Consider the following 230,686-nt stretch of genomic DNA (forward strand, 5'->3'; position numbering starts at 1 on the left):
GGTTCCAACCTCCACACATGACCTTATCTGTTCATCCATCACACCTATGAGGGCAGCGCCCTCCTCTGAGAGTAAATCCAGTTCCGCGGCTCCAAGGTGTTCAATCAAACTATCAAGTTCCCGGGACATGTCATCCGCATTCATCCTCTTCCTGGACATCCCCCTCACTATGAGAATTTCCCGGGAGTCAAGTGCGGGTCTGGAACCCTCAAATGCTTCAAAGAAACCCATGATTTCTCCGGCTATCCTGTGCAGTTTCATCAATCATATCAACTCCCGGCACCGTTAAGTTCTTCTATCTCGTATCTGAGTTCTCCCATGGTCGCAACCTTCTCTGCGAAGGCGTTGTGTCTGTGTATGCTCTCCTCGTTTATCTGCCTTACGGTAACGATGGTGTCATCCGGCAGGTGGGGGTACTCACTGACTATCCTGTGGACCATGTTACGGACACAGTCCTCAACGAACATGGGATTTTCATGGGCACTCATCACCACCGCGTTCTCGTCGGGTCTCTTGAGGAGTTCATAGACAGGTGAACTCATGGAGCTCTCTATGATGTCTATGAGCTTCTCAGCCCTTATGGTCTGGTCCTCAGGGACCTCTATCATTATCATGCCACGCCCCCTCTGGTTGTGGGAGGCGAAGGATACACAGTCAAGGACTCTCTCGACGGTCTCATCGTCAAGAAATTCAAGGAGCTTCTGGCGTGAGGCTTCCCTGACAGATTCCTGTGCACAGGGACACACGGTCATACCCACAACCTCTGCCCCTATCATCTTCCGTATGACTATCCCATCATCGTCCCGGTAACCGATGGCGTCTGCCATTATCTTTGTCATTTCCTGACTCTTCCTCCGGGTCACCGGCGACCTTTTCATGAACATGAAGTCGCTGTTCATGCTTACCTCGGCCCTCCGGGCGTACCTGTGCTTCTTGAGGAGTTCATTAACTATCTCCGCGCAGAGGGATTCGAGTTCAAGTGCGTTGTTCTCAACAACCTCCTCGAGGACGTCACTTATGGCCTCGGGGTTCCTTGACATGTGGATCCCCCTCTGTTTGCTCGGAAGATCCACGAAGGCATCAAATGTTGGAAGCAGGATTATGGGCCTTCTGCCCTCCCGCTCTATCTTCAGAAGCTTCTTAACACCTGTAACACCCACCCTTGTGAGGTGGACGGGGATGCTAGGAATCTTGTCCTGTGTATCTGGAAAACAAACTAAACCCAAATTTTACACCCCATGAGTAATGGTTACCTAGGTTTTAACTATAGTATGAGAACTTTGCTTATATACTTGTCCGGTGAAGTATTACCGATTTGATCAGTTGGCTGTCCTTTCAGTTATGCAGGGAAAAATCAGTGATGAGGGATACTGGTCTCATAACTGTTCATCAGTGCTGGGTGCAGAAAATTCAGTTGATAGTTCAGACCACCGCAGTAGATGGAAAATCAGGAATCAGGAGAGTAACTCCAGAATATTCTCGGCGTTCAGGTCCTTTATGTTCTCCATTAACCTTGAATCGGCACCATAGAGTTCTTCCGCCCTTGCTGCAAGCAGAACCGTACTCTTATCGGGTTCGCCCACAACCAGAACATCCTCCAGGACATCAAGCTTCCTCTCAATGTCGTTCCGGAGGTGCTCTATCTTCTTCTCTATACCCCTGAGGGCACTTTCAGGGATTTTTGGGTTTATCTCCCTCATATCATCAACTGAGAGGGGTGCTCCTGCAACCAGGATATTCTGAGCTTCTACCCCCGCCTTCACAAGGAGTTTTTTGACTGAGGAATTGTTCACAATTATGAGTTTACCCCTTGCAGCCTCCCTTATCCTCTCGGATGGGTCCTGCCTTTCAAGGACACCGAAGTCTGCGAGTATATGGTCAATGGCCTCCCTGGCGGCTATCAGCTTCCTGCAGAACTCTGAAGCATCCTCACCTCCAAGTTCATGGGTTGGGAGGCTTGTGTAAAGGTACTCCTCGGCATCGATGAGTTCCATCATGGCCTCCTGAAGCTTCCCGGTGTCGATGACACCATCACTGGCATCCCTGAATCCCTGTTCCCTCTTGAGGTTAATGCATGACTTTCTTATAAGCTTCTCTGCCTGTTCGAATCTGATCCTATCCATTTCAATACCCTCTCAGAAGTTGAAGTATGCTGAAAACCTGTCACTCAGCTGACTGAATATTTCAGAGACACCCCCGGGCGCCGCTGTTTCAGGTTCGTATTCCTCACCATCAAGACCCCTCATGAATGCGATGTTTGATCTCCCAAGGGCCTCAGGGTCATAGCCACCCTCCAGAACCGCGGTGCAGGGGAGTCCTGTCTGATGGATGAACCACCCGATCCATGAGAAGAACTCCTCATCAACCATGATCTCTGCAAGGGGATCCCTTCTGTGGGCATCAAAGCCTGCCGATACAAAGATCATATCCGGTCGGAATCCTTCCAGGACCGCCGGGAGTATCATCCCGAGTATCCAGAGGTACTCACGGTTACCCGAGCCCCTGGGCATGGGGATGTTGAGGTTGAAGCCCTCCCCCTCACCGGAGCCGGTCTCATCAATGAACCCGGTTCCAGGGAAGAGGGTCCGTGGGTCCTGGTGTATGGATATGTACATCACATCCCTGTCCCTGTAGAATATGCTGGATGTACCGTTCCCGTGGTGGACGTCGAAATCAAGTACCAGAGGCCTTGAGACCCCGAGGTTCCTGCGGGCATGCTCAATGGCTATGGCTATGTTGTTGAATATGCAGAAACCCATGGAGCGGTCATAGGTGGCATGGTGGCCCGGGGGCCTTCCAAGTGAGTAGGACCAGCCATCCCTGAGGGCCTCCTCGGCAGCCAGCATGGCTCCCCCTGCTGAGAGCCTCGCGACACTGAAGCTCTCGGGGGTCATGTAGGTGTCATAGTCAAGCCATCCGCCACCCCTCCCTGCGAAGACCTCAAGGTACTCCACATGAGCACTGCTGTGTACCATGAGGATATCATCGATTCCAGCCATCCCGGGTTCCACGAACCTTGGGGAGAGATCCGAGGATTCTATGGCCCTAAGGATGGCCCTGGTCCTGCCACTATTTTCAACGTGACCCTCATGATTGTGCAGGTCATAGGATGGGGAGTGGATGATAACCATATGGTTATCATTTTCTGATTCAGGGGATAAATAATTTAATCTCCGATCATCTTGGTGGAGGTCATATCCTCCTTGACGATGTTGAGGACCGTCTGTGTGTATGTCCTCTGCACATCCCCCTCACTGAGGAGGCCCTTTATGAAGCTGTCAAGTTCACCGGTGTCCCGGAACTTACCTATGAGTATGGCGTCGAATTCTCCTGTAACGTCATACACTGCCAGGACGTTCTTATGGTAGGCGGTCCTTGTCTCCCAGTTCCTCAGGACCCCTCCCTTGACCTTCACACCTATGATGGCTGTCAGCTTGTATCCGAGCTTGGAGTGGTCGATTATGGGCACAAATTTCTTTATAACCCCCTTTTTAACAAGTTTTTCAACACGGTTGTGGACGGTACCCACTGAAACGTCGAGTATCCTTGATATGTTCCTGTAGGACATGCGTCCGTCCTCATTCAGGAGGTCTATTATCTTTCTGTCAATATCATCGATTTTGACCAGATCATCATCCATACAAATCACCACTAAACAATGTATACCTATGAAAGTTATATTATAAAGTTTTTTAAGTGAATATAAGTTTAGAAGAAGTCATCAACTTTTATAAGATAGGGTATGTTCCCTTATAAATGTTTATCTGAAGATGGGAAAATAAAAAAGGAGGGTAATTTTATTCGTAGGCGTATCTGAGTGCAAGGGCCCTGTTCCAGAAGAGCTGGATGTAGGGGTATATTATGAGGACCGCGATCAGGGTACCCAGAACCGGTATCACATTCAGGAAACTTGCAATGAATGCCATCACCGCTGAGATCAGACCCACAACGATGTACCAGATTATGTAGTCCAGCCACTGAGATCAGACCCACAACGATGTACCAGATTATGTAGTCCAGCCATCCGATCTGGGATATCACGTCAAGTATCTCACTGAACCTGAAGGCTGCACCGAGTTCGCTGTCATTGTAGGCCATGTGTGCGATGGCTATTGTCTCTATGAGTCCAAGGATAATTGCGAGTATTATGCCTATTATCGTTGTACCTCCTACGAGGCCTGTGAATGCTGTGGGGTTTGTGATAACACCTGTGTCTGGTGAAACCATAGTAAAGGAACCAAGAACACCTGCGAATATAATTATCAGTGGAACTATCATGTATGCTATCTGAACAACGAATACCTTGAGCCCATCGACGAACATTTCTCCCCATTCATCGAATTCAGGCAGTTCATCGAAGCCAGCTATTGAGGCCTTCAGCGCCCTGAAACCGTACCCCATGACCAGGAAGACGGGTAAAATTAGAATACTGGCTATTATAAGGACACCCAGTATTATGACCTTCTTCCAGTCACTGGAGGGGTACCTTATGGCATCATTTACAATTTCACCTATATCCATATCTTTCACACCTCCGCGGATTCCCGCAGGTAAAACTATATAAATAGTCACATATAAAACTGCCTAATCTGTTTAGAGAAAGATATAAATCGCTACAAAGTTAATAATATCTCGAGCAGGTGAACTGATGAAGAAGGGGATACTCATCATAGCTTTACTGGTAATCGCCGGGGGTTACCTTTACTTTACAGGGACACAGGGGGACTTTGAGCCCCTGGGAAGGCTCGCATTTGTTAAAATTGCAAATCCAGATATGTACCCAGGTCATATACACTCAAAACTACTGGCAGACTATGCCCGTGAAAGGGGATCGAAGTGCATTCTGGTGGTCCATTACGGCGGAAGCTCCAATTACCGCTGCTACATGGAGGGCGACGTTTACATCCTTGAACTCGCCTACGTTGAAAAGAAGCAGTACACGCCGGGCATAAACTGGACAGAGGTATGGCAGGAGGGAATATACGGCATACCTGACGATAAGTGGACCTACCGTTCAGATGGAAGGGAATTCGGAACACTGGACGAGGCCCTTGCATACATAAAGGAGAGGGCGGCTGAGCACGGTCAGGAGGGGCCCATACCCCTCGTATACCACGGCACGGTCAGGCAGGGTGAGATATTCATAAACCAGGGCTGTGGATTCCCCCTCTACTATAAAATTGCCAGGAATGAGTATGGCCCCATTGGAGCATACCTCTACTGCTTGAAGGGAATGATCTTTCCCTACCTCAACAACCCCTACAGGAACTTTGAGATCAGGAATGCAAGGTCACTGCAGTATTACTACACCCATAACATGCTCAACTATGAATGATCGAGAGCCGGGGGTGAGTACTGCTTCAACTCCCCCAACTTCTATTCCGGCATGAGTCCTGCCAGGACCTCCTCAATCTCCCCTATACCGGCGTCGGTCCTTATACCCGTCGGCCTTATATGGGTCCTTGAAACCCTGAAACCGGCCGCCTCAAGACCATCCATAACATCCCTCAGGGGTGGTGCACTCCTTCCAAGCTTACTGCAGACCTCATGGATATCATAGAATCCAGGGGGCATCCCTGCTTCATCAAGACATCCCTTCAGAAGTTTAAGGACATCTCCGGCCGTGTTGAGTTCCTTGTTCTCAACCTCCCCTATCATCTCACCGATGAATTTCCTGTCCTGGATATCACCGACCCAGAGGGGACCGGCCGCCTCCATTTCGGCACCGCAGTGGGGGCACTCACGTTTCAGGGGCGCAAATCCCTTCACGTGTTCATGGTGAAGGCATCTGAAGCAGTGAAGCATGAATCCGATATTCCTGATGGATTCATCGGCCCTTCTGGCACCCCTCCTCACGTGGATGTATAGCCTCATGTAGTGCTGGCTGCTGTGGGAGAGGAGTACCGAGGCAGCCTTCCTGTACCTTGCAAGGTTCATGGCTGTGAAGCCTGCGAGTATCCTTAGTCCCGTCTCATGGCAGTACTCTGTTTTAAGGGGCCTTGAGGAGTACTTCCTCAGGCAGGGCTTTATGTAGGTGCCGCAGAGGCTTGAGGTGTCGGTGGCTGTAACAGCAAGGAGTGAATTGTTCCTTGCAGAAGCCGCCGCAGAGTCCATGAAGGGTGCAGGGGTCCCGAAGGGGTCGATGTCTATAACATCAAAGCGGCCATGGTTACTCCTGAGGAAGATGCTGGCATCCTCTCTGCTGACCTCAGGGGACACCGAGTTTATCACTGAGTTATTTTTTATGCATTCAACTGCAAGCGGGTTTATGTCATTTGCAAAGGCCTCAGAGACTCCTTCAACCTCAACCAGATACCTTATGGCCCTTATACCGCTCCCTGAGAAGGTGTCTGCAACGCTAATCTCCCCACCGAGGAGTCTCTGGAAAACCTGGAGCGCGACCACTGACACATCCCTGTTGAACTCCATGGCAGGGTTGTAGAATACAGGTGCCCTGGCCGAGACCTTACTGAAATCAGGAACCCTTATGGTGACTGAACCCTCATTTACCGTTATCATAATTCAACACTCCCACTTCAAAATATTTATTAATGCCGGATGATTAGTGTGATACATGACCAGTAATTTATTAAAAAGACTCATGGTCATCAGGTAAGGGATCGGAGCTGGTGATGGATGGAGGATTTTCTGAACAACGTATACCTGGGAAGGAATGATGCATGGAGATATGTGATGACCGTATTTATGAGCTTCGTGGCATCCAATGTTGGAGCCGGCCTAATACTGGGTGTCATCATCGCAGCCGTCCTGCTACTTAAGGGTGGTGCTGGGGCGCTGGGGGACCTGTCATCCTTCAGCGGCCCCACCCTCCTCATAATGGTGGCCATAGGGTTTTCAGCTTCAATGTTCTTCCTCTATGTTGGACTGAAGTTCATTCACCAGAGGGATTTCATATCTGCAGTTAATTCGAGGGGATACCTTGACTGGCGGAGGATCCTGAGGGGCGCGGGCACATGGTTCCTCATAGTTGGTGTGCTTGATCTGGTATCGGTCCTTGCTGACCCATCAGGGGTCAGATTCAATTTTGGTTCAGGGTTCTGGTGGCTGCTAATCCTCTCCATACTGGCCTTCCCGGTCCAGGCATCCTTTGAGGAGATATTCTTCAGGGGCTACCTGATGCAGGGTATCTGGTCTGTCATAAAGAGGCCGGTGCCGCTCATAATCATCAATTCAGCGATATTCTCGGTCCTTCACTGGTGGAACGGCGCGACACTTAGCATGAGCCTTTCAATAACTGTCAGCACCTTCATCATAGGACTTGTGCTTGCACTGGTGACGCTGGCAGATGATGGCGTGGAGATGGCCATGGGCGTCCACATTGCAAACAATCTCTATGTGAGTGTCATACACAGCTCCCCTGACGCCGGTCTGGGGAACCTCCCATCCCTCATGGTGAGCCCCTCAGACCCCTACACAGCTCCCCTGACCCTCCTCCTGGCTTCAGCACTCCTTGTCCTAATACTCTTCAGGGGCCGATACCAGGATTTAGGCAGGATATTCCGGTGATTCACTGTTAAAGCCGGCAACGTCCCTTCAGGGAACATTAAAGGCCGGCATCTCTCCCACCTCAACTTTATTGATTTTTCTGCACGGGGGGACGGGCATCAATTTTTAAGTGCCAGCACGATATAGTTAAACCAGTTAACTTTCATTCGGGTGTTCAAATGATACCGGTTGCTACTCCAATAATCGATGAAGAGGAAATTCAGGAAGTCATAAAGGTACTTAAGTCGGGTTTTATCGCGCAGGGACCCAGGGTGGCTGAATTCGAGGAGAAATTTGCGGCCTATGTAGGAACAGAGCATGCAGTTGCAACGAGTTCAGGGACAACAGCCCTTCATCTGGCCCTCCTCGCCGCTGGAGTTGGAAAGGGGGATGAGGTAATAACAACTCCCTTCAGTTTCGCTGCAACAGCAAACGCAGCCCTCTACGTCGGAGCCACACCAGTATTCGCAGATATAGACCCCCTGACATATAATATAGATCCTGAGAGGATAGAGGAACTCATAACACCCAGCACAAGGGCGATAATACCGGTCCACCTCTATGGCCAGCCCGCAGACATGGACCCCATAATGGACCTTGCAGCTGACCACGACATCCTGGTCATTGAGGATGCTGCACAGGCCCACGGAGCAGAGTACCATGGAAGGAAAGTCGGTTCCATGGGCGATGCCGCCTGTTTCAGCTTCTACCCCACAAAGAACATCACAACAGGTGAGGGCGGAATCATAACAACTGATGACGATGAGATAGCTGAGATGGCACGTATACTCAGGGCCCATGGGGAGACAGAACGCTACAGGCACACATACCTGGGATACAACTTCCGCATGACCGACATCTCAGCCGCCATCGGGATAGCCCAGCTCGGAAAACTCGAGGAGTTCAACAGCAGGCGAATTGAAAATGCAGCTTACCTCACATCCCAGCTGGGGGACCTTGAGGGAGTATCAACACCCCACATTGCAGCGGGGGTCAGGCACGTCTTTCACCAGTACACCCTGCGGGTTCCGGGCTCAAGGGATGAACTCATGGGCTTCCTCAATGAGAGGGGTGTGGGTACAGGCATCCACTATCCCAGACCAATCTACAGGCAGGAACTGTACCAGAGAATGGGCTTTGATGCCAGATGCCCGGTGAGTGAGGCGGCTGCAGCGGAGGTCCTCTCAATACCGGTACACCCTGCCCTAACCAGTGAGGAGCTTGAGACGGTCGCAGACACGGTCAGGGAATTCTTTGAGTAAACCGTGGCCCTGAGCTGCTTTAATTCCTTCATGCCGCTGTGGGCTGGATTGAGTAAAACACAAAAATTTTTTATTCAAGGTCAGTATCAGCTCCTGGAATGGGTAAGATTTGCTTCCAGGAAATTCCCGTTCTCAGATTAGGGCGCTGGATACCTCTGAAAGGGCACCATTTGATGGAGCAATGCTGGCACAATCGGCCTTATATAAAATTATGAACCTGTGATATGTCCAGGGCCCTAAATCTTTTCCTTCACAGATTCAACCTTATCCCTTAAACCCCTGTCGGCATCCCTTCTATCATCGATCTTGAGGGTTGTGTAGACCCTATCTGAACCCGCCTGGAGGACTGCCTCATGTGCGGCCTTGACAGCCTCCATGAGTTCATCAAGGTCTTCAGCCTCAAGCAGTGTCCCCATTCCTGAGATCTCATACCTCACATTCAGCTTCTTGAGGGCTTCGACGGCAGCTGCCACATAGCTGCTGAGGGAGGTGCTGCATGTACCCAGGGGTATCACGGTGAGTTCTGCGGTAATCATGATTAATTATATGTCCCCTCATTTATATATAGGGTTTCATGGATGTTCAGGAATTCAATCACAGAATCATGGGAAGGATCAGGGGACTTATAGAGGGTCATGAACTCATAAAACCCGGTGAACATATTGCAGTAGCACTCTCAGGCGGAAAGGACAGTGTACTGACACTGCACGCCCTCTCAGATCTCAGGAGTGACCTTGATTTTGAGCTCACAGCCATAACCGTCGACGAGGGGATAGGGGGCTACCGCAGTGAGGGTGTTATGGTGGCAAGGGAGAACGCAGAACTCCTTGGAGTCGAACTCATAGAGAGGTCATTCAGGGACGAATTCAATTTTGAACTGGACAGGGTAACTGATAGATTCAGCAGCCCCTGCATACCCTGCGGTGTCTTCAGGCGATGGATACTCAACAGGACGGCACGTGAGATAGGTGCCTCAAAGATTGCAACGGGCCACAACATGGATGATGAGATCCAGTCCTTCATCATGAGCCTCGCAAGGGGTGATGTGCGGAAATTCTCAAAATTCGGTCCAGAACTTCAGAGGATACACCGGGCAATGGTGCCGCGCATAAAACCCCTCTGGAGCACGCCTGAGAGTGATGTGAGGCTGTGGGCTGTTCTCAATGATGTGAAGGTCCACCTTGACTCCTGTCCCTACTCTGACCTCTCCATGAGGTCAAGGATAAGGGACTTCCTCAACCATCTTGAATCAGAAGAGCAGGGTGTGAAGTTAAGGGTGATGGAATCACTCAGCAGGACCTTCCTGCCCCTCAGTGAAACCGAGGGCCTCAGGGAATGCCTGAGGTGCGGGGAACCTTCATCAGGGGATAAGTGTAAGGCCTGCGAGTTCCTGGAACTCATAAAAAGCTGATTAAAGCGCATGGTATTGTGCCGCGTGTTTTCTGATTTATTCTATCAGTGTGGTACTCTGCTGTGTCGCGTGGGGCGTTATCCCAGGATCCTTGTCACAGAACCTATGCCCTTGCTCCTTCCCTCACGGAAGATTATCTTCTGACCCTCCCTCACATGGTGGGGCCTGTACTTGAACCTCATCCTCACCCTACCCCTGTCACCTGCAGACATGAAATCAGAGTCAAGGGGCTCAAGAACGGTTGTCTCGGCTATGGTTTCAATGTGGGTCACACTCTCATAACCAGCCTTTATGGTTGTCGGATGCACCAGTATGGCAACCTCTGCCTCGAATTCCCTCACAGCCTCGGGGTCATAGTCAGGGTGTGCCAGTATCATACCCCTCTCTATCTCGTCAGGGGAGGCCCCGGATATGGATATGCCGACGATGTGGCCTGGTTCTGCACAGCCTATCCTGTAGTGGTGCATCTCTATTGATTTGACGGTGACCTCCCGGAATTTCCCTGTCTTTAGGGGCCCCAGGAGGAGGGTGTCACCCTTTCTGACAAGTCCCTGCTGGATTGTCCCGCTGACAACGGTACCAACGCCTCTGATGGTGTATATCTTGTCTATGTACATGAGGAATGGCTCTTCATCCCCGTTAACATCGCGACGGACCCTGAGATTGAGGAAGAGTTCATCAAGGATTTCAAGACCCTCCCCTGTAACCGAGGAGGTCTCGATTATGGGGACTATGTGCTGGTTCATCTTACCGGCTATCCCGGCTGCAGCGTCCCGGCTCTTAACATGGAAGGGGATCCTGCCAACCAGTTTAAGCAGTTCAGATATCTTCTCCCTCACACTTCTCCTGTTCTCATCTGTGGCCATATCACACTTTGTGAGGACCACGATTACCGGGAGCTCCATTGCGATCATTATACCGAGGTGCTCCCTTGTTATGTGTGTAGGCCCCTCATCGGCTGCCACTGTGAGGAGTCCGTAGTCGAGCCTCTGACCCACAATCCCCCTTATGGTTGTTCGAAGCCAGGGCTCATGGCCGACGGTGTCAACGAAGGATATGACCCTGTCGGCCTCGTCCATGAGGCGTGATTTCTCCTTCCTGTCAAGGGGGTTCTTGAGCCTCATAACACTGCCGTTCCTGAAGCCGTAGATGGCGAAGGATAGATCAGCCGATAGACCCCTCTCTATTTCATGCTTCTGCACATCAAGGAATATCCTGGTCTTACCGCTCCCATCATCAGGTGTGCCTGTTGTGAGGGTCCCGAGGAGTGTGCTCTTACCGTGGTCCACGTGGCCGGCGACCCCCACGAGGAGGTGCTCCCTCGCTGTCTTCGTCTTCCTTGAGATTATGACCTCCGCCACCATGCCCTCTGTACCCTCATGGAGGTTAACCTCCTCCACAACAGCACCTATCTCACTGCTGAGGGTTCTGAGGACCTCAACTGACTCATCCAGTTTATCAGCAGGGAGGCCGACCGGTTCACCGCTGTCCTCCACACCCAGCAGGTACACTGCCCTACCGTTACCCCGCTCCATACGGTACTTCATCTGGGATATGAGGCCCTTCTTACGGTCCATCTTGAGGTGATACCTGGCTGAGAGGGCCTTCTTGAATTCTATGTTCCTTCTCTCGCCAGGGGATGTGAATGATCTGAGGTCTTCTATCATATCTCTGAATCTATTCCCTTTTTGATGGATTTGCGAAATGGCAGGAGCCATATTTTTCTTCCTGCAGTTTTCTTACCAGTTCTGATGCTTCCTCGAAGTCATCGGCCCTTCCAAATATGCGCCTATCTTTGACATTCACGGTTCTCCCGCAGACGCATTTCCGGGTCTTCGCACCCTCCCTTGAGTAGAGGGCCCTTCCACAGTCGCATCGGAATATTATGTACATCCTATCACACTGCAGCTTCTTGTTTACATTTATGGGGGGTCATTAATTAATGATTTTTTCCTTCAGTATGATCTCTACTGCGCATTTGAGTATATGTCAGCGGGGTATCTTCATGAGTTCATCGAGGGGTGGTAGTTCCTGGGGGTTCTGGAGGTGCTCCTCTATGCCCCTGCGGTGACCGGCGCCCACAACAGCCACCACCCTGTCCTCCTCGATTGAGAGCAGTCTGTGGGCCATGAAGGCATCCCTCTCCTCAACGAGGACGCGGTAGGCTGCCGGGGAGATCTTCCTGAACTCCTCCATAACCTCAAGGAGGGTGTCATCACTTTTGAGGTCCTCGATGTCCTTCGGGTCATCCTTCCAGAGGAATGATCTTATTATCCCTGCGAAGAACCTGAGTTTTTCCATCCTCCCCATGGATTTAATTGCCCTCTGCATGGTCAGTCCGATGTCACGGTCGATGAGTGCAAGGCCCGCCCCCACCTCATGGGCGGCCTCTATGGCTGCCAGCATCTCTGAGCCGGGTTTTACGCCGAGGTCCTCACCAACCTTCCGCTGGAAGTAGGTTAAGAACCAGCCCGCAAGGATCACTCCAATGTTTCCATGGCGCAGGGCTTCCCGAAAGGATGGTTCATCCCTCTGAACCCCGAGTTTTTCATCCATGAGCCTGCGGTATCTCTCGGGGTCCAGTTCAACTGCAACGACGTCTGGTTCCATCTCAAGGATGGTCCTTCTGACCTCCTCTATACTTTCACTTGATACGTGTGCGGTTCCTATGATCCTGAGTTCCTTCATCTTCAATGCAGCCTCCGGATTTCCTCCATGAGTTTTACTGTCCCATCACGGTAGACTGGAACGTTCCCTGTTATGTTCCTCCTGATGCAGTACTCAATGTCATCCCTGAATCCAAGCCCTTCCAGCCTTTCAGCTGATCTGGATCTGCGGATGGCGTCATCAACCAGGGATCTGTCCTGAACTGCGAGTACAGAGGCCTCTGCATATTCGTCCATTTCACCATCGATGGCTGCTATTATTTCACCGGCGCAGAGGAAGTCCTCTATGGCAAATCTCCCATTAACACCGGCCATAACCACCTCAACTTCATCTGAAAGTTCCCTTGCAGCCTCAGCCACTGCATCCAGGTTGTTGAGACACCCCACAAGGGCATGTGATTTAACGGATTCAAGGATCCTTGTGCCGTTGCTGGTGGTGAGCACCAGCGCATCTCCACTGTAATTTTTAACTTCAATTGGGGAATTGGCTATGAAGCCGGGGACGGTCTCACCTCCGCGTTCCCCCGCGACCGGGTAGCCCTTCCTTGAGTACTTAACGGCCTCTTCGATGTCAGCAACAGGGATCACCTCCCTGAACTGGTCAAGGGCTGCTGTGATGGTTGCACTCGCCCTGAGGAGATCCACCATTATGCACAGTCCACTGCCTTCCTGTCTTTCAAAGCTTAGCCTTATCCTCATTGCTACACCTTCAGTTCATCAGCACACCTTATATAATAATTTATAGAGAAATTTATTGATGAGATATATAGGCTTGTGGGTGAATTCATGAGGATCGTCACAACACCCATGTGTGAGGGGATACTGAGGATTGCTGGTGTCAGGGGGTACAGGGTTAGCAGGACCCCTGAGGACGAGGATGCAGATATTGCCTTTGTACTCTCTGAGACACCCGTGGAGGGGGCCATTAAACTCAGACTCAACACATTCCCCCAGATAAGGGAGGCAGTGGACCTTGTCTTTAAAACCATCCATGCAATGGACCCTGAAAGCCTCAAGTATTCCTCAACCGATGAGATTGACTTTGAGGTCTGCTCTCCCTGGTGGCATGACCCCTCACGGCTCAGGGAGAGGAACAGCAAAATAAAAGTAAGGGTTTATTCAAATTTTTTAAGGGAGATCGTGGAGGACATGGGCTTCAGTGTGGTGGAGGGGGCTGCTGACTTCACAGTATGTCCCGACTACATGGAACTTGACTGTATAAGGGTGCCCTCACACAGGAACCTCCCCCTGGACCCTGTTAAGAGGGCTCTATTCAGGTACAGGTATCTGGAGAGGAAACTATGTATGAAACCTTAACGTATCAGGGCGGTGTGCACCGCCATGAGGAGATGAAGGAACTTATTGAGGACCTGGGGGGCTTTGTGCTCCAGGAGAACATGCTTCAGATGGACCTGATACTCACCCTGGCGGTCCCGATAGAGGATGTGGATAAGGTCAGGGAGAAGGCCAGGGAGCTCCTGGGGAAGATCAAGGTGGCCCCCATGGCCGGTACCGAGATAGCCATTGTCTCTCCGACCCTGGCAAGGCACCACCTACCCCACTCTGCATGTGACATATCAGAGTACCTCAGGAGGTACGGTGCCAAGGATAACATGATAGGACTCGCCCGTGGCGCGGGTAAGGGCATCTCAAGAATATCTGAGGATGAGAAGAGGCTCATAGAGGAGCATGACCTCGCAGTTTTCGCCCTGGGGAGCTTTGAGCAGTGCATAAAGGACAAGGTCCACCTCTTCAGTGACATAAAGATCCCGGTGGTTGTAACCGGCTCCCCCGAGGAGATTGACCTCAGGGATCTTCCAGGTGCAGACGCCTACGTTGGAGGACTGGGAAGAATACCCAGGAGGTTGAAGAGGGGAGAGGATATAAGGGCCCTCAGGAAGCTTGTGGAGGTTGTTGAGGGACTCCTTGATCAGAGAAGGCGCGATATGGCTGCTGATCCCCCTCTGGTCCCATCCATACTTGTGAAGAGCGAGATAGAAAACCAGGTGCCTGCCATAGAGGAGGTGTACTCACCCACACCTGTCACCAGTCAGCTTGATGGTGTCCGTGTCAAACTCAACTATGACCGCCACCATGAGGAGATAGCCGAGGTGAGGGTATCTGATTACCGCCTGGGTGATATCTCCGAGATCAGGAAGTCCATGATGTATGACTACATCCTTGTGAAGCTCCTCCCTGAGAGTTCAATAATTCAGTGATTCAATGAACATAGGGCGCTTCAGCCATGTCAATGGTTCAGTGATTCCATGAAGAGGGAGCTCCAGGTTTCTGTTTTCCTCACCTTCATCACACTTGCCTATTACCTTCTAAACAGCCTTGCTCTGGAATTTCTTGGAGTGGAGTTTATCAGCATCCCCCTGACCATCCTTCTCCCGGCATCAATCCTGTTTGAGAGGGCAAGGCCGAATCCCATTTCCAGGGCCACCTACATTTTTTCAATGTTGTGGCTGGTCTTTCTGATCTATCTCCTCATGGGCTGGGCCCTGGTTCAGTTTATATGGTTTTTCATGGACCTTCCATGGTTGAGGATCCTGGCAGTATCATTGGCTGCACTCAGTGTCTCATATGGCGTATTCAGGGCCAGAAAAATTGAGGTTAAGCATCTTGAGATCCCCTTTCCTGTTGAGAGGAGGGTGAGGTTCGTCCAGCTGTCTGACATTCACCTGGGAACGGTACGCTCTGCTGGTTTCCTTAAAGAGGTCTCAGGGGCTGTCAGGAGGGCTGAACCTGCAGCGGTTTTAATAACAGGGGACCTTCTCGACGGGTCAAGGCCCGTGGATTCCAGGGTTCTATCATCCCTTGAAACAGGAGCACCCATATTTTTTGTTTCAGGCAATCATGATATTTATTCAGGTGACTTCAGGTCAACTGTTTCTGATGCAGGCATAAGGTGCATTGATCAGTCCGTGATTGATTTTGAGGGTATACAGATAATAGGTGTTGGTTACTCAATGGAGAGGCATTCACTTCCAGCCATACTTGACATGCTCGATTTTGATGGGGATAGGCCAGCACTGCTTCTCCATCATCTGCCTGTGGACTGGGGGGATGCCAGGGAGCGCGGTATTGACCTTCAGCTCTCTGGCCACACCCACGGTGGACAGTTCTATCCCTTCAACATTATCGTGGGACTTATGTTCCCATTTCTAAGGGGTCTTTATTCTGATTCAGGGAGGTTCCTCTATGTTTCGGAGGGTACAGGTACCTGGGGGCCGCCTGTACGTCTCGGATCATCCTGTGAGGTAACTGTAATTGATCTGGTTCCTGCAACGGCAGATTATAATGATGGGAGAATCTGAGACGCTTTTTTCTGGAGACAAATCATGGGGTTCTCATCTAAGAGTACTTGCACAAAACTATATATACAAGTTTTGAATATATATTCAAAACATGCCTAGACCAAGAAGATTCAGAAGGATTCTGGGAGAACCCCGTGTGGTCACATTTTCTCCGGAAGCCAGTGATGAGGAGCCAGTGGTTGAGATAACCCTCGATGAATTTGAGGCAATAAGGCTGAGGGACTACCATGACATCAAACAGAAAAAGGCCGCTGAGATCATGGGAATATCACAGCCAACATTCCACAGAACCCTGACATCAGCACGGGGTAAGATAGCAGCGGCTCTGGTCGAGGGCAGACCAATAATCTTGAAGGGAGGTGATTATATCACAGACAGAAGAAGATACAAATGCATGGACTGCCAGTTCGAATGGATCTCACCGGAAAAGGAATACAAAAAATGTCCGGACTGCGGTTCAGAGAACATAACTGTTGTATCAGCTGAAACACTACCAAGGGCTGGTAGAGCCGGCTTTGGAAGGGGCTTTGGCGCTGGAAGAGGAGCTCCAAGGGTTTGCAAATGCATTGAATGTGGATACGAGGCACCGAAAACACCAGGCGTGCCCTGCAGAACACAGAGGTGTCCTGAGTGCGGAGCACCAATGTGTGGAGCCGACTGAATGGAGGACCATCAAATGAAAATATGCATTCCAGTAACAGAAGAAAGGGGCATGGATTCAGAGGTCTCAGAACACTTTGGAAAAACGCCCCTATTTGCTTTTTATGATGACGAAATCAATGAACTGGAAATAATAAAGATAGGGGGAAGGCACAGTGGAGGAGGACTAACACCTGCAGAGATCGCTGTAAATTCCGACGCAGATATCCTAATATGCGCAAATATTGGCTCAAAGGCCATTAATCTTCTCAGAACCCATGGAGTTGATGTTCTGATGGGTGCCAGGGGAACAGTGGCTGAAACACTCAACATGCTTAAAAGGGGTGAGCTTACCGGCGCTACAAATCCATGTAAAGGACGGCATTGAGGTATGGTATGAATAATGAGGATGCTCAAAAGCTGGCTATCATGGAACAGGATGTGAGAATTTCGAGGGCAATGTCCACAATAAAACATAAAATCGTTGTCATGAGTGGAAAAGGGGGTGTTGGGAAGTCCACAGTCACAGTAAAACTTGCCGAAGAGTTTACCAGAAATGGTTACCGGGTATGTGTACTGGATGCAGATGTTCATGGACCCGATATCCCGAAGATGATGCGTGTCAGGGAACCAGAGATCACCCTAACAGGAAATCTTATAAACCCCATACCCACCCCGGTGGGTGCAACTGTAATGTCCATAGAGTTTTTCCTCCCATCAGAGGACACACCGGTCATATGGAGGGGACCAAAAAAGACAGGGGCCATCAGACAGCTACTTTCAGATGTTAACTGGGAGGGTATCGACGTTTTAATTGTGGATAACCCCCCTGGAACAGGTGATGAGCCACTAACGGTTCTTCAGTCAATCCCTGCCATTGACGGCGTGATTATAGTTACAACCGCCCAGGAAGTTTCAGTCCATGACGTTGAAAAATGTATCAACATGGTTAATCAGCTGAAGATCCCTATCATGGGAATCATAGAGAACATGTCATATCTCCAGTGTCCGGAATGTGGCAAAAGGATATTTCTATTCGGTAAAGATGGTGGAAAATATCTTGCAAACAAATTTGATCTCCAGTTTCTGGGTGGAATTCCCTTTGAAAAAGGTATATCCGGGGATAAATCATCAGCCAGTTCATACATCAACACCGGGATGGTGAAGATATTCAATAAAGTGGAGAAATACCTCAAAGATGGTGGTGTTAATTAATGAAGATAGCAATAGCGTCCTCTGGACCCGATCTGGGATCAGAGGTCAGTAGATTTTTTGGGAGAGCCCCCTATTTCATGATTGTTGAAATAAAGGATGGTAATATAGAATCCTCTGAAGTCATCGAGAACCCTTCAGCATCAGCTTCAGGGGGAGCAGGTATAAGGACCGCCCAGATAATTGCAAATAGTGGCGTGGAAGCAGTTATAGCTTCTTCACCAGGCCCAAATGCATTTGAGGTTCTGAATGAACTTGGCATAAAAATTTACAGGGCAACAGGTGCATCAGTTGAGGATAATATCAGGCTCTTCACAGAGGGAAATCTTGAGGAGATACGCTCAGCAGGCAGTGGCCGGGGCAGGAGAGGAAGATAGACACTAAATCCACGATGAGCCGGTGTTTCGATGAAGCCCTTAATGGTAGCAATAACAGGGGGAAAGGGAGGAACAGGAAAATCAACCATAGCATGTTCTCTCGCCATCGCCCTTGCCGATAAATTCAGGGTGCTGCTGGTAGACACAGATGTTGAGTGTCCAGATGACCACATCATCCTGTCCGCCCAGAGAAGAAAAACAGATGAGGTAACTCTTCAGATACCATCCTTTGATTTTTCAGCCTGCTCCATGTGCGGTAAATGTTCAGAGGTGTGCAGAAAAAATGCAATCGTATTTGTGGAGGGCAGGCACCCAATTCTTGTCAGGGATAGATGCAGTGGCTGCGGGACCTGCAGTCTTGCATGCAGAAATAATGCAATAAAGGAGGAGGAGATGGTCGCAGGCTTCCTTTATGATGGCAAACTCCCTGAAAATTATGATGAGAAAATTAGAAGAAATTTCAGGTTACTCTCCGGGGAAACAACTGTGAATATAGAATCAAGTGCACGCCTGGTGGATTCACTCATGAAAAATGCGAGGGAGCACCATGATATGGACTTCATAATCATTGACACGGCAGCAGGGGTCCACTGTAATGTTATACATGCCATCATGGGCGCTCACCTTGCCTTTGCTGTGACAGAGCCAACACCCTTTGGGAGTCATGACCTAAAACTGATACTTGAGCTACTTGAGAGGCTTGGCGTAACATCGAACATCATCCTCAACCGTGCAGGCATTGGTAACGCAGACCCGGTACTCGAGGTTTCCAGAGAAACAGGGAGGCCCATTGTGGCTGAAATAGAATATTCTAGGGATGTAATGGAGGCCTATTCAGCGGGTGAACCCCTTAAGGTTCCAGGAATAGCTGCTGTTGTAGAGTTACTTGAGATGCAGAGGTGTTAATGTGAAGGAGGTATGCATCCTCTCAGGAAAGGGTGGGGCTGGAAAGAGCAGCATAGTGGCTTCAATGGCTGTTTTACTCGCTGATAGGTTGGAAATAATCGTTGGAGACTGTGATGTGGACGCACCCAATCTGGCCCTCATCCTGGGATCTTCAGGGGATGTGGAGTGCGAAACCATAAGGGCCTCTGAAAAGGCATTTTTAGTGGCTGAAAGATGTAAATCAAGAAAGAAATGCGTGAGGGTATGCAGATTCAATGCAATAAAATGGAGTGCTAGGAACTCAAAACCTGAAATAAATGAATTTCTCTGTGAAGGATGCGGAGCATGTGAATATATATGCCCTGATAGGGCGATAGACATCAAAGAAGTTGATACAGGAAAGATTTGCTATTTCAGGTCTGATTATGGATTCGGTGTAGTATCCGGTCATCTTAAAATTGGTGAGAGAGGCTCAGGAAAGATTGTGGATTCTCTGAGGGGGAAGGTATCTGAAATTGGAAGAGTGGAGGGCCTGGATCTGGCTCTTCTGGATTCAGCAGCAGGTATTGGCTGCCCTGTGGTATCATCAGTTAAGGGATGCGACCGGGCCATTATAATAACGGAACCTACAAAGGCAGCTATAAATGACTCTAAACGTGCAATAGAGCTTGTAAGGCATTTTGGGATCCCACACTCCATAATAATCAATAAATACGATTTAAATCATGAGATCGCAGCTGATATAGAAGATCTTGCAGATAGGAATGAGATACCAATCATGGGAAGGATACCCTACGATTTGGCATTTACCGATGCTCTGGTTAACGGATTACCCGCAGTAATCTGCAATCCCCACCTTAAAAAGCTATTTAGGGGGATTGTTGAGGAGCTAATGCTAAATATGGGGCTGGATTGACATGAAAGGGAATGATGAAGCACCACTCAAGGAGGGAGAAATCGCTTCCAGGTATTCGGTAATCATCAACATGATTTTAGTGGTTATAAAGGGGTTTACCGGTTATCTATCTGGAAATATAGCTCTGATAGCAGACGCTATACATTCCTTTGCGGATGTCTTCTCATCAGCAGCCGTATTCATTGGCCTTAAGCTCTCACAGAGAAAACCTGATGAACTATTTCCCTATGGATACCATAGAATTGAAACCCTTGTCTCTCTCCTCGTTTCAGTGCTGATCATCATAACGGGTCTTGAGATAACATGGGACTCCATTATCTACATTTCAAATCCAGTTTCAGAGGTTTCCATGGCCACGGCAAGCCTTGCAGTGAGTTTGATATCAATTGGAGTCTCCTATGCCATTGCATTTTATAAGGTGAGGGTCGGGAGGAGAATCGGTTCAACAGCCCTCCTGAACGATGGAAAGCATAGCTACGTGGATGTCATATCCTCTGCAATCGTCTTCATCGGGATCCTGGGGGAGTACATGGGTCTTCATGGTTTCCAGGGTATCGCTGGAGTAATTATATCCATGGTGATAATTTATATCGGTATCCGGCTTGCAAAATATGACGTCCTAACCCTCCTTGATGCATGTATTGACACGGATTCAATGGAAATCATAAAAAAGACAGTCTTATCGGTCCCGCGTGTTGAGGGGGTTCATGAGATTAGAATAAGAAGATCTGGACCCTACCTCTTTGGTGAACTCCATATTGAACTTGAAAGGGGGCTGCCGGTAGATGAAATAGAGAGAATCATTTCTCAGATAAACTCTAAGGTTAAGGAGACAGTCCCATCCATTGACCACCTTACGGTCCAGCCCGAAACAGTTAAAAAGGAGGAAGTTGTGGTTGCGGTGCCACTCGCAGATGATCAGGGAATGAACTCCACAATCAGCACCCACTTTGGAAGGGCGAACTTCTTCCTTATTGCAAGAACCCGGAAGGGCGAGATACTTGATTACAGGATAATTGAAAATCCAGGGAAATCCCTTAAAACAAAGAGGGGGATTCGAGCTGCTGAACTTCTGAAGAGCAGAGATATTGATGTTCTGGTGATTGAAAAACTATCAGATGGTCCAAAACTTCTTTTTTCAGATTATCTCCTTGGAACAGTACCTCCTGAAGGAGCATCCCTTGAGGAGGTCATTAGAAAGGCATCCCTAAAATTTTCAGAGTGATGCTCTGGAGGGGTCACCCTATCACAGCTTTCCCTGGAGCATCCAGGTAACGGTTCTTATATGCTCCTGCTGCTGACGGACCTCCTCAGTTATTGATTTTAAAAGCCTGGACGTCATGGGAACCGGCACACTCCGGAATACATAGGATTCCAGGAGTAAATTGAATGCTCTCTCCTCTGCCACACTATCAAATCGCCTTTCATCTGACCTCATGAAGACCGGGTTTTCATCCTCAGGGAGTTTTCTGACCTCCTCACCGAGTTCAGTGCCTGGGAGTGGCTCGGCAATGCTCACGAAGTAGTCATCGAGCATGAGTTCATCTGCAAGTTCAATGGTTTTCCTGTAATCCTCCTCGTCCTCACCGGGATAACCAACGATGAAGGACCCTGCAACCCTTAGATTGTACTCCCTTGCAAGTTCAACAGCCTCAACAACCTGATCAGGGGTTATGCCCTTTTTCATCTTCCTGAGCATCCTCCTGCTCCCTGATTCTATACCATAGAAGACCCATCCATTCGTGTACTCTGATATTGCCTCAAGAATCTTCGGGTTAACCATATCGACCCTTATATCGGGCACGGTGAGGTTTCGCCTGCCTGTGACCTCACTTATGCGCCTCAGGAGATCCCTGAAGGCGTCCTCATCAATACCCCTGAATTTGCTGCTGCCGTAGAGGGTGCCTGTACCTCCACTTATGGCGAACCTCCTGGCACCAGATGCCTTCAGTTCCCGGACCTCCCTGATTATGTCCTCAAGGGGCCTGCTCCTCACCTTTCTGCCAAAGAATTCAGGGACCTGACAGAAGGTGCAGTTACCTGGACAGCCCCTGTGGGTTTCAATGTAGACACTGGCACCCCGTATATCCTCCCGGGAGATGTCACCCGGAACAAGTGGGAGGGGCCTCTCCATGGGGCAGGGTGATGATTCAATGACCACAATTCCCTCAGGTGATCTGAAGGCTGCACCGGGGACATCCTCTGGTTTACAATTTCCAGCTGCAAGTTCCATCACAGCACCGACCTTGTCCTCACCCTCACCCATCACCACGAGGTCCACATCGAGGTACCTGAATACCATTTCAGGGTCTATGCTGACAGGGCCACCCACCACCCTGAAGCCGCCCATATTATTAATAATATCCCTGTACCTCAGGAGGTGGATGGTGGACTGAAGGCTTATGAATACGATCCCTGAGTTAACACCATCAAATCCCTTCCTGATTTCAACCCTGTGTCCAAGGTCCCTCAGGGCCCCTGCGATGAGCATTGAACCGTAATTGTAGTGCTCAGGTGTTACAACAGTTACATGACTCATTCAGAAGCACCAAAGAAATTTATTGCCTGTATGAGTTCATAGAAGGCTTCCATCTCCCTCTCGATCACGTCATACTCTGAGAGGGTGCCGCTCATCTCCCCATCAACGGTCAACCTGTCAGGACCCCTCACAACGATCCGGTCGACACCGTCACGGCTGAGAACCTCCCTGGCCTGCATGTCATGCACAAAGGCCCTTCCAGGGATTATGACTGTTTCCCTCAGATCACCGGGATCCACCTCCTCAAGGTCCCTGAGGGTTATGAGGCAGGCTATGTCCTTATTGACACCGACGACGTTCACAAGGTCAGCGGCACCCAGGTTGTGTATTATCTTCCTTATGTAGGGCGCTGAAATGGATCCGGTGATTATGGTGGCCTCGCCCTGAATCTCAGGGAGGATTTCAAGGTATTCCCTGCTTGAATCAGCTGCAAGGACAAATGGCGTGCCGTTCTGGGGGTCACAGACAGGGGTTCCGGTCACACGGAGATTGAATTCCCGGTCAATTGCCCTCACAAGTTCTTCAAATTCAGAAACAGTGTGGGGCTCCACGCCCTCAATGATGGGCTCATTTCCAAGTATGAGTCCCTGGTGTTCATAGTTGGCGAATCTCATCATGATGAAACCGGTGGCACCCCACTCCTCGAGTCTCGCGCATGTTTCAAGGAGGTCATCGCCATCGTTTACCCCTGGTATTATCACCGATGCTGCATGGACCTCACAGGATTCACAGAATATCCTGAGGGCCTCGATGGCCCTGGAGGCGTTTTTATCCCGCATCCACTCACGCCTCAGATCAGGGTTTGCTGAGAACACGGTGAAGGTGACCTCGTCAACACCATTTTCAATGAGCCTTGAGGCGATTCCGGGGTCATCGATACCCTTTCCACTGGTGTATCCGAGGTGAATGGGGATTCCGAATTCACCCAGACCTCCTGTGAGTTCTTCAAGATGGGGGTAGCAGCTCACATCGCCTCCGCCGCTGATGTTTATCTTCAGGTCCTTATCCTGAAAATTTCCCATCATGAGTGTTGTCTGCACGTTGCCCATGACAAGGAATGGGGGTAGAAATTCATTACCAATCTCTGCAACACCCTTTCCACAGGTTTCACATCCAACCCTACCTGGTGAACAGTTTTTACACCCAAATGCTTCAAATTCACCAACTTTACGGAAGTAGCAGTACCTGCAGAATCCCCTGCAGTCCTTTCCAGGTATACCACCTAAATCAGCTATTATCTGCATGTCACTCTCTCTGTGCAGCTCTCTAAATATAATTTATTACCAGCTCCGGACCCATGGTGCGGTGGCTCTGAGTGACCAGGGGATGATTATTATTACTCCCGCCTGATGATACCCTGCTCTGTGATGATCACAAAAATCAACGCTACCATATAAAAAATCCAGAAAACCCTAAAAAAAGGTGTTTTTACATATAAATCTTTCGACTTGATTCAGAAAGAAATCTTAATTAATTATAATCAAGTTAAATATGCATCGTATACTAAGACGGGTGTTTTAACACCCTCCAAGGGCCTTCTTGCCTTTTCTAAAAAGGGGGGTCTTGGATGTTTAGTATACGGAAATGATTGTTAGGAGGGAAAAAATGGCGAAGTTTGAGGATAAGGTCGACTTGTACGACGACAGAGGCAACCTCGTCGAAGAACAGGTGCCATTAGAAGCTCTGAGCCCACTTAGAAACCCCGCCATTAAAAGCATTGTGCAGGGGATTAAGAGGACAGTGGCTGTGAACCTTGAAGGTATAGAAAACGCCCTGAAGACAGCTAAGGTCGGCGGACCTGCCTGTAAGATAATGGGCCGTGAACTCGACCTCGACATAGTCGGGAACGCCGAGTCAATAGCAGCCGCTGCAAAGGAAATGATACAGGTGACCGAGGACGACGACACAAAGGTCGAGCTCCTCGGTGGAGGTAAAAGGGCACTCGTACAGGTCCCAAGTGCGAGGTTCGATGTTGCAGCAGAATACTCTGCAGCACCACTCGTAACCGCCACAGCATTTGTCCAGGCCATAATCAACGAATTTGATGTTAGCATGTACGATGCTAACATGGTTAAAGCAGCCGTTCTGGGAAGATACCCACAGTCTGTGGAGTACATGGGGGCAAACATAGCAACAATGCTGGACATTCCACAGAAACTGGAAGGCCCAGGATACGCACTGAGGAACATCATGGTGAACCATGTTGTTGCAGCCACACTCAAAAACACACTCCAGGCAGCAGCACTATCAACCATACTCGAACAGACAGCAATGTTTGAGATGGGTGACGCTGTAGGAGCATTTGAGAGGATGCACCTCCTTGGACTTGCATACCAGGGAATGAACGCAGACAACCTGGTCTTTGACCTTGTTAAGGCCAACGGTAAGGAAGGTACCGTGGGTTCAGTCATAGCAGACCTGGTTGAAAGGGCCCTGGAAGATGGTGTCATAAAGGTTGAGAAGGAACTCACAGACTACAAGGTCTACGGCACAGACGACCTTGCAATGTGGAACGCCTATGCAGCAGCCGGGCTCATGGCAGCCACAATGGTTAACCAGGGTGCAGCAAGGGCAGCACAGGGTGTATCATCAACCCTGCTCTACTACAACGACCTCATAGAATTCGAAACAGGACTACCAGGTGTTGACTTCGGTAAAGTGGAAGGTACCGCTGTAGGATTTTCATTCTTCAGCCACTCCATCTACGGTGGAGGTGGACCAGGTATCTTCAACGGAAACCACATCGTTACAAGGCACAGTAAGGGATTCGCCATACCATGTGTGGCAGCTGCAATGGCACTGGATGCAGGAACCCAGATGTTCTCCCCAGAAGCAACCTCTGGACTCATAAAAGAAGTATTCAGCCAGGTTGACGAGTTCCGAGAACCACTCAAATATGTTGTGGAGGCAGCAGCTGAGATTAAAAACGAAATTTAAATAATCTCTCAGAACTGGGGGCAAAAAACCAATGGACGTTCAGATATTTCCACACCGGCTACTAGGGGCTGACACCACCGAGAAACTCCTTAACCGCCTTGAGGACATCAGCGGCGTTAAGAGAATGGTGATACATGGACAGCGCCTGCCACCAGAGGACCACCCTGACAGACGCATAATCAGCGTTAAAGGTCATGAATTCGAGCTTCAGGTGAAAACAGGCCGAGTACTCCTTGAGATAGAGGACGAGGATACAATAACTGACATCAAAAGGGTCTGTGAGGATCTCCTGCCCTTTGGATACGATGTTACTCCTGGAAAATATATAAGGACGCAGAAGACAGTGACGGATGAGATAAAGTATGGTGAGGACCTTGATAAGGTGCCGGAGGAACTAATAGGTCTTACAGACCAGAACGCCCGGCTCAGTGAAAGGGCCACCATAATAAAAAGGAAAAAGGAGCATTAGATGATCGGAAAGTGCACTCACGTTGTTGACTGCAGAGAAACAATGGGAATGGGTGAGGGAGGAGGAATAGCCCAGAGGGGTACCTTCGCCCAGTGTGGAAGTGAAGTCCTTGCAGTGGCAATGTCACCTGGCAGACGCCACATCACAAAGCCTGTCTGCGAGATAACATTCGCCCTCAGGGAAGCCAACATAATGACCAGCACCATAGTCCTGAATGCAGGTGCAGGAGTACCGCAGGACGCTCCAAGCGCCGGAGCAGGAAGTCTCTTCGGTCTGACACCGGCTGAAGTCGAGCAGATGAAGAGGCACAAACTCCTGGTCGTACACCTTGGAGGAGTCAAAAATCACATTATCTACAAGGCGCGCCTCATACTCAGGAACGTCGACAGACCATGCATAATCATCTGCGAATACCCCGTGGACTTCGAGGACTTTGCAAAGATAGGTGTAAGGACAAGGGCCGTCATGCCAGATGAACCAAAAACAAAGGGCACCATCGTTGACATTGTGAGTGGAGTCATAAGAGGAGAAACCTGTCCCCAGGAAAAACTTGATGAGATTATAAGAAAGGTTAAGTTAGCATTAGGAGGTGCATGATATGGCACAATACTATCCCGGAACAAGTAAGGTTGCTCAGAACAGAAGGAATTTCTGTAACCCTGAATACGAACTCGAAAAGCTGAGAGAAATCTCAGATGAAGATGTAGTAAAGATTCTGGGTCACAGGGCCCCAGGGGAAGAATATCCAAGTGTTCACCCACCACTGGAAGAGATGGATGAACCAGAAGACGCAATAAGAGAAATGGTTGAACCAATAGACGGTGCAAAGGCCGGTGACAGGGTCCGATACATACAGTTCACAGACTCAATGTACTTTGCTCCAGCACAGCCATACGTACGATCAAGGGCATACCTCTGCAGGTACAGAGGTGCAGACGCAGGTACACTCTCAGGACGTCAGATCATCGAGACCAGGGAGAGGGACCTTGAAAAGATATCCAAGGAACTCCTTGAAACAGAATTCTTTGACCCTGCAAGATCAGGTATCAGGGGTAAATCCGTCCACGGACACTCACTCCGTCTCGACGAAGACGGTATGATGTTCGACATGCTGAGAAGGCAGATCTACAACAAGGACACCGGCAGAGTCGAAATGGTCAAGAACCAGATCGGTGACGAACTCGACGAACCCGTGGACCTTGGTGAACCACTGGATGAGGAAACCCTCATGAACAAAACAACCATCTACCGTGTGGATGGTGAAGCCTACCGTGATGATACAGACGCCGTGGAGATCATGCAGAGGATCCACGTTTTAAGATCACAAGGAGGGTACAACCCAGAATAATCCGGGGGAGGTGTAGATTATGGCTGACAAATTGTTCATAAATGCTTTAAAGAAAAAATTCGAAGAATCCCCTGAAGAGAAGAAAACCACATTTTACACACTTGGTGGCTGGAAACAGTCCGAGCGAAAAACCGAGTTTGTGAACGCTGGTAAAGAAGTGGCAGCAAAGAGGGGCATACCCCAGTACAACCCTGACATAGGTACTCCACTGGGTCAGAGGGTACTCATGCCCTACCAGGTCTCAACAACAGACACCTTCGTTGAAGGTGACGACCTCCACTTCGTAAACAACGCTGCCATGCAGCAGATGTGGGACGACATAAGGAGAACCGTTATAGTCGGTTTAAACCATGCCCACGCCGTCATAGAAAAGAGGCTGGGTAAAGAGGTCACCCCAGAGACCATAACCCACTACCTGGAAACAGTGAACCACGCAATGCCCGGTGCAGCCGTCGTCCAGGAGCACATGGTGGAGACCCACCCAGCACTGGTGGCAGACAGCTACGTCAAGGTCTTCACAGGTAACGATGAAATTGCAGATGAAATCGACCCTGTATTCGTCATAGACATCAACAAACAGTTCCCAGAGGACCAGGCAGAAACCCTCAAGGCAGAGGTTGGAGACGGAATCTGGCAGGTCGTCAGGATCCCAACCATAGTCTCAAGGACCTGTGACGGTGCAACAACCTCACGATGGTCCGCCATGCAGATAGGTATGTCCATGATCTCAGCCTACAAACAGGCAGCAGGTGAAGCCGCAACAGGGGACTTCGCATACGCTGCAAAACACGCTGAAGTTATACACATGGGTACATACCTGCCTGTGAGACGTGCAAGGGGTGAAAACGAACCTGGTGGCGTGCCATTCGGTTACCTTGCAGACATCTGTCAGAGCTCAAGGGTCAACTATGAGGACCCTGTCCGGGTGACACTGGACGTTGTGGCAACCGGTGCAATGCTCTACGACCAGATCTGGCTCGGCTCATACATGTCAGGTGGTGTAGGATTCACCCAGTACGCAACAGCAGCCTACACAGACAACATCCTCGACGACTTCACCTACTTCGGTAAGGAGTACGTGGAGGACAAATATGGACTCTGTGAGGCACCAAACACCATGGACACAGTCCTGGACGTTGCAACCGAGGTCACATTCTACGGACTTGAACAGTACGAGGAATACCCTGCACTCCTCGAGGACCAGTTCGGTGGATCCCAGAGGGCCGCAGTCGTTGCAGCTGCAGCCGGATGTTCCACAGCCTTCGCAACAGGAAACGCCCAGACAGGTCTCAGCGGATGGTACCTCTCAATGTACCTGCACAAGGAACAGCACTCCAGGCTCGGATTCTACGGTTACGACCTCCAGGACCAGTGTGGTGCATCCAACGTCTTCTCAATAAGGGGCGACGAGGGACTGCCACTGGAGCTTCGTGGACCTAACTATCCAAACTACGCCATGAACGTGGGACACCAGGGTGAATACGCCGGTATATCACAGGCACCACACGCTGCCCGTGGAGACGCCTTCGTGTTCAACCCACTGGTGAAAATAGCATTTGCAGACGACAACCTCGTCTTCGACTTCACCAACGTACGTGGCGAATTCGCCAAAGGTGCTCTGCGAGAGTTCGAACCAGCCGGTGAAAGAGCACTCATAACACCTGCAAAATAGATTAACGAAGGTGCATTGCACAAACTTTTTAAGTGTAATGCACCTAATTTTTTTTATTCAAAAAAATAAAAGGAGGAAGAAATATGGACCCTATGATAACAGGTTTAGGTGTTGTAGCTCTCATGGGTGCAGCTGCAACCATAGCAGGAGCCGCAGAGGACTTAGAGTCTGACGTAGGATCCCAGAGTAACCCCAACTCACAGGTTCAGCTGGCACCACAGATGGGACACCTGCACCGTATAATCAACAAGGCCGTTTCAGGGGAACCCGTTGCCTACGGGACCTGGTGCGGTATTGCTGGTTCAGTTGCATATGTGCTGATGCAGTCAATGCAGCTGCCTGTGATAATGGCAATTGCAGTTGGCGCTGTAATAGCCGCAATGGTACACACAACCTACGCTGTAACATCCCACATGGGACGAATTGTTAGCCAGTCCCAGTTCAACCAGCCGCTCTTCATGGACATGCTGGTTGAGCACTTAGGCCCAATTGCAGGGCATGGATTTATTGTGACATTCTGTGTTGTAGGATTATCATACCTCATGACACTACCAATCCCTGGTCTGGCACACCCATTCCCGCTGCCACTGCTGGCAGTGCTCTGGGGTATAACAATAGGTGCAATCGGTTCATCAACAGGGGACGTCCACTATGGTGCTGAAAGGGAGTACCAGCAGTACCCCTTCGGTGGAGGTATCCCGGTAGCGATTCACGGTGACATAACAACAAAGGCAGAGCTGGGTGCAAGGAACTCAATGGACGTTGTTCACTTCTGTGCAAAGTACGGTGGACCATTAACAGGATTCGCATTCGGTACAATCGTATTCCTCAGCTTCTGGAACACAATAGTCTTCGGTATAACCGGCGGAATAATATCCGGCCTCATAATAGTCTTGTTACTGATAATCCTCAACAACAGACTTGAAGTCTTTGCAAGAAACAGATATGGACCATACAAGGAGGATGAATAGATGGATCCATTACTACTGATAGGAGCTATAACCGCTGGAGGAGTGCTCATAGGTGGAGGTGTTCACTTCGTACCTGTGGGTGGTGCGCCAGCAGCTATGGCAACAGCCACAGGTGTGGGTACCGGTACAGCAATGCTTGCTGCAGGTGCAGGTTTAACAGGACTCATAACAGCTGCAGCAATGACCGGACAGTCCCCACTCATGATAATGGCTGCTGGAGCCGTTGGTTCAATGCTCATGATGGGTATCACCATGCTTGTGGGTAACCTCATCTACGTATATGGTGTGGGTACAGTCCCTGTATCAGCGAAGGTGGCTGTTGACCCATTAACAGGCATGGAACAGGAAAAATATGTCACCCCTGGTACCGAGGGTCATGGTCTACCAACCGTCTGCTTTGTCAGCGGTATAATCGGGGGAGCCCTCGGTGGAATAGGCGGTGGGCTCATATACTGGGCACTCAACGAGGCCCTTAAGACCCTGTCATATGGTGCAATGGGTGCTGCAGGTGTTGCAGCAATCTTCGCCGTCGGCATATTCTTCATAAATGCGGTTATTGCATCATATAACATTGGAGGTACCATAGAAGGTTTCCACGATCCTAAATTCAAGAGGATCGGAAGGGGAATAGTGGCATGTCTCATAGCCTCCATTGTTGCAGGCGCCCTTTCAACATTACTCGTATATGGAGGTGTCTTCTAATGTCAGTAGCAGCAGGAGGACCGGCCGGTGCAGCCATACCTGAAAGCAGGCTCATGGCACTCGGAATAATCGGTGGACTGGCAGGTATATACGCATCAGCAGTTAACCCGGTCATAGGCCCCGTTCTCGCATCCCTTGGAGCTGTCTGCGCAATCGTATGGGGTGCAGACGCCATAAGGAGGGTTGCAAGTTACGGTCTGGGTACCGGTGTCCCTTCAATAGGTTACATGTCAGTTTCAATAGGTATAGTCGGTGTTGTCGCCGGACTCGCATCAGTGTTCACGGTACCCGCCCTGGCAGTACCAGTCGTAGGACTCATACTTGCCATGATACTGGGTGTCGTTGTGGCCGTACTCGGTAAGAAGATAGTTAAGATGAAAATCCCGATCCTTGAGAAATGCACAGCTGAGATTTCAGGGGCAGCAGCTCTCTCAGTACTTGGATTTTCAGCGGCCATTGCAGGCAGCTACACCATGCAGGCGGTTCTAACATCAGTCATAACAACAGGATTCATAGGTCTGCTCTTCATACTCAACACAATGGCAATCCAGCACCCATTCAACGCCTGTCTGGGACCAAACGAGAACCAGACAAGGACACTCAAGCTGGCAGCATCAACAGGATTCATATCAATGGCCATCGCTGGCCTCCTTGGAATAGGACTGAACCCTGGCTGGTGGCTGGTCGCACTGGTGGGTGCACTCTGCTGGGTCGTGGCCTTCAAGTCATTCGTGAGCGCATCCTTCGAGGAAGCTGCATCCGTGAAATGGTCAGGTCTCTGGCCTAAGGAGGAAGAGCAGTAGGAGGCTTTAAAAATGGAAATGTTACCACTTGTTAAGATCGCTCCGGAATACAACCTGACCCTTGATCCTTCCACCGGTATGATAGGGGCTGCTCTCGGAAGGGAAGTTATAATATTATCCATGGATGAGATAAACGAACAGATAGCAGAATTAGAGGCTACAGCAGATGATCTGATTAACTCACTGGACCCAACAACCACCCCAATGGATTCCTATCCTGGAAGGGAGGGAGTGTACCTCACAGCAGGTAAACTCACCAACATGGTTTACGGGTTCATTCTTGGTCTGATCATCCTGTTTGCCCTGCTCTTATAGGAGGTGTTATGAGTGGTTGAAAAGAAATCACCTGCTGAAGGATGGCCTGTGGTCAACGGGGACTACATCGTGGGTGACCCCGAAAGTCCTGTGGCTGCCACCACCCTTGCCTCACACATAGAAGACGTACCAGTGGAGGCCGGCGCTGCCATTGCAGGGCCATGCAAGACAGAGAACCTCGGTATCGAAAAGATGATCGCCAACCTCATATCAAACCCCAACATCAGGTTCCTCATACTCTGCGGTTCAGAGGTCCAGGGACACATCACAGGACAGAGTATTGAGGCCCTCCACCAGAACGGTGTGGACCCTGATAAGAGGAACATCATCGGTGCAACAGGTGCCATTCCCTACATAGAGAACATACCCGATGAGGGTATTGAGAGGTTCCAGAAACAGCTGGAAATCGTCAACCTCATAGACGTTGAGGACGCCGACGCCATCAAAGCCAAGGTCAAAGAGTGCATCGAAAAGGACCCCGGTGCATTTGAAGAAGAGGCAATGGTCATAAAGGTTGAAGAAGGCGGAGAAGAAGAGGAAGGCGAAGAAGTCAAACCTGTGGCACCAGAAACAGCACTCATAGAGGCCAGGATGAGGAACATCCAGACACAGGTTAAAATGATAGGTTCCACCAACAGAATGTTCGCAGGTATGTACTCAGGTAAGGTTCAGGGTATAATGATAGGTCTTGCATTCACCCTGACACTGGGCATACTGCTACTGGTCTAGGGAGGCTTCCAGATGATTATACTATCCAACAAACCGAATATACGTGGCATTAAGCGTGTTGTAGAGGACATAAAATACCGGAACCAGCTCATCGGTAGAGATGGCAGGTTATTCGCAGGTCTGATAGCCACAAGGATTTCAGGTATAGCCATCGGATTCCTCCTGGCTGTCCTCCTTGTCGGTGTACCTGCAATGATGAGCATATTAGGGGTGATCTGATGTCAGAGGAAGATAAAACCACAATACCCCGCGTACTTGTCTCTGCTGATGAATTCAACAAGGCAAACGAGAGGCTCGATGATATCGAGGAAAAGGTGGAATTCACCGTAGGTGAATATTCACAGAGAATAGGACAGCAGATCGGTAGAGATATAGGTATTTTATATGGTATTGTGATAGGTCTGATTATCCTTGCAGTAACAAACATACTGTTTGCAGGACTGTTAAAAGGACTTTTAAAATCCCTATTCGGACTATAACTTGGAGGTTTACATATGTTTAGGTTTGATAAGGAACAGATCGTACTGGATATAGCTGGAACCAAAATTGGTGGTCAGCCAGGAGAGTACCCAACTGTTTTAGCAGGAACAATATTCTATGGTGGACACAGCATCATTGAGGATGAAAAGGCCGGTGTCTTTGACAAGGACAAGGCAGAAGCCCTCATAAAGACCCAGGAAGAGATGTCTGATGTCACAGGTAACCCGCACATCGTCCAGACCTTCGGTCAGACACCAGAAGCAATTGTCAAGTACCTCGAATTTGTGGGTGATGTGACAGACGCACCATTCTTCATAGACTCAACATCCGGTGAGGCAAGGATCGCAGGTGCTAACTACGCCAGTGAAGTTGGACTTGAGGACAGGGCAATCTACAACTCAGTCAACATGGCCGCTGATGAGGCAGAACTTGAGGCCCTCAAGGAAACAAAACTCTCAGCTTCAATTGTCCTCGGGTTCAACCCAATGGACCCCACAGTTGATGGTAAGATTGGAATCTGGGAAGACGGTGCAGGCACAATAGACAAGGGTCTTCTTGAAATGGCTGCCGAGTGTGGTATCGACAAGTACCTCATGGACGTGGCTGTAACACCACTCGGTCAGGGTGCCGGTGTGGCTGTGAGGACATCCTTTGCAGTCAAGAGCAAATGGGGTTACCCTGTTGGTAGTGGTATACACAACGTGCCATCAGCCTGGGACTGGCTACGTGAATACAAGAAGGACCACAAGGAGGCCTGGCCTGTCTGTGACGTTGGATCCAACCTGATCCAGCAGATGGCCGGTGGTGACTTCGTCCTCTACGGTCCAATAGAAAACGCCAAAATGGCCTTCCCTGCCTGTGCAATGGCTGACATATTCATAAGTGAAGCAGCCAAGGACATAGGCACAGAACCAGTGGAAGATCACCCATTCTTCAAACTGCTCTAGGAGCAGTTAAACCATTTAATTTTTTTTCCAATAGCTTTAATACTAATCTCTTTATTTTTATTATAACAATCTTTAAATACAAGAAAACGGCAACATATTTCCGACACAAACTTTTAAGTGCCGGTATTCAATTATTATACTGGTCTTGAGGGTATTGAAGAAAATTCTTCAGTGGTGATAACTTGCTTGAAAGGGTATTGATTCTCATAGTGGGCCTTGTGGCCTCCTTGATACTGGTTATAAAATCTGCAGATCTATTCGTTGATAACCTGGTTGACCTTGGATCCTCCCTGGGGATATCTGAGGTCATACTCGGTGTTACTGCATCTGCCATCGGGACATCCCTCCCTGAATTCGGTTCAGCCCTCATAGCATCCCTGTCCGGGAGTACAGATATAGGGGTGGGATGTGTTATAGGCTCAAACATATGGAACATTGCAGGAATCCTGGGGATATCCTCTGTGGTGGCAGGGATCATAGAGACCAACGCCGACGGTCTTAAGAGGGATTTCAGCGCAACCCTTGTAACGGGCCTGATTCTTCTATTTTTCATGTTCTTCGGAAATATAGGTAAAATTGCAGCACTTGTAATGGTCCTAACCTATGCTGTTTATCTCTGGCGCCTCATAAAGGCCCAGAAGACCTATTCAGATGAAAATTCAGGTAAAAATGAAAGAGAACCCCTTGACCTAAAAAAGCTTGCTCTCACAGTCCTGGGATTCGCAGGTCTTGTTATAGGCTGCCGGATACTTGTGTACAGCGGAGTTGAACTGGCAGACATCGCAGGGATACCTGCCATGATAATGGGACTCTTCACACTGGCCATAGGCACCAGTATACCGGAACTCGTGGTCACACTGTCATCTGCGGTGAAGGGGCTCCATGAACTCTCAGTAGGCACAGTCCTTGGAAGCAACACCTTCAACATACTTGTGGGCATAGGTGTACCGGCCCTCATAGCACCTGTACCCGTCGAGAGACTGTCCCTCACCTTTGATGCGCCGGTGATGATACTTGTCACTGTGCTCCTTGTCCTCCTTATAAGGCAAGGGGACATGAAACTTAAGAGGAGTGGCGGCATAGTTTTACTTGCAGTGTACATATCATATGTTATTATGAGACTTTTTGTGCTGGCGTGATTGAAATGTACAGGAAAATTCTGGTTCCAACAATGGGAGAATACATGGATGAACTCATAGAGCACACCCTCGACCTCCTCCATGGGAGGGAAGCAGAGGTCATATGCCTATACGTGGTTGACACGGCGGTACCATTCCTCACACCCAAGAAGGTCAAGGAGATGATGGTTAAGGAGCTGACCCAGAGGGGTAATGAGATACTGAGGGACATGGAAAAGGGGCTCACAGGCCCAGAAAACCCCAATGTCAGCTTCAAGGCTGTTATGCGTGAGGGTGACCCTGCAGATGAGATAGTTAAAGTTGCAGAGGAGGAGGATGTCGACGTCATAGTGATGGGTACAGGTAAGAGCCTGGTTGACAAACACCTCCTTGGAAGTGTATCAGAGAAGGTGGTACACTACGCACCCTGCACAATTCACCTGGTGAGGACAGTCTAACAACAAACCCTCACCCACCAGACTTTCTAGGGTGAAGATCCCCTTTAAACCTTTTATTCTTTTTCATCTGGCCCTATTCATAAGATTTATATTAACTCCCCAGATACAATATTACATTAAATCAGGGGGTAATCATTTGTCATTTTTGAGCAGATTATTCGGTCCCAAGCCCATTATAGCAAAAAGCAGATTCATAACAATAGAGGATACTAAAACAGCACCCTTTACCAAGAAGACGGTGGGGTCAGGTTACTCAATGCGCCCGGATGTATACTACATTGTTGCCTCAGTGGAGATCGGCAACACAACAACAAAGTGCATCCTCACAGCCACCAACCTCAACACCAGCAGGACCTACCTCCTTGACAAGACCGTCAAGATGACCCGTGACATAAGACCCCCACGGGAGGGAGAGGAGGTCTTTGGCAAGACAGTCTGGGGTGTTGAGCTCACAAAGGAGGCTGTCTCCGAACTTGTAAGAGACACGATACTTGAATCCCTCAGAAGGGCAAAGGTTGACATTGAAAGGGACCTCGACTTTGTTGTAAGATCCACCGGTGTAACAGCAGGTTTCGGGTCACCCGAGGAGGTGGGTAAACTCATAATAGCCCTGGCAGACGGCTGCCTTGCAGCAGGTATACCTCCCAGGAAGATGGCGCCCGCCCTCTCAAAGGAAAACATCCCCGAACGCCTCAGAGAATTCTGCTACCTCGACCGTGTAATATTCGACGGTGCAGTGGCAAGCGTTATACCTCCGACGGGCAGGGAGGTTGTTGCAAACGAGATGGAGGGAGAACTTGTAACAGCAGGCATCAAGGTCGGTTCAAAGTGGACAAATGTGGACTACAGGAACCCCTGCGTCTCCCTGGACTTTGGAACAACCCTGGCAGGCCGAATAGTCAATGCAGATGAACCCTACGCAAGGACCGTTGGAAACTTCTGCGGACTTGCAGGCGCAATACCGGACGCCATAATCAGGGGTACCGAGATGGTGGACTGCAGGGGCGGAGCAGCACTGGACCTCTACAAGAAATCCATCCTCAAGGGGGCCGACTGGAAGAAGGCCAGGAGGCATGCCGAGAGGATACATGATGAAATAATCGACATCCGGAAGGTCCCTGCAAACAGAAAAAGATTCGGAACGGTCCCCGTGGATACAGAGGCCGCCTACAGCGCAGGCACCACACTCATAGGATGTGACGCAGGTAAAAATGGTGATAAGCTCCCTGAACTAACAGAAATCGGTCACAGCATATACCAGGAGGATGGTATACACACCCTCTTTGCAACACTGGACCATGTCAGCGCACTCATAGCAAAGAGGCTCATAGATGAGGCCTTCGAGGAGGGTGTCATTGAGGAGGGTTCGGTCCTCGGTGTCACAGGCAGGGCCGGAATTACAGGCACAAAGCCCAGTCTAATACTTGAATATGTGAAGGACCGATTCAGGGACTGTATATTTGTCTCAGATGCCCTGGCCATGGGTGCAGCGGTCATGGCAAGGTGCATGAACTCCATGGGGACACCCCACACCCCCCTGGGAGGAAGGCAGAACGGCCCGTGCATCCTCGGAATGAGGAGAAAGTTGCAGTCAAGAAAGGAAGATAAATGGATTGAATAGGATGATGGCACTTGTAATGGCAGGTGGAAGGGGCACAAGGCTAGCTATCGACTGTGAAAAGCCCCTCCTTGAGGTAGCAGGACGACCCATGATAGACCATGTCCTCGAGGCCCTGGAGTCTGCCACCGGTGTTGATGGGATAATCGTGGTAACAAGCCCACACACCCCCCTGACAGAGGATCATGTTAGGGGAAGGCACCCCATATTCAGAGCATCGGGTGGAGGTTATGTGGAGGATCTCAGGGAGGTTCTCTCACACCTTGAGGACTCATACCATGAGCCCCTCCTTGTCATCAACTCTGACCTCCCACTTGTGAGGCCATCAACCATTGACTGGATAATAGCCAGCTACCATTCATGCCCGGAACCTGCCATGTGTGTCGCAGTACCAGAGGACCTGTGCAGAAGGCATGGACTTGATTTCTCAGGGTCCCTGGATGGATTAGTACCCTGCGGGGTAAATATATTAATGAGTAAAAACAGAGTACAAGAACAGAGGATCCTTGAGGCTTCCATGCTGGAGCTCGCGGTTAACATAAATAGCTGCAGGGATTTGAAGGTTCTGGAGAAGATTTTAGGTGAGATTGATGGAAGAGAAGAAGCTCATAAAAGGGGAAGAGAAGTACTGGAGTGAGATAAAGGGATACCAGGTCGCCACCAACAATGCACGCATCCTGGGGGAGCTTGAAGAACTCATAATCAACGATAAAACAGGTAAGATAACCGACGTGGTTATCAAGGTGGACAGTGGTAGAAACGTGACAGTCAAGGGGGCCAAGAAGAAGGGCGACTACCTCCTGGTACCATTCGGGAAGGTTGAAAAGGTCGGTGAATTCATAATAATCTCAGAATAACTATTTTTTCCTCTAATTATCCTTCCAGGGTTATATCCTCAGAGTAGAGGCTTGTAATTGAACTTTTCTTTCAGTTAAGGAAGCTTTCATCCCACATTAAAAAATAAAAAAATTCGCCGGATTTACATGCCCTTGAGGCTCATATCCAGCATTCTCTTGGTTTCAGCCGCAAGTTCGGGTGGAAGGCCGGTTATATCCATACTCAGGAAGCCCCTCACAATCATGGATGCTGCCTCCTCCTCGGTAAGACCCCTTGAGGTGAGGTACATGACCTCCTCCTCGGCTATCTTACCGACAGCGGCCTCATGGGACATCTCGAGTTCAGTGGCGCTACCCTCAAGTTCAGGGACAGCGTATATCATTGAGTCATCTGAGAGCACAAGACCGTGACATTCAAGATGACCCTTAACCTCAGGGACCCGCCCCGCAAGGTGACCCCTCGAATATATCTGGGATGAGTCCTTGGAGACAGCACGTGAGACCATCTCGGCACTGGATCCCCTGCCCTCAAGTATGACCCTTGAGCCCATGTCAAGCACAGAGTCCTTCTGACCACCAAGGATGGACTGGAAGACGACCCTTGAGTTCTCACCGGTACAGTAGGCTGTTGGATAGGACTGGATGCTCTTCACAGGACTTGTCAGTATGTAGTTGTTTATGTAGGTGGCGTCATCACCCACCATTATACCGGTCCTGGGGCGCACCTCAACCTGCTCTGCCCAGTTGTGGACCATGGTGAAGGTTATCCTGGCCCCCTTCTTGAGGTAGAACTCGGATACACCCACATGGAGGGCTGAGCTCACATCCTCTCCTGTTGCACAGCCTGTGATTATGTGAAGTTCAGAGTTCTCCTCAGCTATTACGATGTTATGGGCTGTCTGCATAACCCTCTCATCACCTATGAACATACAGGCCTGTAGGGGGAACACCTCACGTGCACCCGGCTTTGACCTTATGAAGTAACCACCCATTTCACCCTCAGCCTCCCTGAGGGCTGTGGTGGCGGTGTACTTGTCGGTGTCAACGGCAACTGCCTTCCACATGTAATCCTTCAGCCAGCTGTACTTATCGAGGGCGACATTCATTCCCATGATTTCTATTGACTCGGAGGCGCAGGTTGTGCAGATGCCTGACTGGTCAACCTGTATGAAGGTACCTGCCCTCTCCCTCTCCTCAGGGTCAACACCGACCCTCAGGAGTGTCTCCTGGACCTCCTTGGGGACCTCCTTGGCCCTTGTCACCTCCTCGTGTTCACCGGCCTCCTCCTTTATGAATTTTTCAAGGTCGATGTCCTCACCGTAGAGGGCCTTCTTTTCCTTGGCCTTCTCAGCCTTCTTCAGTGTATCCCGCAGCATTCAACACACCCCTTGAATCCGTCCTTCCTTATATCCTCAATTATCTCCTGTGGATTCCCTGAACATGCTATCCTGCCATCCATGAGCACATGGGCGGTATCAGCGCTTACAAAGTTCAGTATGTATCCCAGGTGGGTTATTAGGAGTCCTGACTTCCTCCTCAGACCGGGTTTCTTGTCCTTGTCAAGGAGCACGTTGATCTCCTCCGCCAGGAGCTCCACATTCTCAATGTCAACACCGGAATCCGGTTCATCGAACATTATGAAGTCAGGTTTCTGGGCCATTAACTGGAGGATCTCGGATCTCTTAACCTCACCACCTGAGAATCCAAGGTTTACATCCCTCTCAAGGAAGCTCTCATCGAATTTCATCTTGGCTGCAAGTCCCCGCAGCTCGGGTGTCAGTTCTTCCTCTGTTTCCATACCAGATTCAACCTTGAGGAGGTCCATGAGCTTCACACCCCTTATTGCAGGGGGGTTCTGGAAGCTGACACCTATACCCATCCTCACACGCTCTGTTGTGCTCAGATCGGTTATATCCTCACCCTTGAAGAGTATCTGACCATTTGTAACCTTGTACTTTGGAAAACCCAGAATCGTCATGAAGAGGGTGCTCTTACCTGAACCGTTGGGTCCGAGAAGGACATGTGTCTCCCCCCTATCGATGTAGAGGTCTATGTCCTTGAGGACCTGTTTTCCGCTAACCTCAACCGCAAGGTCGGTTATTTCAAGAAGCAGTTAAACCACCACCTATTTCTTCCTTTTAATAAATTATTCGTAGGATACAATAAATAGATTCCCATGGCAATCCTATTCTAGGAAGGACTCAAGGAGTTCAAGTGCGCACCGTATACCGGATCTCTGTCTCCTGAGGATCTCCTCAGCCCCTGAGAACCTGAGGTCCGCTTCAACATCGGAGTTTATGACCTCCTCCCTGTTTTCTGAGACAACTGCAATGCCGCCCCTTCCGATACCGGCGGTAGTACCTATACCCAGATCTGCGGAGGTGAGCTCCCTCACGGATCTTGCCATCATGAGGGCCACCCTCTCATCCTCCTCTTCAGTGTAGACCTTGATGTCATTCAGGGTGGCTGAGGGTTCAGGGGGTTCAAATTTGAGGATGCTCCGTATACCTGAGAGGGTTGGTATGAAGAGACCTGCCACCAGCACCACATCTGAGTCCACACTCCAGCTGTAGCCTCCAGGGTAGCCCATGGAGTAGGCGTGTATCTCCCTTGCAACGAATCCATGGGTGAAGCACTCAGCAGTCGCAACCCTTATCATCCGAGTTTCCTCCTGAGGAGTTTGAGTATCTCTGCAGTCATAACCTCCGATACACGGTCAAGGACGTATGGAGTTACTGGCTCCCAGTCCCTTATCAGTTTTCCTGTCCCCACAAGCAAGTGGTCAGTGACGCCCTCATCAAGGAGGTACTCCACTATGGGGTTCCCGGGATCAGCCTCCTCTATACTGATGGCATTCACCTCCTCCTCACCTATCCCGAAAACTCCCATGGTGCTGATGGTGGCGGAACCCCTTTTCTGGGCGTACTTTATTATCTCTGCAGTCACAGGCAGGGTATCACCACCTGCAATCTCAACACAGACAACATCTCCCCCGAGGAGGTGGAGGTTGTCCTGGTCTATGTACTCGGGGATGCCCCTCACCGTCCTTGAGAAGCCAGGGGTTGCAAGTGATTCAATGAACTTCACCTTGTACTCGCCGGGCGTGGCACCCATGAGGCGGAATATGAGGTCATCGGCAGATACGCGCTGACCATCAATCACATTTATTCTCTCGGGGCCTCCCCTGTGTATCTGCATGAGGTTGAGGGCTGTTCGAAGCCCCAGCCTGCCGGCACCAACGAGGGTTACCTCCCCACGGGGGGCCTTTTTCCCTTCAAGTTCAGAGATCTCCAATAATATCACCGCCATTTTCGCTCTTTCCCTTAAGTTCATGCATTCCATGTACCTAAATGTAGGCGGCCCTGTACTCACTCCAGGGGGTGCCAGTATCCAGGAGTTCCGCCATGACCCCGAAATCCTCAATGACCTCACGGAGTCTGTGGAGACCGGGCATCTCGGTCGCATGGTGACCTGCATCTATGAGTGTCAGGTCCATGTTCCTCCCGAGGATGGCGGGTCCATGGGTGAGGTCACCTGAAAGGTACGCCGATACACCCTCACTCCAGGCCCTCATTATGAGTGATTTATCTGAGAGTCCAAAGCCAGAAACCACCGCGACCCTGTCAACGTATTCACGGGGATTAACAACCCGCAGGGTCTCAGGATTAAGAACCCCTGTTCTTTCGAGGAGCTCTTCAAGGGATAGATCAGCCCTACATATGCGGCCGACACCTGTATCAGGGTCAAGGAATGATTCAACATCCAGTCCCAGGGCATCTGCCAGGGCGTCACAGGCACCTCCATCGGCAACGTCCCAGTTGGAGTGGACTGTGAGGTAGGGGATGGGGGGTTCAACCTCCGGGGGGTGGTGGAGGACCAGGAGGTCGTAGCCATCCACAGCCACATCCTCAAGGTAATCCATGAGGACGAGGACAGCTTCAACCTCGATTTCAGGGCCATGATACCCTATCCGGTCACCCGGGAGGGCAAGTTCAGGGGGGGCAACCCTATCCATCAATTCGATAAAGGACTCTATTCTAATTGTTATCACCGTCCTCTTCTGTAACCTCCGACCTTATCATTCCGAGGTTCCCCTCAATTATCTCATCGCAGCTGATGTCCCCCAGGGACGATACAGTCAGGGCAGGTGATTCAAGGGCCCTGAGGAAGCCCTGAGGGTCCTTCTCTCTGAAGAGGATCCTCTCAAAGAACCTCAGGGTTGCGGTTGCATACAGTACTCCGCTACATTCAAGGGCATCGGCCATTGACCTTCGAAGAACCTCGACTGTGAGGGTCATTGTGCCCGAGGTCTTGGCACCGAGTCCAAGGGTGCGGAGAGAGGCCTTCAGATCTGATTCAACCGCCTCAAGCCGTTCAGAGGTACTGTTGTAGCCCATTATTGTTTCATCACTGCCATCAGAGGTCGGGTCCTCAACGATGAAGGCCCCTGCAGTGAAACCTGAGAGCTCCTCAGGGGTTACACCACCAATGCCGGTTGTATCAACTATGAGGTCCCAGTCACCATCCAGTCCATGAATACCCTCCCGGAAGTCCACATCTCCATTAAGGAGAAAACGTGTCTGGGGGTTTATATCTGCAACTGTAACCCTGCAGTCAAGGGCACCTGAGATCGCGGCGCCTGTGAAGTATGATCCTATAATCAGGGCATTTTCAGGTTCAAATCTGGCATCATCGAGCCACCCAGTGACTGCAGAGGATTTGAGATGGGATATCCCTCTTACTATGTCACCAACTGTGAGGGATGAGAAGAAGGTCTTCACGGTTTCTGTTATGCCTGTTTCAGGGGGTTTCATTTTTGATCAGCTGTTTCCTGTTATTTATGGTTCATACTGGTTTATGGGCCTGTTTTTCTCTGCTGTTCTTTGATGGGGGTCTTTATCTTTTAAACCCTATCCTCTCAAGTGCATGGGTCATCTCTGACCGGACAGCCTCTCTCACTTCCATGCTGTGTATTACATGTGGGGGGGACATGGCTGCAGATAGCAGGCGTCCCCTGGAGTCCATTATAACGAGGAGGGACCCTGAACCAGGGACGCCGAGCCTCCCCCTGGCAATTACAAGGTCCGCACCTGAGATGTCCAGCGCCATGAGGGCCTTTGTGAGTGCTGGCATCCTGGTGAGGTCTGCCCAGTTGGTGTTGAACTGAAGGTGTTCGGCTTCCCGCAGATTGAAACTTCTGAGGACATCGTTTATTGCATCAACCTTCTCAGCATTCCAGTTGGGGACCACGGTCCTGCGGGCACTCCTTATGTACTCCCTTATGGCCTCAACCTCTTCGGATCTGTCCCCGCGGCGTCTGTCCTCTGCAGATTCAAGGTAGGCTTTACCTATGAGGTCCTCAAGCATTTCAACACCCCCAATCAGAGCAGAGCCACTCCCTCGGCTGAGGGGGCTGGTTTTAACTGGGCCCTGAGTCCCATTTCCTTCACAACCTTCAGGACGTCCCTGAGGTTCCCGTAGCGGGGGGACCCCACACCCTTAACGTCATGGGGGTAGCCGTCTGGTATAACAGTTGCGAGGTTATCGGCCCCGGCCATCAGGGAAAACCTGACATTCTCGGGCCCTATTGTGGGTGTTGGAACTGTTATCCTTATGTCAGGGTAGAGGATCCTTGTAATGGCTATGGTCTTCATCTGCTCACTCAGGGGGCAGGGCGGATGTTCCTCCATTGGAGTGCCAGGGTAGGGGTTGAATCCCATTATGGGTATCTCACCAAGGGTTTCAAATTTAGATAGAAACTTAAGGTGCTCCAGGCGATCAGCGTAGCTTTCACCAAGACCTATGAGCAGGCCACTTGAGAGCTCAATACCTGCCGCACAAACCATTTCACAGACCCTGATCCTGTCCTCGATTCTCTCACCGGGTTTAACACTGCTGAAAAGTTCCCTGTTGGTGGTTTCAAGGTTGCAGCATACAGTGTCTGTCCCGTAGTCTGCAAGTTTCTCTGTGGCACTCCTGTTGAGGTCAGATCCAACGTTTATGAGGAGTTCAAGTGATGTGTTCTCCTTAACTATCCTGGCAGCCTTCACGGCATGCTCACCATTGAATCCATGGGCACCTGAGCAGCTGACCCTGGGTATTCCTGATTCCTCTATTATGAGGGCGGCTTCAAGGATCTCATCATCAGTTTTGAAGAATGAGTTATAGTAACCATTTTTTGATGTGCCTGCAGCAAATCCACAGTAACCGCACCGTGGCCTGACCTGGCACATGTTTGTTATGTGCACTGTGGATGTCAGCTTCACAGAGCCGCGGTTTTCACGCATTATATTGAAGGCTGTTTTCATGAGACTGGCAAGATCCCCGGATTCTCTTATTCTGAATAACTGGATAACCTCTCCATCCTGGAGCTGGTACCCTTCTGCCGCCTTTTTCAGTATTTTATCTATCAATTTAACACCAGTTTCAGCTGCTTGGGATTGAAAAGTCAGTAAATTGAAGTGTAAAAATTACTTGGATAAAAAAATAAATAAATTTTTCTGGGATTTTCCTAGGTTTATTTTTTCCTCTTCTCGAGGATTTCGAAGACGGTTGGGAGTATGTCTGCTGATGCTCCGAAGTTCATGGAGTCAGCTGTACCCAGAAGTGCACCGGGGTCGAGGTTCTCTTCCATCTTGTCTATTCCAACCTTATCCATAAGGGCTGTTATCTGTTCAAGTGACTCCTTGGCCATCATCTGTGCGAAACCTGCGGGTGCGCCGAGTACCTGTGTAACTGAGTCCCTGTAGGACAGTATACCAGCGTAGGTTATTGCTGTGAGGGCTGAGCACATGTCACATACAGGTCCGAGGAGTTCGGCTGGTAGCCTGTATGCGTTGCCCCTTGCTTTCTGTCCGAGTTCGAAGAGGGTGTTTATGGCTTCCTCTGAGGCGTAACCCTCTGCAATGTAGACCTGGCCCTTCATTTCGGGTACGGCACCTGGGTGGTAGGATGTTACGTTGAGTGTTTCAGGTTTGGTTACAAGGTCGCCGTGTTTCTCTTCGAATATCTTGTAGAACTTGGTGGTTGGAATCGTGCAGGCGTGGGTGACGATGGCGCCTGGTTTTATATCGTCTATGAATTTGTTGATTATGTCTGGCTGCATGTCACCTTTTGGGAACCAGGTCATTATGAAGTCTGCGTCTGCCACAGCTTCCCTGTCATCTGTTGTTATTTCGAATCCAAGGTCTTCAGGGTGTGTAAAGTGTATTGCACCTTCTGGTGGTTTTGGAAGTTCCTTTGCGACTTCGTTGACCTTTTCCCTGATCTGTGGCATTATTTTTTCTGGGTCCTCCTTGTGGGCTTCTATGACGTCCTCGTAGGCGAAGTCGTCTATGACGGTGAACTGGTTGTCGAATACAGGGTCTGCAACGACGACTTCATCCACACCTGCAAGTTCCTTTAGCTCTGCACCCATTGTTATTGTTGAATGGGTCATGGCTATTTCTGGCTTTCCAACCATTTCAGCGACCTCACAGGCCCTGGAAAAGTTTGTTATTCCACTGGCCGCGTGGGTCCTGTAACATCCTGCACCTAGTATTGCAAGTTTCATATCTATCACTCCATTTCTGTAATACTACTCACATTATTAGTAGTACAGATTAATCGGTTTCCACTATAAATATATTTTTTGATAATTTTCAAACCAAAAAACTTATAAAGAGAATTTATTCAGCTTTGGCAATTTCAGGTAAGCCAATTTAAGCCATGTCTTCATTTTATCCTCCTTTGGGAAGCCGTTGCCATTCATGACTCACATAATAATTATATGAGAATAATCAAAATTATTAAGATATTAATATCATGGGTCTGTGGCTGGGCTGCTTCAATCCAGTGGTCCTAACTGGAAGGCTGCCCTTAACTCTGTAATGGCATGGTGCTGGTTGTTCTGAGAGATCAGAGTACAAACAAGGTTAAATATTAAAAACTAAGCATTTATTATGAATTATAATTTTCTGCCAGAATATTAACTGTGGGCCTATTAGGGCCGGATGGCCATAATTTTAAATTATTGTGGATTTAAACGGTTAAATAATTAAAATTGCGGTTTTTTGAGATTTTTATGTAATTATAATGGTTCAGATGCCTTTTAAATTTTAGGAACATTTATATATGTAATACTTGTTAGCAGATAATTATGACAAACACGATAAAACTGGAGGTTGTGGTGAAAGCATGGAGATTCAGATTCATAAAATTGGACTTTTTCGGCCTGGAAAAAATCCAAAATCGTGTACCCTGAGCCTTGACATGGACTGGAAAATTGACTACACAAATTTCGAGAAGGATTCGGTTGGATACACATTCTATGTGGAATCTCTCAATGGAATACCCTTAAATTTTAAAATAGAAGGAAAGGTTGTCCTTGAGAACTCCGAAAAACTCCCGGAAAACCTATCAGAAGTTCTCCTTGACTCTGGACTGAAGATCATGGTTGAACTCTTCAACGTAACACGTGACAGGACGATAAGCGTTCAGAATGAACTTGTCAGCATCGATGAGTTTCAGAGAAAAGTAAAGAATCTGGAGGTGTAGAAAATGATGGTGAAACACACAGTATGCCCCTCCTGCAGCGCAGGATGTGGCGTGAACCTTATAGAGATTGATGGATCCCCGGTGGGGACCTACCCCTACAAGAGACACATCATAAACGAGGGGAAGACATGCAGAAGTGGAAGGGAATGCTATGAGATTCCAGTAAAGGATAGAATAACATCCCCTGCAGTTAAAAAATCAGGGAACCTTAAGGGTGCAGCCTGGGATGAGGTCCTTGATGGACTCACGGAGATGATCTCATCACCGGAGACAGCCATACTCACAACCGGTACCCTGACAGATGAGGAGGCAGCTAAACTCAAAAGAATCATAGAAAGAGTTGATGTAAAAAAATACGGTCTTATAACCGTATTTCCAGAATTCGATTATCCAGAAATAGATGTGAGGAAAATAAGGAACTATGGTAATATTGCAGTAATTGGTGACCTCATGAACTGCGCACCCCTCCTCGCAAGGAGGATGTTCCAGGCGATGGATGGTGGTGCAGAGGTCCGATCGTACGATAGGAGGGAGATAACAAGGACGGCCATGAACTCCAGCTCCCACAGCACCTTTTCAGATAATTCAGATCTTCTAGATAAACTCAGGGAGTTTCCAGCAGACCTCATAATGATTACAGCTGAAATCCCTGATGTAATAGACCATGTACTTGAGGCCTCAGCTGAAACAGGGGCTGAGGTTCTGCCAGTATTTGAGGACTTCAACACCCGGGGTGTGATGCAGCACATACCACCCATCCGTGACCATGAAGAGATTGAATCCCTGTGGCTCATTGACCCGGGTGCAGTTGCAGAACCCCTGGATGTTAAGGGATCATTCGTCCTCCAGTCAATAAAAACTTCAGGTGCAGTTCCTGACATCTTCCTTGCAACCGCTGGCTGGTGTGAAAAGGAGGGCTCATACACAGGTGCAACAGGACATACTGTAAAACTGGAACCTGCACTACCGGAACCTGAGGGGGTTCTCACAGATGGTGAAATATTTGAGAGGATACTCGAGAGGCTGGGTGATTGAAATGAAATACATTCTTGCAAGGGCCACCGATGAGGAAATTCAGAAAAGGGGAGAGTGCGGCGGAGCAGTAACCGCCATATTCAAATACATGCTTGATGAGGGGATCGTGGACGGAGTCCTGACACTTGAAAGGGGAGATGATATCTACGATGGAATCCCGATCCTCCTGGAGGACTCAGATGAGATCATATCAACCTGCGGTTCACTTCACTGTGCACCGACCATGTTCGGAGACCTCATATCACGTTACCTGAATGATATGAGGCTGGCAGTGGCTGTGAAACCCTGCGATGCAATGGCCATCAGGGAACTTGAAAAGAGACATCAGATTGACCCTGATAGGGTATACAAGATAGGATTGAACTGTGGGGGCACCCTCAGCCCGGTATCCGCCAGGGAAATGATAGAGACCTTCTATGAAATAGACCCTGATGACGTTATCAGGGAGGAGATAGATAAGGGAAAATTCATAGTCGAGCTAAAGGATGGCAGTCATAAGGAAATATCAATCGATTACCTTGAGGAGGAGGGCTTCGGAAGGAGGGAAAACTGCCAGAGATGCGAGCTGATGGTGCCCAGGAATGCAGACATTGCCTGCGGAAACTGGGGTGCAGAGGAGGGATGGACCTTCATCGAGGTCAACACAGATCGGGGCGAGGAAATCATCGAGGGGGCCCGCAGGGGGGGCTACCTCGAAGTCAAAGAGCCACCGGCGAAGATGATAGAGATCAGGGAGAAAATTGAAAATACCATGATTAAGATGGCCAGGAAGTTCCAGGACAGGCATCTGGAGGATGATTACCCCTCCCTGGATGAATGGGAAGAATACTGGAAACGCTGCATCAACTGCTTCGCATGCAGGGATGTGTGCCCAATATGCTTCTGCAGGGAATGCGAACTTGAGAAGGATTACCTCCTGGAGTCAGATGAAAAGTCACCTGACCCCCTGACCTTCCAGGGTGTGAGACTGTCCCATATGGGCTTCAGCTGCATCAACTGCGGACAGTGTGAGGATGTTTGCCCCATGGACATCCCCATCGCAAGGATCTACCACAGAATACAGAGGAAATACCGTGACAGAACAGGTTTCACAGCAGGTGTGAGTGAAGAGCTACCTCCAATGTACAGTGGAGAGAAGGATTAGAGTTTGATGGTGATTTTCGAGCCAGAGATAGTGAGATTCTGAGGTGATGGTATGAGTTTCGAACCAAAGATAGTGGGATTCTGTTGTAACTGGTGCTCCTATGGTGGAGCCGACACTGCGGGAACAGCGAGGATGCAGTACCCTCCAAACGTCAGAATAATAAGGGTGATGTGCTCCGGTCGTGTCAATGCCTCCATGATACTGAAGGCCTTCCGTGACGGTGCAGACGGAGTCTTTGTTGGTGGATGTCACATAGGGGACTGTCACTATGATTCTGGAAATTACAAGTGGAAGAGGAGGGCCCAGTTTATTGAGGATATACTGCCGGAGTTTGGCATTGAGAAGGAGAGATTCCGGTGGGAGTGGATATCAGCATCAGAGGGCGAGAAGTTCCAGAAGACGATGAAGGAATTCTATGAAACGGTGAAGTCAATGGGACCCCTCAGGAGGGCAGGGAAGTAAAGGGGTATTAAAATCTGAACCCATTCCCTGCATTTTTATTAACCCACCACTTTTATCAAAGCTTAAATTAGCATCCCTTCCATACTGAGTTACAGTGACTTTGAAGGTGAAACAATATGCACGAATTAATCAGGGAAGCTGTGGATAACCCGGGTACAGCCTGGGAAATCATTAAAATGGACAGGGATGTTACAGAGGTCGTGGATGCTGTTTCTGACCTATCCAGGGAGGATAAGATTAAACTTGGAGCAACCTTCAAGAGGTTTCCCCTGGGCTGTGATCTCACAGAGCTCATTGTGGGTACCTGTGCCTCTGACCTTGAAAAGATTGACCTCATGGGAAACTGTATGCTCTCTGACACCATAGGGGCAACCATACATGTATGCGCCTATGCATTTGCAGATATAGCCGAGAGCTATGGCATGAGACCTGTGGAACTCATGAGGGAGGTGAGGGAAACAACGGAGGTGCCCCTGGACCTTGACCACTTCGGAAGATACGGGCCAATGAGGTTCCCCAGATCCATAACCGGGTGCGGTGGCCAGTGCTACCTTGAAGGCCCGCCCTTCGAGGGCTGTCCAAGGGAGAGAATACATGCAAGGCTCCTTGACAGGGAAAAGGAGGGGCTACCTGACAGGGAAGAATGGGTTGAACTGTCATCCTCTGTTGCAGTTAACCTGACACCTGTACAGGGGGCTGAAACCCACGCAGCACCCCTCGAGGAGGCTGAGGAAGTTCTGGAACTTGCCAGAAAACATGGGAAGGGCGTTGAGGCCATAATGTTCGTTGGGGATGGATACGATGACCTCATATCAGGCTTCGAGGCAGGACTTGAGATGGGTGTCGATGTATTCGTCCTTGAGGGGGGCCCCTTTAACCTTGCAGGGGACCGTCTGGATGCCTTTGCAGGTGCAGTTGCAGCGGCAAGGATACTCACCCCTGGAAAGATAGTTGCAACAAATGGAGCATATGAGGATGAGTGCCGCGTAGGCCTCAGGGCGGGCCTCAATGCGATCATAACAGGATTCCCGAAGAACCATCATGGTTACATGTGCGGATACACTCCAGGCACAGCCAGGAGGGGTAAATTCGGGCTTCCAAGGGTCATGAAAATAATGAGGGAGGAGGTTGAATCCGGCCTCACACCGGTACCCATACAGAAGGCCCAGCTGGAGGCTCTGGCAGCGGCTGTGAAGGTTTCAGGAACAGAAAACGTCTATCCACGGACCCTGGGTTACACCTACGTTGGCGACGCCCACTGGGCATGCCTTCCATCAACACCCCTCTATGAGAGGGTGGAGGTGAAGAGGGATGTGAATGCACTTGTGAAAATGGTTGAGGATGGTGATATCCATGGAAGGGTGGCCATATTCGGTGCAAGGTTCGTCTCATGGGTTATTGCAGATAAACTGGATGGTCTTGTGGATGAATTTGTCATTGTGGACAGGGACCCATGGGTTGAGCAGGTGACGGTTGATAATCTGAGATCAGAGCTAAGGACAGATGTTCACCCGGGAAATTCTGATGACGAGGGCGCCTACAGTTCGGCTGATTCATCGATAGTGTCCACCACCATCCCCCAGATATCTGCAAAAATTTCCGGAAAATTCAGGGACACGGTGACGCTTGTGTAGGTTTCATAGGAGCCTTCTGGTGGAAGGGGAGTGGTATTAAAAATAATAAAAATTTTAACCACACATATAAAATTTTCGAAATTGTTTCATAAGTAACCTTTATACTTACCACTCCTAAACCATATACCAAGTACAATTATAGTACGATCCAAAAGCAAGGAGGAAACTCTATGGCTGAAGATGACATAAAAATTGTGATGTTCTGTTGTAACTGGTGTTCCTACGGTGGAGCCGACACTGCGGGAACAGCAAGGATGCAGTACCCTACAAACATTAGGGTTATCCGTGTGATGTGCTCCGGAAGGATAGAACCACAGTTCGTTCTCAAGGCATTCAGGGAAGGCGCTGACGGTGTCCTTGTAACAGGATGCCACCATGGTGACTGCCACTACGACGCAGGAAACTACAAGCTTGACAGGAGAATGAGGCTGATCTACAAACTGGCAGATGAGCTTGGAATTGGCAGGGAAAGGATCCACCACGACTGGATATCAGCATCAGAGGGTGAAAAATTCGCTGAAACAGTTAAGATGATGGTTAACAGGATAAAGGACCTTGGCCCATCACCAATCAAAAAACAGCTAGCTGAAGCATAAGGAGGATTTCGAATGGCTGAAAAGATAAAAATAGGAACAATGTGGCTTGGAGGATGCTCCGGCTGCCACCTGTCCATTGCAGACTTCCATGAAAAGCTTCTCGACGTTATGGAACACGCGGACTTTGAATTCAGCCCTGTTTTAATGGACACAAAGTACGATGAAATCCCTGAACTCGATGTCGTCATCATCGAGGGCGGAATCGTCAACGATGAAAACAGGGAATTTGCCGAGGAACTCAGGGAAAAGGCCAAGTTCGTCATAAGTTACGGTACATGCGCAGTTTACGGAGGCATACCCGGTCTCAGGAACCTCTGGGACAAGGATGAAGTTATTGAGGAGGCCTACATAAACTCAATCACAACACCCAACGAGGAGGGCGTGATCCCATCTGAAGAGGTGCCACACCTTGAGGGAAGGGTCAAACCCCTGGGTGAAGTCATAGATGTTGACTTTGAAGTTCCAGGATGCCCACCAAGGTCAGATGTTGCCGCGGAAGTGGTAATGGCACTTCTAACAGGTGAAGAAATAGAACTTCCAGAAACAAACCTCTGCGAAGTCTGTCCAAGGGAAAAACCACCAGAAGGCCTTGCAATGGACTTCATAAAGAGACAGTTCGAGGTTGGTAAACCAGAAGACGATCTCTGTCTCATACCACAGGGACTCATATGCATGGGCCCTGCAACAGTGTCCATCTGCGGTGCCGAATGCCCAAGCATAGCCATACCCTGTCGTGGCTGTTACGGTCCAACAGCACGTGTCGAGGACCAGGGCGCCAAGATGATAAGTGCTATTGCCTCTGACTACAAGGTCGAGGAGGACAAAACCGTCGACCCTGAGGAAGTGGCTGAACAGCTGGACGATATTGTTGGAACATTCTACACCTTCACACTTCCAGCAGCACTCATACCAATGAAAATAAAGAAGGAGGGTAAATAGATGGTTAAACTCACAATGGAACCTGTGACCCGTATAGAAGGTCACGCCAAGATTACCGTACACCTTGATGATGCAGGTAATGTTGAAGACACAAGGCTCCATGTAATGGAGTTCCGTGGGTTCGAGAAGTTTCTCCAGGGAAGACCAATAGAGGAAGCACCAAGGATAGTTCCAAGGATCTGCGGTATCTGTGACGTGCAGCACCACCTGGCAGCAGCCAAGGCTGTTGACGCATGCTTCGGTTTTGAACCAGAGGATGTCCTTCCTGCAGCCTACAAGATGAGGGAGATCATGAACTGGGGTTCATACATGCACTCCCATGGTCTGCACTTCTACTTCCTCGCAGCCCCTGACTTCATAGCAGGTAAGGACAGAAAGACAAGGAACGTCTTCCAGATTATAAAGGATGCCCCTGATATCGCTCTTCAGGCCATAGAACTGCGTAAAAACTCCCTTGAACTGGTAAGGGCCACCGGTGGAAGGCCTATCCACCCAACATCATCAACACCAGGTGGTATCTCAACAGAACTCGACGATGAAACACAGAAGGACCTCCTCAAGAAGGCCCAGAGGAACATTGAACTGGCAGAGGCCACCCTTGAACTGGCAGTCCCCATCTTCGAGGAAAACATTGACCTCGTGAACTCACTGGGTAACATTGAAACCTACCACACAGGTCTTGTAAAGGACGGTGTCTGGGACGTTTATGATGGTGTGGTGAGGATAAAGGACAAGGAAGGAAACATGTTCAGGGAATTCAAACCTGCGGACTACGCTGACACAATCGCTGAACATGTCAAGCCCTACTCATGGCTCAAGTTCCCATACATAAAGGACCTGGGATACCCGGACGGCGTATACCGTGTTTCACCACTCTCCAGGCTCAACGTTGCAGACAAGATGCCTGATGCAGCTCCAAAGGCACAGGACTACTTCAAGGAGTTCAGGGAAAACTTTGGATACGCACAGCAGACCCTCCTGTACCACTGGGCAAGGCTCATAGAAATCCTTGCGTGTGCTGAATGCGCAGCCGATGCACTTGAAGGAGACCTATCAGGAGAGAAGTTCCCTGATTCACTTGAAAGACAGGCTGGAGACGGTGTGGGTATAGTTGAGGCGCCAAGGGGAACACTCACACACCACTACACCTGCGATGAAAACGGCCTCATCACCAGGGCAAACATAGTGGTTGCAACAATCCAGAACAACCCTGCCATGGAGATGGGTATCCAGAAGGTTGCCCAGGACTACATCAAACCTGGCGTTGAAGTGGATGATAAGATATTCAACCTCATGGAGATGGTTATAAGGGCATACGACCCATGTCTCTCCTGCGCAACACACACCATTGACAGTCAGATGAGACTTGCCACCTTGGAAGTATACGACAGTGAAGGCGACCTTGTAAAAAGGATCTAATTTCACCAGAAAGGTGGTAAAATGATAGTTGTCAATAAAGAGGACTGCATAAGGTGTGGTGCCTGCCAGGGGACCTGCCCAACCGCAGCCATTGAGGTAACACCTGAGGATGTCATATACTGTGACATCTGCGGCGGTGAACCAAAGTGTGTTGACATATGCCCCACAGGCGCCCTCAAACTTGAGGACCTGGTGGTTGACGAGGCAGGTAACACACAGGGCAGGATAGTCTTCAACCCTGATAAGTGTAACGAGTGCGGGGACTGCGTGGAGGTCTGCCCTCCACAGATCCTCAAACTCGACGAGGGAAAGGTCAAGAAGGTCCCACTTCAGGGATTCTGTGTCATGTGCCAGAAGTGCGTTGACATATGCCCTGTGGGGGTTATAGGTGTTGAGGGCATTAAGGAACCGGCAAAGGTTGAACTGGAAATTGAGGGACCAGTATTCATAGCAGACTGTGTGGGCTGTGGAATGTGTGTCCCTGAGTGTCCAGTGGACGCCATAACCCTTGATAAGGTCGGCGGTGTCATAGAGATTGATGAGGACACCTGTATAAAGTGTGGTGTCTGCGCACAGACCTGTCCATGGAATGCCGTCTATATATCAGGCAGGAAGCCAGAGAAGAGGGCCAAGGAGATCAAGAAGTTCGAGCTGGATGCAGATACATGTATAGGATGTAACACATGTGTCGAGGCATGTCCCGGTGACTTCATAGTTCCAAGGGCATCCAGCCTCACTGTTGAACTGCCAGCCATCTGTACGGCATGCGGTCTCTGTGAACAGCTCTGTCCTGTTGACGCCATAGACCTTGAAGTGGAACTGGGTCCTGCAAAACCTGCAAGTGAAGAGGGCCTTGTCTGGGATGAGGAGAAATGTGACTTCATAGGCGCATGCGCCAACATCTGCCCCAACGACGCCATAAGGGTGGTTACTAAGGAGGGCATGAAGGTCCCGGACAATGAGAAGGTTGATGAGGAACCATCCTTTGCCATGTGTACCCGCTGCGGTGCATGTACAATGGCCTGTCCTAAGGGTGCACTCAGCCTTGTTGATATGGACAAGGTCATTGATGGTGAGGTTGTCAAGAGGAAAAGGGTCCAGTACAACCCAGCCCTCTGTGACCAGTGCGGTGACTGTATTGAGGTATGTCCCTACGACATGCTGAAACTCACCGATGAGAAGGTTCCACTTAAAGGATTCTGCATACTCTGTGACCAGTGCATACCAGCCTGTCCTAAGGGTGCACTGTCACTCAAATAATTCCCCTCTTTTTTTGTTTTCAGATGCAGGATTTAGTTATCACAGACCCTGTTATTATTTCAGATAATATTTTTATGAAAAATGATTTTTCATATTTAAAATTTTTCTTTTTTTCCTTTTGAAAACATTTATATTATCCTTTTTTCTTATTCAATAGAGTCATAGATGTCAAAAAACTGAAGCATAAGCGGTTATATCCAGATTAATACTGGGTAATAACGACATGTGCAGTATGGCTTGTTCTATAATGAGCTGTGCTCTGGAGGTTGGAGGATGAACTTCGGTATAACCTGAAGGTCCATTTCGAGACATTGGTGATGGATAGCTCCTGAATGAGGTGACCATTCCCATGGATTATCCCTGAAAATCCCATAACCCCACCAGTTTTATTAATAAAATAATAAATTTTATTAATAAATAAATAAAACAAGAGGTGTGAATACCATGCCAATGTATGAAGACAGAGTAGATCTCTACGGGGCAGATGGTAAGCTCCTCGAGGAAGATGTTCCTCTTGAAGCAGTAAGCCCCCTTAAAAACCCGACAATAGCAAACCTGGTAAGCGACGTGAAAAGGTCAGTTGCAGTGAACCTGGCCGGGATAGAGGGAAGCCTCAAGAAGGCAGCCCTCGGCGGAAAGTCCAACTTCATCCCTGGAAGGGAAGTTGAACTGCCAATAGTTGAAAACGCAGAGGCAATAGCTGAAAAGGTTAAAAAACTTGTTCAGACCTCTGAAGACGACGACACAAACATCCGCCTCATAAACAACGGCCAGCAGATCCTTGTACAGGTCCCAACAACAAGGATGGGTGTGGCTGCAGACTACACGGTCTCAGCCCTGGTCACAGGAGCTGCAGTTGTACAGGCAATAATAGACGAATTCGACGTGGACATGTTCGATGCGAACGCAGTCAAAACCGCTGTCATGGGAAGATACCCACAGACAGTTGACTTCACAGGAGCCAACCTCTCAACACTCCTGGGACCACCAGTACTCCTGGAGGGTCTCGGATACGGTCTAAGGAACATAATGGCAAACCACGTCGTGGCCATCACAAGGAAGAACACACTCAACGCATCAGCACTATCATCCATACTCGAACAGACAGCAATGTTCGAAACAGGTGACGCAGTCGGAGCATTCGAAAGGATGCACCTCCTTGGACTTGCATACCAGGGACTCAACGCCAACAACCTCCTCTTTGACCTTGTTAAGGAGAACAGCAAGGGAACAGTGGGTACAGTCATAGCATCCCTCGTTGAAAGGGCCATAGAGGATAAGGTCATCAAGGTGGCCAGTGAAATGAAATCAGGCTACAAGATGTACGAACCAGCCGACTGGGCTCTATGGAACGCATACGCAGCAACAGGTCTCCTTGCAGCAACAATAGTCAACGTTGGAGCAGCAAGGGCAGCCCAGGGTGTCGCATCAACAGTACTCTACTACAACGACATACTCGAATACGAGACAGGACTTCCAGGTGTGGACTTCGGAAGGGCAATGGGTACCGCAGTAGGGTTCTCATTCTTCAGCCACTCCATCTATGGTGGAGGTGGACCAGGTATATTCCACGGAAACCACGTCGTTACAAGGCACAGTAAAGGATTTGCTCTACCATGTGTGGCCGCAGCAATGTGCCTTGACGCAGGGACACAGATGTTCTCAGTGGAGAAGACATCAGGACTCATAGGATCTGTTTACAGCGAAATAGACTACTTCAGAGAACCAATAGTTAACGTTGCAAAAGGTGCTGCAGAGATAAAGGACCAGTTATAGGTTAAAATGGGGAGTCATGATGCCAGAAACAGGATTCATCGATGTTAAGATCTTCCCCCAGCGGCTGCTGAAACCAGAGACCGTTGAGACTCTTCTTAACAGAATCTATGAACTTGAGGGCATAGTAAGGGTGCTGGTCCATGGACCATCCATACCTGACAGGGTATACTATGGCCCCGCAAGGGGAACAGAGGTTAACCACAGCGACCGGCGGAAGATAAAAGTCCGCGGAGAGGAGGTTGAACTCCGGGTGAAGGTCGGAGAGATCATTGTGGGCATACTCCCGGAGGCCCTGGAGGAGAAGATGGAAACAATCGAGGAAATCCTGGATGAAGTGCTCCCCTGCTCCTATAAGGTATTCATAGGTGCCTTCACAAAGAAGGACATAACCATCTCCGATTACCTTAAATACGGACTTAAATTTGAGGAAAAGATCGATCCAAGGGTAATCGGCATGGTGGATCCCAGTTCAAGGATGAAGGACACCGTTATTAACATAAAATGATTGTGAGGTTATGAAATGTCTTACAAAGCCCAGTACACTCCTGGAGAAACCCAGATAGCTGAAAACAGAAGAAAACACATGGACCCTGATTACGAATTCCGTAAATTAAGGGAAGTATCAGATGAGGACCTGGTCAAGGTCCTGGGGCACAGGAACCCTGGTGAGAGCTACAAATCCGTGCACCCACCACTCGATGAGATGGACTTCGAAGAGGATATAGTAAGGGACATGGTTGAACCCATACAGGGTGCAAAGGAAGGTGTCAGGGTAAGGTACATCCAGTTCGCAGACTCCATGTACAACGCCCCGGCCCAGCCCTACGACAGGGCAAGGACCTACATGTGGAGATACCGTGGTGTCGACACAGGTACACTATCAGGAAGACAGGTCATCGAGATGAGGGAACTCGACCTTGAGGGTGTATCCAAGGAACTCGTGGAAACAGAACTCTTCGACCCTGCAACAACAGGTATAAGGGGTGCAACAGTCCACGGACACTCCCTCCGACTCGATGAAAATGGTCTCATGTTCGACGCCCTCCAGAGGTACGTCTTCGATGAAGAGAAGGGGCACGTGGTATACGTTAAGGACCAGGTCGGAAGGCCCCTCGATGAACCTGTGGACATGGGTCAGCCCCTCGGCGAAGATGAACTCAAGAAGATCACCACAATCTACAGGAAGGACAACATCGCCATGAGGGATGATAAAGAGGCAATTGAAGTTGTTGAAAACATACACACCGGCCGTACCATGGGCGGTTTCGGTATGGACGTATTCAAGGATGACCTAAGAAAAAGGCTAGGTGATGATTAATGGATGAAAAGAAACTATTCCTTACAGCTTTAAAGAAGAAGTTTGAGGGGGAAGACCCCGACGAAAAATACACAAACTTCTACTGCTTCGGCGGATGGGAACAGTCCGCACGTAAAAAGGAATTCACAGAGTACGCCAAGAAGGCAGCTGAGAAGAGGGGAGGAATACCATTCTACAACCCTGACATCGGTGTGCCCCTGGGTCAGAGGAAACTCATGGCCTACCGCGTATCAGGCACAGACGCCTACGTTGAGGGTGACGACCTCCACTTCGTCAACAACGCAGCCATCCAGCAGATGGTGGACGACATAAAGAGGACAGTCATCGTGGGTATGGACACAGCACACGCTGTCCTTGAGAAGAGGCTCGGTGTTGAGGTGACCCCTGAGACAATAAACGAGTACATGGAGGCAATCAACCACGCCCTCCCCGGCGGTGCCGTCGTACAGGAGCACATGGTTGAGGTACACCCTGGACTCGTTGAGGACTGTTACGCCAAGATCTTCACAGGTGACGACAACCTGGCAGATGAACTGGACAAGAGGATACTCATAGACATAAACAAGGAGTTCCCTGAGGAACAGGCCGAACAGCTCAAGAGCTACATCGGCAACAGGACATACCAGGTCAACAGGGTTCCAACAATAGTCGTGAGGACCTGTGACGGTGGTACAGTATCACGATGGTCTGCAATGCAGATCGGTATGAGCTTCATATCAGCATACAAGCTCTGTGCAGGTGAAGCAGCAATCGCTGACTTCTCATACGCTGCAAAACACGCCGACGTTATAGAGATGGGTACAATAATGCCTGCAAGGAGGGCAAGGGGACCAAACGAGCCCGGTGGAGTTGCCTTCGGAACATTCGCAGACATAGTCCAGGCTTCAAGGGTTTCAGATGACCCTGCGAAGATATCACTTGAGGTCATCGCAGGTGCAGCAGCACTCTACGACCAGGTCTGGCTCGGCTCATACATGTCAGGTGGTGTGGGTTTCACCCAGTACGCAACAGCATCCTACACCGACGACATCCTCGACGACTTCGTATACTATGGTATGGAGTACGTTGATGACAAGTACGGAATCTGCGGAACAAAACCTACAATGGATGTTGTGCGCGACATATCCACAGAGGTCACACTGTACTCACTTGAACAGTATGAGGAATACCCCACCCTCCTGGAGGACCACTTCGGAGGATCACAGAGGGCAGCTGTTGCAGCTGCAGCAGCAGGATGTTCCACAGCCTTCGCAACAGGAAACTCAAATGCAGGTATCAACGGATGGTACCTCAGCCAGATACTCCACAAGGAGGCCCACAGCAGGCTCGGATTCTACGGATACGACCTGCAGGACCAGTGCGGTGCATCCAACTCCCTCTCAATCAGGAGCGACGAGGGTCTCATACACGAACTCCGTGGACCTAACTATCCAAACTATGCCATGAACGTGGGTCACCAGCCAGAGTACGCCGGTATAGCCCAGGCACCACACGCTGCAAGGGGAGACGCCTTCTGTACAAACCCACTCATAAAGGTTGCATTTGCAGATAAGGACCTCTCCTTTGACTTCACATCACCAAGGAAGTCAATTGCAGCAGGTGCACTCAGGGAGTTCATGCCAGAGGGAGAAAGGGACCTCATCATACCAGCTGGAAAATAATTCCAGCAGATTTTTTTCTTTTTTATGGCTTCAAAAAGGATTTATAGAGTCAGTTTCTCATTTTAAGGTTTCAATTCAAAAAAGGGAATGGTAGAGTCAGTTCATCATTCCATTTCAATGAATTCAGTCTTCTGTTTCAATGTAGATCCTGTGTTTATCAAGGTCTATCCTTGTTATTTTTCCATGGAATTCCTTCCGGGAGTCAAGTATGTCTGTTGCCCGGATCCCATCTTCAAGGACCTCAATGAATATAACGTCCTCCATGAGGAGGTCTCCACCTTCTGAGTAAAGGTTTGATTCACACATATGCTTTCACCACACATTTGCATTGAGTTCAAGAATATGTTCTTATTCAATATAAATTTTTTCATTATTAATCATGTTCTTTTTTGCGGTTAGAATCCATCGTCGGCTCTCCTGATAGATGGTATTGAGGCAAAGCAGGTGCTTTGAACACAGAGTTAAAAGGTAATCCTAGAAGAGGTCTTAAGTCCATTCAAACACAGAATTAAAGGAGGAAGCCATGGAAATGAAAGAAAGATGAATAAATGCGTGTTTCTACCATTAAGATAGGTCAACCTCACTTCCTGAAGTCTCAGGTTTACTATCATGCTCTGCAGGGATGTACCTGCCATTCCCCTCAAGCACTTCCCCATCTCTCATGACAACCCTGCCCCTGACCATGGTCATGACCGGTGTGCCTGTGTAACTGAAACCCTCAAAGGGGGTGTAGTGGGCCTTACTATAGAAGTCATCTGAACTTATACTGCCAGTTTCTTTAAGATCAACGACGGTAAAATCGGCATCCATACCCTCACTTATCCTCCCCTTGGACCTTAAACCAAATATCCTTGCAGGCTCCTCTGCAAGCATCCTCCGTATTGTGTAAAGGGACATCCTCCCCTTTGAGACCAGTGTAAGCAACAGTTTAAGTACAACCTCCAGGTTGGGGATCCCTGGTGGAGCGTCCCAGACACCCTTCCTCTTTTCCTCGATACCGTGTGGGGCATGATCGGTTCCAATGACATTGATCCTATCAAGAAATTCCGGATAAATCCGGCTCTCAGGGGGCCTCAGGGGAGGATTTGTTTTCACCACTGTCCCGAATCTTCTAAAGGCCCCTGAATCAAGCATAAGGTGGTGTGGTGTGACCTCACAGGTCACGTAATCCCTGAAGGGTTCAACAAGCTGAAGGGACTTCACTGTGCTCAGATGACAGATGTGCACGGGGTGTTCATGGTGCAGGGATAGTGCCAGGACCTCGGCCACAGAGACCTCCTCTGCGAGGGGCGGCCTTGCAAGGGCATAGACGGAGGGATCACTCATATCCTTTAACTCCTTCATGGATTCCATGACCACATCCCTGTTCTCGCAGTGCACGGTGACCGGCACCGGAGCCGATAGAGCCTTAAGCTCTCTGAAGAGCCCATCAACTGCACTGATCCCTGTGAGGTCCATGAACACCTTGAAGGAGGCTGGCATGAACCTGAGAATACCTTTAACGTCTGAAACACTCCTGAAACCAGCGTGGAGCCCAAAATCAACAACACTCTTTCTTTCACCGATCCTTATCTTCCTCTGGAATTCAGCAGCATTATCTGTCGGGGGAACCGTATTTGGCATGTCAAGGACTGTGGCAAAGCCTCCGTGGGCAGCCGCCATTGAACCGGTCCTGAAGTCCTCCTTGTACTCCAGCCCGGGGTCCCTGAAATGCACGTGGGAGTCTATGAGTCCAGGGAGCACGAAGTAGCCCTTCAGGTCAATCCTCTCTGAAGCATCAATCCTTCCACGGGATATCTGCACTATCTTACCATCATCCACCCCTATATTCACTGTGAGGTCCCTGTCAACCCTGCAGTTTTCAAGTGAAAGATCAAACATTCTGACACCATCCACTCATGTGGTATCCTTATTTATCTCCCGTACAGATTAATATTATGCCATCGGAATCCTTTCTGAAGAAGATCATGGGAAGGGACATTCAGATAATGGAGAATGATGCGGAGGCACTGCCTGAGTATGGTGACCATGCTGCTGAACCTGAAATCATTGCAGACTTCACCGAGTACTCCCCCTTCCACATCGGACACAGGCACTGCATGATGGAGGCAAAGAGGAGGGTGCCCTGTGGAATCTTCGTTGCAGTGATACCCGGCCCCCTCGAGCGTAACGGGAGGGGTTTGCCCTACATAATGACCCGGGAGGCGAGGGCAGCAATAGCCATACGTGCAGGGGCAGACATAGCCGTTGAGGGCCCACCCATGGGTGTTATGGGTTCAGGTCAGTACTCACTGTGCCTTGCAGGGATGTTCAGGGCCCTGGACGCCGACTGGATACCCAGAGGCTACCGGCCTATCCCTGGCTTTGATGAGGTCCTGAGGAGGATAAACATGGGCCACAGAGTTGTGCCGAGGCCCCACAGGATCGTGGACCTTGAAACAGGAGAAACACTCCTGGAGGGCCCACTGGAGGAGGACAACTATGTCATCACCTCACTCGCAAGGGCCCTGGGTAAGCTTGGCTTTGACTTCAGGGGGAAGTTCATCTTCGTGGAGAGGATCGGTGGTGTGAGCGGCACCGAGATAAGGAGAGCTGTCTCTGATGGGGACCTTCACAGGGTAGCCGGCATGCTACCCCCGGAGACCCTGGATGTCCTGAGGGAGGAGATTGACGCTGGAAGGGCACCCCTCCATGAAATGCGCCTTGAGGATGAGATAATCAGAAACGCCAGTGAACCCGGAATGGACGAGCTCATGGACCTTAACCTCTTTGATGAGGTCACAGCCGCTGCCCTTATCAGGGGAAGACCCTACACGACCATCAGGGAGGTTGAGGAGGCCATACCCCCATCATTCAGCAGACACCACAGGCAGCGCATACTCTCGGTCCTTGAGGCAAAGGTTCATAAGGGACTGGTCCATAAATATATAGAAAATTATCCATCAGTAATTCGAATTCTTGGATTTAAGGATAAACAGATCCTGAGAGAATTTAAAGATAGAATACCACACAGGAGGCTAGAGATATGGCAGTGAATAAAGGAGACTTTATAAAAATAGAATTCACAGGTAAGGTCAAGGAGACCGGCGAGGTCTTTGACACAACATACGAGGAGGTTGCCAGGGAAGCAGGGCTGGCCATAAAGAAGATGTTCGGCCCCATACCAGTTGTTGTCGGAGGCGGACACCTCATAAAGGGCCTCGATGAGGCTGTCATCGGAATGGAGGAAGGCGAGGAGAAACACGTTGAGATTGAACCAGAGGATGCCTTCGGTAACAGGGACCCCAAACTTGTCCAGCTCATACCCATGGGTGAGTTCAAAAGGCAGGGCATAAAACCATACCCTGGAATGACACTCACAGTTGAGGGACACGAGGGCAGGGTCCTAAATGTCTCAGGCGGCCGTGTGAGGGTCGACTTCAACCATGAACTGGCAGGGAAAACCCTTGAATATGATTTAAAGGTTAAGGAGATAATCACCGATGACGCTGAAAAGGTGAAGAGCATGATCCAGCTCCACTACCCCTCCCAGAACATGGACATCGACAAGACAGAGGTTAAAATAGAGGACGGGAAGGTCACAATACATATGGATGAGATGACCCGCTTCGATAACAGGTCCTACATGGATGTGACCCTTGCAAGGTTCAGAATAGCCCGTGACATCTGGGAGAACATCGAGGGTGTTGAGAAGGTCGAATTCGCCGATGTCTTCGAAAAGAGGGACGTGGAGCCTGAAGAAAAGGAGGAAGAGGTTGAGGATGCAGGGGAGGAGTAATTCCCTCATATCCTCTAAAAATCTATTTTGGACCTCTCAGATTCACTAAATTTATTATACTTCCACAGCCATAACTCAATACATGGATCCAGAAAGAGATGCACTCAGGATAGCACTCTACTATGCCCTCTTCAGCATAATCTGGATTCTATCCTCTGATTACCTGATTTTTCAACCATCATTTGTTGCGGGTATCTCAATTATCAAGGGTTCACTCTTCATAATCTTAACTTCTCTGCTTCTATACTCCATCCTCAGATTATACCTCAAATCCCTAAGTGAGAAGGAGAGGTCACTGAGGATCAGCGAATATAAGTTCCGCTCACTCTTCATGGAACTCCCTGTGGGCGTGGTCCTCATGGACACCTCCGGGAGGATACTTGAATCCAACCCTGCCATGGGGCGGCTACATGGTGATTCCCTGGATGGCATGCTGATTGGTGATATCCACCCGGACCTCGAAGCCGGTCCTGATAGGGAGTTCATGGTAAGGGTGGGGGGAAGGTGGCTCCGTGTGGTCATCATCAGAATCGAGGGCGGATTCCTTGGAATCTTCGAGGACCTCACAGATATAAAGAATTCAGAGGAGGCTGCAAGGAGGGCCCTTGAGGCCAACAGAACGCTCCTCGCAGAACTCCATCACCGTGTCAAGAATAACCTCCAGGTAATATCCAGTCTGATAAACATCCAGTCCTCCAAAATGAGCCGGGAGCAAGCTGAGATCATGAGGAGTCTTCAGCTGAGGATAAAGTCCATGGCAGTGATCCATGAGATACTTCTATCCAGGCCCGAGTCCAGCAGCATCAACTTCGCATCCTATGTAGGGGGCCTCACAGGCTACCTCCGTGACATGTATCAATCAGCCGCTGAATTCGAGGTGGATGTACCTGATGTTGAGTTCAATATTGAGACAGCCGCCCCCCTCGGCCTCATAGTGGGCGAACTTGTATCCAACAGCATCAGGCATGCATTTACTGATGGTGGAATCATCAGAATATCCCTTGAGGCCCTGGATGATGGATTCATCCTGGAGGTGGCTGATAATGGCCGTGGCCTTCCTGATAATTTCAGTATTGAAGAGTCAGGGGGTATCGGGCTTGAACTTGTTAAGAATCTGGTGGGACAGCTTGAGGGGAGTATTGAGTGCCATTCAAATGACTGGACAACCTTCAGGGTTGAGTTCAGGGAACTGGGGTACCCTGATAGGATTGGAGGGAATGGTTTGAGATGACCCTCTGGATGTTCCCTGAGCCCTGTTCTGATTTATATGTTACCTGAGAGGAATCTTATTATCCTTTCAGGGTCATTCATGAGTATCCTTATGACGTTCTCAGCGCTGCCATAGTATGGTGCAAGGTATACCGTGTAGATCATGTAGGATACCAGTGCAAGGACAGCGAGGATTACGAGGAGGGCCATGAGGATTTTAACCCCCAATCCCATTCCATTACTCTCAGTCTCCACGGTTTCTCCATATCTTTCCTGGAACAGTTTATCTGCGCAGCTCTGGCAGTAGTTCCTGCCGGCGAGTTTGAGCCGGCACTCCTCGCAGAGTATCCTACCGCAGATTATGCATGAGGCCACACCCTCACGTTCAGGGTGCTTGTCGCAGTTCAAGGCATCACCCTCCTTCACTCCTGGCGCGGCCAGGTTATGATTCTCGGGTTCTCAACTCCTTCAACACGTTCCCCTATGAAGTCTGGCCAGTTTCCGGTCTCGAAGCCCTTCTGGGCCAGGAAACCATAGATCCACCTTGAAAGTCCTATCCCTGTGCATCCGGTCCAGATGTTCTGGTTACGGGTCTCCCTTATTGAGAAGCCCTCGATGAAGTGGGTACCATGGACATTGGCTGATACAACTGCAACCCCCTTCTCCCGGCCAGGGAGTGAGAGCCTCATCTCGTACTTTGGAACATCAGGGAACTCTATCCCCCTCTCCTCAACCTTCCGGCCCTCCAGGTAGAAGGGGTCATCACCAACCTCTGTGTACCATTCAAGTTCCAGTTCATCGGCGGCATCATGTGATAGTTCAACTGTCCGGTCACGTATATCCTCTGTCTCTCCGGGTTCAGCCAGCCATACAAGTTCTATCCTCTGGAATTCATGGACCCTGTCAAGGCCCTTGGCCCCCCCGGCCTCCCACCTGTAGGTCCAGCCGCTCCTGTCAAAGAACTTTATTGGGAGGTCCTCAGCACTCACAACCTCGTGTGAGAGGAACTGGTAGAAGGGTTCGCACTGGGCCGGGGCTATAACATAACCGGGATCCTTTATTCCCCTCTTAAGCAGATCCATGGGCACTTCCCTGTTTATGATGAGCTCATTTTTGAACTCCTCAAAGGTCTCAGGGTCCCTGCTCGGCGCGCTGCAGTAGTACATACCCTCAGGGAGGCCCTCAAGGTATCTCATCTTATTCATGATGTCAAGGGGTATGAGTTTGGGGAAGAGGCACTCAACAAATCCCAGGGGCTTCACAATCCTTTCAATGAGGAAATCCTCCAGGGCCCGGTGGAGGGCGGTTATCTTTGGACCGTAGAACCACTGCCCCCTTCCAGGGAACTTCTTGACCCATCCAAGGCGCATGGCCTCCTCTGTGGGGTCACCATCAAATAAAAACTCCCTCTTTTTGCTTCTGGCAATTATCTCACCGGGTGTTGCCCTTGTAACCTGGACCGTCAGGTCCTCTGAGGATTCAACAAGGTTCCTGGCGTGCTTCACCACACGGTCAACCACGTGTTTCCTCAGGTCGGATTCCTCGAGAGGTTTGAATCTGACAAGTATGGTGCCATCTTTGATGGTTGCTTCCTCCACGAAGGGCAGTTCAGCCAGTCCTGGGATCCCTGAGACCCCGGGGGCCTCCATTTCCATGGTGTAATCGGTTACTGATATCCCCCTCACACCTACCCTGTACTTCGGCCCGAGTAACTGTCCCAGGGGTTTCTTGAGCCTGAGGAGACCATCATGGGCCCTCACCCGTCTCCCTGACTCCATCTCAATGTGCAGGGTGTCGCCTTCAAGTCTCCAGGATTTTATATGGGCTGCTTCATGTTCCTGCCCCTCCGGAACTCCCCTGCGCAGGATGTCTGATTCGGCTTCAGTGAAGAATTTTTCCAGGTCATCCCCTATCCCGGGAACCTCTTTGCTGAGTTTCATTATTCCCTTGAGTTTGAATTTCATCTGATCACCGTTTATCCTTTGAATCTGATTCATTCAGTATCATCATCTTCTCAGCCATCATCTCAGAGAATATAAGGTCATCTGCAGTGTTTAGGGCGGTGCCAATGGAGTCCGCCTCTGTTGTGAACCTGACCTCGGAGCCCTGAATTTCGGATTCAACAAATGATGTGTTATCCGGTTCAAGGACTCTTTTCATGATCTCGGCTTCCTCCCTGGATTCATATTCTGCTTTTATGGTTATGGATATCTTCATTTCATTCTTCTCTCTGCTTCGGGACTTTGTTTCAGATTTCATCTCATTCCACCTTTGCCTGGAGTGATATTATCCTCTCTGCGATGTCCCTTATGGACCTCAGTGCCTCTGAATCAGGGTACATCATGAGGGGTTCCCCCCTCATATCCGCGGCTATAACCTTTTCATCCCTTGGCACCGATCCAAGGACCTCCAGGTTAAGGGATGCGAGTCGCTCCCTCATGAATTCCTCCTCATGGATATCTGAGACCTTGTTTATCACTGCCATTATCCTCTTCACTCCAATGTCACCTGCGAGCTTCTTTATCCTTTCAGCGGTTTCAAGTGATTTGAGGCCGGGTTCAACCACCACCACCATGAGGTCCACGGATTCAGCGGTTCTCCTTCCAAGGTGCTCTATCCCCGCCTCCATGTCCAGTATAACCATCTCATCCTTCCTGAGTATCAGGTGCCTCAGAAGGGCCTTGAGGAGCACCGAGGCCGGGCATACGCATCCCTCACCTCCATGTTCAACGGTACCCATCACCATGACCCTGAGGCCGGGGCGGAGGGGATGTTCAATTGAGAGGGAATCCGGGAGGTCACCTATCCTGGGGTTTAGCTTGAAGACCTCACCGAAGGAGGAACCCGGCTCAGCACCGGTCCGCTCCCTTATAACATCCTTCATCCTTGATATCGGCTCCACATCCCCCTTTATCCCTATGCTGGATGCCAGGTTCATATCAGGGTCAGCGTCTATGGCAAAGACCTGGAAGTTCTCTGAGAATATGCAGGCCAGGGTCCCGGCTATGGTTGTCTTGCCGACCCCACCCTTACCTGTTATGGCTATCTTCATGATGACACCATGGAAACTTTTAAAAACCATCCCTGCTAATTATATGTATCCTTATATTTTCAGGTTATCTATTAACTCTTTGCTGTCCAAGACAATATTTATTAATGGTTACCGAGATACTCATTTCATAGTTATTCTCACAGGATCACAGGAGGATTATTTATGGTTCGTGCATACACAAGAAGAGAATATATCAAGAAGATTCCAGGTTCAAAGATCGTTCAATATGATATGGGTAACCTCTCAGCTGAATTCCCTATTTCACTGAGTGTGGCCGTCAAGGCACCCACCCAGATAACCCACAACGCCCTTGAGGCTGCCAGGATAGCCTCAAACCGTTACATGCAGAGGAGGGCCGGTAGGATGGGTTACCACCTCAAGATAAGGGTTTACCCCCACCACATTGTACGTGAAAACCCCATGGCGACCGGTGCCGGGGCTGACCGTGTACAGGACGGTATGAGGAAGGCCTTCGGTAAACCTGTAAGTACTGTGGCACTCGTTAAGAAGAACCAGAAGATAATTACAATCGAAACGAACAAGAAGAACTTCAAGGATGCCAAGGAGGCCCTCAGAAGGGCTGCAATGAAGTTCCCGGTGCCATGCAGGATCGTCATTGACAGGGGCGAGGAACTGGTTAAATAAACCTCTAATTTTTTTCAAATTCAATAATCATCACACAGCTAGTCCAGGGGATAAAATGGTTAAGTATGTGGCGTTTTTTGAGGAACTCGGTAAGGATGATGTGGGAATAGCCGGTGGAAAGGGGGCCAACCTGGGTGAACTGACACAGGCAGGCATACCCGTCCCCCCGGGTTTTGTTGTAACAGCGGCGACCTATGACAAGTTCATGACAGACACCGGACTGCAGCCGGTGGTCATGGAGATGCTTGAAAACCTTGACGTCAACGATACAAAGGAACTCCAGAGGGTTTCAGCCGAGATAAAGGACATAATAACATCAACTGAGGTACCGGAGGACATACAGACCCTCATAATAGAGTCCTACAATGCACTATGCCAGAGGATAGGAAAGGATGATGTGTACGTAGCCATACGTTCCTCAGCCACGGCAGAGGACCTCCCCGAAGCATCCTTTGCGGGTCAGCAGGACACCTTCCTGAACATCAGGGGCGCCGAAGATGTCCTGGATTATGTAAGAAGGTGCTGGGCATCCCTCTTTGAGGCCAGGGCCATATTCTACAGGGAGGAGAACAACTTCGACCACTCAAAGGTTTACATAGCAGTCGTTGTCCAGGAGATGGTGGACGCCGAGAAGGCAGGGGTCATGTTCACGGTCCACCCATCAACAGGTGAGGACAGGATACTAATAGAGGGGTCATGGGGCCTTGGTGAGGCCGTTGTATCAGGCTCAGTCACCCCTGACACCTACTGGGTTGATAAGGGAACAGGGAAGCTCCTTGAATTTAGTGTTGGTGAGAAGAACATAATGTTCACCCGGGAGGATGGCAGAACCGTGAAGAAGGAGGTCCCCCCTGAACTCCGGAACAAACGTGTTCTCTCCGACGGGGAGATCGCAGCCCTTGCAGAGATGGGCAGGAGGATACAGGACCACTACGGTTCACCACAGGACACAGAATGGGCCATAATGGATGGTGACGTTTACATGCTCCAGTCAAGACCCATAACAACCCTGGGAGAGGCAACCGAGGAGACAGAGGTCAAATCCAGGGAGATACTGGTTAAGGGCCTCGGTGCAAGCCCGGGCCTTGCCTCAGGTAAGGTCAAGATAATCAGGGAGATCCATGAACTGGACAAGATACAGATTGGAGATATTCTCGTCACGGTCATGACAACCCCCGACATGGTGCCAGCCATGAAGAGGGCCAGCGGCATAATAACCGATGAGGGTGGAGTCACATGCCATGCCGCCATAGTGTCCCGTGAACTTGGAATACCCTGTGTTGTTGGTACCGGGAACGCAACTGAGGTCCTCAAGGAGAACCAGGTCGTCAGCATAGACGGTAACAGGGGACTTGTCTATGAGGGCAGTGTAATTGAGGGGGAGAAGAAGGAGGCTGAGGCCGAGACCGTCACCGTGGAGTCACCCCTTCTGACCGTCACAGAGGTCAAGGTCAACGTCAGCATGCCAGAGGCTGCAAGGAAGGCCGCCGCCACAGGGGCCGACGGGGTTGGACTTTTAAGGACAGAGCACATGATGTTAACCACGGGGGTGCACCCCAGGAAGTTCATTGAGGAGGGCAGGGAGGACGAACTCGTCAATACCCTTGCAGAGAACATCCTGAAGGTTGCAGATGAGTTCTACCCACGCCCCGTATGGTACAGGACCCTGGATGCGCCCACAGACGAATTCAAAACCCTTGAGGGCGGTGAAAATGAGCCCTACGAGCACAACCCGATGCTTGGATGGAGGGGTATACGCAGGGAACTCGATGAACCCGAGATCCTGAGGGCGGAGTTCCGGGCGATAAAGAAACTCCATGAGCAGGGTTACACTAACATCGGCATAATGATACCACTGGTCCAGCACCCTGATGAACTCAGAAAGGCCAAGATGATCGCTGAGGAGGCTGGCCTTAAACCCCACAGGGACGTTGAATTCGGTATAATGGTCGAAACACCTGCAGCGGCCCTGATAATCGAGGACTTCATAGAGGAGGGAATTGACTTCGTGAGCTTCGGAACCAATGACCTCACCCAGTACACCCTCGCCATAGACAGGAACAATGAACACGTGGCAGACCTCTACACCGAGGGCCACCCTGCCGTCCTCAAACTCATCGAGAGAGTTATAAGGAAATGCAACGAGGCAGGTGTCAGGACAAGTATCTGTGGCCAGGCAGGCAGCATCCCAAGGATAGTTGAGAAACTGGTGGAGCTTGGGATAAGCAGTGTATCCGCAAACACCGACGCGGTTGCAGAGGTGAGGAAGACCGTTGCAAGGGCCGAGCAGAGACTCCTCCTCAAGGCCGCACGGAAACTCCTCTAAAACTATTTTTTGGGCGTAAAAATGGATGAAAAGGGTCTACCCGAGGAAAAAGTACTTGAACTTCTCGCCGAATTTCAGAGGAGGGATATGACCTACACCTCAGGCAGAATCCTCGGATCCATGTGCACATCATCCCACCCCCTCGCAAGGAGGGTTTACTGTGACTTCCTGGAGTCCAACCTGGGGGACCCCGGGCTCTTCAGGGGCACCCGGGAACTGGAATCCGGGGTGATAGGCATGCTCGGGGAGCTCCTCTCAGAACCCGATGCAGCAGGTCACATAATAACAGGGGGCACCGAGGCAAACCTCATGGCCATGAGGGCGGCCAGAAACATGGCCGGAGCTGAAAAACCTGAGATAATAGTCCCGAAGTCAGCCCACTTCTCCTTCAGAAAGGCCGCAGATATACTGGGACTCAGACTCAGGGAGGCTGAACTGGACCGGGACTACAGGGTGGACGTTGAATCGGTGAGGAAACTCATATCAGGAAACACCGTGGCCGTTGTTGGAGTCGCAGGGACCACAGAACTCGGGAGGATAGACCCTGTGGAGGAACTCTCAGAGATCTGTCTTGATGAGGACATACACCTGCATATAGACGCCGCCTTCGGGGGCTTCATAATACCCTTCCTCAGGGAAACCGGCGCTGAACTACCTGAATTTGATTTCAAACTTCAGGGGGTCTCATCCATAACCGTGGATCCCCACAAGATGGGACTGGCCCCCATCCCCAGCGGCTGCATACTCTTCAGGGACGCCTCCTACCTGGATGCCATGAGCATAGAGACACCCTACCTCACAGAGAAGCAGCAGTCAACCATAGTGGGCACCAGGACCGGGGCATCAGCCGCAGCAACCTGGGCAATCATGAAACACATGGGCCGTGAGGGCTACCGCAAACTCGCCCTGAGGGTCATGGGTGTAACACGCAGACTCAGGGACGGACTGGTGGAACTGGACTACCAGCTCGTGGTAGAACCCGAACTCAACATAGTGGCCTTCAACCACCCCACCATGGGGCCACATGAACTTGCAGACAGACTCGAGGAGCTTGGATGGGCGGTATCGGTCTCATCCTGCCCGCCAGCCATAAGGGTGGTTCTCATGCCCCATATAATGGAGGAGCACATCGAATTACTGCTGAGGGACCTTGAGGGTATCAGGTTGAGGGAGGAGTAACCCGGGTCAGAGGTTGATACCATGATAAGGATAGAACTACCAGCCACCGGAGAGGAGATAGCAAAACTCAGTGTCGGTGACAGGGTGCTCATGGATGGCACCATCTACACGGGAAGGGATGCAGCCCTCCCAAAACTGGTTAAGGCCCTGAAAGCTGGAGAGGAGCCCATCAACGTCATGGGCGCTGCCATAATGCACACAGCTGTAAGTCCAGCAGGCATAGCCCCTACAAGCAGCAACAAGGAGGACATAGAGGAAAGCATACCCTACCTCGCATCAAGGGGCGTACTTGTCCACATAGGCAAAGGAAAACTTGGAGATGAGACTGTCAGGGCCCTCAAGGAGGCCGGCGCAGTCTTCATAGTAACACCACCCACAGCGGCCCTGCTGACAAGCAGGGTTAAATCGAGCAGGGTGGCCGCCTTTGAGGAGGAGGGCATGGAGGCCATCTTTGAACTCAGGGTTGAGGGCATACCCGGCATCGTCGCAGCTGCCAGGGGAACATCCATCTATGATTGACCTGATCCCCGCCTTCACCTACCCAGAACACAAATACAGTTTTTCTCTCGTTTTACAGGGTATGGCTCAAACAGCAACCGGATCGGACCTAATCTGATGGCCTCCCGAAGGCCAGATCCCCTGCGTCCCCGAGTCCAGGGACTATGTAGCCCATATCGTTAACCTCCTCCTCAACACCGCATGTGTAGACATCTATACCCCTCTGAAGGACCCTTTCAAGGCCCATCCTGGAGGATATGATATTGAAGACCACCGTCCTTGCAGGGGAGCCATGGGCCTCAAGAGCCTCCAGGATACCTATCATGGTGTTCCCTGTTGCGAGCATGGGGTCCGCTATCACCAGTATCTTATCATCAAGATCAGGGACCCTGATGTAGTCGATTGAGACCCTGAATGGGGGGTCATCTGACCTCCTCGCACCGATAATACCGTGTTCTGCCTCAGGGAAGACCTTCATCACGCCCTCTGTGAAGGGCAGTGAAGCCCTGAGGATGCTCAGAAGAACTATCCTGTCCCTGTCGGTTATCTCAACACCACTGGCCGTACCCAGGGGAGTTTCAACCTCAACCTCACGCCATTTAAGGGTGTCTGCAAATTCGTAGGCCATGTAGCGACCTATATCAGTCACTCCCCGTCTGAAGCTGGCCGGGTCTATCCCCCTGCACCTTATGGTGGTGAGCTTCTCCCTGACTATCAGGTTATCAATCACCCTCAGCATCATCCTCCCTCCATCCACAGCTTATCATGTTAATCGCCATCATCATCGATCTCCCTGAGCATTTTACCCCTGGCCTGGGGGATGACCTCTATCCGGGCATCCTCAAATTTAAGGTCGAATTCAGCCCCATCAAGGAGCATGTGCATGAACACCGCCAGGGAGGAGACCTCAGAGTGGGGCTGATTGGTCACCCCCACGTTGTAGTCTGCAAGGCTGTAGACCTTCCCGGGGACCCTTGCACCCCCCACCACAATGAGCTTGTCCTTCCCGTTATCCTTTATCCCGGGCACAACGTCCCTGGCAGGTAAACCGTACATTGTGAGGTGTATGACCTCCCCACCATCCTTCTTCCAGGAGTCTATGACACCCTGCCAGTTCCTCCGGTAGACCACACTGAAGGGACCACCCCATCTCCTGACAACATCCTCAACACCCTCCATGAGTTTAGGGTCCTCCTCACCACTCAGTATAACCTCCGAGGCACCGAAGGCCCTTGCAGTGAGGCATACGTGTGTCGTGATCCTCGCATCCCTTGACGGTCTGTGACCAAGCCTCAAAACCTTCACATCCATTATACTGACCTCCAATGAATCATTAAATACCATTAAACTCTCCAAATGCTGGATGGGCACCCCCTTTACCTACAGCCCCGTTAATCTGATGGCCGCAAGGAGGCCAAGAAGTGACATCATCCTCCCCACCTCATTCGAGGCCCCCAGCACGTCACCCGTGCTCCAGTAGAAGTTCCTCCTGGCAACAAGACCAATGAAAACTCCTGAGAGGACAGCAACAGCAACACTAACAGCACCGGGAACCCCCGCCAGGAGGTATGCTGCAGCGGCCCAGAAGATCCAGACCATGCCGGTGAAGGGGCTTCTACTCGCCATTATGAAGTGCCTCCCGGTCCCACCATCGAGGGGCCTGGATACCCGGGCGCAGCCCGTGAGGCACACCTTGGCCGAGACCTCCCCTATGAGGAGTCCCTGGAACAGGACATCCTGTGGAAGGGAATAGATGGCTGCTATGGTGGTTGATGATACGATGAGCAGAAGTCCAAGGCCACCTGTGCCTATCCTGGGATCCCTCATTATCTCTATCTTCCTCTCAAAGCTCCCATGGGACATGAGGGCGTCACCCATATCTATGAGGCCATCGAGGTGGTGGAAACCTGTGAACCAGATGGCGAATCCATAGGCAACACAGGCAACAACCGCCCCAGGGAACACTAGGGATGCAGCCACCCCGGCTGAACCCACTGCAACCCCTATGAGGGCGCCCACAAGGGGCCAGTGGAGTGTGAGTGAAGCTATATCCTCAATGCTGGCCTCTGATTTCAGGGGCACAACCGTTGAGAAGGATATGAGTCCCCTGACTTTGTCGGTGACGTTCATCAGGCACCCCCCTCGCAGGAGGATCTTTCTGTCTGTGGTGAGGGGAGTGGTGTAAACAGGGTTCTGGCGGATCTTTCTGTCCTCACAGGTCTACCCCCATCATTCGAAGAGGCGTGACATGCACCCGGCTATGAGACCCGCAACGGCATCATCCACCATGGGGCCCAGTTCCCCGAGGATGCCGGGTTTTTCCTCATCATATCTCTTGAAGTTGAATATGGCCTTCGTACCTGCCACCTGGTTGGCAACAGCCATCCCCAGGACCTCATCACTGTAGAGGAAGGCAGGGTCATCCCTCAGATCCACACCGAGGATCCTCAGGTTTTCTATGTCCCCCTCAAGGTGCAGGGCGGCTGCAAGGAGGGCCCTGACATTGAGGTCCCCCAGGGCCCTCTGTATCTCTGACCTGAGACGGTCCCGGAGCTCGGCGGTGACATCAACACCCACCACCAGATCCATACCCGCATCGACCATACCATCAATGGTGACGCCGCGGGCCTCAAGGAGCTCCTCGACTCCAGGGCCATCCAGGAGCACACCCTGAAGGGAGCGCCTGACAGCCCCCCTTATGGAATCTTCACAGGGCCGTTCATCACCCGGGAGTGCCACGACCCTCACCCGCTGCCCCATTATCTCAGTGAGGATCCCGGCGGCCGATGATACCTCCTCCACACTGATCCTCAGGGCTTCAGGTATCCGGTCACCGCAGGGCTCCCCGACGACCACCAGGACGTCCATCACATCCCCTGTGGATGAGAATGCCACCGCATCACCATCCCTCACCATGCAGTGGCCCCGGGGGAGATCATGGCGGACCTCGTCCTCAATTCTGATGCTTGAATCTGCAGTAACAAGGCCTGAATCTGCACTCACAGTTACATGATCCTCTTCAACCACAATATCTGCACCGTTAACATTCATTTTCTTCTTCAAGTGATTCACCTTCAACATACGCCACCAGCTGTGACAGCTCTTATGATAACCGGCAGTTATCATCTGCTGGAGTTTACACCCTCATCAGATTTATTATCTACACAGCACATATCTATGTATGGTGATATTAATGAAGGTGCATCTACGGGTATTCATTGAGGTCGAGAACCTGGGCCGTGTCATGAACATACTGGCAGATGAGGGCGTCACAGGCTTCTACATAGTGGAGTACAAGGGCGTCTCCCCGACAGAGTGGAAGGGATTCTCAGTCAAGGAGGACCCTGAATCAGCCATTTCACTGATACACGACTATGCAAGGGACGCAGTCCTCGTATGCTCGGTGGTTGATGAGGAACTTGTTGAACCAATCGTAAACAGGTTCGGCGAGGAGCTGGCCAGTGAGAAGTACACCATAATAGAGATACCCATAAGAAGGATAATAGTCAACTCACCCTAGAGTGAATATAAGCGGTGCTCGGATGGTAACAGTCATAGACCCCCAGCTGGCAGGGGTATCAGGTAACATGATGGTGGGCGCCCTCATAGACCTCGGGGCCCACCCCGAGAGGACAGCTGAGGTCATGGAGGATGCGGCGTCCCACTTCGGCGGTGCTGATGTGAGTGTATCTGAGGTTAAAAGGGCGGGCCTCAGGGCCACATACGTTGATGTGAGGGCTGACGAATCACTCAGTGTGGGCTACCTGGAGTTCCTCAGACTCCTTGAGGGGATCAGCCACCCTGCCCTGGATGATGAGATGCTATCAATGGCAAGGGCCGTCTTCCACACCATAGCCCAGGCAGAGGCCTCTGTCCATGGAGTGAAACTGGATGAAGTTCACTTCCATGAGGTCGGCGCCGCGGATGCGGTTGCAGATGTCATGGGGGCGGTCTTCGCATACTTCGACCTCAACCTCCACCGGGATGAGGTCTACACCCTCCCGGTTGCAGTCGGAGGGGGACTGGTGAGGGGTGCCCATGGCCTCACACCGGTCCCTGCACCCGCCACAACCGAGATACTCAGGGGATTCCCTGTCACAGGGGGACCATCCGGGGTTGAACTTGCCACACCCACCGGTTCGGCCCTCCTCGTGAACATGGTGCGGGAGCACCGCAGGTTCTTCCCACCAATGGAGATCCAGGCCACAGGCTACGGGGCCGGGAGCATGGACCCTGAATTCCCCAACATACTGAGGATAGTAAGGGGCTCAGGGCAGGTACCCCATGACACTGTCACGCTCCTTGAGACCAACGTGGACCACCTGAGCGGCGAGGTCCTCGGAAACATTTTCGAGAGGCTCCTGGAAGCCGGGGCGCTGGATGTGACCCTCACGCCGGTCATAATGAAGAAGAACAGACCAGGACAGCTTATAAGGGTCATCTGCAGGGAAAACGAGTATGAGAGGATCCTTGAGCACCTCTTCTCAGAGACAGGGACCCTGGGTGTGAGGATATTCCCCCAGGTCCACAGGGGAGTCCTTGAGAGGAGGATCATGGAGGCCGAGGTTGATATCAAGGGCCGCAGGACGGCAAGGTTCAAGGTTGGCCTCATGGGCTCAAGGGTCGTAAATGCACGGATAGAATACGAGGATGCCCGGAGGATATCACTTGAGACAGGAATACCACTCAGGGATGTTATTGAAATGTCTGAGAAACAGTTCAGAGACCTTAAATTCAAGGCGGATCAGGAGAATGATGGTAGCGGAGGCCTGAAATGAGGGCAATAAGCATACTCTCAGGGGGTATGGACTCGGCAGTTGCAACGGCACTCATGATGGATGAATATGAGATCCATGCCATAACCTTTGATTACGGTCAGAGGAGTGCCAGGATGGAGCTGGAATATGCGAGGAGACTATCAGAGCACCTCGGCATCGAACACACCACACTGGACCTCCAGTGGCTTGGAAGACTCGGGGGCTCAGTGCTCACGGCTGGAGGGGACATACCATCCCCATCGAACCTTGATGACACCGTCGAGTGCCTTGAGACAGCCAGGAAGGTCTGGGTACCGGGGAGGAACCTGGTATTCACCTCCATAGGGGTCTCCTTCGCCGAGGCCATGGATGCCGGTGCGGTTATAGTTGGCTGGGACCTGGAGGAGGCTGAGACCTTCCCTGATAACTCAGAGGAGTTCCTTGATGCATTCAACAGGCTCCTGGAGATAGGGACCCTGGATGGTGTTCGTGTGGTGGCACCGGTGATTGGTATGACCAAAAGGGAGATAGTGGAGGCAGGCCATGAAGTGGGGCTACCATTCGAGTTAACCTACTCATGCTACGCTGGAGACAGGGTCCACTGTGGCGTCTGCGAGTCCTGCATGAGGAGGAGAAGGGCCTTTGAGCTTGCAGGTATTGATGATCCCACAGAGTACCGTGAATAGTTCGACAGCGGCCCCATAACCCTATTCTATTTTTTGTCTGATCCAGTAAAATCCGCAGTGAAAAAAATAATGAAAACAGGCTTCTTTCAGAGGAATGGTTGAGGCCTGAATCATATATTTAACGGTCCCGGACTAGAGGCAGAATATAAAAGAAGGTTTTTATTTTATGACCATGATTATGTCGCCGGTCTCAACCTTTTCACCCTCAGCGGTGTATATCTTCTCAACAACACCACCGTGGGGTGTCTGGATATCGTTCTCCATCTTCATGGCTTCAACAACCGCGACAACGTCCCCGGCATTCACCTGGTCGCCCTCACTGACCTTGAGCTTCACAACCATGCCCTGCATGGTGGACTTAACTGCACCCTCAACATCCACCGGTTCGGGTTCAGCTTCCTCGATGGTCATGTAGCCTGTGGGGACCACCTTGACCTCGAACTCGTCACCATCGACCTCCACGTGGAAGACGGTTGGCACCTCACCTGTCGGGGCCATCTCCTCTGCCGGGGGCTCCAGGGGCTCCTCCTCGATTTCACCCCTCAGGAATTTAGGTGCAATGGCAGGGTAGAGGGCGAGGGTCAGTATGTCCTCCTCCTTCTCTATTATGCCCATCTCCTCACCCTTCCTCCTGCACTCATCATACTGGGGTTTGAGGATGTCCGCTGGTCTGCAGTCGATGGGTTTCTCATCTCCGATGACCTTCCTTGCGACCTCCTCATTTAATGGGGCAGGGGGTCTGCCGTAGAGTCCCCGGAAGTAGTCCTTCACCTCATTGGTGACCATGCTGTACCTCTCACCGCTCAGGACGTTCATAACGGCCTGTATACCGACTATCTGACTGGTTGGGGTTACAAGGGGAGGGTAACCCATATCCTTCCTCACCCGGGGCATCTCCTCGAGGACCTCCTCATAGCGGTCCAGGGCGTTCTGCTCCTTGAGCTGCGCAACAAGGTTTGACAGCATACCCCCGGGTATCTGGTATATGAGGACGTCTGTGTCGATCTGCTCGGCTATGGGGTCGAGGATGCTGCTGTACTTCTTCCGGATCTCCTCGAAGTACTTCTTGATGTTCTTCAGGATCTCAAGGTCAAGGCCCGTGTCGTAGGGTGTGTCCCGGAGTGCAGCCACAATGCTCTCTGTGGGTGGCTGGGAGGCACCCCAGGATAGGGGTGATATGGCGGTATCAAGTATATCAACGCCGGCCTCACAGGCGGCATAGTAGCTCATGGGTGTCATTCCACTTGTGCAGTGGCAGTGAAGGTTCACCATGAGGTCGGTCTCTTCCTTGAGGGCCCTCACGAGTTCGTAGGCATCATGTGGAGATATTAGGCCTGCCATGTCCTTTATTGCAACGGAGTCACATTCAAGGGCCTCCAGTTCCCTTGCAAAGTCCACATAACTCTCAAGGGTGTGATAAGGGCTGATGGTGTAGCAGATGACTCCCTGCACATGGGCTTCCTGTTCCCTGGCGACCTTTATGGCGTACTCCATGTTCCTTATGTCATTGAGGGCGTCGAATATCCTGAAGACATCAACGCCGTTTTCATAGGACTTCTCAATGAACTTCCTCACTATGTCATCGGGGTAGTGCTTGTACCCCACAAGGTTCTGGCCCCTGAGGAGCATCTGTATCGGCGTCCTTTTCACGTGTTCCTTAAGTTCCCGTAGCCTCTCCCATGGATCCTCATTCAGGTAGCGTATGCAGGTATCGAAGGTTGCACCGCCCCATGCCTCCAGTGAGAAGAAACCCACCCGGTCCATTTCCTCTGCGATGGGTGTCATGTCACGGGTACGGAGGCGTGTTGCAAGAAGTGACTGGTGCGCATCCCTGAATGCTGTTTCAACGACCTTTATCCCTTTCATCGTGACCCTCTCATGAGATCAATTAGATTCTTTATATACATAGTAGGAACTTCCTTAAATACACAGCAGATGTATTAATTCATCAGAACTCTGTACTACAACGTATAATGGTTATAAGGGATGAAATCATAATCCTAACAATTAAATTTACATGGAATTTTAAGGGAGAATCAAAAATGGCAAAGATAATCATAGATTATGATGAATGTGATGCATGTGGAGAATGTGTTGATGTATGCCCGATGGAGGTACTCATAATAGTTGATGGTAAGCTCGAGGTCCAGCACCCTGAGGAATGCAATGAATGTGAGGTGTGCATGGACGTATGTCCAAACGAGTGCATAGAGGTTGAAGAGGACTGATTCCCTTACAGACCCTTTATTTATTCCTTATTTCTGTATATGATAATTCTGGTAAGAAGATTTTCAGGGGATCGTTTCTAAGGTTTTTTTTGTATGTATGGAATTCTGGTAAGAAGATTTTCAGGGATTCTAAAGTTGTATTTTTAAAAAAGAGAATTCTGTGAAGGGATTATCTCTCCCTTTCACCGGCAATGAATTCATCCACCATACGCGCTGCCACGTCGTCAGTGTACTGGACCGGGGGATGCTTCATTGTATAGGATGATATGGAGGTCAGGGGCCCACCGATACCCCGGTCAATGGCCAGCTTGCAGCACCTTATGGCGTCAATAACACAGCCCGCAGAGTTGGGGGAATCCTCAACACTCAGCCTGAGCTCAAGGTTCATGGGGACGTCCCCGAAGAGCCTGCCCTCCATCCTCAGGAAGCAGATCTTGTTATCCTTCTGCCAGGGTATGTAGTCACTTGGCCCTATGTGGATGTTCTCATCATCCAGGCGGTCCTCACCAAGTATTGACTGGACAGCTTCGGTCTTGGACTCCTTCTTTGAGTCCAGACGGTCACGGTTCAGCATGTTGAGGAAATCAGTGTTCCCACCAGTGTTTATCTGGTAGGTGCGGTCGAGTTTAACACCCCTCCTCTTGAAGAGGTTTGTGAGGGTCCTGTGGGTTATGGTGGCCCCCAGCTGGGCCTTTATGTCATCACCGACTATGGGTATGCCCTTCTCCTGGAATCTGGCAGCCCATTCAGGGTCACTTGCAATGAATACAGGCATGTTGTTTATGTAGGCTACCCCCGCCTCAAGGGCGCAGCGGGCATAGAACCTTGCGGCCTCCTCTGAACCCACCGGCAGATAGTTGAGGAGTATCTCAGCCCCGCTCTCCCGGAGGACCTCAACGACATCCACGGGTTCCTCATCCGCAACCACGAAGGTCTGTTTTTCAGGGTAGTCCTTCATGTGGGGGGCCACACCATCAAGGACATGCCCCATGGACACCTCAACACCCATTTCCGGGACGTCATCGCAGAAGACTGCTGTACAGTTTGGTGGGGCGAATATGGCCTCACTCACATCCCGGCCAACCTTCCGCCTATCAATATCGAAGGCAGCAACGACCTCAATATCGCCGGGTTCATAGCCGCCTATATCCCAGTGCATGAGACCTATCGAGTCACCGGCACCCTTATTACGGTAATAGTATATCCCCTGAATCAGGGAGCTGGCACAGTTTCCCACACCTACTATCGCGATCTTTATCTTATCCAATTGAAACACCTTTCAGAGACTTGTGATAATCATAAAATCAAGGCTATAAATTGATCAACCTACTTTTTAATAATTTGCATATTAAACTATTAAATGTTTCGCCCTTCCCTGAAACCTCTCAATTGCATAGGAATCTGCGCACTTATTTCATACGTCCTGATGAAGGGATAATCACAGAAGCAGTAGGATTAACGCTTCCAGATCAGTAGAAGATGAGGCTCACCCTTATCAGGAGGAAGAGGAGCCACATAAGTAGCGTGAAGGGACCCCTGAATCTCTGATAATCGGGGAGGGCTGCATTGAAGCGCCATGTTAAAATTATGATCAATATTAGAATGAGGTTTTCAACGTTACCCAGTATGTTGAGGGGGTTTTTAATGTAGGTGAGTATCCAGGCAACGGCCGTCAGGATGATCCCGGCCCACCCCAGCTTAACAAGGGGCCTGTAAACATCCTCTGATCCGAGTTTCAGCCGTGAGAGTAGCAGGATAACTGTGAATGATCCCATACCCAGTATCATGCCCAGGAACTGTGTGAAGAGGAGAATGACCGGCACCTGGAATATCTCTGATTTAAGCACCGGGAGCAGCACCAGTGCCTTCAGGGACTCATCCGGTGGGAAGGATTCAATGCTACCCACAGCAAGGGAGAACTTTTCCCTGTTTGCGGGACTGTATACCTTCAGCCGGTATGTGCCTGCATCAACGGTACCATTGAACTCCGGGCCCTTGAGGTAGTGGTCGCCACCGAATTCTTCAAAGTAGGGCTCCCAGGTGCTGATGTTACCCTTGAGGGTCCCTATGACCTTACCGTCACCCCTTATTATGTCCACATATACGGGTCGTGCATCTGGAGAGTAGGGGACGAGTATGTTCACGTATAACCTGAAGGGACTCTCTGACGTTATCCTGAAGTAGACAGGTTTTCCCTTCAGCTCACCGTAGAATGCCTGTGAAACTTCAGGGTTCTGTACAATGACCTCTTCTGACCCTGTTACCAGCCTCGGCTGATGTGAGTATGCAGCTGAGGCACAGGTAATGGTTATGAGTACGATAATAAACAGAACCCAGCCTCTCATGTTAATATGTATGGAGATATGATTTAATAAATATCACGGTGCGGATTCTTTTTGTCATATATCATCCCTCCTTTCTCCGATAAGATATTATTAATTAATACCGGTCCGTAGCGTCAGGTGGCCTGGATGGCAACTGATGATGAGGCATGGGTTTCAAAAGAAAAAAGGTAGAGGTAAGCTAGCCCCATTCACTGTTAAAAAAAAAATTTGAATTCCGGTCCTCAATGCACTCCATGAGGCCAGTTTGAGATTTGAAGTCATAACCGCCGGATTCCATGCACTCCCAGGTATTCAAGCATATTCATCGGCTATTTTTGAGAGAATGCTATGATCTTCGAGATTTTAGAGTTTAGAAGCCAGCTGAAACCTTAGCAATTAAATTAAATCCAGCCCCTTCAACTGAGAATCATAGGAGCCATATCCTGGTCGGCGGAGATCAGGGTTACAGTTATGTACTTGCTGATATAAAAATAATAGATCATGAGACTATCAGACCAGAATAAGGTATCCCTAGTGGCGGGACTTTGTCTGGTGGGATTAGTTATTGTACTGAAGAATCTTCTTCTCATCCCATCAGATATCCTATCCAGGGATGTTCTCATCTATATAATCATCTACTGGGCATTCACCGTCATTCCAGGAAGAAGAGGGGGGAAGGGATCAAAATATGATCATCCTTTATACTGGAGCTTGCTCATAATTTTAATTACATTAGTTATAATTACCATGTACCTGATATGAGCGCATGCTTGCAGCTATTAAGGGAGTGCTGAACCGGTCACCTGAGTTCCAGAGCTGCTTTGTTTTTAACAGGTTAAGCAGGTTAATGTTTGATGTCGCCACGGGTCTTTTTTTAATCAACCTCGATGACAGTTCCTGTTCTGAGCACATTTACATTACATGATCTGCCCAGAACTTTAAATGCCTCCTCTGAGGTGCAGTGGCCCGTGTAAATCTTTCCAGCCTCAAATTCCTGGATCTCACTGGCCACATACAGTGCATCCCCTGAGATATGGAGGCCCCCCACGACCATTCCAATCTCCCTGTCAGGGAAATGGTCCCGCACAGTGCCCAGTATGTTCAGTATGCCATTATGTGAGCAACCGGTCACAACAGTAAGCCCACCCGGACCATCAATGACAAGGACCAGTTCATCATCGAAGGTGTCAGGAACCAGACCCGCCGCTGACTCCATGAAGAGGGTCCTGTTACCCAGGGGTCTTCTGAATGGACCGCTGAAACCCTTCAGGATGGTGTAGCCCTCATGGATCACAGTATCCTCATCAATGAGCCTTATCCTGGGATCTGTTATCTCTTCAATTCCTATGAACCTCTCAGAACCATCCTCAACGGCCCATCGCCCCCTGAACGCTCCTTCACCGGTTAATACCTCAGCGTTTTCATTTATCTCCATGAACTGAGCCAGGCCGCCGCCATGGTCGTAGTGTCCATGGGAAAGGATGGCCAGGTCCACATCCCCCAGGTCAACACCAAGCAGCTCAGCATTCTCCATGAAGAGTCCGCTCTGACCGGTATCAAAGAGTATGTTCACATCACCCTCAATGTGGAGTGACAGTCCATGCTCGGCCCGGAGGGGTGGTCTTGCTCTATCCTCAACAAGGCACGTTATCTTCATATACGTCACCGTCAAGTCTGTCCAGGATCTCATCAATCCTCCTCTGCACGTCCTCGATGGGGTCCTCGGTGTTTATGATGTACCATCCATCTGCAAGTCTGAGGGCCTTCTCCCGGGTGCTGGTGAGGTCATCGAGGTTTTCAAACATTTCATGTTCATCCCTCTCCATCAGCCGCCTCAGGGACTCCTCAGGGGAAACGTCCAGGAAGAACATGTACTCTGTTGTGGGCAGAACCCTTGATAGCAGACGGTAAAGTACTGATGAGAGGGGCCCCGGGAGGTAGGCGACACCCATGAGGTACCTTGAGAATATAAGTGTATCCGGTCCAGGATTGGAGCGCCAGTGGTAGAGCCACAGGGACCTTATGACGTCCAGGGCGTAGAATATGGCTGCCCTGATGTGGTTAACCTTACCACCCCTGAGGAGGGCCTCCCTGGCCCTCTTACCGTAGGGGTTGTCATCCTCGGGGTGGGACCTGAAGACGACATGCTCACCCCTCTCAAGGTACCTCCTCCTTATCAGCTCCGCGTGGGTGTCCTTCCCTGCTCCGTCGAGGCCGTCAATCACTATGAACCTCAAATCCCCATTCCCCCAAGGAGGATGTATGCTGCAACAGCCCCGAAGCAGGCAGTCAGGTTGTCGAGTCCCCGGGGGGTGAGGGCCTCCAGTACAGTTGATACCAGGGCCACCCCCAGGATAAGGTACGGGGTGAAGCCCTGGGAGTAGTAGGTGAGGACCACCGGGAGCATCACCAGGAGGATGATGAACATCCCAAGTGAACCCTCAAGGCTCTTCTTATCTCCCAGGACACTGAAGGTTGTCCTCCCGAACCTCTCACCTGTCAGGCTTGCGAACCCGTCACCATAGGACATGGCGGCTATCCCTATACCGGTAATCCAGGGGGCCTCAAAGAAGAGGTATGCCAGGATGGTCCAGGATATGGAATAATATACGAGTCCAAGGCCGTGTCCGTAGGATGAGGCGCGGTGCTTCACCTTGAGGGGTGAGTAGGGACTTAGGAGGAAGGTTATGAGGATGAAGGGGGCTGCTGCCAGGAATGTTATGACGAGGCGGCTCTCAAAGAGTGGTAATATAAATAGGATGTTCCCAACCATTATATGCACAAACTTTCTGCTCAGATTTGGCCTATCACCGAGGAGCCTCTCAGATACAAGTAATAAAACTGCAACATATACATATACCATCAGGAGCCCAAGAATGTCACTGCCAGTCATAGGATTTATGAAGTAATTCACGGTATAAGTGGGTTTTGATTTGGGTTTCCGTGTGCATGATGAGATCATGGTTTTATTTACTGATGATTGAGAGATTCTACAATGGATATTCAGGAGGAGTTCATATGAATCCATACATAGAGATACTCAGACCGGTAAATGCCGTCATGGCGGTAATAACAGTTATACTGATGGCCCTCATCACGGGCAGATTCGATTCCGCAGTGCTCCTGGCATCAGCAGTTGTCTTCATGGCTACAGGTGCAGGGAATGTGATAAATGACTACTTTGACCATGAGATAGACGCCATAAACAGGCCCAAACGTCCCATACCATCCGGGAGGATCAGCAGAGCCACCGCCGGGATTTACTCAGCTGTCCTCTTCGCAGCGGCTTCCATCACCGGATTCTACCTTGGCCTGCTCCCGGGCCTCGTGGTGGTTTCAAGTTCACTCCTCATGGTCTACTATGCATGGAGCCTCAAGAGGAGGTGCCTGGTGGGTAACATCACAATATCATTCCTCACGGGCCTCAGCTTCGTCTTCGGCGGCATAGTCCTGGGGGAGGTGAGGGTTTCAGTCATCCTGGGTCTCTACGCATTCCTCATGACCATGGCGAGGGAGGTGGTCAAGGACATGGAGGATGTGGAGGGGGACCGGGCTGAGGGTGCAACAACACTCCCCATAACCCACGGGATGAGGGTTTCGGGTTTGCTGGCAGCGGCTTTCATGCTGATCGCAAGCCTCACAAGCCCCAGCCTCTACATTCTCGGTGTATTCTCGGTTCTATACATCCCGGTGCTTCTCTTTGCAGTGGCAGTTTTCCTCCGGGCTGCCATCATGATCCTCAGGAGTCAGGATAGGGCTACGGCATCCAGGACCTCAAAGCTCATAAAGGTGGGCATGGCTGTGACCTTCATTGCCTTTGCAGCTGGCAGCAGGACCATCACAGCACTCCTAGGTCTTCAGTGACTTCACAGGGAAATGCACTGCAGCATCACATGTCCATGAGGGGATCACAAAGGAACCGCCTGCAGTGATTCCATTCACAAAAAAGGTTTAGGGTATGTGAATTGTATGAATCATTAGGGTAGGTGAAGGAGGTAGATGTTCATCCCCCCAACCTTCATTTAAACTCCTTCAAAACCACCCTAACCCTTTTTCTAACATTCATCCCCCTAACCTTTTCCGGGTGGTTATCCACCCGGACAATTAGATTCACTCACCACTCTTTATCCCGACTATATCAACCACTTCAACAAGTTTCCAGAGGTAGGACCGGTCCATCTCCACAAGACAGGTGAGGGGGTCCTCCGGTGAATGTCCAAGGGCCTTGAGGATGTTCCTGGAGAGGCCGCGCTTCTCTATGAGGTCAGCGAACATCTCCTTCACGCGCCTCTTTGTTGAGGGGTCCTTCTCCTCCACTATCTGGCCCTGCAGTGTAACGAAGCGGTACTCTGAGAGGTCATCACTGTAGTGTTCAATTTCAACGGCGACGTAGGGGTTCCTCCTGAGAAGCTCTATCTTCCTGCCGTACCTTGTTGAGAGGAAGTAGAGGTGTTCCCCGTCAAATACGTAGAGGAAGGGGGCTATGTATGGATAGTCCCCGTTGAAGGCTATCCTGCTTATGAAGTTCTCTGCTATGAACTCATCATACTCTTCCTTTGTCATGAGGGGTATCTTAACAATGCTCATGATTTCACCTCCCTTTTATTTAGAAATCACCGACCACCGGGTATCCGGCCCTCAGCCAGGCCCCAATACCTCCAAGGACGGTACTCACCCTGAACCCATGGCTTTCAAGTATGCTCGCAGCTATGGTTGACTTGTAACCGGAGTCACAGTAGATGACAACATCCTTCTCTGGAATCAAATCAATGTTATCTGGCAGGTCACCGACCCAGACGTGTTCTGAGCCCTCAATGTGGAACCGATCCCTGTCTGTGATCTTCCGGACGTCCAGGAGGAAGAAGTCACCCTCCATTTCCCTTAACTCATGGACACTGATGGCATCCAGTTTCTGAATCTCAAGTCCCGCCATGTACCATGGGGGGAATCCACCTGCAAGGTAGCCTGCCATGTTGTCATATCCCAGCCGTATCAGGGACCTCCTCACGGAGTCCACACCCCTCCCATCATCCACTAAAAGTATGGGGTCCTCGTAGTTGAGGAAGTACCCTGCAAAGGCAGCGAATCCGTCCTGCCAGATGTTCAGGCTGCCGGGTATGTGGCCACCGCAGAAACTGGTGGGGTTACGGACATCAACAACCTGTGCGCCCTCCCCCATGAGCTCCCTGAAGTCCTGTAGGGGGAGGGCTTCGAGGTGAGATTTATTAACCTTCACTCCCCTGAGGTTGTTCTCCTCCATCCTCCTGAAGTAGGGGGGAGTGTAGAGCCTCTCCGACTTCTTGTATTCAATGAACTCATCCCTCCCCATCTGGAGATAAGGGTTTGTGAGCCTCTCATAGCCTGCTGTGGTTGTGTCCATATCCCTTATCTCGGCCCCGCACACTGAACCCGCTCCGTGGGCCGGGCAGACCACCACATGGTCCCCCAGGGGGAGTATCTTTTCATGTATGCTATCATAGAGCAATCCAGCGGTTTCAGGGATCTTTTCAGGTCCAAAGAAGTCAACACGCCCTGTTTCACCAGCGAAGAGCACATCCCCCACAAAGACCATCAGACATTCATCAGATATGCTGGTATCACGCACAGCAATGGATATGCTCTCATAGGTGTGACCCGGTGTTTCAAGAACCTCCAGTTCAAGGCTTCCCAGACTGAAGGTGTCACCCTCCTTCACAGGGGTTCCATACCTGAAGTCGAGGGCTGAACCGTGGAGTATCTCAGCATCCACGTGGCGTGCAAGCTCCGCTGACCCGATGGTGTAGTCCTCATTGCGGTGGGTCTCAAAGATGTACCTTATGCTGACACCGTGCATCTCTGCAAGCTCCAGGTAGACCTCAACATCCCTTCTCGGATCCACAACCGCGGCCTCAGAACCAGAACCAAGAAAATAGGAGTTATGGGATATCCCCTCAGATTTTATTATCTCAAATATCATGCACCTCACCCATAATAATTATGGCGCTGATATTATTTAATTTTTTAATGTAACAGAGGGGCTGTGCTGCTGATGGAGGATTAAAAGGTGGATTAATTCATGAGGGTTCCTCAACCGGTTCCAGGGGGAACCTGAGGGCCACCCTGACACCGTCCGAGCCATCAATGGTGACTTCACCCTCAAGCTGTGCGGCCAGGTTCAGCATGAGATCCATTCCAAGACCACCATCCACTGAGGGGTCAAAGGATTCCGGGAGCCCCACACCGTCATCGGCGATGGTGACCTCCATTGAATCACCAACCCGTCTCATGGATATCCGGACCTCACCTGAACCACCAGGGAATGCATGCTTCAGGGCGTTGGTCACGGCCTCATTAACTATCAGTCCGCAGGGTATGGCCTGGTTTATGCTGAGGTCAACGTCCTCCAGTTTGAACTGGAACCTGATGTCCATGGAGGGGTAGTTTGATCGCAGTTCAGAGAGAAGGTCCTCCATGTATTCCCTGAAGTTCACATGTGCCATGTTCTCGGTCTGGTAGATCTTCTCATGGATCATGGCCATGGACTTTATGCGGGTTACGCTGTCCCTCAGGGCCTCGGCAGCCCTGCCATCCTCCAGGTGATACCTCTGGAGGTTCAGGAGGCTTGAGATAATCTGGAGGTTGTTCTTGACGCGGTGGTGTATCTCCCTGAGCATCACGTCCTTTTCATCCAGGGACCTCCGCAGGGATTCCTCGTATTCACGAAGCCTTGTGATGTCGTGGAGCCGTATGAGGAGGGATTCCCTGCCCTCCCAGACGGTATCTGTGATCATCATCTCAGCCACACGGACCTCACTGTCCGCTGTCAGGACCTTAACCTCCTGCAGTTCCCTACTGAGGGGTATGCCTATGTGCTTACCTCTATATCCAGGGGGCCAGTCAAAGAACTTCCTGGCAGCGGGGTTTGAGTAGAGCAGCACGCCCTCCAGGTCAACTATCATCATGGGCTCCGGGCTGTTCTCGACGATACCCAGGAAATTGTTCCTTGAGGTCTCGACCTCCATCTCATGGATCTTCTTATCGGTTATATCCAGGGCAAATCCTCCGACACCCAGTTCACCGCCAGGGAGTTCGACCCTGAATTTATAGACCCCGTAGACTCTCCCATGGACCTCCTCCTCAGTGTAGGATTCACCATCCCTGAGGGCGGCCATGTCAGACCTCCGGCATGCCTCAGCAGCCCTCCTATTCATCAGTTCAGGGTCCGTCTTTCCTGTGACATCATCAACTCCAAAGACCTCTGAGAAACTGCTGTTTGCAAGTATGTACCTTCCCCCTGAATCCTTGAGGAACACAATCCCCGGGTTGTGATCTATGAATGCCTCATAGAGGTACATGAGGTTCTCAAGGGAGCACAGGAGTTCATTCTCCCTGCGGATGTTCTCAAGCCACATGTCAACTTCCATCTCACTCCTCACACCCCTGAGGAGGATTTCCGGTCTGACATAGTAGGGGTTCCTGTACACCATGGAGTTCCAGACCACAAGTGGGTGGGTGAGGAGCACACCCCTGATTATCTCGGGGCTGAAGAGACTCCTCCGGTACTGACAGATGGCCAGGCAGTCTGAGCCGGGGAAGAAGTTGTTCAGCATGTTCTCATATTCAATGAGCCTTTCACTCCCGGGGAGGCCTTTGAGGACCCAGTCCATCTCACCGGTAACCCTCAGGGCGCTGAATCCCTCGGAGACAGCCTTCCGGGTTTCAGATTCAAGGAGGGCTACCATCCTTTCAGGGTCAAAGACCCCGCCATCAGTGTAGGCGTCACTGTCATCCATTATCCTGAGTCGACCATCCGCTTCGAATTCATCCACAGGGACTTCCCTGCCAAGTTCCTCCCGTACCGTGTCAGCGGTCCTTTCACTGCATATGTACAGGCACCTCTCACCCCGCCGGAGGCCATCAACCATGAAGGGGATTAGGGTGTTCCTCCATTCCGCATCGTCATCATAGATGATGCAGATATGGTCCCCGGCCTTCATGTCCCTGATGAGGGATTCCATGTCCCTCTGCCCGGACATCTCAACGATATCACGTATCCTCCTCAGAAACATCTTCATGGCATCCACCTCAGATTCCAAGGAACCTCCTCAGTTCACCTGCATCGGAGAGGTCCCCTATAACCCTCCTCCTGGGGCCCGGGCTGAGCCTTTCAAGGGTGGGGATGGCTATGACTCCGTTCTCCCTTGCAATCCAGGGGCTCTCCAGGACGTTCACAACCTCCAGTTCCACCCTATCATCAATGACCCCCCTGAGGTTTTCAAGTGCCCTCTCTGAGAGGCTATCGCAGGTTACATAGAGGCGCAGCTGGATCATCAGGGAACACCCCCATGCTTCACCAGGAACCCCCCTTGAGGAGTATGCCCCTGTCGGTGAACCTGAGCTCCGCTATACTGCTTGAATGGTTCATGCCCCTGCTTTTGAGTATCCGGAGGAGCCTCCGGTACTCCCCGTTTGTCCTCACATGTTCAAGGACTATCCAGGTGTCTATGAGTGAGGACAGTTTGAGTTCGGTGGTTGTTGCAGTGAAGGGTGAACTTATAAGGTACGTGAATATTGAGGTGATGCCCCTGCTTTTAAGGAAATCAGTGAACCTTATGAACAGGTTCTTTGAATTCTCGGCCCGGTTTTCAGGGCTACCAGCACCTGCCAGTGCCGTGACAGGGTCAACCAGCACAGCATCGGGTCTGAAGTCCATGACAAGGTCCTGCATTGATGTGAGGTGGGCTTCAAGTCCAAGGGATGTTGGACGATCAGAGTGTATGAGGAGGTTCTCACCCAGGAACTCACCAAGATCGATGCCGATGGACTTCATGTTGCGGACTATCTGGTCAGCGGGCTCCTCGTTGGCAAAGAAGAGGCACCTCTCACCCCTCCTGCAGGATTCAAAGGCAAACTTTGAGAGGAGGCTGGTCTTACCGGCCCCTGTGGTCCCGGATATGAGCACAGACGATCCCCGGTACACGCCCCCGCCCAGCATATCATCCAGGTCCGGTATCCCTGTGGATACAAGTTCCCTGCTCACACTGTAATCAAGGGCCAGGGACGTGATCGGGAATATTGAGACCCCCCTCCTGTTTATGAGGAAGGGGTACCGGTTGAGGCCGTGACCGGAGCCACGGTACTTCACCACCCGGAGGTGTCTTGTCCCCACCTGCCCCTCAAAGGTGTGGGTGAGGTGTATGACACAGTCAGAGATGTACTCCTCAAGCCCATGGCTGGGGGAACCCCCTGAATCCCCTGAGGTGAATACGCTGGTAACCCCCATACCGTTCAGCCACCCTATGAGTTCATGGAGTTCAGACCTTATCAGACCGGGTCTTTCGGTGTCATCAAAGAGGTTATCAACCTTATCAAGGACCACCCTCCTGGCACCGGTCCTCCTTATGGCGTCCTCGATCCTCAGCTTCAGGGCCTCCAGGCTGTAGGATCCAATCTCAGGGTCCATGCCACAGGAAACATCCTCAATGAAGAGTGAACCATCATTGAGGAGCCTCTCAAGGAGCCTGTCTGATGATCTGAAGTTTTCAATAAGGTTTGCTGCGGGTTCATCGAAGCTAACCATGACACCGGGCTCTCCATAGACCGAGGCACCATTCAGGAGAAACTCCATTGCAATGAAGGTCTTACCGGTCCCGGGGCCCCCGTATATCAGCGTGTTACGGCCCCTTGGAAAACCCCCCTCAGTAATCATATCAAGGCCCCTTACACCGGTGGGGGCCTTCTCAATATTCTCAAAGACCAGAAAAAACACCCCCTAACATATGAGAGTTCAGTGCAGCGCAGGTTATACTCCCATGATAATATTATTATACCAGCCACCATAAAAAATAAGCGAATAATACTGAAGGGCCGGGAGTGTTTAAATGGATCACATAATCGAGACAGAGGATATAAGGAAGAGGTATGATGACTTCCTGGCGGTTAAGGGAGTGAACCTGAGGGTCCCTGAGGAATCCATATACGGCGTCCTGGGACCAAACGGGGCCGGTAAAACGACACTGATATCCATGCTCTGCACCATACTCCGCCCCACCGGGGGCAGGGGCACTGTCAACGGGTATGACATAGTGAAGGATGCAAGGAAGGTCCGGGAATCCATTGGGATAGTTTTCCAGTCAAGGGCCCTGGATGATATACTCACAGGCAGGGAGCACCTGGAGATGCACGCCGCCCTCTACGGTGTACCCAGGGATATAAGGGATAAGAGGATAGAGGAGGTCCTGGATCTCATAGCCCTCGGAGACAAGGCAGACGAGTACGTGAAGACCTACTCCGGGGGGATGAAGAGGAGGCTGGAAATAGGCCGTGGACTCATACACCATCCAAGGGTCCTCTTCCTCGACGAACCAACCCTTGGACTCGACCCACAGACAAGGGAGAGCATATGGAGGTACATAGAGAAACTCAACCGGGAGGAGGACGTCACAGTGCTGCTGACAACCCATTACATGGAGGAGGCCGATAAGCTCTGCGATGAGGTTGCCATAATGAGCCACGGCGAGATCATAAAGGCCGACAGTCCAGGGAACCTCAAAAGGGAGCTTGGAGCAGACACCATAACGGTCAGGGTTGACCGGGCACCTGACTTCTATGAACTCCTCCAGAGGCAGGACTATGTCAAGGAGGCCTACCTCATGGATGATGAGGTTAAAATACTGGTTGAACGGGGAGAGAACCTGGTCCCGGAGATAGTTAACCTTGCAGCAAGGAACAGCTACTATGTGAGGGCCGTGGAACTCGAACACCCCACACTTGAGGATGTATTCATAAAGTACACAGGCAGGGGTATAACTGAGGCGTGACCGGTTCCTGATGGTTTCCTGTGTTTCTGCTTGGAGGCGTGATTGAAATGGCTGAAATCGAGGGTATATACACGATATGGCTCCGTGAAATGAAGAGATTCTTCCGGTACAGATCCAGGATAGTCACATCAATAGTCACCCCCCTCCTCTGGCTCATAATATTCGGGACAGGGCTGGGGGCCGCGGTCAGATTCGGCGGTGTCCCGGGGGGATACAAGGCATTCATCTATCCGGGGATCATAGGCCAGACAGTGCTCTTCACCAGCATATTCTCAGGGGTCTCGGTGATAATCGACAGACAGTACGGTTTCCTGAAGGAGATCCTGGTGGCGCCCATATCCAGGGAGTCAATGGTGGTTGGTAAGGCACTGGGGATAAGCACTGCCTCAATGATACAGGCGGCTATCCTGCTTGTCCTATCATTCATAGTGGGGGTTACCATGTCCCCGATCTGCTTCGCGGTTAGCATGGTGATAGCCCTCATAATATCCATGGGACTCGGTGGCCTGGGCCTCATGATAGCGGCCTTCACAGACAGCATGGAGGGGTTCAACCTCATAATGAGCTTTATAGTGCTCCCCATATTCCTCCTGAGCGGGGCCCTCTTCCCAATAACCGGACTCCCAGCCTGGCTTCAGGGCGCGGTCTATATAAACCCTCTCACCTATGCAGTCGACGCCCTCCGCTTTACAATACTGAGAAATTCAGTGCTTCCACTTGAGGTTAACGTTGCAGTGATATCGGTTTTTGCAGTTATAGCCGTCCTTGCAGCGGCTTTCCTCTTCAACAGGAAGGAGCAGAGTTTAATGTAATTAACCAAATACCCCAAATTCTCTGTTTGATTTGTTAAGCGGAAAAACATGGATATGGCTGCCACTCTGTGAGGAGGGAACGGTAACTGGGCTCACCATTCCAGGGTACACCAGGAGCCCCTCAAGATCCCATCCTCTGAACAGGGGAGATTTCCTGAGATCCTCCACATAACTCAGAACTTTATAGACGGATTCAAGAGGGGGAAGTCCTGTATCTGTAACTGAAAACTTAACATCCCCCACCAGAGCCCTCTTATGACCTTCAGATTCATAAAGAACAGTTATATCTGGCTTTATGATACTTCCACCTCCTCCAAGGGCTTGCAGGAGGTCACCATAGTAGGTTGAATGTTTAATTGCATTTAGCTTCACTTCCCATATTATCATGGCAGTTTCATCACCCATTTCCATCCTGAGGGATATTTTAGAGGATGGAAGATGCGGAAGTCTTTTTTCAACGGATTTAATATGAAATCCCATCTGCCGGAATTTATCCCATATTCTTGAGATCGCCCAGAGTTCATATACACTGTAAAATTGCCGAAGGGGCATCTCCACCCCATCCACCTGCAGAGGGTGGATGAGGTTAAGGTAAATAACAGTGTCCCTTATAATCCGGAAGATACTGTAAATTTCATTGTAAAGCCTGTTTCCCTGTGATATTAGTCGCTCGATCACCCGTGATTCCTCAAGAATATCGATGGTGAAAAAGGCCCAGAGATGGTACCTGTCCATGATTCCAGCCGCTGATCTGAAGAGCGCCTGGCATAATTCAGACCTTTCACCATCGACCATTCCACCCACAAGTTCAGCTGCACACATAAGGTAATATGCTGTCTGGGATATCATCCTGTTGAGTATGGTTTCATGGTCATGCCAGCTTTTAATATAGATCCTGTAGGGTGATAGATTCATTGATGGGTGGGTGTAGAGGCGTGAACCATGGTAATCTCTGCTGGAATGCATTTCCCTGTGGATGGGACCTGCCTGGAATAGTTTTTCAAGAGCAATCCTAAACCTGGAGACAGACTGTTCAAGAAGGTTTATAATGAAAGAGGGGCTGGGTGGAAAATCTTTCTGTAGCTGGTGTGAGAATCTCCCAGTCACCATGAAGTTTTCCTTTATACACAAATTACTGAAAAGTCTTCTTTTATAAGTTTTTATGCGCGTCATTAACTTAACATGTCAGTTCAACAAATAGATTTATATAATACTAAATTATACATGTTTTTAAACTGAAATCAGACCAAGTGGGATTGAAAATACAAGTACAATCACGTCGTTTCTGCAATTATTTCTTGAAATCAGACCAAAGTGGGATTTTACTTTAAAATAGGTTTTCTGACATTGAAAAAGCAGTCGATTAAATACAAACTTTAACATTTCTTAATAGCCTCTGACTGTTTAATACTGATATTTTTCGCTTATAAAAATGACATGACCTATGTAATCTCCTCCACTACTTTCCTCCACTACTTAAACATATTTAAGTTAGTAGGTGTTATACCCTAAAATTAGATATAAAATTTAAACACAATGTTTAAGTTGATATGGCTTCTGGGAGAAAAAAGATGAACATAAAAGAAATTTTAATTACTAGCTATTGTTCTCCTCTTGTGGCAGCAATCTTTAGTTTTGTCGCCCCCTTTCTTTGTTCACACCTAATAAGATTTAATCTAAAATTTGTTTATTCTTACTCAAACATGATTTGGCAATTTTCAATAATACTGATAACAGTATGGATTATCACAGTATTCATCCGCAGGAGGATGCGATATATTGTTCACCCATATGGAGCTGGATCTGCAATGGGATGGATTGTTAATTTTGAATTGAGACATGAGGGACTACTATGGAAAATAAGGACTCCTAACCCACTAGATCGCATTCAAGTAAATGAAAGGCTTGTTAATATTGAAGGTCCTAGATGTCCAAAATGCAAAACTGAGTTAGAGCAGATTGATAAATTTTATTGGTATGATATACGTTGTCCATACTGCAATTTCAGCAAAAAAAACATGGCTTCATATTGCAAAAAGTGAGGATCGAGTTGCAAAAATCGCTAGGCGCCAATTAGAAAAATTAAAAGAGTAATAAACTAATTAATAACTACAGACTGTAGATTGCAGTTTATATGTTGTGTAGGGGATGATTTGCTGACACATTATTATTCCATTTTAATCAGGAGATAATCATGGTGTAATTATAATATCATTGAAAAATCAATAAAATATCACATGAAAAAATTAGTGGCGGTGCTTTAATGGAAAATCATCAGGACATAGTATCTTTTATATGGCAAATAGCTGATTTACTGAGGGATACGTACAAAAGAAACGAATACCAAAAGGTTATACTCCCATTCACGGTTTTAAAACGATTTGACTGCGTTCTAGAACATTCAAAAGATGATGTCCTAAGAAAGTACAATGAATATAAAGATAAGATAGAAAATCTTGATCCCATTTTAGAGGCAGCTGCCGTCGATAAAGATGGAAGAAAGCTTGGATTTTATAACTACTCAAAATATGACTTTAAATCCCTCATTGAAGACCCTGATCATATCGAGGAGAATCTTATGCACTATTTGGACTGTTTCAGCCCAAATGTTAAGGACATCTTTGAAAACTTCTACATCAAAATGCATATAGAGAAACTTTCAAAGGCCAACCTTTTATACCTCCTCATAAAGAAATTTTCAGAGTCCAAGGTTGACCTTCATCCAGATAAGATATCCAACCATGATATGGGGATCATTTTTGAGGAACTCATCAGGAGGTTCTCCGAACAGTCAAATGAAGAGGCGGGACAACACTTCACGCCACGTGATGTTGTTAAGCTCATGACTCATCTTCTTTTTTTGGAGAATGGAGAGAATCTAAAGGAAAAGAACCTCATTAAGAAGGTATATGACCCTGCATGCGGAACAGGTGGCATGTTAACAAGTTGTAAGAACTTTGTAAGGGAGATAAACGACACGATTGATGTGGTACTATATGGTCAGGAAATTAATGAAGAGATATATGCAATATGCAAGGCGGATATGCTTATTAAGGGCGAGCGCGCTGAAAATATAAAGGGACCCTCAAGCACACTTTCTGATGATCAGTTAAAGGATGAAAAATTTGACTTTATGATATCAAACCCTCCTTACGGTCGTAGATGGGAGCAAGATAAAGAGGTTGTTGAAAAGGAAGCTGAACTTGGATTTGAGGGGAGATTTGGAGCAGGACTCCCTGGAATAACAGATGGGCAGCTGCTTTTCATACAGCACATGTTATCAAAGATGAAGGATGATGAAAAATCTAGAATAGCCGTCATTACAAATGGCTCACCCCTATTCACAGGCGATGCTGGATCTGGAGAAAGTAACATCAGGCGCTGGATAATTGAAAATGATTATCTGGAGACCATTATAGGTCTTCCCGATCAGTTATTCTATAACACGAGCATAAGGACTTACATATGGATCCTGACAAATCAGAAGTCCCCTGATAGGATTGGTAAGATACAGATGATAAATGCATCCTCCAAGTACGTGAAGATGAGAAAAAGTCTTGGTGAGAAGAGACACCAATTAAGTGACAGGGATATAGACGATATTCTTACTTTGTACAGGAACTTCAGTGAAAACGATATGGTTAAAATATTTGATAATGATGACTTTGGTTACGTAAAGGTCACTGTAGAAAGACCCATGCAACTGAACTTTGAAGTGACTGAAGAGCGACTGCAGAATCTATACTCTGTGAATGCATTCAGAGAATTGGCTGAGAGCAAGAATAAAAATATTGAGAAGAGAATGATTGAGGAGGAGAAAGGGAAAAAATTGCAGTTAGACATTATTAGGGCGCTCCAGAAAATTAATGACCACTATAAAAACTGGAAGGATTTTGAAAAGGAAGTTAAAAAGGCCCTGAAAAATTTTGAACTTTCAAACGCCTTTATAAGAAATATTATACTTGCCCTTTCTGAACATGATGAAACTGCTGACTATGTTACTGATACGAGGGGTAATAAAAAACCTGATCCTAAGTTAAGGGATACTGAGAGGATACCCCTAAAGGAGGATATCGATGAGTATTTCAAAAGAGAAGTCTTACCATATTATCCAGATGCATGGATGGATCGAAAAAAGGATAAGATAGGTTATGAAATAAATTTCAACCAGTACTTTTACAAATATAAACCTCCAAGATCTCTAGAGGATATTAATAGTGATATCCAGACATTGACTAGTGAGATCCTGGAACTTATAAAGGATGATCTGGATGATAGGGTTTGGGAGTAGTTTTTCATGAATTTAAAACCTTACCCTAAATATAAGGATTCTGGTGTTGAGTGGATTGGTGAGATACCTTGTGAGTGGAATGTACACAAGTTTAAAATCCATTTTAAGTATATAAAAGGAAAGGTTCCTAAGAATCTTCGAGAGACTCCATCTGGGGATTCTCTTCCGTATCTTACTATGGATTATCTGAGAGGAAGAGGATCTAAGGTTTTTTACTGTGATTCTGAGGGAGGTGCTGTTAGGGTTAACGATGGGGATTTGTTGTTGTTATGGGATGGTTCAAATGCTGGAGAGTTCTTAGAAGGCAAAGACGGTTATTTATCGTCCACAATGGTTAAATTAATTGTGTCAGAGATGGATATGAGGTACTCGAAGTATCTATGCAATGCTTTTGAGCCTTTATTGAGGGATTTGACCACGGGGATGGGTATTCCTCATGTTAAAGATAATGTATTGAGAAATATTAGAATCCCATACCCTAGTTTAGAAGAACAAAGGAAGATAGCGTCCTTTCTAGATAACAAGATATCTAAAATTGATCTAACAATAGAGAAGTATACTCGACTTATTGATCTTTTCCAAGAAAAAAGAAAGGCATTAATAAATCTAGCGGTGACGAAAGGTCTGAATCCTAATATGAAAATGAAGGATTCTGGTGTTGATTGGATTGGTGAGATTCCTCAAACTTGGGAATTAAGAAAAATATCTCGAAGTTTTGATATTATTGGCAGTGGAACAACACCCAAATCTCAAGATGGAAGTTATTATAATAGAGGCACCATCCCATGGGTCATTACTGGGGATTTAAATGATTCTATTTTAAATGAAACATCGAAAAGGATCACAAAAAAAGCTTTGAGGGACTATAGTGCTCTAAAAATCTATAAGAAGAATTCCCTAATAGTTGCCATGTATGGCGCTACAATTGGAAAGATATCTTTACTTAACATAGATGCTTGTGTCAATCAAGCTTGTTGTGTATTGTCAAACAGTAATATATTAGACATTAAGTTTGTTTTCTATTGGTTTTTTAGTAATAGAGATAATATCATATCTTTAAGTGATGGTGGAGGGCAGCCGAATATTAGCCAGCATGTAATTAAAAACTTAAGAATTCAAGTTCCGCCTCTTAAGGAACAGAAAATTATTGTTAGTTATTTGGATCAAAATAGTTCAAAAATTAATTTGACAACCAGAAAAATCCAAAAGAATGTTGATCTTCTTAAAGAATACAAGAAATCGCTCATTTATCATCTTGTCACAGGAAAAGTTGATGTGGAAGAAAGAGTCGGTAAAAATGTCGACCTTAAATAAATTACAAAGACAAATATTTGAAAAGTTATTTAACATGAAGACGGGCTATGTTTTAGACTTTTCAAATAAAGCCTTTCGAGATTTTGTTAGAACTAGTGTAGGTAAAGATATTTTTGATGAAAGTTATGAAAAAGCATGTGACGAATTGGGTTATCCTAGTCATTCGAAAGCAAACAGATTAAGATGTTTCTGGGATATAGAATCCGATGTTACCGTTCATAAACTATTAAAAGATTTGTTGGACTACTATGAATATCTCTATGATGACGACAATGAAAAAGATTGGAAATTATTCGAAAAAGCTAAGTTTATATTAGATGAATCACTGGAAACTGGTTCTAACAGCGAAGAATTTTTTTTACAGCAGGAATTTGATGTCCCTGATTTTTTTTCATTGGGACTTGATGAAAATATTGTAACTATTCTTAACTCAAGAATGAATGAGATCAGTATCTGTTTAAATAGTGAGGCTTATTTAGCTTCTATTTTTCTCATCGGCAGCACTTTAGAGGGGATATTATTAGGGATAGCTTCTCAGTATCCTGCAGAATATGGAAGAGCAAATTCATCGCCGCGGGAGAAAAGTGGTAAGGTTAAGAAATTTGATAAATGGAAATTAAATGATTTAATTAACGTATCCTATGAAATAGGATTTTTAAAAAAGGACGTGAAAGTATTTAGTCACTATTTACGAGATTTTAGAAATTATATCCATCCATATAAACAATTAGAAGATAAATTTTATCCAAACAAACACACAGCTTTGCTTTGTGAACAAGTGTTAAAAGCAGCCATGTATGAATTATCAAGAATTGGTAATTTTATTAGAAATGAACCGAAATTTTTTAAAACCTTACAAAAATAATTGTGTACATAAGAGAGGATCCATAATGTCGACTGATACGTCTGAAAAGAGATTTCAGGAGGACATTATCAATTATCTTCTAAGCACGGGCTACCAGCGCAGAAACAGTCATAACTATGATAAAATAGCTTGTATTGACCCTGAAATTACCCTACAATTTATAATGGAGACCCAATTGGAACAGTGGGAGCAATTGAAAAGAGTTTATGGGGAAGACGCAGCAAAGAAATTCTTCCATAGGCTCATTTCCGAACTTGAAAGAAAAGGAACTATCTATCTCCTCAGAAATGGATTTCACGAGGCGGGCGCCCATTTTAAACTATTCTACCCCAAGCCCAATAATAACCGTAACCCCGACCTTTTCATGAAATTTGAGAGTAATATATTTTCAGTTATTGACGAACTTCAATATCATGAGAGAAAAAAAGATCGCCTTGACATTGTAATTTTTATCAACGGGCTACCTATACTCACCATAGAACTTAAAAATACGTTCACTCAAGGTGTTGAAAAAGCGATGGATCAGTACAGAAAAGATAGGGACCCAAATGAAAAATTATTCCAGCGATGCCTTGTACACTTTGCCATGAGTGATGAGAAAATATATATGACAACAAAACTTGAAGGAGAGCATACCCGCTTCCTACCCTTTAACAAGGGTCTCGAAAACCCGCCCCTGAAAAATGATTACAAAACGAGTTACCTTTATAATGACATCTTACAGGTCAACAAGCTCTCAAGACTTATTAACAATTTCATATTCGTGGAAAAAAATGTGAGGACGGGTAATGAGACAGTAATATTTCCAAGGTATCACCAGTTGGAATGTGTTGACAGATTACTTGACGAATCAGTGCCGGGTCAAAATTACCTTATACAGCACAGTCCTGGAAGTGGCAAAACCAAGACAATATCATGGTTGGCACATGGATTACTAAACAAGTTTGACTCATTTGACAAGAGAATATATGACATGGTAATTGTTGTTTCAGACAGGAGGGTTATAGATCGCCAGTTACAAGACCAGATAAAGGCAATTGAGAGGCGGATTGGGATAGTTGAAAAAATTGATAGGGATTCCCATCAGCTTGCTGAGGCCCTCAAAACGGGAAGTAACATTGTAGTGACGACTCTACAGAAGTTTCCCTTTGTAATGGAGGAAGTAAGAGATCTCCCAAAGAGAAAGTATGCAGTTATAATAGATGAGGCACATTCAAGCCAGTCGGGTTCTCTTGCCAGGAAGATGAAGCAAGTATTAAGTGTTAAAAGCCTTGAAGAAGCGGCTTTAATTGACGATGTAAGTGATGACGTTCAAATGGAACTACTCTATGAAATAGAATCTTTTAGAGATCTTAAAAATGTGAGCTTCTTTGCATTTACAGCTACACCAAAAAACAAAACACTTGAAATGTTTGGGACAAAAAATGAGTATGGGGAATACCGTCCATTTCATGTTTACTCAATGAAACAAGCTATCAAAGAAGGTTTCATTCTTGATGTTCTCAGAAATTACATTTCATATAAGACATATTTCAATTTGGTTAAGACGGTGGAAGAAGATCCAGAATTTGAAGAAAAGAAGGCTAAAAGAGTATTACGTAAGTTCGTCGAGGAACACCCCCATTCAATAAGGAAAAAAACGGAGATAATGGCGGATCATTTCATGAACTCTACTATCCACAAGATTGGTGGCAGAGCAAGGGCAATGGTTGTAACAAGATCCCGCCTACACGCAGTGCAGTACAAGAAAACATTTGATAAATACATGAGGGAGATGAATTACCCTATAAAAACGCTTGTTGCTTTTACAGGCACGGTCAAGCATGATGGTGAGGAGTATACTGAGACATCAATGAACGATATCCCTCCATCTAAATCAATAGAGAATGCTTTTGAGGAGGATCCATACAGAATATTGATTGTTGCAAATAAGTACCAAACCGGATTTGATCAGCCATTATTACACACCATGTATGTTGATAAGCCGCTTAATGGTATCGCAGCAGTTCAGACACTTAACAGGGTCAACCGGATCATGAAAAACAAAAACGATACATTCATACTTGATTTTGCAAACAAACCGGAAACAATACAGAAAGCTTTTGAACCCTACTATGAGACCACATGTCTTGAGGAGGGTACAGACCCTCATAAACTATACGAACTTGCGGATGTTCTTTTTGACTTTGGCATATTTGATAGGTTTGTTGTTGATAAATTTGTGAGGGCCTATAAGAATGGAGATCCACAACCGGTTCTTCACAGCATATTAGATCCTATCAGGAACCTATTCACTAAACTTTCAGTTGAAGAGCAGGTTAAATTCAAAAAGGCCCTCCGAAGGTACCAGAATATTTATTCATACTTGTCACAACTCATACCCTTCAGTGATGTTGACCTTGAGAAGCTTTATATATTCAACAAGTTCCTTAACAAAAAATTACCAACTATCAACAACCCACTACCATTTAGCATACTTGAAGATGTGGATATAGAGTCCTATAAAATAGAGGAAAATGGCGTGGTTGATATAAGACTCAAAGGGGGAGGTGTAATCCCTCCAATTTCAGAGAGTGCAGGCAATTTTACTGAAGATGTCAAGGAGCGGTTGTCACAGATCATAGCTGAAATTAACGAGACATATGGCACTGATTTTAGTGAGGATGAGATGGTATATATTTCACAAGTTAAAAACAAGCTCAAATCCAATGATGAACTTGTTGAAAAGATTGAAAAAAATCCCCCTGAAAATGTGAAGGCAATCTTTGGGGATCACTTTAAGGATGCAATGCTTGAGATGCTAGAAAAAAATACTGACTTGTTCAAGAAAGTTATGGACGACGAGAAAATCAGGGAATCGCTTGAGGAAGCTCTTTTTGAAAGTGTTTACATGGAAATCAAAGGAAAACCTTGATGGCTCTGACTGCGGAAAACATGTTTTAGTATGTTATGCGGTGTCACATGTTAAGATAATGACAGCTCTTATTTGAAGGCTTTTTCACGGTTATTTCTTAGTATTTAAGTTCACCAGTGACTTTTATAAATGCATTAATAGTTTTATAGTAAGTATTCAATTCTATAATGACAAAGCCCAATTGGGAGGCAGAATCAATTAAATAAGGGGTTATTATGGGCGACGCTCATTTAGGAATACCTATCTATATATACAAATGCATTATTAGATCTGCTTGCTTCAATGAAGACGCGTTACACCGCAAGCAAAATAACAACAAAAGAAAATCAATCGAATGCTAATAAGATTTCAGGAGACACTAGCTTTGGAATAAACGTTTATAGTTTGTTAGAATTAGGCTTTAAAGCTCGGAGAAAAAGAATCAAGTGCAGATTCTGCAGAAGAGAGGGAAGGAGAAAGATTTCATACTTATGGTTCTTTAATGAACCTTTAATAAAAAAAGTCGAGATGATTCTTGGAATGGTATTAATGTGTCTGATTTTATAGAATCTGTCTGCCCTGTACTTACCTGATTGCATATTTTTTAATTGCTCAACTATTATTCATATACAACGTGGTGAATGGATTGAAACTTTCTTTGATCATTATTACCTATCACCAATCCGTGGCATTTTTTGAAAATTTACTAGATTTCTTCTTGTTGATGTGGAGCCAACTACTATAGTAATCGTAGGGGAAATGTTCCAGTGCTTCGGTCATTAGAATCATATATTTAAATTCGTAATATATAGCTATAACGAATAAAAAAATGAGGGCTCATCCGGCCCCACATAGAAACCTTCCACTTACAGCGTCAACCCATGCCTCACCAATCACCATTTTGTAGGTGGGACTGGAGGGATTCCAGTCATAGACCAGGACATGGTAGACGGGCCTCTTAATTCTAAGACGGACAATCTTCCCCTTCACATTAAAACCTGAGATGTACCTTGGCGGCTTCTTTATTAGTTTCGCCTTCAACTTTAACTTGCTGTAATCCCCGGGAACGGATTTTTTAACAACCTTAATGGCCTTTGATGGGGATATAAGGCCATAGGGAGATTCAGTGAAGGCCATAGACCCCACAAAAACAATCGCTACAATTAAAGCAGCGATGGTAACTCTTCTCACGGAAACACCTCCCTACGGAAACACCTCCCTTATAGTCATGAATCAGATCGATTTTATAATCAACATTTCATTATAACCTGTCTTCTCATGGTATGGGACGCGCTGGATAAGTATTTCATGATCAGAAAATTCCTCCATTATTCCCTCAAGGTATATGGACCTCCTTCTTCTGTGAATGTTGGTAACTGGAAATATCCTCACCTCTCGTCCCACCCTCAGCATCTCCTGCACCGCCTCAACATGGAAACTGTAACCCAGCTTTTCCTCATAGAGGAAGAGAAGATTTGCAGAGAGTACAAGATCGAATTGAAGGTCATTGAATGGTAGATGGGGGAGCTCACCAGCAATGTAACCTGCAGGGTCTTCCATGTAGTCCCTCAGGAACTCCCGGAACACGGCCCTCCTGTAATCTTCAAGTGGCTCACCTTTAACCTTAACGTCCCTGATGAAATCATCGTGGAATCTTCTGTGCCTCTTAAAACTCTCTTCTGCTAAAACTTCAAGTTCATCTGGGTTTTTACTGTAGATTGGGTCAACTGCAGTTACACTGAAACCTTTTCTCTTCATTTCACTCCTGAAGGAACTCACACCGGCGGCACAGTCGAGTATCCTTTTCCCTGCAAGTTCATGGGTGTTAAGGTTGAACATGTCAGTGTACTCTGAGAGCCCCCTTCCAAGGAGAAGTACAGAGTTCATAAATATATGTTTAGTTTTATTATATAAGTATTCATTCAAGATAGTCAGATTTCGACCATTCCATGTATATCGGGACACCAAGATATGTGCCTTCTGTCAATTTTTCTTCAGTTACAGTTTGAAGCCATATCTTAAAGGTTGTCATATAATACTGGAATCATTTAGAACATTATAAATACAGCGGCTTACATAATAAAAGTTTGTGTTAAAAAAACTAAAGGGGGGTGAAAAATGAGAAAATTTACACTGACACTGGCGATTCTTATTCTAATGGTTGCAGCTGGAACTGCAAGCGCTGCAGACACTGACAACCAGACCGACTCGGATTCAGTTATTACCGGTACGGTGACATACTGTAACAGTACAGAACCATTTGAGGGTGCAGTTATAAATGTGGCGTCCATGAATGGTTCTAATCTTGCTTCAGGTGTAACAGGTCCTGATGGGAGATACTCTGTCAGTCTTCAGTCACCTGACAGGACATTTGTGGTCTCAGCGGTTGCACCAGGGCATGTGATACCCTCAAAGACCGTGACACTTGATGAAACTGGAAGGGCAACAGCTGACTTCAGACTAGGTACACTGCAGCTGACCATGGGTTCATGGGATATCCTTGGACTTGACCACAACAACGTGAATGTCGGGCCAAACCAGTACCTGATCCAGATCAGGGTTAAGAACAATGCCCTGACAACAGCAAATAATGTAACAGCAAATTTAACCTTCACTTCAACCAATCCATACATTTATCTGGCGGCAAATGAGACTTCAAATAAGTACCTTGGTGATATAGCCCCAGGGGTCACTGTGGATGTTTTCTATCTCGTGGAGGTGTCAAGGAATACCCTTGCGTATCTAACATCAAGGAACTACACAGTAACGGTTGGGGGTACCAATACAGGATCAGCAGACACTATAAATGGCAGACTCTACGTGGAAAAGCTTGTATCACAGAACCGTAATGATGTGGTCTCTATAACCGTGAGCAACCCCACACCAGCCATAGGGGATGTTATAGCGGTTACTGTTGTATCAACGACGGCATCAGCCACCTATGACATTGTTAACCTTCCACTTACAAACTACAACCCTGCGATTCTTCAGCCACTGAATGTGACAGTAACATATGGGCCCAACACCAGTAACAATGTGCGCCTTGACTCACCAGGGCAGACAAACTTCGTATCAGTGTGGCTCTTCAATGTGACAGGCGCCGGCGTAACAAGGCTCTTCGGTCTTATAACAGACAGGAGCGGTTCAAGTTATCACTACAACTCAGACTTTGGTGAGAACATAACCATAAGGGCTGTTGAGAAGGCTGACCTTGCCATAGCAAAGACAGTTAACAGTACAGCACCCAACATCGGGGATACGGTTAAGTTCACACTGACGGTTGTGAATTATGGACCCAACAATGCCACGGGAGTTTATGTGGTTGACAACCTTCCAGCACAGCTCCAGTTCGTATCAGCAGTGGCATCAAAGGGGACCTACAATAATAACACGGGCATCTGGACCATAGGAAACCTCGACTACTTTGAAACGGTGACACTCAACATCACAGCATTGGTCACCTCAACTGGAACCATTGTCAACAATGCCAATGTGACTGGTGATGTGTTTGACCCCAACATGGCAAACAACTATGCATCAGCAACACTGAATTCTCCACCAGCTTCAGACCTCACCATTGACAAGTCCGTGAGCAATTCCGAACCCTATGTGGGTGATACAATCCAGTACACAATCACAGTGAGCAACAGGGGTCCTGATAATGCAGCAGGAGTTGTGGTGGAAGATATTCTACCAGCGGGACTCATACTGGTCAGTGCAACACCATCCAAGGGCACATATGTCATGGGAACCTGGTACGTGGGGACACTCAACTACCTTGAGGTGGCAACACTCACCATACTCGCGAAGGTCAACGCTACTGGCGTCTTAACAAACTTTGCAAATATAACATCACCGAACTTTGACCCGAACCCTGATAACAACAATGTGACAAGGGACGTGGTCGGGATCCCTGTGGCGGATCTCCGCATAATAAAGAATGTGAATAACGCGAGGCCCAGCTTCGGATCCAATGTGACATTCACAGTTGCAGTTACAAATCTGGGTCCAAGCACAGCCACGGGGGTAACAGTGACTGATATCCTGTCACCAGGACTCGTCTACCTCAGCCACACGGTTACACAGGGTTCATACAACCCATTAACAGGGGTATGGACCATAGGAACACTTAACTATGCCGCATCAGCCCTTATGAACCTCACGGTCCTTGTTAACACCACTGGGGATTCAAATAACACGGTCTCAGTGACCGGTAATGAATACGACCCTGACAGGACCAACAATAATGCCATATCGGTCCTGAATGCGGTATCAGCCGACCTCAGCATCCAGAAAACTGTAGACAGACCTGTTATAAACAACGGGGAAACAGCAACATTCACAGTAACCGTGAGGAACGCCGGTCCTGATACACCATCAAATGTGGTTGTAACGGATCTTCTCCCGGCAGGTTTATCCATCATATCATACACGGTTACCCAGGGAACCTTCAGTGAGGCAACCCGCACATGGAATGTGGGATCACTTCCAGCACTATTCCAGGCAACCCTCACACTCCTTGTGAGGGCAACCCAGGCAGGATTCCAGACAAACATAGTCAATGTATCATCAGAACTGCCTGACCCACTGCCACAGGACAATGTTGATGCAGTGACAGTCGATGTGAGGCCATCAGCGGATGTTAAGATCACCAAGACCGTGAGCAACACCGCACCGGACTTCGGTGAAACCGTCGTGTTCTACATCACGGTAACGAACCTCGGACCGGACACTGCCACAGTTGTGAGGACAGTTGACGGACTGCCAGCAGGTCTTGTCTACCAGTCCCATGTGGCATCTGCAGGGGTTTACTTCCCAGAGTTCTATGTCTGGACGGTTGATTCACTTGCACCTGGTGCCTCAGAGACACTCAACCTGACGGCCCTTGTTAACGCAACAGGCGAACTCATAAATACAGTATCAGTAACAGCAACGGAATATGATCCTGACATGACCAACAACTACGCTGCAGCTGCCCTTAACGGACGTGCACTCGCAGACATCGGTGTTCAGAAGACGGTCCTCTTAACACCCATCAATAATGGACAGAGTACCAACTTCACCGTTATAGTTACAAATAACGGGCCGAACGATGCAACAGGTGTTGCGGTAACCGATATACTACCAGCAGCACTCACACTGATCAGCGCAACTCCATCACAGGGAACATTCGCTGGAGGTGTCTGGACTGTGGGTAACCTCGCAAATGGGGCATCAGCAACCCTTGTACTTGAGGTGCTTGCAAATGCTGCTGGTATCTTCACAAACTATGTGAATGCATCAGCAGACCAGTACGATCCGGTTATTTCAAACAACAATGCCACAGCAGTCCTTACAGTGAACCCATCTGCAGATGTCTCAGTCACTAAGACGGTTAGTAACAGCACACCGAATTTCGGTGATCAGATAACCTTCTATGTGACGGTTATGAACAACGGACCGGATAATGCAACAGGGGTCACTTTAACAGAGAGATTACCTGCAGGACTCGTCTATGTCTCTCATGTGATATCACAGGGAGTATGCTATCCACTTGCTTGCATATGGATAGTTGGTGATCTTGCGCCTGGTTCATCAGCGACTCTGAATTTCACTGTTCTTGTGAATAGGACTGGTGATGTTGTAAACAGGGTTCTTGCTGTGGGCGAGGAGTTTGATCCGTACCCTGAGAACAATACTGCTGAGGTTACTGTGAGAATACCTGCGGCGGCTTATCTTGTGATAGATAAGGTGGTCAATGCGAGTGTTGCTAACTTCACTGATACTGTGAGGTTCACGGTTTCAGTGAGGAATGATGGGCCTGACACTGCGGCGGGTGTTGTTGTTACGGATCTGCTTCCGGCTGGTCTTGTGTATCTGAGCCACAGTGCTAGTCAGGGTATTTATGACAATGTGACAGGTGCCTGGTTGGTGGGTTCACTGGTTAAGGGTGCTGTTGCAACGCTTGAGATTGTTGCGAGGGTTGCTGTTAGTAACAGTACTCTCATTAACGTTGCGGATGTGACGGCGGATACCTACAACCCGAACCCTGATACAAGCGCCAATGCCACCGTAACAGTTAACCCAAGGGCAGAACTCACCATTAACAAGACAGTGGATAGAAGGGCTGTGCGCGTGGGTCAGAACGTAAGGTTCACCATAACAGTAACCAACAATGGACCCGACACAGCACTCAACACAATGGTTACCGACAGGCTGCCTGATGCCATGAGGTACATATCCTCCAACGCCACCAGGGGTTCATACAACCCTACAACAGGTGTATGGATGATAGGTGACCTCCCAGCAGGCTCAAGCGAGGTTCTTGACATCGTGGTCCAGCTCATAAGGCGCGGCACATTCGTGAACGTTGCAACCGTGAGTTCAGGTTCAAGCGGAGGCAACAACACAACAGACGTTGAAATAGATGTCACTGAGCCATCACCAGCCCCAGAACCTCAACCAGGACCTGGAAAGGTCCCGATGAAGCCAACAGGAGCACCGTTAACTGCACTTGTTGCAGGAATGCTTCTTTTGGCAGCAGGTTCAGCGATATCCAGGAGAAAATAAACCCTTTCTTTTATTTTTTTATTCAACTTGTGGTTGCTATTCTTAAGGCAGCATAAATTATGTATATAATGAGAAGCACAACCCCCTCTACTCTTCTAAGCTCCATATCCGTCCACATGAAGTACATTACAATAACCGTCACAGCTATCAAAATGGGGGCATCAAGCACCACGGAGAGGGGCTCAACGGGAATTTTCACGAATAATGAGGGAACCCCTATGCCTATGAGGATATTGAATATGTTGCTCCCAAGTACCGTGCCCAGTGAGAGGCTGCACATGTGCTTCCTTGCGGAGTTAACAGCGACAACAAGTTCAGCAAGGCTTGTTCCAATGGCAAGGGCGAACAGGCCGACTATCATCTCAGGAATGTGGAGAACCCCTGCAATTTCAACTGCACTGTAAACCAGTACCCTGCAGAACACCACAAGCCCCACGAAACTTAAAATTGCGGTTGTGATGGTCTTCCAGCCAGCGTCACCACCCTCTATGAGGTGGCTCGTGTAATATTTCCTCTGCTTCTTTATAAGAATTAAAAGGTAAACTCCATAGACGCTAAGGAGAACTGCACCTGTAAGAGGGCCGATGGGCCCCATGAGCATGAAATATGAAAGTATCAGAATGCTCAGAAGCCCAAATAATCCATCTCTCCGGATTTCATCCCTGTTTGTTGTAACTGCACAGGAGAGAATGGCAGATATCCCTATGATACCCGCAATGTTCCATATGTTTGAACCTATCACAACACCCACACCGAGTTCAGGACTACCTGTAAGGACAGAGATCATGGCGGACCCGAATTCCGGAAGAGATGTCCCTGCAGCTGCAACCGTAACTCCCAGTATTATCTGGGATATTCCAAGTGCCCTCCCGATATCAACGATCCTGTCCACAAAGATATCTGCGGCTCTTATAACACCAATGAGTGAGGTGCAGAAGATCACTATTAGGATGATAGGTGACATGATTAATAATCCCCGTGCGTGCTTGATCTTGGCTGCCAGTTATATATATGGATCATGATAAATAGACCTTAAGTGTAATTTGGTGGTAGCCTATGAAGAATCTTTCAAGGGAACTGGTTTCAAGGATACATGAGATATCACGTCCTGTTAAGATAATGCATGTCTGCGGTTCACATGAGCACACTATAATGCAGCATGGAGTAAGATCACTCCTGCCGGATGAGGTTGAGGTGGTGGCCGGGCCAGGGTGCCCTGTCTGCTGTGTCCCTGCAAGGGAGATCGACGAGTGCATCGAACTTGCAAGGCAGGGCGTTACAATCACAACCTTCGGTGACATGCTCCGCGTCCCCGGCTCAGAGGGTTCACTTGCAGATGCAAGGGCCGAGGGCGCCGATGTCAGGATAGTCTACGGGGTGGGAAATGCGGTGGAGATAGCAAGGAAACTTGACCGGGAAGTCGTATTCATGGCAGCGGGATTTGAGACCACGGCGCCAACAACAGCCTCGGAGATACTCTCAGGACCACCTGAGAACTTCTCGGTTCTTTCATGCCACAGGCTCATACCACCCGCCCTCAGGTTTCTCATAGAGTCAGGTGAGGTGAACCTCAACGCCCTCATAGAACCAGGTCACGTGTCAACCATAATCGGCATGAAACCCTATGAGCCCTTCTCAAGGGACTACAACATACCACAGGTCATAGCGGGCTTCAACCCCCTGGATATACTCATGGCGGTCTACATGATACTCCGACAGATCGATAGGGGAGAGGCAAAGGTTGAGAACGAGTATAAGAGGGCCGTGAAACCCGAGGGTAACCTCAAGGCCCAGAAGGTGATGGATGAGGTCTTCAAGGTAACCGAGAGGGAGTGGAGGGGATTCCCGGTCATACCCGAATCAGTCTATGAGATAAGGGATGAGTTCTCTGAATTCAATGCCCGGGAGAAATTCGATATAGAGGTTGAAGATACGGTTGATACACCGGCGGGATGCATCTGCGGTGCTGTATTGAGGGGTGTTGCAAGGCCAGAGGAGTGCAAACTCTTCAAGAATGAGTGCACCCCCACCAGTCCCATCGGGGCATGCATGGTGTCAAGGGAGGGCACCTGTAACATAGCCTACAGGTACAGCTCATTCTAGGTGTCAGGATGAGGGCCATTGCAGTTGACATCGACGGCACAATAACCGACAAAAAAAGGAGGTTGTCTCTGGAGGCTGTGAATGCCCTCAGGGGTGCCGAGGAGGCAGGGGTGCCTGTTATAATGGTTACCGGTAACATCCTCTGCTTTGCAATGGCAACATCGGTCCTGATAGGGACCAGCGGAGGGGTTGTGGCTGAAAATGGCGGTGTACTGCACATCAATGATGAGGTGAGGGTCCTGGGTGATATAAGTAAGGCTGAGATGGCCTACAGTCACCTCAAAGGGATTTATCCTGTCCGGAAGGTCCAGTTCTCTGACCTCAGGGTGTCGGAGATAGCACTGACCAGGGACGTACCTGCAGATACTGTCAGGGAGGCCCTCAGGGATTTTGATGTTGAGGTCTATGATACCGGCTTTGCCATACACCTGACAGACCCCTCAGTGAATAAGGGTTCATCCCTGGAGATCCTGCTTGAATCCAGGGGGATAGGAATGGAGGATGTCATGGCCATAGGTGACAGTGAAAATGACCTGGAATTCATTGAGGCTGCTGGATTCAGGGTTGCGGTTGCAAATGCAGACCCTGAACTGCGGGAGATGGCAGATTATGTGACCTCCGCAGCCCATGGAGAAGGGGTTGCAGAGGCGGTCAGGAGATTCATGGGGTGGTGAGCTGATGTTCGGGATTGGTGAAGAGGCGGTTAAACTCGCATTAAGGTATGGTGAGATGGCTGAGGTCTACATTGAGAGGGAGAAGACACTGGAGGTTGAGATCCAGCGTGACCTCATAGACTTCGGGAAAATTGAATCCATGACAGGGATAGGCATCCGCATCCTGAAGGAGGGGCGGATGGGATTTGCCTACACATCGGATCCTGATGGGGTGGACGTGGCTGTGAGGATGGCGGCCCAGAACCTCCAGCTTGCAGATCCTGATGAGAACTTCGGGTTCTCTGAACCCTCCACATATCCATCGGTGAAGGGGATCCATGACAGGTCCTTCGATGACCTTGAAGTTGAGGACTCCGTGGAGATGGCCGGTAGAATGATCGACAGGGTCCTGGAGGAGGGATGCAAACCCACCAGCGGCGGGTTCACCGCATCCAGGATTGAAACATTCATCATAAACTCGGAGGGTGTTGAGGCGTCATCATCTTCAACAGGGTTCTCAGCCCACATATCTGTGACAGCCGGGGAGAATGGCATGAAGACAACCGCCTACGAATCAGACTCCTCCTGCAAACTTGACATCAACCCTGAATGGGTAGCTGGAAGGGCCTGCCGGATTGCAAGGGATTCGATGGGGGGCAGGAGTATTGAAAGCGGCAGGATCCCGGCATTCCTGGACTATCATGCAGCAGCAGGACTCCTTGGAACATTCGCAGGTGCATTCAGCGCAGATAACGTCCAGAGGGGGAGGTCCGTACTGGCAGATAGGATTGGAAGCCAGGTCACAGGTGAGGGCCTCTCAGTATACGATGACGGTACCCTTGAGGGGGGCCTCGGATCAGCCCCCTTTGATGGTGAGGGGACACCCTCCCAGAGGACAGCCCTTGTTGAGGATGGAATTCTGAGGGGATACCTGCATAACATATACACAGCATCAAAGGGGCGGGCTGATAGCACAGGTAATGGCCTGAGGGGCTACATGGAGGTCCCGACTGTCTCAACCACCAACTTCATACTTGAATTTGACAGCACAGTGCCACTGGACGACTTCAGGGGGATCTTTGTCACAGATGTCCTTGGAGCCCACACAGCAAATCCAATATCCGGTGACTTCTCGGTGGAGGCCAACAATGCGTTCATGGTGGACTCAGGGGAATTCACACCTGTTAAGAAGGCAATGCTCTCAGGGAACATATTTGAGCTCATGATGAAGGTCTCATCAACGGACCTTGAAAGGAGACAGGTGGGGGGCTTTGTAACCGCGCCCCTCATGGTTGAGGATGTTCATGTCACAGGGTAACCGCCTTTATCACTCATGATCATGTCACTGAAGGATGCACTTCACCACTACCTCTCTGTGAGGGACGGTAGGACGGATGCCAGTTTCATGGTGGCCGCCAGGACAGCGGCATCCTTCCATGAAACCTCAGGGATGTCTGAACTCTGGAGGGAACATGAAAGGATAGAGAAGGGCATAGAGTGTTCAGGATCATGTGAAAGGTCCTTCCTTGATCTTAAAATCGAAATCGCTGAAAGGATCCTGGGGGAGTGTTCACTGTGCCCCTGGAGGTGCAAGGTTAACCGCCACAGGGAGCAGGGACACTGCGGTGTCATGGAGCCACGGGTGGCCTCGGAGTTCCTGCACTACGGGGAGGAGACCCCCCTTGTACCCAGCCATACCATATTCTTCTCTGGCTGCACCCTGCGGTGTGTCTTCTGTCAGAACTGGGACATATCCCAGAACCCCTCTGCAGGCAGACACATTGAGGTGGATGAACTTGCAGCGCTCATAGAGGAGAGGAGGCGCATGGGGGCAGCAAACGTCAACTTCGTGGGCGGAGACCCGACACCAGCACTTCCATATATCCTTAGGGTTCTATCCAGGGTTTCCATCAGTGTGCCTGTCGTATGGAACAGTAACATGTACATGACCAGGGAATCCCTCAGGCTCATAATGGGTGCTGCAGACCTCTACCTCACGGACTTCAAGTTCGGCAACAGTGAATGTGCAGAGAGACTGGCAGGTGCCGGTAACTACTTTGAGGTCGTATCCAGGAACCACCTCATGATAGCAGGTGAGGATATGATAATAAGGCACCTGGTGCTTCCAGGGCACCTGGAGTGCTGCACGAAGCCCATCATATCATGGGTCGCAGAGAACCTGGGAACAGACACTGTAATGAACATAATGGGCCAGTACCGGCCCCTCTACAGGGCTTCAGCTTACCCTGAGATCAACCGTCCCCTCTACATTGAGGAGCTGGAGGAGGCCAGAAGATGGGCCATGAGTGAAGGCCTTGAAAACCTTATCTAGGGGGAATCTGATGAAGATACTGATCACCGGGAGACCCGGCAGCGGGAAGAGCACCATGGTTGGAAGGCTGAGGGATTACCTTGAGGGCATGGGTCTTTCGGTTGGGGGGATCATAACACCTGAGGTGAGGGTGGGTGGTTCAAGGTGGGGATTTGAGGTCGTTGACATAGCATCGGGCAGGAGGGGCCTCCTTGCCTCAGTTGAAACAGAGGGCCCCAGTATTGGAAGGTACGGTGTAAATGTGGGGGTCATGGATGAACTGGCTGTCCCTGCAATCCGGAGGGCCATGCTGGAGGATGACTGCATAATCATAGACGAAATCGGCCCCATGGAGCTTAAGAGCCGGGAATTCAGGAGGACGGTAGACGAGGTCCTCAGCTCTGACGTCCTCCTCATTGCAGCGGTACACAGGAAAACCCTTCAAAGTATAAAAAAGAGGGAGGACATAAGGGTATTTGTTGTTGATCCTGAAAAACGGGACAGGGTTTACCAGAGGATAATTGACTTACTTGGTGATTATTATGGAATGCGCTGATTATGGTCTTACAAGAAAACTTGAAAGGGATAACCTCAACCTCAACCCCCTCCAGCGTGGCGGTGTTCTCCCCGCTGCTGCAAGGAAGGCCCTCCATGAATTCGGGGATGGTTACAGTGTCTGTGACTACTGTGATGGGAGGCTGGACCAGGTCACAAGGCCCGCCATAAACTGCTTCCTTGATGACCTTGCAGACTTCACAGGCTCCGATGCCGTGAGGACGGTTCATGGTGCAAGGGAGGGTAAATTTGCGGTGATGCATGCACTCTGTGAGAGGGGTGACACCGTTGTTGTTGATGGAAATGCCCACTACACAACACACCTTGCAGCTGAGAGGAACGGCCTTGAAATCGTTGAGGTGCCATCAACCGGACACCCCAGCTATGAGGTAACACCCGAAGCCTACAGGGAGGTCCTTGAGGAGACCATCGACAGGGTTGAGGTTAAACTTGCTGTGCTGACCCATGTCGATGGTAACTACGGGAACCTGACAGATGCACGTGGCGTGGCGGACGTCTGCAGGAAGCTGGGGGTCCCATTACTCCTGAACTGCGCCTACTCCATGGGAAGGCTCCCGGTTAACCTCAGGGAACTCGGGGTTGACTTCGTTGTTGGGAGCGGTCACAAGAGCATGGCGGCCTCCGGGCCTATAGGTGTGCTGGGGATGAGATCTGAGTGGGAGGACACTGTGCTCAGGAGGTCAGGGAGGCATGAGAAGAAGGAGCTTGAACTCCTGGGCTGCACATCACGTGGAGCGCCACTGGCAACCCTCATGGCCTCTCTGCCCTATGTGAGGGAGAGGGTTTCACGCTGGGACGGGGAGGTTAAGAAGACACGCTACCTTGTCTCTGAACTTGAGGATATCGGGGGTATAGAGCAGCTGGGTGTGAGACCCAAGGAACATGATCTCGTGAGGTTTGAAACCCCTGTTTTCCATGAGATAGCGGCTTCACATCCAAGGAAGGGTTTTTTCCTCTATGAGGAACTTAAGAAGAGGGGTATAGTTGGAATAAGGAGGGGCCAGACAAAGTGGTTCAAGTGCAGCATCTATGGCATGACAGAGGAGCAGGTGCAGTACGTGGTTGACTCATTCAGGGATATAGTCGAGGAGAACCGGTGAGCTGACCGCTGGCCGCAGTTCTTGAAAAGAGAGGAGAAATGTTACATTTTTTCATGTAAAGAGGGGTAAGGGAGAAAAATCAGTGGATTCCAGTAAGCTGTTCTCAATTTTATGAGTACATTTAGAGGACCACAGGGAACTGGATCTCCCTCACATCCCCATGGAGAATCTCCCTTGGCGCACCTATTACGTCCAGCCTGTTCTCCTCGACGTATTCTATGAGCTTTCTGTAGGCCTCCTCACGGTCTTCTGAGTATTCTGTAAATATCACACTATGACCAGGGATTGTGACTATCCTCACCTTCCCGTCACCCTCAGATTCGCCCTTTACAGGTATACCCACATCGTATCTTCCCTCGTCCTTGAGGGGTGCTGTGTAGAAGATCACTGTGGGGTCACCGTCGGCCTCAAGTTTATCATTTGATGATACAAAGTCTGAAACCTCTTCAAGGACCTCCAGTGTTTTACTGAAGGGTCCTGTAAAGGTTATCACAGCAAGTTTCTCATCATCCAGTGTCCTTTTACCTATCATTACAATCACCGTTAACCAACGACCATCACGGGCTTTGTGGCTGATTTAAGAACCTTCCTTGTTATGCTTCCGGATATTATGCGGTCAAGCCCGTGTTTGCCTGAGCTGCCCATTACAACGAGGTCCACGTCCTCGTCCTCCATGACCTCAAGGATCACCTCTGCGGGGTTACCCTCAAGTATAACCGTATCAAGACGGGTTTCTGTCATATGGCCCAGCTCCTGTTGAGAGCTGAATTCATCCTTGAGGATGGATATTGCCTTCTCTGCCTGTTTTTTCAGTATCTCCTCGAGGCGTCTGCTGATATCCTCGTCCCAGATTTTCCTGTAGGACGTGTCAACTACACTTATGGCCAGTATGTCTGCCCCGCTCATCCCTGCTATGTGGAATGCGTGCCGTGTTGCCTTCCTGGCGTCCTCTGAGCCGTCTGTGGGTATCAGTATTCGCCGGTACACATCTACACCCCTTCGCTTCCAAGGATTATGGAGTCGTCTGCTGAGTTCTGGAGTGCTATACTGAAACCTGGCTCTGCACCTATGACCAGGGTCTCCTTTCCGTTCTCCTTGGCTATGTTTATGAGGGGGAGGAAGTCGGCGTTCCTTGTCATAATGGCAACCACATCGATGTTGGGGTTGTGTATGAGTTCAAAGGCTTCAACTGCGAGCTGAACATCCACATCACCCGCAACTATCATGGGTGAGAAACCCTGGTTCACAACGGCCTCTATCAGCTTATCTGAGGCGTACTGGTTCAGCAGCACCTTTCCTACCTTGAGGTTTCCCCTGTCAAAGAGGAGGTTCTTTACAAATTCAAGATCTGAACAGAATTCCTTTCTGAGCATGTTTGGACCATCAACAAGGAGCCCAAGACTCTTTTTATCTTTTCTGCTGTTGTTTATTATCACAAAGTTATCGTCATTATCCATTTCATCAGTTCCTCTCTTTAACTTTTAATACCCTTATGTATCTAAAAACTTATATAGTTATGTGGTGCTGTTGAGAAAGAGTTTAGATGTTATTTTTAGGGCCTGAGGGCGGATTCAAGGAAAACCTCAAGGTCCTCCCAGAACCTGTCCCTGCTGATATTCCTGGCCTCCAGGACCATCCTGGATGTGAAATCAAGGTTCAGGGCGTTTATGGCCAGTGTATGGATGTATATGGATAGCTCCACAGGGTCGAGGTCGCTGCGGATGCTTCCGTCATTCATGCCCTCCATTATGGCCTCAACCATGAGCCTCCACATTCCGGTACGGAGGTCCACTATCTCCCGTGCATCCTCACTTTCACTCAGCTCGAACCTCTCGGTGCCACTGTAGCAGTATATCCTGAAGTAGTCGGGGTGCTCCTTTGAGAAGCTGTAGAGGGCCTCCACCATGGCCCTGACCTTACCGTATCCATCTGTGTCAAGCTTCAGGCACCTTCTGTACATGCTGTGAAGTATGCGGACACCGTAGAGGTTCACTGCGAAGAAGAGGGATTCCTTGTTTTTGAAGTAGTAGTAGAGGAGGGCCTTGTTGACCTCTGCCTCCTCGGCTATCTCATCCATGGTCACTCTGTCGTATCCCCGTGCAAAGAATGCCTTCTCTGCCGCCCTTATTATCTGTTCACGTCTCCGTTCACGTTCACGTTCGCGTCTTGATGGGGCCATGTGGATTCACCATTCTGTATCTCTATGAATATCTGTTCCAGTATTTTAAAACATTTTGCACCGGAAGATTTATATGTCATTAACTACAAGTTAAATTTTAACCGAAAGTTAAAAATTAACTGACGGTTAAAGAGGTGTTTCTTATGGTTGAAAAGAAACCCGTACCTGAAGACTGGCCACACATAGTTGGGGACTATGTGGTTGGCGATGAAGAAAGCCCGGTTGCGGTTGTCACCCTCGGGTCACACATGGAAGATGATCCCGTGAAGGCGGGCGCTGCAATTTCAGGTCCACTTCACACAGAGAACCTTGGAATAGAGAAGGTTGTTGGGAACGTTATTGCAAACCCCAACCTGCGCTTCCTCATTGTATGCGGTGCAGAGGTAATGGGGCACATCACAGGGCAGACCATGAAGGCCCTCCACAGCAATGGTGTAGATCTGGAAACAGGGAGAATCATCGGTGCAACCGGTGCAATACCCTACATTGAGAACATGCCGGAGGAGGCCATAGAAAGGTTCCGGAGACAGGTTGAACTGGTGGACATGGTTGATGTTGAGGATCCAGATTCAATAGCTGCAAGGATCCAGGAATGTGTGGTTCATGACTCCGGTGCAATGGAAGAGGAACCCCTCATTTTAAAGGTTCCAGAGATAGGAAAAGGGGATTCAGAAGAAAACACCTGATTATTTTTTTTAAGGGTCTGACCGCCACCGGAAGGCGGTCACTTCCTCCTATTTTCACGCCGGGACTGGGATTTGAACCCAGGAGGAGCAAAGCTCCACAAGATTTCCAGTCTTGCGCCTTACCTGGCTAGGCTATCCCGGCAGAACAGTTAGATTTCAGTTCAGAAAAAAGTTTTTTTAAGCGCCGGGACTGGGATTTGAACCCAGGCGGAGAGAATCTCCACGGGATCTCAAGTCCCGCGCCTTACCTGGCTAGGCTATCCCGGCAGTATCAGATAAAAGAGATTGATAAACTCTTATTTATATAGTTTTTGGTGGTGAATTTAGTTAGAGGGGTTTACACCCCAGTTAACTTTTGAGTTCAATTTCAATGCTGACATTGTCAGGCACATTGACCTTCATGACCTGACGCATGGCCCTTTCATCGGCCTCTATACCCACAAGCCTCTTGTGGATCCTCATCTCCCATTTCTCCCAGGTAGCGGTTCCCTCACCATCCGGGGATTTCCTTGTTGGAACCACGAGCCTCTTTGTTGGGAGGGGGATTGGGCCTGACATGTCCACGCCTGTCCTTTCAGCAATCTTCTTGAGCTGGTCACAGACGTATGCCAGTTTTTCAGGGTCTGTCCCTGTCAGTTTAATCCTTGCTTTGTGCATTTAAATCCTCCTGTAAAAAAGGGAAGAGGTGGGTTTATTTTGCTGGTACGAGGTCTATGCACATTCCAGCAGCCACTGTCTGTCCCATGTCCCTTATGGCGAATCTTCCCATGTGTGGGATGTCCTTTATCTTCTCGATGACCAGTGGCTTGGTTGGTTTGACCTTCACAACAGCAGCGTTACCTGTTTTCAGGAAGTCAGGGTTTTCCTCTTCCACCTGACCTGTTGCAGGGTTCATTTTCTGCACCAGTTCAAGGAAGGTACAGGCAACCTGTGCTGTGTGGCAGTGGAATACAGGTGTGTAACCCACTGTTATGACACCAGGGTGCTGGAGAACAACGATCTGTGCTGTGAACTCTTTGGCAACCTTTGGTGGGTTGTCAAGGTGTCCTGCAACGTCTCCCCTTCTGATGTCGTTTTTACCGACACCCCTGACGTTGAAACCTATGTTGTCACCGGGTTCTGCCTGTTCGATCATTTCGTGGTGCATTTCGATTGATTTAACCTCTCCACTTACACCTGCTGGTTCGAATATGACGTTTTCACCCTTCTTGAGGACACCGGTCTCGACACGTCCCACTGGGACTGTACCGACACCTGTGATGGAGTAGACGTCCTGTATAGGTATCCTCAGTGGAAGGTCCACAGGTTTTTCAGGTGCTTCAAGGTCGTCGAGGGCTTCAACGAGTGTTTTACCCTTGTACCATGGGGTGTTTTCGCTCTTTGATGTTATGTTGTCCCCTTCAAAGGCGGAGAGTGGGATGAATTCAACGTCGCTTGGCTTGTAACCCACTGTTTTGATGAGGGCTGCAACCTCATCCTTGAGGGCGTTGAATTTCTCTTCGTCGTAGTTGACGAGGTCCATCTTGTTGATGGCGACTATGAGCTGGTTTATACCAAGTGTCCTTGATAGGAACACGTGTTCCTTGGTCTGAGGCATTACACCGTCGTCCACTGCGACAACAAGGACTGCTGCGTCTGCCTGAGACGCACCTGTGATCATGTTTTTAACGAAGTCACGGTGTCCAGGGCAGTCCACGATTGTGAACTCGTACTTGTCTGTTTCGAATTTGGCGTGTGCAAGGTCGATTGTAACTCCCCTTTCCCTTTCCTCGGAGAGCCTGTCCATGACAAACCTGAACTTGTCCTCACCTTCAGCTAACTGCTGCTCGGCGATTGCTCCGGCCTGCAGGAGCAGGTGTCCCACTAGTGTGGATTTTCCGTGGTCTACGTGTCCAATAAACGCCAGGTTCATGTGTTCTTTTTCTTTAGCCATAATATACCTCCATATATGATGGTTTAGCCTGATTTTTTAGATCCAGCAAATGGGCATGCTGTTTGTCTAAGGTAATTTCCTATATTCTTTTTAATTATATAAGTTTAATGGGGTTAACCCAGGTAGTGGTCTGCCCTGTAAGGTTCAGGACTGAGACCCTTCCTGGTCCTTACCTCCCTTGTTATGGTGTGCTGCAGTTCATTTGGAAGTCTCTCGAATCCAGCGTTCTCTGTTGACCAGAGACATCGTCCCTCGGTGGCTGACCTGATATCACCTGCGAATCCGAACATCTCTGCCACCGGTACAGTGGATTCAACGGTTACCATGTCACCCTCCTGGGTCATGTTGACGATCTGTCCGCGCCTGTTCTGTATCTCACGTGTTGCGCTTCCCATGTAATCCTGTGGCACGTTGATGAATACCTTCTGTATGGGTTCAAGGAGCACTGGCTCCGCAGACATCATGGCACCGAAGATACCCTTCCTTATGGCTGGAAGTACCTGTGCGGGACCCCTGTGGACAGCGTCCTCGTGGATCTTGGCGTCCATGAGTTTTATCTTAACCCCCATGACCTTCTCCTTGGCGACTGGACCGTTGTCCATTGCACTCTCAAATCCATCCATGAGGAGTTCCTTGATCTCATCGAGGTACTGGATACCACGGGTCATGTTGATGAAGAGGTTCTTTTCATAGACATCCCAGACCCTTCTGGCCTCCTCTTTGTCCATACCTGCCTCAATGAAGTTCTTGGCCATCTCCTTGCCCTTGACACGGCCCTCCTTTATCTTACCTTCCTGTATCGCCTGCATCACTGATGCTTCAACCGGTTCAATTTCTATGTAGAAGCGGTTGTGTTTGTTGGGTGATTTACCCTCAACTGGTCCTGCGGTACCTGCAACGGTCTCCCTGTAGACGACTATTGGTTCGGATGTCTCTATCTCAACACCCTTCTCGTTGATCCTGTAGGCTATGATCTCAAGGTGGAGTTCACCCATACCTGAGATGAGGTGTTCACCGGTCTCCTCGTTTATCTCAACCCTTACGGTTGGGTCCTCCTTACCCACCTGTCTGAGCACCTCTATGAGTTTTGGGAGGTCCTTGGTGTTCTTGGCCTCAACTGCAACTGTAACCACAGGTTCGGAGATGTGTTCAAGGCCCTCGAAGGCCTTTATCTTCCTGCCGGTGTCGCAGATTGTTTCACCTGCAACTGCATTCTTGGCACCGGTTATGGCCACGATGTTACCTGCCGGGACCTTGTCGGTGTTAACCCTCTCTGGTCCCATGTAGACACCGACCTGCTGGACACGTGCCTTGCTGTGGGAACCCACAAGGAAGACCTCGCTTCCCTTCTCTATTGTTCCGCCGTAGACCCTTCCGGTGGCGACTTCTCCTGCATGTTTGTCTATGCTCACATCGGTTACCATCACTGCCAGGGGACCTTCAGGGTCTGTTTTGAGCATGGCCTGTCCCTCTTCACTTTCAAGGTCCCCTGACCATATTATTGGAACCCTGTATGCCTGGGACTGGGCAGGGCTTGGCAGGTGTTCAACAACCATTCCCAGGAGGACCTGGTGAAGTGGCACCTTCTGGGCCAGTTCCTTCTGGTTGTCCTCTGTGCAGTACTTGTAGATGTCGTTGAAGTTTATGCCGGTCTCCTGCATTATCGGGACGTTTATGGCCCAGTTGTGGTAGGCTGAACCGAAGGCAACACTTCCATCCTCAACACGGACCTGCCATTTATCCCTGAACTCCTCAGGGGCCATGTTCTTGATGAGTTTGTTTGCATTAGCTATGATCTTCACGAACCTCTCCTGGAGTTCACCGGCGTCCAGTTTCAGTTCGTTTATGAGCCTGTCAACCTTGTTGATGAATAGGACGGGCCTCACATTTTCCTTGAGGGCCTGCCTTAGCACTGTTTCTGTCTGGGGCATTATGCCCTCAACGGCGCATACGACAACAACTGCACCGTCCACGGCCCTCATGGCCCTTGTAACGTCCCCACCGAAGTCAACGTGACCCGGGGTGTCGATGAGGTTTATGAGGTATTCCTTTCCCTCGTAGGAGTGGACCATTGAGACGTTTGCAGCGTCAATGGTGATACCCCTTGCCTGTTCCTGTTCGTCGAAGTCAAGGAAGCGCTGATCCCCTGCCAGTTCAGCGGAGATCATCCCTGCACCAGCCAGGAGGTTGTCTGAGAGTGTTGTTTTTCCATGGTCAATGTGCGCCACTATACCTATGTTACGGATGTACTCTGGCTGGTACATGAGCTCCTTAATCTTACTAATCATTTTTGCACGTCTGCTCACTAAAACCACCTGTAAGTTTAATGTGCGGATCTGGCTATCCTTTCTTTCTCTTCCTTCTTCTGTATCGCGAAGCTTCTTGTGTCGTACTCTGCAGCCAGCATTATCTCATTTGCAAGGCACTCCTCTATGGATTTCTTGTTCTTGAATGCTGCCTGCATGGCGCCCTTGGTTATGAATCCGAGTGAAAGGTCCACCCTCCTCTGGGGGGAGATGTCAACTGCGACCTGGTATCCTATACCACCGTACTTGATCCTCGTGGTCTCCTCCCTTGGTGAGGTGTTTTCAACGGCCTTAACAAGGATCTGAACAGGGTTCTCCTTGGTCCTCCTGTTTATGATTTCAAAGGCTTTCTGCACTATCTTGTAGGCCTTGTTCTTTTTACCTGAGTTCCTTTCTGTCCTCATCACCTTGTTTATGAGCCTCTCAACAATGGAGACCTTTGACTTTGCGAACTGTCTCTTGACGTGTCTTCCCATTGTGTGCGGGACCAGGATACTGTCAAGGCAGATGTACTTGGCGAGGCCCATGTCCTCAACCTTGACCTCGTCCAGTTCCCATTTATCAAAAACTAAACTCATAAGGATTACCTCACAGGTTTTTCTATTTTCCCTTTAACCATTTCCTGCAGGGATACGTTGTTGACCTTCGTCACCTTCCACCTGACACCGGGTATGTCACCCATGGACCTTCCTGAAGGTCCACCTATGCCCTCAACAACAACCTCATCGTGTTCATCGATAAAACCAATGGCGCCGTCGCCAGGTGCGAAGGCTGTGATCTGTTTTCCGTTCTTTATGAGCTGGACCCTGACACATTTCCTTATGGCTGAGTTCGGCTGTTTTGCCTCTATACCAACCTTCTCGATCACTATACCCCTGGCCTGGGGTGCTCCCTCGAGGGGGTCCGCCTTAACGTCGAGGCGCAGTGATCTCCTCTTGTAGTGTGTGTCCTTCCATCTGAAGTTCTGCCTCTTGCTTTTAAGTTTCTTTGCTGCGAAAAGTCCTGGCAAATAAGATTCCTCCTGTAAAAATTATTTTATTATAATATTGCTTATGTTGTGCTGTCTTCTGGCCAGAAGCCTGGCCCTCTCAATGTTCTGTCCGCCACGTCCAATGGCGATTCTCTTGTTCTTCGGGTCTGTTTCAACTGTGGCTATCTTTTCACCGTTTTCCTTCTGGAGTATCCTGATACTCCTGACCTTGGCTGGTGCCATGAGGTTCTTTATGAACTCCACGGGGTCGTTTGAGTGTTCTATTACTTCAACACCCTTATCAAGGGCCTTCTGGACCTTGGCAACCGTGCTTCCCTTTTTACCTATGGCCAGACCCATATCACCCTTCTTGACAAGGAAGGTTACCCTGCCGTTTTCATCATCCACGATGCAGTCCTTCACCATTGCACCGGTCATGCTCTCAAAGAGTGCAATGTACCTTATCTCATTTGTGGTAAATTTGATAGTCACAGCAACCTACCCCACCATTTCCAGTATTGTTGAATCACCTGGATCCTGGATTAAGAGGGCCCCCACGGTGAATGGTTTACCGCAGACAGAGCCCAGTTCAACACTGGTGCCTTCATGGGTGTACACCGGGATCTCTGATAGCTTCGCATAGTATTCTATGTCCTCCTTGAGGTCCTCTGGAATGTTGCTGGCCATCACCACCAGTTTACCCTTACCCAGTTTGAGGCTCTGAATAGTCCTCTTTGATCCAAGGATAACATTACCAGTATCTACAGCGACTCGTATTCCTCTATCTATGTCCATCTACTGCCTCCTATTTTCTTTCTTTCATCACAACACTAACGGAACCTGTACCCAGGGGTATAGGTTGCCCTATAATAATGTTCTCTATGATACCGGTGAGGTGGTCCACCTCGCCCCTGATACTTGCTCTCAGAAGGTGCTTACCGGTTTCCTCAAAAGAAGCCCTTGCAAGAACACTGGCCTTTTCACCACTGATACCGTGCCTTCCAATGGACTTGACAGAGCCATCAGCGGTCATCATATCTGCAACGAGCATTATGTGCCTTATGTCAACTGTGAGCCCCTGTTCCTCCATGGTCCTCTTTGCTTCGTGTATTATTGCGTTTCTGGCAGCCTCTATGCCCAGAACTGTCTCTATCTCATGTATATCGTTGGTCGTGGTCCGGACCTTATCCACACCCTCTTCTTTAAGAACAGCTCCAAGGTTTGAACCCTCAGTATGGATTACCCATTCATCATCCTCTTTACGGATAACCACCTTTCCTATGTTTTTTACCCCGCTTATCTGGAGTTTCCTCACCTTATCTGCGAGTAACCTGAGCTCCCTTATGGTGGGCTTCGGGGGTTCAAATCTCAGTATGTTGTTATCTATTTCTACTTTCTTAAAAGTTTTTTCCACCTTGGCCAGTATCTCATCATATTCAAGGTGCTTCTCCTGGATCTTCTCCTCATCCAGTTCAGCAACAACTGACATGTCAGCGTACTGGATGCTGAAATTTTTAAGCACATCGTTCAGGGTGCTCTTACCTATCTTGTTGGCCTTCCTTCGCACGAATTCCTCATCGTACCTGAGGTCCCCCTCGAAGTAGATGCTCATGGTTGGTGTGGATATCTTCTTCCGGGCGTCAACGATCTCTATGAGCCTTGGAAGACCCAGTGTAACGTTGAGCTCTGCCACACCTGCATAGTGGAAGGTACGCATTGTCATCTGGGTACCGGGTTCACCCACTGACTGGGCTGCCACCGTCCCAACGGCCTCACCGGCCTCAACCCGGGCCCGGTCATAGGCTCTCCTGACCCTTCTTATGAGCTCATCCAGTTCATCGTCACTGAGTTCATGCTTCTTCACGACCTCAGCTATGTCCTCAATGAGTTTCGGGGGGAACTTGGCCCTCTTCCGTTTGACAAGCTCCTGAACCTTGAGTATCCGCTGGTAGTCATCCTCCACCGCATCCAGGAGTTCATCGCCATCAAGGCCCTGGTTTCTTTCGGCTATTCTGCTGAAGAGCCTCACCATCTCCTGGAGTTCAGCATCCTTCAGCTTCTCCTCATCGGCAATCCGGGCCACATATTCCACCACGGGATCCGGGAGAAGGATCCCGTTCTTTGAGGAGTAATCCTCTATCTTCCCTATAATGTCCTGCACAGAATCACCTTACCCCTTTGACTTGAGCCTTATCTCCTCTACGAGTTTGTCAAGGTCCACTATCTTTCCGTAGTCGCTCTTGGCCGGATCAACGCCGTCCTCACCGAAGCGGTTCTGTATTATCACGCCCCTGTTATCAACGACCCTGCCGTCCTCATCGACTGTGAGGTCCTGGAGGGCGTTTACGAGACGCCTCTGCATGTAACCGCTCTGGGCTGTACGGATGGCTGTATCAACGAGACCCTCTCTTCCCCCCATGGCGTGGAAGAAGAATTCTATCGGGTCAAGGCCCTCCTTGTAACTTGAGTGTACGAATCCACGGGATTTTGCACCGAGTTCTCCCTTCTTGAAGTGTGGGAGTGTCCTGTTATCATATCCCCTGCTGATACGGCCACCCCTGACGGACTGCTGCCCCACACAGGCTGTTATCTGGGTGAGGTTGAGCATTGAACCCCTTGCACCGGTCAGTGCCATTATGACGGCATGGTTCTCGTCCATGTCGAAGTAGCTCTCTGCGATTTCCCCTGACTTGTCCCTTGCTTCACCGAGGACCTGCATTATCTTCATCTCCAGGGTCTCCTCGAGGCTCCTTCCGGGTAGCGGTTCGAGTTCACCGTTCTCATAGGCCTCAATGAGCTGGTCCACCCGTGCCTCTGCGTTCCGCAGGTGGGCCTCTATCCGCTCACGTGCCTCCTCAGGGATCTCCTCATCGTTGGTACTTGTGGTGAAACCCGCGTGCATTATACCTGCGATGGCGAGCTTGGTTGCTGAGTCAAGGAATTCCCTTGCGGCGTCGGTGCCGTACTCCTTGACGATATGGTCGAGGATCTTACCGGCGAAGGCACCGTAGGCCTTCTCGTCGATGACCCCTGAGATCAGCTGACCGTTTTCTATCACAACGTAGGCGTCGTTTTCACATTCCATTTCAAGGCATTCCTCGCATTTCCTGCAGACCTCGGCCCGGTAGACCATGTTGAGGTCGTCTGGGAGGACCATGCTGAAGATCTCCTTACCGGTCCAGTCACGTCCTCTTCTGTCTGGAAGTGGCAGTCCTGCCTTCTTGAGGATCTGGAAGACCTTCTCCTCACTGAAGACCGCACTCTTCCTTGTGAGGAGGTAGGCGCCTGATATATGGTCATGTATACCACCTATTATGGGCCCACCGAATCTGGGTGATAGTATGTGTTCCTGGACACGCATGAGGGTCTTGGCCTCTGCTCTGGATTCCTCGGTCTGGAACACGTGCATGTTCATCTCGTCACCGTCAAAGTCGGCGTTGTAGGGTGGGCAGACACACAGGTTGAGGCGGAAGGTCTTGTAGGGCAGTACACGGACCTGGTGGGCCATCATGGACATCCTGTGGAGGGATGGCTGACGGTTGAACAGTACGATGTCACCATCCTTGAGGTGTCTCTCAACTATGTATCCGGGTTTGAGGTTCTCAAGGACGACCTCCTTGGTCTCGTTGTAGATCCTTATCTTGCGTCCGTCGGGTCTTATGACGTAGTTGGCTCCCGGGTGGACGTCTGGCCCGTTTTCTATGTACTCCCTCATACGGTCCAGGTTCCATTCTGTGACGTAGACAGGTACGGTGACCTCCCTGGCTATGATTTCAGGGACACCCACCTCGTTTATGCTGATGTTGGGGTCCGGGGAGATGACGGTACGGGCAGAGAAGTTAACCCTCTTACCTGAAAGGTTGCTCCTGAAACGTCCCTCCTTGCCCTTGAGCCTCTGGGCCAGGGTCTTGAGGGGTCTTCCGGATCGGTGCCTTGCAGGGGGGACACCTGAGGCCTCATTGTCGAAGTAGGTGGTCACATGGTACTGTAGCAGTTCCCAGAGGTCCTCCACGATCAGCTGGGGAGCCCCTGCCTCCATGTTCTCCTTGAGGCGCTGGTTTATCCTGAGTATATCGACCAGTTTATGGGTCAGGTCGTCCTCTGACCTTTCACCGGTTTCGAGGGTGATTGAGGGCCTCACCGTGACCGGGGGGACCGGGAGGACTGTCAGGACCATCCATTCTGGCCTTGCAACCTCTGGGTTGACACCGAGGATGAGGGCGTCGTCATCGCTTATCCTCTCAAGACGCTCCCTCACCTCACTGGGTGTGAGCTTGTAGTCTCCCTCGACGATTGAGACGGGCTTGTCGAGTTTGATCTCCTCCTGTTCCTCCTCACAGTGGGGACACTTATCGCGGCGCGCCTCTGTGTATATCTCCTTTATTATGGGGGTGAGGCTTTCCTCCTTCTCCATGGCGTCCAGGATCCTCTGACGGTATTCCTCGATTTCAGTCTCGGTGAGGAGGACCCTCCCACATTTTCTGCAGGTTGACCGCAGGATTTTGTGTATGGTGTCTGCGAATCCCACGTGTATGACTGGCCTTGCAAGGTTTATGCTCCCGAAGTGGCCCGGGCACTCCCCTCCCTTGGCGCCGCAGGTCCTGCAGCGGAGGCTGGGGTCTATCACACCGAGCCTGGGATCCATGAGCCCGTTCTCTATGGGGTACCCGTCCTCGTCGTAGGTGTCCGGGGTGACGATCTGGGCGACGGACATCTTCCTGATATCCTCGGGGGACATGAGGCCAAAGTTTATCTGGGAAATTTTCTTTAAAATTCCTCTCAAGGTATTCTCTCCTTTTTTTTATTCCCTTAAATTCATTATCATGCCTTATCTTCCAGTATGAGTTTCGGGAAGATACAGAGACTCTTGAGTTCGTCGAGGAGTAATTTGAAGGCGTATGATACTTCCACAGGGAATGATTCTGAGTCCTCACATATTGGACAGTATTTCTTGTCCCTTATCTTGTCATAGACTGCTATCATACCACAGTCTGCACATACGAGTGCCTCATACTTGTCTGATTCATCAAGGAGCCTCTCCTTAAGGGCGAGGGCTGCTCCATGTGCGATGAGACAGTCCCTTTCCATTTCACCGAATCTGAGACCTCCTTCCCTGGCCCTCCCCTCTGTTGGCTGTCTTGTGAGGACCTGGACCGGACCCCTGGATCGTGCATACACCTTGTCTGTTGTCATGTGGTGCAGTTTCTGGTAGTAGGCCACTCCAATGAATATCTCAGCCTCTATCCTCTCACCGGTTATACCGTTGTAGAGTGATTCAACACCTGCACTTTCAAATCCGTTTGCCCTGAGGGCCTCCTTTATGTCATCCTCGTGCTCTCCTGTGAATGGTGTTCCATCCACCCGGCGGCCCTCCATGCAGGCAGCCTTACCCGCCAGCATCTCCAGGACCTGCCCCACTGACATCCTTGATGGTATGGCGTGGGGGTTGACTATGAGGTCGGGCACTATTCCGTCCTCGGTGAAGGGCATGTCCTCCTGGGATACTATGAGGCCGACAACCCCCTTCTGACCGTGTCTTGAGGCGAATTTATCACCTAGCTCGGGCTGTCTCTGTTCCCTGACCCTGATCTTGGCGAGTCTGCTACCTTCGACAGTTTCTGTAAGGAGAACGGCGTCCACTATACCCTTTTCACCATGTCTCACGGTTACTGATGTTTCTCTTCTTCGCTCTGCCACGGTCCCGAATTCATCTATCTCTTCAAGGAAACGTGGTGGTGATGTTTTACCTATCAGGACGTCACCGGATGAGACCTCTGCCTCAGGGTTTATTATACCGTCCTCATCGAGGTGTCTGTAATCGCTCTCTGACCTGTAGCCCCTGACACCCTTCTCAGGTATCTCGAAGCGGTCCTCCTGACCACCGGGGTATCTCCTCTCGGCTGCCTCATAGGATCTGAAGAATGATGACCTTGCAAGGCCCCTCTCAAGGGATGCCTTGTTGAGTATGAGGGCGTCCTCCATGTTGTAGCCCTCATAGGACATTACCGCAACAACGAAGTTCTGACCTGATGGTCTTTCATCGTAGCCTGTCACATCTATTATCCTTGTCTTGACTATGGGGACCTGGGGGTGGTGGAGGAGATGTGCACGTGTATCTGTCCTCAGGTCATAGTTTGATGCGTATAGACCCAGGGCCTGCTTGGTCATCCCCGCCTCCATGGTGTTCCTCGGTGAGGAGTTGTGGTTTGCAAAGGGGATGATACCTGCGCAGATACCGAGCATCGTGGAAGGATCTATTTCGAGGTGGGTGTGTTCATCATTGATTTCATCAGGGCTCATGGCTATGTAGGCGTTTTCCTCCTCCTCTGCGTCCAGGTACTCTATTATTCCCGCGGCTATGAGGTCGTCCCATGACATTTCCCCTGCTTCAAGCCTTTCAAGGTGTTCTTCTGTGAGGAGAGGTTCTCCGTCCTCAACTATGATCAGGGGCCTCCTGGCCCTTCCAGGGTCTGTGAATATGTAAATCTCATGGTTTTCAGGGTAATGGGTTATGTTCATTTCAGGGGAGACTTCTCCGGATCTCCTCTTTTTCCGCATCTCATCAACAAATTCTTCAGGGTTTTCACAGGTCCCTATAAGCTTCCCGTTAATGTAAATTTTGGTTTTACTCACTTAACAGCCTCCCGGTGGAAAATTAGTTCACAACCCCCATTTTTTTAATGACCTCCTCAACCTCACTGGCATCTGAGCCCTCGGATATCTTTGCCAGCAGGGCGAGGTTCTTAACAAGACCACAGTTTGGACCCTCAGGGGTTTCGTTTGGACAGATCTTACCGAACTGTGTCGGGTGAAGGTCCCTTGCCTCGAAGTGGGGCTGGCTTCTGCTGAGGGGTGAAACGACTCTCCTCATGTGGGAGAGTGTACCCATGTAACTTGTCCGGTCCAGCAGCTGGCTCACACCTGCCCTTCCACCAACCCGGTTACCGGTTGCAATTGCGTGTTTGAGGTTCTCTGTAAGCACATCTGATCTCACAGCCTGCTTGACGGACGGCTCCTTACCCCTTGCAAGGCTCCTCTCAAGCTGGTAACTCATATCCCTGCTAAGACTTGTGAAGGCCACCCTCAGGAGGTCCTCCATGAGGTCGCCTGAAACCCTGAGCCTCTTGTTCGTGTAGTGGTCCTTGTCGTGGGGTTTGCGCTCCCCTGATATGACCTGCAGTAGCATCTCGGTCATCTCAGCAAGGTATGTTGCCTTCTCCAGCCTCTTCTCAGGTTCTGTTCCTATATGGGGCAGGAGGTATCGATCTATGACGTCTTCAGCCCTTTTTATACGGTATTCCTCGGTCATCCCCTTGGCGACGCGGTTACCGATGTACTTTATGGCGCTCCTTATGAGGTACTCCCTCCTATCCTCTTCGTCAAGCTCCTCCATCTCCTTTTTGTTGAGGTTGAGCTTGTCAAGGGAGACCTGTATATCGTCTGCAGCTATCATCTGGTAGTTGAAGTCGTCTGATATGCTTGTGATGATTTCCTGGTCGGTTGCAAGTCCAAGGGCCCTCAGGAGTATGACAAGTGGGATTTCCCCTGGAACGTAGGGGAAGGATATACGCAGGAAAACACCGGTCTTCCTTGGCTTACGGTACTCGAGGGATATTCTGGCCCTGAATCCGCTCCTTATGGATGTTACTATCGCCCGAGCCCTGTTTTCATCCTCTTCACCGATTCTTTCAAGGATTATCTTGTTTGGGGCTATCTCCTCCATTGTGACTATGGATCTCTCTGATCCGTTAACAATGAAGTAGCCTCCAGGGTCTGCAGGGTCCTCTCCCTTCTCCATCAGTTCCTTCCTGCTGAGGCCATGGAGGTGGCATATCTCAGATTTCAGCATCACCGGCAGCTCACCGATGTATACCTTTTCGAATTCTGTTTCAGGGCCACCCTCCTTGAGGAGCCTCATCTCCAGGCTCATGTGGGCTGAGTAGGTGAGGTTTCTTAGCCGGGCCTCTGTGGGATATATCTTGCTCTTTGAGCCGTCAGCCTCCTTGATGAAGGGCTTCTCTATGCTCACCTTTCCTGTTTCAACCCGGTACTTTCCCTGTTCCAGTTCAATGGGTTCGCTTGTATCTATTATTTCCTGTATGCGGTTACTTACGAAGTCGTTATATGAATGGATGTGGTGGTCCACCAGGTCGTATTTATCAAAAAACGCGTCTACCAATCCCCATGCACTTTTTTTCATGGACTTCCTCCAAAACAAATTAGATGATGAAATGATCCTGCACCGTTGATCTTAAAAACTAGTCCTGAACAAGCCTGTAGGTTACGAATTCCTCTGCAGTCGGACTTTTACGAATTATTTTCACTATATCCCCCCTTTTAGCGCCTATGGCCTTGGCCACAGGGTCTGTTGTTTTTATTTTTGGAAGCTGTTCTGGATGCGCATCGAGTTCTTTCAGCACCCTCTTTGCTTCAGATTCATTCAAAATCACGTGTTCCGGAACCAGCTGGTGTTTCAAGATCTCCCTCTTCACAATTCAGTCCTCCAGATAAAAAGTCACCGTAAAATTAGATAGCGGGCCCGACGGGAATTGAACCCGCGACCACTTGGTTAAAAGCCAAGCGCTCTGCCAGACTGAGCTACGGGCCCTCAGGAAACGCCCTGGCCGGGAATTGAACCCGAGTCGCGGGCTCGACAGGCCCGCATGATAGCCCCTACACCACCAGGGCAGGTCTCTAGAATGAGAGCATTTCATTGTTCTCTTGTTACCTGCTTATATACTTTTCCATTGCTGTATGACATGCATGCTATGAGTTATATTTTTCTGGTATTTAAAGCTTTCACACCATTGGTGGAGTCCCGCCTGCCGGACTTGAACCAGCAACCCTCGGATCTACAGTCCGATGCTCTGCCAATTGAGCTAAGGCGGGTTGATATACATCATTGGACATGATGTATATTTAAGCTTTGTGGATGGGACCACCCGGATTTGAACCGGGGTCTCAGGCTCCCAAAGCCCAAAGGATCGACCAAGCTACCCTATGGTCCCTTTCTGAAGCCCCGGACGGGAATTGAACCCGCGACCACGAGATTACAAGTCTCGCGCTCCACCAGACTGAGCTACCGAGGCATTTCCAATGTTAGTAACTACTTATTTATATAGTTTGTGGTTAGGGGTGCCTGGATTCCTCAAGCACCCTGACCGCTGGAAGCTCCTCCCCCGCAAGTAAACTTATGCTGGCACCGCCACCACTGCTGATATGGTTTATGCTGTCCTCAAAGCCCATCTTCACAGCTGCAGCAGCCAGGTGACCCCCGCCAATTATTGAGAAACCCTCTGAAGAGGATATTGCATTCAGTATGTCCTCGGTTCCTATGCTGAAATCAGGGTTCTCGAATACACCCGCAGGGCCATTGGCAAAGAGGGTCCTTGCCTCACGTATCCTCCTGGCATAGAGCTTTATGGTTTCCATTCCGATATCCTGTATCGGATGGTTGGGTATCTTTTTCACAGGAACATCAACCCTCTTGCCCTCCCTGCATACAGCCACATCCACAGGTACAAGTATCCTTTCAGGGAAGCGCTTCTTCAGTTTCTTCGCCACCTTGATGAAGTCACAGTATCCCCTGCTCTTGATGAAGTCCATGTTTACCTTACCTATCTTAACCCCGCATCCCGCAAGGAATATGTTGGCAACAAGGCCCGTTGTCAGCACAAGATCTGCGCTACCGTTTTCAAGGACGTTCTTCATGACCATGATGGAGTCATCAACCTTCACCCCGCCGAGCACATAGACACAGGGCCTTTCAACATTTTCAAGGGCACCCTGAAGTGTTCGAAGTTCCCTTTCCATTACACGACCCGCAGCTGACGGTACCCTGAGGGCGAAGCCAACAAGGGAGGGCTGGGACCTGTGGGCTGCCGCGAAGGCGTCGTTGATAAAGTAGTCCAGGAGTGGCGCCAGCTTTCTAACAAGGTGGGTCTCTGCCTGCTCCTCAGGGTCCCTCTTGAGCACCTCCTCGGAGTAGAAGCGAACGTTCTCAAGGAGGATTATCTCACCATCCTCCAGTCCTGAGATGCTCTCCCTTGCAGCGGATCCGAATATGTCCTCAACATACCTGACGGGCCTCCCCAGTATATCTGAAAGTGCCCTGGCATGCTGTTCCAGTGTTGTGAAGTCATTCTTTCCCGGCCTGCTCTGGTGGGCCATCACAACTGTCCTGGCACCCCTATCTGCAAGTTCCCTTAGGGTCTCTGCATGGAGCCTCATCCTTGTATCATCGAGTATGGTACCATCATTGGGGTCCACAGGGGAATTTATGTCCACGCGGACAAGGACCGTCTTTCCTGTGACTTCAATGTCATCCATGGTTTTAAATTTAAAGGACACCTGGATCACCATCAAACCTTACTTACAAGATCCAGAAGGGCATCCCGTGGGCTGTCAGCCAGGATGATACCTGATGCAAGAAGAACACCCTCGGCCCCCAGGTCAACAGCAGCCTTCATGTCGTCTCCTGTGGATATTCCGGCGCCGCAGAGTACACTGACCTCAGGGTTCACCTTCTTCACAGCATCAACACTTCCTGTTATAACCTCAGGTTCGGCCTTTGACACAGGTATCCCGGATCCTATGAGTTCAGGGGGTTCAACCGCCACGAAGTCCGGTCCCAGGGCGGCAGCAGCAGCCGTGGTCATGACATTGTTTGTGCATACCACGGACATCATCTCAAGTTCCCTCATCCTTGATACCACCCATTCGATGTCTGCAAGCTGCATCCTCTTCTCTGAATGGTTTATGAGGGTACCATCTGCACCTGAGTCCCTGGCGCACTCTGCAAGGACGCTCCCTGTGTGTCCACCAGCATCAACGGGGTCTATGTGCTGTGCCAGTACCTGTATTTCCACAGCCTCACTCACCCGGTGGAGGTCCATGTGCTGCGGTGCCACAGCCATGTTAACACCGGTCTCATCTGCGACATCCTGGCATATTGATGCAAGTTCGAGGGCTCTCTCACCTGTTGATTCGAGGTATGTTTTAAAATTCAGTATGACGATGGGTGTGTCCTTCAACTCCAAATCCTCCAGCATGATTAATGGGATATCTCATAGTATGGTTGAGGTGTATTATAAAATATGCTGTGACATCCGTGCGGGAGTTCTTGAAGGGGGTTTGTGAATGAATTTGTCTGTTAATATCCGGTGCATCCCCACAGAATAGGGTTACATGCATAAAGCTATTAGATGATGGCAAAACAGTGAAAAATTAAATTGTAAACATTATACTACATGTTGTAGGTCTTCACAACGCTTGTTGCGCGACCGCAGGTTGCAGTATAATGTTTACTACCGTAACGCTTGGTTACCAGTGACGGTTCAAAGCTTGTCCATCTGCCCTCTGAATACACGTGAAGCCATCGGTGTCTTGATGATGCCGAGGTGGCACCCTGCACGACCTTCACCTTGTAGCCGTTTGCTGCAAGTTTCCTGGCAGACCAGTCAGAGAGTCCCCAGCAGTCCCCGTAGCCTGTCTTTTCAACGCCTTCAGCTGTGTGTGGGCCGCCTGATCTGTGATTCAGGTTCCTGTTAATGTATGATGCAAGCCTCTCAAGGCCCTCATCACCCTCCAGATTGTTAAGCTCATCAGAGCTTACAGCCCGGGTGTATGCTTTTCTTGAGGTTGTCCTGTAGGTAGCACGGCTCCTGTATTTCTTCTTTGTCTTTGTCTTATAGGCAGCCTTTGTCCGGTACGTGTACTTCTTTTTTGTCTTTGTCCGGTAGGTTTTCTTCACGGTACCCTTGGAAGCATGGACCTTGCTGTATCTCTTGTACTTTTTGTACTTGGATGCTGCATCAACCTTTGGCAGGGATGTGGACTTTGCTGTTATCTTATCGCCACTGGAATCCTGAAATTCCAGCTGTCCGATGGGTATGGTACTCACTGCTACTGCAAGTGCAAGTAGAGCGAGGTAACGCGAGTGTCTCTTAATCTTACCGCCTCCACTGATGGCAGGATCTACCCGCCGACCTTACCATGAACCTTAATCACATCACCACTATATATAAACCTTTGTTTCCGGAATAAGACAAAAAGGCTTATATAATGCTTTTTTCAGCATTCAGAGGATTCTGATCATGAATTGATAATGGCGCCCCAATACTCCGTTAAAAGGTTTTATTTTTTCTAAAGAAGGAATATGGGACCCTAAAAAAGCCGAAAAGCTTTTAAATTAAATCAGCACTTCAAGCACATCCAGGCACATTTTAATGAATTCAATTCCATCATGGACTTTTAAGAGAGCTTATATGACAAAACCGGGGATTATAAGACAGTTTAAACAAAGCATTTTTAATAATTATTTTAAATTTATTATTATAAATTCTCTGGCTGATGTGGCTCATGTGAGCTGGCTTAACCTGGGCTCATGTAATCCCCGCTGCCCGTGTCCCGGCACTATTGTTTGAATAGGACATACCACCATGTCCACTCAGAGGACATGCGGGCATATATTTAAATGTAGCTGCAGAAATCATATCAAGGGCAGAACATCTGAAGAAAATGTTAGAGATGGGTTGGCCATGTACCTGGAAGAATCTCAGAGAAGAATGGAGAGGATGGGATACCGCTTCGTGGGAGAGCACAGACATTCAGCGGTTAAAACCTGCCTCTGGACAAAGAAGAGCATAGTCAATGAGGGAGTATGCTACAAGGAAAAATTCTATGGAATCAGGAGCCATAGATGCCTCCAGATGTCTCCAAGTGTGCCATTCTGCCAGCAGAAATGCCTCTTCTGCTGGAGAGACCTTTCATCAACAGGGACAGCATGGGAGGGCCCCCATGATGAACCCGCAGATATAATTGATGGGGCCATAGAGGCACAGAGGAAACTGCTATGTGGATACCTCGGCAATGAGAGGGCAGATAAAATCAAGGTGATGGAGTCACAGGACCCAACAAATGCTGCCATATCACTTGCAGGGGAACCAATGCTCTACCCTGACATGGATGGCCTCCTGAGGGAATTTCACAGGAGAAACTTCACAACATTCCTTGTAACCAATGGCCTGGCACCCATGAACCTTGAAAAACTTGCAGAGGAACCCACACAGCTCTACATATCCCTGGACGCCCCTGACAGGGACACCTATAAGGAACTCTGCAGGCCACAGATATCAGGGGCCTGGGATCTCCTCAACAGCTCACTTGAACTCATGCCATCCTTCAGCTGCAGGAAGGTCCTCAGGATCACGGCGGTGAGGCATATTAACATGAAGGATCCTGAGGGGTTCGCCAGGATGATCGAGAGGGCCAGACCCGACTTTGTTGAGGTAAAGGCCTACATGTACATAGGCTACTCAAGAAGACGCCTTGATATAGAGAACATGCCCCTCTTCTATGAGGTCCATGAATTTGCAGAAGAACTTGCGGCTGCATCTGGGATGGAGATCGTGGATGAATCACGGGAGAGCAGGGTTGTTCTTCTGGCTTAGGGCGCCGGATTCTGGATGACCAGACACCACCCTTAAATAATTCATCCACGATAATTATTAAACAGGTGGTAATTATGAGGCAAATTCTTCCATTAATTCTAATTGCATTCCTTGTGGCCGCCCCTGTATTTGCAGTTTCAGGGTTCTCTGTGACACTTGGGGAGGCCACCAGCAGCAATCCATCATACAAAAGCGCTGTGATGGACTACTTCAAAGCAAAGACAGATAAGGACCTTCAGAGTGCTGATATTAAGATTGTAACAGCATCAGAGGTCAACGAGGTTTCACGGGGCGTCACAGGCCGTGTGTACTCACCATCGCAGATACTGTCCTGTGCAATGGTGGACCTTTCCTACAGTGACGGGATCAAGGTCTCGGTTGATACCAGCAAGATAAGGGTTGTAACACCTGAGATGTATGCAAGCGCCCTCAGGTCCTCAGGGATAGATCGTGGCTACGTAGTAGTGACTTCACCGGTACCTGCGTCAGGGGAGGCTGCACTTGCAGGGGTCCTGAAATCATATGAGATCGCCGTCGGAGAGCAGATACCCGAGGAGGCCAAGAGGGTATCTGTTGAGGAGATATACCTCCAGAGCAGGCTTGTTAACGAAACAAACGCCACAGGGGATAGGGTGGCTGAACTCTTCGATGAGGTCAAAAACAGGACCCAGAGTCAGAACCTCCAGGACCCCGCTGACATACAGCGGGTCGTGGTTGATGTATCACAGCAGATGAACATCAACCTCACAGAGACCCAGGTCCAGCAGGTTGCCGATTCGGTTGCAGCATCCCAGAGGGTCCAGGGAAGCCTCACAGAATTTAAACAGAGGCTGGAGGGTGTTAGCCAGCAGGTTGGAGGATCAGGTATACTGGACCAGATATATGCGTTCCTCCAGAGCATCTACAACTACATCATGGGGATTGCATCCCCATAGATTATTTTTAGAGTGCCGGAGTTCCAGGGGATTCTAGTGGTGGCATACCTTCCAGCCTGGAGTGGTTCATGGGGTCCCCTTATTCAGGGGCATCCTTTTCGGTGACCGGTCTTCACATCAGACCATAATATATATTGAGGATTATTACAATATCTCCTAATCATGTTGATAGCTCAGAATAACCTTCAGTTCATCCTGGAAGTTGCAGTGATAATCCATGTTGGCATAATTCTGCTCTTCAATGTGGTGGCGGCACCCCTCAGTCTTGTGATGTTCCTGGGGACCGTGCTGACAGTCGCACTTGCACTTATATTCTCACTGGATGCAGCTTTTCTTCTGCTACCCTTCCTATCACACCATGAATTCACCCACCCCTTCGGACCCTTCGCGGTTTTATTCTGGGTTACAATGGTTGCATCCTCAAACCTCCTCACCGAGGCAGGTATAGGATCAGCATCCGTTAAGAAACTTTCACTTCTACTCTTCTTTGTAATAGCCATCTCCGGGGGGCTGATGCACAGGTCATTCCTGGTGCTCTGGCTCCTGGGATGGGCCTTCGGTTATCTCCTCATGTCAAAGAGTTTCAGGAGGAGCACAAAGATAACCAAAAAATCGGTCCTATCATTCATCCTCGCCGGTGCTGGAGCTTTCGCCCTCATGGAGTTCCTCTCGAAGGTCCTCAATAAGAGCGTTCTGAGTCCAATGCTGAGGATCACAAGGCTTGAGGAGAACACGGTTCCAAGCCTTTCACTGGTCCTTAAAAATACGACCTTCTGGGGACATGTGCAGGGTTCCTGTTACTGGAAATCAGCCTGCCTGGGGGGCGCCGATGGATATATCACCCTCCCCATCACCATGATCCAGAACCTGGGGCTTCCATACCACATATTCTACGGGGTTCTGGTGGTTAAGAAGGACTACATCGACTACATGCTACCCGGGATCTTTGCGGTGGCCTTTGACGCGGGCTTCTTTGGGCTGCTCTTCCTCCTCTTCTGGGTTATGATAGTCACCTTCTGTGGGCTCAGTGTTCTCAGGAGGTATCAGGAGCAGAGACTCAACGGTAGCAGGATGTACCTTGGCCGGGAGGCCCTCCTTATAGGGTCCCTTGCAGCATTCCTGTCACAGAGCCTGATGGGCCTCTTCATATTCAACAGGTCATTTAACTCATCAGCCCTTCTCACATACATAATAATATCCGCCCTGGTGATGGCCCACACCGTCACCATCAAGAGGACAATCTCCTGATACTGGTGTGCATTAACCCGACGTTTCAGGGTTTGTTATAAGGAAACAGAAAAAGGGAAGCTGGCTGGAGGTTTTTTCTATTTCCAGAAAAAAGAGAAGGGGAGCTGGAGGTTTAGAGGTTTTTTGCTATCTCAACGGCCTTCTCAGCAGCCCTCTCAAGGGACGTCTCAAAGGGGATTCCTGCCTCCCGCAGGATCCTCTGACCCTCCTCCTCATTGGTTCCGGTAAGGCGTATCACAAGGGGCACGTCTCTTCTGGCATCCCTCAGGGCGTTCACAACACCCCTGGCAACATCATCGGCCCTGGTTATACCGCCAAGGACGTTGAGGAATACAACCCGGACTGAGGGATGGGATATGACGAGGTCAAGGGCCCTCCTTATGACGTCCTCTGAGGCACCGCCACCGATGTCGAGGAATGTGGCGGGTTCCCCGCCCTTCAGTTTTATGAGGTCCATTGCGGTGAGGGTTAACCCGGCACCGTTACCTATAACCGCAATATCTCCGTCGAGCTTCACAAAGGCAAACTCCTCGGGTTCATACTCCTCCATTTCCATAAATTCCCTGTGGCGGTAAATGGAGTCGTCATCCACCTCAAGCTTTGCGTCTGCTGCGATGACACTGTCCCCTGAGATGACCAGGGGGTTTATCTCTGCAAGCCTGGCATCGTACTTCCTGAAGAGCTGATATAACTTCCAGATCACTCCACCGACAGAGGGTATCAGTTCACTTTCAAGACCCATCTTCCTTGCAATCTCCCTGGCCTCATAGGGAAGAAACTCATCGAGGGGGTTGATGTGGTAGCGCACGATCTTTTCGGGGGATCTGGCCGCCAGTTCCTCTATATCAACCCCTCCCTCGGCACTGGCCATTATGAGGGGCATCTTCGCTGTCCGGTCAATGACGGCACTCACGTAGAGCTCCCGGTCTATGGGTATCTTCTCCTCTATGAGGACCTTCTCAACGGTTTCACCACGTACCTCTGAGGAAAGGAGGTCCCCGGTAACTTCAGCGACACCTGAGGGGGATGCGAACCTTATACCACCTGCCTTTCCCCTTCCACCTGTAAGGACCTGGGATTTAACTGCAACATCACACCCCAGTTCCGCAGCTATCCTTTCAGCTTCTTCAGGGGTCTCTGCAACACCTCCACGGGGGGTGCTTATACCCTCAGCCCGGAATATCTCCTTGGCGCTGTACTCATAGAATTTCATCTGCTTCCCTCCATTATAAGTTCGCGACCGGCCTGGAATGCCATCAGGTTCTTCTCCTCTGTACCTGGGGGTACGCTGTCCTTTATGGCCTCCTCAGCGGCCCTGACACTCACAATCCCTGTTGCCTCGGTGAGGGCCCCGATCATGACCATGTTGGCCACTATGGTTATGCCAACCCTTTCCTCGGCTGTTCTGGTTGCGGGGGCCCTGAAGTATTTAACCTCCCGCGCCCTGATGAAATCCTCTATTTCAGCTTCAACAACCATATCAGGGTCAACTATGAGGGTCCCTCCCCTTTTGAGGTCGTCCATGTATGTCAGGAGGGCCTGATGGGACATTGCAACGAGTATATCCGGGCTCTGAACCTTGGGGTAGTCTATCTCATGGTCACTTATCACGACCTCCGCCCTTGAAGCCCCTCCCCGGGCCTCAGGGCCATAGGACTGGGTCTGAACAGCGTATAGACCATCATAGAGACTTGCAGCCTTACCAAGGACTATGCCTGCAAGTATAACTCCCTGTCCACCGAATCCAGCTATTCTGATTTCCTTTCTCACTTCAATCATCCCGGTAAGCTGATCTGATCATACCAAGGGCCCTGCCTGACTTCTCATCAACCATACTGCAGATCTTTTCGCAGAGTTCAGGCTGTGGCCTGTTTGCAAATTCTCCAACTATGATTTTACCCTCAACCTCGTCGGGTTCCATCTTAAGGGCCTTCCTCCTGTTAAGGCTGTTCTCCTTCATGAACCTCATCATCTCCACCGGGGAGCGCATCCTGTTTTTCCTCCCGAAGTAGGTGGGGCACTGGGATATGGCCTCTATGAATGAGAAACCCCTGTTCTTCAGCCCCTTCTTTATGGAGTTTGCAAGCTGGAGGGGATGTGCGGTGGTCCATCGGGCCACATAACTTGCCCCGGCAGCGGTTACAAGCTCTGCAAGGTCAAATGGATCCTCAAGAGCACCATATGGTGCGGTGCTCCCATAGCTACCCTCCGGGGAAGTTGGGCTTATCTGACCGCCTGTCATCCCATATATGCTGTTGTTAATACAGATCACCGTCATGTCGATGTTCCGCCTGGCACCATGGATGAGGTGGTTACCTCCTATGGCTGCGGCGTCACCATCCCCTGTGAATACAACCACGTCAAGTGAGGGGTTCCCTAGCTTGAGACCGGTTGCAAAGGATATGGGCCTTCCATGGGTTGTGTGGAGTGAGTCACAGTTAACGTAACCTGGAATCCTTGAGGAGCAGCCTATGCCTGAGACCATTGCAATGTTATCAAAGTCAATGCCGGCCATCTCCATGCCCTTGAAGAAGCTGTTGAGGACTATTCCATTACCACATCCTGCACAGAATATGTGTGGAAGCCTCTCCCTTCTGAGATACCTGAGGTAAGGGTTTTCTCTTTTTTCCATCTAAACACTCCTATCTGTTCATCTTCAGGATCATGTTGAGGATCTCCTCTGGCCTGTGGATCTCCCCACCAATCTTTGGGAGGAGTTCAACCTCAGCCATTCCAGCGGCAACACGCTGGACCTCATAGAACATCTGGCCGAGGTTCATTTCAACCACAAGCAGCTTCCCGGACCTCTCTGCGGCAGCCCTCACTTCGGTTTCAGGGAAGGGCCACGGCGTGTTGATCTTCAGGTACCCTGCCCTGACACCATCCTTCCGGGCCATCCTGACGGCCGTTGCAACTGAACGTGAGGGGGCTCCGTAGGAGATAACGGTTATATCGGCATCCTCTGTCAGTTCCTCCCGGACATCGGTTATCCTGTCCCTGTGCCTGAGTATCTTGTCACAGAGCCTCTTAACCAGCCTGTGGTGTCCCTCGGGGTTTGATGCGTCAGGGTAACCCCTCTCATCGTGTGTCAGTCCAGTTACGGGTATCCTGTAGCCATCACCAAAGGCCGGCATCTCAGGGACACCATCCTCAGGGGCCCTGAAGGGAAGGAACTCCTCTGGGGGAACTGAGGGACCTCTCCTTTTTCTGATCTTCACACGGTCGGGGATGGTTATCTTCTCCCTCATGTGGCCCACTATTTCATCGCCCATGACCATCACCGGGACCCTGTATTCCTCTGCAAGGTTGAAGGCGCGGACCGTGAAATCGAAGCACTCCTGCACCGATGATGGGGAGAGTGCTATGATCTCGTAGTCCCCGTGGGAGCCCCACCTGGCCTGCATCATATCGCTCTGGGAGGCCATTGTGGGCTGTCCTGTGGAGGGGGAACCCCTCTGTACATTCACGATTACTAGGGGTGTTTCTGTCATGGCGGCGTATCCCACGTGCTCCTGCATGAGGGAAAAACCGGGTCCTGATGTGGCGGTCATCCCCCTGACGCCACTCCAGACAGCACCTATAACAGCCCCCAGGGCCCCTATCTCATCCTCCATCTGCACAAAAACACCACCCTCCCGGGGGAGGAGTAGGGCCATTTCCTCTGCTATCTCGGTTGATGGGGTGATGGGGTAACCCGCGAAGAACCTGCACCCTGCCTTGATGGCTCCGCGTGCGCAGGCATCGTTTCCCTGGATAAAATACTCCTCAGTCATCTTCATACACCACTATCGCCTGATCTGGACACAGGAGCATGCAGAGCTTGCATCCCGTGCATTTTTCCAGATTTTCCGGGACTGGCTCATGCACACCCTTCCTGTTGAGTTCCTCTGATCTAACATAGACCCCTTCGGGGCAGAACTCTCTGCATATGTCACATCCCTTACAGAGATCTGAATCTATCTTTATCATGGTCATCTTCCATCGTGGTTCTTATCTTAGCTTTGCCTTCAGAATTTAAATAATTAATCAAGAATAATATTATTCAGAACTCAGATTATAATAAATTACTGGCGTCTCCTTCACCAGAGGTTTTCAGCAAAATGCCCTGTCAGTCCCGGGGTAAAGATGTATATATTCCGGTTTTCAGGTTTTCCAGGGCCTATGTAAATCAGGTACCTGAGATTCTCCATTTCATGGTTTACTCAGTCTTCTATGTACATCAGAGGATACCTGAGTTCCTCCAGGTACTCCATGCGGACGGTCACCCTTTCTGAACCATGCTCCACGGTCAACCTCACACTCAGCATGTCCCCGGTGAGGGAGACGTAACCGAATTCCCCCGCGGTTTTTCTGATCATATCCCTGTCTATATGGACCTCAACGTCCATGATGGCTGGCTGAAGTTTTATGGATTCACTGATGGCACTCTCAAGTCCATCTGCTGTCTCGAGGCTGACAGGCGTCCCGGTGAACTGGTGGAAGAGGGCCCCCATACTTATGCCACCCTCGAATATTGCCCTCTCCCTGTCTGACAGGTTTGAAAAGTACTTCTCTCTAGGTTCATTCATATCAAACACCACCAAAATCTTCAGTTTCACTCATTCCAGTAAAAGCTTTTCTCCAGGGTACTATCAATCACTTAAACTTCACTATTTATTCAAATGCCGAGGATGTTATTGAATTCCATTAGCTTATCAGAGATGAATTCTGGAGGTATCGGGAACAGGTATCCCAGCACAAGGAATACAGTGAGTCCGATGACCGCTGCAAGGAGAAACCTCCTATCCTCCTCAACAGGATAGAATCGTGTAACCAGAAGTCCAGCAGAGAGGAAACCCAGGATTATTGGAATCGAATAGTAGCTCTTGGGGTTATCGACCCTGACATTCCTCTGGTAGGGTTTTATACCCTCCAAGTGGCACTCAACTATCAGCCGCTCCCTGGTGGACCCCAGGGGGTGGCAGGTTATGAGGAAAAGCTTCGCACCCTGATTCACCGGCATCTGGTAGGAGGCCGGCACAATGAATGACCTGTTAACACGGTATTCAGCAAATCCTACGCCCGGCCAGTTCAGGTATACACTGTCCCCTGCCCTGAGTTTATCCAGGTGAAGGAAGGGGGAACCATAGAGGGTCCTGTGCCCGAAGAGTATAACCGTCCGGTTTCCGGGAGGGTAGGACATGGGTTCATGGTACACCCCGTAGAAGACTGACCGGTTGTTGATGGTCTCTGTGAGGTTTATGGAGGGTACTTCAATGACAGGGGCCCTTACATCGGGGCTGTGCACGGTTACCTGGGATGAATAAAAACTCACCTCAATGAGGGCGTAGAGGGATACTATGAACATGCCTGTGATTATCAGAAGAGTTGATGCTCTCATGTCCCTGAAAATAAAAAAATGGTTGGTGGATCAGCGCATGATCCTTGTGTATGCAACTGCGGCTGCTGTCACCAGCACACCTATCACCAGGGGCCCATAGGGCGCACCGGTCTTTGCCCCTGAAGTGGATGCTGCTGATGTTCCGGTGGCTCCGTAGAGGGTGCCTGGAGGGTAGTATCCGCTGCCCTGTGAGCCGTTACCACTGACCTTGGCTGGCCATTCATAGGTGTAGACGAACCTCTGTGATGTCTCGGGCTCCATTGTGACATCCCAGGCAGCCACCTGTGTGCTCACAAAGAGGTCATCATCCACGAAGGCCTTCGGGCTGCTGTATATGAGCCTGGAGTTTGCAGGGGCTATAGGGGCCCTTACGATTCCGGAGACGGATTCCTCATCCAGGTTTATCAGTGTGAATCCGAAGGTCCCCTTCCAGTACTTGAGGTCAAGGGAGGGGTTCAGCACCTCTATCTCATTTGGCATGAACCATGAAGCCATGAGACCCGGTTCGTTTATGAGGGGCCAGTAGTTGCTGTCATCAGATTCAACGTTAACGATGTAGCTGGGTATCTCCCCCATGTCACCTGTGGCCTGAAGGCCGAAGGACACGGTCTTTGTCTCTCCAGGCCTAATCTTCCATCCGTAGTCCCCTCCAAGTTCAGGGCTCCTTGATTTAACCATCTTAACTGCTGCAGGATTTGTCCACTGAATCAGCCATCTTATGGTGCTGTTCTCAGACAGACTTCCCTGGTATACATGTCCTATCTTAAAGTACTGAACATTGTTATCATTGTTCTTTATCTTAACTGTGATGACAGCTGTGAGATCCTTCAACCTGAAACTGGTTGATTCTGGTTTCTCCTTAACCCAGGTCTCCTTTGCAGCGGAACCTGTATCTGAAACTCCCAGGACAGAAATAATAAATATTGCCATTATAGCCATATACACCAATTTTTTCATAAGCATCCCCACATAGAATATTAAATAAAAATTAATTAAATTTTTTGTTTTTGATTAACCGTATATTCTCTGCAGCTCCTGTATCATCCACTGGGGTGCGTTCTGTGTTGGCACGGTGAGAATTATACTGTTCATGTTCTGTATCAGGAACAGGACATCTTCCCTTGGGACCTCAAGGATGATGAGGTAGTTGGTGTCCAGTTCACCCAGATTTGATGATCTCTCATAGCTTGAGAGCCGTATACCATAATTCTGGAGTATGGCGTTGATCTCTGCCTCATTGAGACCCCCTGATGCCGCAGCCCTCAGCAGCTGCTCAACATCAGTTGATGATGCCCTCTCGTTTTCGCTCTGTGATGTTATACTGTTCAGTGTAAGTCTCTGGGTGTTAAGTATTCGCGCATCAACGGCTCCACTGTCCTTTGACCGGAGGATCGCAAGGACAGTCGCCCCACTTATACGTGGTGTTGATGCTGCAGGTGATGTGTTGTTCCCGGTTGCATTCTGGTTGAGGTAGACGTCTACCATATCCCCAACACTTATAAGTCCACCAGCTGCCTGCAGCCTTGTTATCATGATGGGCACGGCAACTGTATCCGGGGTCTGGATCTGTGTGTTGGCAAGTACGGTTGCATCGGCCTGGCTCACGAATTTCTTGGCATCGTCCACCTTCATTATCACACGCTTTTCCTGGTCGTTATCGGTGTAGTTCACCATGACCCTGCCCACGCGGTCCTTCTTGATATTTATCTGCTGGTTCTGATAGGTACGCCAGGACTGGGTGGCCGGCCCAACAACATCAACTGCAAGGGCTTCCTCCGGCGTCACCGCGGCGTCTATCTGGGCAAGTATGGCCTGTTTCTGGGGATCCGTTGCAAGGGGCCCCTTGAAGAGGGCGTCAACCTCGGCGATCTTTGTGGCCTTGGCATTCTGCAGGGTCTCCTGGTATGGCTGGTAGACCAGGAAGTAGTACCCTGCACCTGCAAGCACAAGGATGATGAGGCCGAATACAAGGGCACCTATTATGGTCCTCTGTTCCTCCTCAGGGATTCTTCTCCCTATACCACCCGAAGGGCCATCTGGCTTCTTGGGGGGTGGTGTGAGCCTTGGTCTTGGCTTTTCACTGCCCAAACGCGGCTTTGGTTTTTCTCCACCTTTAAGCGGCTTCCGGTCTTCCGGCTTCTCAGGAGTTTTCAGCCTCGGGCGGGGTTTGGGCATGGGTCGAGGTTTTTTCTTATTAGAATCACTCCCACCACTGAATTTACCCACAAGTCCCTTCAGTTTACCCCCAATGTCAGAATCACCTTTATCGTTGCTTTTACGGAGGTCAGGAGGATTATTTTTTTTATCCCTATCATTACCCTTAATCTTGTCCAGCATTCAGATCACATCTCTTTAGGTAGTATGGGCACTGCAATATAGGTCAAAGTAGCGATGAAAAGTATTATCGCCACGGGACCTGCCACGACACTGGCGGCTCCAAGGATCTCTGCGGTTGCAACCGAGAGTATGGTTGCGATTATCAGTATGAGGGCTGTAGAGGCCCTTATACCATCCACCCGCGGATATACTATGCTGCTTATCATCAGAACTGAAACTGCAATCATCATGAAGGCAGCAGGCAGTTCACTGTAAAATCCCGTGAGATAGAATGATGATATTGTAACAGCCGCGACGGGTATTGGCAGACCCGTGAAGTTCTTCCCACCCCCTGTGAGAACATTGAACCTTGAAAGTCTCAGTATACCACATAATACTATTAAGAGACCCACTAATATATTAACATATCGAAAATCAGCAGCCGCGGAATAGATGAGAATGGCCGGTGCAACACCAAAGGATATTACATCCGAAAGGGAGTCCATGTTTTTACCGAATCCATGGATGTCCCTTCTTCCTGTTTTTCGCGCAACCCAGCCGTCAAGGGAATCAAATAATACTGCAAGGAGCATAAGTATGCATGCACCGTTAAGGGAACCGTCAATGGATAGCAGAATGGACAGATAACCAGAAGATGCATTTAGCATTGATAAAAGATCTGGAAGAGCTATAAATGAGGTTATTTTTTTATCGTTCATCAACCGCCACCCTTTTTACTTATAATCTGGTAGTCATCATTTCACTGCACATTCATCCGTTTTTTTGCCTGGATTGAACCTTGCCACCACCGTCTCCCCGGCCATGGGCCTTGAACCGGTTCTCACAAGCACCTCACAGTTCTCAGGCAGTACCAGGTCCACCCTAGAGCAGAATCTTATCATACCTATACGGTCGCCCCTCTCAACATATTCGCCCTCTTTAACGTACTGCACGATTCTCCGTGCAACGAAGCCCGCTATCTGGACAACACCAACGTTCCCATAATCTGTTCTTATCACAATTAAGTTTTTTTCATTTTCAGTGAGTACCCTTGAACGGGCCACCCTGAACCTGCCATCAACATGCTCGGTGTATATCACCCTGCCCGAGACTGGGGCCCTGTTAACATGGACATCGAAGGGTGACATGAAGGTACTTATGAGGATACCACCACCCCCATCAGGGAATATCCTGTCAATGAGGGGGTAATCTGATCCCACCCTTTCTATCCGGTCTATCTTACCTGAAAGGCGCCTTCCATCTGCGGGGGCAATGATGAGGTTCTCATCAGAGGGAGGTATCCTCTCAGGGTCCCTGAAGAACTGCATCATGAAGGCTATGACCGTGAACATGAGTATGCCTATGGCATGGTAACCAAATAGCAGGGGAATTGTGGCCACGCTCACAAGGAAACTGGCCCTCTTTGCAACGCCCTTTACAAACAAATAACTCACCTGTTTCCATTACCGGTAATCTGGTCTGATAGGTTTCTTCTCACATGGAGTTCACAGCGATATGAACACCCTATGGAACCTCAGAATGTGAATATTCTGGTGAAAGATATATATACTCATGTACTGAAGATTAAATGTAATCCAAGTTAAAGCTTCCCTCCGATGGGGGAACTTCATTCTACAAGTTCCTTCTGGTAGATGTGATGGTGATGATAGAAAGTAAGATAAAGGTTCTCAGAAAGGCGGCACAGGTCTCAACGGCCCAGAGTTCAGATAAACTGTGGTGTGTAATTGCTGGTAATGAGGACATGGTTAACTCTGTGGCCTATGAGGCGATATCATCCCGGGACCTTGTAAGGATAATCTTCAGGGAACACGTTACCATCAGAGACTCCTTTTTAAGGAAGAGGTTTGACCTGATCATGCTTTATGGTGACAGCAACAAGATAAGGGACCTTTCACTCATCTGTAAGGAGAAAGGAGGAGCCTACATTAAGATAGCCCCCTACTACGTTGAGAACGAACCCAACCTTGTACTCCTTGTTGCACCGGAGAACTATATGAAGAAATTTGCAGGGGAGGCTGAAAAGAGCGATGTTGGTTTCTCATTCATACTTGAAGATAAAACAAGTGGTTTCATCGAGACAGATGTTTATCTCACAGAGAAGCTTCCGTCAGTAATAAGGAACATCATAGACCCCCTCTTCAAGGTTACAGACGTTGTTCTTGTAACACTTCTCATCTCTGTCCATGAAAGGGAGGACGTTGAGAGGATAGCTGAAATAGCATCCCGTAACAACATATTTGCAGTTGACTTTAAAGACATATTCGAGGAGGAGTGAAATGTTTTCATTTGGAAAGAAATCTGAAGAAAAACCTGAAAAGAAGAGTGCCATCACCAACACACTCGGGATAGACCTGGGTACCCTCAACACCGTTGTTGCCAAGCCGGCAGGAGATAAATTTGATATCTACAAGATCCCATCTGTGGTGGCTGTGAAAAAGGATGACCCATCATATGTCCTTGCAGTGGGTGAAGAGGCAAAAATGATGCTCGGGAGGACCCCTGAGGATATAGTTGCTGTGAGACCCCTCAGGAAGGGTGTTATTGAGAGCGTGGCCCAGGCAGAGGCCCTCCTGGTCTATGCAATGGAGATGGGTGCCGGTGACTCTGATTCCATAGACAGGATAGTTATAGGCATACCCGGGGACGCATCAGAGGTTGAGAGGAACGCCGTTGAGGAGATAGGGAGGAAGGCAGGGGCTAATTATGTCCTTGTTATAAGTGAGGGGCTTGCAGCGGCCATAGGGGCAGGTCTTCCAATAGCCGAGGCATCAGGTACCATGGTAATTGACATCGGCGCCGGTTCAAGTGACATCGTGGTGATATCCCTTGGTGGAATAACTGATATCCAGACCATAAGGGTTGGTGGAGACGACATAGACAGCAACATAGTGGAACTTGTTAAGGAGAAATTCAATGTTGAGATAGGTATCCATGAAGCAGAGAAGGCAAAGATAGAGGTCGGGATGGTAAGATGCGATGAGGAACTTGAAAACCTCAAAACAGTGGTCATAGGAAAGTGCATGGAAACCAACAAACCCAAAAAGGTGGAAATTGATTCAGAGATGGTTGCAGAGGCAGCAGAGCCAGTGGTGAATGGTATTGTTAAATCCATCGCAGAGGTCCTTGAGAGACTCTCACCGGAACTGATATCCGGGGTTTACAACAAGACAGTCGTTGTTGGCGGAACCTCACAGCTTAGGGGTTTGAAGGAGAGGATCTACGATGAGGTGGGCATCCCTGTTGAGATATCAGATGACCCCATGACGGTGGTGGCCAAGGGAGCCGCAATAGTTGCTGCAGAGCCAAGGGCCCTCGAACCAGAGGTAAGGCTCAAGGCCATGAAATAATATTTCTTTTTTTATTGGAAGGGGCCTCAAAAGGATGAAGGTTCTCGGGATTGATGAGGCTGGAAGGGGACCGGTGATAGGCCCCCTGGTTGTTGCTGGTGTGATGATACCTGAGAGGAAGTTCTCAATACTCCGCAAGATGGGTGTGAAGGACTCCAAGAAGCTCACACCAGAGAGGAGAAGGTTCCTTGCAAGGAAGATAAGAAGAATAGCCAGGGTATTCACGGTTAAGATCTCGGCCTCTGACATTGACAGAATGCGTGAAAGGGGCTTCAACCTCAATGATATTGAGAAGATAGCCATAAAGAGGATAATAGCTGAGGCCCAGCCAGAACGCGTGATTATTGACTCGGTGGATGTTAAGCCAGAGAGGCTTGCGGAGGAGATCAGGTCACACTTCGGGGAAATTGAGGTCATTGCAGAGCACGGTGCAGATACAAGGTACTATCCTGTGGCCGCGGCATCCATAATAGCCAAGGTCGAAAGGGATCTTGAGATAGAGAGGATACAGAAGAAGAACAGGAAACTTGGGGATATCGGGTCCGGTTACCCCTCTGACCCGCGTACCCGGGAATTTCTTGAATCATTCACCTATGATGAACTGCCAGACTTTGTGAGGAGGTCATGGGCAACCGTTCAGAAAAAGAAGCAGTAAATTAATTGAAACTAAGGATTAAGCTGTGTTGTGGTGACTTCAGCATTTCATGTCGCTTAAGACCACAATATCCTTAACTTTCTAGCGGGATTAAAACCACTATTCTTAAATACCCCTGATTTTTAAATATCCACCAGGTGAGGCAGAAAAATGTTTCTCGATCCGGTCATCAACTTCTTCGGCACATTACTTGAGATGTTCCGCAGCGGTGGTGCTATCACCTACCTCATAGCAGTAATAGGGATCTACGGGTTCATCACAGCACTTGAGAAGATACACTACCTGAGGAAAATTTCACGTGTAAGCACGCCCCAGATAATAGGGGCCGTCAATGAGTCCATGGAGAAGGGAGGGGCCCTGGAGGCCCTCAGAGAGATAGGTCAGTACCAGAACCCGGTATCAAAGATAATATCAGAGGCCCTCAAGATAGGGTACCGGAACCGTTCAGAGGTGGAGGACGCCATGGAGCGAGTGTTCATCGTGGAGATGAGTAACATGACCCGGGGCCTCGGCACCCTGAGGACCATCATAGAGGTGGCACCGATGCTGGGTCTGATAGGGACTGTTATAGGGATCTGGTACACCTTCAGGGCCCTTGGGGTTAACGCTGACCCTGCTGCAATGGCTGAGGGGATCTATGTGGCCCTGATAACAACCATCCTTGGACTTGCCGTCGCCATCATCCTGATGCCACTCTACTCCTACATAACAGGAAGAATCGATGATGAGATTGACAAGATTGAGCTCATAAAGAAGATGACCAACTGGGGCTACGCCGTTATGAGGATAAGGGTTGAGGGGGATGTGGATGATGTGGTGAAGGCCCTCATGGACTCTGATGGTGTGGTGAGTGTCCGGGTCGTTGATGAACCCGATGCCAATGTGGTGGTCGCATTCAAACCAAGCATGCTTGAGAAGAGCATAAACAATATTATAATTGAAAGATGCGGTAAGAGTGCCGAGATCATTGAAAGTAAGCTGAGACAGTGATAGGATGGTTCTTGACACAGAGAGGTACAGGAACAAGATCCATGGGAAGCCCAGATTCAACATGGTCCCCTTCATTGATATACTCTTCACAATACTGATCTTCCTTGTTGTGACAGCAACATTCTCCGGCGGCGGGTCTGGCGAGGCGTCTGGAAAACCTGAGATAAGTGAGAACACAGGACCCTCTGAGTACTACCTCATACCGGTGGCAGGCCTCCGGAGGGTCACCGTTAACGGCGTTGACATGTCTGACCGCATAAGGAACGGTGCGGTGGCTGTCCACACCAGGGTCATAGATGAGGGTGAAATAATAATAAGACCAAAGGAGGGGGCCATAATCATAACCACACCCCCGGACCTTCCAGTCGAAAGGGCTGTGAGGACTCCCTCATAGTCATTCACCGAGGAACTCAATGGTCCGGAACTTACTCATGTCCCTGTTGAATTTCATAATTTCATAATTTCATAAAAACCTTCATAGGAATCCTCATAAAAAGTTTGAAGTGGTGGTTTTTTGTATCTTGGAAGAATACTTGCAGTCGGAAGAAACAGTAAGGGCTCCTTTGTGGCATACAGGGTTTCAAGCAGATCATTCCCCAACAGGACAACCAGCCTCCATGAGGATAGGGTGTCAGTTGTCCCGGTGGAGGGCCATGAAGGGGATGTCTTCAGGAACCCGTACATAGCCTATAACTGCATCAGGATAGTTGGTGACACTGCGGTTGTATCCAACGGGTCCCATACAGACACCATCGCAGATAAGGTGGCCCTCGGCATGAACCTCAGGGACGCCATCGGTCTTTCACTCCTTGCGATGGACTATGAGAAGGATGAACTCAACACCCCCCGCATAGCAGCGGCCATCAACGCCTCAGAAGCCTTCATAGGTATAGTGACTGCAGACGGGATGATGGTCAGCAGAGTCCCGGAGGAGACACCAGTGTACATCGCCACCTATGAACAGACAGAGCCGGCAGCCACAGAATTCGAGGCAGGAAGTCCGGAGGAGGCAGCGGAATTCATACTTAAAGGGGGTGCTTTCGCCTCCTTCACCCATCCGGTCACAGCGGCAGCCGCATTCAATGGCGGTGACGGCTGGAAGCTGGCAACACGAGAGTAGTAAGGGTGCTTGGATGGGGATAACTTTAATTGGAGTCGAGGGCATGCCCCTGGTGGGGGAGGGTGATGACATTGCATATCTCATCATCAAGGCCCTCAATGAAGGGGGGGAGAACCTCCTTGATGGTGACATAATCGTGATCGCCGAGACAGTTGTGTCCAAGGCAGAGGGCAACACAATAGACCTTGAGGGAATCGAACCATCCCCCGAGGCTCTGGATATCGCAGAGAGAACAGGTAAGGACCCTTCACTCGTTGAGGCGATCCTGGGGGAGTCCAGTGAAATAATCAGGGTCGGCCATGACTTCATAGTCTCCGAGACCCGACACGGCTTTGTATGTGCAAATGCAGGTATCGACGAGTCCAACGTTGACGATGGCCTGGCAACACCCCTCCCCCGTGACCCTGATGGAAGTGCGGAGAGGATACTGCAGACATTGCAGGAGGCCACCGGAAGGGAGCTTGCTGTTATAATATCAGACACCCAGGGAAGGCCCTTCAGGGAGGGAGCCGTGGGTGTTGCCGTGGGTGTTGCCGGTCTCTCACCCATCTGGGACCGTAAGGGTGAGAGGGACCTCTATGGGAGGAGCCTTCAGACCACCCGGGTTGCAGTTGCAGATGAACTTGCGGCTGCAGCATCCCTTGTAATGGGCCAGGCAGATGAGGGCGTACCCGCTGTTATTATCAGAGGATACCCCTGGAAACACCTCAGATCAGCGGGGAGTGTGAAATCACTGTTAAGGCCCAGGGAACTGGACGTATTCAGGGACTGATCAATGTTATCTAGCTAATATGAATATCCTGTGTGGAGGTAATCAATGATAACTGTTCTATCGGGTGGTACAGGAACACCCAAGCTCCTGCAGGGGCTCGTCAGGGTGTTTGATCCTGAGGAGATAACGGTTATAGTGAACACAGTTGAGAACGGCTACTTTTCTGGAGTCTATGTGGCCCCTGACGTTGACACCGTTCTCTACACCCTCGCGGGTATCATCAATGAGGATACATGGTACGGTGTGGAGGGTGATACCTTCATCACCCATGATACCCTCAGGGAACTTGGATGTCCTGAACTCCTGAGGATAGGGGACAGGGACCGGGCATTTAAGATACAGAAGACCCTCCTCATGGAGGAGATGCCCCTTCACCGGGCTGTGGAGATACAGTCCAGGGCCCTGGGCGTCAAATCCCGGGTTCTGCCCATGAGCAATGAGGAATCCAGCATAGTGATAGTCACCGATGAGGGGGATATGGAGTTCCATGAATTTCTTGTTGAGAGGAGATCTGAACCAGAAGTCCTTGATGTGAGGTTCAAAGGGGTTAAACCCGCACCCGGCGTACTCGATGCCATTGAATCAGCAGATGCGGTTATAGTGGGACCATCAAATCCGATCACATCAATAGGGCCAATAATACATATGGATGGGGTCATTGATTCCCTCAGAAGGGTGAATGTATCCGCCGTATCCCCCTTTACAGGTGGAAGAGCCTTCAGCGGTCCAGCCGGGAAATTCATGGAGGCTAAGGGTTATGAGGCGTCAAGTCTTGGGGTTGCAGAGATCTACAGAGATTTCCTTGACAGACTGATAATCGATGAAACCGATTCCGATCTCAAGGGGGAAATAGAAAAACTAATAAAAGAGGTGACAATAACAAAGACCAACATGAAAAACATAGGGGATAAAATAATGTTGGCCAGAATACTTTTGGGTGAAATATTATGATACAAATGACCTTGATTCAAATAGACAATTATGGGCCATGGACAGTCACACCAACCCCACGTAACGAGGCGGATCTTCAGATACTGCAGGCAGAGCTCTACGCTGACCTTCAGCGCCAGTTCGCTGCCCGTCAGGGACTTGTGTTCTTCACAAGATTCGATAACATGCTTGCGGTCACCAATGGAATGGACCTTGAGGACCACCGCAGGATACAGAAATCCATAGGCAACAGGTACCCCATAACCGTGAGCATGGGTGTGGGTGCTGCTGAGACACCCTACGATGCCCAGAGGAACGCTTCAAGGGCTCTTCAGAGCCATGGGGGCGCCCAGTCAGAGGATAGGAAGGAGGTACTTGCCATAGACGGCCTTGTGGATGAGGGCTACGTGCAGATAGCTCACATCGATATCAATGGCATCACAGAGACAATGACCGATATTGTGCCTGCCTATGACACATCATTCATCGTGAACAGGGTTCAGCACTTCTTGATGAAGAAGCTGATAAAGGAGGGTGCCCTGCTCTTCTTCATAGGGGGAGACAACTTCATGTCCCCATGCAATGGTCTTGAACCACAGGGACTCCTGCGGATACTCAATGAGATAGATGATGAAATAAACGTGGCACTTAAGGCGGGTATAGGTAAGGCCCCTACAGCTGAGAAGGCGGCCAACCTGGCTGACCTGGCCCTCGAGGAAATAAGGGGCGGCTTCACCTATGACCTGGTCCATGTTATGAAGGAATAGTTGCCTAATCAGTTGATTATCCATAAAATCTGGGTTGCTGATAGTATAATGGTCCTGGCCCCCATGGCAGGAATAAGTGACGCTGAATTCTGCATGAAACTTATCCCCTATGGATTCGACATGGTCACCCTGGGAGGCTACAATGCGGATAGAGAGACCTCCATGGCCGGCAGGCTCATAGCCAGGAGGGGGAGACCTGAATTTGATTTTGACTGTTCTGAACTGAGATCAATCATAGATCATGAGGCCTCAAGGATAAAGGAGAGGTTCGATGTAAGGGTCTCAGTGAACCTGAGGGCCCTTGAACCTGAAAGGATAGTAGAAATCTCCTCCATTGAGTCTGTTGACGTTGTTGAGATCAATGCACACTGCAGACAGCCGGAGATAACAGGGATAGGGGCTGGCCAGTCAATGCTCCTGGACCCTGAATTCCTTGAGGACTTCACAGCGGAGGTTGTAGGGAAGGCGAGATCTGAGGTTTCAGTCAAGATACGTGGAAACGTACCTGGAGCTGACACCCCGGGGGTGGCAGGGGTCCTGGCTGACCTCGGGGTCGACTACATACACCTGGATGCAATGAAGCCCGGTGAGGATCGGGCTGACCTTGAACTTGTATCCACAGTTTCAGAGGTCAAGGGGGACTCCCTCCTCATAGGTAACAATTCTGTGAGGGACCTTGAATCTGCGAGGGCGATGCTTGCAGCTGGAGCTGATGCCGTGTCGGTTGCAAGGGCAGCAATATCAGGCAGAATAAGCTTCAACCTCAGGGAACTGAAATTTAATTCAGACTAAAAATTTAGGAAAATTTTAATAGTCCCTTCATCAAAAGAATATACAGATTCATGTTTACTGACAATGTTGATTCTGGTAGCTGAGGGTGAGCAAATGTCTTTCATAAAGCTGGAAAATGTCACAAAGAAGTTTAAGGGTGTTGAGGTTCTGAGGGATATCAGTGTCGAAATCGATGAGGGCAAGGTTCTGGGCATACTCGGAAGGAGTGGAGCCGGAAAATCAGTTCTCATCAACATGCTCCGTGGCATGAAGGAGTACCGACCGGACAGTGGCCGCGTGATCTACAACGTCGCCATCTGCCCTGAATGCCTTCGGGTGGAGCCACCATCCTTTGATGGCAGGGAATGCTCCTGCGGATCAAGGTTCGCACTGCAGGAGGTCGACTTCTGGAACTGTGACAAGAAGATATTCTCTGCGGTGAGGAGAAGGATAGCCATCATGCTGCAGAGGACCTTCGCCCTTTACGAGGATGACACAGTAATCGATAACGTCATAAAGTCAATGCCTGAAGTTGAATATGAGACAGCCCTCTACAGGGCCCTTGAGCTCCTTGAGATGACCCAGATGGGCCACAGGATAACCCACATTGCAAGGGACCTGAGCGGGGGTGAAAAACAGAGGGTCGTACTGGCACGACAGCTTGCAAAGGAGCCCATGCTCTTCCTTGCCGATGAACCAACAGGTACACTGGACCCCCAGACAGCGGAACTCATACACGATGCACTCATTGAGGGTGTCAAGGACAAGGGCATCACAATGATCATAACCTCCCACTGGCCAGAGGTCATGAGCGACCTCTCAGACTACGCCATATGGATCGAGAAGGGCGAAATTGTTGAGGAGGGAGACCCGGAGACAGTGGTGGCCAGGTTTATGGAACAGGTACCTGCCCCTGAAAAGGCCAAGGAATTCGAACAGAAGAACCCCATAATAAAGATGATTGATGTCAAGAAACACTACTACTCCATTGACAGGGGTGTTGTTAAAGCAGTTGATGGGGTTGACCTCACGGTCTATGAGGGAGAGATCTTCGGTGTTGTTGGCCTAAGCGGTGCCGGGAAGACAACCCTATCCAGGATAATAATAGGTATCACAGAGCCCAGCAGCGGGAAGGTCTGTGTCAGGCTCGGTGATGAATGGATTGACATGACCGAGAAGGGACCCCTCGGCCGTGGCCGTGTAACACCCTACCTTGGAATACTCCACCAGGAGTACAGCCTCTATCCCCACAGGGATGTCCTGGGCAACCTCACAGAGGCCATAAGCCTGGAGCTGCCAGCTGAATTTGCCAGGATGAAGGCTGTATATGTACTGAAGGCTGTCGGATTCGACGAGAAATACGCCGAGAGCATCCTGAACAAGTACCCCGATGAACTCTCAGGTGGTGAAAGGCACAGGGTCGCCCTTGCCCAGGTTCTCATCAAGGAGCCCCGCATAATAATACTTGACGAGCCAACAGGTACAATGGACCCCATAACAAGGGTGCAGGTCACAGATTCCATCCTCAAGGCAAGGGAGGAACTTAATCAGACCTTCCTCATAATATCCCATGACATGGACTTTGTACTGGATGTATGTGACAGGGCATCTCTTATGAGGGGCGGCAGGATTCTAAAGACAGGCGACCCCGAGTCAATCGTCGGCGACCTAACACCCGATGAGAAGAGCAAGATGCTCAGGGAGTAAATACTCCCATTTAATCGGGGGACCGCAATTTATTTATTAAACTGTAATTAAAGGCATTAAAGTATCTGTTAACCATGACGTTTTATTAATTGAATAAATATAATTAATAAAGGAGGACTTTGTTTGGTATGGAGCGATGCACCATCCCATGTTTGCAGGGGTGGTGATAAGAGGGCACTCACCTTCTGCTGCCCGCCGGTTAAACCCTGCCCCATAATGATAGCCCTCGAGGAGGCAGGACTCACACCCCAGGATTACATTGAAATTAAGGAGTCATTCGCAAAGAGAACAAGGCTTGGTGAGGGTCAGGGGACATGCTTCGGGTCCCTGGTATGGTGCTGCAAGCCATCAAAGCCATGCCCCCTGCGGGACATGGCAATGAAGAGGATAAACATGACCACAGAGGAGTACATGGAACTCAAGAAGAAACTCTCCGAGGAACTGGTAGGCACATCAGCACCTGACACCGAGAGCGTGAAGGCCCTGGCAGATGCCTTCCATGTAACTCCCGAGGAGGCCATGGAGGCCCTTGAGGAGGCAGGCAACGACATCAGGACTGCAATGAAGATACTGAGAATGAAGTCCCTCTGACGGATGATATGATGTCCCTCACACCCCTCTACATAGACATGGATGGTAGAAGGGTCCTCATCGTCGGCTCCGGTGGGGTGGGGAGGAGGAGGGCTGAGAGATTCCTTGAAGCAGGAGCAGAGGTCGCTGTTATCGGCACATCAGAAATTGAGGGGACCATCCCTGCCGTGGAGGATGACCTTGAGTACTGGGTGGACTGGGCCGACCTCATTGTGGCAGCAAGCCCAGACAGGGACCTGAATGAAAGGGTGAGTGAACTCGCAGACGGTAAACTGATAAACCGGGCAGATGACCCTTCAAGGGGCAACGTGGTGGTCCCGGCCACCTTCAGCATTGGAGAGGTTTCAGTATCCATCTTCACAGGGACAAAGAGCCCCCTGATGGCGAGGTATCTGAGGGAGAGGATCCAGGAGGCCATCACCCATGAGGACCTACTCATGATAGAGGTCCAGGACAGGGCCCGCAGTATTCTAATGGAGGAGGTCGGTGATCACAGGAAGAGGCGCAGGATACTCTATGAAATTTCCGAGGACCCAGGGGTGAGGGAGATGATTGAGGGGGGAGACCTTGATGGGGCAGTTGAAAGGGCTGAAATCATAATCAGGGATAGGATGGGGGGTTGCAGGTGATTCTCAACATAAGGCTGGACCACAAGACATCCGATGTGAAGACCATGGAGTCCTCCCATGAGAGGATGCAGGCCCTTGTGGATGAACTCGAGTCAAGGGGAGTTGTGATGGAGAAGGTCCCGATAAGGACCTGCAACCGCATCGAATACTACCTTTCAGTCAGTGATATACCTGCGGGATTTGACTTCGATGGATTTACAGTTGAAAGGGACGAGGATGCCCTCAGGCATATCCTGAGACTTGCATCCGGCCTTGAATCCATGATAATAGGGGAGGACCAGATACTCGGCCAGATAAAGGCTGCAAGGGTTCAGGCCCTACGTGATGGGACCTGCGGTCCGGTCCTTGACATGGTGTTCACCAAGGCGGTCCATGTGGGGCAGACCGTCAGGAGGAAGACCCAGATAAACAGGGGCTCTGTTTCCATAGGATCAGCCGCAGTTGACCTTGCAGAATCCATACACGGAGATCTGAAGTGCAGGAAGGTCCTTGTCATAGGGGCAGGTAAGATGGGGACCCTCGTTGCAAGGGCACTTGCAGAGAAGCACCTCAGCGCCATAATGGTGGCCAACAGGACCTATGAGAGGGCCTACCAGCTGGCATGTGAACTCGGTGGAAAGGCTATACACTTCGACAGACTCAACAGGGCCCTGAGGGACGCAGACGTCATTATAAGCGCCACAGGATCACCCCACCACATACTGACCCGTGAACGTGTAAGGGACGCCATACCCCCGGAGAGGAGATCCTCCGTTGTCATGGTGGACATAGCAAACCCACGTGACATAGAGGACTCAGTGAGGGAACTTGGCATCAGGCTGTTCACAATTGATGACCTGAGGGGGGTGGCGGAAGAGAACCGGAGAAGGAGAGAGGCTGAGGCGAAGGAGGCTGAAAGAATCGTTAAAAGTGAACTTAAGCTCCTCCTGAGGTCCCTCAAGCACATGGAGGTCGAACCCCTCCTTGCAGAGGTGAGGAGTAACATGGAGTCCATCAGGAGGCGCGAGGCTGAAAGGGCCCTCAACAAGATCATGAACTCCTCTGACCCTGCGAGGGTTATTGATGGTCTCAGCAGGTCCATCGTGGATAAGATATTTCATGATATAGCCATCAGTATCCGTGAGGCGGCTGAGAGGGGTGATGATGAATTTTTGAGCATGTGCGCGGAACTCTTTAAGTGCGGGAATCTAAAATAAGCATTTAAATGAGAGATTTCTCTTTGCGGTCTTATAGGGATCTCTGTGGGTTTTTTAATGCGGATTTTTTTGGGTCTTATATGGATCAATAAAAGGTTTTTTCAGGCAAACATGTGTTTGGGTTCGCCTGAGACCTTACGCTCCTTAAGGGCGTACTCTAAATGTTCGGGCCTAACAGATTCACTGTCCTCTGCTATGGCCCTGTGGAGGGCTGTCTTAAGAACCCTGTCCTTTATATCCCTCCCTGACATTCCCCTTGTGAGCTTGACAAGTTTATCAAGAGGGAAATCAACATTGAGGGGCATGGTTTCAATGTACTTCTCAAGGATCAATCTTCTCTCCTCATCATCAGGCAGTTTGAACTCAATTTCCTCCTCAAAACGGCTTCTTATGGCCCTATCAAGCAGTTCAGGGTTGTTGGTGGCCCCTATTGTTACAACACCCCAGTTCTGGTTTATACCATCCATCTCTGTGAGGAGTGCGTTTACGACCTCTGATACGTCTCCACGGAGGGACTGGTATCTCCTGTCAAGGCCAATGGCATCCATTTCATCTATGAATATGACTGCTGGGGCTGTCTTTGATGCGAGTTCATACAGTTCATGTATCTGCCTTGCACCATCACCCACATGTTCCCCTATGAGGCTCGTGGCCTTTATGAGGTAGAGGGGTACCTTAAGTTCATTTGCAAGGGACTTTGCAAGCATGGTCTTACCTGTGCCGGGGCTTCCATGGAAGAGGACGTTCCGGGGTGCCCAGTCCCTGAAGCGGTCTGGATCTTCAAGGTACTTCATGATTATCCTGCACTTTATCTTGGCGTCCTCCTGCCCGATAACGTCATCCATGGTGATGCTGCTCCTGACCTCATGGAATTCCTCCCTCTCGTTCTCGAGGAGTATTATTGAGGTGTTCCTGGTTATCTTTGAGCCGTCAGGGTGGGCTCTTATTATCTTGAAGGCATAGTCAGGGAGCAGTTTCTGGTCAAAGAGGTATGAACCCTCAGATGCCCTGAAGCCCTCCCACTGGTCCCTGGCGTATATCTCAAAGAGCTCCTTGTTAACGGCGTCTATCCTTGGAGCCTCCATGAGGTTGCATACAAAGGGGTATCCAACTGGCTGCAGCACAACAAGTTTCGCCTCCCTTTCAGGGTCTGATGCCTGCACTGGAAACTTTTTATCGGATACCTGGGGGTCATAGACTATATTGTTGAATTTCACCACATCACCTGTTCTTCAGAAACAAATTCTGATACTGTGATATATTTCAGAAATAAACTCATCATAGATAAATTGTGTGTGTGGCTGTATAAACCTTTAGGTTTTCAGAAAGATAGATAAATTGTTCGCGTGGCATAGGTTAGATGGCTCACTTATACAGGTTACCTTCCAGAGCTCTATTCTCTCTGGAGGTATTCATTGACGATGGCCTTTATTTTCACGGCATCAGCGTCCTTCATGGGTGTCTCGGAGATTATGGTGGCGTCCCAACCGCCATCCACAAGAACCTCTATGAGGGGTTCTATGGGAGGCCCGTAGCCCTCAGAGAGGCTGTGATGCTTCCTCTCCCCGGCGTCGGTGTACTCTATCCCGGTGAAGTGGCAGTGAAGGTGATGGGGCCCAATTCTTGACTCGATCCTCTCAAGTATCTCCCTGTAACTGGAGGCGTCCCTTATGCATCCACCACCCCTTGCATGTATATGTGCAAAGTCTATGGTGGGCATGACCTCATCGAATTCCTCTGAAAGCTGTATTATCTCATCAAGGCTTCCGACCTGTGATCTCTTGCCTGTTGTCTCAGGTGCAAGGATGAATTCCCTGATCCCTGTACCATGGAGGCGTTCGATGAGCTCGTCCAGTGCTTTGATGCAGAGTTCAAGGGCCCCGGCCTTTCCATGGTCTCCATAGAATCCCGGGTGGAATACGATCCTGTAGGCTCCCATCAGTTCCGCTGCAACGGCACAGTCAAATAGGCGTTCAATGGATTTTTCAACGGTCTCCTTCTTGGCCGATGAGAGGTTTATGTAGTATGGTCCGTGCATCGAGACAAGGATGTCATTCTTCCTGGAGTTCTCTCCGATCCTGATGGCGTTCTCCCTCTTTAACCTGAGGCCATAGGTTGCCTGGTACTCGTAGGCGTCCAGTCCCATGGCCCTGATCTTGCTGAAGACATTGACGGTGCTTCCACGGTAACCAACAGGGTTACCTGCCGGACCAACCCTTATCAAAAACAACACCACTAAAAAGGAAGGGAGATTTAGAGGATGCCCATGGCCCTGTTGGTCTTCATGATGGACTTCATGTTGTCCTCCTCGAGCTCCAGGAGTGCCCTTATGGCATCCACACTCTCAGGCACAGCATCTGACTCCTGGTGGACGGCCTGCATATAGAAGAGTTCCCCGTCAACAACGTTTATTGACTCCTCCCATACAGGTATCTCGAAGAGGTCGTTCCTTGACCTTCCAAGTTCCTTGGCGTACTCCATTATCTCAGCCGTTGATGCGAGACCCTCAGAGGCCCTGACAAGCATGACCCGGGTGGTCTCATCGAGCCGGGCCTTTATCTCATCGGCCTCAACAGGATCCTCAAGTTCAACCATTATGTTGTGCTGGTGCATCAGTGTTGTTGGCACCAGGAGGGCCACCGTGTGGATGTTAACGCCCTTCATGACGGTCTTGAGGTCGGGGCCGTGGTGTGATGGCACGGTTGGAGGGTTCGGTACTATGGCGTTTATCGGTCCCTTTTTGACCTGCACCGGGTCTGCACCCCTCCTCACCATAACAGCCCTCACCTTCTTTATGCCGCAGAGGTCATCGATGGGTTTGAGGGTTCTGCAGAGTCCTGTTGTGTTGCATGAAACCACACGGGTATAGTCGGCTCCGAGGGATTCATGGTAGTTTGCAAATGAGTTGAAGGATAGTCCTATGGCGTCGTGTTTTTCACCGCCCTGGAATATGGCCTTTATGCCCTTCTCCCTGTACATTTCAAGGTTCTTTGCACCTATACCCTCAGGTGTTGCATCAACCACTATGTCGGCTTCCTCCAGCATGTCCTCCACGGTACCGCTCACAGGTATGCCGGCCTCGTCGAAGAGCTTCTCACGTTCAGGGATGCTGACGTAGAGGTCGTATCCCTTCTCGATTGCAACCCTCGCCTCAAAATCAGGTTTTGTCTTGCTGACACCAGCGACCTTCATGTCTTCCTGGGCAGCTACAGCATCAGCAACTCTCTTTCCTATTGTCCCATACCCGTTAATGGCTACAGATATCATTTAAAAAAACCTCCTATCCCCTGAAAACCGCTGTTCCCAGGGGAACCTCTTTGAGTTTAAATTCCTAACCTGATACTATTTTTACTGGATTATTTTATATAGTTATCTAAAAATGCGGTGAATGGCGGATCCGGAATTAAAGGTCCCTGTGATACTCTTTAATGCTTCCCATGGGCTTCTGATGTGAAAGGATGCCTCTAAGGGCCTCATAGGGTTTAAAAAGAAATGCTGGGGACTGCAGGTTCATCCACAGAGAAACAGCAGTTATTGTTCAGTGGTTAGAAGCAATCAGTTTTTGTTAAAAAAGATTAATAAAAATTTAAGATGCTTCAGCTACTGGTTCTCCACGGCCTCGAGTTTCTCTGGCAGGTAGGTGTCTACAACATACTCGAGACCATACTTTGAGAATGACTGCTGTTCTGCCTTCTTACCGATAGTGAGCATCTTCTTGATCTCTGTCTTCCAGAAATCACCCCTGTACCTTGGGTCGTGTAGGAGCTCCTTGAGCCTCCCAACATCGACATCCTTGAGGGGATCCGTTGGAAGGTCATAATTTATTATGTCACTTGCAGTCACACCCAGGAACTTTGCATCGGGGGTTGCAAGCTGATGATTCACATGGGCGAGCTTTGCACTGCCTGAGATGATGACCATGGCGATGTGGAATCCCCAGGGGTCTCCGTCGTTGCAGATGTAAACCGGGAGGTTGAGTTCCTCGTTCACCCTCTTGATGAACCTTCTTGTCGCCCTTGCAGCCTGGCCCTTAAGCCCTACTATGAGGGCATCGAACTTCTTGTGGGCCTTCTCCTGAACGAGACGGTGGAACATACCCATTGTCTCAACTGCAATGACACGTTCAACGTCATGGTCCACAAATTCAACCTCATCGATGGTTGGGGATATGTTGTAGCCTGATTTACCTGATCTGAGGGCGTCTATTTCTATATCACCCTCACGGACGGTCAGGGCTCCGTAGACAGAGGCCCCATCCTCCTCGGGCATCAGGCCGAGTTCCTCCCTGGTCATGCCCAGGGTGACCTCAAGGTCCTCACCAACGATGTTGGACTCCTGCTGGTCTGCAAAGTCCACCTCCCAACCCTCTGAGATGTAGTAGAGTTCCCTGAGGGTGGCTGTTTTCTCCCTCGCCACGAGGTCCTTGCAGAAGTTGGCTGTGTAGAGCATCTGCCCTATCTTCTTGATCTGCTTAACGTTACCCATTGAACGTGTACCGTATCGGTCTCCGAGGACGTAGTGCCTCTTATCTTCATCATAGATTATGTTGGATGTGCCCCTTGATGGAACCTTTATCCTGGGGATTCTCCCCTGGGTCACATCATCGAGTATAACGTCTCCAAGACTTTTGAGTTTGTTAATGGCTATTTCCCTTCTATTCATTCAGTGATTCCCCCCAGAATTTCAAGTTTTGCCCTTCTTGTAACTGTGTCGAGCAGTTCTCTGTAGTCGGGTTCTTCCCGCTCAGCCAGAAGAGCGGCCTGTTTTATAATCACGGGAACGTAGCTCTCAAAGATCTTCGCCCTCTGGGCCTCCTCCTTGGCGGCCTTCTTCTTCCTGAGGTACTTGTAGAGCTTCCTTGCAACTATCATGGTGGCCTGCCTGATCTCCCCGAGTATCTCGGGTTCAGGTGACACACTCTGCTTACCTGTTGACAGGTAGGGGACGTTGGTTGACACCACATTGACGAATATGCTTATGGGTGCATTTTCAAGGTCCCTTATGCCGTAACGCTTCCAGTCGAGGCTCTTAACGCCCTCTGTTATTGCGCAGCTTCCGGCGTCGAAGGTGAGGGGCACCCTGTTGGCGAACCTCATTATCTCAGCCTTTCTCTGGTCACCGACAAGTCTGCCGGAGTTTCCACCGTAGGCGATACCTGCCTCAACGATGAAGGCTATACCCCCGCGGTAGGTCTTTGGCTTCCTTGTTACCGTTGCTGTGAACTCTGGCTGGAGTATCTCCTTCATACCCTTCTCAATCTGCTCCTCTCCGATGGGTATGAGGCCGGAGGTCGGTGGGGACATGAACTTCATCTTCTTGAAGGCCTCAACTATCTGCTCGGCCTCCTCCCACTTCATGTCCTTCGGTCTTTTGTTGAGGTCTATCCCTGTAAGTTCCTCCAGTTCCTTGATCTTCTTGGAGGACATCCTTGAGAGGTTGCTTTTTAGCATGCTCCCGAACCGCCTTTTATCGGTGTGCTTTGCCATGAATATAAGGTCATCGGCGGTGACACCCCATGGGTGGGGGAGGACCTCCTTTGGCATTGGGGGTATGACGTCGGATGCCCTGTTGAAGACGTAACGGTTCCCTGTCGGGTCATTGAATATTATCCTTGCATGGGGGTTGGCTATCATTGTCCTCCTTATGTACTCGTAGGCTCCCTGTTCTGAGAGTGAGTAGGAGACGTCCTTGAAGTGGAGTTCTATGCAGACACCGGTACCATCGACTTCGACCTCCTCCTTTTCGAGTATGAGGCCCTGGTTCTTTTTAACGTCCATCTTGAGGGTCATTTTGACTCCCTTGAGTTCTCCGTTTTCCATTGTACCCGAGATGACCTTCACGGGTTTACCTGTGGTCATCTGTGATAGAAGCACACAGCCACTGCATCCGAGTCCCTGCTGTCCCCTGGACTGGATGTTCCTGAACTTTGACCCTGCGAACATGGTACAGAAGACCTTTGGGATGTACTTTTCAGGTATACCCGGGCCGTTGTCCTGGTGTCTCAGGATGTAATGGTCCTTCCCGATTCTCTTGAGATCTATTTTGATCTCAGGGAGTATACCTGCCTCTTCGGCAGCGTCAAAGCTGTTGGTTATGAGTTCGTGGAAGACTATTGTGAGTGACCTTATTTTCCCGGTAAAACCAAGCATCTGCTTGTTTTTTCTGAAGAATTCTGAGGGGGTGAGTTCCTGGAATCCTTCATCAAAGAGATCCAAAGCTTGCCTAGCCAAAAATTCGCCTCCTTTAAAGATTTTTTCATGGGATTAATACATGGGGACTGCCATGTTCATATCTATATATGTGTAATTCATGGCATATAAACTTATACTCCTATATGTAACTATTACAGAAGATGCAGTTTGGAGGGTATCATTAGAATAATTGAAGTTAAAACCCATAAAAATTAGGATTATGGTGGAGTTTACATTAATTTAGCGCCTTCCTGAAACTCCTTCATTTTCAGTTCCTGCTTCTTCTTTTCAAGAAATGCGTACACAGATTTGTGCCTTGCGCCATTAAGTATCATTTCAACGGCTTCCCTGGCAACAGCAAGTTTCTCAAATTCTCCTATGAGCGAGACTGTCTTGCCGTAGACCGATATGTCCACTCCTGTCATGTCGTGGATTATGCGTCTTGTTATCCCTTCACGGCCGATTACACGACCCTTCTGCCTTGCAATGGCCTTCTTGGATTTACCGACATAGTCGGTTATCTTGATGACGTCCAGGGCTACATCGTCATCAAGGAGCCTCAGGGCAACCTCCGGGTTGAAACCCCTCCCTATGGCCCTTACAATGTGTCTGGCCTTCCATGGTGAGAGCGGGTCATCAAGTTCATCCTGTGGTATGAGAGTAACTGCACCGGTTTCACTGTCAATCTCCAGTTCAGTCTGGGTCAGGCGCTCTATCTTTGCCTTAACCTCACCATTTTTGCCTATTAAAACTCCAACCCTCTCACGGGGTATTTTAATGTATTCCTCGGCGGGCATTTCATTCACCTCAATGAAATAAATAGTTTAGATTATGCTGTTTTTTGACCATGTTTTGGTTTTTCATGGCTCTGGCGATTATCAGGGGCTTCCTGGTCTATGGATCCGCTGTTTATTCCCTGTAGATACCTCTAACATCATACTGGTTTTTTCTACGGTATATATGTTACCTTTCGGTTATTCTTTTCCCGGGCTTACTTTCCGGTTATCCTCTCCCTCATATAATCTGCACTTACAGAAACCCCTATCCTTCTGAAGTCACGTATCATGTTCTCTATGTCCCTTTCAAGGAGTTCGCCGGCAAGGGGATGTTCGAGTACCATTGCCTGGGATACATCTATTATTACGGGTTCACCGCAATGGTTGAGTATGTTGAAGAATGATAGATCCCCATGCACAAGTCTGGCCACATTATAGAGGCGGTACATGTATTCAAGTATTGTTTCAAGGGCTTCCTCGGGGTCCTCGGGTGGGGCGTCCCTCATGGTGGGCGCTGGAACCCCATCTTCCCCTATGAATTCCATTAGGAGCACATTGTCCCTTGCAGTGACGGGTTCCGGTACACGGACCTCTGCCTCAAGGGCCCTCTTAAGGTTCCGGAATTCCTTGTTAACCCAGGCCTGGACCAGCTGGCGCCTGTTTGTTGTCCTGACCTTGAATCGGGGGTCCCCCTGGATGTAGTACTGCATCTTCTTGAAGTCGGATGTGGCCACCCGGTAGATCTTGACTGCCACGAAGTCGTCGGTGTCTGTGATGCCCTTGAAGACATTGGCCTCCTTCCCGGTACTCACAGCACCATTGAGAACAGCAAGGTAACCTGAATTCGCCAGCTTGTAGAGGGTTTTCAGGGTCAGCTCATCAAAGACCTCGCTACCGACCCGCCGGTCTTCAACACCCTTCAATCTTTTAACAGCCTCCATCCGGCCGAGGTCGGAATCAACCCTGTTCACTGCCCTGGATTTAAGGGCCCTGATCTCGGGGGCCTTCCCGGTTTCTTCGGGGTCCATTAAAATCAACTTTACAGTTTAAGGTAACCCTTCCTTTCGAGCCAGTTTGACTCTGTACGTGTGTATCTCCAGACGATATCAGCCTTCTCTTCGCTCTGGAACTCCCAGGGCTTAACAAGGACCACGTCCCCTTCACGTATCCATATCCTCTTTTTCATCTTCCCGGGGATACGGCCGAGCCTTATATGGCCATCGGCACACCTCACCTTCAGTTTTCCGTGGCCCATTATCTGTTCAACAACTCCCGGTATCTCACCCCTCCTGGGGGTCCTAACACGCCTGACTTCCTGTGTCTGATGTCCTCTACTCAAATACTCTCCTCCTGATTTTTTCGTTGGTTAACTTTGATTTTAATGGAATTTAATATCCAGCAATCAAAGAAATAGACATTATAATTTATTACCCGTGCAGATATAAATAAATTGCTCAGGAGACTAGATTCGCGGTGATTTGATGGGTGTTGAATTTCTTGAGATAATCGATCTGGATGATGCCAGGAGAATAACAGGGAAACTGTTCAGTGAACTCTACAGGCAGGGCACTGAAACTGTTGATATACTGGATGCTGATGGAAGGGTGCTTGCTGATGACATCGAAAGTCCGGTGGACCTTCCACCGTTTGACAGGGCCTCCAGGGATGGCTACGCTGTGAGGGCCGCGGACACCTTCGGGGCAGATGAGGAGAACCCTGCCACCTTGAGGTGCATCGAGACCGTTGAGGCGGGGTCTGTACCGTCCCTTGAGGTCGCTGAGGGTTTGTGTACCAGGATAAGCACCGGGGCCCCTGTGCCTGAGGGTGCAGACGCAGTGGTCATGGTGGAGTACACCTGGGAGGAGGGGGACCAGGTTTACATCCAGAAACCTGCCTACCCGTCCCAGCACATAGCTGCAAGGGGATCCGATATCAGGGCGGGAAACGTCCTCCTCAGGGCTGGAACAGTACTTTCACCCGATAAAATAGCAGCCCTCTCAGCTGCAGGGATAACCCGCGTCAATGTGATTTCAAAGCCATCTGTATGTGTTATATCCACGGGTAATGAACTCATTGAGCCATCAGGACAGCTAGAGCCAGGTAAAATATTTGATTCAAATTCCGCGGGCCTTTCATCCGCCCTGAAGGAGGCTGGCTGCTCTGTTAAACATGGAGGTATAGTGCGGGATGACTATGGAGAGCTCAGGGGTGCCATCCTCAGGGGTCTTGAGGAGGCTGATATGGTAATAACATCCGGGGGGACATCTGCAGGGGCAGGTGACATACTCTCGGAGGTCCTGGATGAACTGGGCAGGGTGGTTATTCATGGTATCTCAATAAAGCCCGGCAAACCCACCATAGTCGGGGTGGTTGATGATAAAATTGTTGTCGGACTCCCGGGGTTCCCTGTATCAGCCCTCATAGTGTTCATGTCACTCATAGAACCCTTCATAAGGAAACTGTCAGGTAGAAAGGCATCCTCAGGGCAGGTTAAAACCCTTAAACTTGCAGAGCGGCTCCACTCATCAAGGGGCAGGGTGCACTATGCACTTGTGATGGTGGACGGGGATTATGCACGCCCAATATTCAAGGATTCAGGTGCCGTAGCAGCCCTGGCAGGGGCCGATGGTTACATTGAGGTCCCCAAGAACGTTGAGATCATCAATGAGGGAGAGGAAGTTGAAGTTGTTCTCTTCGAAAATCAGTAGTATGGGGTAGAAAATCAGCAGTTAGAGGGTCGGTGCGAGGTCCCGGGCTATCACTTCAGTCACCTGGCTGTCCCATATCCCTGAGGATCTTCAGCACATGGTCCATGAGGTCGTTGATGTTACCGAAGACAGCCTCACCCTCAAGGTTAACCTCCGGTCTCTCCACGAGTATAACCGGTATGCCGAGTTCTGATGCCGCCTCAACCTTCTCAGGGAGCCCACCTGTTTCACCGCTCTCCTTGGTTATAACAGCACCTGCACAGTATTCCCGGAGGATGGCAAGGTTCATTTCAGCTGAGAACCTGCCCTGCATGGCGATGATATGGCTGGCCGGGACCCCCAGCTGGAGGCATTTCTCGATGGATGAGGTGGAGGGGAGTACGCGGACAGCAACCCTCTCAGGTTCAAGGGATCTGAGGACATCCCCCAGGGTGGATACACCAGCAAGGTGCATCACAACCTCCCCATCCCCTATGAGGGATGAGGCGACTTCACCGGCCTCCCTGAATGAACCGACCCTTATAACTCCATCGGGGATAACTTCCGGCCTTTCAAACCTCACATAAAATGTTCCGGTTTCCCTGCAGGCCCTGAGGGCATTTGCTGTTGCCTGGGCTGCGAAGGGGTGGGTGGCGTCAATCAGGATGCAGGCATCAAGGTCTGCCATGAGTTCACGGAGCCCATCACTGTCAAGGGGCCCTGTAACTGTCCTTGAGGCCCCTGCCTTCTCTGCAAGTTCAGCTCCATGATCTGTTGTCGTGGTCGCTGTCACCTCAACCCCTGGGATCCCTGAGAGCCAGGATATTATCCTCCTGGCGTCCCGGGTTCCCGCCATAACGAGGACAGACAGGGTTTTTTTTCCTGGGGTGGTGTCTTTGGTGTTTTTGCGTGTTCCGGGATTTTGCATGATTTTTTTCTCCGTGGGTGGTGTCTTTGGTGTTTTTCTCATTGATTCCTCTGTCTCTGAATTCATTTCCTTCCATCGACGAATCTCAGTATGGCCTCAAGGATGAGTATCAGTGATGCCACAAGGACTATGAGTACCCAGTCACCCGCTGATAGCGGCACGGTCCTGAATATCCCCTCAAGGGGTGCGATGTAGATCACAAGGATCTGCAGCAGCAGTGATGCCACAACGGCAAGTATGAGGGCCCTGTTTGACAGGCCAGTCCGTGACTTGCAGTTGAACACGTTGAATATCTGGAATATGACGAATACCGTGAAGGCCACTGTCATGGCCCTCTCAACCCCCGCCCCTGATGATAGCATGTACATGTAGAGCCCCAGTGTACCGGCAGCCATCACAGCACCTGCGAGGATTATCCTCAGGAGGTTTCTCCTTGGGAGTATATCCTCACGTTCAGGTTCTCGGAGCATTATATCTGACTCTGGGGGCTCAACACCCAGGGACTGTGCAGGGGGGCCATCCATTATTATGTTGATCCATAGTATCTGTATGGGGTTGAAGGGGACCGGGAGGTTGATGAGGGAGGCTGATACAATTGTCAGGATGGCTCCAACGTTTGTTGAGAGCTGAAACTTAACAAAACGTCTTATGTTATCAAATATCGTCCTGCCCTCCTTAATAGCCCTGACGATGGTTGCGAAGTTATCATCCTGAAGGACCATGTCGGATGATTCCCTGGCAACATCTGTACCGCTACCCATAGCCACACCTATGGCGGCCTTCTTGAGGGCCGGGGCGTCGTTAACCCCATCACCGGTCATTGCAACAACGTGGCCCCTCCCCTGGAGGGCCTCAACTATTCTGACCTTCTGCTCAGGGAAAACACGTGCATAGACCCTGACATCCTCAACGATTTCATTGAACTCCTCGTCACTGATCTCATCAAGCTCCCTCCCTGTGAGGGCCATACCGTTATCCATGAGTCCCAGTTCACGTGCTATGGCGACAGCGGTATCCCTGTGGTCCCCTGTAATCATAACAACCTTTATACCAGCTCTCTTACATGTTTCTATGGCCTCTGCGGCCTCCTTTCTGGGCGGATCCATCATACCAACAAGGCCGACGAAAACAAGGTCCTTCTCCTCATCATCCCCATCAGGGAGTTTCCTGTATGCCAGTGCAAGCACCCTCAGGGCCCTTGAGGTCATATCATTGAGGCGGGAGAGCCACCTTTCCACTTCTTCATCGGTAAGTTCCTCAACACCTTCCCCGCTGTCGATGTAACGGCACATTCTTAGTATTATCTCGGGGGCGCCCTTCACCAGGAGGTAGCGCCCATCCTCCAGCTGGTTTATGGTGCTCATCCTTTTCCTTGTACTGTCAAGGGGTATCTCTGCCAGCCGGGGGTACTTCCTTTCGAGTTCATCCCGCAGGTAACCCTTCTCAGCCGCGAAGCTAAGTATGGCGGCATCCGTGGGGTCCCCGATCACCGCCCCATCTGATACCGTGGCGTTGTTACAGAGGGCGCATACCTTGAGGGCCATTTCAGGGGATGTGAGCTCTGATTCCCTCACGGTCATCCGGTTGTGGGTGAGTGTACCTGTCTTGTCTGTGCAGATCACCGAGCATGACCCGAGGGTCTCAACTGCAAGGAGCCTCCTCACTATGGCGTTGCTTTTGGCCATCCTCTGCATTCCAAGGGCAAGGGTCAGTGTGAGTATTGCCGGCAGCCCCTCAGGTACAGATGCGACTGCAAGGGAGACCGCTGTCATGAAGGTGTCCACAAGTGGCAGCCCGCGGAGGAACTGTATTGCAAACACAAGGGCACATACTAACACAGCTATGAGGCCTAGGCTCTTCCCGAGGGAGATTATCTTCTCCTGGAGGGGTGTTTTGCCCTCATCCGCCTGTATCATCCTGGCTATTTTACCCATTGATGTCTCCATGCCTGTGGCTATCACAGCGCCCTTACCTCTTCCTGAGACAACGTGGGAGTCCATGAATGCAATAACATCCCTCTTATCTTCAGGGTTTTCATGGGTCTTACGGACGGGTATTGATTCGCCGGTTAGGGCTGATTCGTCTATCCGGAGATCATAGGTTTCTATCAGCCTGAGGTCGGCAGGTACATTGTCTCCCTCCTCTATGATCACTATGTCGCCTGGTGTGAGCTCAGAGGCAGGGATCCTCATGGTCTCACCATCCCTTACGACCACAGCCTCTGTCGATACCAGACCCTTGAGTTTTTCCATGGCACGCTCTGCACGGTACTCCTGAATGAAACCAACGGTGGCGTTCACAACCACAACAAAGAGGATAACTGCGGAGTCAAGGACGTCACCCACAAAGTAGGATGCAGCTGCAGCCAGTATGAGGAGTATTATGAGTATGTCCATGAACTGGCTGAGGAAGAGCTTCAGTGGACCTGCCTTTTTCTCCTCAACAAGCTCGTTCCTACCGTACTCTTCAAGCCTCCTCAATGCCTCTTCTCGGCTTAAACCATTTCTGGACGTTTTAAGTTCCTTTAAAACTTCATCAACACTCATATCAGCCCATCTCATTTTGAACACGTCTTTAATCTTTAATTAACCCTTCATTGATAAGTTCATTTTCTGTTTAAGTCCAGTCATTTTTGAACGTTGTTCTTATATCTGTTCAATGCTGCTTCAGTAACATTATCATATCCATCTCAGTAAATAAATACAAATATAGGTGCTCAGCACTAACTCAGGTATTTCAGGGTACCTATCCTCCCATTCATGGGGATCTATCGGCTGTGGCTTGAGGCAGGTATTCATAGAAGTAGGTCCTGCCATAGTTCACAAGCTTCATCTTCCTTTCAGTTACAATATCCTCCCCTGTGAGGGGTTTGATTATTAGCCGGGCACCCACGGCATTGGCGACCCTCATGAGGGGGCTGTGGATCTCTCCAGGTGGTCTTATGGAGTATATTACTGAGGCCCCCCTGTATAGATCCATCCTTGGGGACGTGATATCATCACATACAATTCCCCCATGGGAAGGTTTAATATCTGTAAGAACCAAATCAACCTTTGAATGTTTCCTGATGTAATCTGAAACATAGAGGAACCTGCCTGCACCGACCTCAACAACCCGGGTTCCCGGCCCTGAGCACCTGATTATGTAAACTGCAAGATCCTTCCACATTGATACCACGGAGATAGAGATGATAATAAGAGAGTTCAGACCACAGGACCTTAAGACGGTTCTTAAGATTGAAAGGGACTCCTTCACGGACCCATACCCTGCCCACCTCCTCAGGGATATCTACAACCTTGGAGCAGGCTTCCTCGTGGCCCAGGTGGATGGGAGGGTCGTTGGATTCATAATATTCTGGATCCGTTTTGAGGATGAGGGTCATATTATCTCACTTGCAGTTGATAAAGATTACCGCAGGAGGGGTGTTGGGGCGGCACTGGTCATGGCAGCCATAAGTATATTTGAAAAATTTCACATTAAAAATATTAAACTGGAGGTAAGGGCAAGAAATACGGGGGCCATAAAATTCTACCGGGCCCTTGGCTTCAGTGAGGAAAAGATAATAGAGAACTATTATGAGGATGGAGAGGATGCTGTGGTCATGAGGATGGATCTCCAGACTGATTCGCTCCATGGCAAGGAATATCGGCCATTCTAATCTAATCAAAGGAAATCAGGATCATGGTGGTGAAATGTTTAAAGAAGCGAAACTCGCCTTGGAAGATGGTACCATAATCAGAGGAGAAGCATTCGGATCTGAGACAGTGAAAACCGGAGAAGTCGTCTTTGCAACCGGGATGACTGGATATGTTGAGTCACTCACAGATCCATCATACAAGGGGCAGATACTGATGCCAACCTATCCACTGCAGGGTAACTATGGCGTCTCCAAGGAGTGGTACCAGTCAGATGGGATAAAGGCCGAGGGCCTCATCGTCAGGGAAATGTGCCCTGCACCCTCACACAGCCTCTCAGAGAAGACCCTCCCCGAGTTCCTGGAGGAATATGAAATCCCTGGAATAGCTGGAGTGGATACACGCGCCCTGACAATAAAGATAAGGGAGAGGGGTGCAATGAAGGGGGCCCTGGCAACCGAGGAGATTGATGACGATGAACTGCTTGAAATGGCGGTGAAACAGCCAGATATAACCGAAATAGACCTTGTGGACATGGTGTGCGTAAGGGAACCGGTCATCATGAATGAGGATGCCTCAAGGAGGGTTGTGATAGTTGACTGCGGAATCAAGAGGAACAGCATAGACGCCCTCCTTGAGAGGGATCTGGGGGTTGTGGTGGTACCCTACAATACATCACCAGCCGAGATAATGGATTACGAGCCCGACGGTCTCCTCATATCAAGCGGACCAGGGGACCCCACAAGGGTGAGGGATGCCATAGACACGGTTAAAACGCTGTCAGAACGCCTACCCATATTCGGTATATGCCTCGGACAGCAGATAATCTCACTGGCCTTCGGGGCCCGCATATACAAGATGAAGTTCGGTCACAGGGGCATAAACCAGCCTGTGAAGGACCTGAAGAGCGGGACGGTTTCAATAACCTCCCAGAACCATGGCTTCACGGTTGACCCTGATTCAGTGAGGGGCACTGACATAGAGATAACACAGCTGAACCTAAACGACGGAACACCTGAGGGTATAGAGCACAGGGAACTCCCTGTATTCAGTGTCCAGTATCACCCTGAGGCGGGTCCAGGGCCACACGACACAGTGAACATGTTTGATCGCTTTTTGGATGTTTTAAGGGAATATTAAGAGAGGAATGGGGATAAAATGCCGCGGGATGAAAGCATCAATAAGGTACTTATCATAGGTTCTGGCCCTATACAGATAGGGCAGGCAGCTGAATTCGATTACTCTGGTTCTCAGGCATGTAAATCACTCAGGGAGGAGGGGATAGAGACCGTACTTGTGAACTCGAACCCTGCAACCATACAGACCGACATGGAGATGGCCGACAGGGTCTACGTCGAACCCCTCACACCTGAAATCGTTGCCAAGATAATCCAGAAGGAGAAACCTGACGCAGTACTCCCAACGATGGGCGGTCAGACAGGCCTCAACGTTGCAACGGGCCTTGCAGAGATGGGGGCCCTGGAGGGAGTCCGTGTTATAGGTTCATCCATTGAAACCATAAGAAGGGTTGAGGACCGCGACCTCTTCGATAGCTTCATGAAGAAGCTCAATGAACCAGTACCCGCAGCCAGGGCCGTCAATTCAGTAGAGGAGGCCCTTGAGGCGGTTGAGGAGATAGGCTACCCTGTGATCGTAAGGCCCGCCTTCACCCTGGGAGGTACAGGGGGAGGGGTGGCCCACAGCCGTGACGAACTCATTGAGATAGCAACCAGGGGCCTCGAGATGAGCTTCATCAACCAGGTACTCATTGACCAGTCAGTCCTGGGCTGGAAGGAATTCGAGTACGAGGTTATGAGGGACCGTAATGACACCTGCATAATCGTCTGTAACATGGAGAACATCGACCCCATGGGTATACACACAGGTGAAAGCGTGGTGGTTGCACCTGCCCAGACCCTCAGCGACGAGGACAACCAGAGGCTAAGGGATGCGGCCATAAAGATCATAAGGGCCCTCAAGATAGAGGGTGGCTGCAACATACAGTTCGCTGTCCACCCGGAGACAGGGGAGTACAAGGTCATAGAGGTGAACCCAAGGGTAAGCAGGAGCAGTGCACTGGCATCAAAGGCCACGGGTTACCCAATAGCCAAGATCGCAGCCAAGATCGCTGTTGGAATGACCCTCGATGAGATACAGAACGACATCACCAAGGAAACGCCGGCGTCCTTCGAACCCACAATCGATTACGTGGTCACAAAGATCCCCCGCTGGCCCTTTGACAAGTTCAAGGGGATAAGCAGAGAGATAGGGGTTCAGATGAAGTCCACGGGGGAGGTCATGGCCATAGGGAGAACCCTTGAGGAGTCCCTCAACAAGGCCATAAGGTCCCTGGACATCGGTGCAGACGGATTCACTGAGACACCATACACCCGGGCGGACCTTGAAAATCCAACGGACCAGAGGCTCTTCCAGGTCTACACTGCCCTCAGGGATGGTATGAGCATAGAGGAGATACATGGGCTAACCAGGATAGACCCCTTCTTCCTGCAGAAGATAAGGAACATAGTTGAATTTGAATCATCCCTCACCAGGGAAGCCCTGGAGGACCCCCGTATACTCCTCAGGGCCAAGAGGATGGGCTTTTCAGATTCCAGACTGGCATCCATCACAGGCATGGATGAATCAGGTATCAGGGCCCTGAGGCTTGAACATAACATAAAACCGGTCTACAAGATGGTTGATACATGTGCAGCGGAGTTTGAGGCCAGGACACCCTACTACTATGGCTGCTATGACCTTGAAGATGAGGTGGAGGTATCAGACCGCAGGAAGGTCCTCATCATAGGTTCAGGGCCCATAAGGATAGGCCAGGGAATAGAGTTCGATTACTGCTGTGTGCACGCTGCCATGGCCCTCAGTGAGGATGGATATGAGACCATAATGGTGAACAACAACCCGGAAACGGTGAGTACAGACTATGACATCTCAGATAAGCTCTACTTTGAGCCCCTAACCCTCGAGGACGTCCTGGCCATCATAGAGAAGGAGAAACCTGAGGGTGTTGTTGTCCAGTTCGGCGGTCAGACATCCATAAACCTGGCGGTCCCCCTGGCTGAGGCTGGTGTGAGGATACTTGGAACACCCCATGAGAGCATAGATCGGGTCGAGGACCGTGAAAGGTTCACAGAGGTCTTAAACAAACTTGGAATACCCCAGGCACCCTATGGAATCGCCAAGTCCTTTGAGGATGCAAGGGCCGTGGCCGAACGCATAGGCTACCCTGTACTCGTAAGGCCCTCCTATGTCCTGGGTGGAAGGGCAATGGAGATAGTCTATGATGATGAGGAACTTGAGGAGTACATGAGGGAGGCAGTCCGGGTATCCCCCGAACACCCCATACTGGTGGATAAGTTCCTGGAGGATGCCATAGAAGTGGACGTGGATGCACTCTGCGACGGCACCGACGTCTACATAGGGGGTATAATGGAGCATATAGAGGAGGCAGGAGTTCATTCAGGAGACTCAGCCTGCGTTATACCACCACAGAGCATCCCTGTGGACATAATTGATACCATAAAGGATTACACGAGGAAACTGGCCCTCGAACTCGAGGTGGTGGGTCTCATAAACATACAGTACGCTGTCAAGCCAGACTCAGATCCTTCGGTCTACATACTCGAGGCAAACCCGAGGGCAAGCCGTACAGTGCCCTTCGTCAGCAAGGCCACAGGGGTCCCCCTCGCCAAGATTGCTGCAAGGCTCATGATGGGTGCGAAGCTAAGGGACCTTGGCCTCACAGAGGAGAAGGATGTGGAACATGTGGCTGTGAAGGAGTCTGTATTCCCATTCATAAAGCTCCCCGGAGCAGATTCTGTCCTGGGCCCTGAGATGAAATCAACGGGTGAGGCCATGGGAATAGATGAGAACTTTGGGATAGCCTACTACAAGTCCCAGCTCTCAGCCAGCATGGACCTCCTCAACGAGGGGAAGGTCTTCATAAGTGTCAGAGACCAGGACAAGGATAAGATAGCAGATATCGTTAAAAAGGCCGATGAACTTGGCTTCAGGATCATGGCAACCAGGGGAACGGCCAGGGCAGTCAGTGACATAGCAGATATAGAGGTTGTGAGGAAGGTGAGCCAGGGGTCACCAAACATCAGGGACGCCATCCTCAACGGTGAAGTTGGTCTCATAATAAATACGCCATCAGGGAAGCAGTCAGCCGATGACGGCTACCTCATAAGGAGGATGGCGGTTGAACTGGGAATACCCTACGTCACGACACTCGCCGGGGCCAGGGCCGCCCTGAATGCCATTGAAGCAGTCCGCATGGGGAAAATAACAGTGAAGGCCCTTGACGAATACCATGGAAACTGACTGCTATGTGAACCATGGCACCAAGACCCACTAATATATTTAAGTTTAGGTGAATCCATAGGGTTTGACTGGTGAGAATGATGAAGATACCAGGATTCATGCTCGCAGCACTCATCATTGCATCAGTCATCACACTTCCAGTGGCAGAGGCCCACATACTCATAATAGCAGATAGCCTCTCCGACAGCCCTGACATGTATGATGAGGCAAAGAAGGTTGCAACGACCCTCAAAAATAGGGGCTACCAGGTCCTTGAACTCTACAGGAGCAATGCAACTGTCAAGAACATACTCAAAGGCATGTACGGGGCAGATGCAGTGATCTACGCTGGACACGGCGGCTACATGGCGGGTCACTATGATGGCCGTGGAGGCAACGCCACTCCCCCATTCAGCCTTGTTGCAAGGGATGGGCACATATGGGGTGCCGGTGACATGATGATGGTGAACGGCACCACATTCTATGCCCCCTTCAAGGAGGGCATACCCGCAATTCTACTCCACGCATGCTTCTCAACCGGGTGGGTTGAGGAGTATGAGGTTAAAAACCCTGTGGAAACGGTGTACAATTTTGCAAGGATGTTCACAGGGGCAGGGGCCAACTACTATGCAACTGCATGGGATGGCGCCGAGATAATTTATGACTTCCTCAATGGCGCCAGGAACTTCTATGAGGCCAACCAGCAGAACTACGAGGTTATAAATCAGAGCACGGAATGCAATGGAACACTGATATGGCGCAACGATCATGGATACGCAGCCTTCGTCGGGGACTGGAACGGAACATTCCCAAGGGTAAACGAGACAACACCCTACGATGATGCAGCTGCAGAGGAATGGTACATAACAAAGAACAGGCCCAGCTTCACAGGAAGCAAACCTGTGGCTGACTTCACCTACGCCTACTGTGGCTCAACATCAATCAGAACATTTGCATTCACTTCAACCTCATATGACCCTGATGGGGACGAACTGACACTTAAATGGAACTTTGGTGATGGTTCAACCGCCACTGGTCCTGATGTGACACACACCTACTCATCCGAGGGCTACTACACGGTCTCATTAACAGCTACAGACCCCCATGGCCTCATATCAGTTAAAAAGAAGACATTAACCGTTGGAAACCCGAAACCGGACCTTGTGGTCACAGGGATCAGAAAGTCAGGTAGCACACTGTACATATACATCAGGAATCAGGGCACAGTCGCTGCCAGGAACTTCTACACAAGGGTCTGGTATGGCAGCTACTCAACAAAGAACTACAGACAGGTTTACACCGGGACCCTCAACCCGGGTGCAAGCACCACACTTAAGATATACTACAAGTACTACAGGGGCACGGTTAAGGTGGACTACTACAACAGGGTCGCTGAGAAGTCTGAAACAAACAATCTGAGGAAGTTTTAATCTTTTTACTCTCTTTTCTTTTTTTGCTTAAGCTGAGGTTTCCTGCTTTTTTCTTGCCCTGTTTCTCGAGAACCATGTTGGTCCAGAAAGCATTAAAGAAGATCCTGAACTTATATAATGAACATGCTTGTGGTTGAAAATGGAACCATCCTGAGGGGCCCGGAACTTGCACCCCAGCGGATGAACCTGGTGATTGAGGATGGCATAATAAAGGAGATAACAGATGAAACTGTCACCTCAGGCGACAGAATAGATGCCTCAGATCTCATCGTCTGCCCGGCACTCGTAAATTCACACGTCCACATTGGTGACTCAGTCGCCCTTGATGTGGGTGATGGAATGCCACTCGAGGATATAGTTAGACCCCCCCATGGCCTTAAGCACAGGATACTGGAATCTTCATCTCCAGGGGTGCTCGTGGAGTCAATGAGAAGAACGGCCAGGGACATGATAACACACGGGACAGGGTCATTCATTGACTACCGGGAAGGTGGTACCGGGGGGGTTGAACTCCTCAGGGAGGCCCTCGCTGACCTCCCCATCTCAGGGATTGTACTTGGAAGGGATCCCGTGGTCTTTGATGAGGGGGCGTCCCCTGCTGAAATCCGCCGTCAGGTCAGGCGGGTCCTCAGGGTTTCAGATGGATTCGCCCCCAGTGGTATGGGTGAGATAACCGATGAAGCGGCATCAATAATCGTTGAGGAATGTGAAAGGGCAGGAAAGATAGCATCCATACACGTTGCAGAGCACATTGAGTCACAGAGAAGATCCATTGAGGATACAGGTATGAGTGAGGTTGAAAGGGCCATCAACGCAGGATTCAAACTCCTTGTACACCTCACAAACCCTGTCAGGGGAGACCTTGAACTTGTGAAGGAGAGCGGGGCGTCTGTTGTACTCTGCCCAAGGTCCAACGGGGCGCTCTCATCGGGGATACCCCCCATCAGGAGGCTGCATGAGATGGGCATCAACCTCCTCCTTGGCACAGACAACCTAATGTTCAACTCCCCTGACATGCTGCGTGAGATGGAATACACACTCAAGGTCACAAGGGGATGCACACGCAGCTACTTCCCCCCGCGGGAGGTGCTGAGGATGGCCACATCCAACACATCAGATTTCACAGGCACAGGGGTAATTGAGGAGGGCTTCCCCGCGGACCTTATCCTTGTTGAGAAGATGTCAGAGGATCCCTGCCTTTCAATCATAAACCGGACCGAATCGAAAAATATAATATACTTAATAATAAAAGGTAAACCAGTTAAGAGGTGAGGCTATGTACAGTAAAATCCTGCTCCCGACCGACGGCTCAAAACATGCCAACAAGGCGGCTGAACATGCAATATGGATTGCCAGGGAAAGTGGAGCTGAAATAATCGCTTTAACTGTTATGGAGACATCTTCACTGGTGGGTCTACCAGCAGACGACCTCATAATAAGACTGAGGGAGATGCTTGAGGAGGAGGCCTCAAGGTCCCTGGAGGCCGTTAAAAAGCTCGTTGAGGAGTCAGGGGCGGATATAAAATTGACACTGAGGACCGATGAGGGTTCACCTGCAGAGGCCATACTCAGGACAGTGGAGAAGGAGGGTGTGGACCTTGTGGTGATGGGCACATCAGGCAAACACGGCCTTGACAGGTTCCTCCTGGGAAGTGTGGCCGAGAAAGTTGTAAGATCCGCAGGCTGCCCGGTCCTGGTGGTTCACTGAAAAATTTTTTTTATTGATTACTTCTGGTGTTTGTCATGCTTGTAAAGGAGATAATGTCAGAGAACATACACTATGTTACTGTTCCGGGGAACAGGGCAACAGCCCTTGAACTCATGAGAAAGAAAAATGTTTCAGGGCTTCCTGTAGTTAAGAAGGGGACAGAAGAACTTGTAGGTATAATAACGAGATCTGATCTTGTTGAAAACCCTGACGAGGAGCAGATAGCCCTCATAATGACAAGAAACCCGGTCACAGTATCCCCTGATGATGACGTCAGGGTGGCCGCAGAGAGGATGCTGGAGAACAACATCCGCAGGGTCCCTGTTGTGGAGGGGGACAGGCTTGTTGGTATAGTGACAAGCTATGACCTTGTTGCAGGGGCCATCGCTGAGATGGACATCGATGAACCTGTTGAGAATTACATGACACGCAACATCCCCACAACATGGGACAGGACGCCACTCAATGTGGCCTTCGAGATAATGAGGTACTTCAGGTTAAAGGTGCTCCTTGCCCTCAATAACAGCGGAAAACTTTCAGGTGTCCTCACAGAGACAGACTTCATAAATGAGAGTGAGGTGGTCTCAGAGAGCACGGTCCACAACACCTCGGTGGGTACAGAGGGTGACAGGTGGTCATGGGACAGCAAGAACGTCCTATATGTTATAAAGAATCAGCTGAAATTCCCTGACAAGGAGGTCAGGGATGTTGCCACAACTGATATTGTGACTGCAACCACATCAACAACTGTAACTTCCTGCGCAGAGAAGATGAAGAGGAGGAAGATTGAGCAGATACCCATCATCGACTATGAAGGAGACCTCGTTGGGCTTGCAAGGGCCAATGACCTTATAAATGCTCTCATTGATGGAAATGACTGACCAGAGGATAACACTGAGAACCTCAAGGGGGCTTCTCACGGTTGCTGTTAAGAACCATGCTGAGGTCTCAATAAGGGATATACAGCTCAAGATGCTCCTCGGGTACTGCTGGTGGAACGGCCTCCCGGTCATTGAAACCTTCCTGGATGTACTGGAGATGACACTTAAGTCTGCTGTTTCAGATGTCCTTGAACATGATGAACTACTTCTTGACTACAATGTGAGGACCAATGACATCCCTGACGAGTCTAATGAGGTTGAGTTGGTCTTTAATGAGATAAGCGCTGACGGTGTCCAGTTCAGTATTGGGGAGGACCTGATTTTGAGGGGCCCGGACTCAAGGGGCCTCCTCAGGAGGATGACATCCTTCAGGAGAAGGGTTGATGAGAATGTGAGGAGGGTTCTTTAGTTCAGGGGTTTATTTTTTTTGGATTTAGATTATTCCTTTTGGTGTGAGGTTCTTTAGTTCAGAGTTTAAGACTGGCACGTGAACTTACTCACTTACAGTTTCATTAACTGACATGCCCCTTACTATGTGGGGGAGCACCTCAAGGAGGAGATCCTCTGCTTCCTCCCTGTCTGTGACCCTCCTTGCAACTATCTTCCCGTTCCTGAAGATGGTGAGGTTCCCATCACCAACCTCCAGCATTATGACCCCCATCTTCTCTGAACACCTGGGCTCCTTATCCAGGAGTTCCCTGCAGGTCCCTGCAATATCAATGCTGTAGGGCAGTTTAACCTCAAACATTATCCTCGATTCGGCATCACGGCAGGGCCTGTAGATCATGGCATCATCAGGGGTCTTTCTAGGTCCTGTAAGGTCAAGAAGGACCCTGCTGAATCCAACGGCCCTCAGCTCATCATCAAGGTGCCTGATTATGGCTGCCTCCAGGAGCCTCTCTGGCTCATCAACCTCTATTATGGCGGATCCTCCTTCGTGGCGGACACGGATCCTCCCATCACCATATAAGCCCCTGATGAGGCTTTCAGCATAGGAAACCCTGTTTATAATCTCGGGAGTGATTTCCTCGCCGGTCCGGATCCTAGTTGCGAGGCAGGTGGTCTCATCCAGATATTCAAGCCCCCTGGATCTGAGGTATTCAATCACGTCACTCCTCTTCATCCCGGCGTCGAGTAGCGGTGTTTTTATTCCAAACATGCGATTCACAAGGACCCCGGGACGGTCCTCGAACATGTCACTTGCAGTTGTGCCGTCTACAACCACATCAAGGCCGCGCTTACGGGCTTCACTGATTATGGAACTGTACATAATTTTCTTACATACAAAGCACCGGTTAGCAGCGTTTTTCGTAAATTCAGGGTTATCAAGGAGGTTCATCTTAAGCACCACATGTTCAACGCCAATATCCCTGGCTATAGATGAAGCCCCCTCAATGAAGCCCCTGGGCATCGCACCCGTATCCACGGTGAATGCGACAACAGTATCAGCAACATCCGCAGCCATGTCAAGGAGAGCTGTGCTGTCAGCACCACCTGAGAATCCAGCAGCTACCTTCTCACCCATGAGGGCCATCTTAACCCTTTCAACCTTTGATTCAAGATCCATGATACCAGATCCATGACTTGGATATATGTTCTCTTTTCATGTATTCAGTCCTTGCTTTCTGATCCATATGCAAGTTTCCTTATGTGATGGATGACCTCAAGGGCATCCTCCCTTTTAAGGTCCCTGCCCTCTGATTCAAGGAATAAAAGCAGGGATTCCTTAACATCATCTGGGATCCTGGCTTCATGGAGGATCCTCCTGTAGTTTCTGAGGGGGTAGAATATCTTCCTGGCGGTATCCATAAGTTCCCTGAAGTCAGGGTCACCTATCACACCCCTCCTGAGGGCTCTTTTAAGGTTGAATTCTATGCTTACGAGGGAGTCAGAGAGGGGCTCCAGGTTTTCAGGGTTGAAGGCCACTGCAACATCATCATCTGATTCAATTTCACCCTCAAGGTATGATGTGAAGATGCGGCCAACACCCACCATTCCGAGTTCACTGAGCTCTGAGGCCCTCAGGGCCCCCATGCTGGCCCCTCCAACAACCTTCACACCCTTCCGGAGGGCATCAATGATTTCCCTGTGACCAACAGCAGGGCTCTGGTGAAAAACACCGTCTATTATCCCTATTATGTCAGGGTTCTCCTTCATGGCCTCCTGGATGTCACCCCTCCTCACGGGTGGCCTGTAGTCTGCTTCAAGGATAGCTGAGGCCTCCAGGTGTGAGAGGGATGGTCCCGTGAAGATGATTATTTTCTTACCATGCATGTGTGTTGGTATCTCGTCGCTGATAATTAATCCTTTAGATGCAATCAGGTTATATCAGAGTGGTAGCCTTCCCTTAAAGCCCCCCAGTCTAGGACAGGATGCGACCACCCACACGTTCAGGGTCAACAGAGAAGACCTCAAGCCCGGGAACTATGACCCTCACCACCGGGACCCCCACATCACGTGTCAGGTCAACGTAGAGGACATCCTTCAGCCCGGCTTCACGCAGTTTCTTTAGGGTTATCTCAAGGTCCCCCATGAATGACCTTGTTGAGAGGTCCTCCATGTCATCCAGGGCGATGGTGTCATCTGCTTCACCGAACCAGTGCCTGTTGAGTCTCTTCATACGCTCATATCCGGCACGTCTCATGAACTCTGCCCTGACGGTGTCCTCACGGGTTCCATGTATCTGGGTGGCCCTGCTCTGGGCGACCTCTGTAAGGGCCCTTATAACTGCGATTTCAGGGTCAAGGTGGGTGCCCACGCCCATGGTGAGGAGTGCAGGGTCCCTCAGGACGGTGTCATCTGCAACCGCTGCCACCGTCGCAACCCCTGTGTCTGCTGTCAGGTCAACCAGGGTCACCTCCACCCCGGCGGCACGGAACTTCTCAAGGAGTCCGGCTATTATATCATTATCTGCCCCTGAGCAGTCAACCTCCACTTTAGGACCCCTCCTCGCCTCAAAGAGGCTCCATGCATCCCTTTCAATCACTTCCATCAAGCCATGGAATATGGCCTCCTCCATGACATTCCCGGATGCAAGTCCATTGGTGTTTGACCTGAAAAGGCTCATACAGCCTTCAGGGGGATTGTAGGGGTGAAAAACAGCATTTGCGGGTACAGGGACCTCCTCATCAGAGGTCAGGGTCCTGGCATTGATCCACTCCAGTTCAGATTCTAGGTCAGCCGATGGGGGGAGTATCAGTGACTCAGGATCAAGACCTTCACAGTCCTCACGGTGTGCCCTGAATGTTTCATCCAGGGGCTTTCTTTCTGCTGAGTACCTTTCGAAGGCCTCCATCATGGCGGAGGCCCTTGCCTGTGTCCTGGTGGCCCCCTTACCTGCGTATATGCTCACAGCCCCCTCCTCGGCAGTTGGCCTTATGGCGGAGAATACAGGTATGCCTATGCGGTCAAGGTGTGTTATCTCGGTGATCCTGGTGACACCTATCATGGAGAGTCTGTCTCCGAAGGCCTTCAGGGTCTCGGAGGGCCTCATGGCCCTGTGGGTGCATCCAATGTACCTGACGGGAATATCATGGAACATGTTAACCACTCAGCATGCTGTTGAAGGTCAGCCCAAATGCAGCCGCAGCTGCCAGAAGCCATATCAGGGGGTTCCACCTGAAAACCTTGGCCCCATCTAGCACTGCGAGGGGTATGAGGTTGAAAAGGGCCAGGAAGCTGTTAACAGCGTATCCAAGGAATGCCACCTGGTTTAGGGGTGATGGGAGTAGCGTGGATACCATGAGGAACATGATCGCGAGGAGTATATTTGTTAGGGGTCCTGCAAGGGATATCTTACCGTTCACATCCCTCTCAATGTAGCTGCCATGGATGTAGACCGCCCCGGGTGCTGCAAATACAAATCCGAAGTAGGCTGTTACCAGTGCAAGTAGAAGGCCCTCAGGCCATAACCTGTATTCTGCCCAGTAACCGTACCTTATGGCCATCAGTTTATGGGCTATCTCGTGGAGGACAAATCCAAGGCCAACCGTTATAAGGGTTGCTGGAAGGAGAACCAGTGCAGCCGCAATGTTCTTTCCTGAGAAGACGTAGGCGAATACGCCTGCAATTACAACCATGGACACGAGAATGTCCCTGACCTCTCCCCTGCTGAATCTAACCATATTCATATTAACATCGAGCACCATTTATAATGCTTTCCATGGGCTTTTGACTGTGCCCTGAAATAAACCTTCACCAGCCGCAAGGATACAAAAACCTTATGGTCTTTTTAAGATGTCATAAAGCCCTGAGACTCCTATAAGAATTCCTTGAATTATTAAAAACTTAATCACCCATTCTGTCCCTGTAGAGGGGCTCCCTGAACCTTATCCTGAAGAGCCCTCCATTCTCTCCAGAGTATTTCAATGATCCGTCCAGCTGTTCGGTGAGTATTTCAACAAGTTTAAAGCCCAGTGAGGGGCTGTTCCTTAGTTCATCCTCCTTGAATCCCACACCATCATCTATGACCTCAAGGACGCAGTAATCATCATCCCTTTTAAATTTGACAGTTATACTACCATTATCCCTTCCCTTAAATGCATGTTTGAGGGCATTGGTCACCAGTTCGCTGAGTATGAGCCCCAGGGGTATTGATGTTTCAAGGCCGAGCTTCACACTTTCAGTTTCCAGTGATAACTCGATGTCCCTTTCAGGGGCGTATGACCTTCTAAGGTTCTTAAGGAGTCTTGAAGCATAGGATGAGAAGTCTATGGAACTGAAGTCCCCTGAGCGGTAGAGCTGTTCATGTATGAGTGCCATTGACCTTATCCTGTCCTGGCTCTCTGAAAGGATGGCCCTGCATGAGGGGTCATCGGTGCAATGGCTCTGGAGGCTGAGAAGACTTGATATTATCTGGAGGTTGTTCTTGACCCTGTGGTGTATCTCACTCAGCAGGACCTCCTTCTCCCTCAGGGATTTCATAAGCTCTGACTCCATCCTCAGCCTCTCGGTTATATCCCTAGCAACCAGGACAGCGTATCTGTCACCCTTAAAGTCAAGTATGTTTACCTTTATCTCGACGGGCACCTCCTCGCCATCCCTCTTAAGCAGATGGCCCTCCAGGGTAACCTTATCATCCTCACCATCCAGTATCCTCCTAAATGTATCGTGGATTTCTGGGGGCAGGAGGTCATATACCGCGTGTCCGGGTATGTTCCTGGTGGAGTATCCTAGCCTTTCACAGGCTGAACGGTTGGCGTCCACGAGTTCCCCGCCAGGGATTTTAACAAGGAATATGGCGTCATCTGTGCAGTCAAGGAGTTTCCTGAACCTCTCAAGTTCGGCCATTGACTCCTGAAGTCGGGGGTAGTAGCTTTTCCTTACGGACTTTTCACCGAATCCGATTATCTTCTCCCTGAGTGTTTCCCAGTCCCTATCAGACATCTCATCAACACCTCAGAGGGCCCTCCTGAATATGGTCTCAACATCTTCACGGGAGGGCTTCACAGGGTTTGTTACAATGCAGGGATCCCTCATGGAGGTCTCTGCAAGGCCGGGTATGTCCTCCTCCCTGACCCCCAGGTCCCTGAGGGTCATATCGATCCCTAGGTGGGATCTGAACTCTCCAATGTACTCGGTGAGTTCACCGGGCCCTGAACCACTTAGGCCCATCGCCCGCGCGATTTCAAGGTACCTTTCAGTGGCTCCAGGGTAGTTGAATTCTATCACATGCTCAAGGAGCAGTGCATTGGCCTCGCCGTGGGGCATGTCAAGTTTTCCTCCGAGGCTGTGGGCCATTGCATGGACAAGTCCCAGGCTGGCATTTGAGAATGCAAGGCCAGTCTCGAGGCTTGCAAGCATCATAGCCTCGCGGTACTCCATGTTTTCTGGTTCATCAACGGCAGATGGGAGGCACCTGCCTATGATCCTGATGGCGTCCAGGGCGTTGAGGTCTGTCAGATGGAAGCTCGCATTGGATACATAGGCCTCGATGGCATGGGCAAGGGCATCCATACCTGTTGCAGCTGTGAGTTTCCTGTCCATGGTGACGGTGGTCTCAGGGTCTATGAGTGATGCGTCTGGTACCATTGCCTTGCTTATGATGGCAATCTTCACCATCCTGCTGGTGTCGAGGATGATTGCAAACTGGGAGACATCCGCCCCTGTCCCTGCAGTGGTTGGGATGCATATTATTGGAACCGATGGGGTGGGGATCATATCAACACCCTCAAAGTCAAGCACATGCATCCTGTTTGATACAGCCGCCCCTATGGCCTTTGCACAGTCAATGGGGCTTCCACCACCCAGGGCAACTATCATGTTGCATTCCTCGGCATCGAAGACCGCAGCCCCCTCCATGACCTCATGGTCACGGGGGTTGGGCGTGACATCATCAAAAATGACGTACTCGAGGCCCTCATCATCAAGGGATGAGCCGACATCATCAACAAGGCCAGTCCCCTTTATTAACCCCCTGTCGGTCACAAGGAGGACCCTCTCGGCTCCGAGGTTCAGGGCGTATCTCCCAGCAAAAAACCTTGCCCCTTCCCCAAATACGAATTCACTTGTAACGAATTTCCTAAGTTCCCCCAACTTCACCACCACAGATCAGAATTAACGCACTTCATTGATGGGGACTCAATACCTTCATCAGTGATGCTATCTTCTATAGATATAAGTGGACATATTCTTAATATAAAGCTTGTTAATGATGCGTGGTGTTTCCTTTGGCTTCCTGTGAATACTGTGGCCTGGATGGTTACTATGGGCGTGAGCTTGCCAGAACACGGCACTGGATAATATACCTTGCACCCAGTCAGCGGTACCTTGGAGCATGCGTAGTGGCCCTCAGGAGGAAGTGCAGGGACCTTTCGGAGCTCTCAGGTGAGGAGTGGGCCGATTTTGCCGGGGTTCTGAGGGGCCTTGAGTCTGCCCTGAGGGAACTTTTCAATCCGGACCTCTTCAACTGGAGCTGCTTTAAGAACTCTGCCTTCAGATCAGAGGATCCAGACCCCGAGGTGCACTGGCACTTCCATCCAAGGTACCGCAGAAGTGTCAGTTTTGCAGGTGAAACCTTCATTGACAGGGAGTTTGGTCACATACCCCTCCCCATTGAGGTTAAGGTCCCGGGGCCGGTGATGGATGAACTTGAAGGCATAATGAGGGAGATGATAGGTAAGCATCTGTCCTCATGGATTGATTAGGTAGAATGCATGAAAGGGTGATAGGTTGAACAGGATCGAATATGCTCTTGAGAATGTTCATGAGGAGGGTGAAAGGGCCCTTATAACTGCAAGGGAGAATATATACTACCTCTCTGGATTCATGCCAACAGCCACAGCATTCCTGATCCTTCAGGATGAACCTGCACTCCTTGTGAGTGAAATGGATAGAGAATCAGCATTGGCGAAATCCTCTGTTGATGTGAGGACCTTCAGGAGGCTGTCGGATGTGGGTGAATCCCTTGACCTCAAAGGAGTACTTGTTGAGCCAGCAACCCCTGTGGGCATCCTTGAGAGGCTTGGAATAGGAGGGGACTTCAGGGTCATGGATCCGGTATCAGATCTCCGGATGGTCAAAGACCGGGAGGAACTTAAAAAAATGGAGGAGGCCCTCAGGATAGCAGAGGACTCATTCAGAAGCCTTGAACTTGTGGGGAGTGAAATTGAAATAGCTGCCAGACTGGATTACAGTATGCGTGTAGCTGGTTCTGAGGGGGTCTCCTTTGACACCATAGTGGCATCCTCGGTGAGGTCAAGCATCCCCCATGCGGTGCCAGCAGCAGAGACAACCGGATCACCGGTACTCATCGACTGGGGGGCTGTAAGGGAAGGCTACCACTCTGACACCACAAGGACAATCGTTGAGGGTGAAAGGGAACATGAAGTACTTGAAATGGTCCTTGAAGCTAAACGGGCAGGGGTGAGGGCCCTTAAGCCGGGTGCAAGGGCATGTGATGTTGATAGTGCTGTAAGGGGCGTTATAGAGGAATATGGGTACGGTGAGAACTTCATACACTCGACAGGTCATGGGGTGGGGCTGGATGTCCATGAGAAACCATCCCTGGCAGCCGGTGATGAGACGATCCTCAGGAGGGGGATGGTCCTGACGGTGGAACCAGGCATATACATCCCTGGCGAGTTCGGGGTGCGGGTTGAGGATATGGTGGTGGTTGGTGGGGGTGTTATGAACCGCCTGCCTGATGTCCTGGATTGATATGTAGATGCTTATTAACTCTGATGGCTACCTGATCTGGTAAGTAATTTAAAGTTGATATGTAGATGCTTATTAACTCTGATGGCTACCTGATCTGGTAAGTAATTATAAATAATAGGCGCCAGATAGTTAGTAACATAATTACCTGGATGATCTTCTGGAATGTGGTGTTGAGATGGCAGTACTACCAAGTGCACTGAAACCCTTGAGCGATGCCCTTGAGAACATAATACCTGATAGGCTGCTCCTGAGGCTGCAGGAGACCCTGATAAGGACAGGCCTCTATGTAAAGGCATCAGAGATAGTAACCCTGGCATTCCTTGGAGGGGCCCTCTTCGCGGTTCTCGCATCTGTTGTCGCAGCTCTTATCGGTTTAAACATTATCCTCGCAGTTTTAATAGGATTCTCTCTCCCATCAATAATGCTGGGTGCATACATTTTTATCATGATGGAGAGGCGCGTTGATGCCATAGAACAGTCAACACCGGACTTCCTGAGGCAGATAGCCTCCCTCCTGAGGGCAGGTGTGGGACTTGAATCAGCCCTTGAGGATGTGTCCAAACAGGGAGAGGGACCCCTCTATGATGAACTTAAGAGGGCTGTTATTGAGATAAAGATTGGTAGAACATTCGATGAGGCCATACTCTCAATGAGCGAGCGCCTGAAGTCAAAAAACCTTGACAGGACCTTCAGAATGATACTTGAGGGCAGAAGGGCTGGTGGAAGTCTATCAGATGTTATTGAGACTGTTGCAGAGGACCTGAGGGCGGTACTCGCACTTAAGAGGGAGAGGAAGGCCAACGTCATGATGTCAGTCATGTTCCTTATCGTAGCAGCCATAATCGCAGCGCCCTTCGCCCTGGGGATGATAATGGTCTACTCAGGTTTCATGGAGTCAGTCGGGAAACCAAACCCCATACTGGGGGCTGCAAAGATCGCTGCTTCAGGCTACATAATAATACACTCCATAATAGCAGGGCTCCTGATAGGCATCATAATGTATGGGAGTGCAAGGAAGGGTGTTAAATTCGCTGTTCCGCTTTCCATAATGGCATATGCAATATTCTATGTGATAGGAAGTTTCGGAATGACACTTGTAAGTAGCATGGCACCATAGGAGGTTAAGGCTTTGTTTGAAGTAATTGCCGATGAATCAGGTCAGGGATCCGCTGAACTCATACTTGTATTCGGGGGTATAATAGTCATCGTAACAGTGGCGGTTGTATGGTACCGTAACTATGTCAGGGGATCTGAAACAGCCATGAACTCTGATGTCCAGAATGTTACAAACTCGATAAAGGGACTTAAGAGCAAGTTCTAGGATGCTCTCATCATTTCTGGTGGGGTGTTTTTCAGTATGGAGATGATTATTGATGGTGAAGGGGCTGGAGGAGATAGAATCTTCACAGTCAGGAACCCCTTCAATGGGGATGAGGTGGATACAGTTCCACTTGCGGGTCGAAATGATGTTGAGAGGGCCATCATGGCGGCCCACCGGGCCAGGGATGCAATGGCTGACCTATCGGCCAGGAAGATATCTGAGAAACTCTATGACGTTGCGGATGAACTGAAGGCAGAGATGGATGGGTTTGCAAGGCTGATAACCCTTGAGTCAGGTAAACCCATAAGGTTCTCACGTGACGAGGTTAAGAGGTCAGTTGAAACTGCCCGGTTGTGTGCAGAGGAGGCAGGAAGGCTCTACGGTGAATCCATACCCATGGATGCGGGTATAGGTGGAGGGGGCCTCCTGGGCTTCACTCTCAGGATACCCCTGGGGGTTGTGGCTGCGATAACCCCCTTCAACTATCCCCTCAACCTTGCAATACACAAGGTTGGACCGGCCCTTGCAGCAGGCAACACCACGATCCTGAAGCCATCCCTTGAGGCCCCCCTATCTGCACTGAAGCTTGCATGGATCCTCAGCCAGCACTTCCCGGCTGGCGCTGTTAACGCTGTAACAGGGAGGGGCTCAGAGGTGGGGGATGTTATCATCGACAGCCCCCTCATTGATAAGATAAGCTTCACTGGAAGTGTTGAGGTTGGGAGGTACATATCTGGAAGGGCCTCCATGAAGAGGGTTACACTTGAACTGGGAGGCAATGACCCCCTAATTGTTATGGATGACGCTGATGTTGACTCTGCAGTGGAGGCCGCTGCGAGGGGCTCCTACCTCTACTCTGGACAGGTCTGCATAGCTGTTAAGCGGATGATAGTCCATGAGGACGTGGCCGACGAGTTCGCAGATAAGCTCGTGGATAGAACGAAGGGGTTGAGGGCTGGAGACCCCATGGATATGGGAACCGATGTGGGCCCCCTGATAAATGAGGGTGCTGCCAGGGAGGTTGAGAGGGTTATCCTGGCTGCGGTTGAGGATGGAGCCGAGCTCCTCTGTGGCGGTTCAAGGAGGGGTAACTTTGTTGAACCCACCGTGCTGGACCGTGTGCTGCCAGGGATGGAGGTTGTTGAAAGGGAAACCTTTGGCCCGGTATCCCCGATAATAAGGTTTGCAGATGCTGATGAGGCCATAGAAATTGCCAACGGGACCTGCTATGCCCTCCAGGCAGGTGTCTTCACAGAGAACATAAGGACAGCCCTGAGGATGGCCACTGAAATTGAGGCCGGCACAGTTCTTGTAAACAAGCAGCCCACCTTCCGGGTTGACCACATGCCCTTCGGCGGATTCAAGTGCAGTGGGATGGGTAAGGAGGGTGTGAAGTACGCAATAAGGGACATGACACGCACAAAGCTGATAGTGCTCAATGGAAACTGATTCAATCCACTGTGATCCCTCATTTTAATTCTGAAATATATTGAATGAATTCATATCAGATCCTAAGGATTAATATGGGATATAACAGTGTTCATGCCATCATGAATCCGCAATACCTGGATGAACGGCCCTGAGCCATCCAAAGCTTTTAATAAAAAAATCCTATTTACTTATTTTTTAATAAAAAAAATGGCACTTCGAATTTGAATTAATTTGATTCATAAGAACATTCTAAATAGATTTAAGAATTTATAGTATGCTATTTCTAAACTAAGGGAGCTAAAATTGATTTTTAGATATACTTAACATTGTTGTCCATATATAACTTCATAATAAATAAACTATTAGATTTAAATTTTATGATTTTAATGATTTCAAAAAATTTTTATATAAAGTATATCAATCTAAAAAATAATATGGAGGTGAAATATTGAACAAGAGATTTTTGCTTTCAGCGCTGGTTTTACTTGCTTTCATGGCAGGAATCTCCAGTGCATCGGCGGTAGGAGATGGCAATGGAGTACCGCCCCTACCAGATAACGCCGTTAACCTGACGATGCAGCAGAACCCGTCTGACCCAGAACAGATAATCGTTAACGTTAACTACAGTGATGACCTTCAGGACGTTGATCCTACAGTAGCAGTTGATGCAAAGCTTGAAATCCTCGAGGGTGACAACATTACAGGTGCAAACATCAAATGGTACTACACAGGTGTTCTTAATGGATCATACGCAAACTACACAGTACCGGCAGATGTAAAACCGGTATGGCTCAGCTCATTTGAAGGTGCACCTGTACCGCAGGGACAGGCAAAGCTCCACAATGAGGACGGTCAGAAATACACATGGCTCTTTGTAGTTGAAAATGCTAGGGGCAAGGTCTTCAAGATAAGGGCAAATTCAACAGCCATCAGGATGGTAGATAATAAGCCTGAGGTTGTGAAAGTCCTTGCTTCAGAGGAACTAACTGTGGACCTTCAGCCACACTTCTCACTCTCAGACCTCAAAGTTGAACCGGTCAGTGGCAGCGCACCCCTCACAGTAATGGTGAGAGTCAACGTCACCAATACAGGCGTTGCAGATGACTACACAGCCGAACTCAAAATTAACGGTGAAGTGAAGAACACAACAACTCTTGTTAACCTCGCAACCGGTGAGACAAGGGAAGTGATATTCACATACGAACTCCCTGCAGGTCTCTACAACGTCACCGTCGATGACTTAACACCGGTAAGCGTCACATCAATTCCAGCAGCACCCTCTGCAAGCCCTGCATCAGGAACCTACCTCAACAATGTAACCGTTACCCTCACAGGACCTGAAGGCTCAACAATATACTACACTACCGATGGATCCACACCAACCGTTTCAAGCAATAAATACACGGCACCCATCGTCCTGAGCAGATCAGCAACACTCAAATTCATAGCAGTTGCTAACAGTACATCATCAGCCGTCTCATCAGCAAAGTACACAGTCCTGAAGCCAGCGACACTCACCTACTACGTTAAGGTGAAGGTCAAGAAGTGGTACAAGAAGTGGTACAAGTACAGGGGTAAATGGAGATACAAGTGGAGATACTACTGGACCTACAGGTACGTTAAAAGGACCAGCACCTACTGGCAGATGACCTAACCCCATTTTTTTACTTTTTCAGGAAAATGTATTAACCATCATCTGCACACTACTTTTTATGGATGAATTTAAGAGCTGCAGACTCTGTGGGTGGAGGTGCGGCGCGAACAGACCCGCAGGTGAAAGGGAGTCTGCGGGGCCTCAGAGACAGAGATAGCCTACACAAGCATAAGCGATGGTCTAGGGACCTTCTCAGTAACCCTCCTTTCATGCCCCTTCAGATGCGCATACTGTAACGCCTACAGGATATCACAGTACCCTGAATCAGGATGGATTTACCGTGGCCACGTTAGCCCTGAAAAACTTGCAGGGGAGGCCATTGAGCAGCTTGAATACAGGAACCTTTCAGGGGTGAGCTTCACCGGGGGTGAGCCATCCATACACACCCATACATCGAGGAGATGGTCAGACACATCCAGAGAAAGAGGACCGACGCGGAGTTCATCCTCGCCACAAATGGATTCTGCACACCCGGAACACTCAGGAGGCTCCTTGATTTCACATCACTCTTCAGCTTTGAGATAAAGGCACTGTCAGATGAACTCCACAGGAACCTTACCGGCGCACCATCAGAACCGGTGCTCAGGAATGCAGGGTACCTTGCAGGGAAGTTCCCTGAAAGGATCAGGATCTTCAGGACGGTTGTGATACCGGGCATAAACCACCATGAGATACCTGAAATAGCAGGTTTCCTTGCAGAGATAAACCCTGAGATCCCCTACCGCCTCATAGGATTCAGACCAAACTTCATGCTCTACTACCACAGGGGCCCTGAAAGAAGGCTCATGGAGAGACTCGTTGAGGAATGCAGGGCTGCGGGACTGAAAAGGGTTGACTACTCAGGCCACTATCCCCTCCTTAAGGCCGACCTTGAATCCATACTCAGGGGGAAGGGCTGTGACCTCCCAGGGGACTGTGGAAGCTGCAGGCACACAGTCTGCAGGGCGATGGTCAGGGAGCCCTGGAGGGATAGTTAGGATTTCAGGAACTCCTCCACAAGGTTCCTTGCCTCGTTGAGGGCCTCGAGGGGCATGCCCCTGGGCATCTCTCCGGGTTCCCCCTTAACGTCCCTGAGGACGCCTTCAACCCCCAGGAACATGCCCTCACTTGTTATCCCCATGAAGTTCTCAGGGGGCAGGAGGGCAACGGCCACCCGGTCACCCTCACGGACGTCAGGGTCATTTGTAACGACCTTAAGGGCCCTTCCCCCAATGTTTACATTGCAGACCTGCAGCTTATCCGCCCCGGGATGCCCCCCAACACTCATAACCTCACCTGCAAGGATATCAACTCCAATCACAGGGTCGGCTATCTTTCCAAGCATGAGCCTCTTCTTCAGGTTGCCGATGGTGTTCAGGAAGAACCTGACCCTTGCAATGTTCTCCTCAACCTTTTCCCGGTCATCCTTTCCGGCCTCAGAGGCGAACTTCATGGCCCAGTCCTCACCACCAAGGGCCTCCACGATGACGTCAAGTTTTTCCATGACCCCCTCTATTTCAGGGGACCCTGCAAGTTCCCCGGGTTCAAGGTAGGAGTAGAGGATGCCCTGCAGCGTCCTTTCGATTTCACCGGCTGTGGTGAGAGCCAGTTTCTTCTTCCACTGCCCCCTGAAGCTACCTGTTTCAAGGGTTCTCCTGAAGAGTTCAACCGATTTCAGTGCAACCATGAGTCTGTAATCCTTGCTGGTATCCCACATACAGTTCACCTTTCATGATAAGAAAACCTTATTGACCGGTCCTTAATCATTTTCATGGACGGTCCTTATTGGATGGGTTGTCTTCCTGTAAACATGTTTTTAATCATTTTCATGGACAGTCCTCTTAGATGATTATTATTTTCCCATAAACAGGTCCTTAATATTTTCGCGGACTATCCTGTCAGCTGATTATTAATCTTCCTATAAGTATTTAAGCTATGAACAGAAATATAAATTAAGAGTTTACGGGTTAATTCAGGGTGAATCCCTCTTTAACTGTCTGGTGGTGGAAAAATGGTTGAATTATCCAATCTCTATGGACTTGAAATATACACCTCAAGGGGCAAGTATGTTGGAAGGGTTCAGGATGTCGTCCTGAACATAAAGAAGGGACGTGTCTCAACACTCAAGGTTCGTCCCATGAGGCATGATAAGAAGAACGTTGGAATCAAGGATGTCCTGAAAACCAGTATAAGGATAGTGCCTGAATCCGATGAGATAAGGCCCATCCAGGAGGAGGGTATAATAGATATAAACTATGACAGGGTCCAGGCAGTTGGGGATATACTCATAATATCACCTGATGTTTCTGTCCAGAAGGCTGCAAGCCCCCTTGAATCATAATTCATTTTTTCCGGGATATGGATGATTGTAGGTATACTTGGTTGCGGTGCCATAGCCAACCTTATAACGGGATTCGTGAGGGATGGCAGGGTACCTGTGGAATTGGGCTTTTTCTATGACAGGGACCTTGAGAGGGCTGAGAACCTTGCCTCAATGGTTGATGGAACAGCGGTCCTTGATGTGAGGGACATGCTACCCGAGGTTGACCTTGTGGTTGAGGCCGCTTCACCGGAGGCGGTGAGGGAACTGGTCCCGGTGGTCCTGGAGGCAGGAAGGGACGTTGTGGTGATGAGCGTCGGCGCCCTCATGGACCCTGAACTCAGGAAGATGCTGGAGGAGACGGCATCACGCAACAATGCAACCATCCATGTACCCTCAGGGGCAATCGTAGGCCTTGATGGTTTAAAGGCAGCCTCCGTGGGAACTATAGAATCTGTTAAACTTGTCACAAGGAAGCCCCCAAGGTCCCTCGGGATAAGTATGGATGAAAAGAAGGTCCTCTACAGGGGGAGGGCCTCGGAGGCAGTTAAAAGGTTCCCCCTCAACATAAACGTGGCAGCCGCCCTTAGCCTTGCATGTGACAGGGATATAGAGGTTGAGATCATCGCTGACCCGGCAGTTGACCGCAACGTCCATGAGGTGACCGTCAGGGGGGACTTCGGAGAATTCAAGACAATAACCGAGAATGTCAGGTGCTCCGTGAATCCGAAGACAAGCGTGATGGCAGCATACTCTGCCATAAGGCTCCTCAAGTCCCTCAGTGAGAACATGCATGTGGGGACATAGGAGGGGAGTCTTTCATGGTCTTTGATGTGCGTTCACATGAAACCTATTCCAGTCTCAGGGTTCCGCCATCAGCAGAGGTTGTGCTCAGACTTGACGGCCGAGGATTCCATGGCCTCACAGAGAAGCTTGGATTCACCCGCCCCTACGATGAAAACTTCCGGGACATCATGGCGGCCACTTCCATGGACATCATGGAGGAGTTCAGCCCGGCATTCATATACACATTCTCAGATGAGATAAACATCCTCCTCTCAGAGGTCCCCTTTTCAGGGAGGGTGGAGAAGCTTGACTCTGTATTCGCAGCCCTCGCATCATCCTCATTCACCCTTGAAGCACTGAGCCTCGGATTCAAACTGGACCAGGCGGTTTCCTTTGACTGCAGGACCATACCCCTTGCAGGTGGTGCAGTTCAGGAGTACTTCAGGTCAAGGCAGAGCGAGGCATGGAGGAACTGCCTCAACGGATACGCCTACTGGACCCTGAGGGCTGAGATGGGAAAGGAAGAGGCTGTCAGAACCCTTGAGGGCCTTAAATCTGAGGGCATCCATGACCTGCTCTTTGAGAGAGGTATAAATATCTCGAGGGTTCCATCATGGCAGAGGAGGGGTATAGGTGTCTACAGGAGGCCTGTTGAGGTTGAGGGATACAACCCCCTCCGTGATGAGAGGGTCACAGCGTCCCGGATGAGGACCATTGTTGACATGGACCTACCCCTCTTCACAGGAGAATTCTTCAGGGAACTTATCAGGACTGGTTGATTGGATTTTTTTTGGGGTTGTTACAGAAAAAAACTTATCAGGGTCGATTGATTGGGATGGGTTTAACTGATAAAATAATGGCTTCACTCTTTGGTTTCAAACCGGTAAGACGGGTCATCGTGGATTCAGGAGTTATGGAGGGTGCCCTTGAAATTGCCAGGAATTCACATCCAAGGGAGTTCGCAGCCCTCCTCGAGGGCCATAGGGAGGGCGACACCCTCCACGTAACAGGTCTAATCTTCCTTCCATCCAAGACATCTGATGAGGGCGCTGTTATGGACGTCCTCATGCTGCCACCATTCACAGGGGCTGCTGGCTCCGTGCATTCACACCCGGGACCATCAAACGCACCATCACCCGCCGATATAAGGTTCTTCTCATCAAATGGCATATTCCATATGATAATAGCCTACCCCTACAGGAGGGAGACTGTGGCCGCCTACACCAGGAGCGGAGTCCCGGTTGCCTTTGAGGTTGCTGACTGAACCTGAAAATGAGCAGTTAAAAAAATGGATTCGGCCAGTAAAAAGTATTTTTCATTGATTCATGGGCATTCATCAAATGCAGGTGATTCCGGACCCTTTCCATGGATTTCAGAATTATAAAATAAATTATATGTTGAATGATGCACCATCAGCTGTAGGGTAATTAAAGCTCTATTGATACCGCGTCATCAACGTTTTCCAGTTTCTTGATCTCCTCTATGACATCAGATGGCACGCTCTGATCCACCTTGAGGACCATGACGGCTTCGCCGCCGATTTCCCTTCTACCCACCTGCATTGTTGCAATGTTGATGCCGTGCTCACCGAGCTTGGTGCCTATGGCACCGATTGTACCCGGGAGGTCCCTGTAGCGTGCTATTATCATGGTGCCCTCGGGCTTCACATCAACCCTGTAACCGTTTATACCTATGATGGTGGGTTCCTTGATGTGAGTAGCCTCAACACTGAACTCGCCCCTGTCAGAGACGGCCCTGGCCATTATGATGGACCTGTAACCATCTGACTCGGACCTCCTGGCCTCCGTCACCATGACTCCCCTCTTCTTTGCAATTGAGGGCGCATTTATGAGGTTAACTGGTTCTGTGAGGATGGGGTTGAGTATGGCCTGGAGCATGGTCCTTGTAAGGATGTCGAACTGCATCTCTGCCAGTTCACCGCAGTATGTGACATCAAGTTTCTCTATGTTACCCGGGAGTGCCTGTGCAATGATGGCCCCCATCTTCTCTGCCAGTTCAATGTATGGTTTGAGGGACTTGTATGTCTCTGAGTCCATCACCGGCATGTTGAGGACGTTCCTCGGTGCACCACCCTGGAAAACCGTTTTTATCTCATTTGCAACTATGATGGCGGCGTCCCTCTGGGCCTCAGAGGTGGAGGCTCCTATGTGTGGTGTCAGGACCACATTTTCAAGTTCAAGGAGCGGGCTGCCCTCAGGAGGCTCCTCCTCAAAGACGTCAAGGGCTGCGCCGGCTATCTCACCATCCTTAAGGGCCCTGTAGAGGGCGTCCTCATCGATTATACCGCCACGGGCACAGTTCACTATGAAGGCTGTGTCCTTCATCAATTTGAATTCATCATCTGAGATGAGGTGCCTTGTCTCAGGGGTGAGGGGGACGTGTATGGTCACTATGTCTGATTCCCTCAGGAGGGTTTCAAGGTCTGTGACGGTCACACCCATCTCCTCGGCGGCCTCCCTGCTTATGTAGGGGTCATAGACCAGTATGTCCATGCCGAAGGCCTTTGTCCTCACAACGACCTGTGAGCCTATACGGCCCATACCGATTATACCCAGGGTCTTACCGTTGAGCTCGATACCCATGAACCGGTTCTTCTCCCATTTACCCTCCTTCACGGATCTGTCCGCAATCGAAATCTTCCTTGCGAGTGCCAGCATGAGACCGATTGAGTGCTCTGCAACCGTTATTGATGTGGACTCAGGGGCGTTTATCACCATTATACCGCGTTCGGTGGCAGCCTTAACATCAACGTTGTCAACCCCCACACCGGCCCTCGCTATTATCTTGAGGCGGGGAGCCGCCTCTATGACCTCCCGCGTAACCTTCGTTCTGCTCCTTACAACGATGGCATCAAAGTCCTTTATGGAATCAAGGAGCTCCTCAGGGGTTATGGTGGTGTTGACCACAACCTCCGCCACCTCTTCGAGTTCAGATATTCCCTTCTCATTGATGGAATCAGCAATAAGCACTTTCATCTTGGACATAATTTCACCACACTTATCACAATGAAGATTTTATAGAATGATAAAGGAATCTATAGATGTAGTGTATATTATAATTATTGGTGGGATCGGCTGTTACAGGGGAGTTCAATCTGCATCCCATCCGGGTGCCCCCTCCAGTATCCCATCGGAGGAGGATGAATTATCATGTTCAGCGGATCGGTCACAGTCAATGGCGTGGAACTGCCTGAAGCATTCCTTGGAAGCGCACCCTTCACAGCAGCAACCTACTTTGGGCACAGGTCAAGGCTCTATGAGATGGACCTCAAAAACAGGCCAGAGGCCATTGCTGAGGTGATTCTTGAATCATATGAGATGGGTGTGAGGGGTTTCCAGGTCATACCCGAGAAGCAGGTCCTTGAGGCCCTTGAGATGGCCAGGGATGCCGGCTGTGAACTCACCATCATGGGTACTCTGAGGCATGAACACCTTGAGGAGGACCTCCAGACCCTCTCAGACCTTGGGTCCGCTGCAGTGCTTCTTGATGAACACTACACAGATCTTCTTGAAGCCTCTGAGGTTGCTGAGATTCTGGATGAGGTTGAGGGGATGCTAAGGGGCCTTGCAACGACCATGCCACGGGAGACAACGGTGAGGCTGATTGATGAGGGTGTTGATAACTTCGAACTCTACATGATCCCCGTCAACAGACTTGGCTACATGACAGATTTTCCTGTCTTCCTTGATGATGAGCGGAAGGAACTCGGAGGGCTCCTCAATGAACTCGGGAAAACAGTGGTCGCTGAGAAGGTCCTTGCAGCGGGTATAATCCCACCAGCGGAGGCCTTTGAATTCATAGGGGGCCTTGAATATGTGGATATGGTCGCAGTGGGTGTTGCATCTGTATCCGAGGCAAGGGAGACCTTTAGCGAACTCTTCGGGAGGTAATGGATTCTCTGGAGTTAGAGCTGCACTGGAGGTGATGAAGCAGGTGTGTGTCTGCAGTAAGAGGTCAGGTTTCGGGAGCTGAGTTAATCCGTCCACAGCTTTCAGGTCGCTGTTATCACAGAATTTTTATCCATATGATCTCGGGAGGTGTAAATCTTGGATAATACAACAAAGGTACTTATCGTGGCATGTTTTGTTCTCATAGGATCTCTGGGATTCCTCTCCGGTGTTTTCCTCAAAAGGTCCACTGTGGACCACTATGATGTCACCATTGAGGGTGACGAGGGGGTGACCGGAAGCCCTCAGGGCCCATCATGGCACAGGGTTATGAGCTTCACCGGGTCTGGATCTGATTACAGGTGCGTTGATATCAGGGGAAACAAGTTCAAGGTGGTGATTTCGGCTGCACCAATAATCAATTATGATGTGAACACGGTGACAGTGGATGTCCTCAGGGACGGCCAGATCCTGGCATCGGGCACCGCTGATTGGGGTCCAAAAGAGTCACCGAAAAGGAAGAAGAGAATGATCGAGGTTTCAGGGGGCCCGGGATACTACTGCATATCTGTATACGCCTATGAGATTGAGGACTGGGAGGTTACTGTCTGGGACTATTACTGACCCTTCCAATCCCTTTTTTGGTTGCCTGTTGCGAGATATTGAAAAAGGCGGTATTCTATTGAAAGCTCATGATATTTGATTAAACAGGTCTTCCACAGCATGCCCGGGCAGGAGAGATGTCACCCACATGCAGAGCTCGACTCAGGTTCTAGACTAACTGCAGGTTTTTCTCTCGGCTATGACCTTGAGGAACTCCTTGCTGCTCTCCATTTCACCGATTTCCCAGCTCTTGATGACGGGGATTCCCTCAATGTTTTCACTTATCCTGGGATTATCGATTATGAACACTGACTCAGAGCCACTTACAAGGGAAAGATCCTTGAGGGGGACAGCCATCCTCCGCAGGGTCCTTGAATCCCTCTGCTTCTCAAGGTTGGTTATCACAGTATTATCAAACCTGATCTCCTTTGCCACAGCATCAAAGGGGGTTTTGTGGGTTTCTATCATGCCAAAGCCAATATCAGCAAGTCTACCTGATGGTTTTATCTCAATTTCATCCCTCTCGGGTACACCGAATATGTCAATGGAGAGGGTTATCCTGATGTTAAGTATCTCCTCCAGGATCATGGCTGTCTCGGGTGATGCCCTTGCAAGTCCATTCTCATACTTGTAGATGGTCTTCCTGGAGACATGGGCGAGGTCAGCCAGGTCCTTGAGTGAGAGGTTGTACTCCTCACGGACCTCCCTGAGGGTTTTACCGTCTATATGAACATAGTAGCCTCCCCGGTCAGCGATTATCTCAGGGTACTCACCATCAACCACCATGTTCCTGAAGGTCTCGGGGGCCACTGCAGGGATGCCGTGCCTTTCATAGACAACATCCTCCTCAAGGGGCTCTGTCTTTGACCTCACTCCTATAATAATTGGTGAGGCAAGGAAGGTATGTGCAAGGGTTCTTATCTCATGGGCCTGCAAACTATTTATACCATCAATGTTTACAAGGACCTTAAGCAATAGAAGTAATAGTTTCCTTCTTGCCATGAGGTCGAAGCAGCTCCGCTCATATATGTGTGATGTCTCAAATCCGTTGCTGGCAAGAAGTTCATGTATCTCACGTAATACATGCTCCCTTTTAACTGATCCATCCAATCATATCACCAGGTGAATGTAATGTACAGGCTTCATGTTGGTATAGATGATACAGATTCCCCTGAAGGGATGTGCACAACCTATATATCATGTGTCATAATCCAGGAACTTAAAAGTTGCGGTTTCTCTCCTGAGGGATATCCCCGGCTGATAAGGCTCAACCCCTTCGCACCCCACAAGACCCGTGGCAACGGTGCAGTCACCTTCACTGTGCTTGCAGAATCCCCTGAGGATATTAACACCATAAAGGGCATCGTCCTTCAAGTGGTGGCGGAACTTGCCGAGCTTGATAGTGAGAGGACCAACCCGGGTGTTGTATTCCACACAGGCGAGATCACAGATGAGATGAGGGAATTTGCCCTGTCAGCCATAAGGCTGATACTCAGGATAGAGGACGCCCGGAGGCTCGCAGAGAAGGTCGGTGCAGAGGTGCACGGCTTCAAGAAGGGGAGGGGTATCATAGGGGCCCTTGCAGCCATTGGGTGCCCCCTGGATGACTCCACCTATGAGCTTCTGACCTACAGGGTCCCTGAGAACTATGGTAAACCCAGACGTATCGACCCTGAGTCGGTTGCAAGGATGGATGAGGCAACAGGGACTGAAACCTTTGATAACATCGATGGAGACTACATTGCAATAGAACCCCACACACCCTGCCCCATACTCTACGGTATAAGGGGAGAGTCCCCCGAGGTCCTACTGAGGGCTATGGAGATGGTCTGTGTTGACGAGGAGATTGAAAGGCACTGCATCTTTGAGACCAACCAGCACACCGACCAGCACATACAGGATGCAGTGAGGATCGCGGACATGGAGACCTTCGGATGCTACAGGGTGAGGGGGGAGGTGGTCGACGGTCCGAGGGTGATCGAGGGAGGTCATGTGTTCTTCACCCTTGGTGATGAATCCGGCCAGATTGAATGTGGAGCCTACGAGCCCACAAAGGACTTCAGGAAGATCATCCTTGAACTCATACCCGGAGATGTAGTCACGGTCTACGGGGGCATTGGAGCACAGGGGACCCTTAACATCGAGAAGATCCATATAGAAAGCCTTGCAGATCTTTACGTTGAGGAAAATCCCATCTGCACCTGCGGTAAACGCATGAAGTCTGCCGGGAGGAACAAGGGATTCAAGTGCCCCTCATGTGGAAGGAGGCTCAGAAGCTCAGAGAAGGTCAGGAGAGCCATTGAGAGGCCACTTACTGGGGGATACTATGAGGTGCCAACCTGTGCAAGAAGGCACCTCTCAAAGCAGCTGGTGAGGATGGGGATCAGCTCCCCGCCCTTCGAAGCCACTGAGAGCAGCAGCACCCGGCAATCAGCCCACTTTAATAAAAAATGGGAAGATTTATAACAATCACTGTTATATTTAAAGGCAAGATAGTAGGATCAATGATGACCAGAAAACTTGCAGAGTTTGTATCATCACTCTCATACAGTGACATTCCCGGCGATGCCATTGAAATGGCCAGGATATGCTTCCTAGACTTCCTGGGGGTTGCAATGAGGGGCTCCTCTGAGAGGAGTGGGCTGATGGCACTGAGGGCCATGGGTAAAGGCTCAGGCGGGGCCACCATCATAGGTCATGGGAGGGGTGACGCTGAAAGGGCGGCCCTCCTCAACGGCATATTCGCCCATAACCTTGACCTTGATGATGGACACCGTGGGGCCCAGATGCACCCGGGATCATGTGTGATCCCTGCGGCCCTTGCAGCTGCAGAGACCAGCGGGGCGACCTTCAGGGACCTCATAACAGCCATGGTGGCAGGATACGAGGTCGCCATCTTCATGGGCATCCTCGCAAATCCAGGGCACAGGGAACTTGGATTCCATACAACGGGGACCTGCGGAACATTTGGAGCTGCAGCAGCGGCCTCAAGTATCATATGCTCTGATGTGGATGCCGTCGTCAATGCCCTGGGGATCGCAGCCACCCAGGCAGCAGGACTCCTGGAATCGGACCATGCAGGGACCATGGCAAAGCACCTTCACCCTGGAAGGGCAGCCCAGTCCGGACTGATATCTGCCAGGCTAGCCTCCCATGGCTTCACAGGCGCAGAGTCGGTTATCGAGGGAGATGAGGGGTTCCTGCGTGCAATGTGCCGTCCGGAGGGTCAAAACATAAATGAAACGCCAGAAATAGGGGCTTTCCACATAAGGGACGTTTACCTCAAGAGGTACCCTGTCTGCAGGCACCTGCACTCCACCCTGGATGCTGCAGCTGAGATAATCATGGAGAACGATTTCAGTGCATCGGAGATAGAGGAGGTAACTGTCTCAACCTACAGGATCGCAGCGGAGCATGACAGCTACTCCCCGGCTACTGTGGAGGCGGTGCGGCAGAGCCTCCCGGTGTCGTTGGCAATAGTGCTTGAGTCGGGAGAGCTGAGGGTTGAAGACCTTGAAGGTGAAGTATGCAGGGAGATGGCCTCCAGGATAAGGATTGAGGTTGACCCTGCTCTGGAGGAACTCCGGAACATGAGGCCCTCAAGGGTGACTGTAAGGCTCAGAAACGGTGATGTCCTCACAGCTTACAGGGAGCTCCCCAGGGGTGAACCAGAGGAACCCTACACCTGGGATGATATTGTTGAGAAGTTCAGGGAACTGAACCCTGGATATGATACAGAAAGGCTTGAGGTTATAGGAGAGGCTGATCAGGAACCTGTTACTGAGGTGATGCTTGAGTTGTTGGGTGGTTGATCAGGCTCTGGGATCCTTAAGTGATGCTAGAACATGGTCTGTGATCCTGGAACTGTCAGGCAAATGATCCGGATGACATGGAAATCCCACACGGGCAAAGTTAAACTGGAGGTGAAAAATTGGAAGAAACCCGCAAATACCTTGATAGGATTGGAATAGGGGCCCCCAGGGGCGAATCAGAGAAGAGGTTCAGTGATGGAGGCCAGTACAGATTCGAGGTCCCGGGCATACAGAGGCCCGGCGCCATGGCAGCCCTCATAGATGCAATGGAGCAGCAGGATGTAAGGGTCCACAGGGTCACACAGACCCGGGGCATAATGCTCCTCACTGACACCGAGATCGAGGAGATGGCAGGGATGGCCAGGGAGACAGGAATCGAACTCTTCCTGAGCGTAGGGCCAAGGGCGACCTATGATACCAGTGCCTCCGCAAGGACCCCCGAGGGTGCAAGGATAGGCTACAGGCTCAGGGGATACGATAACCTTGTCTACGCAGTGGAGGACGTTAAGAGGGCAGCTGAACTCGGCGTCAGGGGTATAGTGGTCTATGACGAGGGGCTCCTCTGGGTTCTTGGAAGGATGCGGGCCGACGGTGAACTTCCAGCCGACCTCCACCTTAAGGTCTCAGCCCACTGCGGCCACGGAAATCCTGCCTCAGCAAGGCTGCTCCAGGATATCGGTGCGGACTCCCTGAATCCGGTGAGGGACCTCCAGATACCGATGCTGGCATCACTCAGGGAGGCCATTGACATTTCAATTGATGTTCACACAGAGAACCCGAAGTCCTCAGGGGGATTCATAAGGCACTACGAGGTTCCGGATATCATAAGGTACGCAGCACCTGTCTACCTCAAGACGGGGGGCTCCGTGGCAGGGCACCATGGCTGGGAAACCACCGAGGCCCAGGCCCGTGAGAGGATAAGGCAGGTTGTCCTTGTGAGGGACATGATAGAGCGCTACTACCCTGAGGCAGTACTATCTGAGGGCGGTGACCTCTCCATACCGGTGGGGGGAGGATAGCTTGGATCTCGCTGCGAGGGTCAGGGATGCCATCATCCAGGCATCAACCACCTACTCCCCCGACGTCCTCAGGGCCTATGAGAGGGCCCTTGAGGTGGAGGAGGATGAGAGATCTGCATGGGTACTTGAACTTCTAATTGAAAACGCCCGCATAGCAGGGAGAGAGGGAAGACCCCTCTGTGATGATACAGGGATACCCCACCTGATAGTGGAGGTGGGGGAGGACGCCAGTCTACCCGCAGGCTTCTTCAACCACCTGAAGAGGGGTGTTGAGGAGGGCCTCAGGGAACTCCCGGGACGCCCAATGGCTGTAAGGGGTGATGAGGTGGAGAGGATAGAGCAGAGCAGGGGACTGTATAGTGATCCAGCGAAACTCCCACCAGCACCCTTCCTGGTGGATTCAACACCCGGTGACGGGGTTAAGATCCATGTACTCATGCTGGGAGGAGGCCCCGAGATAAGGGCGAGGACAAGGAGGATATTCCACAGACACAGTTATAGAAAAGTATTTGAGGAAGTTATAACATGGATGAAAACAGAGGTCCCGATGCTGGGATGCACACCATGCATACCGGTTATAGGTGTCGGGAGAACTCATTTTGAGGCCACTGGCCTTATGCTCAGGGCCATGGCAACACGAAGTCTTGACGAACAGTCCGGGATTGAGGAGCATATCACACAATCCCTTAACAGTACCGGGACAGGGCCCCTTGGTCTTGGGGGATCCACTACAGCCATGGGGGCCATGGTTAATGTGGGGCCCCAGAGGGCCAGCGGTGTGAGGATAGTCTCAATGAGGCTGGCATGCTGTGTGGAGCCCAGGAGGGCAACAATAGATCTCTGAGGTGAATGAATGGCTATAGGAAAGGAATCACTTGAGAATGTATTCAGGGTGGGTTCCCCAAGGTGGAGGACCTCCATTACGCGTGTTGAGCCCAACCGTATTGTTACGAGGGGTTATTCTCAGGAGGATCTGATTGGTGGTGTTTCCTTTTCTGAGATGGTTTATCTTTTGATAAGGGGTGAGCTGCCCCCTCAGAATGTTGCCCGTATGCTTGAGGCTGTCCTGGTGTCCTTCTGTGATCATGGTGTCACCCCTCCGAGTACTCAGGCTGCCCGTATGATTGCTTCGGCTGGTTCCCCGGTTCATGCCTGTATTGCGGGGGGTCTTCTGGCCTTTGGTAAGAATCATGCTGGTGCCATTGAGCGTTCCATGAAGCTTTTCCAGGAGACGGTTTCATCCTGTGATTCTGAGGATGAGATCCCTGATGCTGCGGTGAGGCTGGTTGATGATCACCTCCAGGCCAACAGGAGGGTTCCGGGGTTCGGGCACCGGTACCATAACGCGGACCCCCGGGCTGTCCGGTTACTGGAACTTGCAGAGGATTACGACTGTGTGGGGCCACACACAGCCCTTGCCATGGAGGTCCAGGAGATACTCCTGGAACGCAAGGGCGTCCGCATGAACGTTGATGGGGCCAACGCCGGCATACTCTCAGATATGGGCTTCGACTGGAGGACAGGCGCAGGACTCTTCATGATAGGACGCCTACCCGGACTCATATCCCACGTATACGAGGAAAAGGTCAGGGAACCAGCCTTCAGAAAATTCTTCGAAATCGAAGAAATACACTACGACGGCGAAGAGGAGAGAGACCTTTCGGCTGGAGCCGACCTGGAGCCCATGCCCGAGTAGGTTTCATCCCATTAAGCCCATATGGATTGCTAATAGGTACTGGAGGTTCATATAAGAACTTCAATTCCGGTTAAATTTCATAGAATGACTCAATTAATAGCAGGAGGGATTTAAAAGGCTTGGTTAACTGAATAGGATTAGGTGACTTTTGAATAAAATAGTAAAAGATAAATATACCACGAAATAGACCTTTGCATTAATAGGGTGATTCATATGACAACGATATCTGAAGCTATCACTACCATAAAGAAGGCTGAGAATGATGCTGACAGGTTGATACAGGAGGCCAGAGAAAAATCATCCCAGTTACTCGAAGACGCCAGGAACAGATCAGCGGAGCTCCTTGAGAAGGCAGAGCGAGAGGCCAGTGAGAAGGGCGATGAGATAATACTGGAGGCAGAGGAAAGGGCCAGGAAGGAAGCCATTGAAATCTCAGGGAAGGCAAAGCGTGAAGTGGAGACAATGAAATCAGCGGCAATGGGGAAGGTCCCGGAGGCTGCCAGTATTATTGTGAAAAGTATCTTGTAGTGTGAGTGACATGTTTCTACCGGCAAGGATGCGAAAACTCAAGATCATAACCCTGGATCAGTACTCGGATTCGGTGGTTCGTTCCTTGCATGAGGAGGGTGTAACCCAGATAGATGATATCTCAGAGCGCATCCAGCAGGATGCAGAGTGGCGCCAGATACTGAAACCATCAAGGGCGACACCATACACTGGAAGGGTGTCATCTCTCCTCATGAAAACCAGCGGTATCCTTGACTTCCTGGGCTCAGTCGCAGCCGAGGAGAAGGGTCTAAGGGATACCATAAGGGAGTTCATCAACCCCCCGATATTCGAGAAGAGGGAGGTTGAGGAACTGGACACAGAATCCCTCATCAAAAGGGCTGAGGAGATCCTGGGAAGGGTCGAGTCAGAGACCAGGGTTATGGAAGAAAAATTGAATGAGCTTGATTCAGAAAAGTCCACTGTCGAATCAAGCCTATCTGTTGCAGAAAAACTGAAGGATTTTGATATTGATTTTTCCGATCTCCATGATTCAGAGTACATAACAGGAATCGCAGGAAGGATAACGGCTGAGAACCTCCCGGAACTCAGGGAGAAACTTGCAGAGATCACAGAAGAACTGATAGTATCTGACAAAGAGGGAGAAAACAGGGATGAACGTGTTCTGATCATTGTAACACTGAAGAAACATGCAGACAGCATAGCATCTGTCCTCCGGAGGATGGAATTCGAAAGATTTGAGATCAGTGAACTCCGTGGCAGACCATCAGAGATCATATCTTCCTCAAAGACCCGCCTTGAGGAGATCAGCAGGGAACGACAGGAGATCATCTCAAAATTAAGGGATATAAACGCTGAATGGGAGGACGAGCTCCTTGTCCTCAAGGAACAGCTTGAAATAGAGAAGGAGAGAAATGAGGTATTCTCCCATTTCGGCGAAACAAGGAAGACGGTGATGCTGGAGGCATGGGTCCCCCTCAAGGAGGCTGATAGGGTCATCGCCGTGGTTGAGGAATCATCTGAGGGCCACTGCGTGACAGACCTGGAGGAACCAGACCCTGAGGAGGTACCGGTGCTCCTGGACAACCCGAGATTTGCAAAGCCCTACGAGACCTTCGTTGAGATGTACTCACCACTAAAGTACAACGAGATCGACCCGACGATCTTCATGGCCTTCGTGTTCCCATTCTTCTTCGGGTTCTGCCTTACAGATGCCGGTTACGGTATAATCGACGCCCTGATAGGTTTCATACTCTACAGGGGTCTGGGTAAGGTCAACAACTTCATGAGGAACTTCGGTATCATCATGATGTCCTGTGGTGTGTGGGCATTCATACTCGGGATGGTCACCAACGGGTTCATAGGGGACTTCTTCCCACGGTTCCTCAACATAACACTGCCAACGGTTATACCGGCAATAGACGCATTTGTGAACCCCCAGAACATACTGATAATGGCACTCACCGTGGGTGTTCTCCACATAAACTTTGGTCTCATATTAGGCGCAAGGAACAACATAAGGCTCGGGAACATGAGGGATGCCCTTGGATCCCAGATTGTATGGCTGATCCTTGAACTCGGTATAATCCTATACCTGCTTGGGGGCATGATTGTCGGGGCGCCAGTGATAGTCCTGGCCTTCGCCATGCTAATCTACTACAACGGCCTCTTCGGGCTAATGGATATATCCGGGTTCCTTGGTACTCTACTCTCATATGCAAGGCTCCTTGCACTGTGTCTATCAACGGGTGGTATAGCCATGACCGTGAACATCCTCACGGGCCTCAGCTATGAGATGATACCCGTCATCGGAGTGGTACTTGCCCCGATAATATTCGTGTTCGGGCACATAGCCAACAACGCCTTCCAGAGCCTTGGTGCCTTTATAAACTCACTTCGTCTACATTATGTTGAATTCTTCGCCCAGTTCTACATGGGTGGAAAAAACAAATTCAATGCATTTCGTGCTGAAAGAAACTTCACTAAGATAAGGAGGTAAATAGAATGGTTGAAATAGCATTAGGAACTGCTTTAGCAGCAATAGGTGCTGGAGTTGCAGTAGGATTCGCAGGTCTTGGATCAGGATTAGGTCAGGGTATAGCAGCCGCAGGAAGTGTTGGTGCAGTTGCAGAGGATCCTGACATGTTCGCGAGGGGTATTATATTCGCAGCCCTTTCAGAGACACAGGCTATCTATGGTTTCCTGATCGCCATACTTCTCCTGGTGTTCTCAGGACTCCTTGGAGGAGGAAAGGGACTGGATGTTACAGCCGGACTTGTTGCCGTGGGTGCAGGTGCAGCCATAGGATTCGCAGGTCTTGGTTCAGGTATGGGTCAGGGTATAACATCAGCATCATCAGTGGGTGCAGTTGCAGAGGATCCTGACATGTTCGCGAGGGGTGTTATATTCGCAGCCCTTTCAGAGACACAGGCTATCTATGGTTTCCTGATCGCCATACTTCTCCTGGTCTTCGGCGGAATACTAGGAGGCTAATTAGATGAGTTCCGGAGCCGAAAAAATTGTCTCCAGTATAATGTCAGAGGCTCAGGCAAAGGCTAACGCCATAATTCAGGAAGCTGAAGAGGAAGCTGCAGGTATACTGAAGGAGGGCGAAAAAAGGGCCCAGATTGTCAGTGAACGCATACTCGAATCAGCCAGGAAGCAGGCTGATATGAGGTACCAGCAGATAATCTCAGAGGCCAAGATGAATGCAAGGCGTGCAGAACTGGAGGCAAGGGAAGAGGTAATACAGGAGGCCTTCAAAAGGGCTGAAGAGGAACTTGAAAACCTGGCATCCACCTCCAATGAGGAATACCTCACTGCCCTCAGGGGCATGATAAAGGAGGCAGCGGTTGAGATAGGTGGAGGCGACCTTGTTGTCAGCATGAAGGAGGACGACAGGTCCCATGACCCTGGACTCGACAAAATCGCAGCTGAAGTGGAAGCCGAAACAGGCAAAAAAACAACCCTGGAGGTTGGAGACAGCATCAGAACCATTGGAGGAGCATTGGTAAGGACAAAGGATGGTCTGATAGAGGTTAACAACACAATAGAGGCCAGGATGTCCCGTTTCAGAAAGGCTCTACGTTCAGAGGTGGCCAGGGTTCTTTTCGAATAAAAGGGGAGATAACAGATGGCTGACAGCATCACAACAATTGTAACAGCGCTCGGATTCCCTTCAATAGAACCTTTTATAGGCTTAATCCTCCTCGGAGGAGCCATTATAGGTGCTATTGTTGTAATAGCAACTATAAGGCCTATATTAGATTTATTCCCCTTCGCATACCCTAACGCCAGAGTCAGGGCACGAATAGGACGCCTCCTAAATGAGAAACAGCTATCAGAGATCCTTGAGACAGAGTCCATGGAGGAGTTCAAGAACTACCTCCGGGGACTCCCTGACTATGCAAAGTACATTGACAGGTTTCCCATTGAGAAGGCCCTTGAGAGTCAGCTTGCAGAGACCTATGAGATGGTATCCCAGATAGCACCAGCATCCATAAGGGACCCCTTCAGGGCAAACCTGAAGAGATGGGATGTGAGGAACATCAAGAGCCTCATAACAGCAAAGGCCGCCGGTCTCAGTGCCGAGGAGACACTGGACCTCCTTGTCCCTGGAGGTGAGATCTATGAGATTATCGAGGGCCTTGCAGACGCTTCAAGTGTCCAGGAGGTTGTAACAGGCCTTGAGGGTACAGAGTACGCCGATGTACTTGGGGACGCCCTATCTGACTACGAGGAGACAGGCATGCTCCTCCCAATGGAGGCAGCTCTTGATAAGAGGTTCCTTGAGGGACTCATAAGGGCAGTTGGAAGTCCATCAGATGACAACACAAAGATGCTACACACCTACTTCGGGACCATGGTTGACATATCCAACCTTAAAATAATACTCCGTGCAAAGGCAGATGGCCTCAGCTACGATGACATAAGTCCATACATAGTACCCCACGGCTACCAGATCAGGGAATGGAAACTCAAGGACCTCATGGAATCAGAGGATGTCAGTGGAGTTATAAGCGGCCTTGAGGGTACAGATTACGGTCAGATGCTATCAGAGGCCCTCTCAGAGTACACATCAACGGGTTCAGTGGCTGTATTCGAGCGTGTCCTTGAGGACAACCTCAACAGGATGGCAAGGAACTTTGCAGTCAAGAAGCCCTTCGGTGTTGGTCCGATGATAGGGTTCCTCAGCAGGAAGGAAGTTGAGGTGAAGAACCTCAAGGTCATAGCAAGGAGCAAGAGGGAGCCAGGATTTCCTGAAGCAATGGTTAAGGAGATGTTAGTATGACTTCAAATATTGCAGTGGTTGGTGACAGGGACACTGTAACAGGGTTCAGACTCGGAGGCGTCAGGGAAGGCTACGTGGTTGAAACACCTGACGAGGCAGAGGAAACCATAAGGAACCTTATACGTGATGGCTTCTCCATAATAATCGTCACAGAAAAGATTGGTGATGAACTGAGGGAATTTATAGAGGAAACCACAAGTTCAAGCGCATTGCCAATGATAATAGAGATACCAGACAAGACAGGCCCCTCAGAACGTGAAACAGATCCACTGAGGGACCTTATTAAAAGAGTTATTGGGGTTGAGATGGTAAAATGACACAGGAAGGAAGGATTATAAAAATAGCGGGTCCTGTTATCATCGCCGAGGGGATGAGAGGATCCCAGATGTATGAAATGGTTAAGGTGGGTGAAGACAAGCTCATAGGAGAGATCATTGAACTTGAGGGTGACACAGCAACAATCCAGGTCTACGAGGAAACCGCAGGCATAAAGCCTGGAGAGACCGTTGAAAGAACAGGCGGTCCACTATCAGTGGAACTGGGACCTGGAATACTGGGTTCAATCTTCGACGGTATCCAGAGACCCCTCGAGAACATCAAGGCACTCACCGGAGACTACATAGAGAGGGGAGTGGACGTACCATCCCTCCCAAAGGATAAGAAATGGACCTTCAAACCCACAGCCCGGGAGGGCCAGATGGTTAAGGGAGGGGACATAATCGGTGAGGTTGAGGAGACATCCTCAATAACCCACAGGATAATGATCCCACCAAACGTTGAAGGTAAACTCACAATGATAGCCCCCCAGGGCGAATACACCGTCCTTGATGATATAGCTGAGGTTGAAACCGAGAGCGGAACAGAAAAGATTCAGATGCTCCAGAAGTGGCCTGTCAGGAAGGGCCGACCCTACAAGAAGAAACTCGACCCTGACGTCCCACTCATAACAGGTCAGAGGGCGCAGGACACATTCTTCTCAGTCGCCAAGGGAGGTACAGCAGCCATACCCGGACCCTTCGGTTCAGGTAAAACGGTTACCCAGCAGCAGCTCGCAAAGTGGGCCGACGCAGACATAATCGTCTATGTTGGATGCGGTGAGAGGGGTAACGAGATGACCGAGGTCCTCAAGGAGTTCCCTGAACTCGAGGACCCCAAGACAGGTAACCCACTCATGGACAGGACCGTGCTCATAGCAAACACCTCAAACATGCCTGTGGCTGCAAGGGAAGCCTGTGTGTACACAGGTATAACCATAGCAGAGTACTTCAGGGACATGGGCTACGACGTCGCCCTCATGGCAGACTCAACCTCAAGGTGGGCCGAGGCAATGAGGGAGATCTCAGGAAGGCTGGAGGAGATGCCAGGTGAAGAGGGATACCCTGCATACCTCGCATCAAGGCTCGCACAGTTCTATGAGCGTGCAGGAAGGGTCACAACCATTGGATCAGAGGATAAGATAGCCTCAGTATCAGTTGTGGGTGCGGTTTCACCACCAGGTGGGGACCTCTCAGAGCCCGTCACACAGAACACCCTGAGGATATGTAAGGTGTTCTGGGCCCTGGACGCATCACTGGCAGACAAGCGTCACTTCCCTTCCATTGACTGGCTCCAGAGCTACTCACTCTACATTGACAGTGTCCAGGACTGGTGGGCCAGCAACGTGGACCCTGAATGGAGGAAATTTAGGGACGAGGCAATGGCCCTCCTCCAGAAGGAGGCAGAGCTCCAGGAGATAGTCCAGCTCGTCGGACCCGACGCACTTCCAGACAGGGAGAGGATAACCCTGGAGACAACCAGGATGATAAGGGAGGACTTCCTCCAGCAGAACGCCTACCATGAGGTGGACACCTACTGCTCACCATCAAAGCAGTTCGAGATGCTCAGGACAATCATAATGTTCCACAGGAACGCAACAGTGGCCCTTGAGAAGGGCGCACCTGCAGCTGACATAATATCCCTCCCTGTTAAGGAGGATATCGGGCGTATGAAGTACATACCTGAAGAGGAATTCCCTGCAAGGATCAAGGAGATCCAGGAAAGGATCGTCAAGGAATGTAGTGAGGTGTGAAGATGAACGTTAACATCAAAACCCGTGAATACACCACCGTCACAGAGGTCTCAGGTCCTCTAATGATCGTTGAGGGTGTTGAAGGGGTTGCCTACAGTGAGATAGTGGAGATTGAAACACCCACAGGTGAGAAGAGAAGGGGACAGGTACTGGAAGTCAGGGAGGACCTTGCAGTCGTACAGGTCTTTGAGGGTACCAGTGACCTCAACACAGAGACAACAAAGATAAGGTTCACAGGTGAAACAGCGAAGATCGGCGTATCCCTGGACATGATGGGCCGAATATTCGACGGTACAGGTAAACCCATAGACGGTGGCCCTGAGATCATACCCGAGAAGGAGCTCGACATCAACGGTAGCCCCATGAACCCTGCTGCAAGGGAGTTCCCTGCCGAGTTCATACAGACCGGTATATCAACCATTGACGGGATGAACACCCTGGTGAGGGGTCAGAAGCTGCCTATATTCTCAGGTTCAGGGCTTCCACACAACGAACTGGCAGCCCAGATCGCAAGGCAGGCCAAGGTGCTTGCAGAGGAGAGCGAATTCGCGGTTATCTTCGCGGCCATGGGTATCACCCACGAAGAGGCAAACTACTTCATGAGGGACTTCGAGAGGACAGGGGCCCTTGAGCGTGTTACGGTCTTCATGAACCTGGCAGACGACCCTGCCATTGAGCGTATCATCACCCCGAGGATGGCCCTCACAACAGCAGAGTACTTTGCCTTCGAGCACGACATGCACGTCCTGGTCATACTCACCGACCTCACAAACTACTGTGAGGCCCTAAGGGAGATCTCAGCTGCAAGGGAGGAGGTCCCGGGACGAAGGGGTTACCCGGGGTACATGTACACCGACCTTGCAAGCCTCTATGAGAGGGCAGGGCGTATAGTCGGCAAGGAGGGGTCAATCACACAGATGCCCATACTGGTGATGCCACAGGACGACATCACACACCCGATACCTGACCTGACAGGTTACATCACCGAGGGCCAGATAGTGCTGAGCCGTGACCTCCACCGTAAGGGTATATACCCACCGGTGGACGTGCTCCCATCACTATCCAGGCTCATGAGTGGTGGTATCGGTGAGGGAAGGACACGTGAGGACCACAGCGGTGTCTCAGACCAGCTATACAGTGCCTACGCCGAGGGACGTGACCTCAGGGACCTCATGGCGGTTGTGGGTGAGGAGGCCCTCACAGAGAGGGACCGCAAGTTCCTCAAATTCGCTGATGAATTTGAGAAACGCTTCATCACCCAGGCACGTGACGAGGACCGCTCCATAGAGGAGACCCTCAACCTCGGATGGGAACTGTTATCACTCCTCCCGAGGTCCGAACTCAAGAGGGTCCGCGAGGAGCACATACCCAAGTACCTCCCGGGTGCCGAATAACCACCCCCAACATCCTTTTTCAGGAGAGTTAGCCAATGGCACAGGAAATGATTGAGGGGATCAACCCCACAAGGATGGAGCTCCTGAAACTCAAGCAGCGTGAGAAACTCGCTGTCAAGGGTTACAGTCTCCTCAAGGAGAAGAGGAACGCCCTTATCATGGAGTTCTTCAACATCCTTGAGAGGGTTAAGGGGTCCCGTGAAAAGGTGGAGGAGCACCTCAAGGAGGCCTTCTCTGACCTCACAGAGGCCCAGGTACTCATGGGCGACACTGCAGTTGAGAGGGCTGCAATGTCTGTGAGGGAGTCCGTGGAGGTCGACATAGACTCAAGGAGTATAATGGGTGTCGTTGTACCGGTGGTCGATGCCCGGGCAACCCAGAGGACCGTGGTTGAACGTGGATACGGCCTTGTGGACACATCAGTAAAACTCGACGAGGCAGCCAGAAAATTCGAGGAGTCCCTGGCACTCATAATAGAACTCGGTGAGATCGAGAAGACCATAAGGCTTCTCGCCGGTGAGATAGAATCAACCAAGCGAAGGGTTAACGCCCTCGAACACATCATAATCCCGAGGCTCAAGAACACCGTCAAGTACATTGAGATGAGGCTCGAGGAGATGGAGAGGGAGAACTTCGTCAGGTTGAAGATGATCAAAAAATCCATGGAGATGGAGTGATGGTTAGGATACTCACAAGGCTCGGCCAGGTCCGCGAGGCCGAGGAGAAATACAGGAGGGAACTCGTGGACTTCAGGATGGGTGAGGTCTACGGGAACCTCAGGGCCATCATTGCAGACGAGGACGTTGAGGTCAGGGCCGGCGAGGTGAAGCCGGTTAAGATCAAGGAGGTCAGTATACCTGCGAACCACATAGTATTCATGTGCGCCTACGCCACGAACCCCCTGGGTCACCCGATAGCTGCAGGTGAGGAGACACCCCTGCCCATAAGCATGGACCGCAAGGCAGACCATGCAACCTTCGTAGCTGCTGCAGATGGGAAAATCAGCAGGAACGACCTTCTGGGTGTCCTCATAATCCTACCAGTTGAATTAACCCACTAATTTATTTTTAGATTGCCGCAGTTTCCTCAGATGATGTCCTCTTATTTCTCAGTTGGGGGCGCTTCACCTTGATACTTTCAACGTATTCAAAAGTTTTTAGGATTTCTCTTAGGGTATATTTTATCCAAAGAAGCTTTTTATTTCCTCGTAGAGTTCAATCATCAGGTCATCAATGTATTCAATGAGTTCCTCTGTGTACTCCAGGAGGTCCCGGTAGGTTCTCACAAGGGATTCACGGTTCCGCTTCAGCTGCTTCATGGCCCGGGCCTGGGCCGCGGCAGGGTTACCTGCAATGATCCTTCTGAGTCCTGATGAGCCCGCCCTCAGCTCCTCAACATCACTCCTTATCTCAGCCATCCTGTCGAGGTAGTATCTCTCAACGCCCCTGATATCCTTCTTCAGTTCTTTTTTGATTTCAAGAAGCTGGTCCCTTCTATCCTTCAGTTCCACCAGTGAACTCCTTGTGGAGGCTATGGTTGAGGTGTCAAGATCCTGAAAGTCTGCGAGTCCACTGAGAATCCTGTGATACTCCTCAGGATCCATCAACCATCACCCCTACTGGAGATGTATCCTTAACTCTATGAGGTTACCACTGGCCCGGGTCTCGGTCTTTATCTCCTCATGCTCCTTTTCCATTTCACGTACACGGTAGAATATGTTGGTGAGGGCCCCTGTCCTGAAGACCCCTGTCCTGTTCTCGGGCTTGGAGGATATGAGGATGACTGAGACCATGTCATCTTCTATCTTCACATTGTAGTTGACGCCGTTTATGTATATCCCGTCCGAGAGCCTTAAAAGAAGTTTTATATACTTTATGGGGAGTCCGCTGCCGCTTATTATCTCCTTTATCTTATCATTTTCCCGGCACTGCTCGATATCGATATCCAAGGTACACCCTCCACTAAGATATTAATGTTTTATAGAATATAAAACATAGCCTAATAGGATGAGAGGTGACAGATCAGACAGGCTGATGAAGAAGGAGATCTTCAACCTCAACCGTCATCTCCCCTCAAGGAGGAAGACCCTGGAGGAGCTCCTCAGGGAGGACAGGCCCCATGTTACAGGGGCTGATGGCACCAGGCACAGGTTCAAATGGGCTGAACTTGAAGACCTCCGGGGGATGCTGACTGAGGATGAGGCAAGGAGGCTGAGGCTCCCGATATACATCGAGATAGAATCTGAGACCTCGGGTGCAAGGATCGCCGGTGATATTGAGGTGAAGGTGGTCTCGGAGGTCCTTGAGAGGGATGATGAGGGTGATGAGATCTACATCTACAGACCTGAGATGAGGGTGCTGAGGGCGAGGTTTCCAACGGTTACACAGTACATGTTCCTTGTGAGGGAGCTCTAAGGAGGTTGATGGAATGAGCAAGGATCCGCTTAAGGAGTACCTTAAGGACCCTGATAGGAGGGCCAAGCTTTTCCTTTTAATGACAGGTGGCATGATTCTGAGCACAGTGCTCATAACGATAGGTACCATAATACTGATACTTCTACTGCTTGGCATAATCTGATGCCCGCCCTGTCCCGCGGTGATTCATGTTATCGGAGGATCTCCATGCACAGGGTTCTGAGTGCAGGACACCAGATCCAGTCACCTGAGATGATCATATCAGGGGAAAATGGGCACTGGAGAGTACATGGACACTGAAAAACAGGGGGATATATAAGCGGCATTGGATAGTATGGGTACTGCAAGAGCCGGATAAGCAGCTGCAAATTCATGGAAGATACCTTAAGGATCTGCTCCAGAGGTATCTTAAATCCACCTTCTTCTTAACCCGGGAGGATATGCGGTTTGTTCGCTTAAAGTAGGGTTCTTTAATGGAGCAGAAGGTTCTCAGCATTGGAGGTAATGGAGTTCTTTCTTGACAATATATTCTCATGCTCCCTGTGGTCGAGGTGTGGGGCATTGGAGGTAATGGAGTTCTTTCTTGACCCTGGAGCAGATGGTTGATGCAAGGTTCTCAGCGGCCTCCATGGAGTTATGGGAGGCCAGGACGGTCAGCAGGGGTTCACCCTCCTCAATTATGGCCCCCGGGACCGGAAGGTCATGGACCCCCATGGTTTTTATCTCACCCACCAGGCACCTTGCCGGGGCATAGAGTATCCTCTTAACAGCATACCTCACCGGGTCCGGTTTTTCTATAAGCTCGCCCATGCATGCCCTGATATGGGCATCCACCATGTTTATCCCCAGGGAGGCTTCAGCACACTCAAAGGTCCCCTGTATCCTGGGGTTGACCTCTATGACATACAGCTCGGAGTCCCTCATTATGAGGTCGACGCCGTTGGATCCGCGCAGGGAGAGGTCAAGTATGAGGTCACTGGCAAGATCCTCAATCTCCCCTGAGGGCCCTGGTGTCATGTTACCGGCGTAGACGAACTGCCCCTCAAATCCAGGGACGCCCCTGTCAATGATCTGCCTGCTCGTCAGAACCGTGATGGCCTCCTCTCCGGTTGAAAGAACAGAGGCACTCACAGGGACACCCTCGATGTACTCTTGGAGGAGGAACTCCCCATCACCTTCGCGGAACTCGGTGACACCGAAGCCTCCAGCACCGGAAACCGGCTTTGCGATGTATTTCTTCTCCCCTGCAGCTACAATCTCCATTGCCTCGGCAGGGTCACTGATGAGGTGTGTCTCGGGTGTGGGGTATGAGTTCCTGATCCTCCTGTAGAGGCGGTACTTGTCCTCCACGTGATCAACCCTGGAGTTGCCGAGGACCTTCTCCCCGGGAAGGGGGGGTGCGCCTGTGAGGGGGATTATACCATCAGCCCTTTCTATGAAATCTGAGGCTGCTTCAAGGAGCTTCTCCTGAGTGAAGTTCTCATGGAATCTCCCGCAGCTTTCACCGCTACGCTCCCTCAGTATGCACCTTCTTTCGGTGTAGTGCTTGAAGTCTGCTGTGCAGTAGTAACCTGCAGAGTAGACCCTGTACCCTAACCTGAAGGCTGATTCAACCACCGGTCGGGTGTTGACGCCTATTACAAGTATTTCCTCCATTTTGGACACAGAATCAGTGGTTTGATAGTCCCGAGCGGAGTCGAACCGCTGTCGCCGGGTCCAAAGCCCAGCAGGATTACCACTACCCCACGGGACTATAACAGTTATTAGGTGGTGATGTTCTTCATAAATAGGTTTCGATAAAAGGGGGTGTTATGGGGGGATAGTCCCGAGCGGAGTCGAACCGCTATCGATGGATCCAGAGTCCATCAGGATTGCCATTACCCCACGGGACTATGCTTAAAAAGAGCTTATATCGGCAAGATAAGGTTACATGGAACCCCTATAAATACTTTGCGGTTCTTAAAGTGTGGTGGCTGACCCCCAGATGCCTCCAGAAAAAGGGGTTAAAAAATAGAACTAGAAGGGTGAGAACACCCCTATGAACACCAGCCAGGCCAGCAGGGTCTTTGCAACCAGGCTCAGTATGATGTAGACCCTCTCACCGTAGAGGTAGTCCCTCCATTTACCGACACCCCTGTACTGCAGCAGCATGTTGACGGAGAATGTGTTGAACATCACAAAGTAGATGAGCAGTGTGAGGTAGACGAAGTCCGGTGGCTGTGTCTCGGCGGAGCCCAGGGCGGCGATGAAGTAGGCTGCAATGACCACCCATGGGGTGAAGCCGGAGATGCACCCCAGGAGGTAGGGTGACCAGTCGATCTTCTCGGTGTACTGGTTGATCTTCTCCATCAGGTAGCCGAACATTATCATCGATGCGTTGAGGACGAAGATCATCACAAGTGACCAGAGGTCCCAGACCCCCACGAAGGTGGCCAGTATCACTATCATTATTGAACTTGAGAGAGCATACTCGTACCAGCGGTAGGGGTTCATACCCCTCTTCAGGTTCTCAACGTAACTCTCATTCCTGAGGAAGGCTATTGTGAAGTGGGCCACCGCAGATATCAGGAGGAAGGATGCAAGGATCACCCCGAGGTAGCTCACGGTGAATGCCACCTCAGGGCTGGGAAGGACCTGGAATGACGGCGGATTCAGTGAGAGTATCTTGAACTTCAGGTAGAACGTGTAGATGTCCCTGTCCCAGGTGAGCAGGTAACCCAGCGCAACCATCAGAAGCCCCTGGATCAGGTGCAGGGACCCGGCCGCTATGTTCAGCTTCCTCAGCCCCTCAAAACTTATAGGGGACTTCTCAATCATTTTAATTCTTTCAATGTTGTCCATAAAACACCCCCACATTATTGTTATGTCAGTGAAGCTATTTTAATGTATCAACAGGTCAGTAAGGAAGGGTGGGGATGGTGATGCCAGAATTCTATATCAGCGGGTCCGTCAGGAACAGTGGGTAGACTGATGCCAGAACCTGTGGGAAGGCCGGATGGCCTTACAGTGGATGTGTATGGATGCTTTCAGAATTGAAAAAATAGTTTATGGGGGGCAGCTCTCTGCTCAGCACAAAAAATGGTGGAGGGTTTCAGCCGAGGAACTTCCTCTGGCTTGCAGCCTCAAGGATGAGCTCCTGGAGGTTGGCTGTCCTGTTGATTCTGAGGGCCCTTATGATCTCCTCTGTGGTCTTCATGTGTCCCTCATCATACTCAGGTTCAAGGTACTCCTCAAAGGATGATTTAACCTCAGGGCTGAGGAATGGTGATTCAGGGTTGGCGTACCTTGCAGCGTCATGGAGGTCCCTTCCAAGACCCGGGTAGACCTCCTCAATGAATTCAAGGTCACCTGATGATAGCGCGTTGAACCCGAGCAGCTCCGGGGGAACCCCCAGCGAGTAGAGGGCCGCTGTGAAGGTTATTGCCCTTGGGAGTGAAACGTTTCCCATGCTCCTGGAGTATCCGAAGAGTCCGATGTGGAGCTTCCTCTTCCTCCTGCCGGGCACGTACCTCGCAACCCTGTTTATGATGTCCACGAGGTCCATGACCTGCCTCCTGTACTCCCTGCAGTAGGCTGAAATTATCTCCAGGACACTTTCACGCTCGATTTCAGCTGCCCTGCCCGGTTTAACAGACCTGAGTTTCTTTATGCCCCTGATGACATCTGATGGTTCATGGTCGTACTTGAAGGATGACTGGACAGTGAAGGTGTAGGCGCCACGGTACTCCCAGGTAACGTCCTCCACATTATCGGGGCGGAGGTTACCCCTGAAGGGAGCTGAGCCCATACCTATTATGGGGTAGAGTTTAACTCCTGACTCTTCCTCAAGGTCCCGGAAGTCTGAGAGGGCTATCCTGTTGAGGAGTGTGGCTGATATCATACCGTAGTTCATGGCGGGGTCTGACCTTGCAAGGAAGACCCTCTGCTCCTGGATATCCTTACCATCAAGGTACTCGCCTGTGATCTTGGCGGCGTTCAGCATCCCCTCATGGTCCTCGAAGAGGGGGATAACGTTGATCTCGTCGGGCCGGAATTCACCTATCCACTCCTTGACGGTCACACCATCTGCGAGCTGCAGCCTCTCCTTACCCTTCACAAAGTCCAGGTAGTAGCTGTGGATCCGGTTGAGGCAGCTGCTTGATGAGGTCATGGGTAGGATGACCTCGAAGACCGGGGCTGCGTCCATCCCGTAGAAGAGGCTTGCGGTGTCATAGGATCTGGGTATGCTCTCAAGGGTCTCAAGGAGTATCTTTGCCTCGGCCCTCTCAACTGTGGGGTTGGGCACCCTGAGGGTGAGCCTCAGATCCTCACCCAGGACATGGTCCCTGAAGAAGGCCTGGTACTTTGTGAGGAGTTTCTTTACAACGTAGTTGTCCACTTCCTTGCCCTCGCAGTCCCACATCTGTTCGTCACATCCCAGGTGTGAGAAGACGTAGTATGCCTCCCTTATCTCGTCTTCACCACCCAGTTCAGGTTCTTCTGCAAAGAACGGCGGGTTAACGTTGTCTGGATGCTGTGTACTCATGCATCTTGGAACCTTCATGTTTAACACTCCGGGGTGATATTTCTGTGGACTGGAATATAAGGATGATGATGAGGATAATGAACCTGGACCTTGAAATGACATGCTATGTAATGGGTTTACAGCGCCATACCGCACAAAGATATTTATATTAAAAGGTATAAATTATACAAGTGGTAAGTCAATTAGCTTGTATAATCTGGACCGGGATCATTGCAGGCAGGACTGCCACCTTAACTGAAGGTGATAATATGAAACTACCAAAATGGCTTGAAGAAAAATATGACCTCCTCTGGGATAAATTTGAGGACCGGGAATTCAGGAGCACCGAGGCCCTTGAAATACTTGGAAAGGAACATCTAATTGATGAAAAGTCCCTTTCAGCTGCAATATCCGAGATGAGGAAGAAGGGATGGATAGAGACAAGAAAGGATCCCGATGATGAGAGAAGAAGGATCTACATGCTCAGACCCAAATCAGAGATCATACAGGATTACCTCACCCTCAAGGACGATAAACTTGGCCGTGCAGACATAGAGAGGATACTCAAGGGGGCAGCAGACCTCATAAGGACAAGGGTCGACTACAAGTTCATCCTGGTCCTCCTGTTCATGAAACAGATGAGTGACAAGTGGATGATGGAATACCAGAAGGCATATGAGGATGCCATAAAGGAGTATGGCCTCAGTGAGGAGGAGGCGAGGCTTGAGGCACGTAACAGTGCATACCATGACCTTGACATAAAGGAGGAGTACCTCTGGGACAACATAAGGAAGGACGTTGAGAACCTGCCCATAAAATTTGCAGGGGCCCTCAAGAACCTCGCAGAACTCAACCCCGCCTTCAAGGACGTGGTGGACGCCTTTGACTTCGTGGAGTTCACACAGAGCCAGGAGAACCGGGAGATACTCAGGCAGCTCGTTGAACTATTCAGTGAGAAGAAACTCACAAACGTTGACCCCGACATCCTTGGAGACGCCTATGAATGGATACTGAGATACTTCGCCCCAACCAAGGCCAAGGAGGGCGAGGTCTACACACCCAGGGAGGTTATAAGGCTACTGGTCGAGATACTCGACCCAAAACCCGGCGAAAGCGTCTACGACCCGGCATCAGCGTCCAATGGCATGCTCATAATATCCCACAAGTACGTTAAGGAGACCTATGGTGAGGCCGAAAGGCTCTTCCTCTACGGACAGGAGGTCAACAGGAAGACAATGGCCTTAGGATCAATGAACATGTACATACATGACATAAAGGACCACCACATAGCCCATGGTGACACACTCCTCTACCCCAAATTCAAGGAATCAGACGGGATCATGAGGTTCGACGTAGTGATAGCCAACCCACCATGGAACCAGGATGGTTACGGTGAGGACACCCTCAAGAAGGGAGATTACTGGAGGGAGAGATTCAGGTACGGATTTGTGAACAAGCAGTCCGCTGACTGGGCATGGATACAGCACATGATAGCCTCTGCCAAGGATGACGGGAGGATAGGTGTGGTTATAGATAATGGTTGCCTCTTCCGGGGTGGCCGTGAGAAGAGTATAAGGTCAGCTGTACTGGAGGACGACCTCATAGAGGCGGTTATACTTCTCCCTGAAAAATTATTCTACAATACAGGTGCCCCGGGGGCAATAATAATCCTCAACAAGGATAAGGATGAGGAAAGGAGGGGTAAGGTCCTCTTCATCAATGCAGGTGAGGAGTATGAGAAGCACCCTGAGGTCAGGAAGCTGAACATCCTATCTGACGGGAACATTGAGAGGATACTTGAGGCCTACAGGGAGTTCCAGGGTGATGATGGATTCTCAAGGGTTGTCGACCTTGATGAGATCCGTGAGAATGATTATAATCTGAACGTGCCGCTCTACGCATTCCCTGAGGAGGAGCTCGAGGATATTGATGTGGCAGGTGAGTGGATGCGCCTCTCCGAGATCGAGGAGGAACTCGCCGAAGTTGATGAGAGGATAAGGGGTTACCTGGATGAACTTGGGTATATGGGGGTGAAAATGTGAATACTGTGGAATTCAAGGATTCTCCTGTTGGCAGGATTCCTGTGGATTGGGATGTTGTCAGTTTGGGTGAGGTTGTGGATCAGAGAAGAGAGTCCATTCAACCCGCGGGGGAAGGTAAAAATAATTTTGTTGGGTTAGAACATATAAGATCTGGAGAAACTAAACTTTGTGAATATGTGTCTGATGAAGGTATCCGCAGTACAAAGTACAGATTTTACACTGGAGATATTTTATATGGTAAACTGAGACCGTATCTCGATAAAGCAGTATTAGCGGATATAAATGGAATTTGTTCAACGGATTTAATAGTCTTAACACCCTCCGATAGGATAATTCCTGAATTTCTTATCTATTTTATTCATACAAATCAATTTATTCAAAGAGCAGTATCTACGACTTCAGGAACTAACCATCCAAGGACATCGTGGAAAGCAATTAGTAAATTTAGGATGGCTCTTCCTCCTCTTGAGGAGCAGAAAAGGATTTCAGAGATACTCCAGGATGTTGATGGTGCGATAGAGAAGGTTAATAAGGAGATAGGGGTTACAGAGAAACTTAAGAGGGGTCTCATGCAGAGGCTTCTGATGGAGGGCATCAACCATACGGAATTTAAGGATTCCCCTGTTGGCAGGATTCCTGTGGATTGGGATGTTGTTAAGTTAGGTGATTTATTCACTTTTAAAAATGGAAAAAGGCCCCCTGTTTTGAATGAGGGAGAAATACCAATATATGGTGCTAATGGAAAAATGGGATTAACTTCCAATTATTTGAAAACTAAGGATAAGGCACTGATATTTGGGAGAGTGGGATCCTCTGGCGAGGTCCACCTCTCAAAAGGATGTGTTTGGGTCAGTGATAATGCTATTTATACTGAATCCTATGATTCAAAGCGTGTCAATGTGCATTTCATGTTTTATTTAATTAAATTTAAAGATCTTAAAAGATTTGCAACAAAGACAACTCACCCTATTATAACTCAAACATTCATCAATAACTTTAAAGTCCCTCTTCCCCCTCTTGAGGAGCAGAAAAGGATTTCAGAGATACTCCAGGATGTGGACAGAAGGCTCGAGCTCCTCACGGAGAGGAAGGTTAAACTTGAAAATATAAAGAGGGGGCTCATGAACGACCTCCTGACAGGTAAAAGGAGGGTCAGAATAACATCATAGGGGGGATAGAACATGAAATTAAATGAGGAGGCCCTTGAAGACTACTTCATGAAGGAACTGAGGGGAATGGGCTGGAATGATATACCGGCCGCCGAACTTGGGAGGGATGACCCTGAAAACCCCCTCATAGAATCTGAGCTGATAGACTCCATAAGAAGGATCAACCAGTATATAGAGGATGATGATATACAGCAGGTCATCCAGGAGCTCCGGGGTAAAGCAGCAAGCATTGAGGGATGCAAATCGATACTTGAATACCTTAAAAATGGCGTTTACATAAAATCTGCCACAACAGGGGAACCCAGGAAGGTCAAAATCCTTGACCACGATACCCCAAGCCACAACTCATTCACAGCATCAAGGCAGGTCGTATTCCGTCGCGGTGACCAGACCATAAGGACAGACATAATGCTCTTCATCAACGGCATCCCCCTCGTGAACATAGAACTCAAAAACCCCGTGGGGATGTCAGAGACATGGGCGGACGCCTACCGGCAGATAAAGGACTATGAGAAGACAGTGCCGGAACTCTACAAGTACGTACAGATGGGTGTCGCTGCTGAAGACTTTGCAAGGTACTTCCCGATAGTTCCCTGGCTTGATGAGGTCCCCACCTTCGAGTGGAGGGAGACGGATGGTAAACTCCCTCAAAAATCCAGAAAACAGGGCCATGAGCACCACACAGGACTCCCGGCCGCAGATATACTCCCACTCCTCAGACCAGAAAGGGTGCTCGACTTCATCAGGAACTACATCTACATAAGGACAGAGTTCGGATCAACAACCAAGGTCATAGCAAGGCACATGCAGTACCATGCAGCTGAGAGGATAGTTGAAAGGGTCCTTAGGAACATCAGGGGAGAAGATAAAAGGAACAGGGGCCTCATATGGCACTGGCAGGGATCAGGCAAAACCCTGACAATGATATTCGCGGCCAGTAAACTCTACAGGATGAAGGAACTGGAGAACCCAACAGTATTCTTCATAGTGGACCGCAGAGAACTTGAGGAACAGTTATACGCAGAACTCGCGGCACTGGAAATCCACCAGCCTGAAAGAATAGAATCCATAGCAGAATTAAAGAGAACAATAGCCAGCGATGACTACCGGGGAAAGAGGGGCCTATTCATAACACTCATACAGAAATTCACAGACAAACTTGATGATATAACAGCCGAACTCAGGGAACATGGAGGAGAAACCATAATGGACAGGAAGAACGTCATAGTCTTCATTGATGAGGCCCACAGGAGTCAGTATGGCCTCCTGGCAGCCCAGATGAAGGACATGCTGAG

The 230,686-nt window shown here is 49.9% G+C and carries 235 protein-coding genes, 9 tRNA genes and 1 pseudogene (2 of these 245 running past the window's edge); 133 read left to right on the forward strand and 112 right to left on the reverse strand.

The genetic code is table 11. The annotated features are described in order from the left end of the window. From C7452_RS00910 to C7452_RS00935, 6 genes are all read right to left on the reverse strand, one after another. Positions 1-261 carry the 5' portion of a DUF2120 family protein gene (locus C7452_RS00910; protein WP_115892497.1) on the reverse strand. 177 nt of this gene lie to the left of the window's left edge, so 261 of the gene's 438 nt are visible here — the first part of the coding sequence; the start codon lies at positions 259-261; its stop codon lies off the left edge, out of view. 8 nt (positions 262-269) lie between these two features. Beyond that, positions 270-1,226, reverse strand: coding sequence for a GTP cyclohydrolase MptA (gene mptA, locus C7452_RS00915; protein WP_048175758.1), 957 nt, complete (start codon positions 1,224-1,226; stop codon positions 270-272). A 228-nt stretch (positions 1,227-1,454) separates the two neighbouring features. After that, on the reverse strand, positions 1,455-2,123 hold the full coding sequence (locus C7452_RS00920) for a DUF2100 domain-containing protein (RefSeq protein WP_115891945.1): 669 nt from the start codon (positions 2,121-2,123) through the stop codon (positions 1,455-1,457). A gap of 12 nt (positions 2,124-2,135) precedes the next feature. After that, on the reverse strand, positions 2,136-3,131 hold the full coding sequence (locus C7452_RS00925) for a histone deacetylase family protein (protein WP_115891946.1): 996 nt from the start codon (positions 3,129-3,131) through the stop codon (positions 2,136-2,138). Between the two features lie 35 nt (positions 3,132-3,166). Next, positions 3,167-3,640, reverse strand: coding sequence for an Lrp/AsnC family transcriptional regulator (locus tag C7452_RS00930; protein ID WP_048060987.1), 474 nt, complete (start codon positions 3,638-3,640; stop codon positions 3,167-3,169). Positions 3,641-3,750: 110 nt separating this feature from the next. Further along, positions 3,751-4,521, reverse strand: coding sequence for a DUF4013 domain-containing protein (locus tag C7452_RS00935; RefSeq protein WP_245942736.1), 771 nt, complete (start codon positions 4,519-4,521; stop codon positions 3,751-3,753). A 127-nt stretch (positions 4,522-4,648) separates the two neighbouring features. On the opposite strand from C7452_RS00935, the gene C7452_RS00940 reads away from it, so the two are divergent. Next, positions 4,649-5,335 (forward strand): hypothetical protein, encoded by a 687-nt coding sequence (locus C7452_RS00940; protein ID WP_048175755.1) that lies wholly within the window; start codon positions 4,649-4,651, stop codon positions 5,333-5,335. 41 nt (positions 5,336-5,376) lie between these two features. Here C7452_RS00940 and C7452_RS00945 read toward each other — a convergent pair whose 3' ends face one another. Then, complete coding sequence (locus C7452_RS00945; protein WP_048175754.1) at positions 5,377-6,519, reverse strand: tRNA (guanine(10)-N(2))-dimethyltransferase; 1,143 nt, start codon at positions 6,517-6,519, stop codon at positions 5,377-5,379. A 174-nt stretch (positions 6,520-6,693) separates the two neighbouring features. Between C7452_RS00945 and C7452_RS00950 the strand changes: the two genes are divergently transcribed. Next, a complete protein-coding gene (locus C7452_RS00950) occupies positions 6,694-7,527 on the forward strand; it encodes a CPBP family intramembrane glutamic endopeptidase (protein WP_245942738.1) in 834 nt (277 codons plus the stop codon). Between the two features lie 158 nt (positions 7,528-7,685). Further along, positions 7,686-8,768: a DegT/DnrJ/EryC1/StrS family aminotransferase gene (locus C7452_RS00955; RefSeq protein ID WP_048175752.1), complete on the forward strand. Its 1,083-nt coding sequence runs from the start codon at positions 7,686-7,688 to the stop codon at positions 8,766-8,768. A gap of 236 nt (positions 8,769-9,004) precedes the next feature. Here C7452_RS00955 and C7452_RS00960 read toward each other — a convergent pair whose 3' ends face one another. Beyond that, positions 9,005-9,304 carry an MTH1187 family thiamine-binding protein gene (locus C7452_RS00960; RefSeq protein WP_010876811.1) on the reverse strand — a complete coding sequence of 100 codons (300 nt, stop codon included), beginning with the start codon at positions 9,302-9,304 and terminating at the stop codon, positions 9,005-9,007. A gap of 38 nt (positions 9,305-9,342) precedes the next feature. Here C7452_RS00960 and C7452_RS00965 point away from each other — a divergent pair, with 38 nt between their 5' ends. Continuing rightward, positions 9,343-10,179: a TIGR00269 family protein gene (locus C7452_RS00965; RefSeq protein WP_048175751.1), complete on the forward strand. Its 837-nt coding sequence runs from the start codon at positions 9,343-9,345 to the stop codon at positions 10,177-10,179. Positions 10,180-10,256: 77 nt separating this feature from the next. Here the strand turns inward: C7452_RS00965 and C7452_RS00970 are convergent, their stop codons facing one another. The 4 genes from C7452_RS00970 to comB all read right to left on the reverse strand — a co-directional run bounded on the left by C7452_RS00970 (position 10,257) and on the right by comB (position 13,544). Next, the gene (locus C7452_RS00970; protein WP_048175750.1) at positions 10,257-11,846 is read right to left on the reverse strand and encodes a GTPBP1 family GTP-binding protein; all 1,590 of its coding nucleotides are present in this window, start codon (positions 11,844-11,846) and stop codon (positions 10,257-10,259) included. Between the two features lie 10 nt (positions 11,847-11,856). Further along, positions 11,857-12,072, reverse strand: a complete 216-nt coding sequence (locus C7452_RS00975; protein WP_048175749.1) for a DUF1922 domain-containing protein — start codon at positions 12,070-12,072, stop codon at positions 11,857-11,859. A 96-nt stretch (positions 12,073-12,168) separates the two neighbouring features. After that, on the reverse strand, positions 12,169-12,867 hold the full coding sequence (locus tag C7452_RS00980) for a TraB/GumN family protein (RefSeq protein ID WP_231855382.1): 699 nt from the start codon (positions 12,865-12,867) through the stop codon (positions 12,169-12,171). A 2-nt stretch (positions 12,868-12,869) separates the two neighbouring features. Next, complete coding sequence (comB, locus tag C7452_RS00985; protein ID WP_048175747.1) at positions 12,870-13,544, reverse strand: 2-phosphosulfolactate phosphatase; 675 nt, start codon at positions 13,542-13,544, stop codon at positions 12,870-12,872. Positions 13,545-13,631: 87 nt separating this feature from the next. On the opposite strand from comB, the gene C7452_RS00990 reads away from it, so the two are divergent. The 10 genes from C7452_RS00990 to C7452_RS01035 all read left to right on the forward strand — a co-directional run bounded on the left by C7452_RS00990 (position 13,632) and on the right by C7452_RS01035 (position 21,419). Continuing rightward, complete coding sequence (locus C7452_RS00990) at positions 13,632-14,162, forward strand: hypothetical protein (protein WP_048175746.1); 531 nt, start codon at positions 13,632-13,634, stop codon at positions 14,160-14,162. Next, entirely contained in the window at positions 14,147-15,064 is a 918-nt protein-coding gene (locus tag C7452_RS00995) for a methanogenesis marker 7 protein (RefSeq protein ID WP_048175745.1), read from the forward strand. Before C7452_RS00990 ends, C7452_RS00995 begins: the two co-directional genes overlap by 16 nt. Before the next feature lie 48 nt (positions 15,065-15,112). Continuing rightward, positions 15,113-16,165 carry a metallophosphoesterase gene (locus C7452_RS01000; protein WP_048175744.1) on the forward strand — a complete coding sequence of 351 codons (1,053 nt, stop codon included), beginning with the start codon at positions 15,113-15,115 and terminating at the stop codon, positions 16,163-16,165. Positions 16,166-16,256: 91 nt separating this feature from the next. Beyond that, on the forward strand, positions 16,257-16,826 hold the full coding sequence (locus C7452_RS01005; RefSeq protein ID WP_048175743.1) for a DUF134 domain-containing protein: 570 nt from the start codon (positions 16,257-16,259) through the stop codon (positions 16,824-16,826). 15 nt (positions 16,827-16,841) lie between these two features. Next, complete coding sequence (locus tag C7452_RS01010; RefSeq protein WP_048175742.1) at positions 16,842-17,192, forward strand: NifB/NifX family molybdenum-iron cluster-binding protein; 351 nt, start codon at positions 16,842-16,844, stop codon at positions 17,190-17,192. Positions 17,193-17,233: 41 nt separating this feature from the next. Beyond that, entirely contained in the window at positions 17,234-18,019 is a 786-nt protein-coding gene (locus C7452_RS01015; protein WP_231855271.1) for an Mrp/NBP35 family ATP-binding protein, read from the forward strand. Next, entirely contained in the window at positions 18,019-18,393 is a 375-nt protein-coding gene (locus C7452_RS01020; RefSeq protein WP_048175740.1) for a NifB/NifX family molybdenum-iron cluster-binding protein, read from the forward strand. Before C7452_RS01015 ends, C7452_RS01020 begins: the two co-directional genes overlap by 1 nt. Before the next feature lie 30 nt (positions 18,394-18,423). Beyond that, positions 18,424-19,299, forward strand: a complete 876-nt coding sequence (locus tag C7452_RS01025; protein WP_048175739.1) for a nucleotide-binding protein — start codon at positions 18,424-18,426, stop codon at positions 19,297-19,299. A 1-nt stretch (position 19,300) separates the two neighbouring features. Beyond that, positions 19,301-20,194, forward strand: coding sequence for an ATP-binding protein (locus C7452_RS01030; protein ID WP_048175738.1), 894 nt, complete (start codon positions 19,301-19,303; stop codon positions 20,192-20,194). A 1-nt stretch (position 20,195) separates the two neighbouring features. Continuing rightward, positions 20,196-21,419 carry a cation diffusion facilitator family transporter gene (locus C7452_RS01035; protein WP_048175737.1) on the forward strand — a complete coding sequence of 408 codons (1,224 nt, stop codon included), beginning with the start codon at positions 20,196-20,198 and terminating at the stop codon, positions 21,417-21,419. Between the two features lie 21 nt (positions 21,420-21,440). On the opposite strand, the gene C7452_RS01040 is transcribed toward C7452_RS01035, so the two are convergent. Both C7452_RS01040 and mmp10 read right to left on the reverse strand, forming a co-directional pair. Beyond that, positions 21,441-22,733, reverse strand: coding sequence for a methyl-coenzyme M reductase glutamine C-methyltransferase (locus tag C7452_RS01040; protein WP_048175736.1), 1,293 nt, complete (start codon positions 22,731-22,733; stop codon positions 21,441-21,443). Continuing rightward, positions 22,730-23,977, reverse strand: a complete 1,248-nt coding sequence (gene mmp10 / locus C7452_RS01045; RefSeq protein WP_048175735.1) for a methyl coenzyme M reductase-arginine methyltransferase Mmp10 — start codon at positions 23,975-23,977, stop codon at positions 22,730-22,732. Before mmp10 ends, C7452_RS01040 begins: the two co-directional genes overlap by 4 nt. A 361-nt stretch (positions 23,978-24,338) precedes the next feature. Here mmp10 and mcrB (C7452_RS01050) point away from each other — a divergent pair, with 361 nt between their 5' ends. From mcrB (C7452_RS01050) to C7452_RS01135, 18 genes are all read left to right on the forward strand, one after another. Next, positions 24,339-25,670: a coenzyme-B sulfoethylthiotransferase subunit beta gene (gene mcrB / locus C7452_RS01050; RefSeq protein WP_048061283.1), complete on the forward strand. Its 1,332-nt coding sequence runs from the start codon at positions 24,339-24,341 to the stop codon at positions 25,668-25,670. A gap of 31 nt (positions 25,671-25,701) precedes the next feature. After that, on the forward strand, positions 25,702-26,139 hold the full coding sequence (gene mcrD, locus C7452_RS01055) for a methyl-coenzyme M reductase operon protein D (protein ID WP_115891948.1): 438 nt from the start codon (positions 25,702-25,704) through the stop codon (positions 26,137-26,139). Beyond that, positions 26,140-26,736 (forward strand): methyl-coenzyme M reductase I operon protein C, encoded by a 597-nt coding sequence (gene mcrC / locus C7452_RS01060; RefSeq protein ID WP_115891949.1) that lies wholly within the window; start codon positions 26,140-26,142, stop codon positions 26,734-26,736. 1 nt (position 26,737) lies between these two features. Beyond that, the gene (gene mcrG / locus C7452_RS01065) at positions 26,738-27,487 is read left to right on the forward strand and encodes a coenzyme-B sulfoethylthiotransferase subunit gamma (protein WP_115891950.1); all 750 of its coding nucleotides are present in this window, start codon (positions 26,738-26,740) and stop codon (positions 27,485-27,487) included. A gap of 19 nt (positions 27,488-27,506) precedes the next feature. Beyond that, the gene (gene mcrA, locus C7452_RS01070; protein ID WP_115891951.1) at positions 27,507-29,159 is read left to right on the forward strand and encodes a coenzyme-B sulfoethylthiotransferase subunit alpha; all 1,653 of its coding nucleotides are present in this window, start codon (positions 27,507-27,509) and stop codon (positions 29,157-29,159) included. 83 nt (positions 29,160-29,242) lie between these two features. Beyond that, positions 29,243-30,130 (forward strand): tetrahydromethanopterin S-methyltransferase subunit E, encoded by an 888-nt coding sequence (gene mtrE / locus C7452_RS01075; RefSeq protein ID WP_115891952.1) that lies wholly within the window; start codon positions 29,243-29,245, stop codon positions 30,128-30,130. Next, positions 30,131-30,832 carry a tetrahydromethanopterin S-methyltransferase subunit D gene (mtrD, locus tag C7452_RS01080; protein ID WP_115891953.1) on the forward strand — a complete coding sequence of 234 codons (702 nt, stop codon included), beginning with the start codon at positions 30,131-30,133 and terminating at the stop codon, positions 30,830-30,832. Next, on the forward strand, positions 30,832-31,635 hold the full coding sequence (gene mtrC, locus C7452_RS01085; RefSeq protein WP_115891954.1) for a tetrahydromethanopterin S-methyltransferase subunit MtrC: 804 nt from the start codon (positions 30,832-30,834) through the stop codon (positions 31,633-31,635). Before mtrD ends, mtrC begins: the two co-directional genes overlap by 1 nt. A gap of 12 nt (positions 31,636-31,647) precedes the next feature. Beyond that, a complete protein-coding gene (locus C7452_RS01090; RefSeq protein ID WP_115891955.1) occupies positions 31,648-31,950 on the forward strand; it encodes a tetrahydromethanopterin S-methyltransferase subunit B in 303 nt (100 codons plus the stop codon). Between the two features lie 12 nt (positions 31,951-31,962). Next, positions 31,963-32,679, forward strand: a complete 717-nt coding sequence (gene mtrA / locus C7452_RS01095; protein WP_010876783.1) for a tetrahydromethanopterin S-methyltransferase subunit A — start codon at positions 31,963-31,965, stop codon at positions 32,677-32,679. 12 nt (positions 32,680-32,691) lie between these two features. Then, positions 32,692-32,898 carry a tetrahydromethanopterin S-methyltransferase subunit F gene (mtrF, locus tag C7452_RS01100; protein WP_010876782.1) on the forward strand — a complete coding sequence of 69 codons (207 nt, stop codon included), beginning with the start codon at positions 32,692-32,694 and terminating at the stop codon, positions 32,896-32,898. After that, positions 32,898-33,158, forward strand: coding sequence for a tetrahydromethanopterin S-methyltransferase subunit MtrG (gene mtrG, locus C7452_RS01105; RefSeq protein WP_010876781.1), 261 nt, complete (start codon positions 32,898-32,900; stop codon positions 33,156-33,158). The genes mtrF and mtrG overlap by 1 nt, the downstream gene beginning before the upstream one ends. 15 nt (positions 33,159-33,173) lie before the next feature. Then, positions 33,174-34,106, forward strand: a complete 933-nt coding sequence (mtrH, locus tag C7452_RS01110) for a tetrahydromethanopterin S-methyltransferase subunit H (protein ID WP_010876780.1) — start codon at positions 33,174-33,176, stop codon at positions 34,104-34,106. A 182-nt stretch (positions 34,107-34,288) separates the two neighbouring features. Further along, a complete protein-coding gene (locus tag C7452_RS01115) occupies positions 34,289-35,245 on the forward strand; it encodes a calcium/sodium antiporter (RefSeq protein WP_115891956.1) in 957 nt (318 codons plus the stop codon). A 5-nt stretch (positions 35,246-35,250) separates the two neighbouring features. Further along, entirely contained in the window at positions 35,251-35,682 is a 432-nt protein-coding gene (locus C7452_RS01120; protein WP_048175724.1) for a universal stress protein, read from the forward strand. A gap of 136 nt (positions 35,683-35,818) precedes the next feature. Next, positions 35,819-37,303 carry a methanogenesis marker 14 protein gene (locus C7452_RS01125; protein WP_115891957.1) on the forward strand — a complete coding sequence of 495 codons (1,485 nt, stop codon included), beginning with the start codon at positions 35,819-35,821 and terminating at the stop codon, positions 37,301-37,303. Position 37,304: 1 nt separating this feature from the next. Then, complete coding sequence (locus C7452_RS01130) at positions 37,305-37,937, forward strand: TIGR00454 family protein (protein WP_048175722.1); 633 nt, start codon at positions 37,305-37,307, stop codon at positions 37,935-37,937. After that, the gene (locus C7452_RS01135; RefSeq protein ID WP_048175721.1) at positions 37,891-38,157 is read left to right on the forward strand and encodes a PRC-barrel domain-containing protein; all 267 of its coding nucleotides are present in this window, start codon (positions 37,891-37,893) and stop codon (positions 38,155-38,157) included. Before C7452_RS01130 ends, C7452_RS01135 begins: the two co-directional genes overlap by 47 nt. A gap of 122 nt (positions 38,158-38,279) precedes the next feature. On the opposite strand, the gene C7452_RS01140 is transcribed toward C7452_RS01135, so the two are convergent. From C7452_RS01140 to hmd, 9 genes are all read right to left on the reverse strand, one after another. Further along, positions 38,280-39,512, reverse strand: a complete 1,233-nt coding sequence (locus tag C7452_RS01140) for a SufB/SufD family protein (protein WP_048175720.1) — start codon at positions 39,510-39,512, stop codon at positions 38,280-38,282. Then, a complete protein-coding gene (gene sufC, locus C7452_RS01145) occupies positions 39,494-40,249 on the reverse strand; it encodes a Fe-S cluster assembly ATPase SufC (RefSeq protein WP_048175719.1) in 756 nt (251 codons plus the stop codon). Before sufC ends, C7452_RS01140 begins: the two co-directional genes overlap by 19 nt. A 72-nt stretch (positions 40,250-40,321) precedes the next feature. Then, positions 40,322-40,795: a FeGP cofactor biosynthesis protein HcgF family protein gene (locus C7452_RS01150; RefSeq protein ID WP_048175718.1), complete on the reverse strand. Its 474-nt coding sequence runs from the start codon at positions 40,793-40,795 to the stop codon at positions 40,322-40,324. Then, complete coding sequence (locus tag C7452_RS01155; RefSeq protein WP_048176641.1) at positions 40,792-41,445, reverse strand: thiamine biosynthesis protein ThiF; 654 nt, start codon at positions 41,443-41,445, stop codon at positions 40,792-40,794. The genes C7452_RS01150 and C7452_RS01155 overlap by 4 nt, the downstream gene beginning before the upstream one ends. 37 nt (positions 41,446-41,482) lie before the next feature. After that, complete coding sequence (locus C7452_RS01160; RefSeq protein WP_048175717.1) at positions 41,483-42,187, reverse strand: Nif3-like dinuclear metal center hexameric protein; 705 nt, start codon at positions 42,185-42,187, stop codon at positions 41,483-41,485. Continuing rightward, complete coding sequence (locus tag C7452_RS01165) at positions 42,174-42,950, reverse strand: SAM-dependent methyltransferase HcgC family protein (protein WP_048175716.1); 777 nt, start codon at positions 42,948-42,950, stop codon at positions 42,174-42,176. Before C7452_RS01165 ends, C7452_RS01160 begins: the two co-directional genes overlap by 14 nt. Before the next feature lie 82 nt (positions 42,951-43,032). After that, the gene (locus C7452_RS01170) at positions 43,033-43,503 is read right to left on the reverse strand and encodes a DUF3236 domain-containing protein (protein ID WP_048175715.1); all 471 of its coding nucleotides are present in this window, start codon (positions 43,501-43,503) and stop codon (positions 43,033-43,035) included. Between the two features lie 14 nt (positions 43,504-43,517). Continuing rightward, on the reverse strand, positions 43,518-44,549 hold the full coding sequence (gene hmdB / locus C7452_RS01175) for a 5,10-methenyltetrahydromethanopterin hydrogenase cofactor biosynthesis protein HmdB (protein WP_010876767.1): 1,032 nt from the start codon (positions 44,547-44,549) through the stop codon (positions 43,518-43,520). Between the two features lie 104 nt (positions 44,550-44,653). Next, positions 44,654-45,688, reverse strand: a complete 1,035-nt coding sequence (gene hmd, locus C7452_RS01180) for a 5,10-methenyltetrahydromethanopterin hydrogenase (RefSeq protein WP_048175714.1) — start codon at positions 45,686-45,688, stop codon at positions 44,654-44,656. Positions 45,689-46,311: 623 nt separating this feature from the next. On the opposite strand from hmd, the gene C7452_RS01185 reads away from it, so the two are divergent. From C7452_RS01185 to mcrA (C7452_RS01245), 13 genes are all read left to right on the forward strand, one after another. Beyond that, positions 46,312-46,671 carry a hypothetical protein gene (locus C7452_RS01185; protein WP_170130268.1) on the forward strand — a complete coding sequence of 120 codons (360 nt, stop codon included), beginning with the start codon at positions 46,312-46,314 and terminating at the stop codon, positions 46,669-46,671. 3 nt (positions 46,672-46,674) lie between these two features. Next, positions 46,675-47,706, forward strand: coding sequence for a molybdopterin-dependent oxidoreductase (locus tag C7452_RS01190; protein WP_115891959.1), 1,032 nt, complete (start codon positions 46,675-46,677; stop codon positions 47,704-47,706). After that, entirely contained in the window at positions 47,702-48,850 is a 1,149-nt protein-coding gene (locus C7452_RS01195; protein ID WP_211305656.1) for a Coenzyme F420 hydrogenase/dehydrogenase, beta subunit C-terminal domain, read from the forward strand. The genes C7452_RS01190 and C7452_RS01195 overlap by 5 nt, the downstream gene beginning before the upstream one ends. A 51-nt stretch (positions 48,851-48,901) precedes the next feature. After that, positions 48,902-49,312 (forward strand): hydrogenase iron-sulfur subunit, encoded by a 411-nt coding sequence (locus tag C7452_RS01200; RefSeq protein WP_115891961.1) that lies wholly within the window; start codon positions 48,902-48,904, stop codon positions 49,310-49,312. Positions 49,313-49,428: 116 nt separating this feature from the next. Further along, positions 49,429-50,946, forward strand: a complete 1,518-nt coding sequence (hmdC, locus tag C7452_RS01205) for a 5,10-methenyltetrahydromethanopterin hydrogenase cofactor biosynthesis protein HmdC (RefSeq protein ID WP_115891962.1) — start codon at positions 49,429-49,431, stop codon at positions 50,944-50,946. Positions 50,947-51,116: 170 nt separating this feature from the next. Further along, the gene (locus C7452_RS01210) at positions 51,117-51,542 is read left to right on the forward strand and encodes a hydrogenase iron-sulfur subunit (RefSeq protein ID WP_010876760.1); all 426 of its coding nucleotides are present in this window, start codon (positions 51,117-51,119) and stop codon (positions 51,540-51,542) included. Positions 51,543-51,554: 12 nt separating this feature from the next. Beyond that, complete coding sequence (gene mvhG / locus C7452_RS01215) at positions 51,555-52,481, forward strand: F420-non-reducing hydrogenase subunit MvhG (protein ID WP_115891963.1); 927 nt, start codon at positions 51,555-51,557, stop codon at positions 52,479-52,481. Further along, the gene (gene mvhA / locus C7452_RS01220) at positions 52,482-53,900 is read left to right on the forward strand and encodes a F420-non-reducing hydrogenase subunit MvhA (protein WP_115891964.1); all 1,419 of its coding nucleotides are present in this window, start codon (positions 52,482-52,484) and stop codon (positions 53,898-53,900) included. Positions 53,901-53,921: 21 nt separating this feature from the next. Further along, complete coding sequence (mvhB, locus tag C7452_RS01225; protein ID WP_115891965.1) at positions 53,922-55,160, forward strand: polyferredoxin protein MvhB; 1,239 nt, start codon at positions 53,922-53,924, stop codon at positions 55,158-55,160. 444 nt (positions 55,161-55,604) lie between these two features. Continuing rightward, on the forward strand, positions 55,605-56,936 hold the full coding sequence (gene mcrB, locus C7452_RS01230; protein WP_115891966.1) for a coenzyme-B sulfoethylthiotransferase subunit beta: 1,332 nt from the start codon (positions 55,605-55,607) through the stop codon (positions 56,934-56,936). Between the two features lie 19 nt (positions 56,937-56,955). After that, complete coding sequence (gene mcrD, locus C7452_RS01235; RefSeq protein WP_369798257.1) at positions 56,956-57,441, forward strand: methyl-coenzyme M reductase operon protein D; 486 nt, start codon at positions 56,956-56,958, stop codon at positions 57,439-57,441. Positions 57,442-57,456: 15 nt separating this feature from the next. After that, entirely contained in the window at positions 57,457-58,254 is a 798-nt protein-coding gene (gene mcrG / locus C7452_RS01240) for a coenzyme-B sulfoethylthiotransferase subunit gamma (RefSeq protein WP_010876754.1), read from the forward strand. Then, positions 58,254-59,915 carry a coenzyme-B sulfoethylthiotransferase subunit alpha gene (gene mcrA / locus C7452_RS01245; RefSeq protein ID WP_048175703.1) on the forward strand — a complete coding sequence of 554 codons (1,662 nt, stop codon included), beginning with the start codon at positions 58,254-58,256 and terminating at the stop codon, positions 59,913-59,915. The genes mcrG (C7452_RS01240) and mcrA (C7452_RS01245) overlap by 1 nt, the downstream gene beginning before the upstream one ends. Positions 59,916-60,038: 123 nt before the next feature. On the opposite strand, the gene C7452_RS01250 is transcribed toward mcrA (C7452_RS01245), so the two are convergent. Then, entirely contained in the window at positions 60,039-60,221 is a 183-nt protein-coding gene (locus C7452_RS01250) for a CooT family nickel-binding protein (protein WP_115891967.1), read from the reverse strand. Between the two features lie 258 nt (positions 60,222-60,479). Further along, on the reverse strand, positions 60,480-61,796 hold the full coding sequence (pyrC, locus tag C7452_RS01255; protein WP_115891968.1) for a dihydroorotase: 1,317 nt from the start codon (positions 61,794-61,796) through the stop codon (positions 60,480-60,482). 56 nt (positions 61,797-61,852) lie between these two features. Between pyrC and C7452_RS01260 the strand changes: the two genes are divergently transcribed. The 3 genes from C7452_RS01260 (at position 61,853) to C7452_RS01270 (ending at position 64,924) form a co-directional block, all read left to right on the forward strand. Beyond that, a complete protein-coding gene (locus C7452_RS01260; protein WP_115891969.1) occupies positions 61,853-62,950 on the forward strand; it encodes a nucleotidyltransferase family protein in 1,098 nt (365 codons plus the stop codon). Next, positions 62,941-63,693 (forward strand): peptidylprolyl isomerase, encoded by a 753-nt coding sequence (locus C7452_RS01265; protein WP_115891970.1) that lies wholly within the window; start codon positions 62,941-62,943, stop codon positions 63,691-63,693. Before C7452_RS01260 ends, C7452_RS01265 begins: the two co-directional genes overlap by 10 nt. Before the next feature lie 82 nt (positions 63,694-63,775). Next, a complete protein-coding gene (locus C7452_RS01270) occupies positions 63,776-64,924 on the forward strand; it encodes a histidine kinase dimerization/phosphoacceptor domain -containing protein (RefSeq protein WP_115891971.1) in 1,149 nt (382 codons plus the stop codon). 32 nt (positions 64,925-64,956) lie between these two features. Here C7452_RS01270 and C7452_RS01275 read toward each other — a convergent pair whose 3' ends face one another. From C7452_RS01275 to C7452_RS01290, 4 genes are read right to left on the reverse strand one after another with little or no spacing between them, the layout of a single operon-like run. Next, on the reverse strand, positions 64,957-65,310 hold the full coding sequence (locus C7452_RS01275) for a B-box zinc finger protein (RefSeq protein ID WP_115891972.1): 354 nt from the start codon (positions 65,308-65,310) through the stop codon (positions 64,957-64,959). Positions 65,311-65,324: 14 nt separating this feature from the next. Further along, the gene (gene serS / locus C7452_RS01280; protein WP_115891973.1) at positions 65,325-66,866 is read right to left on the reverse strand and encodes a serine--tRNA ligase; all 1,542 of its coding nucleotides are present in this window, start codon (positions 66,864-66,866) and stop codon (positions 65,325-65,327) included. A 4-nt stretch (positions 66,867-66,870) separates the two neighbouring features. Next, positions 66,871-67,161, reverse strand: coding sequence for a KEOPS complex subunit Pcc1 (locus C7452_RS01285; RefSeq protein ID WP_115891974.1), 291 nt, complete (start codon positions 67,159-67,161; stop codon positions 66,871-66,873). Position 67,162: 1 nt separating this feature from the next. Next, complete coding sequence (locus C7452_RS01290; RefSeq protein ID WP_115891975.1) at positions 67,163-67,954, reverse strand: ATP-binding protein; 792 nt, start codon at positions 67,952-67,954, stop codon at positions 67,163-67,165. Between the two features lie 162 nt (positions 67,955-68,116). Here C7452_RS01290 and rplJ point away from each other — a divergent pair, with 162 nt between their 5' ends. Genes rplJ through C7452_RS01310 form a run of 4 tightly spaced genes read left to right on the forward strand, consistent with a single transcriptional unit; the run spans position 68,117 to position 72,623 of the window. Then, on the forward strand, positions 68,117-68,599 hold the full coding sequence (gene rplJ / locus C7452_RS01295) for a 50S ribosomal protein L16 (protein ID WP_010876743.1): 483 nt from the start codon (positions 68,117-68,119) through the stop codon (positions 68,597-68,599). Between the two features lie 55 nt (positions 68,600-68,654). After that, entirely contained in the window at positions 68,655-70,925 is a 2,271-nt protein-coding gene (ppsA, locus tag C7452_RS01300) for a phosphoenolpyruvate synthase (RefSeq protein ID WP_048175696.1), read from the forward strand. A gap of 21 nt (positions 70,926-70,946) precedes the next feature. Then, positions 70,947-72,104 carry a tyrosine decarboxylase MfnA gene (gene mfnA, locus C7452_RS01305; RefSeq protein WP_048175695.1) on the forward strand — a complete coding sequence of 386 codons (1,158 nt, stop codon included), beginning with the start codon at positions 70,947-70,949 and terminating at the stop codon, positions 72,102-72,104. A 21-nt stretch (positions 72,105-72,125) separates the two neighbouring features. Then, complete coding sequence (locus C7452_RS01310) at positions 72,126-72,623, forward strand: fumarate hydratase C-terminal domain-containing protein (RefSeq protein ID WP_048175694.1); 498 nt, start codon at positions 72,126-72,128, stop codon at positions 72,621-72,623. Positions 72,624-72,711: 88 nt separating this feature from the next. Here the strand turns inward: C7452_RS01310 and upp are convergent, their stop codons facing one another. From upp to cobZ, 4 genes are all read right to left on the reverse strand, one after another. Then, positions 72,712-73,344: a uracil phosphoribosyltransferase gene (gene upp, locus C7452_RS01315; RefSeq protein ID WP_245942742.1), complete on the reverse strand. Its 633-nt coding sequence runs from the start codon at positions 73,342-73,344 to the stop codon at positions 72,712-72,714. A 26-nt stretch (positions 73,345-73,370) separates the two neighbouring features. After that, entirely contained in the window at positions 73,371-73,916 is a 546-nt protein-coding gene (locus C7452_RS01320) for a tRNA (cytidine(56)-2'-O)-methyltransferase (protein WP_048176634.1), read from the reverse strand. Between the two features lie 66 nt (positions 73,917-73,982). Continuing rightward, a complete protein-coding gene (cobS, locus tag C7452_RS01325; RefSeq protein ID WP_048175693.1) occupies positions 73,983-74,732 on the reverse strand; it encodes an adenosylcobinamide-GDP ribazoletransferase in 750 nt (249 codons plus the stop codon). 99 nt (positions 74,733-74,831) lie between these two features. Next, a complete protein-coding gene (gene cobZ / locus C7452_RS01330; protein ID WP_245942744.1) occupies positions 74,832-75,665 on the reverse strand; it encodes an alpha-ribazole phosphatase CobZ in 834 nt (277 codons plus the stop codon). Between the two features lie 130 nt (positions 75,666-75,795). Between cobZ and C7452_RS01335 the strand changes: the two genes are divergently transcribed. From C7452_RS01335 to queC, 3 genes are read left to right on the forward strand one after another with little or no spacing between them, the layout of a single operon-like run. Beyond that, positions 75,796-76,122, forward strand: coding sequence for an MJ1244 family protein (locus tag C7452_RS01335; RefSeq protein WP_048175692.1), 327 nt, complete (start codon positions 75,796-75,798; stop codon positions 76,120-76,122). A 22-nt stretch (positions 76,123-76,144) separates the two neighbouring features. Then, positions 76,145-77,380, forward strand: a complete 1,236-nt coding sequence (gene larC / locus C7452_RS01340; RefSeq protein WP_048060969.1) for a nickel pincer cofactor biosynthesis protein LarC — start codon at positions 76,145-76,147, stop codon at positions 77,378-77,380. After that, entirely contained in the window at positions 77,377-78,045 is a 669-nt protein-coding gene (gene queC / locus C7452_RS01345; RefSeq protein WP_010876732.1) for a 7-cyano-7-deazaguanine synthase QueC, read from the forward strand. The genes larC and queC overlap by 4 nt, the downstream gene beginning before the upstream one ends. Before the next feature lie 159 nt (positions 78,046-78,204). On the opposite strand, the gene oadA is transcribed toward queC, so the two are convergent. Next, entirely contained in the window at positions 78,205-79,911 is a 1,707-nt protein-coding gene (oadA, locus tag C7452_RS01350) for a sodium-extruding oxaloacetate decarboxylase subunit alpha (protein WP_010876731.1), read from the reverse strand. Positions 79,912-80,087: 176 nt separating this feature from the next. On the opposite strand from oadA, the gene C7452_RS01355 reads away from it, so the two are divergent. Further along, the gene (locus C7452_RS01355; protein WP_048061279.1) at positions 80,088-80,273 is read left to right on the forward strand and encodes an ATP-binding protein; all 186 of its coding nucleotides are present in this window, start codon (positions 80,088-80,090) and stop codon (positions 80,271-80,273) included. A gap of 169 nt (positions 80,274-80,442) precedes the next feature. On the opposite strand, the gene C7452_RS01360 is transcribed toward C7452_RS01355, so the two are convergent. Both C7452_RS01360 and C7452_RS01365 read right to left on the reverse strand, forming a co-directional pair. Beyond that, entirely contained in the window at positions 80,443-81,540 is a 1,098-nt protein-coding gene (locus C7452_RS01360; protein WP_048060968.1) for an inositol-3-phosphate synthase, read from the reverse strand. A 202-nt stretch (positions 81,541-81,742) separates the two neighbouring features. Further along, positions 81,743-82,618 (reverse strand): hypothetical protein, encoded by an 876-nt coding sequence (locus tag C7452_RS01365; protein ID WP_115891976.1) that lies wholly within the window; start codon positions 82,616-82,618, stop codon positions 81,743-81,745. A 480-nt stretch (positions 82,619-83,098) separates the two neighbouring features. Between C7452_RS01365 and C7452_RS01370 the strand changes: the two genes are divergently transcribed. Next, on the forward strand, positions 83,099-83,359 hold the full coding sequence (locus C7452_RS01370; RefSeq protein WP_115891977.1) for a hypothetical protein: 261 nt from the start codon (positions 83,099-83,101) through the stop codon (positions 83,357-83,359). Positions 83,360-83,471: 112 nt separating this feature from the next. Here C7452_RS01370 and C7452_RS01375 read toward each other — a convergent pair whose 3' ends face one another. The 3 genes from C7452_RS01375 to C7452_RS01385 are packed head-to-tail and all read right to left on the reverse strand — an operon-like array spanning position 83,472 to position 85,490. Further along, entirely contained in the window at positions 83,472-84,254 is a 783-nt protein-coding gene (locus C7452_RS01375) for an MBL fold metallo-hydrolase (protein WP_115891978.1), read from the reverse strand. Beyond that, positions 84,232-84,834 (reverse strand): nucleoside/nucleotide kinase family protein, encoded by a 603-nt coding sequence (locus C7452_RS01380; protein ID WP_048175689.1) that lies wholly within the window; start codon positions 84,832-84,834, stop codon positions 84,232-84,234. Before C7452_RS01380 ends, C7452_RS01375 begins: the two co-directional genes overlap by 23 nt. After that, the gene (locus C7452_RS01385; RefSeq protein ID WP_048175688.1) at positions 84,831-85,490 is read right to left on the reverse strand and encodes a diacylglycerol/polyprenol kinase family protein; all 660 of its coding nucleotides are present in this window, start codon (positions 85,488-85,490) and stop codon (positions 84,831-84,833) included. Before C7452_RS01385 ends, C7452_RS01380 begins: the two co-directional genes overlap by 4 nt. A gap of 125 nt (positions 85,491-85,615) precedes the next feature. Between C7452_RS01385 and C7452_RS01390 the strand changes: the two genes are divergently transcribed. Further along, on the forward strand, positions 85,616-86,461 hold the full coding sequence (locus C7452_RS01390) for a UbiA family prenyltransferase (protein WP_115891979.1): 846 nt from the start codon (positions 85,616-85,618) through the stop codon (positions 86,459-86,461). A 246-nt stretch (positions 86,462-86,707) separates the two neighbouring features. Here C7452_RS01390 and C7452_RS01395 read toward each other — a convergent pair whose 3' ends face one another. From C7452_RS01395 to kaiC, 5 genes are all read right to left on the reverse strand, one after another. After that, positions 86,708-87,184, reverse strand: a complete 477-nt coding sequence (locus C7452_RS01395; protein WP_115891980.1) for a pyridoxamine 5'-phosphate oxidase family protein — start codon at positions 87,182-87,184, stop codon at positions 86,708-86,710. A 19-nt stretch (positions 87,185-87,203) separates the two neighbouring features. Continuing rightward, positions 87,204-88,553 (reverse strand): MBL fold metallo-hydrolase, encoded by a 1,350-nt coding sequence (locus tag C7452_RS01400; RefSeq protein ID WP_115891981.1) that lies wholly within the window; start codon positions 88,551-88,553, stop codon positions 87,204-87,206. A gap of 97 nt (positions 88,554-88,650) precedes the next feature. Continuing rightward, positions 88,651-90,672 (reverse strand): MEDS domain-containing protein, encoded by a 2,022-nt coding sequence (locus tag C7452_RS01405; RefSeq protein WP_115891982.1) that lies wholly within the window; start codon positions 90,670-90,672, stop codon positions 88,651-88,653. Next, a complete protein-coding gene (locus tag C7452_RS01410; RefSeq protein ID WP_115891983.1) occupies positions 90,662-90,907 on the reverse strand; it encodes a circadian clock KaiB family protein in 246 nt (81 codons plus the stop codon). Before C7452_RS01410 ends, C7452_RS01405 begins: the two co-directional genes overlap by 11 nt. A gap of 19 nt (positions 90,908-90,926) precedes the next feature. Beyond that, positions 90,927-92,345, reverse strand: a complete 1,419-nt coding sequence (kaiC, locus tag C7452_RS01415; protein WP_245942748.1) for a circadian clock protein KaiC — start codon at positions 92,343-92,345, stop codon at positions 90,927-90,929. 112 nt (positions 92,346-92,457) lie between these two features. Between kaiC and C7452_RS01420 the strand changes: the two genes are divergently transcribed. After that, positions 92,458-93,396, forward strand: a complete 939-nt coding sequence (locus C7452_RS01420) for an ATP-binding cassette domain-containing protein (protein WP_115891984.1) — start codon at positions 92,458-92,460, stop codon at positions 93,394-93,396. A gap of 47 nt (positions 93,397-93,443) precedes the next feature. Then, positions 93,444-94,208 (forward strand): ABC transporter permease, encoded by a 765-nt coding sequence (locus C7452_RS01425; protein ID WP_115892499.1) that lies wholly within the window; start codon positions 93,444-93,446, stop codon positions 94,206-94,208. Here the strand turns inward: C7452_RS01425 and C7452_RS09030 are convergent, their stop codons facing one another. Continuing rightward, positions 94,209-94,766, reverse strand: coding sequence for a hypothetical protein (locus C7452_RS09030; protein WP_147299755.1), 558 nt, complete (start codon positions 94,764-94,766; stop codon positions 94,209-94,211). 1,013 nt (positions 94,767-95,779) lie between these two features. Here C7452_RS09030 and C7452_RS01435 point away from each other — a divergent pair. The 5 genes from C7452_RS01435 (at position 95,780) to C7452_RS01455 (ending at position 103,592) form a co-directional block, all read left to right on the forward strand. Next, complete coding sequence (locus tag C7452_RS01435; RefSeq protein ID WP_115891986.1) at positions 95,780-96,250, forward strand: hypothetical protein; 471 nt, start codon at positions 95,780-95,782, stop codon at positions 96,248-96,250. A gap of 221 nt (positions 96,251-96,471) precedes the next feature. Then, the gene (locus C7452_RS01440; RefSeq protein WP_115891987.1) at positions 96,472-98,499 is read left to right on the forward strand and encodes an HsdM family class I SAM-dependent methyltransferase; all 2,028 of its coding nucleotides are present in this window, start codon (positions 96,472-96,474) and stop codon (positions 98,497-98,499) included. A 6-nt stretch (positions 98,500-98,505) separates the two neighbouring features. Further along, positions 98,506-99,813 carry a restriction endonuclease subunit S gene (locus C7452_RS01445; protein ID WP_115891988.1) on the forward strand — a complete coding sequence of 436 codons (1,308 nt, stop codon included), beginning with the start codon at positions 98,506-98,508 and terminating at the stop codon, positions 99,811-99,813. Then, positions 99,797-100,678, forward strand: coding sequence for a hypothetical protein (locus C7452_RS01450; protein ID WP_115891989.1), 882 nt, complete (start codon positions 99,797-99,799; stop codon positions 100,676-100,678). The genes C7452_RS01445 and C7452_RS01450 overlap by 17 nt, the downstream gene beginning before the upstream one ends. 25 nt (positions 100,679-100,703) lie before the next feature. Continuing rightward, the gene (locus C7452_RS01455; RefSeq protein ID WP_115891990.1) at positions 100,704-103,592 is read left to right on the forward strand and encodes a type I restriction endonuclease subunit R; all 2,889 of its coding nucleotides are present in this window, start codon (positions 100,704-100,706) and stop codon (positions 103,590-103,592) included. An 816-nt stretch (positions 103,593-104,408) separates the two neighbouring features. On the opposite strand, the gene C7452_RS01460 is transcribed toward C7452_RS01455, so the two are convergent. Together C7452_RS01460 and C7452_RS01465 are read right to left on the reverse strand one after the other, a co-directional pair. Next, positions 104,409-104,762 carry a hypothetical protein gene (locus C7452_RS01460; protein WP_147299756.1) on the reverse strand — a complete coding sequence of 118 codons (354 nt, stop codon included), beginning with the start codon at positions 104,760-104,762 and terminating at the stop codon, positions 104,409-104,411. Between the two features lie 42 nt (positions 104,763-104,804). Next, the gene (locus C7452_RS01465) at positions 104,805-105,458 is read right to left on the reverse strand and encodes a methyltransferase domain-containing protein (protein WP_115891992.1); all 654 of its coding nucleotides are present in this window, start codon (positions 105,456-105,458) and stop codon (positions 104,805-104,807) included. A gap of 231 nt (positions 105,459-105,689) precedes the next feature. On the opposite strand from C7452_RS01465, the gene C7452_RS01470 reads away from it, so the two are divergent. Further along, positions 105,690-110,120, forward strand: a complete 4,431-nt coding sequence (locus tag C7452_RS01470) for a DUF11 domain-containing protein (RefSeq protein WP_115891993.1) — start codon at positions 105,690-105,692, stop codon at positions 110,118-110,120. A gap of 22 nt (positions 110,121-110,142) precedes the next feature. Here the strand turns inward: C7452_RS01470 and C7452_RS01475 are convergent, their stop codons facing one another. After that, complete coding sequence (locus C7452_RS01475; protein ID WP_115891994.1) at positions 110,143-111,084, reverse strand: calcium/sodium antiporter; 942 nt, start codon at positions 111,082-111,084, stop codon at positions 110,143-110,145. Positions 111,085-111,176: 92 nt separating this feature from the next. On the opposite strand from C7452_RS01475, the gene hypD reads away from it, so the two are divergent. From hypD to pscS, 6 genes are read left to right on the forward strand one after another with little or no spacing between them, the layout of a single operon-like run. Further along, the gene (gene hypD / locus C7452_RS01480) at positions 111,177-112,223 is read left to right on the forward strand and encodes a hydrogenase formation protein HypD (protein WP_115891995.1); all 1,047 of its coding nucleotides are present in this window, start codon (positions 111,177-111,179) and stop codon (positions 112,221-112,223) included. An 8-nt stretch (positions 112,224-112,231) separates the two neighbouring features. Further along, positions 112,232-112,897, forward strand: a complete 666-nt coding sequence (locus C7452_RS01485) for a phosphoglycolate phosphatase (RefSeq protein WP_115891996.1) — start codon at positions 112,232-112,234, stop codon at positions 112,895-112,897. Positions 112,898-112,901: 4 nt separating this feature from the next. Then, a complete protein-coding gene (locus tag C7452_RS01490; protein ID WP_115891997.1) occupies positions 112,902-114,194 on the forward strand; it encodes a TldD/PmbA family protein in 1,293 nt (430 codons plus the stop codon). 15 nt (positions 114,195-114,209) lie between these two features. Beyond that, complete coding sequence (locus tag C7452_RS01495) at positions 114,210-115,208, forward strand: radical SAM protein (RefSeq protein WP_211305645.1); 999 nt, start codon at positions 114,210-114,212, stop codon at positions 115,206-115,208. Between the two features lie 10 nt (positions 115,209-115,218). After that, the gene (locus C7452_RS01500; protein ID WP_115891998.1) at positions 115,219-115,743 is read left to right on the forward strand and encodes an NTPase; all 525 of its coding nucleotides are present in this window, start codon (positions 115,219-115,221) and stop codon (positions 115,741-115,743) included. Continuing rightward, positions 115,730-116,863, forward strand: coding sequence for an O-phospho-L-seryl-tRNA:Cys-tRNA synthase (pscS, locus tag C7452_RS01505; protein WP_115891999.1), 1,134 nt, complete (start codon positions 115,730-115,732; stop codon positions 116,861-116,863). The genes C7452_RS01500 and pscS overlap by 14 nt, the downstream gene beginning before the upstream one ends. 121 nt (positions 116,864-116,984) lie before the next feature. On the opposite strand, the gene C7452_RS01510 is transcribed toward pscS, so the two are convergent. The 4 genes from C7452_RS01510 to C7452_RS01525 all read right to left on the reverse strand — a co-directional run bounded on the left by C7452_RS01510 (position 116,985) and on the right by C7452_RS01525 (position 119,042). Next, on the reverse strand, positions 116,985-117,395 hold the full coding sequence (locus C7452_RS01510) for a transcriptional regulator (protein ID WP_245942750.1): 411 nt from the start codon (positions 117,393-117,395) through the stop codon (positions 116,985-116,987). A gap of 11 nt (positions 117,396-117,406) precedes the next feature. Continuing rightward, positions 117,407-117,850, reverse strand: a complete 444-nt coding sequence (locus C7452_RS01515; protein ID WP_115892001.1) for a universal stress protein — start codon at positions 117,848-117,850, stop codon at positions 117,407-117,409. A gap of 2 nt (positions 117,851-117,852) precedes the next feature. Further along, entirely contained in the window at positions 117,853-118,320 is a 468-nt protein-coding gene (locus C7452_RS01520; RefSeq protein ID WP_010876688.1) for a TIGR00288 family NYN domain-containing protein, read from the reverse strand. Between the two features lie 95 nt (positions 118,321-118,415). Then, a complete protein-coding gene (locus tag C7452_RS01525) occupies positions 118,416-119,042 on the reverse strand; it encodes a TetR/AcrR family transcriptional regulator (RefSeq protein ID WP_115892002.1) in 627 nt (208 codons plus the stop codon). A gap of 143 nt (positions 119,043-119,185) precedes the next feature. Here C7452_RS01525 and mtrA (C7452_RS01530) point away from each other — a divergent pair, with 143 nt between their 5' ends. Further along, the gene (gene mtrA / locus C7452_RS01530; RefSeq protein WP_170130269.1) at positions 119,186-119,728 is read left to right on the forward strand and encodes a tetrahydromethanopterin S-methyltransferase subunit A; all 543 of its coding nucleotides are present in this window, start codon (positions 119,186-119,188) and stop codon (positions 119,726-119,728) included. 57 nt (positions 119,729-119,785) lie between these two features. Here the strand turns inward: mtrA (C7452_RS01530) and C7452_RS01535 are convergent. The 22 genes from C7452_RS01535 to C7452_RS01640 all read right to left on the reverse strand — a co-directional run bounded on the left by C7452_RS01535 (position 119,786) and on the right by C7452_RS01640 (position 136,839). Beyond that, positions 119,786-119,870, reverse strand: a tRNA-Ser gene (locus C7452_RS01535). 40 nt (positions 119,871-119,910) lie between these two features. After that, a tRNA-Ser gene (locus C7452_RS01540) sits at positions 119,911-119,995 on the reverse strand. Positions 119,996-120,076: 81 nt separating this feature from the next. Beyond that, the gene (gene rpsJ, locus C7452_RS01545; RefSeq protein WP_010876685.1) at positions 120,077-120,385 is read right to left on the reverse strand and encodes a 30S ribosomal protein S10; all 309 of its coding nucleotides are present in this window, start codon (positions 120,383-120,385) and stop codon (positions 120,077-120,079) included. 34 nt (positions 120,386-120,419) lie between these two features. Continuing rightward, positions 120,420-121,661 (reverse strand): translation elongation factor EF-1 subunit alpha, encoded by a 1,242-nt coding sequence (gene tuf / locus C7452_RS01550; protein ID WP_010876684.1) that lies wholly within the window; start codon positions 121,659-121,661, stop codon positions 120,420-120,422. Positions 121,662-121,774: 113 nt separating this feature from the next. After that, the gene (locus tag C7452_RS01555; protein ID WP_115892004.1) at positions 121,775-123,967 is read right to left on the reverse strand and encodes an elongation factor EF-2; all 2,193 of its coding nucleotides are present in this window, start codon (positions 123,965-123,967) and stop codon (positions 121,775-121,777) included. Between the two features lie 17 nt (positions 123,968-123,984). Then, entirely contained in the window at positions 123,985-124,545 is a 561-nt protein-coding gene (gene rpsG, locus C7452_RS01560) for a 30S ribosomal protein S7 (RefSeq protein WP_048175661.1), read from the reverse strand. Positions 124,546-124,550: 5 nt separating this feature from the next. Then, entirely contained in the window at positions 124,551-124,976 is a 426-nt protein-coding gene (locus C7452_RS01565) for a 30S ribosomal protein S12 (protein WP_048175660.1), read from the reverse strand. A gap of 21 nt (positions 124,977-124,997) precedes the next feature. Beyond that, entirely contained in the window at positions 124,998-125,429 is a 432-nt protein-coding gene (locus C7452_RS01570; protein ID WP_010876680.1) for a NusA-like transcription termination signal-binding factor, read from the reverse strand. A gap of 6 nt (positions 125,430-125,435) precedes the next feature. Next, positions 125,436-125,732: a 50S ribosomal protein L30e gene (locus C7452_RS01575; RefSeq protein ID WP_010876679.1), complete on the reverse strand. Its 297-nt coding sequence runs from the start codon at positions 125,730-125,732 to the stop codon at positions 125,436-125,438. Between the two features lie 10 nt (positions 125,733-125,742). Then, a complete protein-coding gene (gene rpoA2 / locus C7452_RS01580; protein WP_115892005.1) occupies positions 125,743-127,098 on the reverse strand; it encodes a DNA-directed RNA polymerase subunit A'' in 1,356 nt (451 codons plus the stop codon). Positions 127,099-127,107: 9 nt separating this feature from the next. Continuing rightward, positions 127,108-129,720 (reverse strand): DNA-directed RNA polymerase subunit A', encoded by a 2,613-nt coding sequence (gene rpoA1 / locus C7452_RS01585; protein WP_115892006.1) that lies wholly within the window; start codon positions 129,718-129,720, stop codon positions 127,108-127,110. Positions 129,721-129,758: 38 nt separating this feature from the next. After that, entirely contained in the window at positions 129,759-131,570 is a 1,812-nt protein-coding gene (rpoB, locus tag C7452_RS01590) for a DNA-directed RNA polymerase subunit B (protein ID WP_115892007.1), read from the reverse strand. A gap of 22 nt (positions 131,571-131,592) precedes the next feature. Next, positions 131,593-133,137: a DNA-directed RNA polymerase subunit B'' gene (locus C7452_RS01595; protein ID WP_115892008.1), complete on the reverse strand. Its 1,545-nt coding sequence runs from the start codon at positions 133,135-133,137 to the stop codon at positions 131,593-131,595. Between the two features lie 58 nt (positions 133,138-133,195). Further along, positions 133,196-133,429 (reverse strand): DNA-directed RNA polymerase subunit H, encoded by a 234-nt coding sequence (locus tag C7452_RS01600; RefSeq protein WP_010876674.1) that lies wholly within the window; start codon positions 133,427-133,429, stop codon positions 133,196-133,198. Positions 133,430-133,471: 42 nt separating this feature from the next. Beyond that, a tRNA-Lys gene (locus tag C7452_RS01605) sits at positions 133,472-133,545 on the reverse strand. Between the two features lie 8 nt (positions 133,546-133,553). After that, positions 133,554-133,625: transfer RNA gene (locus C7452_RS01610), tRNA-Asp, on the reverse strand. A gap of 128 nt (positions 133,626-133,753) precedes the next feature. Continuing rightward, positions 133,754-133,826: transfer RNA gene (locus tag C7452_RS01615), tRNA-Tyr, on the reverse strand. A gap of 44 nt (positions 133,827-133,870) precedes the next feature. Beyond that, positions 133,871-133,945: transfer RNA gene (locus C7452_RS01620), tRNA-Pro, on the reverse strand. 7 nt (positions 133,946-133,952) lie between these two features. Next, positions 133,953-134,026: transfer RNA gene (locus tag C7452_RS01625), tRNA-Thr, on the reverse strand. A gap of 40 nt (positions 134,027-134,066) precedes the next feature. Continuing rightward, the gene (locus tag C7452_RS01630; protein ID WP_170130270.1) at positions 134,067-135,287 is read right to left on the reverse strand and encodes a phosphoglycerate kinase; all 1,221 of its coding nucleotides are present in this window, start codon (positions 135,285-135,287) and stop codon (positions 134,067-134,069) included. Positions 135,288-135,298: 11 nt separating this feature from the next. Next, complete coding sequence (gene tpiA / locus C7452_RS01635; protein WP_115892010.1) at positions 135,299-135,988, reverse strand: triose-phosphate isomerase; 690 nt, start codon at positions 135,986-135,988, stop codon at positions 135,299-135,301. Between the two features lie 194 nt (positions 135,989-136,182). Further along, entirely contained in the window at positions 136,183-136,839 is a 657-nt protein-coding gene (locus tag C7452_RS01640) for a transglutaminase domain-containing protein (protein WP_115892011.1), read from the reverse strand. A gap of 637 nt (positions 136,840-137,476) precedes the next feature. Here C7452_RS01640 and twy1 point away from each other — a divergent pair. The 3 genes from twy1 to C7452_RS01655 all read left to right on the forward strand — a co-directional run bounded on the left by twy1 (position 137,477) and on the right by C7452_RS01655 (position 140,571). After that, positions 137,477-138,388, forward strand: coding sequence for a 4-demethylwyosine synthase TYW1 (twy1, locus tag C7452_RS01645; protein ID WP_115892501.1), 912 nt, complete (start codon positions 137,477-137,479; stop codon positions 138,386-138,388). A gap of 74 nt (positions 138,389-138,462) precedes the next feature. Then, entirely contained in the window at positions 138,463-139,323 is an 861-nt protein-coding gene (locus C7452_RS01650) for a DUF1002 domain-containing protein (protein WP_048060958.1), read from the forward strand. Between the two features lie 162 nt (positions 139,324-139,485). After that, the gene (locus C7452_RS01655) at positions 139,486-140,571 is read left to right on the forward strand and encodes a hypothetical protein (RefSeq protein WP_010876668.1); all 1,086 of its coding nucleotides are present in this window, start codon (positions 139,486-139,488) and stop codon (positions 140,569-140,571) included. A gap of 112 nt (positions 140,572-140,683) precedes the next feature. Here the strand turns inward: C7452_RS01655 and sucC are convergent, their stop codons facing one another. The 11 genes from sucC to C7452_RS01710 form a co-directional block, all read right to left on the reverse strand. Continuing rightward, positions 140,684-141,784, reverse strand: coding sequence for an ADP-forming succinate--CoA ligase subunit beta (gene sucC / locus C7452_RS01660; protein ID WP_115892012.1), 1,101 nt, complete (start codon positions 141,782-141,784; stop codon positions 140,684-140,686). Further along, positions 141,781-142,341 carry a 2-oxoacid:ferredoxin oxidoreductase subunit gamma gene (locus C7452_RS01665; RefSeq protein ID WP_173402634.1) on the reverse strand — a complete coding sequence of 187 codons (561 nt, stop codon included), beginning with the start codon at positions 142,339-142,341 and terminating at the stop codon, positions 141,781-141,783. The genes sucC and C7452_RS01665 overlap by 4 nt, the downstream gene beginning before the upstream one ends. Position 142,342: 1 nt before the next feature. Then, complete coding sequence (korB, locus tag C7452_RS01670; protein WP_115892013.1) at positions 142,343-143,203, reverse strand: 2-oxoglutarate synthase subunit KorB; 861 nt, start codon at positions 143,201-143,203, stop codon at positions 142,343-142,345. Positions 143,204-143,213: 10 nt separating this feature from the next. Continuing rightward, on the reverse strand, positions 143,214-144,344 hold the full coding sequence (locus C7452_RS01675) for a 2-oxoacid:acceptor oxidoreductase subunit alpha (protein ID WP_211305646.1): 1,131 nt from the start codon (positions 144,342-144,344) through the stop codon (positions 143,214-143,216). Next, positions 144,337-144,540 (reverse strand): 4Fe-4S dicluster domain-containing protein, encoded by a 204-nt coding sequence (locus C7452_RS01680; RefSeq protein ID WP_048175649.1) that lies wholly within the window; start codon positions 144,538-144,540, stop codon positions 144,337-144,339. Before C7452_RS01680 ends, C7452_RS01675 begins: the two co-directional genes overlap by 8 nt. A 233-nt stretch (positions 144,541-144,773) precedes the next feature. Further along, positions 144,774-145,139, reverse strand: a complete 366-nt coding sequence (locus C7452_RS01685) for a dihydroneopterin aldolase family protein (RefSeq protein WP_115892015.1) — start codon at positions 145,137-145,139, stop codon at positions 144,774-144,776. Between the two features lie 89 nt (positions 145,140-145,228). Continuing rightward, the gene (locus C7452_RS01690; RefSeq protein ID WP_115892016.1) at positions 145,229-145,951 is read right to left on the reverse strand and encodes a class E sortase; all 723 of its coding nucleotides are present in this window, start codon (positions 145,949-145,951) and stop codon (positions 145,229-145,231) included. A 30-nt stretch (positions 145,952-145,981) separates the two neighbouring features. Then, entirely contained in the window at positions 145,982-146,881 is a 900-nt protein-coding gene (locus C7452_RS01695) for a hypothetical protein (protein ID WP_245942752.1), read from the reverse strand. 81 nt (positions 146,882-146,962) lie between these two features. Further along, positions 146,963-148,288: a DUF515 domain-containing protein gene (locus C7452_RS01700; protein ID WP_115892018.1), complete on the reverse strand. Its 1,326-nt coding sequence runs from the start codon at positions 148,286-148,288 to the stop codon at positions 146,963-146,965. 5 nt (positions 148,289-148,293) lie between these two features. Beyond that, entirely contained in the window at positions 148,294-148,986 is a 693-nt protein-coding gene (locus C7452_RS01705; protein ID WP_115892019.1) for an archaetidylserine synthase, read from the reverse strand. 36 nt (positions 148,987-149,022) lie between these two features. After that, positions 149,023-149,712, reverse strand: a complete 690-nt coding sequence (locus C7452_RS01710) for an archaetidylserine decarboxylase (protein ID WP_115892020.1) — start codon at positions 149,710-149,712, stop codon at positions 149,023-149,025. 218 nt (positions 149,713-149,930) lie between these two features. Between C7452_RS01710 and C7452_RS01715 the strand changes: the two genes are divergently transcribed. From C7452_RS01715 to hemA, 14 genes are all read left to right on the forward strand, one after another. After that, entirely contained in the window at positions 149,931-150,563 is a 633-nt protein-coding gene (locus C7452_RS01715; protein WP_115892021.1) for a hypothetical protein, read from the forward strand. Position 150,564: 1 nt separating this feature from the next. Continuing rightward, complete coding sequence (locus C7452_RS01720) at positions 150,565-151,635, forward strand: rod shape-determining protein (protein ID WP_115892022.1); 1,071 nt, start codon at positions 150,565-150,567, stop codon at positions 151,633-151,635. A 34-nt stretch (positions 151,636-151,669) separates the two neighbouring features. Beyond that, positions 151,670-152,290 (forward strand): ribonuclease HII, encoded by a 621-nt coding sequence (rnhB, locus tag C7452_RS01725; protein ID WP_115892023.1) that lies wholly within the window; start codon positions 151,670-151,672, stop codon positions 152,288-152,290. 150 nt (positions 152,291-152,440) lie between these two features. Then, positions 152,441-153,280 carry a MotA/TolQ/ExbB proton channel family protein gene (locus C7452_RS01730; protein ID WP_115892024.1) on the forward strand — a complete coding sequence of 280 codons (840 nt, stop codon included), beginning with the start codon at positions 152,441-152,443 and terminating at the stop codon, positions 153,278-153,280. A 4-nt stretch (positions 153,281-153,284) separates the two neighbouring features. Beyond that, on the forward strand, positions 153,285-153,674 hold the full coding sequence (locus C7452_RS01735; protein WP_115892025.1) for an ExbD/TolR family protein: 390 nt from the start codon (positions 153,285-153,287) through the stop codon (positions 153,672-153,674). 120 nt (positions 153,675-153,794) lie between these two features. Then, positions 153,795-154,400: an IMP cyclohydrolase gene (gene purO, locus C7452_RS01740; RefSeq protein WP_115892026.1), complete on the forward strand. Its 606-nt coding sequence runs from the start codon at positions 153,795-153,797 to the stop codon at positions 154,398-154,400. Between the two features lie 13 nt (positions 154,401-154,413). After that, positions 154,414-155,172, forward strand: coding sequence for a coenzyme F420-0:L-glutamate ligase (gene cofE / locus C7452_RS01745; protein WP_115892027.1), 759 nt, complete (start codon positions 154,414-154,416; stop codon positions 155,170-155,172). A gap of 45 nt (positions 155,173-155,217) precedes the next feature. Further along, on the forward strand, positions 155,218-156,123 hold the full coding sequence (gene cofD / locus C7452_RS01750) for a 2-phospho-L-lactate transferase (protein WP_115892028.1): 906 nt from the start codon (positions 155,218-155,220) through the stop codon (positions 156,121-156,123). Then, positions 156,120-156,869 carry a GTP cyclohydrolase III gene (locus tag C7452_RS01755; protein WP_115892029.1) on the forward strand — a complete coding sequence of 250 codons (750 nt, stop codon included), beginning with the start codon at positions 156,120-156,122 and terminating at the stop codon, positions 156,867-156,869. Before cofD ends, C7452_RS01755 begins: the two co-directional genes overlap by 4 nt. 63 nt (positions 156,870-156,932) lie before the next feature. Continuing rightward, positions 156,933-157,661, forward strand: coding sequence for an MJ0144 family RNA dihydrouridine synthase-like protein (locus C7452_RS01760; RefSeq protein ID WP_115892502.1), 729 nt, complete (start codon positions 156,933-156,935; stop codon positions 157,659-157,661). A 93-nt stretch (positions 157,662-157,754) separates the two neighbouring features. Further along, positions 157,755-159,347 (forward strand): methyl coenzyme M reductase system, component A2, encoded by a 1,593-nt coding sequence (atwA, locus tag C7452_RS01765; protein ID WP_115892030.1) that lies wholly within the window; start codon positions 157,755-157,757, stop codon positions 159,345-159,347. 123 nt (positions 159,348-159,470) lie between these two features. After that, the gene (locus C7452_RS01770) at positions 159,471-159,938 is read left to right on the forward strand and encodes a methanogenesis marker 9 domain-containing protein (protein ID WP_115892031.1); all 468 of its coding nucleotides are present in this window, start codon (positions 159,471-159,473) and stop codon (positions 159,936-159,938) included. Positions 159,939-159,949: 11 nt separating this feature from the next. Next, entirely contained in the window at positions 159,950-160,567 is a 618-nt protein-coding gene (locus C7452_RS01775) for a precorrin-2 dehydrogenase/sirohydrochlorin ferrochelatase family protein (protein ID WP_245942755.1), read from the forward strand. Further along, complete coding sequence (gene hemA, locus C7452_RS01780) at positions 160,564-161,763, forward strand: glutamyl-tRNA reductase (protein ID WP_115892033.1); 1,200 nt, start codon at positions 160,564-160,566, stop codon at positions 161,761-161,763. The genes C7452_RS01775 and hemA overlap by 4 nt, the downstream gene beginning before the upstream one ends. Before the next feature lie 101 nt (positions 161,764-161,864). On the opposite strand, the gene C7452_RS01785 is transcribed toward hemA, so the two are convergent. The 8 genes from C7452_RS01785 to eif1A all read right to left on the reverse strand — a co-directional run bounded on the left by C7452_RS01785 (position 161,865) and on the right by eif1A (position 170,069). Further along, the gene (locus C7452_RS01785; RefSeq protein WP_115892034.1) at positions 161,865-162,980 is read right to left on the reverse strand and encodes an AAA family ATPase; all 1,116 of its coding nucleotides are present in this window, start codon (positions 162,978-162,980) and stop codon (positions 161,865-161,867) included. A gap of 176 nt (positions 162,981-163,156) precedes the next feature. Then, complete coding sequence (locus C7452_RS01790; protein WP_342769712.1) at positions 163,157-163,996, reverse strand: deoxyribonuclease IV; 840 nt, start codon at positions 163,994-163,996, stop codon at positions 163,157-163,159. Between the two features lie 20 nt (positions 163,997-164,016). After that, complete coding sequence (locus tag C7452_RS01795) at positions 164,017-165,030, reverse strand: phosphorylating glyceraldehyde-3-phosphate dehydrogenase (RefSeq protein WP_115892036.1); 1,014 nt, start codon at positions 165,028-165,030, stop codon at positions 164,017-164,019. A gap of 333 nt (positions 165,031-165,363) precedes the next feature. Beyond that, complete coding sequence (locus tag C7452_RS01800; RefSeq protein WP_115892037.1) at positions 165,364-166,425, reverse strand: DNA topoisomerase IV subunit A; 1,062 nt, start codon at positions 166,423-166,425, stop codon at positions 165,364-165,366. Continuing rightward, the gene (top6B, locus tag C7452_RS01805) at positions 166,422-167,993 is read right to left on the reverse strand and encodes a DNA topoisomerase VI subunit B (protein WP_115892038.1); all 1,572 of its coding nucleotides are present in this window, start codon (positions 167,991-167,993) and stop codon (positions 166,422-166,424) included. The genes C7452_RS01800 and top6B overlap by 4 nt, the downstream gene beginning before the upstream one ends. Positions 167,994-168,184: 191 nt before the next feature. Continuing rightward, positions 168,185-168,751, reverse strand: coding sequence for a KH domain-containing protein (locus tag C7452_RS01810; RefSeq protein WP_115892039.1), 567 nt, complete (start codon positions 168,749-168,751; stop codon positions 168,185-168,187). Between the two features lie 194 nt (positions 168,752-168,945). Beyond that, on the reverse strand, positions 168,946-169,758 hold the full coding sequence (locus C7452_RS01815; RefSeq protein ID WP_115892040.1) for a serine protein kinase RIO: 813 nt from the start codon (positions 169,756-169,758) through the stop codon (positions 168,946-168,948). 11 nt (positions 169,759-169,769) lie between these two features. Continuing rightward, entirely contained in the window at positions 169,770-170,069 is a 300-nt protein-coding gene (eif1A, locus tag C7452_RS01820; RefSeq protein WP_010876635.1) for a translation initiation factor eIF-1A, read from the reverse strand. A 142-nt stretch (positions 170,070-170,211) separates the two neighbouring features. On the opposite strand from eif1A, the gene C7452_RS01825 reads away from it, so the two are divergent. Beyond that, positions 170,212-171,438: a molybdenum cofactor synthesis domain-containing protein gene (locus C7452_RS01825; protein WP_115892041.1), complete on the forward strand. Its 1,227-nt coding sequence runs from the start codon at positions 170,212-170,214 to the stop codon at positions 171,436-171,438. Between the two features lie 55 nt (positions 171,439-171,493). On the opposite strand, the gene cobK is transcribed toward C7452_RS01825, so the two are convergent. The 3 genes from cobK to C7452_RS01840 form a co-directional block, all read right to left on the reverse strand. Then, positions 171,494-172,411 (reverse strand): precorrin-6A reductase, encoded by a 918-nt coding sequence (gene cobK / locus C7452_RS01830; protein ID WP_245942763.1) that lies wholly within the window; start codon positions 172,409-172,411, stop codon positions 171,494-171,496. Further along, positions 172,408-174,915, reverse strand: a complete 2,508-nt coding sequence (locus C7452_RS01835) for a calcium-transporting P-type ATPase, PMR1-type (protein WP_115892042.1) — start codon at positions 174,913-174,915, stop codon at positions 172,408-172,410. Before C7452_RS01835 ends, cobK begins: the two co-directional genes overlap by 4 nt. Before the next feature lie 187 nt (positions 174,916-175,102). Then, a complete protein-coding gene (locus C7452_RS01840) occupies positions 175,103-175,513 on the reverse strand; it encodes a UPF0146 family protein (protein ID WP_115892043.1) in 411 nt (136 codons plus the stop codon). Positions 175,514-175,532: 19 nt separating this feature from the next. On the opposite strand from C7452_RS01840, the gene rimI reads away from it, so the two are divergent. The 8 genes from rimI (at position 175,533) to C7452_RS01880 (ending at position 184,725) form a co-directional block, all read left to right on the forward strand. Continuing rightward, positions 175,533-176,003 (forward strand): ribosomal protein S18-alanine N-acetyltransferase, encoded by a 471-nt coding sequence (gene rimI / locus C7452_RS01845; RefSeq protein WP_115892044.1) that lies wholly within the window; start codon positions 175,533-175,535, stop codon positions 176,001-176,003. Between the two features lie 34 nt (positions 176,004-176,037). Beyond that, the gene (gene carA, locus C7452_RS01850; RefSeq protein WP_115892045.1) at positions 176,038-177,120 is read left to right on the forward strand and encodes a glutamine-hydrolyzing carbamoyl-phosphate synthase small subunit; all 1,083 of its coding nucleotides are present in this window, start codon (positions 176,038-176,040) and stop codon (positions 177,118-177,120) included. 18 nt (positions 177,121-177,138) lie between these two features. After that, positions 177,139-180,318, forward strand: coding sequence for a carbamoyl-phosphate synthase large subunit (gene carB, locus C7452_RS01855; RefSeq protein ID WP_115892046.1), 3,180 nt, complete (start codon positions 177,139-177,141; stop codon positions 180,316-180,318). 80 nt (positions 180,319-180,398) lie between these two features. Continuing rightward, a complete protein-coding gene (locus C7452_RS01860; RefSeq protein WP_226891110.1) occupies positions 180,399-181,727 on the forward strand; it encodes a PKD domain-containing protein in 1,329 nt (442 codons plus the stop codon). Positions 181,728-181,844: 117 nt separating this feature from the next. Then, positions 181,845-182,999, forward strand: coding sequence for an amidohydrolase family protein (locus tag C7452_RS01865; protein WP_115892048.1), 1,155 nt, complete (start codon positions 181,845-181,847; stop codon positions 182,997-182,999). Positions 183,000-183,003: 4 nt separating this feature from the next. Further along, a complete protein-coding gene (locus C7452_RS01870; RefSeq protein WP_115892049.1) occupies positions 183,004-183,435 on the forward strand; it encodes a universal stress protein in 432 nt (143 codons plus the stop codon). Positions 183,436-183,470: 35 nt separating this feature from the next. Continuing rightward, positions 183,471-184,316 carry a CBS domain-containing protein gene (locus tag C7452_RS01875; RefSeq protein ID WP_115892050.1) on the forward strand — a complete coding sequence of 282 codons (846 nt, stop codon included), beginning with the start codon at positions 183,471-183,473 and terminating at the stop codon, positions 184,314-184,316. Beyond that, positions 184,303-184,725, forward strand: a complete 423-nt coding sequence (locus tag C7452_RS01880; RefSeq protein WP_245942765.1) for a hypothetical protein — start codon at positions 184,303-184,305, stop codon at positions 184,723-184,725. Before C7452_RS01875 ends, C7452_RS01880 begins: the two co-directional genes overlap by 14 nt. A gap of 84 nt (positions 184,726-184,809) precedes the next feature. On the opposite strand, the gene larE is transcribed toward C7452_RS01880, so the two are convergent. The 6 genes from larE to ercA all read right to left on the reverse strand — a co-directional run bounded on the left by larE (position 184,810) and on the right by ercA (position 190,856). Further along, positions 184,810-185,883, reverse strand: a complete 1,074-nt coding sequence (larE, locus tag C7452_RS01885) for an ATP-dependent sacrificial sulfur transferase LarE (RefSeq protein WP_115892052.1) — start codon at positions 185,881-185,883, stop codon at positions 184,810-184,812. A 44-nt stretch (positions 185,884-185,927) separates the two neighbouring features. After that, a complete protein-coding gene (locus C7452_RS01890) occupies positions 185,928-186,590 on the reverse strand; it encodes a TfuA-related McrA-glycine thioamidation protein (RefSeq protein ID WP_115892053.1) in 663 nt (220 codons plus the stop codon). 88 nt (positions 186,591-186,678) lie between these two features. Continuing rightward, positions 186,679-187,857: a YcaO-related McrA-glycine thioamidation protein gene (locus C7452_RS01895; protein WP_115892054.1), complete on the reverse strand. Its 1,179-nt coding sequence runs from the start codon at positions 187,855-187,857 to the stop codon at positions 186,679-186,681. 1 nt (position 187,858) lies between these two features. Next, a complete protein-coding gene (locus C7452_RS01900; protein ID WP_170130271.1) occupies positions 187,859-188,440 on the reverse strand; it encodes a site-2 protease family protein in 582 nt (193 codons plus the stop codon). Positions 188,441-188,603: 163 nt separating this feature from the next. Beyond that, entirely contained in the window at positions 188,604-189,701 is a 1,098-nt protein-coding gene (locus tag C7452_RS01905; RefSeq protein WP_115892056.1) for a sensor histidine kinase, read from the reverse strand. 12 nt (positions 189,702-189,713) lie between these two features. After that, positions 189,714-190,856: an alcohol dehydrogenase-like regulatory protein ErcA gene (gene ercA / locus C7452_RS01910; protein ID WP_245942861.1), complete on the reverse strand. Its 1,143-nt coding sequence runs from the start codon at positions 190,854-190,856 to the stop codon at positions 189,714-189,716. A 119-nt stretch (positions 190,857-190,975) separates the two neighbouring features. Here ercA and C7452_RS01915 point away from each other — a divergent pair, with 119 nt between their 5' ends. From C7452_RS01915 to C7452_RS01945, 8 genes and pseudogenes are all read left to right on the forward strand, one after another. Beyond that, positions 190,976-191,461 (forward strand): HIT family protein, encoded by a 486-nt coding sequence (locus C7452_RS01915; RefSeq protein ID WP_245942767.1) that lies wholly within the window; start codon positions 190,976-190,978, stop codon positions 191,459-191,461. A gap of 25 nt (positions 191,462-191,486) precedes the next feature. Continuing rightward, on the forward strand, positions 191,487-192,473 hold the full coding sequence (locus tag C7452_RS01920; RefSeq protein WP_115892059.1) for an aminopeptidase P family protein: 987 nt from the start codon (positions 191,487-191,489) through the stop codon (positions 192,471-192,473). A 175-nt stretch (positions 192,474-192,648) separates the two neighbouring features. Continuing rightward, on the forward strand, positions 192,649-193,590 hold the full coding sequence (locus tag C7452_RS01925; RefSeq protein WP_115892060.1) for a type II secretion system F family protein: 942 nt from the start codon (positions 192,649-192,651) through the stop codon (positions 193,588-193,590). A 12-nt stretch (positions 193,591-193,602) separates the two neighbouring features. Next, positions 193,603-193,794, forward strand: a complete 192-nt coding sequence (locus tag C7452_RS01930) for a class III signal peptide-containing protein (protein ID WP_115892061.1) — start codon at positions 193,603-193,605, stop codon at positions 193,792-193,794. Positions 193,795-193,830: 36 nt separating this feature from the next. After that, positions 193,831-195,243 (forward strand): lactaldehyde dehydrogenase, encoded by a 1,413-nt coding sequence (locus C7452_RS01935; protein ID WP_115892062.1) that lies wholly within the window; start codon positions 193,831-193,833, stop codon positions 195,241-195,243. Positions 195,244-195,718: 475 nt separating this feature from the next. After that, positions 195,719-196,879: a chitobiase/beta-hexosaminidase C-terminal domain-containing protein gene (locus C7452_RS01940; RefSeq protein ID WP_115892063.1), complete on the forward strand. Its 1,161-nt coding sequence runs from the start codon at positions 195,719-195,721 to the stop codon at positions 196,877-196,879. A 246-nt stretch (positions 196,880-197,125) separates the two neighbouring features. After that, positions 197,126-197,251 (forward strand): annotated as a pseudogene (locus C7452_RS09225) (radical SAM protein); the annotation flags it as partial. A gap of 29 nt (positions 197,252-197,280) precedes the next feature. Next, complete coding sequence (locus C7452_RS01945; RefSeq protein ID WP_281270424.1) at positions 197,281-197,856, forward strand: radical SAM protein; 576 nt, start codon at positions 197,281-197,283, stop codon at positions 197,854-197,856. Here the strand turns inward: C7452_RS01945 and C7452_RS01950 are convergent. Continuing rightward, the gene (locus C7452_RS01950; protein WP_115892064.1) at positions 197,853-198,575 is read right to left on the reverse strand and encodes a tRNA-binding protein; all 723 of its coding nucleotides are present in this window, start codon (positions 198,573-198,575) and stop codon (positions 197,853-197,855) included. The two genes, C7452_RS01945 and C7452_RS01950, sit on opposite strands and share 4 nt — an antisense overlap. A 294-nt stretch (positions 198,576-198,869) precedes the next feature. Here C7452_RS01950 and C7452_RS01955 point away from each other — a divergent pair, with 294 nt between their 5' ends. The 4 genes from C7452_RS01955 to C7452_RS01970 all read left to right on the forward strand — a co-directional run bounded on the left by C7452_RS01955 (position 198,870) and on the right by C7452_RS01970 (position 201,228). After that, positions 198,870-199,199: a PRC-barrel domain-containing protein gene (locus C7452_RS01955; RefSeq protein ID WP_115892065.1), complete on the forward strand. Its 330-nt coding sequence runs from the start codon at positions 198,870-198,872 to the stop codon at positions 199,197-199,199. 21 nt (positions 199,200-199,220) lie between these two features. Further along, on the forward strand, positions 199,221-199,985 hold the full coding sequence (locus tag C7452_RS01960; protein WP_115892066.1) for an aspartate dehydrogenase: 765 nt from the start codon (positions 199,221-199,223) through the stop codon (positions 199,983-199,985). A gap of 14 nt (positions 199,986-199,999) precedes the next feature. After that, the gene (locus tag C7452_RS01965) at positions 200,000-200,743 is read left to right on the forward strand and encodes a tRNA(His) guanylyltransferase Thg1 family protein (RefSeq protein ID WP_238337874.1); all 744 of its coding nucleotides are present in this window, start codon (positions 200,000-200,002) and stop codon (positions 200,741-200,743) included. Positions 200,744-200,820: 77 nt separating this feature from the next. Beyond that, positions 200,821-201,228 carry a Mov34/MPN/PAD-1 family protein gene (locus C7452_RS01970; protein ID WP_238337873.1) on the forward strand — a complete coding sequence of 136 codons (408 nt, stop codon included), beginning with the start codon at positions 200,821-200,823 and terminating at the stop codon, positions 201,226-201,228. Positions 201,229-201,391: 163 nt separating this feature from the next. On the opposite strand, the gene serA is transcribed toward C7452_RS01970, so the two are convergent. Next, complete coding sequence (gene serA, locus C7452_RS01975; RefSeq protein WP_115892505.1) at positions 201,392-202,960, reverse strand: phosphoglycerate dehydrogenase; 1,569 nt, start codon at positions 202,958-202,960, stop codon at positions 201,392-201,394. Positions 202,961-203,134: 174 nt separating this feature from the next. On the opposite strand from serA, the gene C7452_RS01980 reads away from it, so the two are divergent. Further along, on the forward strand, positions 203,135-203,875 hold the full coding sequence (locus C7452_RS01980) for a hypothetical protein (RefSeq protein WP_115892067.1): 741 nt from the start codon (positions 203,135-203,137) through the stop codon (positions 203,873-203,875). A gap of 156 nt (positions 203,876-204,031) precedes the next feature. After that, the gene (locus tag C7452_RS01985) at positions 204,032-204,496 is read left to right on the forward strand and encodes a hypothetical protein (protein WP_115892068.1); all 465 of its coding nucleotides are present in this window, start codon (positions 204,032-204,034) and stop codon (positions 204,494-204,496) included. Positions 204,497-204,649: 153 nt separating this feature from the next. On the opposite strand, the gene C7452_RS01990 is transcribed toward C7452_RS01985, so the two are convergent. Further along, positions 204,650-205,585: a transcriptional regulator gene (locus C7452_RS01990; protein ID WP_115892069.1), complete on the reverse strand. Its 936-nt coding sequence runs from the start codon at positions 205,583-205,585 to the stop codon at positions 204,650-204,652. A 21-nt stretch (positions 205,586-205,606) separates the two neighbouring features. Here C7452_RS01990 and C7452_RS01995 point away from each other — a divergent pair, with 21 nt between their 5' ends. The 15 genes from C7452_RS01995 (at position 205,607) to C7452_RS02065 (ending at position 220,322) form a co-directional block, all read left to right on the forward strand. Beyond that, positions 205,607-206,941 (forward strand): tRNA(Ile)(2)-agmatinylcytidine synthase, encoded by a 1,335-nt coding sequence (locus C7452_RS01995; RefSeq protein ID WP_115892070.1) that lies wholly within the window; start codon positions 205,607-205,609, stop codon positions 206,939-206,941. A 38-nt stretch (positions 206,942-206,979) separates the two neighbouring features. After that, positions 206,980-208,287 carry an MmgE/PrpD family protein gene (locus tag C7452_RS02000; RefSeq protein WP_245942768.1) on the forward strand — a complete coding sequence of 436 codons (1,308 nt, stop codon included), beginning with the start codon at positions 206,980-206,982 and terminating at the stop codon, positions 208,285-208,287. A 119-nt stretch (positions 208,288-208,406) separates the two neighbouring features. Continuing rightward, the gene (locus C7452_RS02005; RefSeq protein WP_115892072.1) at positions 208,407-209,306 is read left to right on the forward strand and encodes a peptidase; all 900 of its coding nucleotides are present in this window, start codon (positions 208,407-208,409) and stop codon (positions 209,304-209,306) included. 1 nt (position 209,307) lies between these two features. Then, positions 209,308-210,150, forward strand: coding sequence for a fumarate hydratase (locus C7452_RS02010; RefSeq protein ID WP_115892073.1), 843 nt, complete (start codon positions 209,308-209,310; stop codon positions 210,148-210,150). Between the two features lie 9 nt (positions 210,151-210,159). Beyond that, positions 210,160-211,002, forward strand: coding sequence for a citryl-CoA lyase (locus tag C7452_RS02015; RefSeq protein ID WP_115892074.1), 843 nt, complete (start codon positions 210,160-210,162; stop codon positions 211,000-211,002). Positions 211,003-211,215: 213 nt separating this feature from the next. Beyond that, a complete protein-coding gene (ahaH, locus tag C7452_RS02020; RefSeq protein WP_115892075.1) occupies positions 211,216-211,530 on the forward strand; it encodes an ATP synthase archaeal subunit H in 315 nt (104 codons plus the stop codon). Positions 211,531-211,540: 10 nt separating this feature from the next. Next, entirely contained in the window at positions 211,541-213,508 is a 1,968-nt protein-coding gene (locus tag C7452_RS02025; RefSeq protein WP_115892076.1) for a V-type ATP synthase subunit I, read from the forward strand. A 5-nt stretch (positions 213,509-213,513) separates the two neighbouring features. Continuing rightward, positions 213,514-214,002, forward strand: a complete 489-nt coding sequence (locus C7452_RS02030; RefSeq protein WP_115892077.1) for a V-type ATP synthase subunit K — start codon at positions 213,514-213,516, stop codon at positions 214,000-214,002. Between the two features lie 4 nt (positions 214,003-214,006). After that, entirely contained in the window at positions 214,007-214,627 is a 621-nt protein-coding gene (locus tag C7452_RS02035; RefSeq protein WP_115892078.1) for a V-type proton ATPase subunit E, read from the forward strand. A 15-nt stretch (positions 214,628-214,642) separates the two neighbouring features. Then, positions 214,643-215,800: a V-type ATP synthase subunit C gene (locus C7452_RS02040; protein WP_115892079.1), complete on the forward strand. Its 1,158-nt coding sequence runs from the start codon at positions 214,643-214,645 to the stop codon at positions 215,798-215,800. Next, on the forward strand, positions 215,797-216,117 hold the full coding sequence (locus tag C7452_RS02045) for a V-type ATP synthase subunit F (RefSeq protein WP_115892080.1): 321 nt from the start codon (positions 215,797-215,799) through the stop codon (positions 216,115-216,117). The genes C7452_RS02040 and C7452_RS02045 overlap by 4 nt, the downstream gene beginning before the upstream one ends. Beyond that, on the forward strand, positions 216,114-217,868 hold the full coding sequence (locus C7452_RS02050) for an ATP synthase subunit A (protein WP_115892081.1): 1,755 nt from the start codon (positions 216,114-216,116) through the stop codon (positions 217,866-217,868). Before C7452_RS02045 ends, C7452_RS02050 begins: the two co-directional genes overlap by 4 nt. 2 nt (positions 217,869-217,870) lie before the next feature. Further along, positions 217,871-219,262, forward strand: a complete 1,392-nt coding sequence (locus C7452_RS02055; protein ID WP_013296141.1) for an ATP synthase subunit B — start codon at positions 217,871-217,873, stop codon at positions 219,260-219,262. A 35-nt stretch (positions 219,263-219,297) separates the two neighbouring features. Further along, positions 219,298-219,939 carry a V-type ATP synthase subunit D gene (locus C7452_RS02060; RefSeq protein WP_010876584.1) on the forward strand — a complete coding sequence of 214 codons (642 nt, stop codon included), beginning with the start codon at positions 219,298-219,300 and terminating at the stop codon, positions 219,937-219,939. Beyond that, positions 219,939-220,322 (forward strand): DUF22 domain-containing protein, encoded by a 384-nt coding sequence (locus C7452_RS02065; RefSeq protein WP_245942770.1) that lies wholly within the window; start codon positions 219,939-219,941, stop codon positions 220,320-220,322. Before C7452_RS02060 ends, C7452_RS02065 begins: the two co-directional genes overlap by 1 nt. A gap of 120 nt (positions 220,323-220,442) precedes the next feature. Here C7452_RS02065 and C7452_RS02070 read toward each other — a convergent pair whose 3' ends face one another. Continuing rightward, a complete protein-coding gene (locus tag C7452_RS02070; protein ID WP_115892083.1) occupies positions 220,443-220,865 on the reverse strand; it encodes a hypothetical protein in 423 nt (140 codons plus the stop codon). A 12-nt stretch (positions 220,866-220,877) separates the two neighbouring features. Next, positions 220,878-221,210 carry a hypothetical protein gene (locus tag C7452_RS02075; protein WP_013296138.1) on the reverse strand — a complete coding sequence of 111 codons (333 nt, stop codon included), beginning with the start codon at positions 221,208-221,210 and terminating at the stop codon, positions 220,878-220,880. Between the two features lie 58 nt (positions 221,211-221,268). Between C7452_RS02075 and C7452_RS02080 the strand changes: the two genes are divergently transcribed. Further along, a complete protein-coding gene (locus tag C7452_RS02080) occupies positions 221,269-221,676 on the forward strand; it encodes a DUF61 family protein (protein ID WP_010876580.1) in 408 nt (135 codons plus the stop codon). Positions 221,677-221,689: 13 nt separating this feature from the next. Continuing rightward, positions 221,690-221,839 (forward strand): hypothetical protein, encoded by a 150-nt coding sequence (locus tag C7452_RS09060; RefSeq protein WP_170130272.1) that lies wholly within the window; start codon positions 221,690-221,692, stop codon positions 221,837-221,839. Between the two features lie 368 nt (positions 221,840-222,207). On the opposite strand, the gene C7452_RS02090 is transcribed toward C7452_RS09060, so the two are convergent. The 5 genes from C7452_RS02090 to ppcA form a co-directional block, all read right to left on the reverse strand. Continuing rightward, on the reverse strand, positions 222,208-223,332 hold the full coding sequence (locus C7452_RS02090) for an ATP-grasp domain-containing protein (protein ID WP_115892084.1): 1,125 nt from the start codon (positions 223,330-223,332) through the stop codon (positions 222,208-222,210). A gap of 25 nt (positions 223,333-223,357) precedes the next feature. Then, positions 223,358-223,429: transfer RNA gene (locus C7452_RS02095), tRNA-Gln, on the reverse strand. A gap of 67 nt (positions 223,430-223,496) precedes the next feature. After that, positions 223,497-223,568, reverse strand: a tRNA-Gln gene (locus C7452_RS02100). A gap of 124 nt (positions 223,569-223,692) precedes the next feature. Next, the gene (gene heR / locus C7452_RS02105) at positions 223,693-224,517 is read right to left on the reverse strand and encodes a heliorhodopsin HeR (RefSeq protein ID WP_013296133.1); all 825 of its coding nucleotides are present in this window, start codon (positions 224,515-224,517) and stop codon (positions 223,693-223,695) included. A gap of 250 nt (positions 224,518-224,767) precedes the next feature. After that, positions 224,768-226,219 (reverse strand): phosphoenolpyruvate carboxylase, encoded by a 1,452-nt coding sequence (gene ppcA / locus C7452_RS02110; protein ID WP_048060929.1) that lies wholly within the window; start codon positions 226,217-226,219, stop codon positions 224,768-224,770. Positions 226,220-226,449: 230 nt separating this feature from the next. Between ppcA and C7452_RS02115 the strand changes: the two genes are divergently transcribed. The 3 genes in view from C7452_RS02115 to C7452_RS02125 are tightly spaced (at most 12 nt apart) and all read left to right on the forward strand, a layout consistent with a single transcriptional unit that may run on beyond the window. Further along, positions 226,450-228,222, forward strand: a complete 1,773-nt coding sequence (locus C7452_RS02115; protein ID WP_048060928.1) for an N-6 DNA methylase — start codon at positions 226,450-226,452, stop codon at positions 228,220-228,222. Continuing rightward, complete coding sequence (locus C7452_RS02120) at positions 228,219-229,391, forward strand: restriction endonuclease subunit S (protein WP_048901220.1); 1,173 nt, start codon at positions 228,219-228,221, stop codon at positions 229,389-229,391. Before C7452_RS02115 ends, C7452_RS02120 begins: the two co-directional genes overlap by 4 nt. Before the next feature lie 12 nt (positions 229,392-229,403). Next, positions 229,404-230,686, forward strand: the 5' end (the start) of a protein-coding gene (locus tag C7452_RS02125; protein ID WP_010876573.1) for an HsdR family type I site-specific deoxyribonuclease. Its footprint extends 1,759 nt past the window's final position; the window shows 1,283 of its 3,042 coding nt (coding positions 1-1,283); it begins with the start codon at positions 229,404-229,406; the stop codon falls past the right edge of the window.

Source organism: Methanothermobacter defluvii, assembly GCF_003385755.1.
In the GTDB taxonomy this organism is placed as follows: Archaea; Methanobacteriota; Methanobacteria; order Methanobacteriales; family Methanothermobacteraceae; genus Methanothermobacter; species Methanothermobacter thermautotrophicus.

Excerpts from the sequence above, each read along its gene's own strand:
- C7452_RS01170 (WP_048175715.1), bottom strand. The coding sequence starts at position 43,503 with ATGCTTGAGGACCTCATAGGTAAAGCCTACCTTGAATCTGCAGAGGAC.
- C7452_RS01425 (WP_115892499.1), top strand. The coding sequence starts at position 93,444 with ATGGCTGAAATCGAGGGTATATACACGATATGGCTCCGTGAAATGAAG.
- mcrD (WP_115891948.1), top strand. The coding sequence starts at position 25,702 with ATGGACGTTCAGATATTTCCACACCGGCTACTAGGGGCTGACACCACC.
- mcrG (WP_010876754.1), top strand. The coding sequence starts at position 57,457 with ATGTCTTACAAAGCCCAGTACACTCCTGGAGAAACCCAGATAGCTGAA.
- tuf (WP_010876684.1), bottom strand. The coding sequence starts at position 121,661 with ATGGCTAAAGAAAAAGAACACATGAACCTGGCGTTTATTGGACACGTA.
- C7452_RS01795 (WP_115892036.1), bottom strand. The coding sequence starts at position 165,030 with ATGATATCTGTAGCCATTAACGGGTATGGGACAATAGGAAAGAGAGTT.
- serS (WP_115891973.1), bottom strand. The coding sequence starts at position 66,866 with ATGAAATTCAAACTCAAGGGAATAATGAAACTCAGCAAAGAGGTTCCC.
- C7452_RS01720 (WP_115892022.1), top strand. The coding sequence starts at position 150,565 with ATGTTTTCATTTGGAAAGAAATCTGAAGAAAAACCTGAAAAGAAGAGT.
- C7452_RS02115 (WP_048060928.1), top strand. The coding sequence starts at position 226,450 with ATGAAACTACCAAAATGGCTTGAAGAAAAATATGACCTCCTCTGGGAT.
- ppsA (WP_048175696.1), top strand. The coding sequence starts at position 68,655 with ATGGTTAAGTATGTGGCGTTTTTTGAGGAACTCGGTAAGGATGATGTG.
- C7452_RS01995 (WP_115892070.1), top strand. The coding sequence starts at position 205,607 with ATGTACAGGCTTCATGTTGGTATAGATGATACAGATTCCCCTGAAGGG.
- C7452_RS01000 (WP_048175744.1), top strand. The coding sequence starts at position 15,113 with ATGAAGAGGGAGCTCCAGGTTTCTGTTTTCCTCACCTTCATCACACTT.
- rpsJ (WP_010876685.1), bottom strand. The coding sequence starts at position 120,385 with ATGCACAAAGCAAGGATTAAACTGACAGGGACAGACCCTGAAAAACTG.
- C7452_RS01365 (WP_115891976.1), bottom strand. The coding sequence starts at position 82,618 with ATGAGAGGCTGGGTTCTGTTTATTATCGTACTCATAACCATTACCTGT.
- mvhB (WP_115891965.1), top strand. The coding sequence starts at position 53,922 with ATGATAGTTGTCAATAAAGAGGACTGCATAAGGTGTGGTGCCTGCCAG.
- C7452_RS01955 (WP_115892065.1), top strand. The coding sequence starts at position 198,870 with ATGGTTGAATTATCCAATCTCTATGGACTTGAAATATACACCTCAAGG.
- C7452_RS01270 (WP_115891971.1), top strand. The coding sequence starts at position 63,776 with ATGGATCCAGAAAGAGATGCACTCAGGATAGCACTCTACTATGCCCTC.
- C7452_RS01290 (WP_115891975.1), bottom strand. The coding sequence starts at position 67,954 with ATGAAGATAGCCATAACAGGTAAGGGTGGGGTCGGCAAGACAACCATA.
- mcrB (WP_115891966.1), top strand. The coding sequence starts at position 55,605 with ATGCCAATGTATGAAGACAGAGTAGATCTCTACGGGGCAGATGGTAAG.
- pyrC (WP_115891968.1), bottom strand. The coding sequence starts at position 61,796 with ATGTTTGATCTTTCACTTGAAAACTGCAGGGTTGACAGGGACCTCACA.
- C7452_RS01880 (WP_245942765.1), top strand. The coding sequence starts at position 184,303 with ATGGAAATGACTGACCAGAGGATAACACTGAGAACCTCAAGGGGGCTT.
- C7452_RS01375 (WP_115891978.1), bottom strand. The coding sequence starts at position 84,254 with ATGAAGATAACGTGCCTTGTTGAGGATAGAGCAAGACCACCCCTCCGG.
- C7452_RS01210 (WP_010876760.1), top strand. The coding sequence starts at position 51,117 with ATGGCTGAAGATGACATAAAAATTGTGATGTTCTGTTGTAACTGGTGT.
- C7452_RS01250 (WP_115891967.1), bottom strand. The coding sequence starts at position 60,221 with ATGTGTGAATCAAACCTTTACTCAGAAGGTGGAGACCTCCTCATGGAG.
- mtrE (WP_115891952.1), top strand. The coding sequence starts at position 29,243 with ATGGACCCTATGATAACAGGTTTAGGTGTTGTAGCTCTCATGGGTGCA.
- C7452_RS01165 (WP_048175716.1), bottom strand. The coding sequence starts at position 42,950 with ATGAAACCCCCTGAAACAGGCATAACAGAAACCGTGAAGACCTTCTTC.
- C7452_RS01500 (WP_115891998.1), top strand. The coding sequence starts at position 115,219 with ATGAAGATACTGATCACCGGGAGACCCGGCAGCGGGAAGAGCACCATG.
- C7452_RS01950 (WP_115892064.1), bottom strand. The coding sequence starts at position 198,575 with ATGTGGGATACCAGCAAGGATTACAGACTCATGGTTGCACTGAAATCG.
- C7452_RS01130 (WP_048175722.1), top strand. The coding sequence starts at position 37,305 with ATGATGGCACTTGTAATGGCAGGTGGAAGGGGCACAAGGCTAGCTATC.
- C7452_RS01005 (WP_048175743.1), top strand. The coding sequence starts at position 16,257 with ATGCCTAGACCAAGAAGATTCAGAAGGATTCTGGGAGAACCCCGTGTG.
- larC (WP_048060969.1), top strand. The coding sequence starts at position 76,145 with ATGGTAACAGTCATAGACCCCCAGCTGGCAGGGGTATCAGGTAACATG.
- C7452_RS01705 (WP_115892019.1), bottom strand. The coding sequence starts at position 148,986 with ATGAACGATAAAAAAATAACCTCATTTATAGCTCTTCCAGATCTTTTA.
- C7452_RS01825 (WP_115892041.1), top strand. The coding sequence starts at position 170,212 with ATGGGTGTTGAATTTCTTGAGATAATCGATCTGGATGATGCCAGGAGA.
- mcrC (WP_115891949.1), top strand. The coding sequence starts at position 26,140 with ATGATCGGAAAGTGCACTCACGTTGTTGACTGCAGAGAAACAATGGGA.
- C7452_RS01400 (WP_115891981.1), bottom strand. The coding sequence starts at position 88,553 with ATGATATTTGAGATAATAAAATCTGAGGGGATATCCCATAACTCCTAT.
- mtrF (WP_010876782.1), top strand. The coding sequence starts at position 32,692 with ATGATTATACTATCCAACAAACCGAATATACGTGGCATTAAGCGTGTT.
- mtrG (WP_010876781.1), top strand. The coding sequence starts at position 32,898 with ATGTCAGAGGAAGATAAAACCACAATACCCCGCGTACTTGTCTCTGCT.
- C7452_RS01285 (WP_115891974.1), bottom strand. The coding sequence starts at position 67,161 with ATGAAATCTGAAACAAAGTCCCGAAGCAGAGAGAAGAATGAAATGAAG.
- C7452_RS00955 (WP_048175752.1), top strand. The coding sequence starts at position 7,686 with ATGATACCGGTTGCTACTCCAATAATCGATGAAGAGGAAATTCAGGAA.
- C7452_RS01420 (WP_115891984.1), top strand. The coding sequence starts at position 92,458 with ATGGATCACATAATCGAGACAGAGGATATAAGGAAGAGGTATGATGAC.
- C7452_RS01310 (WP_048175694.1), top strand. The coding sequence starts at position 72,126 with ATGATAAGGATAGAACTACCAGCCACCGGAGAGGAGATAGCAAAACTC.
- larE (WP_115892052.1), bottom strand. The coding sequence starts at position 185,883 with ATGGATCTTGAATCAAAGGTTGAAAGGGTTAAGATGGCCCTCATGGGT.
- C7452_RS01015 (WP_231855271.1), top strand. The coding sequence starts at position 17,234 with ATGGAACAGGATGTGAGAATTTCGAGGGCAATGTCCACAATAAAACAT.
- mmp10 (WP_048175735.1), bottom strand. The coding sequence starts at position 23,977 with ATGCAGATAATAGCTGATTTAGGTGGTATACCTGGAAAGGACTGCAGG.
- ppcA (WP_048060929.1), bottom strand. The coding sequence starts at position 226,219 with ATGAAGGTTCCAAGATGCATGAGTACACAGCATCCAGACAACGTTAAC.
- C7452_RS02040 (WP_115892079.1), top strand. The coding sequence starts at position 214,643 with ATGGCTGACAGCATCACAACAATTGTAACAGCGCTCGGATTCCCTTCA.
- cofE (WP_115892027.1), top strand. The coding sequence starts at position 154,414 with ATGGGGATAACTTTAATTGGAGTCGAGGGCATGCCCCTGGTGGGGGAG.
- C7452_RS01185 (WP_170130268.1), top strand. The coding sequence starts at position 46,312 with ATGGAGATTCAGATTCATAAAATTGGACTTTTTCGGCCTGGAAAAAAT.
- C7452_RS00965 (WP_048175751.1), top strand. The coding sequence starts at position 9,343 with ATGGATGTTCAGGAATTCAATCACAGAATCATGGGAAGGATCAGGGGA.
- oadA (WP_010876731.1), bottom strand. The coding sequence starts at position 79,911 with ATGAAAGGGATAAAGGTCGTTGAAACAGCATTCAGGGATGCGCACCAG.
- C7452_RS01735 (WP_115892025.1), top strand. The coding sequence starts at position 153,285 with ATGGTTCTTGACACAGAGAGGTACAGGAACAAGATCCATGGGAAGCCC.
- C7452_RS01595 (WP_115892008.1), bottom strand. The coding sequence starts at position 133,137 with ATGAAAAAAAGTGCATGGGGATTGGTAGACGCGTTTTTTGATAAATAC.
- C7452_RS01150 (WP_048175718.1), bottom strand. The coding sequence starts at position 40,795 with ATGATAAGGGTTGCGACTGCTGAGTGCTTCACCCATGGATTCGTTGCA.
- C7452_RS01525 (WP_115892002.1), bottom strand. The coding sequence starts at position 119,042 with ATGGCCCCATCAAGACGCGAACGTGAACGTGAACGGAGACGTGAACAG.
- cobK (WP_245942763.1), bottom strand. The coding sequence starts at position 172,411 with ATGAATTCAGAGACAGAGGAATCAATGAGAAAAACACCAAAGACACCA.
- C7452_RS01875 (WP_115892050.1), top strand. The coding sequence starts at position 183,471 with ATGCTTGTAAAGGAGATAATGTCAGAGAACATACACTATGTTACTGTT.
- C7452_RS01355 (WP_048061279.1), top strand. The coding sequence starts at position 80,088 with ATGGCAAAGATAATCATAGATTATGATGAATGTGATGCATGTGGAGAA.
- C7452_RS01190 (WP_115891959.1), top strand. The coding sequence starts at position 46,675 with ATGATGGTGAAACACACAGTATGCCCCTCCTGCAGCGCAGGATGTGGC.
- C7452_RS01900 (WP_170130271.1), bottom strand. The coding sequence starts at position 188,440 with ATGGTTAGATTCAGCAGGGGAGAGGTCAGGGACATTCTCGTGTCCATG.
- C7452_RS01925 (WP_115892060.1), top strand. The coding sequence starts at position 192,649 with ATGGCAGTACTACCAAGTGCACTGAAACCCTTGAGCGATGCCCTTGAG.
- C7452_RS01760 (WP_115892502.1), top strand. The coding sequence starts at position 156,933 with ATGGCAGGAATAAGTGACGCTGAATTCTGCATGAAACTTATCCCCTAT.
- C7452_RS01040 (WP_048175736.1), bottom strand. The coding sequence starts at position 22,733 with ATGAGTCATGTAACTGTTGTAACACCTGAGCACTACAATTACGGTTCA.
- serA (WP_115892505.1), bottom strand. The coding sequence starts at position 202,960 with ATGAAAGTGCTTATTGCTGATTCCATCAATGAGAAGGGAATATCTGAA.
- rplJ (WP_010876743.1), top strand. The coding sequence starts at position 68,117 with ATGGTTCGTGCATACACAAGAAGAGAATATATCAAGAAGATTCCAGGT.
- C7452_RS01395 (WP_115891980.1), bottom strand. The coding sequence starts at position 87,184 with ATGAGCATTGTTAAGATACCCCTCATGACAAAGGAAGAGTATGATGAG.
- C7452_RS01960 (WP_115892066.1), top strand. The coding sequence starts at position 199,221 with ATGATTGTAGGTATACTTGGTTGCGGTGCCATAGCCAACCTTATAACG.
- heR (WP_013296133.1), bottom strand. The coding sequence starts at position 224,517 with ATGGACAACATTGAAAGAATTAAAATGATTGAGAAGTCCCCTATAAGT.
- korB (WP_115892013.1), bottom strand. The coding sequence starts at position 143,203 with ATGGAAAAAAGAGAAAACCCTTACCTCAGGTATCTCAGAAGGGAGAGG.
- mcrB (WP_048061283.1), top strand. The coding sequence starts at position 24,339 with ATGGCGAAGTTTGAGGATAAGGTCGACTTGTACGACGACAGAGGCAAC.
- C7452_RS09060 (WP_170130272.1), top strand. The coding sequence starts at position 221,690 with ATGAGCAAGGATCCGCTTAAGGAGTACCTTAAGGACCCTGATAGGAGG.
- atwA (WP_115892030.1), top strand. The coding sequence starts at position 157,755 with ATGTCTTTCATAAAGCTGGAAAATGTCACAAAGAAGTTTAAGGGTGTT.
- C7452_RS01335 (WP_048175692.1), top strand. The coding sequence starts at position 75,796 with ATGAAGGTGCATCTACGGGTATTCATTGAGGTCGAGAACCTGGGCCGT.
- ahaH (WP_115892075.1), top strand. The coding sequence starts at position 211,216 with ATGACAACGATATCTGAAGCTATCACTACCATAAAGAAGGCTGAGAAT.
- C7452_RS01435 (WP_115891986.1), top strand. The coding sequence starts at position 95,780 with ATGAACATAAAAGAAATTTTAATTACTAGCTATTGTTCTCCTCTTGTG.
- C7452_RS01700 (WP_115892018.1), bottom strand. The coding sequence starts at position 148,288 with ATGCTGGACAAGATTAAGGGTAATGATAGGGATAAAAAAAATAATCCT.
- C7452_RS02035 (WP_115892078.1), top strand. The coding sequence starts at position 214,007 with ATGAGTTCCGGAGCCGAAAAAATTGTCTCCAGTATAATGTCAGAGGCT.
- C7452_RS01495 (WP_211305645.1), top strand. The coding sequence starts at position 114,210 with ATGATCATGTCACTGAAGGATGCACTTCACCACTACCTCTCTGTGAGG.
- C7452_RS01655 (WP_010876668.1), top strand. The coding sequence starts at position 139,486 with ATGTTGATAGCTCAGAATAACCTTCAGTTCATCCTGGAAGTTGCAGTG.
- C7452_RS00980 (WP_231855382.1), bottom strand. The coding sequence starts at position 12,867 with ATGAAGGAACTCAGGATCATAGGAACCGCACACGTATCAAGTGAAAGT.
- C7452_RS02070 (WP_115892083.1), bottom strand. The coding sequence starts at position 220,865 with ATGGATCCTGAGGAGTATCACAGGATTCTCAGTGGACTCGCAGACTTT.
- C7452_RS01440 (WP_115891987.1), top strand. The coding sequence starts at position 96,472 with ATGGAAAATCATCAGGACATAGTATCTTTTATATGGCAAATAGCTGAT.
- C7452_RS01265 (WP_115891970.1), top strand. The coding sequence starts at position 62,941 with ATGGCAGTGAATAAAGGAGACTTTATAAAAATAGAATTCACAGGTAAG.
- hmdC (WP_115891962.1), top strand. The coding sequence starts at position 49,429 with ATGCACGAATTAATCAGGGAAGCTGTGGATAACCCGGGTACAGCCTGG.
- C7452_RS00920 (WP_115891945.1), bottom strand. The coding sequence starts at position 2,123 with ATGGATAGGATCAGATTCGAACAGGCAGAGAAGCTTATAAGAAAGTCA.
- C7452_RS02000 (WP_245942768.1), top strand. The coding sequence starts at position 206,980 with ATGATGACCAGAAAACTTGCAGAGTTTGTATCATCACTCTCATACAGT.
- C7452_RS02050 (WP_115892081.1), top strand. The coding sequence starts at position 216,114 with ATGACACAGGAAGGAAGGATTATAAAAATAGCGGGTCCTGTTATCATC.
- C7452_RS02065 (WP_245942770.1), top strand. The coding sequence starts at position 219,939 with ATGGTTAGGATACTCACAAGGCTCGGCCAGGTCCGCGAGGCCGAGGAG.
- C7452_RS01385 (WP_048175688.1), bottom strand. The coding sequence starts at position 85,490 with ATGACTGGCAGTGACATTCTTGGGCTCCTGATGGTATATGTATATGTT.
- C7452_RS00950 (WP_245942738.1), top strand. The coding sequence starts at position 6,694 with ATGACCGTATTTATGAGCTTCGTGGCATCCAATGTTGGAGCCGGCCTA.
- mtrC (WP_115891954.1), top strand. The coding sequence starts at position 30,832 with ATGTCAGTAGCAGCAGGAGGACCGGCCGGTGCAGCCATACCTGAAAGC.
- C7452_RS01200 (WP_115891961.1), top strand. The coding sequence starts at position 48,902 with ATGAGTTTCGAACCAAAGATAGTGGGATTCTGTTGTAACTGGTGCTCC.
- C7452_RS00990 (WP_048175746.1), top strand. The coding sequence starts at position 13,632 with ATGAGGATCGTCACAACACCCATGTGTGAGGGGATACTGAGGATTGCT.
- C7452_RS00925 (WP_115891946.1), bottom strand. The coding sequence starts at position 3,131 with ATGGTTATCATCCACTCCCCATCCTATGACCTGCACAATCATGAGGGT.
- C7452_RS01410 (WP_115891983.1), bottom strand. The coding sequence starts at position 90,907 with ATGATCCAGCTGCGCCTCTATGTAACCTGCGATAGCCTCTCAGAGAGG.
- C7452_RS00945 (WP_048175754.1), bottom strand. The coding sequence starts at position 6,519 with ATGATAACGGTAAATGAGGGTTCAGTCACCATAAGGGTTCCTGATTTC.
- C7452_RS02025 (WP_115892076.1), top strand. The coding sequence starts at position 211,541 with ATGTTTCTACCGGCAAGGATGCGAAAACTCAAGATCATAACCCTGGAT.
- carB (WP_115892046.1), top strand. The coding sequence starts at position 177,139 with ATGCCGCGGGATGAAAGCATCAATAAGGTACTTATCATAGGTTCTGGC.
- mtrH (WP_010876780.1), top strand. The coding sequence starts at position 33,174 with ATGTTTAGGTTTGATAAGGAACAGATCGTACTGGATATAGCTGGAACC.
- mtrD (WP_115891953.1), top strand. The coding sequence starts at position 30,131 with ATGGATCCATTACTACTGATAGGAGCTATAACCGCTGGAGGAGTGCTC.
- hmd (WP_048175714.1), bottom strand. The coding sequence starts at position 45,688 with ATGAAACTTGCAATACTAGGTGCAGGATGTTACAGGACCCACGCGGCC.
- tpiA (WP_115892010.1), bottom strand. The coding sequence starts at position 135,988 with ATGCTGGAGGATTTGGAGTTGAAGGACACACCCATCGTCATACTGAAT.
- C7452_RS01690 (WP_115892016.1), bottom strand. The coding sequence starts at position 145,951 with ATGAGAGCATCAACTCTTCTGATAATCACAGGCATGTTCATAGTATCC.
- C7452_RS01370 (WP_115891977.1), top strand. The coding sequence starts at position 83,099 with ATGAGACTATCAGACCAGAATAAGGTATCCCTAGTGGCGGGACTTTGT.
- carA (WP_115892045.1), top strand. The coding sequence starts at position 176,038 with ATGTTTAAAGAAGCGAAACTCGCCTTGGAAGATGGTACCATAATCAGA.
- C7452_RS01455 (WP_115891990.1), top strand. The coding sequence starts at position 100,704 with ATGTCGACTGATACGTCTGAAAAGAGATTTCAGGAGGACATTATCAAT.
- C7452_RS01090 (WP_115891955.1), top strand. The coding sequence starts at position 31,648 with ATGGAAATGTTACCACTTGTTAAGATCGCTCCGGAATACAACCTGACC.
- C7452_RS00975 (WP_048175749.1), bottom strand. The coding sequence starts at position 12,072 with ATGTACATAATATTCCGATGCGACTGTGGAAGGGCCCTCTACTCAAGG.
- mcrA (WP_115891951.1), top strand. The coding sequence starts at position 27,507 with ATGGCTGACAAATTGTTCATAAATGCTTTAAAGAAAAAATTCGAAGAA.
- cofD (WP_115892028.1), top strand. The coding sequence starts at position 155,218 with ATGATAACTGTTCTATCGGGTGGTACAGGAACACCCAAGCTCCTGCAG.
- C7452_RS01650 (WP_048060958.1), top strand. The coding sequence starts at position 138,463 with ATGAGGCAAATTCTTCCATTAATTCTAATTGCATTCCTTGTGGCCGCC.
- C7452_RS01865 (WP_115892048.1), top strand. The coding sequence starts at position 181,845 with ATGAACATGCTTGTGGTTGAAAATGGAACCATCCTGAGGGGCCCGGAA.
- C7452_RS01035 (WP_048175737.1), top strand. The coding sequence starts at position 20,196 with ATGAAAGGGAATGATGAAGCACCACTCAAGGAGGGAGAAATCGCTTCC.
- C7452_RS00995 (WP_048175745.1), top strand. The coding sequence starts at position 14,147 with ATGTATGAAACCTTAACGTATCAGGGCGGTGTGCACCGCCATGAGGAG.
- C7452_RS01120 (WP_048175724.1), top strand. The coding sequence starts at position 35,251 with ATGTACAGGAAAATTCTGGTTCCAACAATGGGAGAATACATGGATGAA.
- C7452_RS02080 (WP_010876580.1), top strand. The coding sequence starts at position 221,269 with ATGAGAGGTGACAGATCAGACAGGCTGATGAAGAAGGAGATCTTCAAC.
- C7452_RS01680 (WP_048175649.1), bottom strand. The coding sequence starts at position 144,540 with ATGATAAAGATAGATTCAGATCTCTGTAAGGGATGTGACATATGCAGA.
- C7452_RS01860 (WP_226891110.1), top strand. The coding sequence starts at position 180,399 with ATGAAGATACCAGGATTCATGCTCGCAGCACTCATCATTGCATCAGTC.
- C7452_RS02055 (WP_013296141.1), top strand. The coding sequence starts at position 217,871 with ATGAACGTTAACATCAAAACCCGTGAATACACCACCGTCACAGAGGTC.
- C7452_RS01010 (WP_048175742.1), top strand. The coding sequence starts at position 16,842 with ATGAAAATATGCATTCCAGTAACAGAAGAAAGGGGCATGGATTCAGAG.
- comB (WP_048175747.1), bottom strand. The coding sequence starts at position 13,544 with ATGAGGATAAGGCTAAGCTTTGAAAGACAGGAAGGCAGTGGACTGTGC.
- pscS (WP_115891999.1), top strand. The coding sequence starts at position 115,730 with ATGGAATGCGCTGATTATGGTCTTACAAGAAAACTTGAAAGGGATAAC.
- rnhB (WP_115892023.1), top strand. The coding sequence starts at position 151,670 with ATGAAGGTTCTCGGGATTGATGAGGCTGGAAGGGGACCGGTGATAGGC.
- C7452_RS02030 (WP_115892077.1), top strand. The coding sequence starts at position 213,514 with ATGGTTGAAATAGCATTAGGAACTGCTTTAGCAGCAATAGGTGCTGGA.
- C7452_RS01390 (WP_115891979.1), top strand. The coding sequence starts at position 85,616 with ATGAATCCATACATAGAGATACTCAGACCGGTAAATGCCGTCATGGCG.
- rimI (WP_115892044.1), top strand. The coding sequence starts at position 175,533 with ATGATAATAAGAGAGTTCAGACCACAGGACCTTAAGACGGTTCTTAAG.
- C7452_RS01730 (WP_115892024.1), top strand. The coding sequence starts at position 152,441 with ATGTTTCTCGATCCGGTCATCAACTTCTTCGGCACATTACTTGAGATG.
- C7452_RS01155 (WP_048176641.1), bottom strand. The coding sequence starts at position 41,445 with ATGGCGGTGATATTATTGGAGATCTCTGAACTTGAAGGGAAAAAGGCC.
- C7452_RS01965 (WP_238337874.1), top strand. The coding sequence starts at position 200,000 with ATGGTCTTTGATGTGCGTTCACATGAAACCTATTCCAGTCTCAGGGTT.
- C7452_RS01025 (WP_048175739.1), top strand. The coding sequence starts at position 18,424 with ATGAAGCCCTTAATGGTAGCAATAACAGGGGGAAAGGGAGGAACAGGA.
- C7452_RS02060 (WP_010876584.1), top strand. The coding sequence starts at position 219,298 with ATGGCACAGGAAATGATTGAGGGGATCAACCCCACAAGGATGGAGCTC.
- C7452_RS02090 (WP_115892084.1), bottom strand. The coding sequence starts at position 223,332 with ATGGAGGAAATACTTGTAATAGGCGTCAACACCCGACCGGTGGTTGAA.
- rpsG (WP_048175661.1), bottom strand. The coding sequence starts at position 124,545 with ATGAGTTTAGTTTTTGATAAATGGGAACTGGACGAGGTCAAGGTTGAG.
- mcrG (WP_115891950.1), top strand. The coding sequence starts at position 26,738 with ATGGCACAATACTATCCCGGAACAAGTAAGGTTGCTCAGAACAGAAGG.
- C7452_RS01980 (WP_115892067.1), top strand. The coding sequence starts at position 203,135 with ATGTTCAGCGGATCGGTCACAGTCAATGGCGTGGAACTGCCTGAAGCA.
- C7452_RS01935 (WP_115892062.1), top strand. The coding sequence starts at position 193,831 with ATGGAGATGATTATTGATGGTGAAGGGGCTGGAGGAGATAGAATCTTC.
- C7452_RS01470 (WP_115891993.1), top strand. The coding sequence starts at position 105,690 with ATGAGAAAATTTACACTGACACTGGCGATTCTTATTCTAATGGTTGCA.
- C7452_RS01260 (WP_115891969.1), top strand. The coding sequence starts at position 61,853 with ATGCCATCGGAATCCTTTCTGAAGAAGATCATGGGAAGGGACATTCAG.
- C7452_RS01135 (WP_048175721.1), top strand. The coding sequence starts at position 37,891 with ATGGAAGAGAAGAAGCTCATAAAAGGGGAAGAGAAGTACTGGAGTGAG.
- mcrD (WP_369798257.1), top strand. The coding sequence starts at position 56,956 with ATGCCAGAAACAGGATTCATCGATGTTAAGATCTTCCCCCAGCGGCTG.
- mfnA (WP_048175695.1), top strand. The coding sequence starts at position 70,947 with ATGGATGAAAAGGGTCTACCCGAGGAAAAAGTACTTGAACTTCTCGCC.
- C7452_RS00935 (WP_245942736.1), bottom strand. The coding sequence starts at position 4,521 with ATGGATATAGGTGAAATTGTAAATGATGCCATAAGGTACCCCTCCAGT.
- hypD (WP_115891995.1), top strand. The coding sequence starts at position 111,177 with ATGAAGAATCTTTCAAGGGAACTGGTTTCAAGGATACATGAGATATCA.
- C7452_RS01905 (WP_115892056.1), bottom strand. The coding sequence starts at position 189,701 with ATGTCTGATAGGGACTGGGAAACACTCAGGGAGAAGATAATCGGATTC.
- C7452_RS00940 (WP_048175755.1), top strand. The coding sequence starts at position 4,649 with ATGAAGAAGGGGATACTCATCATAGCTTTACTGGTAATCGCCGGGGGT.
- C7452_RS01450 (WP_115891989.1), top strand. The coding sequence starts at position 99,797 with ATGTCGACCTTAAATAAATTACAAAGACAAATATTTGAAAAGTTATTT.
- C7452_RS01485 (WP_115891996.1), top strand. The coding sequence starts at position 112,232 with ATGAGGGCCATTGCAGTTGACATCGACGGCACAATAACCGACAAAAAA.
- C7452_RS01945 (WP_281270424.1), top strand. The coding sequence starts at position 197,281 with ATGGTCAGACACATCCAGAGAAAGAGGACCGACGCGGAGTTCATCCTC.
- C7452_RS00970 (WP_048175750.1), bottom strand. The coding sequence starts at position 11,846 with ATGATAGAAGACCTCAGATCATTCACATCCCCTGGCGAGAGAAGGAAC.
- C7452_RS01800 (WP_115892037.1), bottom strand. The coding sequence starts at position 166,425 with ATGAATAGAAGGGAAATAGCCATTAACAAACTCAAAAGTCTTGGAGAC.
- C7452_RS01510 (WP_245942750.1), bottom strand. The coding sequence starts at position 117,395 with ATGATAGGTAAAAGGACACTGGATGATGAGAAACTTGCTGTGATAACC.
- C7452_RS02045 (WP_115892080.1), top strand. The coding sequence starts at position 215,797 with ATGACTTCAAATATTGCAGTGGTTGGTGACAGGGACACTGTAACAGGG.
- C7452_RS01475 (WP_115891994.1), bottom strand. The coding sequence starts at position 111,084 with ATGTCACCTATCATCCTAATAGTGATCTTCTGCACCTCACTCATTGGT.
- mcrA (WP_048175703.1), top strand. The coding sequence starts at position 58,254 with ATGGATGAAAAGAAACTATTCCTTACAGCTTTAAAGAAGAAGTTTGAG.
- C7452_RS01810 (WP_115892039.1), bottom strand. The coding sequence starts at position 168,751 with ATGCCCGCCGAGGAATACATTAAAATACCCCGTGAGAGGGTTGGAGTT.
- C7452_RS01465 (WP_115891992.1), bottom strand. The coding sequence starts at position 105,458 with ATGAACTCTGTACTTCTCCTTGGAAGGGGGCTCTCAGAGTACACTGAC.
- C7452_RS01840 (WP_115892043.1), bottom strand. The coding sequence starts at position 175,513 with ATGTGGAAGGATCTTGCAGTTTACATAATCAGGTGCTCAGGGCCGGGA.
- C7452_RS01870 (WP_115892049.1), top strand. The coding sequence starts at position 183,004 with ATGTACAGTAAAATCCTGCTCCCGACCGACGGCTCAAAACATGCCAAC.
- C7452_RS01675 (WP_211305646.1), bottom strand. The coding sequence starts at position 144,344 with ATGACTGAGGAGTATTTTATCCAGGGAAACGATGCCTGCGCACGCGGA.
- C7452_RS01755 (WP_115892029.1), top strand. The coding sequence starts at position 156,120 with ATGATACAAATGACCTTGATTCAAATAGACAATTATGGGCCATGGACA.
- twy1 (WP_115892501.1), top strand. The coding sequence starts at position 137,477 with ATGTACCTGGAAGAATCTCAGAGAAGAATGGAGAGGATGGGATACCGC.
- queC (WP_010876732.1), top strand. The coding sequence starts at position 77,377 with ATGAGGGCAATAAGCATACTCTCAGGGGGTATGGACTCGGCAGTTGCA.
- C7452_RS01490 (WP_115891997.1), top strand. The coding sequence starts at position 112,902 with ATGTTCGGGATTGGTGAAGAGGCGGTTAAACTCGCATTAAGGTATGGT.
- C7452_RS01445 (WP_115891988.1), top strand. The coding sequence starts at position 98,506 with ATGAATTTAAAACCTTACCCTAAATATAAGGATTCTGGTGTTGAGTGG.
- C7452_RS00930 (WP_048060987.1), bottom strand. The coding sequence starts at position 3,640 with ATGGATGATGATCTGGTCAAAATCGATGATATTGACAGAAAGATAATA.
- cobS (WP_048175693.1), bottom strand. The coding sequence starts at position 74,732 with ATGAACGTCACCGACAAAGTCAGGGGACTCATATCCTTCTCAACGGTT.
- C7452_RS01575 (WP_010876679.1), bottom strand. The coding sequence starts at position 125,732 with ATGGACATAGATAGAGGAATACGAGTCGCTGTAGATACTGGTAATGTT.
- mvhG (WP_115891963.1), top strand. The coding sequence starts at position 51,555 with ATGGCTGAAAAGATAAAAATAGGAACAATGTGGCTTGGAGGATGCTCC.
- upp (WP_245942742.1), bottom strand. The coding sequence starts at position 73,344 with ATGATGCTGAGGGTGATTGATAACCTGATAGTCAGGGAGAAGCTCACC.
- mvhA (WP_115891964.1), top strand. The coding sequence starts at position 52,482 with ATGGTTAAACTCACAATGGAACCTGTGACCCGTATAGAAGGTCACGCC.
- C7452_RS01140 (WP_048175720.1), bottom strand. The coding sequence starts at position 39,512 with ATGCTGCGGGATACACTGAAGAAGGCTGAGAAGGCCAAGGAAAAGAAG.
- C7452_RS01020 (WP_048175740.1), top strand. The coding sequence starts at position 18,019 with ATGAAGATAGCAATAGCGTCCTCTGGACCCGATCTGGGATCAGAGGTC.
- C7452_RS01970 (WP_238337873.1), top strand. The coding sequence starts at position 200,821 with ATGGCTTCACTCTTTGGTTTCAAACCGGTAAGACGGGTCATCGTGGAT.
- C7452_RS01520 (WP_010876688.1), bottom strand. The coding sequence starts at position 118,320 with ATGGATAATGACGATAACTTTGTGATAATAAACAACAGCAGAAAAGAT.
- C7452_RS01695 (WP_245942752.1), bottom strand. The coding sequence starts at position 146,881 with ATGGCAATATTTATTATTTCTGTCCTGGGAGTTTCAGATACAGGTTCC.
- C7452_RS01715 (WP_115892021.1), top strand. The coding sequence starts at position 149,931 with ATGATAGAAAGTAAGATAAAGGTTCTCAGAAAGGCGGCACAGGTCTCA.
- C7452_RS01815 (WP_115892040.1), bottom strand. The coding sequence starts at position 169,758 with ATGGACCCCGAAGAAACCGGGAAGGCCCCCGAGATCAGGGCCCTTAAA.
- C7452_RS01685 (WP_115892015.1), bottom strand. The coding sequence starts at position 145,139 with ATGAATGAACCTAGAGAGAAGTACTTTTCAAACCTGTCAGACAGGGAG.
- C7452_RS00960 (WP_010876811.1), bottom strand. The coding sequence starts at position 9,304 with ATGATTACCGCAGAACTCACCGTGATACCCCTGGGTACATGCAGCACC.
- C7452_RS01940 (WP_115892063.1), top strand. The coding sequence starts at position 195,719 with ATGGCAGGAATCTCCAGTGCATCGGCGGTAGGAGATGGCAATGGAGTA.
- mtrA (WP_170130269.1), top strand. The coding sequence starts at position 119,186 with ATGGTTGAAAAGAAACCCGTACCTGAAGACTGGCCACACATAGTTGGG.
- C7452_RS01890 (WP_115892053.1), bottom strand. The coding sequence starts at position 186,590 with ATGCATGGTAAGAAAATAATCATCTTCACGGGACCATCCCTCTCACAC.
- sucC (WP_115892012.1), bottom strand. The coding sequence starts at position 141,784 with ATGAAATTCTATGAGTACAGCGCCAAGGAGATATTCCGGGCTGAGGGT.
- C7452_RS01775 (WP_245942755.1), top strand. The coding sequence starts at position 159,950 with ATGTCCCTCACACCCCTCTACATAGACATGGATGGTAGAAGGGTCCTC.
- C7452_RS02015 (WP_115892074.1), top strand. The coding sequence starts at position 210,160 with ATGGCTATAGGAAAGGAATCACTTGAGAATGTATTCAGGGTGGGTTCC.
- C7452_RS01895 (WP_115892054.1), bottom strand. The coding sequence starts at position 187,857 with ATGTTCCATGATATTCCCGTCAGGTACATTGGATGCACCCACAGGGCC.